The organism is Flagellimonas sp. MMG031, assembly GCF_040112705.1.
Taxonomy (GTDB): Bacteria; Bacteroidota; Bacteroidia; order Flavobacteriales; family Flavobacteriaceae; genus Flagellimonas.
This window is the reverse complement of sequence record NZ_CP157804.1, coordinates 1,730,001-1,960,686: the sequence shown is the minus strand read 5'-3', so window position 1 is coordinate 1,960,686 and position 230,686 is coordinate 1,730,001. Positions and strand designations below refer to the sequence as shown.

The 230,686-nt window shown below is 44.5% G+C and carries 200 protein-coding genes, 2 tRNA genes, 1 other RNA gene and 1 pseudogene (2 of these 204 only partly in view); 94 read left to right on the top strand and 110 right to left on the bottom strand.

Annotated elements, in window-relative coordinates:
- The 4 genes in view from ABNE31_RS08800 to ABNE31_RS08785 are tightly spaced (at most 57 nt apart) and all read right to left on the bottom strand, a layout consistent with a single transcriptional unit that may run on beyond the window.
- Window positions 1–298: the 5' portion of an ATP cone domain-containing protein gene (locus ABNE31_RS08800; protein WP_349350937.1), read on the bottom strand. It extends 545 nt beyond the left edge of the window; only the first 298 of its 843 coding nucleotides appear in the window; the start codon lies at window positions 296–298; the stop codon falls past the left edge of the window.
- 57 nt (window positions 299–355) lie between these two features.
- Entirely contained in the window at window positions 356–3,502 is a 3,147-nt protein-coding gene (locus tag ABNE31_RS08795; protein WP_349350936.1) for an efflux RND transporter permease subunit, read from the bottom strand.
- A gap of 12 nt (window positions 3,503–3,514) precedes the next feature.
- Window positions 3,515–4,723, bottom strand: a complete 1,209-nt coding sequence (locus tag ABNE31_RS08790) for an efflux RND transporter periplasmic adaptor subunit (protein WP_349350935.1) — start codon at window positions 4,721–4,723, stop codon at window positions 3,515–3,517.
- Entirely contained in the window at window positions 4,713–6,170 is a 1,458-nt protein-coding gene (locus ABNE31_RS08785) for an efflux transporter outer membrane subunit (protein ID WP_349350934.1), read from the bottom strand. The genes ABNE31_RS08790 and ABNE31_RS08785 overlap by 11 nt, the downstream gene beginning before the upstream one ends.
- Window positions 6,171–6,471: 301 nt before the next feature.
- Between ABNE31_RS08785 and ABNE31_RS08780 the strand changes: the two genes are divergently transcribed.
- Complete coding sequence (locus ABNE31_RS08780) at window positions 6,472–7,539, top strand: formylglycine-generating enzyme family protein (protein ID WP_349350933.1); 1,068 nt, start codon at window positions 6,472–6,474, stop codon at window positions 7,537–7,539.
- 144 nt (window positions 7,540–7,683) lie between these two features.
- Here the strand turns inward: ABNE31_RS08780 and ABNE31_RS08775 are convergent, their stop codons facing one another.
- Both ABNE31_RS08775 and ABNE31_RS08770 read right to left on the bottom strand, forming a co-directional pair.
- Window positions 7,684–10,221, bottom strand: a complete 2,538-nt coding sequence (locus ABNE31_RS08775) for an FtsX-like permease family protein (protein WP_349350932.1) — start codon at window positions 10,219–10,221, stop codon at window positions 7,684–7,686.
- Window position 10,222: 1 nt separating this feature from the next.
- A complete protein-coding gene (locus ABNE31_RS08770; RefSeq protein ID WP_293287524.1) occupies window positions 10,223–10,900 on the bottom strand; it encodes an ABC transporter ATP-binding protein in 678 nt (225 codons plus the stop codon).
- A 42-nt stretch (window positions 10,901–10,942) separates the two neighbouring features.
- Here ABNE31_RS08770 and ABNE31_RS08765 point away from each other — a divergent pair, with 42 nt between their 5' ends.
- The 3 genes from ABNE31_RS08765 to ABNE31_RS08755 all read left to right on the top strand — a co-directional run bounded on the left by ABNE31_RS08765 (window position 10,943) and on the right by ABNE31_RS08755 (window position 14,524).
- Window positions 10,943–11,644, top strand: coding sequence for an arylesterase (locus ABNE31_RS08765; RefSeq protein WP_293287522.1), 702 nt, complete (start codon window positions 10,943–10,945; stop codon window positions 11,642–11,644).
- 94 nt (window positions 11,645–11,738) lie between these two features.
- Window positions 11,739–13,100, top strand: a complete 1,362-nt coding sequence (locus ABNE31_RS08760) for a hypothetical protein (RefSeq protein ID WP_293287520.1) — start codon at window positions 11,739–11,741, stop codon at window positions 13,098–13,100.
- A gap of 23 nt (window positions 13,101–13,123) precedes the next feature.
- The gene (locus ABNE31_RS08755; RefSeq protein WP_293287517.1) at window positions 13,124–14,524 is read left to right on the top strand and encodes a Gfo/Idh/MocA family oxidoreductase; all 1,401 of its coding nucleotides are present in this window, start codon (window positions 13,124–13,126) and stop codon (window positions 14,522–14,524) included.
- A 78-nt stretch (window positions 14,525–14,602) separates the two neighbouring features.
- Here ABNE31_RS08755 and ABNE31_RS08750 read toward each other — a convergent pair whose 3' ends face one another.
- Window positions 14,603–15,529, bottom strand: coding sequence for a LysR family transcriptional regulator (locus ABNE31_RS08750; protein WP_293287514.1), 927 nt, complete (start codon window positions 15,527–15,529; stop codon window positions 14,603–14,605).
- A gap of 95 nt (window positions 15,530–15,624) precedes the next feature.
- Between ABNE31_RS08750 and ABNE31_RS08745 the strand changes: the two genes are divergently transcribed.
- From ABNE31_RS08745 to ABNE31_RS08725, 5 genes are read left to right on the top strand one after another with little or no spacing between them, the layout of a single operon-like run.
- A complete protein-coding gene (locus tag ABNE31_RS08745; protein WP_293287512.1) occupies window positions 15,625–15,933 on the top strand; it encodes a hypothetical protein in 309 nt (102 codons plus the stop codon).
- Between the two features lie 46 nt (window positions 15,934–15,979).
- Window positions 15,980–16,174, top strand: coding sequence for a hypothetical protein (locus ABNE31_RS08740; RefSeq protein WP_179384700.1), 195 nt, complete (start codon window positions 15,980–15,982; stop codon window positions 16,172–16,174).
- A 24-nt stretch (window positions 16,175–16,198) separates the two neighbouring features.
- Window positions 16,199–17,656, top strand: a complete 1,458-nt coding sequence (locus tag ABNE31_RS08735; protein ID WP_293287510.1) for a proton-conducting transporter membrane subunit — start codon at window positions 16,199–16,201, stop codon at window positions 17,654–17,656.
- On the top strand, window positions 17,653–20,031 hold the full coding sequence (locus ABNE31_RS08730) for a DUF2309 domain-containing protein (protein ID WP_293287508.1): 2,379 nt from the start codon (window positions 17,653–17,655) through the stop codon (window positions 20,029–20,031). The genes ABNE31_RS08735 and ABNE31_RS08730 overlap by 4 nt, the downstream gene beginning before the upstream one ends.
- Before the next feature lie 3 nt (window positions 20,032–20,034).
- Window positions 20,035–20,889, top strand: coding sequence for a DUF6671 family protein (locus tag ABNE31_RS08725; protein WP_293287505.1), 855 nt, complete (start codon window positions 20,035–20,037; stop codon window positions 20,887–20,889).
- A 6-nt stretch (window positions 20,890–20,895) separates the two neighbouring features.
- Here the strand turns inward: ABNE31_RS08725 and ABNE31_RS08720 are convergent, their stop codons facing one another.
- The 13 genes from ABNE31_RS08720 to ABNE31_RS08660 all read right to left on the bottom strand — a co-directional run bounded on the left by ABNE31_RS08720 (window position 20,896) and on the right by ABNE31_RS08660 (window position 42,182).
- Window positions 20,896–21,837, bottom strand: a complete 942-nt coding sequence (locus tag ABNE31_RS08720; RefSeq protein ID WP_293287503.1) for a TerC family protein — start codon at window positions 21,835–21,837, stop codon at window positions 20,896–20,898.
- A gap of 335 nt (window positions 21,838–22,172) precedes the next feature.
- Window positions 22,173–24,020 (bottom strand): family 43 glycosylhydrolase, encoded by a 1,848-nt coding sequence (locus ABNE31_RS08715; protein WP_293287500.1) that lies wholly within the window; start codon window positions 24,018–24,020, stop codon window positions 22,173–22,175.
- A 1-nt stretch (window position 24,021) separates the two neighbouring features.
- Window positions 24,022–25,704: a sulfatase gene (locus tag ABNE31_RS08710; RefSeq protein WP_293287497.1), complete on the bottom strand. Its 1,683-nt coding sequence runs from the start codon at window positions 25,702–25,704 to the stop codon at window positions 24,022–24,024.
- Window positions 25,705–25,715: 11 nt separating this feature from the next.
- Window positions 25,716–27,983: a beta-glucosidase BglX gene (bglX, locus tag ABNE31_RS08705; protein ID WP_293287494.1), complete on the bottom strand. Its 2,268-nt coding sequence runs from the start codon at window positions 27,981–27,983 to the stop codon at window positions 25,716–25,718.
- Window positions 27,984–28,006: 23 nt separating this feature from the next.
- Window positions 28,007–28,813: a prolyl oligopeptidase family serine peptidase gene (locus ABNE31_RS08700; RefSeq protein ID WP_293287492.1), complete on the bottom strand. Its 807-nt coding sequence runs from the start codon at window positions 28,811–28,813 to the stop codon at window positions 28,007–28,009.
- 1 nt (window position 28,814) lies between these two features.
- Entirely contained in the window at window positions 28,815–30,188 is a 1,374-nt protein-coding gene (locus ABNE31_RS08695; protein ID WP_293287490.1) for a glucoamylase family protein, read from the bottom strand.
- On the bottom strand, window positions 30,181–31,557 hold the full coding sequence (locus ABNE31_RS08690; protein ID WP_293287488.1) for a glucoamylase family protein: 1,377 nt from the start codon (window positions 31,555–31,557) through the stop codon (window positions 30,181–30,183). The genes ABNE31_RS08695 and ABNE31_RS08690 overlap by 8 nt, the downstream gene beginning before the upstream one ends.
- A 36-nt stretch (window positions 31,558–31,593) precedes the next feature.
- Window positions 31,594–32,652, bottom strand: a complete 1,059-nt coding sequence (locus ABNE31_RS08685; RefSeq protein ID WP_349353040.1) for a LamG domain-containing protein — start codon at window positions 32,650–32,652, stop codon at window positions 31,594–31,596.
- Complete coding sequence (locus ABNE31_RS08680) at window positions 32,571–33,965, bottom strand: LamG-like jellyroll fold domain-containing protein (protein ID WP_349350931.1); 1,395 nt, start codon at window positions 33,963–33,965, stop codon at window positions 32,571–32,573. Before ABNE31_RS08680 ends, ABNE31_RS08685 begins: the two co-directional genes overlap by 82 nt.
- Window positions 33,966–33,988: 23 nt before the next feature.
- Window positions 33,989–35,536, bottom strand: coding sequence for a RagB/SusD family nutrient uptake outer membrane protein (locus ABNE31_RS08675; protein ID WP_293287483.1), 1,548 nt, complete (start codon window positions 35,534–35,536; stop codon window positions 33,989–33,991).
- A gap of 14 nt (window positions 35,537–35,550) precedes the next feature.
- Window positions 35,551–38,589 carry a TonB-dependent receptor gene (locus tag ABNE31_RS08670; RefSeq protein WP_293287481.1) on the bottom strand — a complete coding sequence of 1,013 codons (3,039 nt, stop codon included), beginning with the start codon at window positions 38,587–38,589 and terminating at the stop codon, window positions 35,551–35,553.
- A 234-nt stretch (window positions 38,590–38,823) separates the two neighbouring features.
- Window positions 38,824–41,580 carry a Two component regulator three Y domain-containing protein gene (locus ABNE31_RS08665; RefSeq protein WP_293287479.1) on the bottom strand — a complete coding sequence of 919 codons (2,757 nt, stop codon included), beginning with the start codon at window positions 41,578–41,580 and terminating at the stop codon, window positions 38,824–38,826.
- Between the two features lie 170 nt (window positions 41,581–41,750).
- On the bottom strand, window positions 41,751–42,182 hold the full coding sequence (locus ABNE31_RS08660) for an Rrf2 family transcriptional regulator (RefSeq protein WP_293287477.1): 432 nt from the start codon (window positions 42,180–42,182) through the stop codon (window positions 41,751–41,753).
- A 116-nt stretch (window positions 42,183–42,298) separates the two neighbouring features.
- On the opposite strand from ABNE31_RS08660, the gene ABNE31_RS08655 reads away from it, so the two are divergent.
- The 14 genes from ABNE31_RS08655 to ABNE31_RS08590 all read left to right on the top strand — a co-directional run bounded on the left by ABNE31_RS08655 (window position 42,299) and on the right by ABNE31_RS08590 (window position 53,138).
- A complete protein-coding gene (locus ABNE31_RS08655; protein WP_293287475.1) occupies window positions 42,299–42,808 on the top strand; it encodes a cytochrome c in 510 nt (169 codons plus the stop codon).
- Between the two features lie 5 nt (window positions 42,809–42,813).
- A complete protein-coding gene (locus ABNE31_RS08650) occupies window positions 42,814–43,395 on the top strand; it encodes a fasciclin domain-containing protein (protein ID WP_349350930.1) in 582 nt (193 codons plus the stop codon).
- A 29-nt stretch (window positions 43,396–43,424) separates the two neighbouring features.
- A complete protein-coding gene (gene nosZ / locus ABNE31_RS08645; protein WP_293287472.1) occupies window positions 43,425–45,377 on the top strand; it encodes a Sec-dependent nitrous-oxide reductase in 1,953 nt (650 codons plus the stop codon).
- A 124-nt stretch (window positions 45,378–45,501) separates the two neighbouring features.
- Complete coding sequence (locus ABNE31_RS08640) at window positions 45,502–46,125, top strand: hypothetical protein (protein ID WP_293287470.1); 624 nt, start codon at window positions 45,502–45,504, stop codon at window positions 46,123–46,125.
- Window positions 46,122–46,556, top strand: a complete 435-nt coding sequence (locus tag ABNE31_RS08635) for a nitrous oxide reductase accessory protein NosL (RefSeq protein ID WP_293287468.1) — start codon at window positions 46,122–46,124, stop codon at window positions 46,554–46,556. Before ABNE31_RS08640 ends, ABNE31_RS08635 begins: the two co-directional genes overlap by 4 nt.
- 11 nt (window positions 46,557–46,567) lie before the next feature.
- On the top strand, window positions 46,568–47,023 hold the full coding sequence (locus ABNE31_RS08630; protein ID WP_293287466.1) for a pyridoxamine 5'-phosphate oxidase family protein: 456 nt from the start codon (window positions 46,568–46,570) through the stop codon (window positions 47,021–47,023).
- A 73-nt stretch (window positions 47,024–47,096) separates the two neighbouring features.
- Window positions 47,097–48,347 (top strand): nitrous oxide reductase family maturation protein NosD, encoded by a 1,251-nt coding sequence (locus ABNE31_RS08625; protein ID WP_349350929.1) that lies wholly within the window; start codon window positions 47,097–47,099, stop codon window positions 48,345–48,347.
- Window positions 48,344–49,051, top strand: a complete 708-nt coding sequence (locus ABNE31_RS08620) for an ABC transporter ATP-binding protein (protein ID WP_293287461.1) — start codon at window positions 48,344–48,346, stop codon at window positions 49,049–49,051. The genes ABNE31_RS08625 and ABNE31_RS08620 overlap by 4 nt, the downstream gene beginning before the upstream one ends.
- Complete coding sequence (locus ABNE31_RS08615) at window positions 49,048–49,830, top strand: ABC transporter permease (RefSeq protein WP_179384677.1); 783 nt, start codon at window positions 49,048–49,050, stop codon at window positions 49,828–49,830. The genes ABNE31_RS08620 and ABNE31_RS08615 overlap by 4 nt, the downstream gene beginning before the upstream one ends.
- A gap of 31 nt (window positions 49,831–49,861) precedes the next feature.
- Complete coding sequence (locus ABNE31_RS08610; RefSeq protein WP_349350928.1) at window positions 49,862–51,067, top strand: hypothetical protein; 1,206 nt, start codon at window positions 49,862–49,864, stop codon at window positions 51,065–51,067.
- A gap of 148 nt (window positions 51,068–51,215) precedes the next feature.
- Window positions 51,216–51,650, top strand: coding sequence for an Rrf2 family transcriptional regulator (locus ABNE31_RS08605; RefSeq protein WP_306014320.1), 435 nt, complete (start codon window positions 51,216–51,218; stop codon window positions 51,648–51,650).
- Between the two features lie 57 nt (window positions 51,651–51,707).
- On the top strand, window positions 51,708–52,433 hold the full coding sequence (gene ric / locus ABNE31_RS08600; RefSeq protein ID WP_349350927.1) for an iron-sulfur cluster repair di-iron protein: 726 nt from the start codon (window positions 51,708–51,710) through the stop codon (window positions 52,431–52,433).
- Window positions 52,434–52,440: 7 nt separating this feature from the next.
- On the top strand, window positions 52,441–52,749 hold the full coding sequence (locus tag ABNE31_RS08595) for a hypothetical protein (protein ID WP_293290626.1): 309 nt from the start codon (window positions 52,441–52,443) through the stop codon (window positions 52,747–52,749).
- 11 nt (window positions 52,750–52,760) lie between these two features.
- A complete protein-coding gene (locus ABNE31_RS08590) occupies window positions 52,761–53,138 on the top strand; it encodes a group III truncated hemoglobin (RefSeq protein WP_293290628.1) in 378 nt (125 codons plus the stop codon).
- A gap of 103 nt (window positions 53,139–53,241) precedes the next feature.
- On the opposite strand, the gene ABNE31_RS08585 is transcribed toward ABNE31_RS08590, so the two are convergent.
- The 4 genes from ABNE31_RS08585 to ABNE31_RS08570 form a co-directional block, all read right to left on the bottom strand.
- A complete protein-coding gene (locus ABNE31_RS08585; RefSeq protein WP_293290630.1) occupies window positions 53,242–53,724 on the bottom strand; it encodes a GNAT family N-acetyltransferase in 483 nt (160 codons plus the stop codon).
- Window positions 53,709–54,974 (bottom strand): phosphoribosylamine--glycine ligase, encoded by a 1,266-nt coding sequence (locus ABNE31_RS08580; protein ID WP_349350926.1) that lies wholly within the window; start codon window positions 54,972–54,974, stop codon window positions 53,709–53,711. Before ABNE31_RS08580 ends, ABNE31_RS08585 begins: the two co-directional genes overlap by 16 nt.
- 117 nt (window positions 54,975–55,091) lie before the next feature.
- Window positions 55,092–55,394 carry a hypothetical protein gene (locus ABNE31_RS08575; protein WP_293290634.1) on the bottom strand — a complete coding sequence of 101 codons (303 nt, stop codon included), beginning with the start codon at window positions 55,392–55,394 and terminating at the stop codon, window positions 55,092–55,094.
- 418 nt (window positions 55,395–55,812) lie between these two features.
- Window positions 55,813–57,441 (bottom strand): carboxylesterase family protein, encoded by a 1,629-nt coding sequence (locus tag ABNE31_RS08570; RefSeq protein WP_349350925.1) that lies wholly within the window; start codon window positions 57,439–57,441, stop codon window positions 55,813–55,815.
- Window positions 57,442–57,527: 86 nt separating this feature from the next.
- On the opposite strand from ABNE31_RS08570, the gene ABNE31_RS08565 reads away from it, so the two are divergent.
- From ABNE31_RS08565 to ABNE31_RS08555, 3 genes are all read left to right on the top strand, one after another.
- Complete coding sequence (locus ABNE31_RS08565; protein ID WP_349350924.1) at window positions 57,528–58,265, top strand: NUDIX hydrolase; 738 nt, start codon at window positions 57,528–57,530, stop codon at window positions 58,263–58,265.
- Between the two features lie 112 nt (window positions 58,266–58,377).
- The gene (locus ABNE31_RS08560; protein ID WP_349350923.1) at window positions 58,378–59,907 is read left to right on the top strand and encodes an ATP-binding protein; all 1,530 of its coding nucleotides are present in this window, start codon (window positions 58,378–58,380) and stop codon (window positions 59,905–59,907) included.
- Window positions 59,908–60,630: 723 nt separating this feature from the next.
- Window positions 60,631–62,157 carry a bifunctional GNAT family N-acetyltransferase/carbon-nitrogen hydrolase family protein gene (locus ABNE31_RS08555; RefSeq protein ID WP_179384666.1) on the top strand — a complete coding sequence of 509 codons (1,527 nt, stop codon included), beginning with the start codon at window positions 60,631–60,633 and terminating at the stop codon, window positions 62,155–62,157.
- A 583-nt stretch (window positions 62,158–62,740) separates the two neighbouring features.
- Here the strand turns inward: ABNE31_RS08555 and ABNE31_RS08550 are convergent.
- Both ABNE31_RS08550 and ssb read right to left on the bottom strand, forming a co-directional pair.
- On the bottom strand, window positions 62,741–63,190 hold the full coding sequence (locus ABNE31_RS08550) for a JAB domain-containing protein (RefSeq protein WP_293290503.1): 450 nt from the start codon (window positions 63,188–63,190) through the stop codon (window positions 62,741–62,743).
- A gap of 66 nt (window positions 63,191–63,256) precedes the next feature.
- Complete coding sequence (ssb, locus tag ABNE31_RS08545) at window positions 63,257–63,604, bottom strand: single-stranded DNA-binding protein (RefSeq protein ID WP_166250152.1); 348 nt, start codon at window positions 63,602–63,604, stop codon at window positions 63,257–63,259.
- A 126-nt stretch (window positions 63,605–63,730) separates the two neighbouring features.
- Between ssb and ABNE31_RS08540 the strand changes: the two genes are divergently transcribed.
- Window positions 63,731–63,979: a hypothetical protein gene (locus ABNE31_RS08540; RefSeq protein WP_293290498.1), complete on the top strand. Its 249-nt coding sequence runs from the start codon at window positions 63,731–63,733 to the stop codon at window positions 63,977–63,979.
- A gap of 276 nt (window positions 63,980–64,255) precedes the next feature.
- Here ABNE31_RS08540 and ABNE31_RS08535 read toward each other — a convergent pair whose 3' ends face one another.
- Window positions 64,256–64,519, bottom strand: coding sequence for a hypothetical protein (locus ABNE31_RS08535; RefSeq protein WP_293290499.1), 264 nt, complete (start codon window positions 64,517–64,519; stop codon window positions 64,256–64,258).
- A 147-nt stretch (window positions 64,520–64,666) separates the two neighbouring features.
- Between ABNE31_RS08535 and ABNE31_RS08530 the strand changes: the two genes are divergently transcribed.
- Window positions 64,667–65,278: a plasmid pRiA4b ORF-3 family protein gene (locus tag ABNE31_RS08530; protein WP_293290500.1), complete on the top strand. Its 612-nt coding sequence runs from the start codon at window positions 64,667–64,669 to the stop codon at window positions 65,276–65,278.
- 224 nt (window positions 65,279–65,502) lie between these two features.
- On the opposite strand, the gene ABNE31_RS08525 is transcribed toward ABNE31_RS08530, so the two are convergent.
- Both ABNE31_RS08525 and ABNE31_RS08520 read right to left on the bottom strand, forming a co-directional pair.
- Window positions 65,503–66,141 carry a hypothetical protein gene (locus ABNE31_RS08525; protein WP_293290501.1) on the bottom strand — a complete coding sequence of 213 codons (639 nt, stop codon included), beginning with the start codon at window positions 66,139–66,141 and terminating at the stop codon, window positions 65,503–65,505.
- Between the two features lie 472 nt (window positions 66,142–66,613).
- Window positions 66,614–67,363, bottom strand: a complete 750-nt coding sequence (locus tag ABNE31_RS08520) for a DeoR/GlpR family DNA-binding transcription regulator (protein ID WP_349350922.1) — start codon at window positions 67,361–67,363, stop codon at window positions 66,614–66,616.
- A 208-nt stretch (window positions 67,364–67,571) separates the two neighbouring features.
- On the opposite strand from ABNE31_RS08520, the gene ABNE31_RS08515 reads away from it, so the two are divergent.
- From ABNE31_RS08515 to murQ, 6 genes are all read left to right on the top strand, one after another.
- Entirely contained in the window at window positions 67,572–70,550 is a 2,979-nt protein-coding gene (locus ABNE31_RS08515; protein WP_293290892.1) for a SusC/RagA family TonB-linked outer membrane protein, read from the top strand.
- Window positions 70,551–70,562: 12 nt separating this feature from the next.
- Window positions 70,563–71,897: a RagB/SusD family nutrient uptake outer membrane protein gene (locus ABNE31_RS08510; RefSeq protein WP_166250138.1), complete on the top strand. Its 1,335-nt coding sequence runs from the start codon at window positions 70,563–70,565 to the stop codon at window positions 71,895–71,897.
- A 121-nt stretch (window positions 71,898–72,018) separates the two neighbouring features.
- Entirely contained in the window at window positions 72,019–72,681 is a 663-nt protein-coding gene (locus ABNE31_RS08505) for a class I SAM-dependent methyltransferase (RefSeq protein ID WP_293287543.1), read from the top strand.
- 1 nt (window position 72,682) lies between these two features.
- Window positions 72,683–73,759, top strand: a complete 1,077-nt coding sequence (locus tag ABNE31_RS08500) for an anhydro-N-acetylmuramic acid kinase (RefSeq protein WP_166250137.1) — start codon at window positions 72,683–72,685, stop codon at window positions 73,757–73,759.
- Window positions 73,760–73,796: 37 nt separating this feature from the next.
- Window positions 73,797–75,251, top strand: coding sequence for a sodium:solute symporter (locus ABNE31_RS08495; protein ID WP_240905085.1), 1,455 nt, complete (start codon window positions 73,797–73,799; stop codon window positions 75,249–75,251).
- Window positions 75,248–76,087 (top strand): N-acetylmuramic acid 6-phosphate etherase, encoded by an 840-nt coding sequence (murQ, locus tag ABNE31_RS08490; RefSeq protein ID WP_349350921.1) that lies wholly within the window; start codon window positions 75,248–75,250, stop codon window positions 76,085–76,087. The genes ABNE31_RS08495 and murQ overlap by 4 nt, the downstream gene beginning before the upstream one ends.
- A 273-nt stretch (window positions 76,088–76,360) precedes the next feature.
- Here murQ and ABNE31_RS08485 read toward each other — a convergent pair whose 3' ends face one another.
- The 4 genes from ABNE31_RS08485 to ABNE31_RS08470 all read right to left on the bottom strand — a co-directional run bounded on the left by ABNE31_RS08485 (window position 76,361) and on the right by ABNE31_RS08470 (window position 78,733).
- Window positions 76,361–77,197 carry a DUF932 domain-containing protein gene (locus ABNE31_RS08485; RefSeq protein WP_349350920.1) on the bottom strand — a complete coding sequence of 279 codons (837 nt, stop codon included), beginning with the start codon at window positions 77,195–77,197 and terminating at the stop codon, window positions 76,361–76,363.
- 261 nt (window positions 77,198–77,458) lie between these two features.
- Window positions 77,459–77,698: a hypothetical protein gene (locus tag ABNE31_RS08480; protein WP_306014342.1), complete on the bottom strand. Its 240-nt coding sequence runs from the start codon at window positions 77,696–77,698 to the stop codon at window positions 77,459–77,461.
- A 22-nt stretch (window positions 77,699–77,720) separates the two neighbouring features.
- Window positions 77,721–77,972, bottom strand: a complete 252-nt coding sequence (locus ABNE31_RS08475) for a hypothetical protein (protein ID WP_179385375.1) — start codon at window positions 77,970–77,972, stop codon at window positions 77,721–77,723.
- A complete protein-coding gene (locus ABNE31_RS08470) occupies window positions 77,972–78,733 on the bottom strand; it encodes an SOS response-associated peptidase (RefSeq protein ID WP_293287558.1) in 762 nt (253 codons plus the stop codon). Before ABNE31_RS08470 ends, ABNE31_RS08475 begins: the two co-directional genes overlap by 1 nt.
- 546 nt (window positions 78,734–79,279) lie before the next feature.
- On the opposite strand from ABNE31_RS08470, the gene ABNE31_RS08465 reads away from it, so the two are divergent.
- The gene (locus ABNE31_RS08465; protein WP_293287561.1) at window positions 79,280–80,215 is read left to right on the top strand and encodes a nitrilase family protein; all 936 of its coding nucleotides are present in this window, start codon (window positions 79,280–79,282) and stop codon (window positions 80,213–80,215) included.
- Window positions 80,216–80,298: 83 nt separating this feature from the next.
- Here ABNE31_RS08465 and ABNE31_RS08460 read toward each other — a convergent pair whose 3' ends face one another.
- From ABNE31_RS08460 to ABNE31_RS08415, 10 genes are all read right to left on the bottom strand, one after another.
- Window positions 80,299–81,735, bottom strand: coding sequence for an SLC13 family permease (locus tag ABNE31_RS08460; protein WP_293287563.1), 1,437 nt, complete (start codon window positions 81,733–81,735; stop codon window positions 80,299–80,301).
- A 78-nt stretch (window positions 81,736–81,813) separates the two neighbouring features.
- Entirely contained in the window at window positions 81,814–84,456 is a 2,643-nt protein-coding gene (locus ABNE31_RS08455) for a hypothetical protein (RefSeq protein WP_293287566.1), read from the bottom strand.
- Between the two features lie 18 nt (window positions 84,457–84,474).
- Window positions 84,475–85,320 (bottom strand): ROK family protein, encoded by an 846-nt coding sequence (locus ABNE31_RS08450; RefSeq protein WP_293287568.1) that lies wholly within the window; start codon window positions 85,318–85,320, stop codon window positions 84,475–84,477.
- The gene (locus ABNE31_RS08445; RefSeq protein ID WP_293287570.1) at window positions 85,320–86,576 is read right to left on the bottom strand and encodes an MFS transporter; all 1,257 of its coding nucleotides are present in this window, start codon (window positions 86,574–86,576) and stop codon (window positions 85,320–85,322) included. Before ABNE31_RS08445 ends, ABNE31_RS08450 begins: the two co-directional genes overlap by 1 nt.
- Window positions 86,577–86,629: 53 nt before the next feature.
- Window positions 86,630–87,517, bottom strand: a complete 888-nt coding sequence (locus ABNE31_RS08440) for a PIG-L family deacetylase (RefSeq protein ID WP_293287573.1) — start codon at window positions 87,515–87,517, stop codon at window positions 86,630–86,632.
- A 202-nt stretch (window positions 87,518–87,719) separates the two neighbouring features.
- Window positions 87,720–89,099 (bottom strand): RagB/SusD family nutrient uptake outer membrane protein, encoded by a 1,380-nt coding sequence (locus ABNE31_RS08435; protein WP_293287576.1) that lies wholly within the window; start codon window positions 89,097–89,099, stop codon window positions 87,720–87,722.
- Between the two features lie 18 nt (window positions 89,100–89,117).
- On the bottom strand, window positions 89,118–92,639 hold the full coding sequence (locus ABNE31_RS08430; protein ID WP_293287578.1) for a TonB-dependent receptor: 3,522 nt from the start codon (window positions 92,637–92,639) through the stop codon (window positions 89,118–89,120).
- Window positions 92,640–92,701: 62 nt separating this feature from the next.
- Window positions 92,702–93,880: a FecR domain-containing protein gene (locus ABNE31_RS08425; protein WP_179385385.1), complete on the bottom strand. Its 1,179-nt coding sequence runs from the start codon at window positions 93,878–93,880 to the stop codon at window positions 92,702–92,704.
- Window positions 93,881–94,034: 154 nt separating this feature from the next.
- The gene (locus ABNE31_RS08420; protein WP_166250123.1) at window positions 94,035–94,589 is read right to left on the bottom strand and encodes an RNA polymerase sigma-70 factor; all 555 of its coding nucleotides are present in this window, start codon (window positions 94,587–94,589) and stop codon (window positions 94,035–94,037) included.
- Window positions 94,590–94,905: 316 nt separating this feature from the next.
- The gene (locus ABNE31_RS08415) at window positions 94,906–95,127 is read right to left on the bottom strand and encodes a hypothetical protein (RefSeq protein WP_293287580.1); all 222 of its coding nucleotides are present in this window, start codon (window positions 95,125–95,127) and stop codon (window positions 94,906–94,908) included.
- A 316-nt stretch (window positions 95,128–95,443) separates the two neighbouring features.
- On the opposite strand from ABNE31_RS08415, the gene ABNE31_RS08410 reads away from it, so the two are divergent.
- Window positions 95,444–96,238 (top strand): alpha/beta hydrolase family protein, encoded by a 795-nt coding sequence (locus ABNE31_RS08410; protein ID WP_293287582.1) that lies wholly within the window; start codon window positions 95,444–95,446, stop codon window positions 96,236–96,238.
- Window positions 96,239–96,550: 312 nt separating this feature from the next.
- On the opposite strand, the gene ABNE31_RS08405 is transcribed toward ABNE31_RS08410, so the two are convergent.
- From ABNE31_RS08405 to ABNE31_RS08380, 6 genes and pseudogenes are all read right to left on the bottom strand, one after another.
- Entirely contained in the window at window positions 96,551–97,813 is a 1,263-nt protein-coding gene (locus ABNE31_RS08405; RefSeq protein ID WP_293287584.1) for a HipA domain-containing protein, read from the bottom strand.
- Window positions 97,813–98,133: a helix-turn-helix transcriptional regulator gene (locus ABNE31_RS08400; RefSeq protein WP_293287586.1), complete on the bottom strand. Its 321-nt coding sequence runs from the start codon at window positions 98,131–98,133 to the stop codon at window positions 97,813–97,815. Before ABNE31_RS08400 ends, ABNE31_RS08405 begins: the two co-directional genes overlap by 1 nt.
- A 273-nt stretch (window positions 98,134–98,406) precedes the next feature.
- Window positions 98,407–99,654 (bottom strand): site-specific integrase, encoded by a 1,248-nt coding sequence (locus tag ABNE31_RS08395; protein ID WP_293287589.1) that lies wholly within the window; start codon window positions 99,652–99,654, stop codon window positions 98,407–98,409.
- A 227-nt stretch (window positions 99,655–99,881) separates the two neighbouring features.
- Window positions 99,882–99,956 (bottom strand) — tRNA-Pro (locus ABNE31_RS08390).
- 136 nt (window positions 99,957–100,092) lie between these two features.
- Window positions 100,093–100,176: transfer RNA gene (locus ABNE31_RS08385), tRNA-Ser, on the bottom strand.
- Between the two features lie 111 nt (window positions 100,177–100,287).
- Window positions 100,288–102,322, bottom strand: a pseudogene (locus ABNE31_RS08380) (HDIG domain-containing metalloprotein).
- Window positions 102,323–102,433: 111 nt separating this feature from the next.
- Between ABNE31_RS08380 and ABNE31_RS08375 the strand changes: the two are divergent.
- Window positions 102,434–103,609, top strand: coding sequence for an acetyl-CoA C-acyltransferase (locus tag ABNE31_RS08375; protein WP_349353014.1), 1,176 nt, complete (start codon window positions 102,434–102,436; stop codon window positions 103,607–103,609).
- A 20-nt stretch (window positions 103,610–103,629) separates the two neighbouring features.
- Window positions 103,630–104,382, top strand: coding sequence for a C40 family peptidase (locus tag ABNE31_RS08370; protein ID WP_349353013.1), 753 nt, complete (start codon window positions 103,630–103,632; stop codon window positions 104,380–104,382).
- 50 nt (window positions 104,383–104,432) lie between these two features.
- On the opposite strand, the gene ABNE31_RS08365 is transcribed toward ABNE31_RS08370, so the two are convergent.
- Together ABNE31_RS08365 and gyrA are read right to left on the bottom strand one after the other, a co-directional pair.
- Complete coding sequence (locus ABNE31_RS08365) at window positions 104,433–105,695, bottom strand: tetratricopeptide repeat protein (RefSeq protein ID WP_179385396.1); 1,263 nt, start codon at window positions 105,693–105,695, stop codon at window positions 104,433–104,435.
- Window positions 105,696–105,752: 57 nt separating this feature from the next.
- Window positions 105,753–108,275 (bottom strand): DNA gyrase subunit A, encoded by a 2,523-nt coding sequence (gene gyrA, locus ABNE31_RS08360; RefSeq protein WP_179385397.1) that lies wholly within the window; start codon window positions 108,273–108,275, stop codon window positions 105,753–105,755.
- Window positions 108,276–108,536: 261 nt separating this feature from the next.
- On the opposite strand from gyrA, the gene ABNE31_RS08355 reads away from it, so the two are divergent.
- Together ABNE31_RS08355 and ABNE31_RS08350 are read left to right on the top strand one after the other, a co-directional pair.
- A complete protein-coding gene (locus ABNE31_RS08355; RefSeq protein ID WP_179385398.1) occupies window positions 108,537–111,092 on the top strand; it encodes an ATP-dependent Clp protease ATP-binding subunit in 2,556 nt (851 codons plus the stop codon).
- Between the two features lie 161 nt (window positions 111,093–111,253).
- The gene (locus ABNE31_RS08350) at window positions 111,254–111,673 is read left to right on the top strand and encodes an STAS/SEC14 domain-containing protein (RefSeq protein WP_179385399.1); all 420 of its coding nucleotides are present in this window, start codon (window positions 111,254–111,256) and stop codon (window positions 111,671–111,673) included.
- 3 nt (window positions 111,674–111,676) lie between these two features.
- On the opposite strand, the gene ABNE31_RS08345 is transcribed toward ABNE31_RS08350, so the two are convergent.
- On the bottom strand, window positions 111,677–113,212 hold the full coding sequence (locus ABNE31_RS08345) for an NAD(P)H-hydrate dehydratase (RefSeq protein WP_349353012.1): 1,536 nt from the start codon (window positions 113,210–113,212) through the stop codon (window positions 111,677–111,679).
- Window positions 113,213–113,469: 257 nt separating this feature from the next.
- Here ABNE31_RS08345 and thrA point away from each other — a divergent pair, with 257 nt between their 5' ends.
- From thrA to thrC, 3 genes are read left to right on the top strand one after another with little or no spacing between them, the layout of a single operon-like run.
- Window positions 113,470–115,914 carry a bifunctional aspartate kinase/homoserine dehydrogenase I gene (gene thrA, locus ABNE31_RS08340; RefSeq protein WP_349353011.1) on the top strand — a complete coding sequence of 815 codons (2,445 nt, stop codon included), beginning with the start codon at window positions 113,470–113,472 and terminating at the stop codon, window positions 115,912–115,914.
- A 3-nt stretch (window positions 115,915–115,917) separates the two neighbouring features.
- Entirely contained in the window at window positions 115,918–116,841 is a 924-nt protein-coding gene (locus ABNE31_RS08335; RefSeq protein ID WP_349353010.1) for a homoserine kinase, read from the top strand.
- 5 nt (window positions 116,842–116,846) lie between these two features.
- On the top strand, window positions 116,847–118,142 hold the full coding sequence (gene thrC, locus ABNE31_RS08330) for a threonine synthase (protein ID WP_349353009.1): 1,296 nt from the start codon (window positions 116,847–116,849) through the stop codon (window positions 118,140–118,142).
- Here thrC and ABNE31_RS08325 read toward each other — a convergent pair.
- On the bottom strand, window positions 118,139–119,755 hold the full coding sequence (locus tag ABNE31_RS08325; protein WP_349353008.1) for an aminopeptidase P family protein: 1,617 nt from the start codon (window positions 119,753–119,755) through the stop codon (window positions 118,139–118,141). The genes thrC and ABNE31_RS08325 overlap by 4 nt on opposite strands.
- A gap of 141 nt (window positions 119,756–119,896) precedes the next feature.
- Here ABNE31_RS08325 and gcvT point away from each other — a divergent pair, with 141 nt between their 5' ends.
- From gcvT to ABNE31_RS08300, 5 genes are all read left to right on the top strand, one after another.
- Window positions 119,897–120,985 (top strand): glycine cleavage system aminomethyltransferase GcvT, encoded by a 1,089-nt coding sequence (gene gcvT, locus ABNE31_RS08320; RefSeq protein WP_349353007.1) that lies wholly within the window; start codon window positions 119,897–119,899, stop codon window positions 120,983–120,985.
- A gap of 7 nt (window positions 120,986–120,992) precedes the next feature.
- Window positions 120,993–121,820 carry a sugar nucleotide-binding protein gene (locus ABNE31_RS08315; protein WP_349353006.1) on the top strand — a complete coding sequence of 276 codons (828 nt, stop codon included), beginning with the start codon at window positions 120,993–120,995 and terminating at the stop codon, window positions 121,818–121,820.
- 205 nt (window positions 121,821–122,025) lie between these two features.
- The gene (locus tag ABNE31_RS08310) at window positions 122,026–123,645 is read left to right on the top strand and encodes a hypothetical protein (RefSeq protein ID WP_349353005.1); all 1,620 of its coding nucleotides are present in this window, start codon (window positions 122,026–122,028) and stop codon (window positions 123,643–123,645) included.
- 99 nt (window positions 123,646–123,744) lie between these two features.
- Window positions 123,745–124,032, top strand: a complete 288-nt coding sequence (locus ABNE31_RS08305; RefSeq protein WP_349353004.1) for a 4a-hydroxytetrahydrobiopterin dehydratase — start codon at window positions 123,745–123,747, stop codon at window positions 124,030–124,032.
- A 65-nt stretch (window positions 124,033–124,097) separates the two neighbouring features.
- Window positions 124,098–124,808 carry a YebC/PmpR family DNA-binding transcriptional regulator gene (locus tag ABNE31_RS08300; RefSeq protein WP_349353003.1) on the top strand — a complete coding sequence of 237 codons (711 nt, stop codon included), beginning with the start codon at window positions 124,098–124,100 and terminating at the stop codon, window positions 124,806–124,808.
- 74 nt (window positions 124,809–124,882) lie between these two features.
- Here ABNE31_RS08300 and ABNE31_RS08295 read toward each other — a convergent pair whose 3' ends face one another.
- The 7 genes from ABNE31_RS08295 to ABNE31_RS08265 form a co-directional block, all read right to left on the bottom strand.
- Window positions 124,883–127,003, bottom strand: a complete 2,121-nt coding sequence (locus ABNE31_RS08295) for a M28 family peptidase (RefSeq protein ID WP_349353002.1) — start codon at window positions 127,001–127,003, stop codon at window positions 124,883–124,885.
- Between the two features lie 350 nt (window positions 127,004–127,353).
- On the bottom strand, window positions 127,354–127,896 hold the full coding sequence (locus ABNE31_RS08290; RefSeq protein ID WP_349353001.1) for a 1-acyl-sn-glycerol-3-phosphate acyltransferase: 543 nt from the start codon (window positions 127,894–127,896) through the stop codon (window positions 127,354–127,356).
- Window positions 127,897–127,929: 33 nt separating this feature from the next.
- Window positions 127,930–129,060, bottom strand: a complete 1,131-nt coding sequence (locus ABNE31_RS08285) for an iron-containing alcohol dehydrogenase family protein (RefSeq protein ID WP_349353000.1) — start codon at window positions 129,058–129,060, stop codon at window positions 127,930–127,932.
- Window positions 129,061–129,765, bottom strand: coding sequence for an HAD family hydrolase (locus ABNE31_RS08280; protein WP_293285198.1), 705 nt, complete (start codon window positions 129,763–129,765; stop codon window positions 129,061–129,063). It lies immediately after the preceding gene.
- Complete coding sequence (gene kdsB / locus ABNE31_RS08275) at window positions 129,756–130,469, bottom strand: 3-deoxy-manno-octulosonate cytidylyltransferase (RefSeq protein WP_349353039.1); 714 nt, start codon at window positions 130,467–130,469, stop codon at window positions 129,756–129,758. Before kdsB ends, ABNE31_RS08280 begins: the two co-directional genes overlap by 10 nt.
- 41 nt (window positions 130,470–130,510) lie before the next feature.
- Complete coding sequence (locus tag ABNE31_RS08270; protein ID WP_179385510.1) at window positions 130,511–131,077, bottom strand: DUF4126 domain-containing protein; 567 nt, start codon at window positions 131,075–131,077, stop codon at window positions 130,511–130,513.
- A 30-nt stretch (window positions 131,078–131,107) separates the two neighbouring features.
- Window positions 131,108–132,541 carry an AAA family ATPase gene (locus tag ABNE31_RS08265; protein ID WP_349352999.1) on the bottom strand — a complete coding sequence of 478 codons (1,434 nt, stop codon included), beginning with the start codon at window positions 132,539–132,541 and terminating at the stop codon, window positions 131,108–131,110.
- 194 nt (window positions 132,542–132,735) lie between these two features.
- Here ABNE31_RS08265 and ABNE31_RS08260 point away from each other — a divergent pair, with 194 nt between their 5' ends.
- Genes ABNE31_RS08260 through ABNE31_RS08250 form a run of 3 tightly spaced genes read left to right on the top strand, consistent with a single transcriptional unit; the run spans window position 132,736 to window position 134,747 of the window.
- A complete protein-coding gene (locus ABNE31_RS08260; RefSeq protein ID WP_179385413.1) occupies window positions 132,736–133,386 on the top strand; it encodes a hypothetical protein in 651 nt (216 codons plus the stop codon).
- Window positions 133,350–134,201, top strand: coding sequence for a DUF3822 family protein (locus ABNE31_RS08255; protein WP_349353038.1), 852 nt, complete (start codon window positions 133,350–133,352; stop codon window positions 134,199–134,201). The genes ABNE31_RS08260 and ABNE31_RS08255 overlap by 37 nt, the downstream gene beginning before the upstream one ends.
- Complete coding sequence (locus ABNE31_RS08250) at window positions 134,202–134,747, top strand: RsmD family RNA methyltransferase (RefSeq protein ID WP_349352998.1); 546 nt, start codon at window positions 134,202–134,204, stop codon at window positions 134,745–134,747. It begins immediately after the preceding gene.
- On the opposite strand, the gene rnpB is transcribed toward ABNE31_RS08250, so the two are convergent.
- Window positions 134,743–135,118: RNase P RNA component class A (gene rnpB / locus ABNE31_RS08245), an RNA gene on the bottom strand. The genes ABNE31_RS08250 and rnpB overlap by 5 nt on opposite strands.
- 107 nt (window positions 135,119–135,225) lie before the next feature.
- Between rnpB and ABNE31_RS08240 the strand changes: the two genes are divergently transcribed.
- Complete coding sequence (locus tag ABNE31_RS08240; protein WP_349352997.1) at window positions 135,226–137,007, top strand: DNA polymerase III subunit gamma/tau; 1,782 nt, start codon at window positions 135,226–135,228, stop codon at window positions 137,005–137,007.
- Here ABNE31_RS08240 and ABNE31_RS08235 read toward each other — a convergent pair.
- Genes ABNE31_RS08235 through ABNE31_RS08205 form a run of 7 tightly spaced genes read right to left on the bottom strand, consistent with a single transcriptional unit; the run spans window position 136,996 to window position 143,746 of the window.
- The gene (locus ABNE31_RS08235) at window positions 136,996–137,358 is read right to left on the bottom strand and encodes a transmembrane 220 family protein (RefSeq protein ID WP_349352996.1); all 363 of its coding nucleotides are present in this window, start codon (window positions 137,356–137,358) and stop codon (window positions 136,996–136,998) included. The genes ABNE31_RS08240 and ABNE31_RS08235 overlap by 12 nt on opposite strands.
- Window positions 137,359–137,361: 3 nt before the next feature.
- Complete coding sequence (locus ABNE31_RS08230) at window positions 137,362–138,735, bottom strand: nucleotide pyrophosphatase/phosphodiesterase family protein (protein ID WP_349352995.1); 1,374 nt, start codon at window positions 138,733–138,735, stop codon at window positions 137,362–137,364.
- Window positions 138,732–139,922, bottom strand: coding sequence for a metabolite traffic protein EboE (gene eboE, locus ABNE31_RS08225; protein ID WP_349352994.1), 1,191 nt, complete (start codon window positions 139,920–139,922; stop codon window positions 138,732–138,734). The genes ABNE31_RS08230 and eboE overlap by 4 nt, the downstream gene beginning before the upstream one ends.
- Window positions 139,919–141,085: a 3-dehydroquinate synthase gene (locus tag ABNE31_RS08220; RefSeq protein WP_349352993.1), complete on the bottom strand. Its 1,167-nt coding sequence runs from the start codon at window positions 141,083–141,085 to the stop codon at window positions 139,919–139,921. The genes eboE and ABNE31_RS08220 overlap by 4 nt, the downstream gene beginning before the upstream one ends.
- Window positions 141,086–141,088: 3 nt before the next feature.
- Window positions 141,089–141,988, bottom strand: coding sequence for a UbiA-like protein EboC (gene eboC / locus ABNE31_RS08215; protein ID WP_349352992.1), 900 nt, complete (start codon window positions 141,986–141,988; stop codon window positions 141,089–141,091).
- Window positions 141,988–142,896 carry a TatD family hydrolase gene (locus ABNE31_RS08210; protein ID WP_306014367.1) on the bottom strand — a complete coding sequence of 303 codons (909 nt, stop codon included), beginning with the start codon at window positions 142,894–142,896 and terminating at the stop codon, window positions 141,988–141,990. Before ABNE31_RS08210 ends, eboC begins: the two co-directional genes overlap by 1 nt.
- Before the next feature lie 4 nt (window positions 142,897–142,900).
- The gene (locus tag ABNE31_RS08205) at window positions 142,901–143,746 is read right to left on the bottom strand and encodes an EboA domain-containing protein (RefSeq protein WP_349352991.1); all 846 of its coding nucleotides are present in this window, start codon (window positions 143,744–143,746) and stop codon (window positions 142,901–142,903) included.
- A 97-nt stretch (window positions 143,747–143,843) separates the two neighbouring features.
- Between ABNE31_RS08205 and ABNE31_RS08200 the strand changes: the two genes are divergently transcribed.
- Complete coding sequence (locus ABNE31_RS08200) at window positions 143,844–144,425, top strand: tRNA-(ms[2]io[6]A)-hydroxylase (RefSeq protein WP_349352990.1); 582 nt, start codon at window positions 143,844–143,846, stop codon at window positions 144,423–144,425.
- 9 nt (window positions 144,426–144,434) lie between these two features.
- On the opposite strand, the gene ppk1 is transcribed toward ABNE31_RS08200, so the two are convergent.
- The 8 genes from ppk1 to rpsA all read right to left on the bottom strand — a co-directional run bounded on the left by ppk1 (window position 144,435) and on the right by rpsA (window position 152,390).
- On the bottom strand, window positions 144,435–146,510 hold the full coding sequence (gene ppk1, locus ABNE31_RS08195; protein ID WP_349352989.1) for a polyphosphate kinase 1: 2,076 nt from the start codon (window positions 146,508–146,510) through the stop codon (window positions 144,435–144,437).
- Window positions 146,511–146,999, bottom strand: coding sequence for a histidine phosphatase family protein (locus ABNE31_RS08190; RefSeq protein ID WP_293289063.1), 489 nt, complete (start codon window positions 146,997–146,999; stop codon window positions 146,511–146,513). It abuts the gene before it with no gap.
- Between the two features lie 11 nt (window positions 147,000–147,010).
- Entirely contained in the window at window positions 147,011–147,658 is a 648-nt protein-coding gene (gene pdxH / locus ABNE31_RS08185; RefSeq protein ID WP_349352988.1) for a pyridoxamine 5'-phosphate oxidase, read from the bottom strand.
- Window positions 147,659–147,724: 66 nt separating this feature from the next.
- The gene (locus ABNE31_RS08180) at window positions 147,725–148,636 is read right to left on the bottom strand and encodes a ribonuclease Z (protein WP_293289059.1); all 912 of its coding nucleotides are present in this window, start codon (window positions 148,634–148,636) and stop codon (window positions 147,725–147,727) included.
- Window positions 148,633–148,965 (bottom strand): ribonuclease Z, encoded by a 333-nt coding sequence (locus ABNE31_RS08175; protein ID WP_179385427.1) that lies wholly within the window; start codon window positions 148,963–148,965, stop codon window positions 148,633–148,635. The genes ABNE31_RS08180 and ABNE31_RS08175 overlap by 4 nt, the downstream gene beginning before the upstream one ends.
- A 5-nt stretch (window positions 148,966–148,970) precedes the next feature.
- Window positions 148,971–149,897: an aspartate carbamoyltransferase catalytic subunit gene (locus tag ABNE31_RS08170; protein ID WP_179385428.1), complete on the bottom strand. Its 927-nt coding sequence runs from the start codon at window positions 149,895–149,897 to the stop codon at window positions 148,971–148,973.
- Window positions 149,898–149,903: 6 nt separating this feature from the next.
- Complete coding sequence (pyrR, locus tag ABNE31_RS08165; RefSeq protein ID WP_220114295.1) at window positions 149,904–150,440, bottom strand: bifunctional pyr operon transcriptional regulator/uracil phosphoribosyltransferase PyrR; 537 nt, start codon at window positions 150,438–150,440, stop codon at window positions 149,904–149,906.
- A 114-nt stretch (window positions 150,441–150,554) separates the two neighbouring features.
- Window positions 150,555–152,390, bottom strand: coding sequence for a 30S ribosomal protein S1 (rpsA, locus tag ABNE31_RS08160; protein WP_179385430.1), 1,836 nt, complete (start codon window positions 152,388–152,390; stop codon window positions 150,555–150,557).
- Between the two features lie 260 nt (window positions 152,391–152,650).
- Between rpsA and ABNE31_RS08155 the strand changes: the two genes are divergently transcribed.
- Window positions 152,651–153,031 carry a LysM peptidoglycan-binding domain-containing protein gene (locus ABNE31_RS08155; protein WP_179385431.1) on the top strand — a complete coding sequence of 127 codons (381 nt, stop codon included), beginning with the start codon at window positions 152,651–152,653 and terminating at the stop codon, window positions 153,029–153,031.
- A gap of 67 nt (window positions 153,032–153,098) precedes the next feature.
- Here ABNE31_RS08155 and ABNE31_RS08150 read toward each other — a convergent pair whose 3' ends face one another.
- The gene (locus ABNE31_RS08150) at window positions 153,099–153,527 is read right to left on the bottom strand and encodes a hotdog fold thioesterase (protein WP_349352987.1); all 429 of its coding nucleotides are present in this window, start codon (window positions 153,525–153,527) and stop codon (window positions 153,099–153,101) included.
- A gap of 200 nt (window positions 153,528–153,727) precedes the next feature.
- Here ABNE31_RS08150 and ABNE31_RS08145 point away from each other — a divergent pair, with 200 nt between their 5' ends.
- Together ABNE31_RS08145 and ABNE31_RS08140 are read left to right on the top strand one after the other, a co-directional pair.
- Window positions 153,728–155,434: an amidohydrolase gene (locus ABNE31_RS08145; RefSeq protein WP_349352986.1), complete on the top strand. Its 1,707-nt coding sequence runs from the start codon at window positions 153,728–153,730 to the stop codon at window positions 155,432–155,434.
- Window positions 155,435–155,540: 106 nt separating this feature from the next.
- On the top strand, window positions 155,541–156,647 hold the full coding sequence (locus ABNE31_RS08140) for a serine hydrolase domain-containing protein (RefSeq protein WP_349352985.1): 1,107 nt from the start codon (window positions 155,541–155,543) through the stop codon (window positions 156,645–156,647).
- Between the two features lie 10 nt (window positions 156,648–156,657).
- On the opposite strand, the gene cmk is transcribed toward ABNE31_RS08140, so the two are convergent.
- A complete protein-coding gene (gene cmk / locus ABNE31_RS08135; protein ID WP_349352984.1) occupies window positions 156,658–157,356 on the bottom strand; it encodes a (d)CMP kinase in 699 nt (232 codons plus the stop codon).
- A gap of 49 nt (window positions 157,357–157,405) precedes the next feature.
- Entirely contained in the window at window positions 157,406–159,856 is a 2,451-nt protein-coding gene (lon, locus tag ABNE31_RS08130; protein WP_349352983.1) for an endopeptidase La, read from the bottom strand.
- A gap of 218 nt (window positions 159,857–160,074) precedes the next feature.
- Between lon and ABNE31_RS08125 the strand changes: the two genes are divergently transcribed.
- From ABNE31_RS08125 to ABNE31_RS08110, 4 genes are read left to right on the top strand one after another with little or no spacing between them, the layout of a single operon-like run.
- On the top strand, window positions 160,075–160,632 hold the full coding sequence (locus tag ABNE31_RS08125; RefSeq protein WP_293285143.1) for an RNA polymerase sigma factor: 558 nt from the start codon (window positions 160,075–160,077) through the stop codon (window positions 160,630–160,632).
- Window positions 160,633–160,634: 2 nt separating this feature from the next.
- Window positions 160,635–161,195, top strand: coding sequence for a hypothetical protein (locus ABNE31_RS08120; protein WP_349352982.1), 561 nt, complete (start codon window positions 160,635–160,637; stop codon window positions 161,193–161,195).
- Window positions 161,176–162,273 carry a hypothetical protein gene (locus ABNE31_RS08115; protein ID WP_349353037.1) on the top strand — a complete coding sequence of 366 codons (1,098 nt, stop codon included), beginning with the start codon at window positions 161,176–161,178 and terminating at the stop codon, window positions 162,271–162,273. Before ABNE31_RS08120 ends, ABNE31_RS08115 begins: the two co-directional genes overlap by 20 nt.
- 32 nt (window positions 162,274–162,305) lie before the next feature.
- Entirely contained in the window at window positions 162,306–163,031 is a 726-nt protein-coding gene (locus tag ABNE31_RS08110; protein ID WP_293289041.1) for a head GIN domain-containing protein, read from the top strand.
- Window positions 163,032–163,103: 72 nt separating this feature from the next.
- On the opposite strand, the gene ABNE31_RS08105 is transcribed toward ABNE31_RS08110, so the two are convergent.
- From ABNE31_RS08105 to glgB, 5 genes are all read right to left on the bottom strand, one after another.
- Window positions 163,104–164,021, bottom strand: a complete 918-nt coding sequence (locus tag ABNE31_RS08105) for a polysaccharide deacetylase family protein (RefSeq protein ID WP_349352981.1) — start codon at window positions 164,019–164,021, stop codon at window positions 163,104–163,106.
- Between the two features lie 4 nt (window positions 164,022–164,025).
- Window positions 164,026–165,348, bottom strand: a complete 1,323-nt coding sequence (locus ABNE31_RS08100; RefSeq protein ID WP_349352980.1) for an MFS transporter — start codon at window positions 165,346–165,348, stop codon at window positions 164,026–164,028.
- 108 nt (window positions 165,349–165,456) lie between these two features.
- Window positions 165,457–166,266, bottom strand: a complete 810-nt coding sequence (locus tag ABNE31_RS08095; RefSeq protein ID WP_179385443.1) for a M48 family metallopeptidase — start codon at window positions 166,264–166,266, stop codon at window positions 165,457–165,459.
- Window positions 166,267–166,304: 38 nt separating this feature from the next.
- Window positions 166,305–168,704 (bottom strand): glycoside hydrolase family 31 protein, encoded by a 2,400-nt coding sequence (locus ABNE31_RS08090; protein WP_349352979.1) that lies wholly within the window; start codon window positions 168,702–168,704, stop codon window positions 166,305–166,307.
- Between the two features lie 96 nt (window positions 168,705–168,800).
- Complete coding sequence (gene glgB / locus ABNE31_RS08085; RefSeq protein ID WP_349352978.1) at window positions 168,801–170,696, bottom strand: 1,4-alpha-glucan branching protein GlgB; 1,896 nt, start codon at window positions 170,694–170,696, stop codon at window positions 168,801–168,803.
- 162 nt (window positions 170,697–170,858) lie between these two features.
- Here glgB and ABNE31_RS08080 point away from each other — a divergent pair, with 162 nt between their 5' ends.
- The 5 genes from ABNE31_RS08080 to ABNE31_RS08060 all read left to right on the top strand — a co-directional run bounded on the left by ABNE31_RS08080 (window position 170,859) and on the right by ABNE31_RS08060 (window position 174,284).
- Window positions 170,859–171,437: a collagen-like protein gene (locus ABNE31_RS08080; RefSeq protein WP_349352977.1), complete on the top strand. Its 579-nt coding sequence runs from the start codon at window positions 170,859–170,861 to the stop codon at window positions 171,435–171,437.
- A 108-nt stretch (window positions 171,438–171,545) separates the two neighbouring features.
- Window positions 171,546–172,037 (top strand): peptide-methionine (R)-S-oxide reductase MsrB, encoded by a 492-nt coding sequence (gene msrB, locus ABNE31_RS08075; RefSeq protein WP_179385447.1) that lies wholly within the window; start codon window positions 171,546–171,548, stop codon window positions 172,035–172,037.
- A gap of 19 nt (window positions 172,038–172,056) precedes the next feature.
- Complete coding sequence (gene msrB, locus ABNE31_RS08070; RefSeq protein WP_293285118.1) at window positions 172,057–172,461, top strand: peptide-methionine (R)-S-oxide reductase MsrB; 405 nt, start codon at window positions 172,057–172,059, stop codon at window positions 172,459–172,461.
- A 146-nt stretch (window positions 172,462–172,607) separates the two neighbouring features.
- Window positions 172,608–173,999: a dihydrolipoyl dehydrogenase gene (gene lpdA / locus ABNE31_RS08065; protein WP_179385449.1), complete on the top strand. Its 1,392-nt coding sequence runs from the start codon at window positions 172,608–172,610 to the stop codon at window positions 173,997–173,999.
- A gap of 3 nt (window positions 174,000–174,002) precedes the next feature.
- A complete protein-coding gene (locus tag ABNE31_RS08060) occupies window positions 174,003–174,284 on the top strand; it encodes a DUF3817 domain-containing protein (RefSeq protein ID WP_179385450.1) in 282 nt (93 codons plus the stop codon).
- Here ABNE31_RS08060 and aroQ read toward each other — a convergent pair.
- The 4 genes from aroQ to ABNE31_RS08040 all read right to left on the bottom strand — a co-directional run bounded on the left by aroQ (window position 174,276) and on the right by ABNE31_RS08040 (window position 177,218).
- Window positions 174,276–174,692: a type II 3-dehydroquinate dehydratase gene (gene aroQ / locus ABNE31_RS08055; protein WP_293285114.1), complete on the bottom strand. Its 417-nt coding sequence runs from the start codon at window positions 174,690–174,692 to the stop codon at window positions 174,276–174,278. The two genes, ABNE31_RS08060 and aroQ, sit on opposite strands and share 9 nt — an antisense overlap.
- A 155-nt stretch (window positions 174,693–174,847) precedes the next feature.
- Window positions 174,848–175,309, bottom strand: coding sequence for a hypothetical protein (locus ABNE31_RS08050; protein ID WP_293285112.1), 462 nt, complete (start codon window positions 175,307–175,309; stop codon window positions 174,848–174,850).
- Between the two features lie 78 nt (window positions 175,310–175,387).
- Window positions 175,388–175,912 carry an outer membrane beta-barrel protein gene (locus ABNE31_RS08045; RefSeq protein WP_349352976.1) on the bottom strand — a complete coding sequence of 175 codons (525 nt, stop codon included), beginning with the start codon at window positions 175,910–175,912 and terminating at the stop codon, window positions 175,388–175,390.
- Window positions 175,913–176,198: 286 nt separating this feature from the next.
- On the bottom strand, window positions 176,199–177,218 hold the full coding sequence (locus tag ABNE31_RS08040) for an AI-2E family transporter (RefSeq protein ID WP_349352975.1): 1,020 nt from the start codon (window positions 177,216–177,218) through the stop codon (window positions 176,199–176,201).
- A 266-nt stretch (window positions 177,219–177,484) separates the two neighbouring features.
- Here ABNE31_RS08040 and ABNE31_RS08035 point away from each other — a divergent pair, with 266 nt between their 5' ends.
- Together ABNE31_RS08035 and xerD are read left to right on the top strand one after the other, a co-directional pair.
- Entirely contained in the window at window positions 177,485–177,670 is a 186-nt protein-coding gene (locus tag ABNE31_RS08035; protein ID WP_179385455.1) for a CsbD family protein, read from the top strand.
- 200 nt (window positions 177,671–177,870) lie between these two features.
- Window positions 177,871–178,776, top strand: a complete 906-nt coding sequence (xerD, locus tag ABNE31_RS08030) for a site-specific tyrosine recombinase XerD (protein WP_349353036.1) — start codon at window positions 177,871–177,873, stop codon at window positions 178,774–178,776.
- On the opposite strand, the gene ABNE31_RS08025 is transcribed toward xerD, so the two are convergent.
- Entirely contained in the window at window positions 178,773–180,080 is a 1,308-nt protein-coding gene (locus tag ABNE31_RS08025) for an NAD(P)/FAD-dependent oxidoreductase (RefSeq protein ID WP_349353035.1), read from the bottom strand. The two genes, xerD and ABNE31_RS08025, sit on opposite strands and share 4 nt — an antisense overlap.
- Before the next feature lie 100 nt (window positions 180,081–180,180).
- Here ABNE31_RS08025 and ABNE31_RS08020 point away from each other — a divergent pair, with 100 nt between their 5' ends.
- The 3 genes from ABNE31_RS08020 to ABNE31_RS08010 all read left to right on the top strand — a co-directional run bounded on the left by ABNE31_RS08020 (window position 180,181) and on the right by ABNE31_RS08010 (window position 182,824).
- Window positions 180,181–181,608 carry an amidohydrolase gene (locus ABNE31_RS08020; RefSeq protein ID WP_349352974.1) on the top strand — a complete coding sequence of 476 codons (1,428 nt, stop codon included), beginning with the start codon at window positions 180,181–180,183 and terminating at the stop codon, window positions 181,606–181,608.
- Window positions 181,609–181,682: 74 nt separating this feature from the next.
- Entirely contained in the window at window positions 181,683–182,177 is a 495-nt protein-coding gene (locus ABNE31_RS08015; RefSeq protein WP_293285103.1) for an RNA polymerase sigma factor, read from the top strand.
- 2 nt (window positions 182,178–182,179) lie between these two features.
- A complete protein-coding gene (locus ABNE31_RS08010) occupies window positions 182,180–182,824 on the top strand; it encodes a hypothetical protein (protein ID WP_179385457.1) in 645 nt (214 codons plus the stop codon).
- On the opposite strand, the gene ABNE31_RS08005 is transcribed toward ABNE31_RS08010, so the two are convergent.
- Both ABNE31_RS08005 and ABNE31_RS08000 read right to left on the bottom strand, forming a co-directional pair.
- Entirely contained in the window at window positions 182,821–183,642 is an 822-nt protein-coding gene (locus ABNE31_RS08005) for a lysophospholipid acyltransferase family protein (RefSeq protein ID WP_293285099.1), read from the bottom strand. The genes ABNE31_RS08010 and ABNE31_RS08005 overlap by 4 nt on opposite strands.
- Window positions 183,643–183,682: 40 nt before the next feature.
- Complete coding sequence (locus tag ABNE31_RS08000; RefSeq protein ID WP_179385459.1) at window positions 183,683–184,324, bottom strand: CoA pyrophosphatase; 642 nt, start codon at window positions 184,322–184,324, stop codon at window positions 183,683–183,685.
- Between ABNE31_RS08000 and ABNE31_RS07995 the strand changes: the two genes are divergently transcribed.
- Entirely contained in the window at window positions 184,323–185,048 is a 726-nt protein-coding gene (locus ABNE31_RS07995) for a peptidylprolyl isomerase (protein ID WP_349352973.1), read from the top strand. The two genes, ABNE31_RS08000 and ABNE31_RS07995, sit on opposite strands and share 2 nt — an antisense overlap.
- Before the next feature lie 26 nt (window positions 185,049–185,074).
- Here the strand turns inward: ABNE31_RS07995 and ABNE31_RS07990 are convergent, their stop codons facing one another.
- From ABNE31_RS07990 to ABNE31_RS07975, 4 genes are all read right to left on the bottom strand, one after another.
- A complete protein-coding gene (locus ABNE31_RS07990) occupies window positions 185,075–185,566 on the bottom strand; it encodes a hypothetical protein (protein WP_349352972.1) in 492 nt (163 codons plus the stop codon).
- An 8-nt stretch (window positions 185,567–185,574) separates the two neighbouring features.
- Window positions 185,575–186,720, bottom strand: coding sequence for a hypothetical protein (locus tag ABNE31_RS07985; protein WP_349352971.1), 1,146 nt, complete (start codon window positions 186,718–186,720; stop codon window positions 185,575–185,577).
- Between the two features lie 196 nt (window positions 186,721–186,916).
- Window positions 186,917–187,525 carry a trimeric intracellular cation channel family protein gene (locus tag ABNE31_RS07980; RefSeq protein WP_293285093.1) on the bottom strand — a complete coding sequence of 203 codons (609 nt, stop codon included), beginning with the start codon at window positions 187,523–187,525 and terminating at the stop codon, window positions 186,917–186,919.
- A 2-nt stretch (window positions 187,526–187,527) separates the two neighbouring features.
- Window positions 187,528–188,244, bottom strand: coding sequence for an RDD family protein (locus tag ABNE31_RS07975; protein WP_179385464.1), 717 nt, complete (start codon window positions 188,242–188,244; stop codon window positions 187,528–187,530).
- 35 nt (window positions 188,245–188,279) lie between these two features.
- Here ABNE31_RS07975 and ABNE31_RS07970 point away from each other — a divergent pair, with 35 nt between their 5' ends.
- The 6 genes from ABNE31_RS07970 to ABNE31_RS07945 are packed head-to-tail and all read left to right on the top strand — an operon-like array spanning window position 188,280 to window position 194,371.
- Window positions 188,280–189,251, top strand: a complete 972-nt coding sequence (locus ABNE31_RS07970) for a stage II sporulation protein M (RefSeq protein ID WP_349352970.1) — start codon at window positions 188,280–188,282, stop codon at window positions 189,249–189,251.
- Window positions 189,235–190,125: a hypothetical protein gene (locus tag ABNE31_RS07965; protein ID WP_349352969.1), complete on the top strand. Its 891-nt coding sequence runs from the start codon at window positions 189,235–189,237 to the stop codon at window positions 190,123–190,125. The genes ABNE31_RS07970 and ABNE31_RS07965 overlap by 17 nt, the downstream gene beginning before the upstream one ends.
- On the top strand, window positions 190,126–190,854 hold the full coding sequence (locus ABNE31_RS07960) for a DUF4129 domain-containing protein (protein WP_349352968.1): 729 nt from the start codon (window positions 190,126–190,128) through the stop codon (window positions 190,852–190,854). It begins immediately after the preceding gene.
- Window positions 190,847–192,064: a DUF4350 domain-containing protein gene (locus tag ABNE31_RS07955; protein ID WP_349352967.1), complete on the top strand. Its 1,218-nt coding sequence runs from the start codon at window positions 190,847–190,849 to the stop codon at window positions 192,062–192,064. Before ABNE31_RS07960 ends, ABNE31_RS07955 begins: the two co-directional genes overlap by 8 nt.
- Window positions 192,054–193,037 carry a MoxR family ATPase gene (locus tag ABNE31_RS07950; RefSeq protein WP_349352966.1) on the top strand — a complete coding sequence of 328 codons (984 nt, stop codon included), beginning with the start codon at window positions 192,054–192,056 and terminating at the stop codon, window positions 193,035–193,037. The genes ABNE31_RS07955 and ABNE31_RS07950 overlap by 11 nt, the downstream gene beginning before the upstream one ends.
- 2 nt (window positions 193,038–193,039) lie before the next feature.
- Entirely contained in the window at window positions 193,040–194,371 is a 1,332-nt protein-coding gene (locus tag ABNE31_RS07945; protein ID WP_349352965.1) for a DUF58 domain-containing protein, read from the top strand.
- An 80-nt stretch (window positions 194,372–194,451) separates the two neighbouring features.
- On the opposite strand, the gene ABNE31_RS07940 is transcribed toward ABNE31_RS07945, so the two are convergent.
- Genes ABNE31_RS07940 through mnmA form a run of 3 tightly spaced genes read right to left on the bottom strand, consistent with a single transcriptional unit; the run spans window position 194,452 to window position 197,165 of the window.
- Window positions 194,452–194,928 carry a hypothetical protein gene (locus ABNE31_RS07940; protein WP_179385471.1) on the bottom strand — a complete coding sequence of 159 codons (477 nt, stop codon included), beginning with the start codon at window positions 194,926–194,928 and terminating at the stop codon, window positions 194,452–194,454.
- A gap of 50 nt (window positions 194,929–194,978) precedes the next feature.
- Entirely contained in the window at window positions 194,979–195,920 is a 942-nt protein-coding gene (locus ABNE31_RS07935) for a nitronate monooxygenase (protein WP_349352964.1), read from the bottom strand.
- Between the two features lie 54 nt (window positions 195,921–195,974).
- A complete protein-coding gene (gene mnmA / locus ABNE31_RS07930; RefSeq protein ID WP_349352963.1) occupies window positions 195,975–197,165 on the bottom strand; it encodes a tRNA 2-thiouridine(34) synthase MnmA in 1,191 nt (396 codons plus the stop codon).
- Between the two features lie 202 nt (window positions 197,166–197,367).
- Between mnmA and ABNE31_RS07925 the strand changes: the two genes are divergently transcribed.
- Window positions 197,368–199,248, top strand: coding sequence for a fasciclin domain-containing protein (locus ABNE31_RS07925; protein ID WP_349352962.1), 1,881 nt, complete (start codon window positions 197,368–197,370; stop codon window positions 199,246–199,248).
- A 265-nt stretch (window positions 199,249–199,513) separates the two neighbouring features.
- On the opposite strand, the gene ABNE31_RS07920 is transcribed toward ABNE31_RS07925, so the two are convergent.
- The 4 genes from ABNE31_RS07920 to ABNE31_RS07905 form a co-directional block, all read right to left on the bottom strand.
- Complete coding sequence (locus ABNE31_RS07920; protein WP_349352961.1) at window positions 199,514–200,053, bottom strand: DUF6515 family protein; 540 nt, start codon at window positions 200,051–200,053, stop codon at window positions 199,514–199,516.
- 92 nt (window positions 200,054–200,145) lie between these two features.
- Entirely contained in the window at window positions 200,146–202,020 is a 1,875-nt protein-coding gene (gene yidC, locus ABNE31_RS07915; RefSeq protein WP_293290072.1) for a membrane protein insertase YidC, read from the bottom strand.
- A 65-nt stretch (window positions 202,021–202,085) separates the two neighbouring features.
- Window positions 202,086–203,720 (bottom strand): CTP synthase, encoded by a 1,635-nt coding sequence (locus ABNE31_RS07910; protein ID WP_349352960.1) that lies wholly within the window; start codon window positions 203,718–203,720, stop codon window positions 202,086–202,088.
- Window positions 203,721–203,769: 49 nt separating this feature from the next.
- Entirely contained in the window at window positions 203,770–204,012 is a 243-nt protein-coding gene (locus ABNE31_RS07905) for a DUF3820 family protein (protein ID WP_293285075.1), read from the bottom strand.
- A 43-nt stretch (window positions 204,013–204,055) separates the two neighbouring features.
- Between ABNE31_RS07905 and ABNE31_RS07900 the strand changes: the two genes are divergently transcribed.
- Window positions 204,056–204,919, top strand: a complete 864-nt coding sequence (locus ABNE31_RS07900; RefSeq protein ID WP_349352959.1) for a TIM barrel protein — start codon at window positions 204,056–204,058, stop codon at window positions 204,917–204,919.
- 83 nt (window positions 204,920–205,002) lie between these two features.
- On the opposite strand, the gene ABNE31_RS07895 is transcribed toward ABNE31_RS07900, so the two are convergent.
- Entirely contained in the window at window positions 205,003–205,179 is a 177-nt protein-coding gene (locus ABNE31_RS07895; RefSeq protein ID WP_349352958.1) for a hypothetical protein, read from the bottom strand.
- Between the two features lie 293 nt (window positions 205,180–205,472).
- Between ABNE31_RS07895 and ABNE31_RS07890 the strand changes: the two genes are divergently transcribed.
- Window positions 205,473–205,721 (top strand): DUF6364 family protein, encoded by a 249-nt coding sequence (locus tag ABNE31_RS07890; protein WP_293285069.1) that lies wholly within the window; start codon window positions 205,473–205,475, stop codon window positions 205,719–205,721.
- Window positions 205,718–206,140 carry a PIN domain-containing protein gene (locus ABNE31_RS07885; protein ID WP_349352957.1) on the top strand — a complete coding sequence of 141 codons (423 nt, stop codon included), beginning with the start codon at window positions 205,718–205,720 and terminating at the stop codon, window positions 206,138–206,140. The genes ABNE31_RS07890 and ABNE31_RS07885 overlap by 4 nt, the downstream gene beginning before the upstream one ends.
- Before the next feature lie 67 nt (window positions 206,141–206,207).
- On the opposite strand, the gene ABNE31_RS07880 is transcribed toward ABNE31_RS07885, so the two are convergent.
- From ABNE31_RS07880 to guaA, 4 genes are read right to left on the bottom strand one after another with little or no spacing between them, the layout of a single operon-like run.
- A complete protein-coding gene (locus ABNE31_RS07880; RefSeq protein WP_349352956.1) occupies window positions 206,208–206,741 on the bottom strand; it encodes a DUF922 domain-containing protein in 534 nt (177 codons plus the stop codon).
- A complete protein-coding gene (locus ABNE31_RS07875) occupies window positions 206,729–207,133 on the bottom strand; it encodes an OsmC family protein (RefSeq protein WP_293285066.1) in 405 nt (134 codons plus the stop codon). The genes ABNE31_RS07880 and ABNE31_RS07875 overlap by 13 nt, the downstream gene beginning before the upstream one ends.
- Window positions 207,111–209,297 carry a LysM peptidoglycan-binding domain-containing protein gene (locus ABNE31_RS07870; RefSeq protein WP_349352955.1) on the bottom strand — a complete coding sequence of 729 codons (2,187 nt, stop codon included), beginning with the start codon at window positions 209,295–209,297 and terminating at the stop codon, window positions 207,111–207,113. The genes ABNE31_RS07875 and ABNE31_RS07870 overlap by 23 nt, the downstream gene beginning before the upstream one ends.
- The gene (guaA, locus tag ABNE31_RS07865) at window positions 209,294–210,826 is read right to left on the bottom strand and encodes a glutamine-hydrolyzing GMP synthase (protein WP_349352954.1); all 1,533 of its coding nucleotides are present in this window, start codon (window positions 210,824–210,826) and stop codon (window positions 209,294–209,296) included. Before guaA ends, ABNE31_RS07870 begins: the two co-directional genes overlap by 4 nt.
- 208 nt (window positions 210,827–211,034) lie before the next feature.
- On the opposite strand from guaA, the gene pgmB reads away from it, so the two are divergent.
- Window positions 211,035–211,694, top strand: coding sequence for a beta-phosphoglucomutase (gene pgmB / locus ABNE31_RS07860; RefSeq protein WP_349352953.1), 660 nt, complete (start codon window positions 211,035–211,037; stop codon window positions 211,692–211,694).
- 199 nt (window positions 211,695–211,893) lie between these two features.
- Here the strand turns inward: pgmB and bshC are convergent, their stop codons facing one another.
- Entirely contained in the window at window positions 211,894–213,498 is a 1,605-nt protein-coding gene (gene bshC, locus ABNE31_RS07855) for a bacillithiol biosynthesis cysteine-adding enzyme BshC (protein ID WP_349352952.1), read from the bottom strand.
- Window positions 213,499–213,657: 159 nt separating this feature from the next.
- Between bshC and ABNE31_RS07850 the strand changes: the two genes are divergently transcribed.
- From ABNE31_RS07850 to ABNE31_RS07830, 5 genes are all read left to right on the top strand, one after another.
- Window positions 213,658–216,105, top strand: a complete 2,448-nt coding sequence (locus tag ABNE31_RS07850) for a M14 family metallopeptidase (RefSeq protein WP_349352951.1) — start codon at window positions 213,658–213,660, stop codon at window positions 216,103–216,105.
- A 92-nt stretch (window positions 216,106–216,197) separates the two neighbouring features.
- Window positions 216,198–217,541, top strand: coding sequence for a carboxypeptidase-like regulatory domain-containing protein (locus ABNE31_RS07845; RefSeq protein WP_349352950.1), 1,344 nt, complete (start codon window positions 216,198–216,200; stop codon window positions 217,539–217,541).
- Between the two features lie 60 nt (window positions 217,542–217,601).
- Window positions 217,602–218,654, top strand: coding sequence for an LD-carboxypeptidase (locus ABNE31_RS07840; RefSeq protein WP_349352949.1), 1,053 nt, complete (start codon window positions 217,602–217,604; stop codon window positions 218,652–218,654).
- A gap of 156 nt (window positions 218,655–218,810) precedes the next feature.
- Window positions 218,811–219,983, top strand: coding sequence for a hypothetical protein (locus tag ABNE31_RS07835; protein WP_349352948.1), 1,173 nt, complete (start codon window positions 218,811–218,813; stop codon window positions 219,981–219,983).
- A 16-nt stretch (window positions 219,984–219,999) separates the two neighbouring features.
- Entirely contained in the window at window positions 220,000–221,076 is a 1,077-nt protein-coding gene (locus tag ABNE31_RS07830; protein WP_349352947.1) for a trypsin-like peptidase domain-containing protein, read from the top strand.
- A 30-nt stretch (window positions 221,077–221,106) separates the two neighbouring features.
- Here ABNE31_RS07830 and rocD read toward each other — a convergent pair whose 3' ends face one another.
- Window positions 221,107–222,390: an ornithine--oxo-acid transaminase gene (gene rocD / locus ABNE31_RS07825; RefSeq protein WP_349352946.1), complete on the bottom strand. Its 1,284-nt coding sequence runs from the start codon at window positions 222,388–222,390 to the stop codon at window positions 221,107–221,109.
- Between the two features lie 234 nt (window positions 222,391–222,624).
- On the opposite strand from rocD, the gene rlmD reads away from it, so the two are divergent.
- From rlmD to ABNE31_RS07805, 4 genes are read left to right on the top strand one after another with little or no spacing between them, the layout of a single operon-like run.
- Window positions 222,625–224,037: a 23S rRNA (uracil(1939)-C(5))-methyltransferase RlmD gene (rlmD, locus tag ABNE31_RS07820; protein WP_349352945.1), complete on the top strand. Its 1,413-nt coding sequence runs from the start codon at window positions 222,625–222,627 to the stop codon at window positions 224,035–224,037.
- Between the two features lie 30 nt (window positions 224,038–224,067).
- The gene (locus ABNE31_RS07815; RefSeq protein WP_306014425.1) at window positions 224,068–224,586 is read left to right on the top strand and encodes a DUF6452 family protein; all 519 of its coding nucleotides are present in this window, start codon (window positions 224,068–224,070) and stop codon (window positions 224,584–224,586) included.
- Window positions 224,567–225,322, top strand: a complete 756-nt coding sequence (locus ABNE31_RS07810) for a DUF6048 family protein (protein WP_349352944.1) — start codon at window positions 224,567–224,569, stop codon at window positions 225,320–225,322. The genes ABNE31_RS07815 and ABNE31_RS07810 overlap by 20 nt, the downstream gene beginning before the upstream one ends.
- The gene (locus ABNE31_RS07805) at window positions 225,323–225,661 is read left to right on the top strand and encodes a VOC family protein (RefSeq protein WP_349352943.1); all 339 of its coding nucleotides are present in this window, start codon (window positions 225,323–225,325) and stop codon (window positions 225,659–225,661) included.
- Window positions 225,662–225,805: 144 nt separating this feature from the next.
- On the opposite strand, the gene ABNE31_RS07800 is transcribed toward ABNE31_RS07805, so the two are convergent.
- The gene (locus ABNE31_RS07800) at window positions 225,806–226,969 is read right to left on the bottom strand and encodes a THUMP domain-containing protein (protein WP_349352942.1); all 1,164 of its coding nucleotides are present in this window, start codon (window positions 226,967–226,969) and stop codon (window positions 225,806–225,808) included.
- Between the two features lie 56 nt (window positions 226,970–227,025).
- Here ABNE31_RS07800 and ABNE31_RS07795 point away from each other — a divergent pair, with 56 nt between their 5' ends.
- The 3 genes from ABNE31_RS07795 to ABNE31_RS07785 all read left to right on the top strand — a co-directional run.
- On the top strand, window positions 227,026–227,712 hold the full coding sequence (locus tag ABNE31_RS07795) for a ZIP family metal transporter (RefSeq protein WP_349352941.1): 687 nt from the start codon (window positions 227,026–227,028) through the stop codon (window positions 227,710–227,712).
- Between the two features lie 113 nt (window positions 227,713–227,825).
- On the top strand, window positions 227,826–230,054 hold the full coding sequence (locus tag ABNE31_RS07790) for an Ig-like domain-containing protein (RefSeq protein ID WP_349352940.1): 2,229 nt from the start codon (window positions 227,826–227,828) through the stop codon (window positions 230,052–230,054).
- A 49-nt stretch (window positions 230,055–230,103) separates the two neighbouring features.
- Window positions 230,104–230,686: the 5' portion of an Ig-like domain-containing protein gene (locus tag ABNE31_RS07785; RefSeq protein WP_349352939.1), read on the top strand. 1,631 nt of this gene lie beyond the right edge of the window; only the first 583 of its 2,214 coding nucleotides appear in the window; it begins with the start codon at window positions 230,104–230,106; its stop codon lies beyond the right edge, outside the window.

Below are 230,686 nucleotides of genomic sequence, written 5' to 3'. Positions count from 1 at the left end.
GAATCCCGCTAATGAATTTTTCAAAAGGAAAACCCGTGGGCCCAAGTTCATAAATGGCCTTTTTTAATTTGTATTTGGAAGCGTAAACCGACTCTTTTTTCTTCAATAGGGAAAAAGCACGGTTGTAGATTTCCTTTGTGGTAATGCCGTGATAGAGTTCATCCTGTACTTTTTGTACAATTTCTTCCACCATATCATTGGATGCGCCGCTGAACTGCAATGAGTTTTTCAACTTCTCCATGGAAAAATCTACCTTTTCCCCAGTTGATTTGGTGATATGAAACTGCTTGGTCGGCATACCACTAAAATACGCAACCTTTTTATTTCAGATCGGAGATTTTTTGAAAATGAAAAATCAGGATACAGCCGTTTCCGAAACATCCACTTTTTCAACGGTCTTTCCTTTTTGGATGGCCAAACGGGCATCTTCCAAAACCAAATAGAGACATGGCACAATGACCAAGATGATGGCCGTGGCAAAAACAATCCCGAATCCTAAGGAAATGGCCATGGGAATGAGGTAAAACGCTTGGCTAGAAGTTTCCAAAATAATCGGTGCCAATCCCCCAAAGGTGGTCATAGTGGTCAAGATGATGGGGCGGAACCTTCGTAATCCCGCTTCATGTATCGATTTATAAATCGGGTCGCCTTCCTTACGACGCTTGTTGGCGTAATCGATCATAATCAACGAGTCGTTTACTACAACCCCGGACAAGGCGATAACTCCCATCAAACTCACCAAGGAAAGGTCGTACCCCAACAAAATATGTCCGATAACGGCTCCTACAATCCCAAAGGGAATGGCTGTCATCACGATCAAGGGTTGCACATAGCTACCAAAGGCAATGGCCAACAAGGCATAAATCAACAACATGGCAATGGCAAAACCGGCCTTTAGCGTACTTGTACTTTCCCGCATGTCGGCTTGGCTCCCTTCAAAGGTCCAGGTAATTCCCGGGAAATCGGCCCTGAGCTGGGGCAATGTTTCTTCCTGTACCTTGGCGATTACACGTCCCACGGCATTCGCGGGCTCGGTATCCATTCCCACATTCACCACCCTACGGCCATCCCTACGATTGATACTGGTGAAGGCTTCCCGTTGCTCTACCTCAACCACGTCCATTAAGGGAACTTCCACGCCATCCTGCGTCCGCACCAAAAAGTTTTCCAAATTTCGGATATCCTTGCGTTCTTCCATGGGCAGTTTCACACGGACTTCGATTTCGTCCATTCCGCGAAGTTGCCTCATGGCCAAGGCTCCAAAAAAGCCATCCCTAACCTGTCTTCCGACCTCGTTTGAGGTAAGGCCAAGGTTACGTCCTTGGGGTAAAAGCTTAAAATCGTATTGGAGCTTTCCTTTGTTGTAATTATCAGTAACATCGCGGGTGTTGGCAAAAGCATCCATTCGTTCCACGAAGGCTTCACTTGCCTTTTCCAGAACATTGATATCCGAATGACTGAGGTCGACACTGATGGCTTGTCTTGCCCCTCCCGGACCTCTTTCCGCTTCAAACGTAATCTGGTCCACCCCTTCAATGTCCCCAATATTGTCACGCCAAAGTGCGATTACCTCCCCTGCGGTGATATCCCTTTGGTCTGGGGGCAACATCACAATTTCCACATCGATAAAATTTTGTCCGCGAACGTTGGTCTTGATGCCTTCGGCAACTTCATACAAATTGTGCTCTTCGAACATGCGCTGGGTGGCATTGGAAATATCGTGGGCTACTTTTGACGCTTGATCGGGAGTTGTGCCCACGGGCAATCGGACTCCTGCCTCAATTTCGTCGGCAGCCACCTCGGGCATTAAAATCATCCCCATGTGTCCACTATAACCATATCCTCCCACAATCAATAACAAAGCTATGGCACTACATAGGGTAATGTAGCGATGCTTTAAGCATTTGTCCAATAAAGGGCGATAACGTTTGTCAATAAATTGGTTGAAGCTGTTAGCGAACGAGCCTTGCCATTTTTCCAATTTTTGAACCCATTTGTTCTTACTGGTGTCTTCTTTTAGGTGGGCCAAGTGTGAAGGTAAAATAAAGAGTGCCTCCAGTAATGAAACGGCCAAAATTACAATCACGACCACAGGTAGTGGTTGCCAAAACTTCCCGGTTTCTCCGGGCATGAATAATAGGGGAACAAAAGCTATAATGGTTGTTGTAATACTGAAAATTACCGGTTTGGAAACGTCTTTGGTGCCTGCAATGGCCGCTTTCATTGGGCTTAAGCCTTTTTTACGATACTCATAAACGTTCTCCCCCACTACAATGGCATCATCCACCACAATTCCCAAAACCACCAAAAAGCCGAACATGGATATCATATTGACACTTATTCCAAGCATGGGAAGGAATATCATTCCACCTATAAAGGAAACTGTCATGCCCATCATCACCCAAAAAGCCAATCGGTATTCCAAGAAAAGGGTCAAAATCAGCAAAACAATGATAATGGCCAGCACCCCATTTTCGGTGAGCAAGGATAATCGCTCCCGATAATCGGAGGCGCGGTTGCTATCCGTACGGTACTTTATGCCCGGTGGCAATTGATAATCTTCCAAAATGCCCAGAACGGCATCCTCGATTTCCAGAGGGGATTGATCGCCAATCCTAAAAATTTGGAGTTCTACGTAATTCTGTTGGTTAAATTGACCATGAAAGCCGGTTTCTTCGAATCCATCGGTAATGGTTGCAATGTCCTTTAAACTAACCTTAGCTCCAGAGGGCGCCGAAACTATAGTGATATTTCCGTATTCGTCCGCCCATTGTTTGCGTTCCTTCATCCTCAGGAGAATTTCCCCGCTTTGGGTCTGGACGGCCCCGGCAGGAACATCGTTGCTACTTTGACGGATAATGTCGGCCACTTGGCCAAGGGTGAGATTGTATTTTTGGAGGTTGTTACGTGTAATTTCTATCCGGGTCTCATAATCGGGCACATTATTGAGTTCCACCTGGGTAATTGAGGGATCATTGAGCAGCAGAGTACGTAAACGTTCGGCCAGTACTCGGAGTGTCCAAATATCCGCATCACCGTAAAGCCCTATTTGGATGACATCCCTTTGTCTAGACCTCAGACTAACCTCTGGACGTTCAATATCATCTGGAAAGGTACGGATCCGGTTGATGGCCTGATCAATATCCTGAAAAGCCTTCATGCGTTCAGAACCAGCAACCAATTCAATACTGATTTGCCCTGAGCCTTCACTCGCCTCCGAAACAATTTCCTTGATACCCTGAACGCTTCGTACCGCCTCTTCCACCGGTTGGAGCACCCCTTGCTCCACTTCTGCGGGAGAAGCACCAGGGTAGGCAACGGATACATCCACAAAGTCCAGTTGAAATTCGGGAAACACCTCCTTTTGAATAGTGTACATGGTGAAAATACCGCCACCAAGGAGTATCAACATCAAGAGATTGGTGGCAATGGAATTCCTTGCCATATAACCAATGGCGCCTTCCTTGCGCACCTTTCGATTCTTTTTCTTTTCTTCTTCCATCACATCAATTCTTTAATCATTGCTTCCCGTAGTGCTTTCTTCCGACCTCGTCCTAAGTTCGATTCCATTGGAAACCGTGCTGAGATTGGTGGTTACCACCATGTCTCCCTGCTCCAATCCTGACCTCACGAAAGCGTAGCGATTATCGGTTAGTATGATATCCAACTCGCGTATTTCCAATAGACCGTCCTTCATCACCCAAGCTGTTTGATTGCTTCGGACCAAATCCCTGTCGAGCCTCACCACATTGGGAATGGAATCTGCCTGAATGTTCACTTCCACAAAGGTTCCTATCATTAATTTTGGGGCACCTTCAAGTTCTTCAGACGTTGCCAACGGGTCGTCTACCCTGACCAGAACCCTAGCTAGTCGTGTTTGTGCATCCAAAGCACCTATTTGCCTATCCAAATACCCCTCCCTATGCGCATCCTTTGGCCAAGCGGTAGGATTTTCGATATGAACCATTGAGCCTTTATCATTGGTGGATTCCGGAAACCGAAGCCATTGCAGTCTGGAAATGGGTACAGTTGCCGTAACCCAGTAACTATCGGTCCCTACGATCCTTCCCAAAGCATCGCCCTGGGCCACTTGCGAACCTATGGTCACATTTTGACTTAGGATATGGGCATCAAAAGGTGCGCGAATCGTGGTTCTTTCCAAATTCAATTGGGCTTGGTTTACCGAAGCTTTCGCAGCTTCGATAGTAGCCTTTACGGCATTTAATTGCGGTTTGCGCAGTACCAACTGGGTTTCATCCTCCGAGAGTGGATTACTCCCAAATAGCGAGTCCCTTGTAATGAGCTGTAGGTCTTCTTCAGCGATTTGCTGCCTCCCCATTTCGGTGGCCAAGGTGGTTTCCGATTGCAATAGTTCACTTTTCCTGAGTTCCAAAGTATTTCGGTAATCCGATGGGTCTATTTGTAGTAGGACTTCTCCTTTTTTTACAAATCCGCCCGGTGTGAATGCCGGGTCTCTGCGGATAATCTGGCCGGATACCAAGGGGCTTAGGGTGACATCTTCCACAGGCTGAACCGTACCCGTGGCCACTATGGTCGGGGCATAGGTGCCTTTTTCCGCCTCCACGACATCGACCAAGATGGCAGTTTCAATGCTGGCTCCTTCACTTTGTGCTTCAGGCTCGGTGGAAAAAATGAGTACGGTAATCAAGATTCCCCCGACCAAAATGGCCAAACATATCAAAATCAGTTTTTTACTGCTCATAGAATTCGTTTAGTTTACTGTTTCCGTCATCCAAGGTCCTTCCCGTTTCAAATCCCCCAGCCAGGGCGCGGTGGAGCGCTATTCTGGTTTGTACGTGCTGCAATCGGGCCGAAACATAATCCCTTCGCAATTGTTGTTCTTGGTCCAGTCCCAAAAGCACATCCAAATAGGGACTGAAACCGTTCAAGAACTCGACCCGTAGCTGTTTGTTACTTTTTTCGGCCAGTTCCAATTGGCGTGCGATATTTTCCAATCGTTCGGTTTGTTTCACATCCTGTACCAAGGCATCTTCCACCTCCCTAAAAGCCACTAGTGTAGCTTGCCCGTAGTCATACAATCGTTGTTGTTTAATGGCTGTGGCCCTATCTGCTTCGGCCTTTAGCCGTCCGCCGTAAAAAAGGGGTGCCAAAATGTTTCCAGTTAAGGAATAGGCCCAATTGTCGAAGAGGTTTTCAAAATTATTGGAACGAAACTGTCCCCGCCCACTTAATGAAATCCTTGGATATTTGCTTTGCACCGCTGACGCCATATCCCTATCGGCGGCCAACAGCAGTGCGAAGGATTGTCGCAAATCGGGCCTGCGACGCACCAAATCCAATGGTAGGCCGGTGTCTGGAAGTTCCCGAATTTCGGGTAAGTTGGCTGCCTCCATAGGCAATACACCTTGTGGCTGCTTGCCCAACAGCACTGCCAGTTGATTCTCCAAAAGGGCGACGTTCGTTTCAAAAATAATCTGTTGTTCCTTGGTGCTTTCCAAGAGCTGGGCCTGTCTTAAAATATCCACAGCCCTAATCTGTCCGCCCACAAAACGTGAACGAATCAATTTGATTATAGCCTCATTGGTCTTGATCTGGTCTTTGGTAATTTGAAGTTGTTTCTTGGCGGCGAGCAATTGGTACCAAGTGGTCGCTATTTCGGCGGAAAGGGACAAGGCTATGGCCTGATAATCAAAAAAGCTGGCCTCCGATCTAAATTTTTCCGCGTTGACCGCTGTTCCGATTCTTCCCCACACATCCAATTCGTAACTGGACAAGAAACCCAATTGCGTATTCTCACCACCCACGAAGTCAGGTTCGGGTAATGTTCGGGCTGTTTGTGCCGAAGCTTCAATCGCAGGCCATTTATTGGAAGCTTGTGTGCGTATGACCGCCCTTGATGCCACAAACTGTTGCCACGTAGCTGCCAAGTTCAAATTGGACTGCATTGCACTATCGATAAGCGCATTCAATTGCTCGTCCTGAAAGGTTTCCCACCATTTTTCGTTGATTAGGGTATCCTTTCCCGTTACACTGAATTCCTCAAATTCGTCCAAAGGAGAGGCAAGATTGGAGTACCTTGGGGAACAATGAGTGGCGATAAGACCCAGAAAGGATAGGAGTGATAGGACGAAAAAAGTTCGCACATAACCTTTCCTTGGAAATTTCCCCAAAATCCTAGTCTTTTTCATAGCGTTTGTTAACGTACTGCAGTTATAAGCAACCAAGTACTTTTATAAGTAAATGAATTTCAATAAGTTTTGAAAAAAAAATATGTCAACAACAGAAGCCACCCCTCGAACAACAACTTTTGTCCCAATAAAAAGCGGGAGGGATTATTTGAAATGAAAGTTGCCAATGGCAGTTCTGTATCAAATGGTTTACAAATCCCGTCACAGTCCACTGATCGACCCAGTTGGGATAATCATAAACATTCAGGAATATTGATGCTGTTCTTTTTTTTAATTTTGTGGCCTCATAAAAATCCTTGCTTTGAAACCGATAGTCTATTTTCTATTCCTGATTGTACTTTTCAGTTGTAAATCCAAGACCAACAAGCCCGAAGCATCAGAAAATGGAGTTGAGTCCCATAACGCCCTGCAATCAGAAAAAGCCCCGGAAGGAATGGTATGGATTCCAGGGGGTGAATTTCTGCAGGGAGCGGTCCCCAACGACCATATGGCCATGTTCCATGAAAAACCAGCCCACAAAGTACACGTAGATGGCTTTTTCATGGACAAGCACGAAGTAACCAATGCGCAGTTTGCCAAATTTGTGAAGGAAACCGGTTACGTTACCGTAGCCGAAAGAGCGGTGGATTGGGAAGCATTGAAAAAGCAATTGCCTGCAGGTACAGAAAAACCCCATGACTCCATTCTTCAACCTGGCTCGTTGGTATTCAAAAAAGCAAAAAGCAGCGTTCCCAACCTGTATGACTACTCCCAATGGTGGGAATGGAGAATCGGTGCCAATTGGAAACATCCCCACGGACCTGGAAGCAGCATTGAAGGGAAGGAAGATCATCCCGTGGTGCATATTGCGTTTGAGGATGCCCAAGCGTATTGTGAATGGGCGGGCCGTAGACTTCCCACCGAAGCAGAATGGGAATTTGCGGCTCGTGGCAACCAGATGGGAAGTTTATTTTTCTGGGGGGATGACATGGAACAATTAAGCGCCCATGCCAACTCATGGGAAGGGGAATTCCCCGTAGAAAATACCATGGAAGATGGATATGAGCGTAGCGCTCCCGTGATGAGCTATCCCAAAAATGGCTATGGCCTTTACGATATGGCAGGCAATGTGTGGGAATGGACCAGCGACTGGTACAACACCAATTACTATCAACAATTGGCCTTGAGCGGCAAGGTTGCCCAAAATCCAAAGGGTGCGAAGAGGGCTTTCAATCCCGGGAACCCAAGGGCAAGGGAACGCGTCATCAAAGGGGGGTCGTTTCTATGCAGTGCTTCCTACTGTGCCAGTTATCGCATTTCCGCACGGATGAACACCAGCCCCGATTCGGGAATGGAACATTTGGGTTTCAGGACCGTACTTTCAGAATAAGAAAATTGGAAAAGGTTGTCTAAAAAACAGTACTATTTGAACCTAGTCAGGTTGAGCGCAGTCTAAACCCCTTGATTATCAACATGCTTTAAGTTATACACTGCGCTCGAACTGACAGACAAACTGATTTTTGGACAGTCTTTTTTATTCTTTCTCCTTTTTCAGTACAGCCAATGGGGAATTTCTCACAATCCCAATACTATTGGTCACACCCAGGGTAAAAACCAGGAGTGTTATCGCAGGTAGAATTATGAAAAACGGCACCGCAGAAGGTGCAAAAGCGGTTTCAAAAAGTAGCCATGCCAGTAGTGAACTGGCCAAAACAGCCAATACCACCCCCATAAAGGCACCCAAAAAGCCTAAAATGGTATACTCGATAGCGATCATTTTGAGAATTTGCGCACTTTTTGCGCCCAAAGTCCTTAGCAACGCTCCTTGTTTTACCCTTTGATGCTTACTGCTATAAATAGCTCCCATCAATACAGCAACCCCGACAAAAATACTGAAGAAGGCCATAAAATTGATAATCCATCCAATCTTTCCCAAGATGTCTTCCAGCAGGGCGAGAATCCGTTTAAGGTCTAAAATGGAAACATTGGGAAAATCGCGTACCAATTGCTGTTGGAGGCTTGCCGAACTTTCATCATCCGATGTTCGCAGGGTCATGACCCCAAATTGAGGGGCATTCTCGAGCACTCCCGATGGAAAAACAACGGAAAAATTGGGCTGCAGTCTACTCCAATCCACTTCGCGTATGCTCTGCACCGTGGTCTCCATAATCCGACCCTGTACATTAAAAGCGACCGGGTCTCCAATGTTTACTTTTGCCATGTTGGCAAAGTCACTGCTTACGGAAATCGGGATTTCGGCATTGGATTCCGCTTGTTTTACCCATTCCCCTGCCATAATCCTTTCCGAGCCGATAAGACTATCACGATAGGTCACCCTGAATTCATGGTTCAATATCCACCTGCCCACTTGTGAGGTGGAATCTTTTCGAATGTCCTCCACATGTCGGCCGTTCAAGGTCTCCACCCGCATTGTAACAATAGGAATCTTGTCAATTACCGGCATTCCTGCGGATTCCACCGTTTGTGCAATGGCTTCCACTTGTTGCTTTTGAATGTCCATTAGAATCATATTGGCACTATTGGCACTGTCTTCAATGGCCGCTTTCTCCAACAACATATCCTTTGTAAAATACAGGGTGCTGATCAAAAATGTACCTATCCCAATCGATAGAACCAATACCAAGGTTTGATTTTGTGGGCGAAATAGATTCTTTAGGCTTTGACGGGCGATAAAACTCCATGAATAGGGGAAAAATCGTTTTAACAAGGCCATAAAAAAACGGGCCACAGCGGTCAAAATCAAAAATACGACCAGCAGACCGGCCACAAAGAGTAAAGACCTCACCAAATCGCCTAGCAACCAATAGGAAAAACCACAGATAAAGAGTAAAATGGCCATGCCAACGGCAGCAGTGGCCCTTTTGGAATTGGACCTTGGTTCCTGTACCACCCTAAGCGCTTGCAATGGTGACACATAGAGCGTTTTCATAAGGGGGTAAAGGGCAAACAACACGGACATGGCCACCCCAAGTAAAAGACCCAGCAATATGCTTTGCATCGAGAAAGTGATATCCACATCCACAGGCAAGAGGTCACCCAACAGCACAGGAAAAAGCTGCTGAAGGAGATACCCCAGTATAGTTCCCAACAAACCACCAATGATACCCATGCAGACTATCTGGACAAAAAATATCAAATAACTCTGTCGTTTGGAAGCTCCCAAACATTTAAGCACAGCAATGGACCTTATTTTCATGCGAACATAGATACCCATTCCGCTGGCGATGCCCACACAGCCCAACAAAAGCGCAATAAACCCTACAAGATTTAGGAATTTTGCGAAATTTTCATACCGCCTGCCCAATCTTCTCGCTTCGGATAGATGCGTATCCAAATCTGCTTCTTCCAAATCCAAGACAGGTTCCACCTTCTTGCTCAACAAGGCCATATCCTGACCTTCATCAGCCTCAAAATAATACTTGTACTCGATTCGGCTTCCAGTCTGCACCAACCCGGTCATTTCGATATATCGATAAGGAATGAGGACCGGCGGAGCAATGGCGCCGAAAACCGAAGTGCTGCCGGGTACATTCTCCAATGCACCGGAAATCGGCAGGGTCACAGCCCCCAATTTGATACTATCCCCTTCTTTTAGCTGGAGTTGTAGCATGGTAGTGGCATCCACCAGTGCACCACCGTTTTTAAAAGTCTTGCTAGCCGAAGATGGCTCGGTCTCCAAATCCCCGTAAAAAGGGAAACCTCCTTCCACGCCCCTAACTTCCATGAGTTTGGTGCCATTGCTTGCGGGGAAAGCAGCCATGGAAAGGAAGTTGATTTCCTTTGCATCGGCACCTCCAAGGGAATCCATGATTCCCATCACCTTATCATTGACGGGCTTATCACTTTCAATAACAAAATCCGCCCCCAAAAGGGATTTCGATTGTAGGGCAATGTTCTCCCGCAATACCCGGCTGAATGAATGTACACTTACCACAGCGGCCACGCCCAAGGTAATGGAGAAAACAAATAACAAAAGTTTACCATAGCTCGCCCGACCATCGCGCCAGGCCATTTTGAGCAACCAAGAAAATCCAGCGTTGTTCTTTCCCATACTACCCTACGGTTTCCTCGATTTTGCCCGATCTAAGGCGAATGCTTTTATCCGTTTTTTTGGCCAACTCCAAGTCATGGGTCACGATTACGAGTGCTGTACCCTGCTCCTTGTTAAGCTCGAAAAGCAGGTCCTCTATCCGAGTCCCTGTGTCGTCATCAAGATTTCCAGTAGGCTCATCAGCAAACAAAATCAATGGGCGGTTGGCGAAAGCACGTGCCAGGGCGACCCTTTGCTGCTCCCCTCCGGATAATTGTGACGGATAATGCGCTTCCCTCTCCTGAAGCCCCACTTTGGCCAATAGTTCCTTTCCCTGTTCCTTGGCTTTTTTTGCCCCGCGCAGTTCCAAAGGAACAACAACGTTCTCAAGAGCGGTGAGGGTCGGTAGCAATTGAAAGTCCTGAAAAACAAATCCCACATTTTGGTTTCTCAACAACGCCCTCCCGTCTTCATCCAAATCGAACAAATTGGAACCACAGAGCCAAACCTCGCCCTGATCTGTAGTGTCCAGTCCGGCACAAAGGCCCAACAATGTGGTTTTTCCACTACCTGAAGGACCTACTATGGCAAAACTTTGGCCCTTATCCACCTCAAAAGAAACATTATTGAGTACATTTAAGTCATGATCTCCACTTTTATATGTTTTAGAGAGGTTTTGAACTTTTAATATCTTTGACATACCATGTTTTTGGTTAAAACTCTCAAAATACTAAAATTGCCCATGACCAAGAAAACCCCAAGCTTCCGCAGTCCGTTAATGTTTTGTTATTTTTTGATTTTACTAGTTTCTGGCTGTGGTGAGAAGAGTTCCAAAAAAGAAAAACAGGAATCGGTTCCAGCAGAAGAAACGGTAGTTGCCGAAACAGCCGATTCCGATAAAAAAATACTCTTTTTTGGCGATAGTTTAACCGCTGGCTACGGCCTAGAAATGGGTGAGGCTTTTCCGTCGGTCATCCAACAAAAAATTGATTCTTTGGGGCTGAATTACTCCGTAATCAACGCTGGGCTAAGTGGCGAGACCACCGCTAGCGGCAAAAATCGATTGGATTGGGTGTTGGAAGAGGACATTGATATCGTTATCATCGAATTGGGAGCCAATGACGGGTTGAGAGGGATTCCATTGACCGAAACGGCCTCCAATCTTCAAGCGATGGTCGACCAAGTACAGAAAGAGCTGCCCAATGCCAAGATTATTTTGGCCGGTATGAAGATTCCACCTAATATGGGTCCGGAGTATACCGCAGAATTTGAGAATATTTTCCCAAACTTGGCATCAGAAGAACAAATAGCAATTATTCCCTTTTTATTGGAAGGTGTAGCCGGTATTCCCGAACTGAATCAGGCCGATGGCATACATCCCACCGAAAAAGGGCAAAAACTGGTCGCTGAAAACGTGTGGAAAGTGCTAAAACCCATGCTCTGAAGACCAACCATAGGGTTACGCCACAAAATACCCTTGGCTTGTGAATTTGCAAAGCCGTATATTTAGGGCGCACACCAAAACTAAACAACCAAACATGAAGGTTTTTTTACATCTTCAGCAGCTTCTCGTGCGCCAATTTCAATTGTCGCTTTCAAAGTCCTGCCTACTTTTATTCAGTATTTTATCCAGCATTTCCTTATCCGCACAGCAATCGAAAGATTCCCTGGAAATCATCACATTATTGGAAAAAGAAGGAAGGACTTGGCGTATGGGGGACAAAGAGGAACATGCCGAATGCTGGCTGGAGCGGCCTTATGGACGCATTATGGTTTCTACGGCAGATGGAAACACCTTCAACCTACCCTCAAAAACCATGATCGACCCCCAACCGGGCATGATGGGAAATGGTGGATTTGCCTTTCATTCCAATCACAGTATGAAAATCGGCAGGGATATGGCATGGGTGAACCATGATGAAGTTTCGGTGGACACCAATGGAAAGGTGTCCCTATCCCATGAAATACGTCTTTTGGAAAAATGGAACAATCAATGGAAATTAGTGGGACAGTCCATCCATTCCTACAATAACCCTACAAAACAAAAAATGGATACTACCAGTTACATACAGACCGTAGACATTGAGACCGGGAGCATTGAAACGGTACTAACGATAAATGAGCATTTTGAAGCCCCCAATTGGCACCCGGACAATTATTTGATCGTAAACAGTAAAGGGAAGTTATATACCTTGGACCTTGAACGTAAAGAGCTGGAACTATTGGAAACCGGCTTTGCCGACGAATGCAATAATGACCATGGCATTTCTCCCGATCACAAATGGCTCGCCATTAGCCATAACGACAGGGAACACCCCTCAACCAAACCCTATAAATCTGCTATTTACGTTCTTCCTATTGGTGGTGGCACGCCACGAAAGGTAACCTCTAAAGTGCCTTCTTATTGGCACGGATGGTCGCCAGATGGCAAAAGATTGGCCTATTGCGCCGAGCGAAATGGAAATTATGACATCTATACCATCCCAGTAGAAGGTGGTGAGGAAAAAAGACTGACCAATGGGGAGGGGCTGGATGATGGCCCTGAATATTCCCCAGATGGTAAGTACATCTATTATAATTCCTATAAATCCGGGCACATGCAATTATGGAGAATGGAGCCAAATGGCAAAAACCAGGAACAATTGACTTTTGACCAAAATTCCAATTGGTTCCCCCACCCTAGCCCAGATGGCAAATGGATTGTATATATCGCCTACACTTCGGACCAAAAACAGAATCACTTATTCGGTAAGCAAGTGAAGTTAAGATTGATGAACCTGAAAACAAGGGACATTAAGGACATTACCCCTGTGTTCTTTGGGGGCCAAGGTACCATCAATGTGCCCTCATGGAGTCCCGATAGCAAAAAGGTCGCTTTTGTGAGCTATTCCATCAACTAGAAGAAAATAAGAAACCAAAACACATGAAAAACAACGATTCCAACAAAAGAAGAAAGTTTTTACGTCAAATTGGGGCCACTACGCTGGCTACGGCGAGCACCCCCTTTATCTCATTTGCAGCCCAAGAAAAGGCCGAAGAGCGCATACTTCGTTATCAAAAAGGGTTTGGGAGCAACGATACCGTCCGTATCGGTGTGATTGGCTATGGTGTCCAAGGCCATTTTGACCTATCCACTGCCCTCCGTGTTCCCGGAGTAGAGCTTGCCGGTATTTGTGACCTTTATGAAGGCCGACTGATTCGGGCACAGGAAGAATTTGGCAAGGACTTGTACGTTACCCGAAATTACAAGGACCTATTGGACAGGGACGATATTGATGCGGTGCTTATCTGTACCACCGATGTGTGGCATGCGCAGATGACATTGGATGCGCTTGCCAAAGGCAAGCATGTGTATCTGGAGAAACCGATGGTTCATAAAATCGATGAAGGCTATCCAGTTATGCAAGCGGCAAAAAAATCGGGCAAGGTGGTCCAAATTGGTAGTCAACGTGTAAGCAGTGTGGGCTATGAAAAGGCAAAAGAGCTTTTGGCTGCCGGAGAAATCGGGGACTTGAACATGGTTTCCGCGGCATGGGACCGTCAAAGTTCCATCGGAGCATGGGAATACACCATTCCAGACGATGCCAGTGCCGAGACCACGGATTGGGAAACCTTTATCGAAATCACTGATAAAATGCCATTTGATGCCAAAAAATTCTTTTGGTGGAGGGCCTTTAAGGAATTTGGAACAGGCGTTGCCGGCGACCTTTACATCCATTTACTGAGCGGTACACATTTAATTACCAATTCAAAAGGACCAGAGAGTGTGTATAGCACTGGACAGTTCAGTTACTGGAAAGATGGCAGGAACATGCCCGATGTGATGTCCGGCGTCATGCAATATCCCGATAGCGAAGAGCATCCTGCTTTCCAGTTGAACCTACGGGTGAATTTCATCAGCGGTACCGGAGGTCAGGAGGTCATAGAGCTAATTGGTTCGGAAGGCACCATTACCATCAATGGGGACGATATTACGGTGGGATACAGCAAAATGCCCGAAGCTCCCGGATTTGGAGGTTATGATTCTGTTTTTACCTTCCCCGAAGAAATGCAAAAGCGGATGACTGCCGCTTATAATGCCAAATGGACCGAGGCACAGCAAAAAAGACATCCAAAGGGTGATGTAATCTATAAAGCTCCCGAAGGATACAGCTCACATCTGGATCACTTCACCAACTTTTTTGACGCCATCCGTGATGGTAAAACGGTTGTGGAAGATGCAGAGTTTGGATTTAGGGCAGCCGCTCCGGCACTTGCCTGCAACACCAGCTATTTTGATAAAAAAATCATGCATTGGGATCCCAAAAACATGAAATTGGTGTAGTTGCACCCCTAATAAACCTTTAAGGTTTTCTGAGACAGAGACATCAAAAAGCGCCATGCCTTGGGTACGGCGCTTTTTTTATGAAAAATCGGAAATCCAATCAAATTTATCCTTGATGATAAATTCCTTGCGCTCCCTCAGATAATCCAGAAAGGCCACTGCAGCGGGTGAAAGATTTTTGGATTGCAACCAAATCAAGTTCCAATTGGTAATAATGGGCAATCCTTTCACGGGCACAATTTTGAGGTCTTTGTTACGAAGTGCGTTCTTGTTCCCGATCAAGGGCATGATGGAACATCCCAATCCCGCAATTACGGCCTGTTTTACAGCTTCGTTTGAGGTAAGCTCCATGGTTTTGTTGACCTTAAAATTATTCTTTTCGATAAAGCCTTCCATCGCATTTCGCGTTGCAGACCCAGGTTCCCTATAAATCAGGGGCGTTCGTTCAAAAAGATGCTTTTTTGAAGGCGATTTTGGTAATTCCCGATCATAATTGCTCACGTAAAACAATTTATTGGGCATCAGTTCCACACCATCTACTTTCAATTTATCCGGTAACACCGAAACCAGGGCAAAATCAACCTCATTGAGTTCCAAACTCCGGACGACCTTAGTTTTGTTCGTCACGTCCATTATAAGATCTACCCCGGTATGTTCTGCCATAAAATCCGACATAAAATAAGGCATCACATACTTGCCGGTGGAAACGACCGATATTTTAAGGCGACCCGATAATTTTCCTTGATACGCCATGGTCCGGTAGTTGATTTCTTGTACTTGATTCAAAATTTTTTCGGCAGCTTGGGCAATTTCCTTTCCAAAATCCGTGACAAAAAGTCGTCTGCCCACCACTTCCGTGAGGGGAATCGGAAACTGATCTTGAAAATTTTTCAACTGTATGGACACTGCTGGCTGGGTCAGGTGAAGCTCCTCTGAAGCCTTCGTAATGCTCTGTAATTCAGTTATTTTCAGGAATATCTGTAGTTGGTGCAAAGTGTAGTTCATAAAAGAAGTTAATGTTTATTATTATAAATATAAATAAAATTTAATGACTTATTTACCTAACCTTTGCAGCAAAGAATAAATCTAAACTCACATCCATGGAAACAAAGCAATTATCAAAAGTGACCACTGAGCAAAAGACGATTCAGTTGGTAGACGGGACATTCACACCTAGTGAGGCCTGCGATGTTATCTCCTCATTGATCGATGAAAAAATCAACTTTCACAAAATCCAAAGACTCAAAATTTGGGAAGGCAATCACCACAGCAAGACCAACCTATTGGACAGTCGCATCGGAGAATTGGAGGAAGAAAGACAAACAGCCCGAATGATCATCAACCAGGCGCGAGCTGAAGGTCGTAATGTTCAAATCAACGGCGTTTTGGAATTCAAATTTGTGGATTAATTCAACATACTGTCCAAACCATCAGCAAATGCTAAATCAAGACAACATGCAAAAATCAAAACATATTATCCCCGTGCTTTTGGGACTGCTTATCATGGTCCTAATGATCGCTATGTCATACCTAAATCAATCCATGTTCCTAGATCGCATCTTACTGTGCAGTTTTATCGTAGGAGTGGTATTGTTGGCCAAAGTGCGTAGCGGTGTTCAACGTGTCGTTCCAGAAGAAAAAGACAAATAGGAATTTCCTCAAAAAAACACGAAAATGACTCAACTCACAACCATCATCAGGAAATCATCCGAAAAAACAGTCTTTACCGGGGCCATCCCGGTTTTATTTTGGCTGATGTTTATCGGTAACCTGATCTTTACCTCATTTCACTTTCCCAATGTACCCGAATGGAAATGGGGCGAATTAGTAAAATTCAATGGCTTTTCGGCCTTATTGTGGACCACGGTTTCCTTTTTTGGAGGTGTGATTACCACCTACGCCAGCTCCTATTTTAAAGATCGTGGGCAACGCTCCAAATTCATGCTCCTGTGTTTGGGCTTTACCATTGCCGTTATGCTCTTTTTGGTATCCGAACACATTGTGTTGCTCATGTTCAGCTGGCTATTGATGGGAGCCGTGATGTCCAATTTAATAGGTCTGGATTCACGATGGGGAGAGGCCAGGGAAGCGAAACGTTTTGCCCGTCAGTATTTTGTGATCGGCAGTGTTTTTCTGAGTATCGGTTTGCTTCTTTTAGCATCGTATAACCACACCATCACCTTGAGCGGTGTAATCGATGGTATTGGTAAAACACCTGACCATATTATTGTGATTGCGGCCCTATGTATCATTGTAGCGGCATTGATCCAATCAGCCATATTTCCCTTTCATAAATGGTTGTTGTCCTCGATGACCGCCCCTACCCCTGCCTCCGCTTTGATGCATGCCGGATTCGTGAACGGTTCAGGCATTGTATTGACTGTTTTGGCCACTGTAATTGTGGCCTCCCGTACCATGGATGTGCTCTTTATTATTGGAGGCCTTACGGCCATCTTGGCGCAGTTCACCAAACTCATCCAAACCAATGTAAAACAACGGCTGGCCTGTTCCACCATTGCACAAATGGGCTTTATGATCATGCAATGTGGACTTGGTTTCTTCAATGCGGCGATTGCCCACTTGATCTTACACGGATTTTACAAGGCGTACTTGTTCCTATCCTCTGGGGAGGAAATCGAACGCTTGAACCCGAAACAGCCCCCTGTCATTAAGATCAAATGGTTGGAAGCCTTGGTCGTATTGCTGTTCAGCTTACTTGGGGCCTTTATTTTTGCCAGACTTACCGGAAAAGGTATGGAGTGGGATAGCGGAATTTTCCTTACGCTTATCGCATCAATTACGGTTGGACAGGCCACCTACAATATCGTGAAGCAAAGAACCTTCAGCGGCCTGCAAAAACTTATAGTTCCCCCCTTTCTTTTTGTGGCCGGGATTGGTGCCTATGCCCTCTTTTACAATGGTGTATCCGCGCTTATGACAGGTATGGAAATTATATCCGTCCCTTCACCGGTAACCCCGCTACAGATCACATTTGGGGTAGTGTTTTTGACCGGTTTCTTTCTCATGAAACTAGGGGTGTACCGCCAAATACCATGGCTGTACGTAAAACTGATGAACCTATCGCAACCATCAAAAAAGACCATTTTAATGTATAAAACCAAAACACAATGAACCCGACCACCATTAGCACACTCATAGAAAAAGCTGCCGATCATATTGGCAGCACTTGGCCACTCTATTCCTTTGTGACCTCGAATCCGTTGAGCGGTTACGAAAAATTGCCTTTCACAGAGGCAGTACAGCGGGCGAAGGAAGTTTTGGGAACGTCAGTTTACCCAAAGGCATCGGTTTACCAAAAAGCTCTGGAAAATGGAGACATCAATGCAGGGGTCTTGCAAAATGTACTGCACAAACACGGCTATAAAAAGCTTCCAGAACATTATTTGCCATTGATGGAATCCGAGCAAACGGTAGAAAATATCAATCCATTTGCCGAATTGGACAGGGCCATGGTAAAGTGGTTGTCCGCTTTTATGGACGAAGGATTGGCAGAATGGGAGATGCCATTCAAATCCTCCGGATTCTACAACGCATGGAGAAAGCTCGCTCCCTACGACGAGATTTTGGGGAATATCGGAAGCAACGATATTCCAAAAACCAGTCAGGAAGCATTGATACAGCTTACCAATAATTTTTCCGAAAGGGAGATTCAGGAGCTATTCACCCAACACTTGGCCGCTTTGCCAGGGTGGATAGGGTACATCAAGCTAAGGACACAGAACCAAACGGAGTGGCAAAAACAATACCCCATAGATCTGGAACAGTATCTTGCCGTTCGATTGTGGACAGCCAAACAACTTGGTATAGCGTTATTGTCCAATGAAAAAAAGACTCAGCCAGATACCGAAATCGCGGAGCTACAACACTTATGGCTCAAGGCATGGGAAAAAAGCTGGCAATTGGAATTGGTCCACACTCTTGGCAACTCGCCCAAAGAAATCGACTTGAACAAGAAAAAAAGCAGTGTTCCCGATGCGCAACTGGTATTTTGTATCGACACGCGTTCGGAATTGATCCGTAGGCACGTGGAGTCCAAAGGTTTTTATGAAACCTTTGGTTACGCAGGCTTTTTCGGGATTGCCATGGATTATGAGAACTCCCAAAACGGTATTACACAAAAATCCTGTCCCCCAATTTTGGATTCGTGCTACACCGTAAAAGAGGTGGCTCAAGAAAACAAGGAAGTTGAAAAGCAAAAATTGGACAGGAAAAATGAGGTTTCCCAATTCTGGAACTACTTCATGAAACGAATGAAGAACATGTTGCCCTCCACCTTTGGCTTTGTGGAAGGCTCCGGTTTCTTTTACGGACTTCATCTTATGGCGCGTACCATAAGTCCAGCTTCGCTCTACCGTTTTTCCCATAAGAGAAAAACAGGACACGAGTCGGTTTGCGACCCACAATTGCAAAACGCCCAAAACACCCATGATCTAAATGTGCCGATAGCGGAACAGGCCGCTATCGTAAAATCCGGTTTTGATTTGATGGGATGGCAAAATTTTGCTCCCTTGGTCGTTTTTGTAGGCCACGGAAGCCATTCGGCCAACAATCCATTTGGTTCCAGCTTGGATTGTGGTGCCTGTGCGGCCAGCCCTGGGCGACACAACGCAAGAATGCTGGCCAAAATGGCAAACAACACCGATGTTAGGAAGCTATTGGAAAATCAATATGGTCTCAAGATTCCGGACGCAACCTGGTTCTTGGGAGCGGAGCACAATACGACCACGGATGAAATCGAACTGTTTGACAAACATATTCCATCATCCCATCAACAGTTATTGGACAATCTAAAATCAAATCTTGAAAAAGCCCAAATTACAGCGACCCAAGAACGGTTGGGCGCTATGGGCAACAGTGTAGCCATGGCGCAAATCAATGCCAGTAACTGGGGCGAGACCCGTCCAGAATGGGGATTGGCCAGAAATGCAAGCTTTGTTATCGCACCTAGAAAAACTACCCAACATATTGATCTGGACGGAAGGTGTTTCCTGCATTCTTACGATTGGAAAAACGATAAGGATGGAACGGCTTTGGAAGCCATTATGCAAGGGCCCATGGTAGTGACACAATGGATCAACAACCATTATTACTTTTCTACCGTGGACAACGGAAAGTTTGGTGCGGGAACCAAGACTACCCACAACATTACCGGCAAGTTTGGGGTGGTGCAAGGTAATGGCGGCGATTTACAGACAGGGCTTCCATGGGAGTCCCTCTACAACGCCGATAACGAGCCCTACCACTCCCCTTTGCGACTTACTGTGGTAATCCAAGCGCCAAAGGAAAGGGTCAATACCATTCTTTCGAAGTACGAAGCACTCAAGTCGTTAGTGACCAACGAATGGATTCACCTCATCATTATAGATCCAGAGAAAGGAACCAGCATCCACTGGTTGGACCAACAAGAACTGGAACTTAAAGAGGAGGAGCAGTTTATTAATGGGTTTTTAAAACGAAAAGTACACGAAGAATTGACCATTGCCTAACACATGAAAACCCCTGCTCACGGAAATGACCTATTTGTAGGAAGAACCGTGACCATTGCTACGATGCATGGTAAAGAGCAGGTTTTGGCACCCCTATTGGAGCGCGAACTACAGGTTCGCTGTACGGTAGCGGAACATTTGGACACGGATGCTTTCGGAAGCTTCTCAGGAGAAATACAGCGAAAAGGCACTCCTTTGGAAGCACTGAGGGCAAAGACCAAAAAAGCAATTGAGTTGGTCGAGGGAAGTTTGGTGGTGGCCAGTGAAGGATCATTTGGCCCCCACCCTTCCTATTTTTTTATCCCGGGAAACGAGGAAATGGTCATGTTGACCGATACCGTAAACAAACTCGAAATCGTAGGTCGACATTTGACCGAAAAAACCAATTACCATAAAAGAGAAATCAAAAGTCAATCGGAATTCGAATCCTTTGCCAAAGAAATTGGTGCTCCCGAGCACGGTATCATTCTTAAAACAATACATGGAGCGCAGCAGGTTTGGAAGGATTTTTCATCCTTTGAAGAAACCGTGCACACTGTGGAACGGCTACTTCATAAAGGAGCATCCTTGCAAGCTGAAACCGATATGCGAGCCATGAACAACCCTACGCGCATGAAGGCCATTGAACAGGCCACCTTGGATTTAATCAAAAACATCAAATCGTGCTGTCCCAAATGCCAAGTCCCTGGTTTTTCGATTCAAGGAGTACAACGGGGATTGCCCTGTGAATACTGCGGGATGCCCACCAAGTCCGTGAAAGCGCACGTATACAACTGCCAAAAGTGTGGCTTTACAGAAACGCGCTCAAACCAAAGGGAATACGAAAACCCACAATACTGCGATTATTGCAACCCATAAACCTCATCAAACCGTCTTTTTTTCCTCTTTTTTTGATGCAAGAATACCGGTCAGCAACGCGACGGTAATAAAGCTCAACGAAAACCACTCAGGGAAGGTATAATGGTGTGCCAGGATCAGCTTAACCCCTACAAAACTTAAGATGGCCACCAAACTATATTTGAGATAGTAGAACCTATCGATCATATGGGCCAAAAAGAAGTACATCGACCTAAGACCCAAAATGGCAAATATATTGGAGCTGAAGACCAAAAAGGGATCAGAAGTGATTGCCAAAATAGCCGGGACGCTGTCCAAAGCAAACAGGATATCGGTAAACTCGATCACCACCAAGGCAATAAACAGCGGCGTAGCTGCGGTTATATGTCTTAGTTTGATGAAAAACTTCTGTCCTTGCATCTGCGAAGTGATGGGCATTATTTTTCGTAGGTTTCGATAAACAAACGACTGCTTCGGGTTGAACGGTTCCTCTTTGGAAAACAACATACGAAGTGCGGTAAAAATCAGAAAAGCCCCGAAAATATAGGTGGTAAAGCTAAATTTCTTAATAAGGGCTACTCCGAAGAAAATCATCAACGCTCGAAAGATGATGGCCCCCAAAATACCCCAAAACAAAACCCTATGCTGATATTTTTGGGGGATTTGAAACGATGTGAAAATAACCGCAATGACAAAGATGTTGTCGATACTGAGGGATAATTCAATAAGGTAGCCTGTTATATATTTTAAGCTAGCGTCCATTGGGGTCAGCCCATCAACATTGTCCACCTTTCCTGTTCCATAGAGCCAGTAAATGACCCCGGTGAACAAAAGCGATAACGTCACCCAAACAGCGGTCCAAAAGGAGGCTTCCTTAACACTGATAACGTGAGCCTTCTTATTAAATACACCAAGATCTAGGGCTAAAAAAACAAGGATTCCCAAAAGGAACAGAATCCATACAATCATACATTCGAAGATTTAGGATGCAAAATTAAACATTGGAATTGTTGCGGGCGTAACCCGCAGGTTAAATTTTAAATTTTTCAAAATACTAAGATTTTGACCAAAACCACGTTAATAAAAATCCAAATCTACGGGTAAATATCAAATGACGTATATCAGTTTTGTTTCATGGTCCAAACAGTATCAGTAAAAGCTGGCATTGTTATCTATTCATTGTGCAGAAGCTTATGCTAAATCGGTGTCTCAAATGACTTAGAACTCTTATTTTCAGATAGCCTCGGAATTCTCCAAGATTAGTGGAAAGCCACCCCTCCAATCCATTATTGCTGGACGATTGTTTATTCCACAAAGATTATTTCACTCTTTTCGGAAATACCGTTCTCATTGAATGCTTCCACCTGCATGTAATACGATTGGTCCGTATTTAGGGCGCGGAGTTCGTAATTGGGATGGTCATACATCAGGGCGGAAAGGTTCAATTTGTCTTTGGAAATGCCCCAGTATATGACGTAACCTTGGGCACTATCATCCTTATCCCATGTCAGGTATGCATCTCTTCTGTCCTTTTGCCGGACGACTTTGAAGTTGGCAGGTCGCTTCGGTTTTGCACCATAGCCGTTACCGAAGACCCTGAGTTCGGAAATCGATAGGTATTTATTGGTACAGTACACATGGTTGTACTGAATGTAACGTGCATCTACGGGCGTTTCCAGTTCAATGTACCCATGGGGCATATCCCTGGTATTCTTGGCATAATTGGCCAAGGTTTTCCATTGGGACCCATCCAATGAATATTCCAGTACAAATTGTTGCCTTAAGCTATCCAGACGCCCAAAGATTTCGCTATTGAAGTCTTGAAAATTGATTTGAACGGCCTTTACGTTCATCTTTTTTTCCAAATCCATTTCAATATGGATGGAATCATTGTTTGCTTCCGATACCCAGTAGGACCGTATTTCCTCATCATTTATTCGATCTATGCCAAAACCCTTGATCTGTTCCTGCATATAACCCTGCTCACTTTCGTCCACTACATTGATATCCCTATCCACCAAACCAGAGTTGGTGCTAACGGGCTTTTTGTAGGACAACAACATCCAGCCCGTAAAACGTTCCTTGTGATTTTCCACTTCGGTATCGGGCAAAAAATGAGGGTAGTCACCATAGGCGGTATTGACGTACATTTGACCGTTATCACTTTCAAATCCTGCAGGATACATCCCCAAACGGCGCTCAAACTTGTAATTTACGGAAATGGCCATCGTTGCAAAGTGCCAGTAGTTTCCATGATTGTCCTTAACAGTGCTTCCATGGCCCGATCCTTTTAAAAAACCTCCGGGCTTATAGGATATGGGATTGTAAGGTGCATACTCAAATGGTCCGAAGGGATTTTTACTGGTTCTTACACCATCTGCATATACGTTCCACTGTGTTCCAGGAGCCCCATACTCCAGATAGTAGGTATCACCGTGCTTTATCATCCAAGGTCCTTCCAAATAAGGTTTAAAATCCGATTTATGATCTTGTCCAAATCGTTCCCAACCATGCTTTTCGGGCTCTAATTGAAAAAGATCCTTCTCATCACCTTTAGGTACATAATAATTTTCCGGGTCCAGCTCCACGACCCGGATGGGCCATGTATTGGAAGACTCTTCGTAGAGATATACCCGTCCATCATCATCCACGAACAAATCAGGATCTTGGATTCCTCCTGGTGGATTGATTACCGCATAATTGGTTTTCCAATCCCCAAGTTCTGGATTGTCGGTTTCGAGTATGGGACCACGGCCCGAAGGGTCACCGTACAGGATAACCTTATCCCCTTTAACGGCAGCTGCAGGGGCATTGGACCCTTTAAAATACCAACGTTGTGGCTTGATGAACTTCCAATTGCTCATATCGTCGGAAGCCCAATACCCGTGTGAGCGTGTTACGAACATATAGTAACGGCCTTTGAAATTGATTACCGCTGGGTCGGCCCCTGACCGATAAGACACATTGTTGTTCGCCCTGTAATGTGACATATAGGAATAGTCGATATCAATGGGATTGCAATAGGTCTTAAAACCATTGGGTGAATTTGACTGAACCGTAGCCTCCCTTTCTTCAGATTCCCTTTGGATGGGGTCGCCCTTGCAGGATAGCAGCATAACTGCAGCCACCAATGCTATGGATATTCCTTTCATATTATAGCTTTATGTCCTCATTTTTGATAGGGTCATAGGCAGTACCTGTATGGCCCCTTAACTTCTCAAATTGTCCGTAGGCCCTTTGGACCTGTTCTTTTGGAGCTTGTTCAAACTCCTGCTCCGTAACTTGATATTGTTGCTGTAATTGTATCAACTGCTCCCTCAGCTGCGCTTCAACGGCATCATATTGGGGATTATCGATTTGATTGTGAATTTCTTTGGGGTCTTCCTCCAGATCATATAATTCCCATGTATCGATATCATCATAGAAATGCATCAGCTTATAACGATCCGTTCTGATGCCATAATGCTTTTTCACCATATGAAATGCCGGGTAATCATAGTAATGGTAGTAAATGGCATTTCTGAAATCAGAACCGAGCATTGTATCCTCCAGCAAGGGTCGTAAGGATTGTCCCTGCATATCCTCCGGTATCTCGACTCCAGCATAATCCAAAAAAGTCTCGGCAAAATCCAAGTTTTGGGTGAGTGCTTCTATTTGGCTGCCCGCCTTTATATGGCCAGGATATCTCACCATCAGTGGCATCGCCAGGGACTCTTCGTACATGTAGCGTTTATCGAACCATCCCTTTTCTCCCAAATAAAACCCTTGGTCCGTAGTGTAGATAACGATGGTGTTTTCGAACAGACCGTTTTCATCCAAATAGTCCAGCACCCGGCCCACTCCTTCATCCACCGAAACAATGGTGGATAAATATTCCTGTAAATAGCGTTGTCCCTTCCATTCCGCCAGGGCCCTTCCAGATAAATTGGCGTCATGAAAGGCATCATTTTTGGCTTGATACGCACTGTCCCAAGCCGCTCTTTGTTCCTCGGTCATCCGTTCAAAGTCAGTTTTCCAGGGATTCCATGCCAATGCTGGACTCCCTTTTTTAGCGGTCATCTTCAAATCATGGCCCTCGTACATATCCTTGTAAATCGTCTGCAATTGGTCTTTTGATGCAAGCGAGCCTTCGTGATGGGTAAAGTAAGTTTCCGGTAAGGAAAATTGGACCGAATCAAATCGATTTACATGGCGCAGCGCCGGCATCCAATTGCGGTGTGGCGCTTTATGTTGCAACATGAGCAAAAAAGGCTGACCGGAATCCTTGACCGATTTAAGGTAGTCCAACCCCTTTTCGGTGATAATATCGGTGGCATACCCCTCGATACGAGTGGTATCCGCCACGTTGCTCTGCTGGTTGACAGTAATAAAATCAGGATTGTAATAGTTACCCTGATCGGTCAAAATATTCCAATGATCAAAGCCTTGGGGCAATCCGTGCAAGTGCCATTTTCCAATGACAGCTGTCCGATATCCTGCCTTTTGAAGAAGTTTGGGAAAGGTTTGTTGATCACCATTAAAACGGTTCCCGTTCATCCTAAATCCATTGACATGGCTGAACTTTCCCGTCAATACCACTGCCCTACTGGGGCCGCATATGGAATTGGTGCAAAAATTATTCCTGAACAGGGCCCCTTCCTTTGCAATCCTGTCGATATTTGGTGTGGGGGCCAATTTGCCCACCGGATGCCCATATGCGCTAATGGCCTGCTCGGCATGGTCGTCCGACATGATAAAAATGATGTTGGGCGGTCCAGCTACTTTTTCTTCAGGCCTTTCCTGTTGTTTACAGGAAACCATGATAAGCAATCCGAAAAGGGTCAGTCCAATACGCATAGGTGATTTTTTTATTGTAATGTAAATGTTTCCGAAAGTTGTGTGTCCGAATTACCCCCAACAAAGACTTCAAAATCCCCGGGTTCCGTAACAAATTCGAGTCGGCTGTTGTAAAATTTCAGGTCATTGGGGGATAATGTAATGCTAACTTCCTTGCGCTCCCCTTTTTTGAGGATGACTTTTTGAAATCCCTTCAACTCCCGTTTGGGGGGCGTAATGCTTCGTACCACATCCCTTACGTACAATTGTACCACTTCTTCCCCATCGTAATCTCCGGTGTTGGATACGGTAACGGTAACGGTTATCGACTCTCCTCGATTGATTTTCTTTTTGCTCAAGCTAAGATTGGAATACTCAAAAGTGGTGTAGCTCAGCCCATAGCCAAAGGGCAACAAAGGGGTATTGGGAGCATCAAGGTAATTGGACCTGAATTTTTGAAACTCTCCGCTTTCCGGAGCGGGCCTACCCGTATTCTTGGCACTATGATAAATTGGAATCTGTCCTACGTTCATGGGCCAGGTCGCGGTTAACCTTCCTGATGGGTTGTACTCCCCAAAAACAACATCGGCAATGGCATTTCCTGCTTCCACTCCAGGGTGCCATACCTGTAAAATGGACACGGGCATTGCAAATTCTTCAGAAATGGTAAGCGGTCTACCACTCATCAAAACTAAAACAACAGGTTTTCCTGTGGCAACCAACGCCCTAATGAGTTTCTTTTGACTCTCGGGAATCGATATATCGGTTCTGTTGGAAGATTCACCGCTCATTTCGGTGGCCTCTCCCACAACGGCGACCACAACATCCGATGATTTTGCCAAATCGACGGCTTCTTGAAGCATGGTTTCGGGCGATCGCTCATCGATAACAATTCGTTCTCCTAGGGCATTTACGTTTTTGGCAAAATCGGTGTCATCGGAAATATTGGCTCCTTTGGCATGATCGATATGTGCCTGGGTGGCCACATTTTGGAATCCCTCTAAAATGGTAACGGCCAAATTGAAGTCGCCAGTCGGGGCCCATGTTCCCAACATATTTTCCCTACTATCGGCCAAGGGACCGATCAGGGCGATTTTTCCTTTCTTTTCCAAGGGAAGGAGGTCGTTATGATTTTTGAGCAATACAAAGGAACGAGTCGCCAATTTGCGCGCCAGTGCCCTATGCTCTTGGGTCAGGATATCCTTTTTAGGTCGACTGGAATCCAAATATCGATAAGGGTCATCAAAGAGTCCAGAACTATATTTGGCTTCAAGCACCCTTCTACATGCGTTGGTGATGTCCGTTTCGGTCACCTTTCCTTCATTTAGGGATTTCTTCAAAGTGGTCAGAAAGCCTTCGCCCACCATGTCCATGTCCAGACCTGCTTTTAAGGCCAAGGCCGAAACCGCTTGAAGGTCACCCATGCCATGTTGTGTCATCTCGTTCAGTGAGGTATAATCGGAAACCACAAAACCATCAAATCCCCATTGATCGCGAAGCAAATCGGTCAACAACCATGCATTGCCCGTGGCGGGAACACCATCCACATCATTAAAAGAGGTCATTACGCTGGCCGCTCCGGCATCAATGGCCGCTTTATAAGGTGGAAGGTATTGATTGAACATCTTGATTTTGCCCATATCCACCGAGTTGTAATCGCGTCCTGCCTCTACAGCACCGTAAAGGGCAAAATGCTTTACGCAGGCCAACATGGTATGGGTAGCAGCCAAATTTTCACCTTGATATCCCTTTACCATGGCTTCCGCCACTTTGGAACCAAGATAAGGGTCTTCGCCAGCTCCCTCGGCTACGCGCCCCCAGCGTGGATCACGGGCAATATCGACCATAGGTGAAAAATTCCAATTGATCCCATCTGCTGTGGCTTCCTTTGCGGCCATCTGGGCTGCCTGGCGGACCAAATCCATATCCCAACTGGACGACAGGCCCAAAGGAATGGGATACGTTGTCCTATAACCATGGATCACATCCGAACCGAACAACAGCGGAATACCCAAACGACTTTCCTTTACGGCAATTTCTTGGGCCTTTCTTACCCTGTTGGGACCAGCAACCCCAAATAAGCCCCCTACCTGTCCGGCCTTAATTTTTTCACCCACGTTCTGGCTTACCACTTCACCAGTGGCGACACCCCCACCAGGCGTCAACAGATTCAATTGACCAATTTTTTCATCGATGGTCATTTTTTGCAATAATTGTTCTACTTCAGGAATCCGTTTTTGGGCTTGGACCGATGAGAGTATAAGCCCCATAAGGGCCAATAGTAGTTGTTTAGGGTACATGGCTAGGTTAATTTTGATATGTTCTATTTGTTCTGTGTTGCCGTCGTTGTGGTTTTCCGGTTGGAGAACAACCAAGGCAACAAATCGGGTTCGGCAAATGCGGGGTCCCAGCTATTGTGGTTCGCAAAATCGTACAAGGTGAACCGGGGGTGTGCCCCCGAATTGAGTAATGCGGATACCATTTCCATGGATTGCAGGGGGTTCACCACATTGTCTTGGGCCCCATGAAACACCCATAAAGGAATTGTTTGGGCATACATTGAAACCGACTCCGGGTCACCTCCTCCACAGATGGGCACCGCTGCGGCAAATGTATTCGGTTTTCTGCTCAATAGTTCAAAAGTCCCCATCCCTCCCATGGAGAGTCCCATAAGATAGACTTGCTCTTGGTTGGTATATGGTTCCGAAATGGTGGCATCGAGCAAATCCATTACCATTTCCAAGGGTTTTGTTGGTCCCTCACCATATTTAAAGTCCAAATGGATGGGATAGGAACTTCTATCGACATCTACATGGGCCCAATAACTATCTGTGGGGCATTGTGGAAATATGATGATTGCAGGATAACGCTCCTGTAAATAATCCGTAGCGAACAATCTGGCGCCATGGGTCAATTGTCTTTCATTGTCGTTTCCGCGCTCCCCTGCGCCGTGCAGAAACAACACCACAGGATAGTTCCCATCCTCCTTAAATTCCTTGGGGTACATGATGCGATATCGTAAGGTATCGTTTCCATCAATGTGCATTTTGGCTTCATATTTCGATTGCCATTGTGCAGCGACCAAATTACAAGCCAGCAGTACTGTTAAAAATGATAATTGTCTTGTCATATCAAAATCCGAGTTTGGTCAAACCAGCTTGAATATCTTCGTTATCCATAAACAGGTTCCAAAGCAAACCGGTCCGATAGTTTTCAATCATGATGATCTGTGGACCTTGATCTATGGCCAAATAGGCTTCTGCTACCCAATCGTACTCGGGACTAAAGGCGTCATAAAAACCGGCAGGTCCCAACAAATCATCCCTATTCCTATAAAAATAGTGCATAGCGGCCAAAGATTCTTCTGGTGCATATGGAATGGAACTGATGGCTGCCGTGGGTGATATGACCCCCGTATCGTTACTGGGGCTATGGGCATTATACCCTAAACTTCCATCGCTGTTTCGAGAGTAACTGGCGGTCAACCCCCAACAATCTTCTCCATAGTCCTGATAGAAATCGGGGTTGGCAATGCAGTATTCGTAATTGATCATGGTATGGTTCACGTTCACTTCCCAATAATCCACATAATCATCGGAAAGGTTTCGGGGATCTAGTCCCAAATAGGAGTAGTGGGCCCAGAACAAGGGCCCGCCAAGCTGTTCGGAGCCATTATGACGCACCAATAGTGGATATCCGTATTGCGTATTGGAAGAACGAATACCTCCACCGGAGGCCCAACCATTGGAATATACCTCTTTTTCAATGCCAAATTCGGGCGATGCCGCTGCCATTACATAGGCAATAAGCACCTCGTTATACCCTTTCAACGGTAAATTGATATCAAACCCATGGTTTGGGCTCCAATGCCAATACAGCACGTTTTGGTTTTGGGTATACCAATCCCATTCCACTCCTTTCCATAGGTCATCGGCCTGTTGAGCCAAGATTTGTTCCGCTTCCGAGCCATTCTTGAAGTATTCTTTTATGCAAATAAGCCCTTGTGCCAAAAAAGCGGTTTCCACCAAATCCCCACCATCGTCCAAATCGCTAAACGGTATTGCGGCCCCTGTAGATCCGTTGATCCAATGGGACCAAGCCCCATGAAAACGATCTGCATTCTCCAAAAAGTCCAACAAGGTATTTAAACGTTCCAATCCTTCGGACCTGGAAATAAATCCCCTTTCTATCCCTACCAAGATGGCCATCAAGCCAAATCCAGTGCCTCCTGCGGTGACCACTTGGGAATCCCTACCGGGTTCGTTTGGATGATAACGTTCCTTAGCTCCTCCCGAATTGGTCTCGGCGTAATCCCAAAAATAACGAAAGGTGGTTTCTTGGGTCAGGTCCAATAGTTCCTCATCGGAAATGGTAGGTTCCACCGTATCATCAGAACCGTTGCCGGGCAGTTCGGGTTCCTTTGGAACGTAGGTATAATCATCACCTCCACCACAGGACAACATCCAAGTGGCGGCAAATAAAATGGATGCGACTTTTTTAATCATTGGCAGGTTCCATAGAAGGGTTTTCAAAACCCAGTTTTCGTAAACCTTGCTGTACTTCCTCATTGGACATGAACAGTTTCCAGAACAATCCAGTTCGGTAATTTTCCACCATCACGGGAATAGGTCCCTGGTCAATGGCCAAGTATCTGGGCAGGTACCAATCTTTATCCAAGCTAAAGGCATCGTAAGGGCCGTACTTGCCGATCAAACTATCCTGTTCATTGTACAAGAATCGCAGAAACTGTTTGCTCTCCTCTGGGGTGTAGGGCATGGAAGACAGTGCTGCGGTCGGGGAAATCACCCCTAAATCCAATCCTGGGCGGTGTCCTGCATATCCTTTTGTTGAATAACTGGAAGTCAAACCCCAGCAATTTTCTCCATATCCCTTAAACTCTTTTGGGTTGTCCACAGCATATTTGTAATGGATCAACGCATGGTTTTGATTCAATTTCCAATAATCCCCAAATTGGTCCCTTAATCCTTTGGGATTTAAGCCTAGATAAGAATAATGTGCCCAAAATAACGGTCCCACCGGGGCATCACTGTGCTGGTAATGGTTCATTTCGGTTTCCAGCCCATAATAAATGGTATCCTTGCTGATATTGCCATCAACTCCCCAACCTTTTTCGTAAACTGATTTTTCAATGGAATGGGTGGGAGATGCAGCTGCCAAAATGTACATGATCAGAGCCTCATTGTAACCACCTACGGGGAAGTCCATTTTCCATTCGTATTCTGGGCTCCAATGCCAATACAGTACATCTTCGCCATTTTTGGTGTACCAATCCCATTCCACACCTTCCCAAAGTGTTTGAATCTTGTCTGCCAATTGTTGTTCCCGTTCACTGCCATTTTTAAAATAGGCCTGTACGGTCAATAAGCCTTGGACCAAAAAGGCGGTCTCCACCAAGTCTCCCCCATTGTCCATTTTACTGAAAGGGGTCACCTTGCCCGATGGCAATAACCAATGTGGCCAAGCTCCATGAAAGCGATCCGCTTTTTCCAAAAAGTCAACAATACGTTCATATCGCTCCAATGCTTGTTCCCGAGTAATAAAACCACGTTCCACGCCTACCAAAATGGCCATGAGTCCGAAACCGGAGCCTCCAGTGGTTATGATATCCTTATCGTGATTGGGATAGATGCCGTCCAAGTGGATTCGTTCCCGGGCAAGACCCGATGTAGGTTCTGCCCCATCCCAAAAATAATTGAAGGTCTGATATTGCAGGGAATCCAAGAGGGCTTCGTCGGCCATGGCCAAACTGTCCCTCTTTTGTTCCTGTGATTTGTTGTTCTCTTTCTTTGTTTTTTGGCCATTGCACCCTACGAATAAGGTGACAACGGCCAATGGAATTAAAATTAACCTCATAAACTAAACTAACTCAACTAATTGGTGACTGGCACATTAATTATTTATAATTTCTTGAATCTCCTCTTGGGTCAACACCCTATCGAAAAGGTATAGCTCATCGATATAGCTTAGGTCGGAAAGATGGTTCCAACCACTAAAGTTGGGTGCTCCTGAGCCTATGGATAGAATGGAACAATTTTCCCAGCTGATGGTCTTTCCGTCCATATCACCTGTATTGACCACAGGTTCTCCATTGAGGTAAATGAGTGTTTGCGTTTCCGTAACGGTAAAGGCTACATGCACCCATTCATCCAAGGTTGCATCGATAAGGTCTCCATCGTTCCAAACGTCCCCTGCATCCGTGCCCACGTGCAATTTGATACGCTGTTCGTCGGCGTTGCCTTCCCTGAAAAGCCTAAAGCCTGCGGAAAGGTCGTTGTCGGTGCCGATCATTGGAGGAGCCACGGTTAGGATCCCTGCCCTGTCTGGGTCGGCATTGACCTTGTACCAAAAGGCCCCACTAAACTGATTTGCAAACAATCCATCAATTGGAAAAGTCAAATAGGCATCTGTTGCGCCCGCATAGGCATCGCTACCAACGGCAGATTCTCCGGCGAAACCGGGTGTTCCGACCACGGTAGCCGCTGCTCCTGAATTGTCATCCACATTGGAACCATCAAAAGGCATATAGAGCGTAGATCCAAAATTCTGTGGTGCTACCTCTCCTCCGAAAACCTCAGCTACTTCTTCTGGAGAAAGCGATTTGCTGTAAAATCTAAGGTCATCTATGATACTGTTATCTGATTCATGTCCCCAATAATCAAAGGTTGGTCCACCTGCACCTATGGTGAAGGTATCACAGCCAGTCCAATCGATAGGTGCCGACATGGCCGAGGATAGCATCTCCACTCCATTAAAATAGATGACACATTCACTGTTTGATATGGTAAAGGCAATATGCACCCATTCACCAGCAGTTACATCGATTACTCCGCCATCGTTCCAGCTTTCTCCCGCTCCTGTTCCTACATTCAGCTTGATGCGCTGCTCATCGGCATTTCCTTCACGGAAAAGTCGGAAGCCTTGGAAACGGTCTGCGGCATCATCACCAATGGTAATGATTCCGGCCCTATCGGGGTTGGCATCGACCATAACCAGAATGATCCACTAAACTCCGTAGTCATTAATCCTTCTGCCGGATAGTTGATATAGGAATCGGTAGCTCCCAAATAAGCCTGATCACCAACTTGACTTTCATCGGTAAAGCTTGGCGAACCTACTTGGGTGGCTGCCTTACTTCCGACCAAATCAATGTAGTCCCCATCAAATGGCATGTAGAACGACTCCCCATCATATTGAGGCATGTAAGGGTTGGCCGCATTCATCATAATCTGTACATCGCTTTGCGACAGGGCTTTGTTGAAAATACGAAGTTCGTCCATTTGACTGGCGTCATAGCCATGGTTCCAATAGTCGAAAGTTGGCCCTCCGGAACCAATATGCAATTCCTCGCAACCTGTCCAATCGATAGGTGCCTGAAGGTCGGCGCTCAACATTTCAACCCCATTGAAATAGATGGTACTCTGTGTTTGGGATATGGAAACTGCAACGTGCACCCATTGGCCAGCAGTCACATCAATAACTCCTCCATCATTCCAGCTTTCTGCAGCACCGGTTCCCACATTCAATTTGATCCGTTGTTCATCGGCATTTCCTTCCCGGAAGAGACGAAATCCCTGGTTTCTATCGTCGGCATTGTCGCCAACGACCAATATTCCAGCCCTATCCGGCGTTGGATTTACCTTGTACCAGAAACCGGCACTGAACTCTGTGCTCTTAAGTCCTTCCATAGGAAAAGTCAGGTAGGAATCCTGTGCGCCCTGAAAAGCATCGGCTCCCAAGAAGGCATCTCCAGCAAAACCTGGATTGCCCACTTCCCCGGCTTCCTCGAAACTAATGAAGTCCATATAATCTGCATTGAACGGCATGTACAGCACCTCACCATCGAACTGGGCACTATAAGGCGCCAGTTTGGCAAAGTTTACTTCCTTTGTTGTGGTCTTTCCTTCGGCATCGGTAGCAGAGACCGATACGGTGTGGTCCCCATTGCCCAATCCATCATAAGTAACTTCCTCCAGTACGATGCGGTAGTCTTTAAAGGTGTTGAAAGCCGCTATTTGCGAACCATCCATCGCAACGGTCACATTGACCACTTCGATATCATCGGTAACTTCAAAGGTGATGTCTATGGATGTCTCCTCTTCAAAGGGCATGAGCTCCACTCCTTCGGTCGGATAAGTAATGGTTACCTGCGGAGCGGTTTCATCCACTCCTGCATCCACTGCCGTTATGGGGTCGATTCCTTCGTTACAGGAAACCACCAGAAGCCCCAAAAGCATCATTATGGATTTTACTGTATTTTTCATCTTGTGTTGTTTATTTAGTTAGTTTAATCGTTGCCAGTGCTACCTCCCAAAGATGGAAGGGCATCCAACTGGGCCTGTGGGTATGGCAATAATTCTTTATCGGCCGTAAATGATCGGCCATCGTAACTGAGCTCCCCGTAATTGTCCAGACGGATCATATCGTAGTAACGGATTCCCCATTCCATACCTAGTTCGGCAAACTTTTCGTCCATGACATCGCTAGAGGATACACCGGACAATGATGGCATTCCCGCTCTGTTTCGGACCATATTCACTGCTTGGTCCGCTGTCATACCGGAACCGGTCGCTCCCCTTGTCAAGGCTTCGGCGTACATCAGCAATATTTCGGCATAGCGGATTACGATCATGTTTTTACCGCCACCATAATCGTTTCTTTGATCGGTAAGCTGCACTGATGGAAGGTAGTGTTTACCACTGGCAAACAGTGCCCTGGCATAGTCATTGATCACATCACCATCCCTTGTGGTATTGCTCACAAAAGATGGGAGTGTCGAATAGTTGGGGTCGGTCTGCAATTCGGCTATCCCGCGATCGGTCCAAAGAACACTTGTCTCCAAACGAACGGCTTCGTTTCTATCCAACATAAATTTGATAAACTTCATGCTGGGCTCATAAAAGCCCCATCCCCCTGAAGCATTTTCCCTGGCCGGGGTCCATCCCTGTGGACCAAAGGGTGCATAGAGGTGATAAAACACATCCCCTGTACTGGAACCGTAATCGGAAAACTGTAGCTCGAACAAGCTCTCATCGCTTAACTCTCCCGGTTTTTTGAACAGGTTATAAAAATCTGGGTACAACGAAAACTTATTGGAATTGATGATCGCCGCACAGGCATCGGCCATCCCCTGATAATTCTCCATTTCCATTTGGGCCATGGCTTTTAGGGCGTATGCCGTGTAGCGGGTCACCCCTCCTGGTATGTCGGTTCGTTCGTTGGGTCTCAAATTCGGTAACAATGGAATGGCTTCGTCCATTTGGTCCGAGATGTATTGCATTATCTCTTCCTTGGTAGCCGGTCCATTGGCGATTTCGGCATCTGGTTGTGTGGATTCTATGATGAACACATCGCTCCAAACCCTTGCCAGGTTAAAGTGCAGCCAAGCGCGCATTACCTTTATTTCGGCAATGTATTGGTCGGCGGTTTCCTTTCCGCTCTCATCGGCAAAATCCTTAAAGTTCTCTATCAGCTCAATTTCGGTGTTCAGCTGAACAATGTCGCCATAGTGCACGTTCCAAAGGGAATTGTACATCCAATATCCTTGCGCATAAACGTAATTGTCGGTATCGGCAAAGGGTTGCTGGTCCCCGAGTCCTCCGGCGTTCACATCGTCACCACGAACGGAGAGCAGCAAGGGCTCCTCCCATCCCCTAGTGGCGATCACATAGTAAGACCCGATCAAGGCTTGCACCATATCTTCGGTTGCCGAATAATCCAGGTCGTCGGCATTAAGCTGACCTTCCCTGTCTTCAAACTTGTCAGAACATGATTGGATGGTAAGCATCGCAATCAGTATGAATACTGTTCGATATAAAAGGTTACTGTTTTTCATCTCAATTTTCTTTTTTATAGTTTAACATTAACACCAACGGTGTAAATTGCCGGTACAGGGTAAGTTTGTCTGTCGACCCCGTCTGAAACTTCTGGATTAAACCCATTGTAGCTGAAAATGGTCAATGGCCTCTCAGCGGTCAATGTGAATTTAAAGTCGGGCATGTTACCCTTTAGTTTATCGCCGCGAAGCGTGTATGCCAATTGTATGTTCTGTATTCTGAAGAAGTCACCGTCCTCTACCCAAAAGTTGCTCAACCTTTGGTTCCAACTGTCCCTTAGTCCTGCGGAAGAAGGATAACTATTGGTGGAGCCTTCCCCGTTCCAACGGTTTTTGGCCAGGTCGGCATCCATGTTGGTATCGTTTGTAAAAATGACCTCTCCTCTTTTTCTGTTCAGGATTTTGTTCCCTGACTGTCCGTAGAAATTCATGGAGAATCCGAAGTCCTTATAATTAAGTCCAATATTACCTCCATAGGTGAATTTTGGAAGGAAAGAACCCAATACGGTCCTATCCTGATCGGTAATGGCGCCATCACCATCCCTGTCCTTAAATATAAAGTACCCGGGCTGAATGTCCTGTCCTTCCGCAATTGCATTCTGCGCAACTGGGTCGGCATCAATTTGGGCCTGGTTTTGATAGACTCCTACGGTTTCGTACCCATAGAAAGCATATAAGGGCTCCCCTTCGATGGTTCGTTGTCTAAACTCGGCCGAACCAGAATCGATATAGCCGCTTTCATCCTCAATTTGTATAGCTTCGTTCTTAACCGTGGTGAAGTTGGCACCCACGGTGTAGGTGAAATCCGGAGCAATCTGATCACTCCAGTTGAGGGCCACCTCAACCCCAGAGTTACGGATAACGCCCGAATTCCTTGATACCGTCTGATTGGCAATCGGAATATAGACGGGCATAATGGCATCCTCCGTATCACGGATATAGTAATCGGCTTCAACGGATAATCGGTTGTTCAAGATGTTCATATTGAAACCGAAATCCAATTCTTCCACTACTTCCCAAGTCAGGTCTGTAAAAGTACTGGTAGCGGTAACCCCCGTGTTGGGCGTATCGCCAAGGTCAACCGTTTGATTGGAAATGGTATTGGCCCCTGAGCTTGCAGGAACATTGTCGTTCCCTAAACGGCCCCAAGCGGCTCTTACCTTTAAAAAGTCAAAGAAACCAACATTTTCCATGAACGGCTCCTGTGAAATCACCCAGCCTGCACCAACGGAAGGGAAATAGCCCCATTGCTCCTTTGTGAATTTGGACGAGCGATCTGCCCTAAAGGTTCCGTATAGAAGGTAACGGTTTTTAAAGTTATAGGAAACCCTTCCAAAATAGGATTGTCCGTAGATTCTTTGGTTGTTTTCTCCGACGTTATTGTTGAAGGACAACGGATCGGCAAAATCCAGATACCAAGATGTTTCATAATTGATTCCGGCAATATCAGTACCTGTGGCCTGGAACCTATTGGCCGCCTCATCCCTGAAGGATGTACCGGCCAGAACGGTTACATTGTGGTCTTCGGCATAGGTATCGGTATAAGTCAAAAGGTTGTCCCAAATCTGATTGAAGAAATTGTTTTGCCTTCTATTGATAGACGATATACGTTGATCACCAAAGCCCATATTGTAGGGGAGGTTTACATAGCGCTCCTCAAGGGCGGAAAAATCGACATTATAAGCGGTCTTAAAGGTAAGTTTATCCTTGATCAAGTCGGTTTCCAAATAGATATTGGCCAAGAGCTTACGGATTTTCAACCTGTTGTCGTTGTAATCCATATCGGGGAAAGGGTTTTGCGTTCCCCTGTAGCCCAGGGCCTGTGCATTGGCGTAGCGGGTCGGCGTTGCCTCGGTATTCAGGTCATCAAAAATGGGAAGAATCGGAACGGCAAAATATGCCTTGAACCATGCAGAGTTTTCTGGAGTCTGCTGTGTGGCATTACTAAAAACGGTATTGACACCCATTCTAAGGTTGTCCATAATATCCACGTCCAGTTTGGAACGTATGTTGAACCTTTCGTATTCATTTTTCATATCCAAAAGACCTTCTTGGGAGAAGTAGTTGGTTCCCAAGGAGTAGGATACGTTCTCCGTGCCACCGGTAACGCTTATACTGTGGTTCTGTATCAATCCATCGCGAATGATCTCATCGTACCAATCTGTGTTCACATCGGGAACATTGGGATTGACCCTGCTCCTACCAAAGCGCTGCATGGCATTTAGGATAAACTGTACATCTGCCTGTGATCCAGATTCCACGGCCATGGTTACAAATTGTTCGGCGTTGGCCATTTGCAAAACGTTCTGTGCCCGTTGAACCCCGGTATATCCATTGTACTCGATACTTGGCTTCCTGTTTTTTCCGCCCGACTTGGTTTCAATAATGATTACACCGTTGGCAGCCCTCACTCCATAAATAGCTGAAGATGAAGCATCCTTTAGGACGTTCATCGATTTGATATCATTTGGGTTCAAAAAATCAATATTGCTATAGAACATACCATCTACTACATATAATAGGCTGGTAGCATCGGAATAGGTACCCAATCCACGAATTCTTACCGTAGGAGAGGCACCTGGCGAGCCGGGCGTAACTATTTGCACACCTGCCACCTTACCTTGCAGTGACTGCACGGGGTTGGCAGAAGGTGTTTTTTCGATCTCCTCGGCATCCACTGTCGCAATGGAACCCGTTAAATCGGCTTTCTTTTGTGTTCCATACCCTACAACGACCACCTCGTCCAAGCTCTGGGTGTCTTCCTGCAGCGTGACATCAATAGTGGTTCTATTGGTAATGGGTATGTTTTGAGTGGTAAATCCAACGTAACTGAAGACCAAAGTTCCGTTACTTGGAACATTCTCCAAACGATAGTTTCCATCAAAGTCCGTTTGGATTCCTGTAGTAGTGCCTTGAAGCACCACGCTTGCCCCTGGCAACGGTTGACCCTGACTGTCCAGAACCGTACCCGAAATCGTTATATTGTTTTGTGCCAAGAGAAGGCCTTGAAACAACAAAAACGACATTAGCAATAGTTTGCTTTTAATTTTCATAATTGTGCAAAAATTGAGTTAGATTTTTACTAAATTAACAAAGCGTTAAAGGTTTAGGGAGATATGGGCATACATAAAAAATACATCATTTAAAGAATCGCTGGAAAGCCTTATTTCACGACGTTTGCAGTAGTTCCATGCAGCATTGATGTAAAAAGAATTAACATTGTGATGTAGTGTTGATGTAGTACGAAAATTGACTAAAACGGCACTAAAAAGAGAAGTATCGAGCCCCTAAAAAGTGATAAGGAAATTGGAAAGGTTTTCCGAACTGTCCATATCCAGTTTTTTCCGCAAGCGATAGCGATGTATTTCAACACCCCTTATGGTAATTCCCATTAATGGTGCAATCTCCTTTGTGGTCAGGTTCATCTTCAGGTAGGCGCATAGTTTAAGATCTTTTGGAGTCAAGGAAGGATAGGATTTGAGCAATCTTTCGAAAAAATCCTGATGTAGCTCCTTAAAATTAACCTCGAAACGTTTCCAATCTTCCTTATCCTCAATGGAACTATTAAGCTGCTTGATAAAAGATCGGTACCGCTGGGAATTCGGAAACTTATCCTTGTTCATCACCAACATGTTCTTTAATTCCAACATCATCTCGTTTTTTCGGGCGATGTTCAAGGTGGTGCTGGCCAGCTCGTTCTTTTTCAGTTTGATTTCCTTGGCGAGTTCCTCCTTTTCCAGCTTGGCCATACGCTCTTTTTGCTCCCTGACCATCCGCTCTTCCAATTCACGACGCTTCCTGTCCAATTTTCTCCTATTGTAACCTCTAACGATGAACACGGTCAATAGCCCCAATGCTGCATAGAGAAAAAGGCTCCACCATGAAAAGTACCAAGGTGGGGCAATTTCGAAGCGCAATGTATTGAACTCGGAGACGGAATTGTCCATGCCCGCGGTCGCAACCCGAAGAGTATATTCTCCGAAAGGCAGGTTTTGAAAATTGATGGCACCACTTTCAGTATATTCCGAATATTCCTTTGGCCCTTCCAATTCATAGTAAAAATGAGGTGAGATATACTCTGGGGATACCACTTCAACGGTAATTGCCTGTGAATCCTTGAACGGAATCTCAACGAGACCATCAACAACCGAGTGTTTGGTCTTTTGATCAAGCAATACCTCAAAATAAGGAACCGGAAGGTTTTGAAGATTGGAAAAACTCTTGAATCCGGGATCGGTGACCTTGGCAAAACCGTCCGTTAAAGTGATATATGAAATACTGTCATTGATCTTCACCACATTTTGGGAATCTGGAGCCAATCGCTCGCGCAACGGAAGGTCCGTTATCATCAGGCTATCAGCTTTGAGATTGGTGTAAATGATGGCTTTTTGTTCATCATCATCCACAAACCAATAATAGGAATCATCGAAAAAGAGCAATTCCTTTTCCCGATAGTTTCTGAATTCGTCAAAGGCTTCCATCCTATCGGTAATGGGATTGTACGTATACCATTGCCCCTCACTGTTAAGTACGATATGGTTTTTAATGTTGTAGAGTTTTACATTGTACTCACTGGGTGCATCTTGGTGCATAAACTCCTGAAGCTCATCCAAGCGGTCATACTCGGTACTAGCGAAATGTGCCCTGTAAAAACCTTTGTACGGATGGGCCACCCAAAGAATGTTGGGAGTTTCAAAACACAGTTGTTTTATTGGAGCATCATATCCTTGAATTTTGGTCACGTTCCACCTACCGTTGCCCATTTTTTGAAATCTTGCCAGGCCATTGTAGGTTCCTTGGACATATGTGGCATTTTGGTCGGGGACCTTGATCAATTGGTATCCTCCAGAAATGTCGCTGATCTTTTCAAAACTATTTTCCGTCACCTTGTAGGTACCCGTATTATGCCCACAGAGCAAATCGCCCTCCACCACCTCCAAATCCCAAACATGGCCTTGGGAACCCTTAACAAACTGGAGTTGGTTTCCATCAAAATAAAACACTCCCGTATTGCTTCCCAAAAACAACTTTTCGTTGAACCAGGCAATATCGTAGACCATACCCAAGGTTCCTGTATAATCCGTGTAATAGGATATCGGATTGTTAAGCCTCACACGTGCGATACCATTGTCCAATCCCAACCATAACTGTTCATTAAAGACCATGGAAGACAATACCGTATTGTTTTGCAGACCTGACTCGCGATTGAGGATGCGATACGTGCGTTTGTTGGAATCGTAGAGGTACATCCCATTTTTAATGGTCCCAAATCCCAAAAATCCATCGTCCAAAAGGGTAATCTTGTTTAATTGGTGTTGTTTGAGCTCATCGTTTATGGGAGCAGACCAAGGTTTTAGTGTATTTCCATCATACAGGAAACAACCATGCAATTTAGTTCCGATCAAGAGCTGGTCATTGAAAATGGTCATGTCGTTCACGGTCTTGCCTGCCAGAAGCTCTTGATTGGGTAAGGCAATTTGATGTCCTTCCTTTATTTCATAAAGTCCGATTGTCCCCGCCGCGACGATGAGCCTATTGTCGAATTCAATAAAATCCGACACCACAAATGGAGGCTCCACCACGGTTATGGCCTCGTTTGAATAGGCATAGATGGAAGAAAACGAACGGAACATCACCTTACCATCCTTCGATGGAAAAATTTCCCAAAACTCCTCGCTGGTAAAGGTGTGGCCCTTGATCAAATGGGTCAGCGAGGTATACCCATAATCTCCAAACTCATTCTTGGTCCAGTATCCAAATTCTTCGTAGGAACCCGTGTACACCTTATCACCTATGCACTCCACGGAGCGAATGATGGTATTGTTGGGAAGTTTATTGAGGGACCATTCCTCACCGTTGTAATGCAAAAGACCTTTGTTGTTTGCCACAAAGAGTTCTCCATTGGTGTTGACAGAAACATCCCAATTTTTACTGCCCCCATTGTAGTCCAATAATCGGAAGTTTTGGATAGGCGGCAATAATTGCTGTCCGTTAGCCGAAAAACAGATGAGGCACAATGCGATGGATAAGAGCCTAAATAGCATGATGCAAGGTTTGTTCAATAAAGGTTTTTGAATCTGTTCATCCAAAAAACCGACTTCAAAGTATATATTTTAGAATAACATTTCGATGGCAGACTTTGGTCGTACATTGAAATCGATTGCAAGATTCCACACAAAAATACGGGAAGTCGATGGTTTTTACATCACTTTGACTAAGATGGAAAAAATTCTTCCACATCGCGCTTTCCTTCAATTAGGTCGAGAATGGTGGTCTGCTCCAACACCTTGATGAAGTTGGAAGTTGCGTCCCCCACATGTTTGTGGAGTACGCATGGATTGTCCACATCACAGCTTCGACTGCCCATAACACAGGAATGTACCCTTTTCTCGCCATCAATAACGCGAACGATATCCATCAAGGTACCCTTTCGGTCTTCCTCACTGAGATAAAAACCTCCCTTGGGGCCTCGCATGGAAGAAATAACCCCTTTCTTGGAAAGCTCCTGTAGTAATTTGGCCAAATAAGCTTCGGGAACATGAACGGCATCAAAAATATCCCTCACCATGATCTTATGGTCCTCATCGGAGTTCAGCGCCAGATATAGCACTCCTTTTATGGCATATTTTGATGAGTTGGAAAGCATTGTTTTAAATCGAAATCAAAGATTAAAAGATATTTTTATCCTTTTTATGACTTAAATCATGTTATAGGTGTTTTGACCACTATACTTTTGAACCATAATTCATAATCATTTATGCCATGAAAGCAACCATAAAAGGAATAACACTTCTACTCGCCCTCATCATGATGGCATGTGGAGGAAAAAAAGAATCAAAAAAGGATGAGGGTTTTAGCGTGGAACGCAAAAAGGCTCCCACGGAACAGCCCGCCCAGACCTCAACCGATGTGGTAAAAGCTTCCGAAAGGGTCGACCTGTCCACCAAAGGTGTAGGGCCCGTTAAATCGGTTGACCTAGACCCGGAAATCGACCAAGCCATGGCGGCAGAGGGCAAAAAAGTGTATGACCAAATGTGCTTGGCCTGCCATAGGATCGGAAAAAAATTCATCGGTCCACCGCCCAATGGCATTTTGGAAAGAAGGACCCCGGAATGGGTAATGAACATGATTTTGAATCCACAAGAAATGGTTCAAAAAGACCCTTTGGCCAATGATCTTTTAAAGGAATTCAATGGATCGCCCATGTCCAACCAAGGACTTACCGAAGATCAGGCAAGAGCAATCCTCGAATACTTTAGAACTTTAAAATAGACTTTATGAAATCAACCTTAAAACTTAGCATGCTTGGATTATTAGCCCTGTCCGTAATCCTCGGAAGCTGCAAAAATGAATCTCAAGAGAAAAAAGAGGTAACGAATCCAACCCAGGACGAAGCTGTTCTGGAAAGCAACAAGGGACAGGCCTTTATTGAAGATGAGGCATCTACGCCGAATATACTTCAAATTGCCTTGAAGTCATCCGATCACAGTACGCTCGTGGCCGCAGTACAGGCCGCCGAACTGGAAAATGCATTGGTGAATGCTGGACCATTGATGGTTTTTGCCCCTACCAATGCTGCATTTGATGCGCTCCCCCCTGGGACAGTGGAAGACCTCCTAAAACCGGAAAACAAAGATGCTTTGGCCAATATCCTGAAGTATCACGTGACCCCCGGGAACTACTCAAAAGACTTTTTGAAGAATTTCAAAAAGCTGGGCCAGGCCAATAATCAAAATGTAGCGGTCGAAGTCAAGGACAATGAAGTCTATGTCGGTGGCGCAAAGATTATTGCGAGTGTTTCCGCCGGTAACGGAATTGTACATGTGGTGGACAAGGTCATCTTGCCTCCTAGCCAATAATAAATCAAAAACAAGTAAAACTAGATACAATGAAAATCAAAAACCCTTTTATATTGACCTTGGGTGCGGCACTGATGCTGGCGTCTTGTGGTCAACAGAATCAAAGTTCCAATGGGGCGCTCTCTTCGAGTGCTGCCGAAAAAGTATATGTAGCTCCTGGTGAGCAGGACGAATACTATGCCTTTTTATCAGGAGGATATAGTGGGAACCTTACCGTGTATGGATTGCCTTCTGGACGAATGTTCAAGGAAATTCCTGTTTTTTCCCAATTCCCAACATCCGGATACGGATATTCAGAAGAAACCAAACCTATGCTCAACACCTCTCATGGTTTTGTGCCATGGGATGATGCCCACCACCCTGACATTTCCCAGACCAATGGGGAATTGGACGGTCGATGGATCTTTATTAACGGTAACAACACCCCAAGGATAGCACGTATCAATCTGAGCACTTTTGAAACTGAGGAAATCATCGAAGTACCCAATAGTGCGGGTAACCACAGTTCTTCCTTTATTACGGAAAATACAGAGTATGTGGTGGCCGGAACGCGTTTTTCTGTGCCCATTCCGCAACGGGATATGCCCATTAATGAGTACAAGAGCAATTTTAAAGGGTCTTTGTCCTTTATCAGTGTAGACCCAGAGCATGGTCACATGGACCTCAAATTCCAATTATTGATGCCCGGTTTCAACTACGACCTCTCCCACCCTGGTAGGGGAAAATCCCATGGTTGGTTCTTTTTCACTACCTACAATACCGAGGAAGCGCACACCCTACAAGAGGTGAACGCCTCCCAAAACGACAAGGATTTTATTGCTGCGGTCAACTGGAAGAAAATCGAGGAATACGTGAACAATGGCGGTGGCACCAAAATGCCCGCCAATTATGCACACAACTTGTATGACGAAGGCAGTCACACGGCCACAACGACCATGAAAAAAGAAGTCTTGACCGTGGATCCCCTAAAAGTGCCCGGAGCAGTGTACTTTTTGCCCACACCTAAGTCGCCACACGGTTGTGATGTGGACCCAAGTGGCCAGTATATTATCGGAAACGGGAAACTCTCCGCAGACTTGACTGTACACTCCTTTGATAAGATGATTGCGGCCATTGAAGGCGAAAAATTTGATGGTGAGGCCTATGGTATTCCCATCCTGAGTTTTGAAGATGTTTTGGCAGGACAGGTAAAGAGTGGTGGCCTTGGGCCATTGCATACCGAGTTTGATGGCAAGGGAAATGCGTACACCACGTTCTTCATCTCTTCGGAGGTCGTGAAATGGAAATTGGGAACCTGGGAAGTGATCGACAGAAAGCCCACCTACTACTCCGTGGGTCACTTGATGATTCCCGGTGGTAACTCCAGAAAGCCATTCGGCAAATACGTAGTGGCCATGAACAAGATCACCAAAGACCGATATCTGCCCACTGGCCCAGAAATGGAGCACTCGGCACAGATTTACGATATCTCCGGGGATAAAATGGAATTGATCTATGATTTTCCAACTCATGGGGAGCCCCATTATGCCGCTGGGATACCGGCCGACATTTTAGCCCCAAAATCAAAGAAAATCTATCGATTGGATGAAAACGAACACCCTTACGCCGTAAAATCACCCGTAGATGCCAAAGTGGTGCGGGATGGCAACGAGGTGCATATCTACATGTCCACTATCCGAAGTCACTTTACTCCGGATAACATTGAAGGGATCAAAGTAGGCGATAAGGTGTATTTCCATATCACCAACCACGAACAGGATTTTGATGTACCCCATGGCTTTGCCATGATCGGCCAGAACACCTCCGAGTTGTTGATTATGCCCGGACAGACGAAAACCTCGGTCTGGGAACCCAAGCAGGTTGGCGTATGGCCCTTCTACTGTACGGATTTCTGTTCGGCATTGCACCAAGAGATGCAAGGATATGTTCGCGTATCCCCAGCCAACTCGAATGTAGAATTAAAATGGTCCCTAGGAGAATAATGTAGATTGAAGGACCATTGTACAAAGCGGGCCGCCAAAAGGTTCGGCCCGCTTTATTTTTCAAGACCAGCAACACCCACCCACCAAAAAGCCACATTCAGTTTACAACTTAATACAACTACACATGAAAAAGGCTAGTTTACTTATGATCATTGGCCCACTATTATTATTGGGATTGTACGTTTATCCACTTTGGAACATTGTATTGGGAGCTCCTCAGTATCCCGACCCTTTGGGCATGAACATCCACATCAATGGTCTTCAAGGCGTCAACGAATTTGATATTCAAAACATTGATGGCCTCAACCACTATATTGGAATGCATACACTCCCAAAAGCAGAGGAAATGTGGGAGTTCAGTGCCTTTCCCATCGTAATCGGTATTATGGTCACGTTAGGTGTATTGGTCGGTATTCTGGGGTACTTTAACAAAGTAAGTTACAAGTGGTTTGTTGGCTGGTTCCTATTGATGTCCGTCCTTGGGATATTGGGCATGTATGATTTCAACCTTTGGTTGATAGACTATGGTACCAACTTAGATCCCAATGCCATTATGAAGTTGACCAATCCCGATGGAACGCCCATGACCTATAAACCACCATTATTGGGCCATGTAAAAATGCTCAATTTTGATGTGACCTCTATGCCAGCCGCCGGAGGATGGCTTATGTTCGTAGGTATGATGCTTACCCTAATCGCTTCCTTTATGGGGTGGAAGAACTCTCAAAACCTAAAATCCATATCATGAAAAAACACCTAATACCATTTATTCTACTATTGGTCCTTTGCCTCAGTTGTTCCATTGGCCCAAAATCCATCGACTACGGCCATGTGGGATGCCACTTTTGCAGTATGACCATTGTGGACCAACAACATGCGGCCCAATTGGTCACCCAAAAAGGCAAGGTTTTTAATTTTGATGCCATTGAATGCATGCTGAATCAGCTCAAAAAGGAAGACCAATCCGAAATAGCGCTGTTCTTGGTGAACGACTATGAACAACCAGGAGAGTTGGTGGATGCCACCAAGGCCACGTATTTGATCAGTGAAAATGTACCTAGCCCCATGGGCGAATACCTCAGTGCCTTTGCCAATGAGCAGACAGCTATCAATATCAAAAACGAACAAGGCGGTACACTTTACACTTGGTCAGAAATCAAAAACCGGTTTAAACCGTAAACCAAAAAACCATGACAGATTTGAAACCCTTACAATGTGAACGTCTTTTGGCGGATAACTATGTGGGACGATTGGCCTACATTGCCAACAATCAACCCTATGTTGTGCCCTCTACCTATTATTTTGATCCGGAGGAAAAAAGCATTTTGTGTTTTGCCTCCAACGGACATAGGGTGGACTCCCTACGAAAGCACGACAAGGTATCCTTTCAAGTGGACAGAATCGAATCCTTCCGTCACTGGGAATCCGTGCAGGTACATGGCAATTTTCAAGAACTTACCGGAAACCGAGCCAAGCATTATTTACAACTTTTTGCGGAGGGCGTGCAGCGTACCATAGATCATAAAAATGCGGAACGACCCCATTTCTTGAGTCATTTTTCCGGAAGATTGCAGGAAGCGGAAATGCCGGTGGTATATCGGATTGCCGTCACTGAAATAATCGGAAAATCGGTAGAAGAATCCTAATCAGCAGCAATTCAGAATTGAAAAAAAGCCCTCAGAGATCACAACACAGAACTTCATAAACGGCACTTGCTTCATGTCTACAATCCACCCATATCACAAATTTATCCTATCCCTGCTACTCCTGCTGTGGACGCCTTTGGTTTGGGCAAAAACATGGAACGTATGTGGCAATTGCGAGCACAGTTCCCTTAAAGAGACCATTGCCCTCGCCCAGCCCTACGACACCCTGCTGGTGCAAAAGGGCACGTATCGTGAATACGAAATTTTGGTGGACAAACCTTTGGTGATCAAGGGGATCAATTATCCCATTGTGGATGGGGAGGAAAAAGGGGAAATCTTCATGGTAACCTCGGACCATGTTACCTTGGATGGGCTTTTCGTCATCAATGTTGGGGTAAGCTACACCAAGGACAACGCCGCCATACGGGTGGTGCAAAGCAAAGATTTTACGATACGGAACATGGTTTTGGAACAGCTGTTCTTTGGTATTTATTTGGAGAAATCCTCACACGGCAAGGTGTACCACAATAGAATTATCGGTGAGGCTTTGGACGAATACAATTCAGGAAATGGTATCCAACTTTGGTACTCCACCGACGTGGAAGTGACCAAAAACCACGTACAAGGTACCAGGGACGGCATCTATCTGGAATTCTCGGACCGAATCACCATCAGTGAGAATGTAAGTATGGACAACTTGCGGTATGGTCTTCATTTTATGTTCTCCAACAACGATGTGTATACCAAAAATACCTTTGAAAACAATGGCGCCGGGGTGGCGGTCATGTTTTCCAAGCACATCACCATGGAAAACAATATATTTCGAAAAAACTGGGGGACTGCGGCCTACGGCATGTTGCTCAAAGAAATCAATGATGCGGAAATCACAGAAAACACCTTTGAAGAAAATACCATTGGTATCAATATTGAGGGTTCTAACCGAATCACCTATGCCAACAACGATTTTATTGGTAACGGCTGGGCCATCCGCGTAGTAGGCGCCTGCTATACCAACCGTTTTGAAGGCAATAATTTTTTGTACAATTCCTTTGACATCTCCTATAACAGTAAACTGAACGACAATGTGTTCGAAGGCAATTTTTGGAGCAGCTATACCGGTTACGATTTGGACAAAGATGGTATTGGCGATGTACCCTACCGTCCTGTAAAACTGTTTTCCTATGTGGTTAACCGAACCCCCGAGACCATTGTACTGCTGCGGAGCCTCTTTATGGATATCATCGATTTCTCGGAAAGGGTCTCCCCCGTATTTACGCCCGACAATTTAAAAGATGCCCAACCCTTAATGCAGATGAGGCCATGACCATAACCATAGAGAATCTATACAAACGATTTGGAAAAAATCACGTCCTAAAAGGAGTCAACCTCAGCGTTGAACCAGGACGCATTTATGCCATCCTTGGGCCCAATGGCTCTGGAAAAACCACCATGATTAAAAGTATTTTGGGAATGGTGATTCCCGATAAAGGAGAAATTTCCGTGCTGGATCGCCCCATCAAACATGGATGGAAGTATCGTAAACAGATTGATTATCTGCCCCAAATTGCCAATTTTCCCCCTAACATTAAGGTCCAAGAACTGATCGATATGATCAAGGACCTCAGAAACAGTACCAGTGCCGAAGAGGAACTGATCGACCTTTTTGGCCTGGAACCGTTTTTGGACAAAAAATTGTCCACCCTATCGGGGGGCACCAAACAAAAGGTAAATATTGTGCTCACCTTTATGTTCGACAGCCCATTGATTATTTTGGACGAGCCCACAACTGGACTCGACCCATGGGCACTGATCCGTTTAAAGGAGCTGATCCAAAAGGAAAAGGCGAACGGAAAGACCATTTTGATTACCTCCCATATTATGCAGTTCGTGGAAGAAATAGCCAACGAAATCGTCTACCTCTTGGAAGGTGAAATTTATTTCAAGGGAAGTATTGGCAAACTATTAGATCAGACCAACGAGATAAATTTTGAACACGCCATCGCGGCCTTAACTACCAAGAAGCCATGATCAAAATATTGAAATACAGTTTTTACGACCTGATACGCAGCCGTTGGAGCTATGTCTACTTTCTGTTTTACCTAGCTCTAGGTTTTGTACTCCTGTTTCTGAACAATGATGTATCCAAGGCGGTGATCACCCTTATGAACGTAATTATTGTTCTGATTCCGTTGATCGGAACCATTTTTGGTGTGATGTACTACTACAATTCAAGGGAATTTACCGAACTGTTGTTGGCCCAACCCATCAAAAGGAGCTCCATATTCATGGGGCAATATTTTGGGGTCGCAGGCTCGTTGACCTTAAGTTTGGTCTTGGGCCTTGGTATCCCATTTCTGCTATATGGATTGTTACGAAGCAATGCCATCTTCGATTTTTCACTATTGTTGGTCACCGGGGCCTTCCTCACCTTTATTTTTGTAGGGCTTTCCTTTGTGATTGCCATCTCAAATGAGAACAAAATCAAAGGTTTTGGTTATGCGGTGTTGCTCTGGCTGTTTTTGGCCGTGGTGTACGATGGACTCTTTTTGATGTCATTGATCATCTTTGAGGAGTATCCCTTGGATACATTTTCGCTAGTTTCCACCATGCTCAATCCCATTGATCTTTCCAGGATTTTGATACTGCTCAAACTGGATATTTCTGCCCTCTTGGGGTATACGGGAGCCATTTTCAAAAAATTCTTTGGTACCGATCTTGGCTTTCTCACCTCAATGGCCATTCTATTGCTTTGGACGGCATTGCCTATTGGAATCTTGAGGTACAAGGCCAAACGAAAGGATTTTTAAAAATCGATACATTCGTTGATTCATATAAGGTATGATGGATAAAAAACGGTACGGAAAACAGGTACGGCTTGGATTGCTATACCTCTGCCTTGCGGCCCTATTGGGCCTGCTGCTTCGCTCCTTTCCCGTATTCGGATTTCAATTCAATTACCGTTACGTGGTCCATGCCCATTCACATATTGCACTTTTGGGGTGGGTTTATGTGGGGCTGACCACCTTGCTCCACTTTTGTTTTGTGAAAAAAAAAGGTTCATCCGTTGCATACCAACGTATCTTCTGGTGTACCCAAGGGACTTTGATAGGAATGCTGTTAACCTTTCCATTTACGGGATATGCCTTGTTTTCCATCATCTTTTCCACACTATTTCTTATCGTATCCTATGTGTATGTATACCATTTCTGGAAAAACATCAAACCGAAATTCAATCAAAGTAAAGCACTCCGGTGTGCCAAGGCCGCATTGCTTTACCTAGTAATCTCCAGTATAGGCCCATGGGCATTGGGGGCCATAATAAATACCTTGGGACCCCAATCCATTTGGTACCGATTGGCTATCTACTTTTACCTGCACTTTCAATACAATGGATGGATGGTGCTCGCTTTGGTAGCTCTTTTTTTATTCGTCTTGGAACAAAAGAGCATCGAATTGCCCCAAAAAGGCTTCACTCAGTTTTTCAGGATGGTCAATTGGGGTATTGTACTCACTTTTGCATTATCCGTGCTTTGGACCGAACCGCCAATGGGTTTATATGTGGCAGCAGGACTGGGCGCTTTGGTTCAGTGTTATGCCTTTGTACGATTGGGAATCCTTGTAAAAAACAAAATCCACCTATTGTCCTTGTCGAAACTTCAAATATTCCTGATGCGGATAGTGGTCATTCTTGGGCTCATAAAAATGAGTCTTCAATTGCTGACCGCCCTGCCCTATTTTGCCCGATTGGCCACCATTTATATGGACCTGACCATAGGATATCTGCATTTGACGTTTTTGGGGGTCATCAGTATAGGTCTGTTCTTTTTTGTGGATTATTATGGATTGATGAGAATTGCCCAAAGGCCCTTTGTATGGTATTTCTCGGGCTTCGTTCTTTCCGAACTGTTAATCTTTTATAGAGGAATAGCAGCATGGATGCAATGGGAACCCCTCGGTAATTATACGGTAATCTTGATCTTAGCGAGTATACTGATGCCCATTGGATTGATTTTGATGTTATCCAAGAATCGATTTCACCATTGATTTTTTTTATGGAGCCCTATTACATCGATACCCATAATAGTTTATATTTGAATCCATTGAGATGGTAAAACATACTGAAAATAATAAAAGACATTTTTGTCCTATTTAATTTTTTGGTTTATCTTTGTACTGACAAAAGGTTCCTATGATGTTTTCAAAAGCCTGTGAATATGGTATTCGGTCAGCGGTTTACATTGCCCTGCAATCATTGGAAGGCAGGCGGGTAAGCGTCGGTGAAATCGCGGAGGAAATAGATTCACCCGTCGCCTTTACGGCCAAGATTTTGCAGCAGCTCACAAGAAATAACATCGTACGTTCGGTAAAAGGACCCCACGGCGGTTTTGAGATTGAACGGGAAGATATGGATACCGTTAAACTGAACATGATTGTAAAGGCCATTGATGGAGACAAAATCTATATGGGCTGCGGCCTTGGACTCAAAGAATGCAACGAACATAAACCCTGTCCCCTTCATGATAGATTTTTGGACATCCGCAACAATCTTAGCACCATGCTCAGAACCACCAGTCTCTACGAATTGGCCGTTGGCCTGGAAGAAGGCTTGACCTATCTGAAACGATAAAAAAATTTAAACTAAAAAAAGACAATTTTATCCGAATTATAAAAACCCCCTAGTACTATGAACAATACAATCGAAAAAACAATTGGAGAATTGGTAGCGGAAGATTACCGCACCGCACAAGTATTCAAAAACCATAAAATTGATTTTTGCTGCAAAGGAAACCGCACCCTATCCGAGGTGGTAACCACAAAGGGAATTACACTGGAAAACCTGCTGGAAGATCTTCAAGCTGTGCAAAATTCTGAAAAAACGGACCAGCCGGACTTTAAGACATGGCCCTTGGATCTACTTATCGATTATATCGAGAAAAAACACCACCGCTATGTAGAGCAGCAAATCCCCGTCCTAAAGCAATACCTCACCAAACTCTGCAAGGTGCATGGTGCACAACATCCCGAACTGCATCAAATCTCGGAACATTTCCATGCCTCGGCAGGTGAATTGGCCATGCATATGAAAAAAGAGGAGCTCGTTTTATTTCCTTGGATACGGAAAATGCTCCATGGACCATCTGATCTTAAAAGTGACGGCAAGACACCATCCGAAACGGTTCGAACCCCTATTAAGGTCATGATGCAGGAGCACGATAACGAAGGGGAGCGTTTCCGACAGATAGCAGAATTAAGCCAGGATTACACCCCTCCATCGGATGCCTGTAATACCTATCGGGTCACATTCTCTCTTTTAAAGGAATTTGAAGACGATTTGCACCGCCATATCCACTTGGAAAACAACATATTATTTCCCAATGCGGAGATATTGGAAGCTCGATTAATGCAATAGGCATATTATGAATAATCGTACGGTTGTACCGAAAAATATATATTCCAAACTTTTTCGGGAATATAGAAGAGGACAAATGGGCTACGCCGCCATTGCCATTATAGGCCAGAGCTGTTTGGGTTCGGCGGCTGCCATGGCCCTTTTGATGGGAAGTACCGGAATGATCCTAAAAATGGTCTTGCTTTTTCTTATCACCATTTTCTGTATGGCCTACAACGGCGCTGTTCTGGCCCAGCTAAAACCAATAAGCTCTTTTAACCTATTGATACTTAGTCTGGGGGTTAGCACATTGGTCATCTTGGGACATTTGATCTGAGCAAAAATAACATGATGGAAAAGAAAAAAATAGCAACGATTGAAGATATACAGTTGATAGTGGATACCTTTTATGGAAAAGTCCGTAAGGATAGCTTATTGGGTCCCATTTTTAATCATATCATTCAGGACCGATGGCCCGAACACTTGGAAAAGATGTACCGTTTTTGGCAAACCGTGTTGTTGGATGAACACACCTACAAGGGCAGTCCTTTTGCACCGCATGCCCATCTTCCTTTGCGAGCCGAACATTTTGAGCGCTGGAAAACACTTTTTTTTGCGACTTTGGATGATTCTTTTGAAGGTGAAAAGGCGGAAGAGGCGAAATTCAGGGCCAGAAAGATGGCGGAAATGTTCCAATTGAAGATTGCCTTTATACAGCAAGCGTGATTTACACTCCAGCCGATTGTCCACCATCAAGCCTGTTATAGTCAATTTTGAAATTTATACCCAGGGTTGTTCTGAAGTTTTTTTGATTACATGGTCTGTAAAATCAATCCGGTTCCCTGATCAACAACTCTTCGGAATCGCCTTCTTTCTTAAGGCTTTTCACCCATGTAAACCCATTCTTTTCATAAAACTCCCTGAGACCGGGCTCCTCAACGGTCAGCCAGAACCCTTTGCCACCATAAAGCCCCTTAATGCAGGTCAACCAAAGGCTTCCCAACTGTTTTCCTCTGTGGGCCTGGTCCACAAATAGATACCCTATGTAGAGGTATCCTTTTTCAATATAAGGTCTTACATCATCATCAAATACCTGCATGTCGGCGGGGAGACCTTCGAACACCATGCCACCCGCAACGATACGATTCTTTTCGGTGATCACAAACAGTTCCATGGCATCTCGGGATTCCTCAATACACTGTTGAAAATAAGGAGGCCAATCCTCTGGCATGGCTTTCGTAAAGCTATCCAGTGGGCCCTCCCACTTTAAAAACTGCTTTTGATGTTGACCAGAACCTACAGCAGACCCCATGACCATAATTTATCAGAATCCTCCAGCCAACGATCACCGATATCGGTGCGGTAATACCCATTGTTAACGATAACGTTTTGAATGCGATTGTACATGCTTCGCTGTGCATCTCGCATGGTAATGCCCGACCCCGTTACCAAAACAGCAATCCCCGTATTCCCGGTGATGAGCCATTGATCGTTGACTTTTTTAACGTGCATCGGATGTACTCCATCCATTTGGTCCTTTTTGAAAACCACTACGGCATCCTTTGAAAAAAGCTCAAAGGTCTTTTTATCATCATAAGGGAAAGGTGGAACCACAATGTAGGCCCCAACTTGAAACCCTTTTTTGACCTGAATCTGATTTTGGGTACCCGCTGCCACCCCTTGGAGCATTCCTCCGAAGGATTCCAAAATGCCCGACCGCTGAATAAAGACCTGCGGATATCCAAAACGTGAGGTGAATTCCAACGGATAAATACCTACCCCGTTAACGATGCAGTTTACGTCGATATGTCCACGAAAGCCTTGCTCGGCTAGGGTCCGTTCAAAGGGTTTTAGTGTTTTTTGGAACAAAGGGGAATCGGTTGTCCAGAACATACTGGTTCCCATCTCCCCTGTGGATACGCCCAATTCCTTTGGAAATAATTTTTTATGCTCAAATGTAATGTTCACCGGGGTCAAAAAACAGGTTCCATTAAAATAGGCCCCGATGGCTACCTCGATTCCTTTGACTTTGTGCTGCAATTGAAAAGTGCCAAAGCGGTCTCCCCACGATTTTTCATAGGCGTACAACATACGGATCACGTCCAAACCGCGATCGTCGTTGCCCACAAATAAGAGTTGCTTTAATTCCTGGGTCTCCCCCGAAGGTTTTAAAACGTAGGCATTTGGGTGTGCTTGGATGTGGGCAATGGCTTCTGAAAAGGAATCAAAATCCTTGGAAGCCAAGGTTTTGATCTTGTGCCGCCGAAGTTCCGATTGTCCAAAATTACGATCAAGCTCCAATCGGTCGGTATATGTGGTACCCCCAAAGACCAATTTTCCGGCAGCCCTCAATTCTTCACATTCCTTTCCGTAGCCCGTATAATCGAATACAATACAATCCGCCCACTCTATATGCTTTCTCCAGTCGGTGGCCTTGGCTACAAAACCGTTGCCAATTTCACGCGATGCCCTATCTTCAATGAACATTTTAACCTGATAGCCCTCATTTTTAACGGCTAGGGCTATGTCCAGAATTTCTCCCCACCGAGAAACAAACAACATTTTTTTTCCGATTTGGGCGCTTTTTTTTAGGCGTTTCGCCGAGGGGTCTTCTTTACTTTCTTTTTCTATCATTTATGTATGCTTGCAACCTGTGCAACTCTGTTCAAATAGCTATGGTTATTTAATCAAAACCAATTTTGTGATGCGATAACTTTCGTACGTGTCGCCCGTTTCATTGTCCAACTCCTCGTCTATGGTATAACTTACTTTATACAAACGGTCTACCGTGGACGCATCCAACAAATCAAAACTGTCCCATACGGAATCGTCCACATCTTGGAATTCATATGGGTTTCCATCTTCACCCGAAAAATAATAGGTGTCATCCTCAAAACCGTTGTAAGTGGCAGTTATGGTCTGCTCTTGTACCATGGGCGATAATGACAACACCAATGTCAATAATATAATCATGTTTTTCATCAAAATAAAAATTTAATTGATTGAACCGTAAATAAGATAATGCCTTGTAAAAAAAGGGATATATAACTTCCCGAGCGGGAAGGGCAAAACATCAAATGAATACGTGTGAACCAAAAGAAAGGAAGTCTCGGTTCCGTTATTCCAGGGAGTCAGCATCATTTGTCGGGAACCTACGCCGTAGATGATTTTGGACATGGACTCCAAGTAAGCCAAAATCCCCGATAGTGTGTTCGCAATCATGGTCTTTTGCCTAAGGCAAGACACTTAAATTACGAATCAAAGGACGTAAAAAATCGCGTAGGTTGTATCGGGAACCGATAAAAAATATTTCCGGGTTCAATCTTCTTAAAAAGCCCTTAGTTAGGGTCCCGTTTTACCCGGGACCCAACTTTAGGGGGACTCAAACATCCCAGCAACATCAGTTGTTATAGTTCTTATCCAAAAACTCATATCGTGCGTCATCGGTAGCCTCGGTCAGTTTACTTTCCGTATCGATGATCATTACAGGCGGGGTGTTGTCGCTTTTTCCCGCAGCTTCCCAGGCAGGAAGAGCATCACCATTGGGGTTTCCATTTTTAATAAAATTGGCGAAGAATTCTTGCATGGTCTTGGAAGCCTGGTAATCCTCTGCGGTCCAAGCATAATCGTCCACAAGGTGCAGATTACCCATAGCGTACTCGATTTCTGCAGCATGGGGAGCACCAATAGCTTTGGGCATTGGTGGCGCATCGGAATTTCGCTCTACAGTTCCCCCTGCCAATCCAGACATCAAATTTTGATCTCTAAGCGGTGGTCTTATTTTGCTGTACAAATAACGATAAACGGGCTGGTCGCTGTAATCACGGTGCAAATCGAACCATTTCCAGGTACTGTATGCAATAAAACGGTCGGATGCCAAGTTGGTAGCGGCCCATTGGAGCTCCTCTGCCGTAGCATGGGAATATAGCTCCAATACTTTTTGGTAGTCTTTTGGATACGCCTCCTTTACTTTGGCCACAAATCCATCTTGGGTAATGGGACCTTGGGTAAAGGCCATTCCCGGGATTTCCGCGGAATTCCATCCTACCAACAGCGGAACCTGAGCCTGTTCCTTTGAGGCAAAAATCTCTGTCAATGGCTTGGGAAGCAAATAGCCATCAATCACCATGGGAAATCCAAATCGCTGGGATTCGGTGTAGATTTCATAAATCTCACGGGTACTCAGCTTCCGGAGTTCGGCAATGCTCTGAATGCCTACGCTTTCCAAAAATTGTGCACCTTGTTTTTCGGCCTCGGCCAATGGCACTGGAGCCATGGTTGGTGGAATGGCAGCACCGCTCTCCCCTATCGCCCCGTTGATCAAATCTTTGGACAGTGGGGAAGCCATCTGTACGCTTACTCCAATGGAACCTGCTGACTCCCCAGCAATGGTCACTTGGTTTGGATTGCCTCCAAAGGCGGCTATGTTGTCCTGTACCCATTTCAAGGCCATGTTTTGATCCAATTGGCCATAATTTCCGGAAGCTTTATATGGTGCTTCTGCAGAAAGTTCTGGATGGGCAAAGTTTCCAAAAATATTTAGACGATAGTTGGTGGTAACCACCACAATCCCTTTTTTGGCCATGCTCTCACCGTCATATCTATACTCCGATGCATCACCGGCCACATTACCTCCGCCATAAAAGTAAACCAGCACCGGAAGGTTTTTATCGGTTCGTTTGGCTGGCGTCCAAACATTGAGGTAGAGACAGTCCTCGCTTACGCCGTTAGATCGTGATTTCATGTCGCCAAAAACCATGGTCTGCATGGGTCGTGGACCAAAAGCCTTGGTTTCTTTAACGCCCTCCCAAGCATCCAAAGGCTGAGGAGCTTTCCAACGTAGTTCCCCTACCGGTGGTTTGGCAAAAGGAATCCCAAAATATTTTTGGATTCCGGTATGGGTATCATATAAACCTTCTATAATCCCTTTTTCGAGGGTGACCTGAACGGGGAATGCATTTTCGTGCTGTGCAGTAAGTTCCGATATTCCAAAAAGAACTACCATTATGGCAAATAGTTGTTTTTTCATTGTTCCTTGATTTTCTATTGTTACATAGTGTTACAATAATACTTTGTTTTTATGTAAAATTGTACTTTATTTAGAAAAATTTCGATTTGACCTTTAAAAAGCAAACACTACAACAAGAGGATTATATCCCAAATCTGGCTTTTGACTCCGTTATTTTCGGGTTTAACGGCAAAAAGCTCAAGATACTGATATTGGAATACAGAAACACCGGTCTCTTTGCCCTGCCAGGAGGCTTTATCCGACGCGATGAGAACTTGGATGAAGCCGTTAAAAATGGGGTAAGCGAGCGAACGGGCCTAACGGACATTTATTTGGAGCAGTTTCAGACGTTTGGCGAGGCGAACCGTGCCGACCCAGAACCCATGAAACGGATTTTGGAAATGAACGGTCTTGATCCGGCATCCCATCAGTGGCTCTTGGGCAGGTTTATTTCAGTTGCCTACTATGCGTTGATCAACTTTGAAAAAGTAGTGCCCAAACCAGATCCTTTATCGGATGGAATCGATTGGTATGCCCTGGATGAGCTTCCACCCTTGATGATGGACCACAAGACCATTATTGAAAAAGCCTTGGAGACACTTCGGGAAAATCTGGAAAAGAAATTACTGGGAACTAACTTGCTTCCTGAAAAGTTTACCATGAAAGAGCTACAGCAAGTTTACGAAGCCATTTATGGTACATCGCTTAATCGCAGCGGATTCCAGCGAAAGATGTTGAGCTCAAACACGCTGGTACGACATGAAAAAAGGTTCACTGGAAACGCACACAAGGCGCCCTATCTGTATAGTTTTAAACCCAATAAGGTATTGCAACCGATAGATTGATCTCAAATTGGAGCAATATCGCTTTTCTAGAAGAAAATTGGTTATTTTAGCCTAATAAGGGGTATTATTTATATACTTATGAAATAAGTACTTAACCAATTTCGTTTACTTGATGGACCAATTTGATTTTAGGTACTTGACCACTGTTGTATTCACATCGATTTTCGGCGTTTTTGGGATATACCACCTGCTCTCGTTCGTTGTATTGAAGCACAGGCTCTTGCTGTACTATTTTATCCTGATTTTAGGGCTTACCCTGCATTGGAGCCTTTACTTCTTTTTGAACGGTGCTTTTGGAGGGGAGTTTGCGGTACTTGCCGACAAGGCATCCTTGACCACTGCCATGATCACCACCTCGGGCCTTTTGCTGTTTACCAAAAGTTACCTCAACATAACGGCTGACAATCATCCGCTTTTATCAAAAATTTACAAAGTAACCCAACAAATTGTGGTTGGTCTACCCGTGTTGCACATCACCAACCACCTGACAGCACAAATAGGTTGGTTAAACGATTCTTTGGTGTTGATGGCCGCTTTTATGGCGATGTATGCGATACTTCTGAACATTTTTTCCGGTATCCGATTGTTTCGTTCCCATGAACTGAACCGTTATTATTTGTATTCCTATACTCCCATTCTGATGGCCGCCCTATTGTACATCGGAACATGGTTTGCAAAACGGTATTATGATTTCGATGTCAATCCCATCCTCCTTACCACCTCCATTTTGGTAACCTTTCAGCTTATTCTTTTTTCGCTGATCATTGGATTTAAGTACAAGGCCATTGAGGAGCAACACATGCAAATGCAGGTAAACGCCAATAAAAGGTTGGAAGCAGAAGTGGCGAAGCAGACAGCGGACCTTCAGATGGCAAAAAAGGCATTGGAAGACCAAAATGAAGAGCTCGAAAAAATCAATCAACTCAAGAACAAGCTTTTCTCATTGCTCTCACACGATGTAAGAGTCCCTTTGAACAATGTGGTCACCATTATCGAATTGATCCAGCAAGATATTGAAGACAGCGAACTCAAACCGATAACGGAAAACCTTAAAAACGAAATTTCCGATAAGGTCTCCATGGTCAACGATTTGTTGAAATGGTCCTACCAACAGTTGGATGGGGTCGGAATGGATAAAGAGGAATGCGATTTGAACAAGGTATTGGAATCCATCAAAGATGAATTTTCCAGAATGGCCCAGGATAAAAACATCACTATTGAAATGGAGGTCTCGCAACCCACTCTTGTTATCGACCCTACCATGTTGAAGGTCGTTTTGCGAAATCTTACCTCAAACGCCATCAAGTTTAGTGATAACGGGCAAAAGGTCGTTTTATGGTCGCAAAAGCAAGGCGAACATATTGAGTTGGGGGTTAAAGATTTTGGGATGGGCATGGAAAAAGATTGGTACCAAAGGCTTCAAAACGACAAACGGCCCGAAATCAGGAAAGGCACTAAGGGCGAAAAAGGTACTGGCTTCGGTCTGGTAATCGCCAAGGATTTTGTGGAAATGAACGGGGGCCAGCTCATTTGCGAGAGCGAAATGGGCGAGGGCACTAATTTTATTTTACGCTTTCCTGCAAACAGCGACAACACCACATCACAGACAAAGACATCAAATAGTCCTGTACATTCATTTTAGAAAATCTTCTCAGCATGAGGCCTGCTTAATACTTTTTGACACCATCACAGCAGACTGCGCGATGGAACAACAAAACTCAACTAGCGGCATGTTAAAAATCAACTGTTCCACAAATATTAAGGGAAGATTCCGGAGCACTGTGGGAATTCCCAAAATCACAGATCTCCAATTTTAACAGGATGCCACCGTAACCGTTCAAGACAAACTGAACCGGTTATTTCCACTATTGAGCCAAAACGAATTAATGTGGCAACTGGCCTTTATCCAAAAAGAGAATCAGAGAAAACGAATACAACATATCAGAATGCTCCCAATTGGGCCTACAATTTCAGCGCTGCTCCGATGGTTCACAACGATTATTTGATTAATTTTAAACGTTCGCTCCAGCTACAAAAATTCCTGTGTTGGTTTTCATGGTGTATGTGATTTGGACCATATGCCCCGAGCAATAAAAAGGAGATTTGTTCCCAATCATAATAACGTAGAAAAGTAAATCGGGACATATTCCTTTTATGTAAAAACAAAGACTAGAAATAGACTGTAGTGAGTATATTTTTAAAAAATACAAATTGAATTAGCCGTGAACCACAGCTCAATGTGAACAAGAACAATTGTTGACCAAGAACCCTGAAATTTTTCATAAAACATACAGCACCCAAGAAAAATCCTTAGAAAATGCCTTCGGCATTGCGGTCGGGGCTGTATTTTTTCATCCCATATAACATGAAATTAAGCGACATAGACAAGGTTGAACTAGTGTATCTCCAAATCGAGGATTATTTGGAGATAAAAGATGTTATGCAAACAGCGTATACCTCAATGCCGGATGCTTATTGGAGGGAGGCCCATATCGGTAGCCTTTTGACCAAGTTTCCCGAAGGGCAGGTGGTAATCAAGGTCAATGGCCAGATAGCGGGTTGCGCACTGTCCATTATAGTGGATTATGACAAGTTTGACGACAACCATTCCTATAAGGAAATAACGGCCAACTATACTTTCGACTCCCATGATAACGATGGCGATATGCTTTATGGCATCGACGTATTCATTAAACCTGAGTTCAGGGGATTGAGGCTTGGAAGGCGTCTGTACGATTACAGAAAGGAACTCTGCGAAAAATTGAACCTAAAGGGCATCCTCTTTGGCGGTAGGATACCTAACTATCACAAATATTCCGATACGATGTCCCCTAAGGAGTACATTGAAAAAGTGAGGCGCAAAGAGATCCACGACCCCGTTCTGAACTTTCAGATGTCGAATGATTTTCACCCGGCACGTATCTTAAAAGGTTATTTGGAAGGGGATGTATTGTCCAAAGAGTTTGCCGTCTTGTTGGAATGGGACAATATTTATTATGAAAAGCCTGCAAAAAAGGCGGCCATCAAGAAAAAGGTGGTTCGATTAGGACTTATCCAATGGCAAATGAGACCTTATCGGGATATTGAAGCCTTGCTGCAACAAGCAGAATACTTTATTGATGCTGTAGCTGGATATCGTTCGGATTTTGCCTTGTTTCCTGAGTTTTTCAATGCACCATTGATGGCTAAGGACAATCACTTGAGCGAATCCGAAGCCATTAGAAAGTTGGCCATGCACACCTCCGAGATAGTGCAGCGGTTTTCGAATTTTGCCATTTCATACAACATCAACATTGTGGCAGGAAGCATGCCCGAGATTAGAAATGACAAACTGTACAATGTGGGCTATCTCTGCAAAAGGGACGGGACCACGGAGCGGTATGAAAAATTGCATGTGACCCCCGATGAAGCCAAAGTATGGGGCATGCAAGGTGGCGAACAACTCAAAGTTTTTGATACGGATTGCGGAAAAATAGGCATACTCATTTGCTATGACTCCGAATTTCCAGAATTGAGCAGGTTATTGGCAGACCAAGGCATGGATATATTGTTTGTACCATTCCTTACCGATACCCAAAATGGGTACTCAAGGGTAAGGAACTGTTCACAGGCAAGGGCTATAGAAAACGAATGTTACGTAGCCATTGCAGGAAGTGTGGGCAACCTACCCAATGTGCACAATATGGACATCCAATATGCCCAATCCATGGTTTTTACTCCTTGTGATTTTGCTTTTCCTACCAATGGCATCAAGGCAGAAGCTACGCCCAATACGGAAATGATCTTGATTGCGGACCTTGACATCGATTTATTGAGGGAGCTTCATCAATTCGGTAGCGTTCGGAATCTTAAGGACAGAAGAACGGATTTGTTTGATCTAAAAAAGAGATAGGAGTTTACTGTGTTTCAAGAATTTTCGCTTCAATACTGCTACTGTGCTGGTCCGCGTTGGAGGTACTTTTTTAACGACTTGGGTCAACAATCATTCAGGGGATATTAAAACAAAAAAACCTGTCAATCTAAAGATTGTCAGGTTTTATGTCGAAGTGGCATACTATTTATTTCTTTATTAATTAGGATTAATTTATCCTTACGGACATTGTAAAAATCGCCCTTTTTGTTTTTTTGGAGAGGACTAATTGCGTCACCCTTTTCGTGTATACCATATGCAATATTAATGTCTAAATAGTAGGAGATTTCTCCTGACCAATCTGCCTGCCCCATTAGCACTCCATTGGAAGTTTTACGCTATGGAACAATTACTGACCGGAGGATGAATAGATTCTAAAGAAGTTTCTATATCTTTTAAATGTCATCTTCTGAAAGAGGGCAGGCATTCATAAGGTTTGTCCTGTTTTGCTACAAACCGTAAAGCTCGGGGTCAAACCCATCGGGATAGTCCCTTGGGTCGAGGTCGCTTGTTTCTCTGTTTTCGGCTTCGTGTATCCTATCTTTTTCGGTCATCGTTACAACATTTATAGGATGCCGTTGTCCGCAAAACTGTAGTAACGTCCATCGGGTGCCAGGATGATATGGTCGATCACATGGACATCGAAGAGTTGTGCCGCCGCCTTGATCTTCTGGGTCAACTGTTTGTCGGGTTCGCTGGCCTTGAGCTGTCCGGAGGGGTGGTTGTGGGCGAGGATAATCCCCACGGACAGGGTCTTGAGCACAATGGCAAAGAGGATGCGGACATCCACCAAGGTGCCCGTGATGCCCCCATGGGAGAGCGGGTAGATGCCCTTGACCTTGTTGGAGCGGTTGAGCAATAAGACCTTGAAGGTCTCGTGCAGACCGATGGTGTCGGCGTCCCAGTTCTTGAAGAGCAGTTGCGCCACTTCCTTGGAGTTGGTCAGGGAGAGCGATTTCAGGGTACTGAGCTTCTCCCGATAGCTGATCTGTATTTCGTTGACTTTGGGTTCCATACTTGTATTGTTATGGGTCAAAAAAGGAAGGGGCACCCAAGCTTTTGGCTTGGGCACCCCTTGGCCTTATCCCTCGTTGGTGTTTCCGCCCAACAATAAGATCTCGCTGGCCACCACTTCGGTGACATAGCGCTTGTTCCCTTCCTTGTCCTCGTAGGAACGGGAGGTCAGTTTCCCTTCGATGGCAATTTCCTTGCCCTTGGTCACGAAGCCCTCGATGATGTCGGCCAGCTTCCCCCATCCGATGACGGTATGCCATTCGGTATTGGTGATGCGCTCCCCTTGGTTGTTCTTGTAGTGCTCGTTGGTGGCCAGTGTCAGCCGCGCCACACGTTTTCCACCGTCCAGATCGGTGATCACGGGGTCCTGTCCCACGTTTCCGATAAGTTGTACTTTGTTTCTCAATGTACTCATGATAAAAAGGTTTTAAAGGTTTGCCGTCCTCCCCTTGGTATGGATCGGCAAACAGGGTTAAAGATTTCCCCTTATTTTTTTGGTCATCGTCTCCCAAATTTTAAGGGGCGTTTGTTTGCTTCTTACATGCGCAGCATTATAAAAGAAGGGGGTTCTGTCAAGGCTTCTGGACAGGAAATCGGGAGGCTCCGCGACGTAGCAAAACCTTTGGCCGTGCCAAGGGCAGGCAAGGTTTTCAAGGAAGTGGAAACCCTATTTACGGACAGAACAAAGCCTGGCCTTGACAGGTTCGATAAGGGCCCTTGGGCATTCCTTCAGACCCAAGGGCAAGGGAGCGTACGGGAAGTTGAGCGAGTGAAGTCCTTGGTGTCCTGATTGGAAGGCACCGGGCACTGCCCTGTTTTTCGATGACCCGAAAAACAACCGGGGCTTCTTTTATTACGGGACCCTTAAAATTTGACCGGCGGACGGACGGATTTGCGGCCTTACAAAGCAAAGTTCCAAGAAGGCTTTGCGAAGGAAGGAAGAAAAATAAATCCGTGTGGACGGCTTCCGTATGGGTTAAAGCACAATGTATCAAAGGAAGCGATGGCCCATAGCATAATCCCCCAGTTCCCTTGGAATGGTATGGGAAAGCACCTTTTGGATGGTTTAGAACAATGATGCTTGATTGTTACTGGAAGGGTTAGCTTCTGAACGCTTTGTAGCTTTTAGTTTGTCCCGTAAGGCCTGTCTACGCTTCTCATATATCCATACCCTCAATTTTTGCAATAGGACTTTCTCATAGTTGGACAATTGTTGGGGTGCTACCTCCTCCATGGCCAGAATTCGCCCAGTTTTTTCGAAGGTCTTGGCAAATTGAAGTCCACACCAGGTATAGATGTTTACCCATTCGCTGGTCCAGGGGAGCCTCAAGGATTCTGGGCATCATATAGGCCACAACCTGATCCCCATCAAATCAATTGCTAGAAACACCATCTCGGGAATTCATGTCGATACCATTTTTATTTATGCTTGTTTTGTTATAAAATTGGGCCCAATTCATTAAGCAAACATTGTACAGTGAACAAAACCTTCAAGTTTCGCATCGAATTGGATGGAACCTCACCAAACATATGGCGTGAATTTTTGGTCTCATCCGAAACCAAGTTTAATAGGCTACACCACATCATTCAGATTGTAATGGGATGGAAGAACAATCATCTGTATGAATTCTCGATGGATAGCTATCGTATTGGCCCACAATTTGAGGACGATGGTTTTAATGGCCCAAATGAGATCATCGATTCAAAGACAATCACCATTGGCGACGTACTGCAACATAAGGGACAGCAATTGGAATATCTATACGATTTTGGCGATTACTGGCAACATGTATTGACCTTGGAAATGATTATTCCTGATTTGGCCATCCCCTTCCCTGTCTGTTGTGCCGGCGCCTTGGGCTGCCCTCCGGAAAACGTTGGTGGTTTAGCGGGGTTTTATGATTTTTTAAGGATCATGGAAAAACCTAGACATCCAAAGCACAAGGAAACAAAAGCATGGGCAAATGGCCAGCTTGCCCCCACGGATAGCAGTTACGATTCCCAACAATTCACATTGGAAAAGATCAATTATATCTTGCTCCATCTGGATACCTATATACAGGATTGGGAGAAGAAGGCCAATCCATAGTGGAAGACTTGAATAACGGCCCGCTGTTGCATAGAGGGTACATCCAAACAGGACGAAGGTTTCACCCAGATGGCGTGAGGATGACCTTGTTGGTTTTTTGTGAATGGAACAGGGACCAAGAGTCTTGATACAATGGTCAAAAGGCTTTAGAACGAAGATGGGACCGCTAAAAGCCATAAAGCAAAATCAGTTGAAATCCAGGTATTTCAGATGGTCAGAAATCATCAATAAGCCTGTTTTTGGGGATATATCTTTCTTTTCCTTTCCCTCCGTAGGCCCATTATGAGACCCACAAAGCCAACCGAAAAACAAACCAGCAACCAAAAGGCCATGTTATACTTGTCAACCAATAGCCTATATATGAATGTGAGGGCGAATAAGAACAACCCGAGAATTTGCCAAAGCACATCTTTCTCCAGCCTAACGATTTTATCCAACTTAGGAGGTAGATTACATAGTATCTTGATTTCATTCCATTCCCAAATGATAAGCAAAAGATTTGCGAACAACATTGATCCGGTTATCACAGGGGTATAGGCAAAATAGTAGGACAACGTAATGATGAAGACATTCAATATGATCGGAAGATTGATCAATGCTCCAAGTTTTGAGAATCTTTGGGTCATAAGCAAGAATCCCGCTATCAACTGCGCCATCCCAATAAACTTCCAATACAATCCGGATTGGTACATGGTCTCAAAAAAATGCCAAGCGCTACCGATTGGTTCCAGTGCTCCACTTTCCGAGGTGAAACGAAGTCCTTTTATTTTGATCAGGCTGGCGAAAACGAATGCACCACCTAGTAAATACCTTATATAGATGATAAGAATTTGTGGTACTATTTTTTCTTTGAGTCCATTCATAGTGGTCGGTGGTTTCAAACTAGACGAAAAGAAACAAAGTTTGTTACTTAAAATAGCCTATACCGATTACCTAAAGCTTAATCCATTTGATGGAGAAGAGAACCAAAAAAGGGAGGGTCCCTTGTTTTCCGGAACATCTGATATAGGGTAAAGCCGGGAAGTAACTGTTCATTTTAAAATAGTATCAACCTTTAAACCCATCTAAATACCAAATATAGCTGCATATCCTTGGGCCCAACAGTGCAAGGTCAAGGAAACAAACTGCAAAAAATGCCATTTGTGCGACTGCTTCCTTTCATATTTTCCTCACCCCTTCGCTAAAAGGAATTTGATATTCCCGATTGCGTGGAGGAAAATAGTACAAACGCCCCAGCTTGGTCAGTGCATTTGTTATCCCTGCTCCATCCAACGCTGGGCCAACAAAAAAGAAAATGAAAACCTCCTTTTAGATGCACACCATAGCGTATGTAGATCAAACTACATCAACACCGGTATTTCTAAAATCTTCCAAGATGTTAGCGGTAGGCTCCAGTTCCGTAATCATCGTAGTTATATCGCTCATCTCACAGGTTTTATATCGGTTCCTTGAGTTCAGCTTTTCCGATATCGTAAGGAGGACCGTACTCTTCGAAGCCTGAATGACCGCGTTTTTGACCTGGACACTTTCCCAATCAAACTCCGTTAGCCCATAGTTCGCATCGACATATCCTGTTCCGATAAAGCCGTAATCGGCATTGATCTTCGACAAATTGTGGATTGCCTGTCCACCGGACGCAATTTGGGACTCTTTCGCTATGGTGCCTCCCAAGAAAATCACCTCCAGCTTCGGCTTTTTGCACAATTCTATGGCAATGGGCAGGCTCAAGGTAAAACAGGTAAGGCTCATTTTTTCGGGAATGTTCCTGGCAAATTCCAGACAGGTCGTTCCCCCATGGATGATGATGATATTGCCATTGCGCAATAATTGCACCGCTTTTTTTGCAATGATCCGTTTCTTTTCGATCGCGTAGACCTTGGTCTGTTCCCCGGTATTATTGGCATAGGCCAGGGAAACGGCCCCACCGTGCACCTTTTTTAACTTTTTTTCGGTATCCAGTTGTATCACGTCCCTTCTGACCGTGTCCACCGAAACATTGAGAACCTCAGCGATATCGGCCAATAAGACCCGGTTATGTAAAGCTACTTCATTCAATATCAGTTGGTGTCTTTCTTCCTTGAGCATGGTGTTGGTATGGGTTGGTTCGGTACTATTCGCATTAAATGTAGCAGGATTTTGCCATATAACTGAAATTTAATTTATATTTTCGATATATTGCAAATTAAAACCGCAAAATATTGCAAGTTATCATTTTTTGGTTACTTTTATGGAAACGTACAACTTTCAAAAAATGACATTAATTCTCGAAATCAATTAATTAACTCAGTGTAAAATGGAAAAACGAAGTTTAAATCACAACAAGATCCTATCCAGACTGGCCGGTTTTCTGATGCTGTTCGCAAGTGCTTTCGCATTTGCACAAACATCGGATTATTCCTTTAGCGGTACGGTTAGCGATAGTAGCGATGGGGCACCGATTCCAGGTGCATCCGTATTTATCAAGAATACTACCATTGGGGGAGTAACCGACTTTGACGGAAAGTATTCCTTCACTGGAAATGTGGCCAGCGGGAGCTATCAATTGCAGGTAAGTTATCTAGGGTACACCACCAAGACGGTGCCGATTACCATAGGTTCGGAAGGGAACGTGGTAACGGACGTCATGCTTCAAGAAGACCTTTTGAGCTTGGACGAAGTCGTGGTTACCGGTTCTACGGTAGGAGTGAACAAGCGTACCTTGGGGAATTCCATTTCTTCGGTCAAGTCGGAGGATTTGGTGAATAATGGTGCCACTGCTGTAGACCAGGCCATTTCCGGAAAAGTCACCGGCGCCTTGGTCCAACAAAACTCAGGTGACCCTGCTGGAGGGATAAGCATTCGTTTGCGGGGCCCCAGCACCGTTCTGGGAAGTTCAGATCCCTTGTATATTGTGGATGGGATCATTATTAGCAATTCAAGTAACCAGTTGATCGACCTAGGAGGTAATGCACAGAACAGATTGGCCGACTTGAACCCAAACGATATCGAGCGTATCGAAATCATAAAGGGTGCCGCTGCGGCAGCCGTTTATGGATCTAGGGCCAGTAATGGTGTGGTACAAATATTTACCAAAAAGGGAAGATCTGGGGAACCAAGGTTCAGTTTTTCCACGAATGTAAGGGTCAATGAACTTCGTAAAGAAATAGATTATAACACGGTCCCGCTATCATGGGTCGACCCGTTCGATAGGAATAACCTGGAGACAGTTCCGGCAACTCGATACAACTATCAGGATGAATTTTTCGGCACGGGATTCGGTGTTGAAAACTATATTTCCATGAACGGGGGCAATGAGAAGACCTCTTATTTTCTTTCCGCATCCCATTTGGACAACGAGGGAATCATAGAGAACACGGATTTTCGGCGTATCGGCTTTAAGGCGAATTTGACCCAGAAGGCCTTTGATTGGCTGACCGTAAATGCAGGACTGAATTACGTGCGAAGTGTAAGTAGCGATATTCCCAACGGCGGTATCAATGCTGCTTACGGGGCCATTACTGGCTTTGTGTTCAGCGATAACTCGATCAACCCCTTTCCCAATGAATCCGGTGTCTACCCCGTTACCTCCAATTTAGTTCCACGGACCAACCCTCTGGAAGCGGTCAACCGCTTTGATTTCGGACAAAAGGTCAACCGTTTCATCACAAGTATCGGATTGGACGCCAAAATCACCGAGAAGCTTTCCGCCAACTATACCTTGGGATTGGATTATTTCAATCAATCCGCTACGGCATTTATCCCCATCAACAATACGTCACCGAACGGGAACGGATTTGCCAGAAGATCGGACATCAACAATTTTCAATATAACAGTGATTTGAACCTGTCCTATAAAACCAATATCAATGAAGCGATCACGTCAACAACTACCTTGGGCGGATCTTGGCAGTATGAGGAGTTTGACCGTATAGGCATCAGCGCCGACGGACTACCGCCCATCGTGGAAACCGCGGAAAGCGGCAGCATATTGGCCCAAGGAGAGGGCAGATCACAGATATCGTATTGGGGTGCCTTTATCCAACAATCGTTTGGCTATAAGGACAAACTCTATATCAACGGTGCGTTGCGGCAGGATGGTGCCTCTACTTTTGGCGAGGACGAGCGCAACCAGCTCTATGCCAAGGCGAGTCTGTCCTATATTCTTTCCGAGGAGGACTTTTGGGAGGATACCTTTGGGGATGCCTTTAGCACATTTAAAGTAAGGGCCTCCTGGGGACAGGCGGGGAACCTTACCGCACTTACGGCATTTCAGCGTTTTACCTTGCTCAATCCGGCAGCCATCAATGGCTCTCCAAGTTTGATTCCAAGTACCCAACAGGGGGATTTGAATATAGCGCCGGAGCGGCAAGAGGAAATAGAGTTCGGTTTTGACGCCGGGTTCTTGAACAATAGACTGGGTATCGAAGCGACCTATTACAAGCAGGATGTCACGGATCTATTATTGCCCAGGGAGCTTGCCCCATCGACCGGTTTCGCTTCCCGAATAGAAAATGTGGGCAACTTGGAGAACAAGGGTCTGGAAATTCTTTTAAAGGGTTCCCCCATAAAATCAGAGGATTTTTCGTGGGACATTACCGCCACCTACTCCAAGAATGAGAATACGGTTACCAATGTTGCCGGTGGAGGGCAGTTTGCGCTCGCGGGCAGTTTCTCGACCAACTTTGTCATCGAAGGTGAACCATTGGGTGTATTCTACAGACAGTTCTATGCTCGCGATCCCGATGGAAGTATTTCCTTGGATGAAAATGGATATCCCTTTACGGGGGTCACGGAAGATGGTTCCACATCGAAAGTGATCGGTGATCCCAACCCAGAATGGTTCGGTTCCCTGATCAATGAATTTACCTATAAGGACTTTTCCTTTAGGGTCCAGTTCGATGCCGTTCAAGGATTCGATGTCTTCAACTGGAACAGAAGATTGTTGGACAACGTCATCTTTGGAGGCGGGTTCAATGTAGGCCAGGAATTATTGGGTAACCGACCTAAAGGTTTCGGAGGTGCACAGGCAGGTATTTTCGAGGAATTTGTTGAGGATGGTTCTTTTGTAAAGCTTCGGGAATTGGCCCTAAGCTATAATCTAAGGGAACCGTTCAAAGGGGTCGATAATTTGAAGATCAGTCTAGTGGGCAGGAACTTGATTTCTTGGGATGACTACAGTGGTTGGGACCCTGAAATCAACTCTGCCGGACAGAGCAATGGAGTTAGAGGATTTGATTTTGCCGGGGTACCTATCCCGCGCACATATCAAATAGGTATAAATGTCAACTTCTAAAAAAGAACAACGATGAAAAAACATAACATATACAGCACCGTATTAACACTGATGTCAATAGTACTATTGGCTTCTTGTGAGACCGATTTCGACAATCCCAATGCCGCAACGGTAGATGAAACCTTTTCATCCCGTGAAGGTATTCTCGCGGCATCCGTCGGACTACAACAGTTGTACTCGACCACGGGGGTACGATGGGCCGTGGAAACCCCTGCGATAACGACGCGGGAAGGCGGTATTACGACCACCTTCCAGAATATGATCGAACTTGAGGATGGCGGAACAAGCTTGCCCAATTTCAATTCAAATGTGCAGGGCTTATGGTCTTCCATGTTGCGCATCATAAAAATAGCCGAGGATATCGAGGCCAATGCAGGAACCATTGAATTGGAGGCAGGAACACAGAGCGGCCTGATAGCGCATGCCAAACTGTTCAAGGCTTTGGCCATAGGAAATTTGGCACAGAATTTTGAACAGGTCATCGTTGTCTCCAATACGGATAATCAGGCTGAATTTGTCCCAAGGGTATCTGGCTATGAAACGGCCATTACTTTGTTGAACGAAGCAAAAAGTGCCATCGATGAGAATCCCGTTTCACAGGAGTTCATCAATGCCGTAACCTTAGGGAATATCGATGTCCGCAATGCCATCAATGCATTGCTCGCACGATACAATCTGTTCGCGGGAAATTATGAAGCCGCAATAACCGCTGCAAACAGCGTGGACCTTACAAGCACGTCCACGTTTGAGTATGATGCCATCAATTTGAATCCCATTTGGAGCCGTGTCTTTCTGAACAATGCACCCAACTTTAAGCCAAGGGATAATTTTGGCCTCCCGTCCGAATTTGTCTTCGATCCTGCCGATGGGCGTAACGCTTTCTATTTGGTGCCCTTGGACGAAACCAATCAAAACGGATTGCCGATTGAGGACTTGGCGGGCTTTTTCAACGTAAATACCGGTTCCATACCTGTTTACATTCCGGATGAGATGAATTTGATAGTGGCGGAGGCAAATATCAGAAAGTCGGGTCCTGACCTTGGTGCTGCCGTGGCCGCCTTGAACGAAGTGCTTACCGATACCGATGATCCTTTCGGAATCAATGCCAATGTAGGCCCTTATGCCGGTGCGTCAACATCAGAGGCCATTTTGATGGAAGTATATAAAAATCGAAGGGCAGAACTCTTCTTGACAGGTATGAGCTTGGAAGACAGCAGGAGATTCGGTAGACCGGAACCCAGTGGGACATCAATGATCTACACGGAAGAAAGAAACCGCAACTTCTATCCGTATCCCGATCTGGAGAGAAACAGTAATCCGAATACCCCAGATGACCCGAGCATATAAACTACTATAGCATAGCGGTTTGAGTTAGTTTTAGTTTACTGGGCCTACAACCTCTGTTTTTGTTGTAGGCCTTTTATGTACAATCATGGTTTACGCTTAATTAATTTTAGAACGGTAGGATATGATGAACCAAAAGATCATAGACGCTTGGAACAAAAACGCCAAGGAATGGATAAAAGTCATTGCCAACGAAGAAATCGGGTCCAGGAGATTTACCAATAAGGCCATTGTTGGCGAACTAAAAAACCTTGCTGGGGATAAGGTGATCGATATAGGCTGTGGAGAGGGATGGCTCACAAGGGCCATAACGGAAATGGGAAAAAAAGCGGTAGGAATAGATGCCATCGAGCCGCTATTGGTCGCAGCCCGATCGAAAGGGCCTGAGTCCTATCACCAAATGTCCTATGAGGATCTCATGGAGGGACAGCCCATACCAGAAGCTCCTTTCGACATCGCGGTATTCAACTTTTGTCTTTATCAAAAAGAAGGCCTTACCGATCTTTTGCGTGCCACAAAAAATCAGTTGCATACGGAAGGTAAGATCTTGATTCAAACGCTGCACCCCTTTTTTATGTTCGATAATGGACTGGATTATAAAAGTCAACTGATTTCCGATTCATGGCAGGGGCTACCCGGTAATTTTAGGGACGGCCACGAGTGGTATGCGAGGACTTTGGAAGATTGGGTCAACATCATCGGGGAATCATCCCTACAGCTGAACAGCATCAAAGAAGTTTTGAATTCGGAGGGCAGACCGATTTCCCTGATATTGAAAATCGATTGAAATGAAGACGTTTAAGGTAATTGGTTTAATGTCGGGAACATCCTTGGATGGCCTGGATATCGCCTATTGTCATATCTGGAGAACAGGCGATAGGTGGGATTTTGAGATCAAGAAGACCAAAGGCATACCGTATAACAATGGATTGAAAGAACAGCTTAGGAAATCCATATATCTATCTGCCAGTGAACTCCTGGCTTTTGATGTGAAATATGGTATTTGGCTGGGTGAAAGGGTAAAGGATTTTATTCAAAGTGCCGGAATTGAAGTAGACTTTATTGCGAGTCATGGGCATACCAGCCATCACCGACCAGAACTTGGCTTTACCCATCAGTTGGGCTCTGGGCAGTACCTGGCCAATACCGCTGGGTACAAAGTTATTTGTGATTTTAGGAATAAGGATATCTCCTTGGGAGGCCAAGGTGCCCCCTTGGTTCCCATAGGGGATAGCCACTTCTTCCATGCATACGATTTTTGCCTCAATTTGGGAGGAATCAGCAATATTTCTTTTGAGCACAAAGGCCGGCGAATCGCTTACGATATCGGTCTCGCGAACATGGTATTGAATCACATCACGGCAAAGATCGGATTACCCTACGACGATGGGGGACAACTGGCGCAAAAAGGAAGGCTCCTTCCCAAACTTTTAAATGATTTGAACAAGCTAGAATATTATCAGCAACCCTTTCCCAAATCAACCGGATTTGAATGGTTCATGGAACAAGTAGTGCCTATTCTGGATCATTACGATAATGACCCAAAGGATTTGTTGCATACCTGTATCCATCATATATGCGAACAGATAGTTGTACAGGTCAATTTAAACCGCTCCCAAAAAGAGGCCAGTATGCTGGTGACCGGTGGAGGTGCAATGAACGGCTATTTGATAAGGGTCCTGCAGGAGCAGTTGGGGACGACGGGGAAATTGGTCATCCCGCCTGCGGAAATCATAGCGTTCAAAGAAGCCGTTGTATTTGCATTGATGGGCGTGCTAAAAATGGTAAATGAAACCAATGTGTTGAGCTCCGTCACAGGGGCGTCCAAGGATTCCTCCTCCGGCATCATTTACGAACCGCAATAGCCAGTAGCTTATTGTTGAACCACAAAAACCGTTTTCGTTGGACCTTACCCTGATCTTTTTCGTCATTCTCTTTTATTTTCTGGTGCTCATGGCCATTTCGTATGCTACTTCCAGAAATAGTGGCGATGAGACCTACTTTACCGGGGACCGTCAATCTCCCTGGTTTTTGGTTGCCTTTGGTATGATAGGTGCCGGACTTTCGGGAGTAACCTATGTGTCATTGCCCGGGATGGTGGGAAACAATAATTTTCATTTCTTCCAATTCATACTGGGTAACGTCGTCGGGTATCTCTTTATCACTTTTGTACTCATCCCGCTGTATTATCGGCTAAGGTTGGTATCCATCTATTCCTATTTATTGGAACGATTTGGTAATAGGGCCTATAAAACCGGATCTTTGTTTTTCCTGATTTCCCAGTCCTTTGGTGCTTCGCTACGGTTATTGTTGGCGGCCAAGATCCTCCAATTTGTGTTTTTTGAAAAGATAGGAAGCCCGTTCCCAATTACCGTTATCGCCATTTTGTTAATGGTTTGGCTGTATTCGTATAAGTCCGGCATCAAAACCATTGTTTGGACGGATACCCTTCAAACCATCTTTTTGATCTTAGGTGCCCTGATCACGTGTTACTATGTAATTACTTCATTGAACCTCACATTTACGGCATCGATAAATGAGATTGTCGACCATCCCTATTTTGATGTCTTCAACTGGGAACCCAAGTCGGACAATAACTTTTTCAAACAGTTCATTGCAGGTATTTTGGTAGCGATAGCGATGATCGGATTGGACCAGAATATGATGCAAAAGACCCTTAGTTGCAAGAATGTATGGGAGGCACAGAAAAATACACTGAGCTACAGTTCCATATTGGCCATAACCCAGTTTCTGTTTATGGGGCTGGGCATCTTATTGTATATCTATGCCGAACATATGGGATTAGGGTTGCCCATGGACGCAAATGGTACGCTATTGGATACCGATACCTTATTCCCGAATATTGCGTTGAACCATTTGGGCCCTGTGACCGGAATCTTTTTTCTGTTGGGCGTTATAGCAGCTTCTTTTTCAAGTGTCGATTCCGCCTTGACGGCATTGACTACGTCCTTTACCTATGATTTCTTGGACATTTCAAACAAAACCGTTAAAAACCCCAAACGAATAAAGAACATCGTATTGTTTGGTTTTTCCATAGTTGTTTTTGGGATCATTATGTTATTTTCAAATAGCAGGGGCGATGTAATTTCCTTGATCTTCAATGTGGCTGGATATACCTATGGTCCTTTACTGGGGCTTTATGTATTTGGAATGTTTACTACCATAAAAATCAAGGACCATGTGGTCCCGATCATATGTGTTCTGGCTCCCATAGCCACCTATCTTTTGAGCCTGTTTCTCAAGGACACCTATGATTTCGATATGGGTTTCATCAATATTGCCGTAAACGGTGGTTTAACTTTTTTAGGATTGATTTTAATTAAAACAAAGAAATGAGTAATAACAAGTATATGACCGAGCAGCCTTCGAATTATGACGGTCTCGAAAAGATGGATACCCTCGAATTGCTGACCAACATCAACCATGAGGATAAGGGCGTTCCTTTGGTGATGGAAAAGGCAATTCCTCAAATCAAGGAATTTGTCGATCATGCGGTTACCAAAATGAAAAAAGGGGGCAGACTGTTTTATATCGGCGCAGGCACCAGTGGAAGGCTGGGTGTCCTCGATGCCTCGGAATGCCCCCCTACCTTTGGGGTGTCCGATGATTGGATCATCGGTCTGATTGCCGGGGGCGACAAAGCCTTGCGAAAGGCAGTGGAAAACGCGGAAGATGATTTTGATCAAGCTTGGAAAGACCTTCAAGCATTCAATATCAGTGAAAAGGATATTGTACTGGGGATTGCCGCCTCAGGTACTACGCCCTATGTCATTGGAGGAATACGAAAGTCCAAGGAACATTCCATTTTGACGGGAAGTATAGCCTGTAATGCCCATGCACCCCTTTCTAAGCTATCCGATCATCCCATAGAGTTGGTCGTGGGGCCGGAATTTGTCACCGGCAGCACACGGATGAAAGCCGGGACGGCACAAAAGCTTGCCTTGAACATGATTTCCACCTCCATTATGATCCAATTGGGCAGGGTACGCGGGAACAAGATGGTGGATATGCAATTGTCCAATAAAAAGTTGGTCGACCGCGGTAAACGAATGTTGATGGAGGAATTGGATATTGACGAAAAACTAGCCGGTCAATTATTGGAAAAACATAAGAATATCAGAAAGGTGCTGGACTCTTATGACTCCCAAATAAAAAAAAGAATGGGTTCGTAAATTGAAAGAACAGCGACCGAGCTGCAAGACATCACCATTTCGCGCCATAAAATGGTTGATTTCGAATCTACCTACAAAAGCATGAATTATCCCTGAACTTAAATTGTACCAAAACAAACATCTCGAATGCCTTGCTAATGGTGGGTACCCAATGTTCAAACGATTCTGTTTTGAATCTTGAGTTGGTGAAAAAGGGGAAATACTGTAGAGGTTGTAGTGTAATCGGTGGCAATACTCCGGTTTGGACGGGCACCGGAGCGGCCCTTTGGACCGTTAGGCCATTTCATAAACCGTCTCGAACAATTGCCTGTCCAACTGTTGCTGTTTGGCAAAGCCCTTCTTGAGGTTACGGTGCAATACTGCGTTGAAGGCATTATAGCCCAACCAGAGGTTTGGGGTACTGCCGAGTTGCAATGCCTCTGCATCAAGGATCTCAAGGACCTCTCGGGCCTTTTTAGAGTGTGCATCATTGGTATCGCTGCACTCATAGCGGAACAGTTGGGTCCGCTCCAGCACTTCCCTGACAAAATCCTTGGTATCCAGCAGTTCCACGGTCATCATCCGATGGAACCTACCGGAAGTACTGTAGAACTCATTGTCGAGGAATCTGCGGAACAGTACTTGGAGCCCGGGCATGATGAGCTGCACCGCGTTTTTGTGGTGCTTGATGGAAAAGCCGATTTCCGTCCGGGCCACGTGCAGGCCATTGGAACAGACTTTTCGGTAGAACCCAAAATGGCCTGCGGTACGTTCGCTCCCATCGTAGGCATTGGTAAACCGCAGCATCGGTAAAATGACGTCCTCACCTTGCCCTACCGAGAACTGGGTACTGTCGGTAAGGACAAAGTCCACGCTGAAACTACGGTCCGAACGGTTAATGCTCTGACGGGAGTATGTCAGATCGGCATCGATGAGCAATTGCTCCGCCTTTTTGAAGAACAGTTCATTGGGAATATGTCCATAGCGTTGTGACACGATGTTCACGATCTTGCCGTTGCTGACCACGGCCTGTTCCAAGCCCTTTCGTACGGGCATTCCGGTCAATTCGTTTAGAGGTCTGATCTGTACCGGCACAAATACCTCATCCTGCTGTAAGTTGTCTACATACATCTTTTTATGATTTTAGGTTAAACAATATTTACAGTGGTCTACAAACGGAAGGCAGCACGTTGAGCGGCGAGGAAACGGAATAAATAGGCCTGCCCAAGGGCAGGAGACGGCCACAGCGGGGGCTTTATGCCGTCCCTTGTCCGATACCGGGATGCGACGTTTATCTTTTGTAGGTATTGGATAACAGGGAAAGCGGCTGCTCCAATGTGTTTTCGGAATGAACTGGGATGACAGCAATCGAAAGACGATACTCAGGTAAGGTCATCCTTGGATAAGGCGATCGAGAAATGCGATGTAGGCACTGACCTTTCCATGAAAGTCCTCAACCCCGTAGGTCCCGGAGCAAAGATGGGCCTTTTCCCGTATGGCATAGTCCACCAAAGTGGCCCCATCACTGAACAGGATGTAGTGCTGCAGCAAGAGTGCATTGAAATCATCAGAAGCTTGGATCCGATGGGCAAATGTATAGGGAAGGTCCATACCGCGCACTAGGTTCTTCATATACCGAACAGTTAATTCTTGATCATAGAAAACCCAAAATGTCCTGATAGACCGTATCGGTATATTTGTCCATTTTCTTACCATGCACGAACACACCCATGTTCAGTATGGAACCTTGTTGCGGGCAAAGTTCCAATTCGATAAAAAATCGGTCCATGGCATACAGTTGAAAACAACAATCGATGGATCTGAAAGAGGCCACATAGACCGCATCGTCCCAAAGGGTCTCCCATTGTTCCTCTTTGGACAGTGCCAAATAGTCGTATATCCGCATCAATAGGTCGTTTTAACATTGTCATAGGCCACGGGGACCATGGCCTCGGGTACATTGCCCACGGCATCCTTGCCCCGCAGTTTCCCGACGGTATGGGCCGCCAGTTCCGATTCGGGATAGGGTCGCAACAGTTCTTCCAATTGCTTTTGGTCCAGCTCGTCCCGATACGGTTTCAACCATTCATCTTCCAATCCATCGGGCAAGATCACCGGCATACGCGGTCCCTCCATCTTGGGATTGTTATGGATCTCAGCCATCATGGGATTGCCTTCGGTGGTCACAATGGAAAAAGTATTGAGGATTTCCCCGGTCTCGGGGTCGGTCCACTCGTTCCATAGACCCGCCAAGGCTATGGGCCGAAGATCTTTACGGGAGATGTAATAAGGAACGGTTGCTTTGCCATGATGGTGGTGTTCATAGAACCCATCGATATAAATGAGGCATCGCTTTTCCCTTGCGGACGTTTTAAAGGAATTCTTCTCAAAAATGGTCTCCCCACGTGCGTTTAGGGTATTGTTCCAGATTGCCTTTTTATCCTTGGCCCAAAAAGGTATCAATCCCCATTGGGACACCACAGGAGCATTGGGACTTTCATTGGTATAAATGAGCATCTTGGGATGTTGGAAACCCGTCACATGGAACAGGGGCAGGTCGGTCTCCCTGACCATTTTTTCCTGGATTTCACGGATGGCATGCTCATCCGCATCCCGCATGGCCCTTTTGAGCTGTGTTTCCAGCTGGGCATTGACATCGTAGCACATAATTGAGGTTGTCTAAAACTAATCTTTAATGTAGTGATTCCAATGTATACTACCAAGTGTTTAGCCCCATATTGGTAGAGCGGGGCTAATTACATTTCAAAATAAAGCTGTGCTAACGATCGATAATGACCGCCCCATTTGGGGGTGTTACCGCACGTATTGGAAAATAGCTTCATTGCATTACGCTACTTTTCAATAATGATTCCCACATGGTGCTCATTCAAAACCTGATTTCAATTACCACCTTCACCTTTTCCAAAATATCCAGGTAAACAAATGGATTGTCCACAATGATTCCAATTGGGACATCGCCTTTGAGAGGCATCCATCTTTATGAAGGTTAACCCACGCTTCGATCAATGCCCTATTTTAGTTCATCCTTTCAAATCAACCATTGAGCGTAAAAAAGGTATTCCATAGCACCACATTTGTGTCCATGTTCCAATGCCGTTCGGATAAATAACCTTATTTTACCTCCTCGAACAAAACCAGCTTTATTCAACAAAAAATATATAATGGGTTGGTATAAAGCGACCTTAATTCGACATGAACGTAGCAGTAGCACAATTTGAGCCCAAGGACGGCGATAAGGCCTATAATCTTTCCATCATCCGCAAACTTGCCAAGAAGGCCCGTGCCAAAGGTGCAGATGTAATCAGTTTTCATGAAATGTGCGTGACCGGATACACCTTCACCAAGGATCTGGACCGAAAGGATTTGACCAGTTTGGCAGAAGAAATCCCAAGCGGCGAAAGTACGAAGGATCTCATATCCATCTCAGCTGAACTGGGCATCCCCATCCTTGCCGGTCTGGTGGAAAAGGCAGAAGGAAAGTTGTACAATACCTACATCTGCGTTACGGCCGAAGGGGTGGTGGCCAAATACCGTAAAATCCATCCGTTCATCAATGCACATTTGTCCGCTGGCAACCAATATTGTGTATTCGACCTACTGGGTTGGAAATGTGGCATCCTGATTTGTTACGATAACAATGTCATTGAAAATGTACGCGCTACAAGTCTTTTGGGAGCAGAGATCATATTTGCTCCACATGTCACCGGCTGCACGCCATCCTCCATGCCTCATCGGGGCTATGTAGACCAAAAATACTGGGACAATCGCTTTAATGATCCCGTTTCGCTACGTTTGGAGTTTGATGGCCCTAAAGGAAGACGCTGGTTGATGCGGTGGCTACCTGCCAGGGCCTATGACAATGGTGTTTATTACGCCTTCTCGAATCCAATTGGCTATGACGGTGAGCATCTTAAAAATGGGAACTCTATGATTTTGGACCCTTATGGCGAGGTCTTGTCCGAGATACGATCTTTTGATGACGAAATTACCCTATCAAAAATTACAAAGGACAAAATACAGCTATCCGGTGGTTGGCGCTATAAAAATGCCCGAAGACCAGAGCTCTATAAGGATATATTGGGAGCAGACCATAGCGCCGACACAAGTCCGATTTGGATGAAGCAGTAATGGACCGGTCCATGAAACGAAATTACAATGCCCGGTTCATGTAGTCAGGTCTTTACACTATGCCAAGACTTCCCCAGTCGATATCAAAACGGCCCCATCAATAAGGGCATCACCCAATAAATGAAAAGCGAAATAAGAACTATGGATAGTAAGTTCATAAAAAGTCCGGCACGTACCATATCGGGAATACGCAAATAGCCCGAACCAAAAACAACAGCGTTGGGAGGTGTTGCCACCGGCAACATAAACGCACACGACGCTGCCGTGGTACAGGCCACCAACAACATCAGCGGGTCTATTTTCAAGGTAAGGGCCAATGGCGCCAAAACAGGAAGCAACATGGCTGTGGTGGCCAGATTGGATGTGACCTCTGTCAAAAAATTGACAGATGCGATGATCAGCAGCAAAAGCAAAAGCAAAGGCAGGCCGCTGAAGAATGTCATCTGTGCGCCCAGAAAAGAGGCAAGACCGGTATCTTGAAATCCTTTGGCGATGGCCATGCCCCCACCGAACAGTAAAATGATGCCCCATGGTATGCGAACCGCTTCCTGCCAATTGATCAACGGACGTCCTGTTTGGTTTGCCGGTACCAGAAATAATAGCACCGCCGAGGTTATGGCAATGATCGTATCGTCCATATGGGGAATGAACCTTTCAAGCAAAACCGACCTGAAAATCCAGCACAGCGCAGTGAGCACAAAAACCAAGAGTACTCTTTTTTCTTCCTTTTGCAGAGGGCCCAGTTCGTTCAACAATCGCTCGATCTCCCTTTTTCCCCCAGGAAAAACAGCATTTCTTAAAGGAAAGGCTACACGGGTCAAATAAAGCCATCCCAAAACCAATAGCATGGAGGATAAGGGCAGACCGAACTTCATCCAATCCCAAAACCCTACATCCCAGCCATAGGCCTTTTGGACAAATCCCGCGAATACCAGATTTGGTGGCGTTCCTATCAAAGTGGCAATACCACCGATGGAAGCGGCATAAGCGATGGCCAGCATCAACAACTTACTGAACACGGTGTTTTCATCCACTGGAGTATTTGGATTGTCCTTTAATTGCTTGACAATGGAAATGGCCATCGGCAATACCATTACCGTGGTCGCGGTATTGGATATCCACATGGACAAAAAAGCGGTTGCTACCATAAAGCCCAGTACAATACGGTACATATTGGTGCCAATGACCCTTATGATATGCAACGCTATTCTTTTGTGGAGGTTCCATTTTTCGATGGCCATGGCCAATATAAAACCTCCCATGTACAGGAACACATACTTATGGCCATAGCTTGCGGTGGTATCCCCCAATGGAAGGGTATCCATGAGTGGAAACAGAACGATGGGCAACAAAGCGGTAACCGCGATCGGGATAACCTCAAACACCCACCAAACAGCGATCCAAAGGGTAGCCGCCAGCACGTCACGTCCCTCATGGGAAAGGCCTTGGGGCTCAAAACAGCACCTTACCAATACGAAGAGCAACGGTCCCAATACCAAGCCCAGTCTTTTATAGCTCATATCCAGTCATTCCAATTTGGCATAAAAAAGGGACGGCTCCCGAAGGTTTGGCCATCCCTTTTCCGAAGATTACACGTTTTACTTGATATTGGCCTCATCCATCCAATAGAGCAGGTATGGAATATTGTAGCCATGTGTCCAACCAAATACCCGGAGTCCTTGATTGGTCTGCCAATTCGTGAAGCGCCCCTTGCTCATGGGCAGATTGGATATTCCCAAAAGGTCCTTGCTATATTCTTCAGATGTTTTATAGTCATCCGGTGATTTTGGCAACTCACCTACCTTGAGCATTTCTGCCCTTGCCAAGGCTTCGTCCAGATAGCTCTTTTCGCCACTAAACTCATATCCTAACAACAATGGAGATATGGTTGCTAAATAAGATTCCATCTCGTGGTTCAACGGTGGCACATCGCGAACCCATCTTGCGTGCCTCAACAAGGCTTTGCGCACTTCTTCATCCCCGGTGATCTGTTGATACTTATAAAGTCCCTGTGCCACATAGGGCTGGGAATAACCATATCTATCCAACACCAGGTTTCCTCCTTGACGCTCTTGGAATTCAAGCATCAATCGTACCCTATCGTCCAGTTCATCCTTATATTTCTGTAATTTGGTGGCATCGTATAACTCCACCATATTAAGTACGGACAAATACAATCTTCTACCCCGTAGATCATGCTCGCCCCATATACGGTTGATATAGGTATCACCGGTCATTTTAGCTACTTCCAAAGCCCTATGGTCGCCTGTTAGATAGTAGTCCGCAATCCAACCCTGGATCCAAACGTGCGCGCTCAATAAGGAATACCAATGTTCTGCGGCATGTCTCCTTCCAATTCCCAGGTAGGGTGTGGATTCCGGCTCGTCCTTGAAATCCCAAAAGTCTATGGCATCGTTGATCTGACCATAATACGTTCGTTTTTTGGGCCAGTGTACATTGTCCACATCCATGGTATGTCTGCTCATGGCCTGGGCCATCTCAAAATATTGTGGATCTCCCGTACGCATAAAATTGGTCCAGAGCATAAAATCAACGGTGGGCTCATTGTTGGTCCACTGTACCCAATGTCCGTTATAATAATAGGTCTTTCCATCACCATAGTTGAACATGCCATACCAGGGTTGGTTCTTTTGGTTGTAGGCCCACCATTGATATCGATATTGAAGTGCATTTTCGAACTCGGTATGCTCGGAAGAGGCCGGTGCCATGTTACCGTACACTTTGGAATTGGTGTACCATTCCGGTGCAGCATGCGCAACAGGACTTTCCACAACATAATCCATAGTTTCGGCAACATCGCTCTTGTTATCGTGGAAATAATAAATGAATTCGGTCGTTTTGGTTATCCCTTGGGCAAAATTGGACAACATGCCGCCGTCCATTGCAGTGTGGTGCCTTTCAAAACTCATCGGTCCGTTCTCCTCTGGCCAAATGCTTCCCAAAAGTATATGGTTGACCGGGTCTAATTTTATCCCTTTGGGATATTCTTTCATAAAGTTTCGGATTCCTACGCCGATCCCCCTTTTTCCATCGGTCACGTTCAACCAACCTTTGGCCCTTTGTGACGTGGCCACATCGTCTTCTCCAAGGGTAACGGTTGCTTGGAATTCCTTGTCATTGTTGATGTTCCCATCACTGTTTTCGTCCAATTGGTTGAGATAGACATCCCTCAAGGTCGGTGGACTTTTTTTAGCCGGTCCCTTTTGCAGTAATTGAACGGAGGAATCATCAAGACTAACTTCTTGCAAGGCGGTTGGTGCTTTATCCTTCTTCCATGAACCCTGTTGCAATGGCATGGAAACCAATGAATTATCGTCAAGATGGTATTTAAGTTGGAGGCCAATCCCAGCTATTTGATCGTTGGGCTGCATCCAACCCGGATCGTCCGCTGTGTTCTCCGAAATGATTTTTTTATTTTGGGTCGCAATATTAGCATGCTCCCCTTCCTGAATTTTGTGTTTATCGGGAATCCCCGTATAGGTCATGGTATGCAATACTTTGATGTAGCTTTTTCCTGCGTAGGTATGCAACCAAATGGTAAAAGGGGAAATGTTGTTATCTTCCCTACTATAGGTATATGTCCCCTCTATTCTAAAAATGGAATGCATGGGGCCTGATCCTTTCTCCCGGAATACTTCATGGATAAATGCTTTGGATGTATCAACTCCGGCATCATCGAGCAAATCGAAGAAGGATCCCCTATGACTTCCAGGGGAAGATGCGATCAGCTCTTTTTCCGAATACTTACCATCGTTGTCGGAATCCAAAAATACCTTGTCCAAAAACCCGTCACCCTTTTTATCGATAGTGAAGGATATCTCCCCGGTATTTACTTCGATCCCACCACCTGGCCGCATATTGTTGGCCGATATGATTTTTTCCTTAGGCCCCATTGGGACCACTCCTTTGCCATACTCCAATACATAATCCGTTGTTTCTTCGGAGAAGAAAAATACCCATACCCATTTAATGCTATCATCGATAGGGTCCCAGGTACTTACCTCTGTGGTCTGGCAAGGGATTTCCATACCATCGGATGTCAGTAAACGAATATGGTCCACTGAATTTAATGCTCCTTTCGGAAAAGGTATCCCTAAGGTAATGGGCGCCCCTTTTATATTGTTTTCAACGGTAATGGCTAGCTGGTTTCCTGTCGCCTTTGGTTGGGTACAGGATTGAAGTAACAAGCTTACCAGAATTACTGATAGTAATATTCTCATGTTCAGTAAGGTTAATTTTTAAAGACAAAGTGCGGCAGCCCCCAAGATGGGCGTGTCCACTAAATCCGAGATTTCTATTTTAAAATTTTCTAATTGCTTTTGGTATGCGAATGTTTTGAGTGCCTCATCCATTGCAGATGTAAAAAATGGATGTGCCCTACTAATGGAGCCTCCTAAAATGATGGCTTCGGGGGCAAACAAATACAGTATGTTCTTTATCGCCTCCCCTAAATGCACACCATATTCCACAAAGGCAGCGAGAGCTTGCGCATCATTTTTCAATGCTCTCCCGTAAAGCGTTTTTGCTGATGTACCATAGACCTTTTCAAAAAAGAAACTGCCCGTATATTCTTCCAGAATACCATCTTTGTAGGATAGCATTCCAACTTCTCCGGCACCGCATAAAACTCCGCTATATAATTTATTCTCTATTATGATTCCCATACCAAGCCCTGTTCCCAAGGAAAGGGCAACACAGTTTGCATAATTCCTTGCTTTTCCGAAATGCTTTTCCCCCAAAGCGAAACAGTTGGCGTCGTTGTTCAAAAAAGCGGGTACGTTGAACCGATCCTCCAAGAGTTGTTTTAAGGGCACCGTTTTCCAAGACGGAATGTTCTGCACATCAAAAACAACTCCGGAATCTTTGTCTACCACTGCTGGCACCCCAACACCGATGGCGGTCACGGACTCCGTCATTACTTCTTCAATGGTATCGTATAATTTGGATAGGGAGTTTTCCAGTGGATCCGTTTTCACCACCATGGAATATCCGGTCTGTTCCACTTTCGTGCCCATAACCCTTCCCGATTTAATTTTGGTACCTCCTATATCGACCCCGACAACAGTCCTGTTTTCCTTTTCCACTAATCCTTTTTTAAACGTATCGTCTTATTGTTCACCAAAGGTTTGGCCCAGAATCCTATGGTCAGGATAAAGGCCAAGGGAACCAGTAAAAAGAACATTCCTGATTTCAAAGACATCAATTCGCCCAAACCCCCTACTATAAATGGGATTACGGCACCGCCTGCAATGCCCGTACAAAGTATACCGGATAAAGAACCATGATGTTCCTTGACCGAGTTGAGTGCCAGAGAAAATATGATGGAATACATAACGGATATAAAGAACCCCACTGCAGGAAAACCGATCAACGCCAGTTGTGCCGTTCCGGTAAGGGCCAAAATCAAACACAGCATGGTAATGGCCGTTGTAAGAATGAGCAGTTTTCTGCTATCCATAAACCTGAGAAGCAAAAGGCCCAGTAAACAACCTACGGTCAACATGGCCCAGAAATAGGAAACGGTATCGGCTCCTATGGTCTGTGGGTCAAGGCCATGGTATTGGTTCAGGAATTGGGAAATCCAGTTTCCGACTCCTTGTTCCGTTCCCACATAGCAAAAGATGCCCAGAAAATACAATAGCGTCCATTTGTTCTTCAACAGGTCCCAATAGGAGCCCTTATCCCCTGCCCTTTCTTCCTCGGTCTTTTCAAATCTGGGATACTTCGTCAAAAAGACATAAACAAACAACAGGAATGAAATGGCCGCAAATACGATGTACAAGGAAACCCAAGGAAACTCTTTTGGCACCCATCCCCGTAGCATTCCCGCTAGGGTATCATCGGTATTGTCCTTGCTTACCAGATACTTGTACAGATAGGGACTAAGGAAGGAAGCGGCACCGAAGACCAATTGCGCCAACACCGAGTTGAACGCAAAGTGCTCCTCGCCACCGGCGACCCGTAGCATTGGATTGATGATGACCTGTAAAACAGCCATACAACAGCCCAACACAAATAACGTAACGCTAAAGACCGCATATTGGGGAAAAATGGCAAACCCCAGGGAAGCAAGGCCCATGACCAAAAATGAAATGGAAAGCAATGATCGCTCACCATATCTTTCGGATAAAAAGCCCGCCGGTATGGACATGATGCCATAGGCTATAAAGAAAGTGAACGGTAATAGGCCTGTTAAGGTCAGGCTTAGATCAAAACTATCCTTGACATCCACTATGATGGAGTTGAGAATATTGGTGATAAATGAGATCACAAAGAAAACGATCATCACCAATGCGATAATATGGACGTATCTTTTGGTCTTGGGCTTGCTAATATCCATGGGTGGTGGGTTGGTTATTTATTTTTGGATGCTACCTGGGGTGTTCTTTACCATTATTTGGTTCCCAACATGGGAAACAACATTTTTATTTCTTCATCCGACGGCTGTTTTCCATACTCGCAGATTTCAAAGAACTCCACTTGTTTCACTTGGGAAACATCGACACCTGGGTACCATTTTTTTACGGCCTCCAAAGTACTGGCATCAGGTGCCCTGTTCATCCAAGCCTCCTTTAACCAAGCCAATCTTGCCTTTTCCTCTGTGGGTATGGTAGAGACGTCTACTCCCCTTGTCCATGGCAACCATTCGAACATTTGTGAATCGTGGGCAGCCAATCCTTTGACTTTGGTATCGATGACATCATCAACAATGACCGCAATATCCTTTTGGAAGGGATAGGGCTTTTTAAAGTGATCGCTCATATACAAAAACACCGGGTTCTTTTTAAGGGGAGGGGTATCGGGTGCGACATTGGGTACAATGTTCATGTACGCTGCATCCTGTACTACCGAACCGGCATTTCTATGATCTGGGTGGTAATCGTTTGGCCGTAGTCCCAAAACGATATCGGCATCCCAGTCCCTAATCCTGCGAATTACCTCCAATCTCACATTAAGGGTCGGGAACAATTCGCCATCGTGATTGTCCAATACCTCATACTCGGATATCCCCAACGCTTTTGCAGCGTCCTTGGCCTCTTGCCTGCGTTTTTTGGCCAAAACTCCACCTCCCATCGCATAATGACCTGCATCACCATTGGTCAAGGACAAAAACTTCACATTATGGCCCATTTTTGCAAACAAGGCCGCCGTGCCCCCAAATTTGGAGTCGCAATCATCCGGATGTGCTCCAATGGCTAAAATGTTCAATACTTTTTTTTGTTGGGCCTGAATGGTTGAAAATGCAAGGCATAGACAAATGGCCAGTACTAATTTTTTCATGTTGTTTTGGATAAATGGTTCATTAAAATTTTTCAGTTCAAGGTCTGGTCGTCCCGCAAGGGACAACTATCACGGTGACATGTTTTAAAGCGATTAATTCGGTGATTCACCTAAAGCAATAAGTAGGAAATTCACGGTTTGGGATCAATCAAACTAACCTAATGAATGAAAACATGCACTTGTTTTTAATGTCTTTGCTTATTTAGTTCTGTACAAAGTTTGGATTGATGTCAATTTCCCTTTGCGGGATAAAGAAGTACTCACGGGTATCCGTTATGAAGTCCTCTGCCTCTAGGACCTTATTTACGGCACCAAAGCGTTTGAGGTCGGGCCATCGGTGATTCTCAAAAGCGAGCTCTACCCTTCTTTCCTGTAGCAACTTGTCTTGAAAAGTCCCTGGTGTCGAAGCATCGATATCCGGAAGCCCTGCTCTGTTCCTTACCTCGTTGATTAGGTCGTAACTCTCCGAGCTTTCCCCCAAGGCTTCTGCCAGCATGAGGAGCACATCAGCATATCGAAAGACCACAAAATTGATATCGGAGTCGTTTTCAATGGCCAAATCGGATTGGTATTTTCGGACATGCCTGGCTTCGACCACCTCTCCTTCCGCGTTGATATAGGTGGCACCCATGGATACCTCATATCTCAAGTCCCCGTCCTCATAGGCCTCTTGCATGGAAATGGTAGGACGGTTACGTCCAAACCCAGCTCCGGTCTGCAAATCGGTACTTGGTGAAAAATCATTGGTGAAAACGCTTCCTTGGCTAATTCCACCACTGATATATTGCACTTCAAATATCGACTCGGCATTATTTTCATTGGCAACGCCCCATAAATCGGCATAATTGGGCAACAGTTCGTAGCCATAGTTCCCAATAATGCGTCTTAAGACGGTTTCCGCTTCCGAATTGTTGCCCAAGGTCAGCAGTACTTTGGCCAGTAAGGTTGCGGCAGCGCCTTTGGTCGCTTTTCCCACCTCGTTCCCTGAGTAGGAAACGGGAAGGTTTGCCTCCGCCTCGGTCAAATCTGTCACCAATTGTTGCAATATGGTGGTCTCATCGACCTGCACCAATTCATCACCGCTAACAAAAGGGGTCAGTTGCAGCGGAATATTTCCAAAACCGATGGCCATGTGATAATAGACCAACGATCGAATGAACAAGGCTTCCCCTGTAATCCTATTTTTGAGTTCCGCATCCAATTCGATGGGAGGTATACGATCTAAAATGACATTGCAGTTGGCAATTACCCGATATGACTCGCTCCAAGCTGCGGTAATCTGTTCATTGAGCGCATCCTCCGTAAAGGAATTGATTTCAGTATACTGCCTCGCCAAACCAGTGGCATCCGGGCCTTGGTCGGTATTGTCGCTGCGCATCTCGAACATCGTCCAATAACCCCGTCCGTAGATACCCGTACTCTGTAGACCTGCATAGCTGGCATTAATGGCCACCTCAAAGTCTTCCGGGGCATTGTAAAAGTCTGCCTCATTTCTGTTGGAAATTGGGGCAAGATCAGTAAATTCTTCACTACACCCGGTCAATAAAGCCGTACATAGCATTATATATAAAATTCGTTTCATCTTTCTGAGGTTTTTAGGTTAGAACTTAAGGTTTACGCCCATGGTAAAGGATTTGGTCAATGGAAATGCCCCATAGTCCTCCCCAGGTGTCAAACTGTTCGTTGTAATACTGCTCACCTCTGGGTTATAGCCAAGATAATCGGTTATGGTAAAGAGGTTGGTGGCGGTAACATAGAACCTAAGTCTCTGGATCTTACTTCCAAAAAAATTATCCGTTGGCAGCGTATAACCCAGGGTCACGTTACGCAAACGTACGTAAGACCCATCCTCAACTTGAAAAGAAGAGGGCCTGTTATTGTTCCCATGGTTCCCGGACAATCTATCCGCCCTGGGAATGGACCCGTTCCCCGGGTCGGAAGGGGATCTCCATCGTTCGTTGAAAACTGCGTAGGAATTGAAATTGGCCTCTCCGTTCTTCATGTGCCGGGAGGTCAGGTTCAATATTTCATTGCCCTCCGTTCCTTGAATCAAAAAGCTAAAATCAATATTTTTGAAAGTCAGTCGATTGTTGATACCCCAAATAAAATCAGGGAAATAACTACCGGTAACGGTCCTGTCGTCCGGGGTGATCTGTCCATCCCCGTTGATATCCTTGAACCTAAAGTCACCCGGTGCTGGATCGGGAGCTTGGGTATCGACCGGTGCATTGGCGATTTCCTCTTGCGACTGATAGATACCATCTACCACATATCCATAATAACTGCCGATAGGATCCCCTACCTGGGTGACGTGCCTTACGCCTGCACTTCCAGAAGAAAATATGGGCTCATTGTCTACATTCAATGACAGCACTTCATTTTTATTGGTTGCAAAATTGACATCCGTATTCCAAGTGAAGTCGCCAACAAAATTCTTGGTGCTCAGGGCGATTTCAAAACCCGAGTTTTTTACTTCTCCCAGATTTCTCAAGTTGGTCTCAAATCCAGATACGGAAGAAATGGCCACATTCAACAATAAATCCTTTGTGCGCGTATCATAATAGTCCGCCAAAACGAAGACCCTGTTATTGAACAAGCCCAATTCGATACCTGCATTGATTTGCTCGGATTTTTCCCAAGTTAAGTTAGGATTGGGTATCGTACTTTGAACCAGTCCATTGATCTGGTTGCCCCCGAGATTATAGTTTTGAGGCGCAAGAAGCCCTACGGCACCGTAGTTGGGAATCTCAAAGTTTCCGGTCTGGCCCCAGCTTAGGCGGAGCTTTAACTCAGATATGGATTCTGAATCCTTTAAAAATGTCTCCTCGTTCAATCGCCAACCTACAGAAAAGGATGGGAAGTAGCCGGTCTGATTATTTTTACCAAATCGTGAGGACTTATCTGAACGAATCGTTCCAGTGAACAAGTATTTGTCCTTGTAACTGTAATTCACCCTAAAAAGGGCAGACAATAAAGACCATTGTTCCTGGATAGAGGTTCCGCCAAATACCTGACCTCCACTTATGGTCGGGACCAAATCATCCGGGTAATTATTGGCAAGTACCTGTTTTAAGGTCAGGTTATCCTTTTGCGCGGTATAACCGAGTACCGCATCCACGTAGTGATCGCCGTACTCCTTTTTAAAATTCAATGTATTTTCCCAGAGCCAATTGGTCTCTGTGGAAGAGGACGCTTGACCGTAAGGGTTACCATCCGCTGAATTTCGGAACAATAGGGAGCTTGCCCTATAAAAATCTTGGTTGAAGAGATTGATATAAACACCTCCAAAGGTTTTAAAACTCAATTCCGGCAGGATGTCATAGGTCAATCCAAGGGTTCCCCTAGTCTGGAATTGGAATATTTGGTCATCCACAGCCTCTATGATAGCCAAAGGGTTACTGGCCGTTGTGGTACCTCCGCCCAAATAGGACTGATTGTTTAATTGATTGATCGTACCATCAGGATTGTAAGGACTTACGGTTGGAGAGTGTACGATGCCCGAATAAACGATTCCAGGAGGGGTTGCAAAATAAGGTGCAGATGCCGGTACCCTTTGATTTTCGGTCACTGTTGGGGCCAAACGCACATCCAAGTTCAATTTTTCTGTCAATTGGGAATTGAGATTAAGCAAAACTGTATAACGCTCAAACTTGGCCTTGTCAATAATTCCTGTTTGTGAAAAATATCCTGAGGACAGATAAAAACTGGTCTTATTCCGTATCGGTGAGGCGTAAGAGAAGTTATAACTCTGTACAATTCCCGTTTTAAAGAGCAGATCTTGCCAATCTGTATCCGTACCATCCCAGTTGATAAAGGATTCGGGCATTTCGTAATTGGTGTTACCTCTGTCTCCAGGACCAATGGGGTCATCTATGGACGCTCCGTCCACCGACTGAAGATAGGCGTTGTTTCTAGCATCCCTTGTAAAGTCGATCAACTCCGGTGCGTTCATCAGATCAAGCTTATTGGCCACAGATTGGAGGCTTAAGAATGAATCAAAGGAAAACACCCCTTCATCTCCATTAGAACCTTTTTTGGTGGTAATCAATAATACCCCATTGCCACCCCTAGAGCCATAGATAGCAGCGGCACTGGCATCCTTCAAGACCTGAATGGACTCAATATCGTTAGGGTTTAGCGTAGCCAGTGGATTAATCGTTGGTGGCTGAAAGGCCGATCGCCTGTTTGACACCCCACCCAATTGGCTGGAGGAGGTAAGGTTCCGTGAAATAGGAATCCCGTCCACAACAAACAGTGGGTCGTTTCCCGCTGAAATGGAACCTGAGCCCCTTACCCTGATATTGGGAGCGGCACCGGGCTCTCCTGATACCTCTTGTACTTGAACACCGGTTACCTGACCGATAAGTGCGGCTTCTGGAGTGAGGGCAGGAACCTCGGTAATCGTCTCGGAGCTTACCGAAACAACTGATCCCGTAACTTTCTTTTTTGCCAAAGTACCGTAACCGACAACGACCACCTCATCCAATGAGGCAGCGTCTTCTTCCATAGTAACGGTTACTGTAGTAAGACCGGCAACATTCACCTCTTTAGGCCTAAATCCTATGTAGGAGACCTGGATCACGGTTACCCCTGAGGGCAAGTCAATTTCAAAATTACCATCAAAATCGGTAGTAACACCTACAGTGGTTCCCTTTGCAATAATACTGGCGCCTGCCAAAGGAATCCCGGACTCATCCAACACCAGACCGGTCAAGGTGGTTTGTGGGTTATCCTGTTCAACCTTTCGTTGTGGGACCAAGTTGGGCAAGGATTCAGTCCTTTTCTTAATGACTATCTGCCTTGCAATGATCTTAAAAGTAAGGTCTGTACCCTTAAAAACCTCCTCAAAAAAGTCGGCTACACAGCGATTTTTACCAAGAACGGTAACTTTTCGGTCCAGGTCCACCTCCGAAGCCTCATAAAAAAACTTGTACCCTGTTGTTTGGGTGACGGTCTCAAAAACTTCGCTCAGTTTGGTATCGAAAAAGCTTTTGTCCACCTTGTCGTACTGTGCACAGGAAGCTGCATTGACCTGACCAAAAAAGAGGATCAGAAATAGGCCGTACAGCATGTTTTTGCCCAATTTTGGGCATGATGCACCTTTAGTTATGGTTTTTTTCATAATTGAATTAGTGTAGTTAGTTAGTAATTGTTTTTTGGTTATTGGTTTTTACTTCATAGGCACTATTGTTTATGAGGTTCATTTATTATTATCATTTCATTTTTTAGGTAATAACTAAATTGGGTATGCGCCTGTATGGTTCTAAGGACGCGATCAATATTTTCTTCATCGAACATACCCGTAAAACGTCTTTCTTCAAGCTGTTCAAATCTATTGTCTATCTGGATGCCGTAATGCCGTTCCAACCTTTTGATGATTTTGCCCATGGGCTCGTTCTCAAAAACAAGGATTCCCTTGGTCCATGAGATGTAGGGGGAAACATCGACATCTTCGATAAGAAATTCGTTGCCTTCCCTTGGATTACTGGAGGCCTTTTGGGAAGGTTTGAGCATTTGCTCTCCTTCCAGCGACTCCCTGAAAAGTGTTCCTACCCCAACTGAACCTTCAACCAAGACCACCTCATTGATTTCATCTTCTGGGTAGGCCGAAACATTGAAAACTGTACCATAGACCTGGGTATACATTTTGGAGGTCCGTACAATAAATGGTTTATTCGGGTTCTTGGCCACCTCGAAATAGGCTTCTCCTGTTACAAGCACCTCTCTCCGGTCAGCACCTTCAAAACTTGATGGGTATGTCATGGTCGAGCCCGCATTGAGCATTACAACGGAACCATCGTCCAGTGTTACCGATAGACGCTCACCTATGGGTACACTTAAAGTGTTTTTGCGTGTAGACCCACTGGTTTTTCCGTTGTCCCTTTGTGTCAACACCCCGTTGATCACTGAGACCTCCGTAGTTCCATTTTTGCTTTTAACGGTATTGTTTGATGATGGTTTCAAGACCAGTACCTCTCCATTGTCCAGTTCCAAGGTAATCTGGTCGGGACCTACATTCAGAGGAACCTTTTCAAATAGTTGCTGATTTAGAAGAAAGTATAATGAGGACCCCAAGAAAATAACCGCAATTGCAGCATATTTCCAGAGGTAAGGACGGCTGTAAAGTCCTTTCACCTTTCCATTTTCCTTGCTCTTAATGGTATGCAGGAACTGCTCAAAGGCCACCTCGGTATCCCATGGTCTATCCTCGTAATTGACCAGATAGTCGGCTTGTACCAACTTTTTAAAGACTTCTTTGTTGTTTCCTTTCTTTACCCATTCATATAAAATGGCCAATTCTTCCTGGGAAGCCTCTTGGTTGATATACCTAGTAATGATTCTTCTAATATCAAGTTTGGTCATTTGATGTATTTTGTCACTTTATCAAGAGACGTAACTTTTTCAAAAAACCCTTATAGAAATCTAAAATTTTAACATTTTAAATGGAGAAAGTACATATATAACCCACTTATTGTGGAAATCCAACTACGATAAAGCAATAATGGAATGGTGAAAATTAAAGTAAACTGGTGAGCTGGGCCCTAAGCCGCTTCATGGCTTTGGCCATATGTACTTCCACGGTCTTTATGGAAATTTGAAGTTGTTCGGAGATTTCTCGGTACTTAAGCCCCTCTCGCTTACTTAGGATGAACACTTTCTTGCACTGTTCAGGGAGGTTGTCGATTTCCTTTTCAACTTTCCTGAGCCTTTCTTCGAAAAGGGAGGTATCCACATCGGTGAGGTCGAGATAAGCCTCCTGTTTTAATTTCTCGAGCAGCTTAAATTCCTTTTTTCTCTTTCGTTGTACATCGATGAAAAGGTTATAGGCCACTTTAAATAGGTATCGCTTAAGTTTGTTATCCTCGACCTGTAACTTCTCGCGATTGTCCCATATCTTGATAAAGGTTTGTTGGGCAATATCTTCGGCAACCTTGGGGTTTCCGGTAATTGCCGACAGATAATTACAGAGTTCTTTATGGTATAGTGTAAATAGATGCTCATAGGCAGCCGTAGAGCCTCTTTTTAAGTGCTCCAATAGATAGGATTCTTTGGTAAAGCTATGTCGATCCATTTTTTCGCCTTTCTTTTAAGCGCTCCTGTTCTGGTAAGGTTTCGGTGGAATCGAATTCTTACTGTTTGCACAGAACGCTTTGTTTCATAACCTAAGACATTTACATCGATATTCTCGATCAGCTTAAATCATAAACGAAAAATGTGCCTTATGAAGAAGAGACAATCCCTTTGTATGGAAAGATTTATCCAATCTAAAGGAATGGGCATTTCACAATAGCATGTGTAAAAACCAATAATATTATTTCCAAAAAACGTTAACAAATTATAAAAAAATCTTTAAACCTGATTATTTTTTTGACTTTAATGTAAAAAAGCTATGGTCTCTTTGCCGATTCAGTAGTGGGCACCTGCGTCGAACAAGCAACTTCCATTGAGCGGCTCACATCCAGTATCGGTCGTTTGCCCGCTTCGGCCCTATACCCGTTTAAGAAATTGACAAAACTACCTTGGAATTCGGCCTGAATAGATTGTAAAAGATATTTGGAACCGGTACCGACCATCATCAACAGCTCCCACGAACTTAGGTGCGCGCTCATGCACATTTCACCCCTGTAGATTGATTTACGACATTCTAAAAGGAATCGTGAACCAAGTGTTCCCTGCATATTTTGCCCATGGTACCAGTACGTTTTTTCAACAAAGGATCTACTAGTTCATGTCCATTATTTATCGCTTTTTGTTATCTTACATCAATGATATTGTGGACCGTCAAATATTAACAGGGTATATTGGTCCCTATACCCTAATCAATTAAGGATATCCATAGTTATGAGAACATGCGCAATGCTACTTTTTTGGCTGGCCATCCATACTGCACTATTAGGTCAAAGTAAGATCTTGGAAAGCCAAGTTATGAATAGCGATCTTTTAAAAACAGAGGTCAAGTATTCCATTTATTTGCCGGATGGTTATGACTATTCCGAACGCCATTACCCCGTAGTTTATCTTTTAAACGGTTATACCGGTGATGAAACAAGTTGGATTGAATCGGGGGGAATGCAACAAATAGTCGATCGCGAGATTGAGCAAGGAAATATCCAGAAAATGGTGATTGTTATGCCAGATGGGGATGACAGGCTCTATATGAACAGAACGGATGGCACCTATCCATATGAGGATATGTTCATGAAGGAATTGCTCCCTTATATCCAAAACAATTACCGTGTTCGTAAAACAAAGCGATATACAGGTATCAGTGGCCTTTCCATGGGCGGGGCCGGTGCCTTACGACTGGCATTCAAATATGACCAACATTTTGGAGCCTGTGCCGCCTATAGCTCTGCCATATTCACCGAAGAATCCGTTACTTCTTCGGACCAAGAATCCATGGATGGATATATCTCAAAAGCGATGCCCGATATGGTGGGCACAAAGGGCGAAAAACGATTAAATAAAAGCTACAGGGAATATGATGTGCTTCAATGGGTAAAAAACAAGGACCCAGAACTATTGAAAAAAGTAAAAATATATTTTGATTGTGGGGATGACGATTTTCTTACGCTCGGAAATGCCCAGTTGCACAAGGAACTAGTGCTTAGGCAGATACCTCACGAGTACAGGGTCCGTGATGGTGCACATACTTGGCCGTTTTGGCGTGAGTCCTTACCAGTGGGCCTAAAGTTTATAAGTGATTCTTTTTGGAAATGATATAAGTCTCCTGAACACGCTTTTAGCAGAAACCTTCCAATCAAGCAAATGCCTTTTGGAATGATAAATTAACTTTTACGGTCGATGAACTAGTTTATTTCAGCATCATCTACAAACACAGGAGTTCTCCCAGAACTTAAATTAATGGAAAACAAACATTTCGAATTCCCTAGTTATAGCCGGAGTTAATTTTGGGAGGAGGTCATTCTCCCGGATTCACCAGTTTTAAATTGTCCGGTTTAACGGGAGAAGGCCGGTCATATATAATGTCAATGTTTGCGACATTTGTTTTAGGGAAAACTAATTTTAAAGTCAAAATCTAAAAGCATTTCCCATCAATTCCATTTCAGTTCTTGGTATGCCTAGACTTACCGCGAGTTGCTCCCATCGTGAAACATTTTTTTTAATGGATTCAAGGATATTCTTGGCCTCCTTTTCCTTTAGACGGAAATACGGAGCCACCTCCATCACCAAATCAAAATCCAGTGCATTATCATTTTCGGAAATATTCAGTTTTAAACCACCGCCATTGGGAGTAGGATTTATATCGTATGCGGGAGAAAGCACCCAACCAGAATTGGACAATAAAAAACCATGGTTCCGTAGATGGTCATCCGTATTGGAAATACAAACATTAAATGCAATACGTCTCCATAACTTCTTCATATCATTGTCCACATCAGCTCCCTGTTGCATCAAAAATTCAACAAGCTCCAAATAACTGACCCCATCTTGATAATCTGCCCCATCAGTATACCCCAACAGTGTCATCGCGGAAGCAAAATGAATCCGGGTTCCATCCTTTTTACGATCAAATCGCTGTGTCAAAAATGTATGTTGATGGTACGAAAATCGTTGAACTTTGGATGGTGCCATGGCTATACCGGATTGAATGGCCAACCGATAGGCCAACATCTCCCAAGCGCCCATGTCCTGCCTATCATTCTGGCTTGGAAACTTCGCAATCCACAAGCTACCATCGGTATCACGGATATTGGCCTTGGGCCTTGCACCGCCCAAGGAAGAACCTGGTGCCATTAACATGTTCAGCCATTTTAGATATTCCGGATGGTCTGGGGCATCATCTTTTTCCAATTGCAAACTGGCATATTCAAGGTCTCTCAAATTCGTGAACGGGGGAGCCGCCTTTGTTTGGTCATCATCCAAAAACGATCCATCCGGTGTTGTTTTAAATCGTAGTCCTCCCATTCGGTTACCATCATACACCCCTAGAAGATAATCGGATTCCAACAAGGTCTTAGGAGGCCTTGATTCGATTCTTGCTCTTGCCGCCTCTTTACGTAACATCAGCACCCTGCCCCAACGATCAGGGGATGAATCCAAGAAAATGCCAAAATTGGACTTTTCGTCATTCAAGTATTGCTGTCCCTCAAACAATTGTAGATCCGGATCGATGATCTGTGCAAAATTGGACCGGAGCCAAGCCTTATCGTATTCAAAGGAAAATATTTCTTTTTCCCTTGAAGGTGTAGCATACAAAAGGCCCATTGGGACAGGTCCCTTTATCCCATCCCAATCAGCATAGACCCATATTTCCCTTCGTTCCCGTGCCATTATATATTTGATTTTTTCGGACCTCGCTCTTTAATGGTCAGTTCAGCATCTTGTATTTTCCTTCCCAAAACATCATCTTCGGCCAAATGCAATACGTCCTTTTCCAAGCCCAAAACCAACAAAACCTTAAGGAGAACACCTATGGAAATCGCAGGGTTTCCTTGTTCCAGGGTAGAAAGGGTCGGTCTGGAAATACCGGCACGCTCAGCAACCTGTTTCATCGTAAGCTTCCTGCGCAAACGGGCCAGTTTGATATGCTCTCCAACCGTTTCCAAAAGCTTCCTGTTCTTAGGCAACAATACAAGACTATTTCTAGACATAACGTAAAATATTATTTACTATTATATGTAAATATACAAAAGGTATTTTACGTTATTAAAAGTATATATTTAAAAATGAATTACATTGAATTGGTGTCAACCCATTTATGGTAAACATGTACTTCTAATGTCAACTTAACTATCCGGTGGAAACTTTTCAATAATAGGATTACTTTTCACTCGTTAAAGTTGAACCCAGATTATAAAAAAACTTTATCTAAATTCGATATTGCGTTCGCATAAATAAGTTTGCCCTTTATCGAAGTGCAAACCTTATCCCCCAGCACTTCTATCGACCTCTTTACTTTTAAAACGAATCAAAAGATTATCGATATCCTCACTTATCTTGGACTCCACTACCCTGGCGTAAATTTGTGTAGTGGATAGTTTAGTATGTCCTAGGAGTTTAGAAACCGTTTCAATGGGAACATTATTGCTCAGCATCACCGTAGTGGCAAAGGTATGTCGGGCCACATGAAAGGTGAGATATTTATCGATTTTGCACGCCCTGGCTATTTCCTTCAGGTAGGCGTTTGTCTTCTGGTTGGAACAAATGGGAAGAAGTCCCTTCCCCGGGGAATCTTCTTCATCCCAGTATTTTTCCAAAATGGCCCAGGCTTGGGGAATCAAGGGAACCTTGACCATAACATCCGTTTTTTCGCGTTTGGTACTGATCCACCGGTTACCATCAAAGCCCTTGATAATGTTTGCCTTGACCAGGTCCTTAACATCCACATAGGACAGACCCGTGTAACAGGAGAAGACAAAACAATCCCGAATCCGCTCCAAACGTTGGTTTGTAAGCACAGTTCCTTCCAATCGGTGAAGTTCCTCTTCATCCAAAAACTGCCTATCGAACTTTAAATACCTAAATTGGATCTGGTCAAAAGGGTTCTTCTCCATCCACTCCATTTTTATCGCCAGGTTGAGCATTTTCTTGAATCGTTCCAAATGCTTCATCACCCCGTTGTTGCCCAGTGAGAGCTTATTGTTGGCATCCCGGTATCCCCGCAGAAAATGTTCAAATTGCGTTACAAAGGCATAATTCAGTTGTTTGAGAAAAACATCGTTCACATTCAATTCTTCCGATAAAAACCGATGAATGTACCTTTCCGTTGTATAATAGTTCTTCATGGTCCCTGGTTTCAAGATAACGGACATCTTCTCATTATGGTAACCGACCAGATCCTTTAATGTCTTGTTCGTATCATCCTCACCAAGATAGCGTGATTTGATGGCATCGGCGGAAACCACCCTATGCTCTTCCAAGAGTTCCCTATGGCACACCAATAATGCACCATATACAGTGTCCAGATAGGCGTTCAACTCCCTGATGTGAGCTGAACTTCCCCTGACCTTGTTTCTGTTGGTGTCCCAATTTTTGGTGGACACGGTGCGTTTTAGACTGATTTCCGATCGTTTTTTATCCACCGTTATGCGTACATAAAGGGATAATTGATCGGCACTGCGTTTTGATTTTCTGGTATAGAAACTTACCGCGAAAGTGTTTTTTGCTTTCATTTTGCATGACTTTGGTTAAACAATTCCTGTTGAATCGAAAGTCAAATCAGTTACAAAAGCCCTTTAAAGATAGTACAATTTAAGCAAATGGTTGTACACCGAATTACGCACCTGATTACACACCTATTGGTTGATTTTAAATGATATCAGATGAATGCACTAAAAACAAAAAGCACTGAAAATCAAATGATTAACAGTGCTTTATTTTCACCTATTTAATTAGGTTGTCGGGGTGGCAGGATTCGAACCTGCGACCTCCTGCTCCCAAAGCAGGCGCGATAACCGGGCTACGCTACACCCCGAAAACAGTTTCAAAAACTGTAACTTTCAATACAAAACTCCTCATATCAAATGGCATACTCGTTGAGTAGACCGCTCGGGCGGAGCCTGTGCCGAGCTAAGTCGAGGTGCTACACCCCGAATTGTATTTGGAAAAAGCGGAGAGACTGGGACTCGAACCCAGGCAGCACTTACGCGCTGACAGATTAGCAATCTGCTCCGTTACCACTCCGGCACCTCTCCTTTATTTCTTATGAACGTGCATTCTGAAAATGCGGATGCAAATGTACCTTTTCAGTTACAAGATCGCAACTATTTTTCCATTTTTTTGATGGAACTTTTCCAACTGCCCTGCTATTCAGGATATTCCACCCGCAAATGATAGATATTCGTAAGCTTTTGCTTCAGAACTTTCTTTACCATCTCAATTTCCTTTAAAGTGATATTCGCATTCAAGTACTGATCGGCTTGCATCTGTCCTTTTACGATTTTCTCGACAAACTCATCAATAATGGCAAAGGTGGGGTTTTTAAGGCTCTTTGATGCTGCCTCAACGGCATCGGACATCATCAAAATAGCCGTTTCCTTGGAAAATGGAATAGGTCCGGGATATTGAAAACTCTCCATATCCACCTCTTTTTCCAATTCCTGCTGTTTCTTATAAAAATAATAGACCACCGTGGTCCCATGGTGGGTACGGATAAAATCGATTATACGGTCTGGTAAATTGTTTTTTCTCGCAATTTCTATTCCATTGATACGTGGTCTATAATGATTTTTGCACTTTCCTTGGGGGGCAAATCATCATGTGGGTTCACATTGGTGATCTGGTTTTCCGTAAAGTAGGTAGGCTGCTCCATCTTACCAATATCGTGATACAATGCCCCTACCCTAACCAACATCGCGTTAGCACCAATTTCGTTCGCCGCTGCCTCGGCCAAATTGGCCACCTGCAGGGAATGATGGAATGTTCCCGGTGCTTTGTCCGACAGCTCCTTGAGCAGCTTGGAATTGGTATCGGACAGTTCCAAGAGCGACACATCCGAAACCAGCCCAAAGAGTTTTTCGAACATATAAATCAAGGGTTGTGCAAAAAGGGTCAACAAACCGTTCAGCACAAAGACCCCGAACAATATCCATTCTATGTTCTCCAAATTACCCTCGTGGATGGCGTGGAATGCAAAATATCCGATAATATAAATCAGGGTAATCTGACCTACCGAAATGAACAGATTCGCCCTTTTGTAGAGCTCAGAAGCGGTCAAAATGGTCACAATTCCCGCAATAATCTGCAAAAAGATGTATTCAAAACTGTTGGGCACCACAAAGCCAAGGATCAACACGGTCAATACATGAACGAACAGTCCCAATCTAGCATCAAAAAAGTTCTTGAGCACCAATGGTAAAATACAGAGCGGGACCATGTACACATAGTTCTCATAATGCTTCACCATCAAGGTAGTAGCGACCACCATCAACAGTATGTTGAAGAAAATAAAGGTTACCTTATTGTTGTTCTGAAAGATTTCGTTCCTGTATCTTTTCAAAAAAAGAAATAGCATGATCAACACCAAAGCCACCAAAATCGTGTAACCCAGTAGGATGAAATAGAAATTACTGCCCATCCAGAGTTCAGATTCGTATTCACTCTTGAGCGAGTTCAATATTTTAAAGTCCTCCGATTCCACGATTTCTCCCTTGGCAATGATCAATTGTCCCTGATTCACCTCCCCCCGGGTATAGGAAACTTTGGAAAGTCATCATTTAGTGCGCTATCGGTCAATACTTCGTCATAAAACAGGTTGGCCCTTACGGTATTGTTTATGATTGTCCGCAAAGATGTGGCACCGGAAATTCCCGAGTCGTTCAAGCGCTGGGAGATGTCTTTTTTGGCCTGGTCCACATTGAGGTAATCACCGGGTGAAATGGGTTGTGCCTCATTGTTCTTCACCACCACGGCAAGCTCGGATTCCGGTAAATTTTGAAATATGCCGTTATCGTAGATTTCATTGATGATTTGCTCGGCTAAATTTCTGAGCGCTTGGCGCTGTGACGAACTGTAGGGTTCCGATTGAAAAAGCAGGTTCAATTCTTGGGCTACTTCCGTTTGCACATCGGAAACCGTAGCCGTATTGTAGGTGAAGTAATCCGTTTTGTTTTTTCGGATGGCGGACTTCTCGGCTTCTATTTCTTCGGGAGTTTTCTGAATGGAAAAGTCGATAGGGGCGTACAGATTTTCATATTGCCATGGCTTTCCTCTTTGAAACTCGTATTTGAACTTTCCGCCCTTTGGGAAAAAGAACACGATCAAGGCTACCGAAACCACATACAGGAAATATTTATAGACCAGTGATTGGTGCTTGTATACGTTATCCAGTGTTTTTCCCATTCCTTATGCTGTTAACCTCAAAAATAGAAAATATATATCACAAGTCGGTTGGCTTGCCTTCTTATGGTTTGCATTTAAATTTAGTATTTTCGCAGGAGTAAAAATGCACATATGAAAAAAGTAGTAATCGTATCCGCCGCAAGAACCCCAATTGGGAGCTTTATGGGAGCCTTATCTACCGTTCCTGCCCCAAAATTGGGCGCTGTGGCCATAAAAGGCGCTTTGGACAAGATTGGTCTTAAGCCAGAACTGGTTGAAGAAGTATTGATGGGGAACGTGGTACAGGCCGGAACTGGACAGGCCCCTGCGAGACAGGCCGCTATTTTTGCCGGAATTCCGAACACTGTTCCCTGTACCACGGTGAACAAGGTGTGTTCTTCGGGCATGAAATCGATCATGCAAGGGGCACAATCCATTGCTTTGGGCGAAAATTCCATTGTTGTGGCCGGGGGGATGGAAAATATGAGTTTGATACCGCACTATGCCTACATGCGAACAAGCACCAAATTTGGTCCTTCCACTTTGGTGGATGGTATGCAAAAAGATGGTCTTGTGGATGCCTACGACCAAAACGCGATGGGTGTATGCGCCGATGCCTGCGCCACTGAATATAAGTTTAGCAGGGAAGATCAGGATGCCTATGCCATCCAATCCTACAAAAGATCTGCCGAGGCCTGGAAAGCCGGAAAGTTCAATAATGAGGTAGTACCCGTAGAGGTGCCCCAACGCAGAGGAGAGCCCATTATAGTAAGCGAGGACGAGGAGTTCAAAAATATCAAATTGGAAAAAGTACCCGCATTAAGGCCTGCCTTCACCAAGGATGGAACGGTGACCGCCGCAAATGCTTCCACTATCAACGACGGGGCAGCGGCAGTAGTGCTTATGAGCGAAGAGAAAGCCAAGGAACTGGGACTTACCCCATTGGCCACGATAAAAGGGTATGCCGATGCTGCCCACGAGCCGGAATGGTTTACCACTGCACCGGCAAAGGCATTGCCTAAAGCACTGGACCGAGCGGGAGTTTCCATTGGGGATATTGATTATTTTGAGTTTAACGAAGCCTTCTCGGTAGTGGGATTGGCCAACATGAAAATTCTAGGCCTCACCGATGCCAACGTTAACGTTAATGGTGGTGCGGTTTCCCTAGGTCACCCATTGGGATGCTCAGGTGCCAGGATAACCATTACCCTTTTGAACATATTGGAACAGAACAATGCCAAATTGGGAGCTGCAGCCATTTGCAATGGTGGTGGTGGTGCGTCGTCCATTGTTCTGGAAAGAAATTAGTGATTCAATCCGTACCGTAAATGCAATATGGAATTTGTCCTCTAAGCGTTGTTCCTATTCGAACAAATCCGGACGATGGTGCCGAAATGTCATCCCAATTATTATATGGGGAGCATTTCAAAGTTTTGGAAAGTCGAAAAAAATGGAGCCGTATACGGACCGCTTATGATAAATTTGAAGGTTGGATAGCCAATAATCAGCTAACAATCATTTCCGAACCTGTTTACCATGAATTGGAGGGCTTGGAGACCCAAAAAGTCTGTTCCGACCTAATTTCCCATATCTGCACTCATGATGGCATGTTATTGCCCATTTTAATAGGCTCCATGGTCAATGCGCCGACTTTACTGCAACATTCCTTTGAGGGCAGCGTATGCCATGGTAAAAAATCAAAAGAGAGTTTGGTCGACACGGCCACCTTATACCTAAAGGCCCCCTTTTTGGCCGGAGGGAAGACCCCTTTTGGGATAGACTGCTCGGGCTTTACGCAAATGGTCTATAAAATAAATGGATATACGCTGGCCAGAACGGCCGTGGAACAATCCAAGCAAGGCGAAGCGTTGAGTTTTATAGAGGAGAGCGAACCGGGAGATTTAGCCTTTTTTGATGATAACGAAGGGATTATCGACCATGTAGGCATCATATTGCAGGACAACTACATTATCCATGTGAACGGTCATGTCCGGATTGACAGAATAGACCATACTGGCATATTCAATACCGAGGAAAAACTGTACACCCATCAACTTAGGGTCATTAAAAAAGTGATATAAAAAAAGCCCCAACATATGGGGCTTTCTTTTTATAATCTTTGTGATGATGACTACTCTCCCAATAGCTTTTTAATCCTCATGAAGTTTTCATTGTCGCCCAAGGCGCCGTAGATATTCTTCAATTGAGTAAGGATGCTTTCGTTGTCTGGATTGGATTGTAGCGCATCTTCCAAAACGGTAGCACCTTCCCTAAACAGGCTGTCCTTTTTATCCTTAAGCTCATCATACTTGGCAATATCGGCCTTGGAAGTACCCAAAGCGTTCATTTCGTCGATAAGGCCGTTACCTTCGTTTACGTAGGTTGTGGAAAGGTTCAACAATGCATTGATATAACCTGGGTCGATGGCCAATGCTTTTTTGTAAGCATCCCTTGCATCTTCCAAATTGCCTTGTTCCATGTTGATTACACCAATATTGTAGAGCAAATCTGGATTGTCCGGGGCCATGGCAGATGCCTGTCCCATCAATTCCTTAAACTTCTCCTTATCGCCCATGGTGTAGTGCAAGTTAGCCTCGCCCAAAACCAAGTTGACATCGTCCGGATTTTCCGCCCTTGCATCGGCATAAGCTGCAATCGCTTTTTCATTTTCTCCCATTTGTTGGTAGATCAACGCGATATTTTTAACGATTTCTGGCTTTTTGGATGGATTCACTTCTTCTTTGGGATCCTTGTGCGTTCCCGCTTTTACATAAAGGTCTCGGGTCGACTTGTCCATGGTCTCTGTTTCCCCAGTTTCCACATTCACCGCTGTGTAGGTCACAGATTCACCGTTATAGCCGAGATCCTTAAGCTCCTTATAGTATTTAAGGGCTTCATCGTAGTGTTGTCCATTCACGGCACTACTGGCCGCGTAGTATAGATACACGGTATCGCGTGGGCTAAGTTTGTAACCCATGTACAACTTTTCGGCAGCTTCGGCAAACTTTTGGTTGTTGTTGTCCTCAACGGCGGCGTTGACCAAATCAGCGGTCATCTGCCCCATCTTCTCCCGGGCCACGGAAGTATACTTTTCCTTTCCGCTGGCTTCTTCCACGGCAATCACCTTTTTATAGGCATCCAAAGCGGACTGGAAGGAGGCTACGTCGCCTTTTTTGGCCAATTCGTAGTTGGCATTTCCCAAAAGGGCATAATACTCGGCCTGATCTTTTTCCTTGGCCGAATCAATGGTAGAAGCAGCACTTACCAATGCAGCTTTTGCTGCTGCGGCATCACCGTCCTTTAACGCCTTTTCCGCCGTCTTCATCTCATCCTTTTGGGCAAAACCCATTGCGGATACTCCTATGGCTGTTAGTATTAATAATCTTGTTTTCATGTTTAAAATTGAAATTATTTAGTGTTTATCGATTACTCCTTAATATACAAATTATTGTTATTCGTCCCTATTTTCATCAATAGCCGTGCCATCTTCTCCTTTTACCTCGATGTCACGTATATCAACCTCATCGACATCATCGTCTTCTTTAACGACTTTGGCCACTGCGGCGATGGAATCGTTATCCTTAAGATTGATCAAGCGCACCCCTTGGGTAGCTCTTCCCATAACTCTTAGGTCCTCAACCCCCATTCGTATGGCAATTCCAGATTTATTGATGATCATGAGGTCATCCGTATCCGTCACGTTCTTAATCGCGACCAAACCGCCAGTTTTCTCGGTGATGGAAATGGTCTTCACTCCTTTTCCGCCACGGTTGGTAATACGGTAATCCTCTATATTGGAACGTTTCCCGTAGCCCCTTTCGGAAACCACCAAGATATCGTCCTCAAAATTGTGTACCGAAACCATACCTACAACTTCATCGTTGTCATCGGCCAAGGTAATACCACGAACACCGGATGCATTCCTGCCCATTGGCCTTGTCTTGGATTCCTCAAAGCGAATGGCTTTCCCTGATTTAAGACCAAGGAATATCTGACTGGTACCTGTGGTCAGTTTAGCTTCCAAAAGCTCATCATCCTCACGAATGGTGATGGCATTGATACCATTTTGTCGTGGTCTGGAATACTGCTCCAAAGATGTCTTTTTGACCGTACCCTTCTTGGTGGCCATAATCACAAAATGACTGTTCACGTACTCCTCATCCTTCAAATCTTGGGTACAGATAAAGGCTTTCACCTTATCATCCTGCTCAATGTTGATCAAGTTTTGGATGGCCCTACCCTTGGATGTCCTGCTTCCTTCCGGAATTTCAAAAACACGCATCCAGAAACACTTTCCTTTTTGTGTAAAGAACAGCATATACTGGTGGTTGGTACCCACAAATAGGTGTTCCAAAAAGTCCTCATTACGGGTGGATGAGGCTTTTTGCCCCACTCCTCCCCTATTTTGGGTCTTGTATTCGGAAAGTGGTGTTCTTTTGATATAACCTGCGTGGGAAATGGTAATGACCACTTGTTCATCAGGAATCATGTCCTCAATGCTCAAATCTCCACCGGCATAATTGATTTCAGACCTTCTGTTGTCACCGTATTTATCCTTGATCTCCAAAAGTTCATCTTTGATGATCTGCATTCTGCGCTCTTTCTTCTCCAGAATGTCCTTAAGGTCTTCGATGGTTTTCAACAATTCGGCATGCTCTTCGCGCAGCTTGTCCTGCTCCAGACCAGTCAATTGACGCAAACGCATTTCCACAATGGCCTTGGCTTGGACTTCTGTCAATTTGAAGCGCTCCATCAAACTGTTTCGGGCTTCTTCTACATTGGCGGACCCTCGGATGATGGCAATGACCTCATCGATGTTATCGGAGGCTATGATTAGTCCTTCCAAGATATGGGCCCTGTCTTCAGCTTTCTTCAGCTCGAATTTGGTACGTCTTACAACAACCTCATGCCTGTGCTCTACAAAATGGTAGATAATGTCCTTGAGGTTCAACAATTCTGGCCTTCCGTTGACAAGTGCGATATTGTTCACACTAAAAGAGGACTGAAGCGCCGTGTACTTGTACAACATGTTAAGCACAATGTTCGGAATCGCGTCGCGCTTTAGAATGTAAACGATACGCATCCCGTTCCTGTCGGACTCATCACGAATGTTGGATATGCCTTCTATTTTCTTTTCGTTGACCAAATCGGCGGTTTTTTTGATCATATCCGCCTTGTTGACCTGATAAGGAATCTCGGTAACAACGATACATTCCTTTCCTTGCACCTCTTCGATATTGGCTTTGGCACGCATCACTACGCGACCGCGGCCAGTATGGAAGGCCTCTTTTACACCATCATACCCGTAAATGATTCCCCCTGTTGGGAAATCGGGAGCTTTGATGTGCGTAATCAATTCATCGATTTCGATATCATTGTTGTCAATGTAGGCCACGGTACCGTCCACCACTTCGGACAGATTGTGGGGCGGCATATTGGTGGCCATACCTACGGCAATACCCGAAGCACCATTTACCAAAAGGTTGGGAATACGGGTAGGCAGCACTGTGGGCTCCTCAATGGTGTCATCAAAATTGAGCTGATGATCTACGGTATCCTTATCGATATCGGCCAACATCTCTTCGGCGATCTTTCGCATTTTGGCCTCGGTGTAACGCATGGCCGCTGGACTGTCACCGTCCACGGAACCAAAGTTACCTTGGCCATCGACCAACATATACCTAAGGCTCCATTCCTGGGCCATACGGACCATGGTATCATAAACGGAAGAATCACCATGTGGGTGATACTTACCCAAAACCTCCCCTACAATACGGGCCGATTTTTTGTGCGAACTATTGGCCCTTACCCCTAAATCGTGCATTCCGTAGAGCACTCTTCGGTGGACCGGCTTTAAACCATCACGAACATCTGGCAGGGCACGTGACACAATGACCGACATTGAATAATCAATGTAGGCAGATTTCATCTCATCCTCAATGTTGATAGGAATTAACTTTTCTCCTTCCGCCATCCTTATTTTGTATTGTTATTTTGTGGTTAAATTATCATGGCAATATACAGAAAATAGCAGCCTTTATAGCCCTTTGCGAATACTTTATTAAAAAAATTATCAACAGTTGGGCTATTGCGGAAGTTGCCATAATAAAGGTTTGTTAAATCGCCAAAAAACATTAATTATTCCGACATTTACCATTACTTTATCGAATAAGGGTACGGTATTTGACCACCATAACAATACTTTTATTAATTTTAATTGCTGAAAGAGAAACGTATGGACGATAATTTTTCCCCCCGCGTAAAGGACGTTATAGCATACAGCAAGGAGGAAGCCCTCAGACTGGGCCATGACTTTATTGGCACGGAACACCTGATGCTTGGTCTTTTAAGAGACGGAAATGGCAAAGCCATAAATATATTGGATGCACTCGATGTGGACTTGGACCACCTGCGTAGAAAGGTGGAAATCCTGAGTCCGGCAAACCCAAATACGGGCACTATGCAGAAAGATAAGAAGAACCTTCACCTCACCCGCCAAGCGGAACGGGCGTTGAAGACCACTTTTCTGGAAGCAAAGCTTTTCCAGAGTTCTTCCATCAACACAGCGCACCTGTTGCTCTGTATTCTGCGTAACGAGAACGATCCAACTACCAAGCTGTTGCACAAACTGAAAGTGGATTATGATAACGTCAAGGAACAATTCAAATCCATGATCACCAGCGACGATGATTATATAGATACACCCCAAGCGGAATCTTTCCCTGGGGACACAGATGATATGGGAGATAGCAAAGAAAGTTCCTTCGGCTCAGGTGCTTCCCAAAAAGGAAGCAAAAAGTCCAAGACCCCGGTTCTGGACAATTTTGGACGGGACCTTACCCGCTTGGCCGAGGAAAACAAATTGGACCCCGTAGTGGGCAGGGAAAAGGAAATTGAGCGCGTTTCTCAAATATTGAGCAGGCGAAAAAAGAACAATCCTCTCCTTATTGGTGAGCCCGGTGTGGGTAAAAGTGCCATCGCCGAAGGATTGGCATTGCGCATTATCAACAAAAAGGTTTCACGAATCCTGTACAACAAAAGAGTTGTGACCTTGGATTTGGCCTCTTTGGTGGCCGGAACCAAATATCGTGGACAGTTCGAGGAGCGGATGAAAGCCGTGATGAACGAATTGGAGAAAAACGATGACATCATACTATTTATTGATGAGATACATACCATCGTAGGAGCCGGTGGGGCAACGGGCAGTTTGGATGCTTCCAACATGTTCAAACCTGCATTGGCCAGAGGCGAAATACAATGTATCGGTGCCACCACACTGGATGAGTACAGGCAGTACATTGAAAAAGACGGTGCCTTGGAACGTCGCTTCCAAAAGGTAATGGTAGAGCCCACCTCCGTGGAGGAAACTATTGAGATCCTGATGAACATCAAGGCCAAGTACGAAGAGCACCACAATGTCAATTACACGGACGAAGCCATTTTGGCCTGCGTAAAATTGACCAACAGATATATGACCGACCGTTTTCTACCGGACAAGGCCATAGACGCCTTGGATGAAGCCGGTTCGCGTGTACACATCGTCAATATGGATGTTCCCAAGCAAATCTTGGAACTGGAAAGCCAATTGGAAGATGTGCGCGAACTGAAGAACAGTGTCGTCAAAAAACAGAAATACGAAGAAGCGGCCAAGCTAAGGGACGATGAAAAGCGTCTTGAAAAGGAATTGGCCACCGCTCAGGAACGCTGGGAAGAAGAAAGCAAACTGCACCGGGAAACCGTTACCGAAGACAATGTGGCCGATGTAGTTTCCATGATGAGCGGAATTCCCGTTAATAGAATTGCACAAACCGAAAGCAACAAACTGGCCGAACTGCCCAACCTCATCAAAGGTTTTGTTATCGGTCAAGATGAAGCGGTATCCAAGGTTGCCAGGGCCATACAACGGAACAGAGCAGGACTTAAAGACCCGAACAAACCCATAGGTTCGTTCATTTTCTTGGGACAGACCGGTGTCGGTAAGACCCAGCTGGCCAAAATCTTGGCCAAGGAACTCTTTGACTCCGAAGATGCCCTTATCCGAATCGATATGAGCGAGTACATGGAAAAGTTCGCCATATCGCGATTGGTGGGAGCGCCTCCCGGATACGTAGGCTATGAAGAAGGTGGACAATTGACGGAAAAAGTTCGTCGCAAGCCATACTCCGTAGTGCTACTCGATGAGGTGGAAAAAGCCCACCCGGATGTATTTAATATGTTGCTGCAGGTATTGGACGATGGCTTCCTAACGGATAGCCTTGGGCGCAAAATCGATTTTAGGAATACCATCATCATCATGACCTCCAATATTGGGGCCAGACAGTTGAAGGATTTCGGGCAAGGCGTCGGTTTCGGAACAGCTGCCAAAAAAGCGCAGGCCGACACCCACCAGAAAAGTGTCATTGAAAACGCCCTGAAAAAAGCTTTTGCCCCTGAATTCTTGAATAGGATAGACGATGTAGTGGTCTTCAACCCATTGGAGCGGGAGGATATCCACAAAATCATCGACATCGAGCTCAACAAACTGTACCAGCGCATCAAGGATATTGGTTACGAACTAAAACTATCCGATGAAGCCAAGGATTATATTGCTGACAAAGGTTTCGATAAACAATATGGGGCACGACCGCTAAAGAGAGCCATCCAAAAGTATATTGAGGATGCTCTGGCGGAAGAAATCGTAAATTCCAAATTGGAAGAGGGTGATAGCATCTTCATGGAACTTGACGAGAAAAAAGAGGAACTCACCATCGAGATTAAAAAAGCAGAGAAATCACCTGAAGCCGAAAAGTAACTTCACAGGATGATCATAAAAAAGAAAGCTGACAGTCGTCAGCTTTTTTTATGCCCTGTATTTACCGTATAAACGATATTTTAGCGTTTAATCTATTATTTTTTCGTTAAGTGTGATCCACACATACTTTCGTAAGCGAGACACTATAATTACACTTGGGGATGAAAATAACTTCTAATAAGAAGACTGTGGTGGTACGCGAGTATCAGCTGGAGGTGGGAACCGTGCAGGTCTTTGACAACTACATGGTCGCTTCTTTCGATGAAGGTGCCACCATAACACTGGAGAGGACCTATCAAATCATCGGTATTTCTGAAATACATTTTAGGGACAAGGACTTTGGTTACATCAGCCTGAGAAAGAATTCCTATGCGATAGATCCCACCGTGTACAATTATTTGAGGGGGTTGGACAACCTCAAGGCCTTCGCCATTGTTTCCAAGAAAGAAATTGATATGCACAATTTCAATATTGAAAAGATGTTCTACAAAAAACCCATGGAGTTTTTTATCGAATATGACAATGCCCTAGCTTGGGTACAAAAAAGACTAGGTCTCAAAAAAGGGCGGAACAGCGCTTAATCCTTAAGCATTGTCCTTCTGTTCCACTTCGGGTTGACGAAATAACTCCTTATAAGCGTTCCCGATATGTTCCACTATATCGGATGCCTTCATGGCCTCATATCCTTTTACAGACACCGCCAAATCTCCCGCCAAGCCGTGCAGATAAACACCAAACATCGCAGCTTCTAAAGATTCGTATCCTTGCGCGATAAGACCTGTGATCATTCCAGTGAGCACATCTCCTGAACCAGCGGTTGCCATACCGGGATTCCCCGTAGTGTTCACATAGCCCCTATCCTTATATACGGTAATCGTATGCGCCTCTTTAAGTACAAGGACCACGTCATACTTCGCCGAAAAGGCCATGGCTTTTTCCAATTTTTCAAAATCTGAATTCCAATAGCCCATTAGGCGGGCCAATTCTTTCGGATGGGGTGTTAGTACCGACATTTTCGGCACATCTTTCAACATTTCCGGGTTTTGGGACAAAATGTTCAACCCATCGGCATCGATTACCATGGGCGCGTCGGAACTCTTCAAAAAACCGGCGTAGGCCGAAACCGTATCATCGTCCATGCCCATTCCCATACCTACCCCAACAACGGTGGCCTCAAATGGAATTTCAATATCTGAAATGTACTTTTCGCGGGAACCTGTCAAAACCATAAGCTCTGGAACCGCAGTTTGAAGAGCATCGTAACCGCATTTGGGCACAAAGGCCGTTACCAATCCGCTTCCAACAGTCAAACAGGCATTGCTCGCCAATTGAACGGCCCCAATTTTCCCATAACTTCCTCCTATAATGACCGAGTGGCCATAATTTCCCTTATGCGAAAATTTTAATCTAGGTCGATAAAGCGGCAAAACCTCTGGTCTACCAATCAATTCAAACGTAGTCTCGGTCTTGGTAATGTAATCAGCATCCAGACCTATATCCAAAATCTCCCATTGGTTGAGATACACACCTGTCTCTGGCAAAAAGAACACCAACTTTGGAAATTGGAAACTAAGCACATAACTGGCCTGTATCACGTATTCGGGGTTCCATGGAGCTTTGTCCACAGGCAACCCCGAGGGAATATCAACGGATAAAACAAAGGCCTGGGAAGCATTGATATGGGCAATCAAATTTCCCACCCAATCGTCCGGGGCACGGTTGAGACCAATCCCAAAAATAGCATCTACAATAATGTCATTGGCCGATAGTTCAGGCAGATCACTTTCCTCAGCGATCACATTGGGCCATACTTTGCTCTCTTTTAACCGTTTCAGATTCAGCAGAAAATCCTCCGAACGCTTATCGCTATAATTGACCACATGTACCCCGATGGAGTACCCATGTTGCCGCAACTTTCTGGCCAGTACCAAACCATCGCCACCATTGTTACCAATGCCGCAAAACAATTGAATATTTACTTGGGTGCCCCGCAAACGGGAATGCAGCCACTCAAAGAGTTGGTCCGCAGCTCGTTCCATAAGCTCCTCGCTCTTTATCTGTTCTTCTTCAATTGTGGATTTATCAGCTTGATAGATTTGATCGGCAGAAAATATTTTCATTCAGCAAAAAATATGGTGTATTAATACAGATTTCGCAAAACCAACTCGTATGATTTGATGCGGTTATCAAAAATACTACATTTAACACCTCAATTGTGAGCAATGGAGATAAAACAAACGGATAACAACTGGAATTTGATGAATACTTGTTCATCTATCTTCACCATTACTATTACCACCCCTTTGGGGTAAGTCTGCTATATATCAATCCGTCCGTTTTTTAATCTGTTTACAACTTTTTTCAACACCTTTTATTTATGAAAGTTCTAAAATTTGGAGGCACTTCCGTAGCCAATCCAGAAAACATCAATAAGGTCAAATCTATCTTGGCCCAACAGAAAGAGCAGCAAATTGCGGTAGTCGTTTCCGCCTTTGGAGGGGTGACCGACGTGCTTCTTAACGCCTCTCAAGCGGCTTCCCAACAAGATATCGACTATAAAAATAGCCTCAAGGCGATTGAGGACCGGCACATATCGGCCATTCGCGAACTGATTCCCGTCAAGTCACAAAGTGCGGCGTTGAGCAAGGTAAAAAGCGAGCTGAACGTACTGGAAACCCTTTTGGAAGGTTCTTTTTTGATTGGGGAGATAACGCCAAAGCTTTCCGATAAAATCGTCAGCTATGGGGAACTCCTTTCCTCATTTATCATCAGTGAATTTTTGAAATCCGAAGGATTGGATGCAGTTTACAAGGACAGTAGGGAACTCATCAAAACCGACAACCATTTTGGCAAGGCCAATGTCGACTTTGCAATCACCAATGCCAATTGCAAGGCCTATTTTGACTCCGCCGAACATCAAATCACCCTATTGCCTGGATTTGTGGCTTCCAGTAAAAGTGGCGATTTGACTACTTTGGGCAGGGGAGGTTCCGACTACACCGCTGCAATCATCGCCGCCGCTGTAGATGCCGATATGTTGGAAATATGGACCGATGTAAGCGGAATGTACACGGCCAACCCCAAGTTGGTGAAACAGGCGAAGTGCGTGGCCCACATCAGCTATCAAGAGGCCATGGAACTTTCCCATTTTGGAGCCAAGGTACTCTATCCGCCTACCATTCAACCCGTATTGGGCAAGGAAATTCCGATTGCCATAAAAAACACTTTCGACCCTGAAAACCCAGGTACGCTAGTGGCCAAAAACACCAATGGAAATGGCAAAACCGTGCGAGGCATCAGTCATGTGGGTAACATTAGTCTATTATCGCTTGAAGGTCCCGGAATGATTGGAATTCCAGGTATCTCCAAACGCTTTTTTGAGACGCTTTCGGTCAAGAACATCAGTATTGTGCTGATTACCCAAGCCTCATCCGAACATTCCATCTGCGTAGGTATTGCCGACCAAGATGTGGATGTGGCAGCGGAGGCCGTAAACGAAACTTTCGAATTCGAGATTTCCACGAAAAAGATAAAGCCGGTCATCGTTGAAAAAGACCTTACCATTGTAGCCTTGGTCGGTGATAATATGAAGAGCCATCAAGGACTGAGCGGTAAAATGTTCAGCACCTTGGGCAAAAACAATGTGAACATTCGGGCCATTGCACAAGGAGCATCCGAGCGAAACATATCGGCTGTCATCAAAAAAGAGGACGTCAAAAAAGCGCTCAATTCGCTTCATGAGACCTTTTTTGAGGAAAACATCAAGCAGCTCAACCTTTTTGTAATGGGTGTTGGAAACGTAGGCTCCAAATTCCTGGCACAAATCCGTCAGCAGAAAAAATATTTAAAAGAAGAGCTAAAACTGAATGTACGCGTCATCGGCATGAGCAACTCCAGAACCATGGCCTTTGATGAAAACGGGATTTCCCTAAAGGATTGGGAAAGCATATTGGAGCAAGGGGAACCGGCGGACAAGCAGAAATTTTTCGACCGCATCAATACCTTGAACTACCGCAACAGCATTTTTGTAGACAACACGGCGAGCGAAGAAGTCTCGAAAAGTTATGCGAGCTACCTCAAAAACAGCATTTCGGTGGTGACCTGCAATAAAATTGCTTCTTCTTCGGACTATGCCTACTACAAGGAGTTGAAACAATTGGCCAAACAATATAGCGCCCCCTACCTCTTTGAGACCAATGTAGGGGCCGGATTGCCCATCATCGACACCTTAAAGCATTTGATTGCCTCTGGGGACAGGGTCCGAAAAATACAGGCAGTGCTATCGGGCAGTCTCAATTTTGTCTTTAACACCTTCGATGATTCCACCACCTTTCACGATGTGGTAAAACAGGCACAGGAACAAGGGTACACCGAACCGGACCCGACCATCGACTTGAGCGGCGTGGACGTGATGCGAAAGATTTTGATATTGGCTAGGGAGAGCGGTCATCAATTGGATATCGATGACATTGAAAATGAATCTTTTCTGCCGAAAGAAAGCTTGGATACCGATTCGAATGAAGCCTTTTTTGAAAGCTTGATAAAATATGAGGACGATTTCCAAAAATTGTACAGCGACGCAGCTGCGAAAGACTGCAAATTAAAATATGTGGCACAGTTTGAGGATGGAAAGGCGAAAGTGGGCCTACAGCAAATTCCTAAGGGGCACGATTTTTATAATTTGGAAGGCAGTGACAATATCGTTTTGTTCTTTACCGACCGTTATGTGAACCAACCCTTGATCATAAAAGGTGCCGGGGCGGGGGCAGATGTGACTGCATCGGGTATCTTTGCAGATATTGTACGAATCGGAAATTTTTAACCCATGGAAGAAATCAAGGTATTTTGCCCGGCGACCATAGCCAACGTATCCTGCGGATTCGATGTGCTCGGTTTGGCGTTGGATTCGGTGGGTGATGCAATGACGGTTCGCAAGATTCCCGAAAAAGGGATTCGTATTTCAAAAATCATGGGGCAAGACCTTCCTTTGGAAGCTGAGCAAAATGTTGCAGGTGTTGCTGGTTTGGCGCTTTTGGACAAAAGTGATTACGAGGGCGGATTTGAGATTGAAATTGATAAGCGCATCAAACCTGGGAGTGGTATTGGCAGCAGCGCAGCCAGCTCCTCTGGAGCGGTTTGGGCCATGAACGAACTCTTGGGGAAGCCCTTTTCAAAGCTCGAATTGGTCGAGTTTGCCATGCAGGGAGAAAAACTGGCAAGCGATGTGGCCCACGCCGATAACGTGGCCCCGGCCATTTATGGTGGTTTTACGTTGGTCCGGAGCTACGAACCTTTGGACATTATCCCCATACCGACACCTTCGGAATTGTACGCAACGGTAATCCACCCACAAATTGAAATCAAGACGTCCGATTCCCGAAAAATTTTGAAGACGACCATTTCCATGCAACAAGGCATTCGGCAATGGGGCAATTTGGGCGGACTCATCGCCGGGCTTTTTCAGAATGATTATGATTTGATAAGTCGTTCCTTGGAGGATCATATCGTAGAACCCATCCGTTCCATTTTGATTCCCGCTTTTGACGACATCAAGGCCAACGCCTTAAAGGCAGGGGCACTCGGCAGTGGTATTTCAGGCTCCGGACCCTCTATTTTTGCCTTGAGCAAAGGTGAAACGATAGCCCAACAAGTGGCAGCATCCATGAAGGAAACCTATCAAAATATAGGTATCGATTTCGACATCCATATTTCCAAAGTAAACAGCCAAGGCGTAAAAAAAATTACCTAAAGCCCATGAAATTTTACAGTTTAAACAATCAACATATAAGGGCATCGTTCAAGGAAGCGGTCATTGCTGGAATTTCGCCGGATAAAGGCCTTTACTTTCCGGAGAAAATTACTCCACTGAATACCGATTTTTTTAAAACTATTGAAAAGGTTTCCAATCACGAAATAGCTTTCAAAGCCATTCACCAGTTTGTGAGCGACGATATTCCCGATGAAATCCTGAAAGAAATCATAGCGAACACCTTGGATTTTGAGTTTCCAGTGGTCGACATTGAAAAAAACGTAGCCACTTTGGAGCTTTTTCATGGGCCCACCATGGCCTTTAAGGATGTCGGCGCCCGATTTATGGCAAACTGTTTGGGCTACTTTTCACAAGGGCAAAAACAGGATGTTACGGTATTGGTGGCTACTTCTGGAGATACCGGCGGTGCCGTTGCCAATGGCTTTTTAGGGGTTGATGGGGTAAAAGTGGTCATCCTCTACCCCAGCGGCAAGGTGAGTGAAATCCAAGAAAAACAACTGACCACTCTGGGCCAAAATATCGAGGCCATGGAAGTGGATGGTGTTTTTGACGATTGCCAGCGTATGGTGAAGACAGCGTTTTTGGATACTGAAATCACGGACCATAAAAAATTGACCTCGGCAAATAGCATCAATGTGGCCCGATGGCTGCCCCAACTGTTCTACTTTTTGTTTGCCTACAAGCAAGCCAAATCAAAAGGAAAGGATATTGTATTTTCAGTGCCTTCGGGTAATTTTGGAAATGTCTGTGCTGGAATGGTGGCCCAAAAATTGGGCATGCCCATCAAGCATTTTGTGGCATCTACCAATGTAAACGATGTGGTCCCTAAATACATGGAAAAAGGCGTGTATGAACCTATGCCTTCCGTAGCGACAATTTCCAATGCCATGGATGTGGGAGACCCCAGTAATTTTGTGCGGATAAGGCATTTGTACCAGAACGATTTGGAAACACTTCAAAACAACCTCTCCTCCTATTCCTTTTCGGATGAAGCTACCAAAAAAACCATGAAAGAGGTGTATACCAAAACGGGCTACGTAATGGACCCCCACGGTGCAGTAGGGTATCTTGGGTTAAAGGAATATCAAAAATCCCATCCCGATACCTTTGGTATTTTCTTGGAAACGGCCCATCCCGTCAAGTTTTTGGATGTGGTGGAAGCAACACTGGGTATAGGCCCAGCTATTCCCGCGCAGATTCAGAAAGTGATGGACAAGGTGAAAAAATCACATCGAATCGCGAATTACGAAGAGCTGAAACAATACTTGCTGCAGCATTAATCCAGTTTGGGCAGTTTAAAACTGTCCAACGGACTAGGCTGCTTCATCACTTCCTCGATAGCCTCAGTGGTGCGTGGTGCCATGGCAGAAAGGTTGACTGGCCCATCTTCCGTAATCAAGATATCATCTTCGATTCGGACGGCAATGCCCCACCACTTTTCATCACAGGCACTGTTTTCGGGTATATAAATTCCCGGCTCAACAGTAATCACTTGATTGGGCTTGAAGGCTTGGTAGGTACCTGCATCGTGGACATCGAGCCCCAAATAGTGAGAGGTTCCGTGTGGAAAATAGATTCTCGCCTCTTTGGCATCCTTAATGATTCCGAGATCCATCAACCCTTGGGTCACCACCGTTAAAGCGGCCTTGTGCGGCTCCCCAAAGGATGCACCGACGACACTCGCGGCAATCCCGGCTTCCTGGGCATTATAAACGATGTCGTAGATAGCTTTCTGCTCTGGCGAAAACTTTCCGTTGGCAGGGATAGTGCGGGTCACATCAGCAGTATAACCATGATATTCCGCTCCCAAATCCATCAGCACCAAATCATCCCCAACCTTGGTCTTGTTGTTCTCGATGTAGTGAAGAATGCAGCCGTTATGGCCACCGCCAACAATGGAGGGATAACCCTCGTACTCGGCACCATACCTTTTGTACACATATTCGTGAACGCCCTGTATCTCAGTCTCGGACATATTGGGGTGCATGGCCTTCATCACCTCTATTTGACCTACTGCGGAAATTTCGATGGCCTTTTTGAGCAATTTCAATTCCTCTGGGGTTTTATCCTGTCGCAATTCGGCCATCACCGAAGGCAGGATGCTGGAATCCAGATTGGAAGATCTTTGGACCACGAACACTTTGTTTTTGATTTCATCGCGGATCTCATCGGAATTCGCCTCCACGAAATCGTTGAGCAAATCATCCTCTTGCAATTCGGGATTCCGCTCCATAAATCTTTGGATAGTTTCGGCGACCTCACCCCAATTATCGACAGTGGCCCCAGCAATTCTTTTGTACAACTGGTTTCGTATGGGGTTATAATCGGCAGGGTAGTTTGCCTTTATCTTGAAGGTTTTGACCAAATCAAACAAATCTGCCGTTCCTGGTTTATCACGATAGTCGTTATGAAAATCAACAAAGGAAACGTTATCAAAAGATTGAAAATCCAAGGGGAAATTCTCAAATTCACTACCATTAAAAACCATATTGAAACCCAGCTTTTCCTTAACGCCTTCAACACCCAAGCGTTTTCCGGTCCATTGCTCGGCTCTTGCATTTCGCTCTTGCACATAAAATATTTCATCAAACGTATTTCCGGAGGCATCGGTCTGGGGTTCGGAGAAAAGAATCAGCACGGCATTCGGCTCCTTGTACCCTGTCAAATAGTAAAAATTGGGGTCCTGATGGTACACGTAGTCCACATCGTTTGCCCGATTGCGTTCTGCGTTGGCAAAAAGCACTACTGCGGTATTAGGAGGCAGTTTAGCTCTTACGGCATCCCTTCTATCCTTATGAAAATCGGCCGGAAGATAGTCAGTGGGCAAATCCTGGGAAATACCAGCGGTTATGAATAAAATAGCCGACAAAAGGCTCCATTTGATTTTTGACATGATTACATATTTTGATGAAAATACAAATTTTGGGCATATCAAAAATGGAATATGACCTCAGTTTTAGCAAAATCATAATACCCGAAAATAAGGGTATCCTTAATTAATTCTATAAATTTGCCCATCGTAAAATTAGAGCCGATGAAAAATACTGCACTTACCGAAACGCACAAAGCGTTGGGAGCCAAAATGGTGCCCTTTGCGGGTTACAACATGCCCGTTTCTTATGAAGGTGTAAATGTGGAACATGAAACCGTTCGCAAGGCGGTGGGTGTGTTCGATGTGTCACATATGGGCGAGTTTTTGGTCGAAGGGCCCAAAGCTTTGGAACTGATCCAGAAAGTGACGACCAACGACGCTTCCAAATTGACTGTCGGCAAGGCGCAGTACAGTTGCATGCCCAACGAAACGGGGGGTATTGTGGACGACTTGATCATTTATCGGGTCAAGGAAGAAACTTATCTTTTGGTGGTGAACGCATCCAACATTGATAAGGATTGGGACCATATTTCCAAATACAACGAGGGCATTGGTGCCGACATGAGAAATATATCCGACGATTATTCACTTTTGGCCATTCAGGGCCCAAAGGCGGTGGAGGCGATGCAAAGTTTGACTTCTGTTGATTTGGCGTCCATTAGCTTCTACAGCTTTGTGGTCGGCGATTTTGCCGGTATTGAGCATGTCATCATTTCTGCAACGGGTTATACTGGTTCGGGCGGTTTTGAAATCTATTGCAAAAACTCCGAAGTACAACAGGTATGGGACAAAGTGTTGGAAGCCGGCGCCGATTTCGGCATCAAGCCCATTGGTTTGGCGGCCCGTGATACGTTGCGTTTGGAAATGGGCTACTGCCTCTACGGAAACGATATTGACGACACCACCTCCCCGTTGGAAGCTGGCTTGGGCTGGATTACCAAATTCACCAAGGAATTCGTGAACAGCGAAAACCTATCGAAGGAAAAGACAGACGGTTCCAAAAGAAAACTTGTTGCCTTCCAGATGGAGGAACGTGGGATTCCAAGGGCTGGCTATCCAATTTTGGACGGTCAGGCCAATCAAATAGGCAAGGTGACCTCGGGCACCATGTCCCCTTCCCTTTCCAAAGGAATCGGTTTGGGATATGTTACCATGGAACATTCCAAGGTGGACTCCCCAATTTTTATTCAAATACGAATCAACAAGGTACCTGCAACGGTGGTAAAACTGCCATTTTATAAAAACACTTAGTTAGCCTTTGGATAAAAAAAAGATATTGATATTAGGAGCGAGCGGATTTGTGGGCAATGCCATATACAAAGAGCTTTGCTCCTATTTTGATACCTATGGCACCTATTATTCCAATCGTTCTTTTGCCAAGAACAAGCAGTTTATGCGCTACGATCTGGAAGAGGACGACATTTTTCAGGTATTGGAACAGGTGCGCCCGGACATTATTGTATCGGCCCTTAGGGGAAACTTTCCCTCACAGATACAGGCACATCAGCATTTGATGGAGTATTTGGTGCGGACCAAGGCCAAACTCTACTTTATTTCTTCGGCCAACGTGTTCGATGCCTACAGCAAATTTCCATCCTACGAATATGACAAGACTTTATCGTTGAGTGTTTATGGTAGGCTCAAAATCAAGATCGAGAACATGATGATGCGGTTGCCCAAGGAAAAAACGGCCATTTTAAGGGTGCCCATGGTCTTTGGCAATGCTTCTCCCCGAATTCGGGAAATCAAGGAACATATTGAAAACAATGAACCGATTGAGGTATTTCCCAACCTGATCATCAATGTGACCAACGACGATAGGCTTACCCAACAAATCCATTACCTGATCAACAGGAACAAAACGGGAATCTATCATTTGGGGAGCAGTGACCTTATCCAGCATGAGGAGTTCATCAAAGAGGTCATAGCCCACTTGGGCAATTACCATCCCGTGTACAAAAGGGTGTACACGACCAATGAGGATAGGTATTTGGCCGCTTTGCCCAAGGATAATATCCTGCCCAAGAACCTTCGTATCAGTTGTCAGGAGATTATTGAGAAGCATTTTACTGGAAATGATGTTTAATTGCTTCATGGATTCCAACTCATAAAAATCCAAGGAATAGGTCATTTTATTCTTACATCATTTTAAACAAATATTCATCCGTCAATTGAAAAGGGGCATCCGTCAATTGAAAAGGGGCATCCGTCAATTGGGAATGAAAAATCCCAACTGAAAAATATAAATTGCCAGCATCCGCACATAACCCCGATTAATTAAATCAAAAAAAATGAAAATTAAAGCAAACTTAATTGTATGTACCTTGGGGTTATTTGTCTATGGATGTAGTTCCGATGATGCCACACCTGTTAAAGATCCTATTTCTGATGAAGTACCAACCGAAAACGAACCAACAACATCTGAATTACAGGACAAAACTGTCGATTTTTTGACAAACAATGGAGATTTAAAAGTTTGGAAAGTATCTTCTGCAATAGTAACAAATGGAACTGAATCGTTTGATATATCTGATAACTTTAATGTTTTGGACGATGAGATTGTTTTTTCTGGAAACAAAGAAAATGGTTCACTTGAATGGAGAAAAGGCCATGACATAAACCTATCAGCCCAAAATATTGAAGAAACCCTTCTAGACTATTATCGGTCTCCAAAGAGCTCTCCATTTTCGTTTGTTGGAGAGAGCGACTCAACTTTGACATCCGATGATTTTGATATTCAAATATCTGATGAATCCAGTGTATTACTTACTTTAGGTAGTAATGCAACAGCAAAATCAAAAAATATAACGAACAAAGACTTAGATGTACAAGTCAACTTTGTTTTGACTCCGAAGGTTCCTAACGATTACAAGTTTGCACCTGACGACTTGGTTTTTTCCGAAGCCTTTACCGTAGAAACAGCATCAGTTGAAACCCACTCCCCTGGAATGATTGGTTCCAATAGTGACAATAGCTTCTTCTATGTAACTCGTGAGGATGGCTATACTTATGGAAACCCTGATAATCCTCAACAAATTCGTCCAGATAGAGTTGTGAAATTTGATTTGGATGATATGTCTCAAACTGAATTTGTAGACTATGAAAATATAGGCTCGGCTACAAAACAGTTACATATTATAAATAATGAACTGATTAGTATTGGCGGAGGCTCAATAAGGAAATATGATTTTGATTTAACAAATCAGGTAATCAGCGACTACAATTCAGGACTTATTTCAGAAGAATTTGGGACCGAAATTGTTTTGTCAAGGTTTGGCATGGCGGTTCAAGACGATTATGTCTACATCATAGGCGGTGCAACAACTTGGTTTGGGGATGAATGGCAAGGAGCCATTGAGGAGACTAAAAACATTTATAGGTTGGATTTGAACAATAACTCCCTGACGTTTTTTGCGCAACTTCCTGAACCGCGATTCGGGGCAAGGGGAACCATTGTTGACAATAAAATGTATGTTTTTGGCGGCTCACCAGAGTTTGGTTATTTAACACCTGCCACCGACACTATTTATATTATTGACATGAACAATCCTGACAGTATCCAAACCCTAAATTTGGGCTCTGAAATTCAGCATAGTTTTGTTCAAAAAGATGACAATATTATTTATGTAACGGGTTACAAAATTTTAGATTTTACTGATCAAGGATTAGGAAATGTAACTGTCAACTATGACAATACCAAAATATGGGCGTTCGATACAGAAGATAATAGTCTAAAGGAATTGTCCCATAATCTATCCAATCCAAACGGAGGTAGTGCTGTACACCAAATGGCGATATTCAACGGAAAAATGTTTTTATTGTACGGTGATCGAGATGAAAGTTTGGCCAATGAGGATAACTTTTATTGGCCTCTCCAAGAGTGGAAAATTTACATGGCTGATTTGGAATAAAACCTGATGGAATATAAATTTTAAAGGCATACCTAATCCGTATGCCTTTTTTATTTTGAGCTCATTAAAATTGGTTATCTTTTAAAAAAGCACGTATTTATGAAAAAATTACATACCGAAGAAATCAAAGACGCCCTTAAAAATCTATCAGGCTGGACCTTAAAGGATGACATGATTCAAAAATCTTTCACTTTTGGGGATTTTATGGAAGCTTTCTCTGTGATGACACAAATTGCCTTTGCATGTGAAAAGCAAAACCACCATCCCAATTGGGAAAATGTCTACAACACCCTCAACATACACCTGAGCACACACGATGCAGGAGGTGTTACCCAAAAGGATATTGACCTGGCAAAATCCATCGAAAAAATTGTGGGTCAGCGTTAAAAATTATCGACTTGACAAAGGGGCATTTTTTGCTAAATTTGCCAGCATCCAGAATGTAAGATGTTATGGGAAGAGCGTTCGAGTTTAGAAAAGCACGAAAAATGAAGCGCTGGGCAGCGATGTCCAAAGCGTTTACCAGAATTGGGAAAGACATTGTAATGGCGGTCAAGGAAGGTGGTCCCGACCCAGATGCCAATGCGAAGCTCCGTGCCGTCATTCAAAATGCCAAGGCGGTAAACATGCCCAAGGACAATATTGAGCGTGCTATCAAGAGAGCTTCTGACAAAAACCAAGGGGATTATAAAGAAGTACTCTTTGAGGGCTACGCACCCCATGGTATCGCCATTTTAATCGAGACCGCCACCGATAACAACACGCGAACAGTGGCCAACATCCGTAGCTACTTTAATAAATGTAATGGTAGTTTGGGAACATCCGGTTCGGTTGAATTTATGTTTGATCACACTTGCAACTTCACCGTCAACGGCGAAGGCATCGACCCAGAGGAATTGGAACTGGAGATGATCGACTTTGGGGCCGAAGAGGTGTTCACAGATGAGGACGGTATTCATATTTATGCGCCCTTCGAAAATTTTGGGGCCATTCAAAAGGAACTGGAATCCAAGGGAATCGAGATTATCTCCTCAGGATTTGAGCGTATTCCACAGGTAACCAAAGAACTCAACGAAGAAGAGGCAGCCGATGTGGAAAAACTACTCGAGAAAATTGAAGAGGATGATGACGTGCAGAACGTATATCACACCATGAAGGAATAGTTACCAAATCAACAATATAAAAAGGGGCATAGTTTTCAGACCATGCCCCTTTTTAGTTTAAATCATTTAACTACTTATCGAATACTTTGAGCCAAAGTCAAAACCTTGTTAGCCAAGGACGAGATAGCGTTGGCGTAACGTTGGTCCCACTCTTCCAATCGATCTGTGGATTTCAAGGAAATCTCATATTCCAATCCAGGTAAAATCCATGAAGCATATCCGCTGAAAGGATCTGTTGAAGCGTACAAGGATTTGAACCAGGATCCATAATACATCCCTTTTTCATCGATAAAGCTTTTTTCCAGGGCAATCAATTGCTTGTTGATGTCCTTGATCTCCTTTTTGGACAATGCGCCCGACGACAAGGCGTTGGCCAAAGCTTCATCCAAAAGCTGGGTGTTCTTTTCCAAGGTAGTAATGGATTGGTCCACTTGATCAAAACCTTCAAATTCGGCATGGAATCCTTTGATTTTTTCCACGGCCTTGGCAAAGTGCCCTTTCAAATCCACAGCATATCGTTCTACGTCATACGGAATCAATTCGGCATTGGCCATACGCAAGGTCATGAGTCCCGTCCATTGCTCAATGGTACCTCCCATTTTAAACTCGGGGTCCACAAAAGTTTCGTAAAAGTGGAAACTGTCGTAGTTGGTGTGATACAAGGTAGGGCCTCCTGCTCCACCGCTCAACGAAGGAACCCCTACATGCATATAAAAACCGATATGGTCGGAACCTCCTCCCAAATTACCAATAGTGGGCTCCTCCTTATCACCTCTCCACTGATCATAGAGCGACTTTTCCGAATAGGGGTAATCCACTTTTTTGGCCATTTCAGAGACCAAGTTTTTCAAGGTTGGAGAGGAAGATGCACCAAAGTTTTTTCCGGATACACCTCCATCAAAATTGAGGTAGGCAACCGCTTTGGCCCCCAATTCATCCTTGAGCTGCTCTACCCATTCGGAGGATCCTATCACACCGTGCTCCTCGGCATCCCAATGTGCAATCAGGATAGATCTTTTGGGACCGTTTCCACTTTTGACCAATTTTCCAATGCTTTCGCTCAGTGACAACAGCATGGCCGTTCCGCTGTTGGGGTCCGTGGCTCCAAAGGCCCAAGCGTCGTAATGGCACCCTAGAATGATCCATTCATCTGGATATTCGGTACCCTTGAATGTTCCCACCACATTGCTCACACGAACAAATTCCTTGGGTTGGTCTACAAATAGCCGAACTGTCAATTCCTCGCCACCTTCAAGTCGGTAGGTATAGGGCAAGCCGCCCTGCCATTCTTGCGGGACCGGTTTTCCTTTCATGTTGCCAATAATTTCTTTTGCCGAACCGTAGGGCAACGGCAACACGGGTATGGTATGCAAGGTGGTTTCTGATGGGTCCATCCGCTGAACTTTCATTTTGCTGTCCAAGGGAAGTGCAGGTTCAAAAGGGGTCAGTGGGTCTCCTTGATAGTCCAAAGTAAGAACGGAGCCCCGTTGTATAGCACTTTCATTATAGGTGTATCCTTCGGGATAGACCAAGCCTTTGGTGTACCCGCTATCGGCAGGGTCGGTATACATAATAAGTCCCGCTGCACCATATTGCTCCGCAAATTTGGCCTTGTATCCCCTAAAATTCCGTCCATAACGGGCAATAACAATTTTTCCTTTTACATCAATACCCATTTCAGCGAGGCGTTCAAAGTCTTCCTTGGTCCCATAATTGGCATACACCACCGCAGCGGTTACATCACCGTTTCCTGAATAGGCGTTCCAGCCCTTCTCCAAGGTAGGGTCAGAAGAAAACCGGTCTTCATCCAAAATATTTTCCTGCTGGTTCAATGGCCTACGGTAGGGCGTAACCAGTTCCACCGAGGAGCTTCCACCAGAAGTGGACATATAAATATCATAAGGATAGAAATCCACTTTCATCCCAGCATTTTCCATGACGGTGGCCATATAATTGGCCACTTCTTCATTGGCAGCAGTTCCGGCCACATGGGGTTTTTCCGTGAGTTTTTGAAGATGCTCCCTATATTTTGGAAAATCCACGGTTTTCAGAAAAGTAGCCTCTGTTTGTGCTTGTTTTTCCATGGAGGAGGGGGTGTACCCGTTCCAATCTTGTGCGGATAATGTCGAAGTAAGCATTAAACCTGCAAAGGCAATGAGATACCTAGAATTTTTTCTCGAATTTTTGAGCTTCATAATTTGAGTTAGTTTTGGTTGCCTAAATATAGGGTTTATAATGCTCAAAAATTCGCCAGGCCTTGGGACCAAATCCATTTATAAAGTTTATGGAATGCTTACCACGAGGAAACAACGGCACTAAAAAATCAAAAGGACCTACAAAACTGTAGATCCTTAAGACACCTAATTAACCTAACCTAAAACAATGTAAACCACTAACTCGTACTAAGATTTAATACCGAAAGGCAAACAAGACCTTTTTGGTTAGTCCGACGAATTGGTCGCTGTACTTTTACGTACGGAAATTAGGTAGAAGTGGTTTGGTTGTAGGGTAGAAAATCTTATGGACAATTATTGTCACTCAAGATTCAAGGAAAACTGTAGGCTGGTATTTTGCCTTTTACCCCCCTATAGAAATCACGGATTTTTGCAAAATCGCTTTCCTGATTATCGGTTACCCAAAATGGATCGCCAATTTTGATTTCTTTCTTGCCAAAATCGAAGGCCACCATCACAATGGGTACATTGGCCTTTTGGGCAATATGATAAAACCCGGTTCGCAATTGGATTACTTTTTTACGGGTACCTTCAGGTGCCAATGCCAAGCGGAATACTTTTCGTTCTTTGAAGATTTGAACGATATTGTCCACCGTATTGGAGCTTTTGGAACGATCTACGGGTGCTCCTCTCGTCCAACGAAAAAACCATCCGAACGGAGGCTTGAAAAGACTCTTTTTTCCAATGTAGTTGATTTCTTCCTTGATGACTTTTCGAATCAACAGGCCGAGAAAAAAATCCAACCAATGGGTATGCGGAATCACAATGACGACACATTGATCCAATTTTGGAAACTGTCCGTTGAGTTTCCAACCCAACAACTTAAAATAAATAAACTTCGCTAGTGACTGCATGATTTGAAGGATTCGTTCCTTGTAGAACCAATCCTATATTTTTTCGAACAAGGCCTGAAGTCTTTCGGGCGTCATTTTGGTTTTCCAATCCTTTCCCAAGGCATTTTCCCAAAGTGGCTCCAATCCCATCGAAACATTGACCATTACATCAAAGTCATTCTGGGTAAGATCCGCACAGATACCTTTGGGCAATGTAATCGAATGCTTGTCCATCATTTTTTTGAACAGTGCCACTCCTTCGGGATAAAATTCCTCCAAATGCTGGAACACCAAGCAGTTTCCGATACCATGCTTTACACCCAATAAATACGATAGACCATAGCTCATGGCATGTGCCACCCCTACTTGTGAATAGGCGATGCTCATTCCACCATGCCAGGAGGCCATCATCAATTTATCGCGGGATTCCTCAGCCGGTACATCTTCCAAAAAGACTTCCTTGCACAATTCCAGCGCCTTTTCACCGTAACTCTGGCTAAAAGCGTTCAAATAAGTGCCTGTTAACGATTCCACGCAATGGATATAGCAGTCCATTCCCGTGTAGAACCATTGCTCCTTGGGCACGGTTTCACTAAAATCGGGATCTAACAGCACTTGGTCGAAGGGGGTAAAATCGGAATTGATTCCCAACTTTTTTTCTGGACCCAAGAGTACCGTGGTCCGTGAAACCTCTGCCCCAGTTCCGCTAATCGTAGGAATACCCACGTGATACAGTGCTGGCTTGTTCACCAAGTCCCACCCTTGATAGTCCTTGGCCAATCCTTTGTTGTTCAACAATATGGATACGGCCTTGGCCAGATCGAGCAGGGTTCCCCCACCGATTCCAATGATACCTGAGGGCATTTCCTTGTACTTTTCACGTATTTGGGCAACCAAAGCATCTACTTGGGCCGTTTTGGGTTCTTCTTCGGCTGAGATGAATATGATTTCATCATTGAACATAAGGGGCACTTTGGCCATGAACTCGGTGTTCTCAAAAAAATCATCCACCAAAAATATAAAGGGGGCCTCCGAACTTTTTCGTTGGGGCAATAAAATGTCGCCCAATTGCGAAAAACATCCCGCCCCAAAAATGACCCTGGGTACCATGGGAAAATTTTTATGGGCCGTTTTGTGGGTTGAGGCTATTTCTTCTTGCTTCTTCAAATTATTCGCTGTCTTCATTTAGTTGTCCAAATACTTCAAAACATCCTTTAGACGGTTCAATTTCAAGTGGTTATTGACCATTTCATCTTCCGATACCATCTCGTGGGCCCAAGTGGTATGAAAGGGCACATGAACCGCTTGCGCTCCAATATTCAAGATAGGCAATACATCCGACTTTAAGGAGTTTCCTATCATCAAAAATTCTTTGACATCGATATTCAAGTGGTCCAACAGATTCTTGTAATTGCTTTCCTTTTTATCGCTCAACACCTCCACATGATGAAAATATTGGGAAAGTCCCGATCTTTCCAACTTTCGTTCCTGATCTAAAAGATCGCCTTTGGTAAGTACAATCAATCTGTATTTTCCCGATAGTTTGGCAAGTACTTCCTCCACCCCATCGAGGAGTTCCACGGGATGCGAAATCATTTTTTTACCTAGCTCCAAGATTTGGGCAATGGTCTCTTGCGGGACCTTGTTGTTGGAAAGGTCCAATGCGGATTCTATCATGGAAAGCATAAACCCCTTGATGCCGTAACCGTAGCTGTCCAAATTGGCCATTTCCATTTTAAAGAGCTCTTGGTCTATTTTGTTCTTGGTTTCGTAGCCTTCCAAAAGTTCCGCAAACTTTTCTTCGGTGTCCCTAAAATAGGTCTCGTTGACCCAAAGGGTATCATCGGCATCAAAACCAATGGTTTTTATATTGCTGAAATCTACTTCCATACTTTTCGTGCACGTTCCAAGTCTTCAGGTGTATCAATTTCGATACCGGTGACATGGGTCTCTACCATTTTTATTTTTTTGCCATATTCCAAAAAGCGAATGGCCTCTATTTTTTCCTTGGCTTCCAAAGGCAACATGGGCAACTTTTGAAAATCCATCAGCGCCCTTTTTCTGAATACGTAGACGCCTTTATGTTTGTAATAGGTGGCATCCACTTTCTCATCCCGAGGATAGGGAATCGGCGAACGCGAGAAATACAGGGCAAACCCCTGATTATCCACAACGACCTTTACCGTATTGGGGTTGGATATTTCGTCCCAATCGGTAATGGGTGTCATCAACGAACCCAGGTCAATTTCCTGCTCGGTATCATTTTTAAACACTTTGATGATTTTTCCCAAACTATCTGCATCGATAAAAGGCTCATCACCTTGCACATTGATTACCACATCCACATCCATATCTTCTACGGCTTCGGCAATTCTATCGCTGCCGCTTTCATGTGTTTTTTTGCTCATAATGACTTTTCCGCCAATAGCTTCAATGACTTCGGCAATAATGGAGCTATCGGTCACTACAAATACATCGTCGAAAAGTCCAGTATGGACCGCCGCTTCGTAGGTTCTTACAATGACAGGCTTCCCACCGAGATCCTGCATCAATTTGGCAGGAAAGCGCGAGGCTTGATAGCGAGCGGGAATCATGGATATTATCTTCACTTTTAGGTTTTTGGTTTGAACAAAGGTTATTTGGCTCTGGGCCGTATTTTTCGGTAAATTCTGAAGATGATCAGCAAAATGATGATGACCAATATTGCAGCAATGGGCGGCACTAATATGGAGGCGGTACTCACGGCAACGGCCGCTCCCGTTTCAACGGTCGATACCAATGGGTTGGCCAATCCACCCGTGGTCCCTGTGGAAGCCAACCTACCCGTAGCATTGGCTCCTTTGATGGCCGTAGCGGTTCCTCCCCCGGCAATGATGGCCAAAGACCAAGTAATCACCGGATCCATATTGCTTGCGGTGCTTACCACTGCGGCAGTGCCAGCTATCCCGGCCAAAGGCAGGGCTATGGTATCCAGGGCATTGTCGACCCATGGTATAAAATAGGCAAATATCTCGACCACTGTGGCAATACCCAGGGTAATGAGCGCGGTTAAACTCCCAATCCATTGCCAGTTATCGTTGAGTTCCCACACCCCTAAATAAGCCGCAAAACTAAGGGCAAAAAGGGGCAAAAACACACGAAAACCGGCGGAGGCCGCCAATCCTATCCCTAAAAACAAACTTATTATGGTATCTGGTTCAATGTTCATGCCGATGTCTAAATTAGCCTTTTCCTAGCCAAGAAAAAAATCATCCTTGAAACCTATTAAATAGAGTTGACGCTCGGCCCTTGTTACGGCGGTATACAACCACCTCAGGTAATCCTTGTCCACCCCATTGGGCAAATATGGTTGTTCCACGAATACCGTATCCCACTGTCCCCCTTGGGACTTATGGCAGGTAATGGCATAGGAGAATTTTACCTGCAGGGCATTGAAGAACTTGTTGTTTTTGACACCTAAAAACTTGCGGTATTTGGTTTTTTCATGGGCGTAGTCCTTCATCACCTCTTGGTACAGTTTATTTCCGTCCTCATAGGAAAGTGATGGTGTTTCCGCTGTAATGGTATCCAACAGTAGAACCGTCTCAAAGGGCCTTTGATTGGGATAATCCACCATTTTTACCTTTACTTCGGCAAACTTGAAGCCATACAACTCCTTTATGGCAAACAGTTCGAGCACCTCTATAATATCACCATTGGCAATAAACCCCGCCTCGGAATTGGGCTTTAGCCAGAAGTAGTTGTTCTTGACCACCATCATATAATCACCTACGGCAATTTCATTTTCCAAAAAAAGGATACGTTCACGAATATTTTGATTGTACAGGTTGGCCCTCTTGTTGGAACGTACAATGATAGCTGTTTGTTCCTTGCCGTTTTCACTGTAGGACGAATCAATCGCCTCTTGGATTTCGTTGCCATCGATAAGCCTAACGATATCGGTAAAATGGCCGAGCTCAAACTTAAACTCCTCAAAAAACTCGGATTGCAATTGCTCACGGAGGTTGGTGGCATTGTGAAGGATACCGGAATCGCCCGATTGTCGCATCACCTCATCGAGTTCCAAACATTCGACATCCTTGTTATAATGTAAGGATAAGCGGCCCTCATCCAGTGCAGGACTGAGTTCCAGCTTTACGGGAGGCAACTGCGCAGTATCCCCGATCAATATCAATTTACAGTTATGTCCCGAATGCACGTACTGCATCAAGTCATCCAAAAGCGAACCGTTTTCGAACAATTTGGAATCCGCTGGGGTATCAGGAATCATGGAAGCTTCATCCACAATAAAAATGGTGTTGCGATGTTTGTTCGGAGCCAACACAAATTGGATTCCTCCGCCTGACTGCTTTTTGGGAAAATATATCTTTTTATGAATGGTAAAGGCCTTGTTTCCGGAATAAACGGACATCACTTTGGCCGCCCTACCTGTCGGGGCCATCAATACCGCACTCATTTTCACCTTCCATAAACTGCTCACCAGGGTAGCTACCAGTGTCGTTTTTCCCGTTCCTGCAAATCCTTTTAAAAGGAACAGTCTGTCCTTTTGTTTTCCTAAAACAAAGTTAGCCAGCTTATTAAGGGCTACATCCTGTTTTAAGGTAGGTGAATGGGGAAATTTCTCGGTTAAAATTTTTAAAAATGTAGGTACGGTAGCATCATTCATGGAGCCTAAATATAGTGGTCTTTTTTAAAGCAAAAAGTTTCCCAATAAAAAAAATATTGTAGATTTGTCTTTAACCACTAAATTAACTTTGAAAGACAGTATCAGATATGTTAAACTTAATTCTTATTGTTGTTTTAATATGCCTTGTGACCGTAGGGCTTGTTTTCTTGATCGATAGATTTTTACCTCAAAAAGTGAAGCCTGTACTGGTGATTCTCTTTGGAATTTTGAGCATTTTCCTAGGATACAAAATATACGATTCCATTAATGCTCCCATCGAATTTAACAAGGTAAGAAACGAAAGATTTGCCAAGGTAATCAACAAACTAAAGGACATCCGGGATTCTCAGGAAGCCTACAAAACGGTGAACGGAAAATACGCCAACGATTTTGAAAGCTTAATCAAATTTATCGACACCGGAAATTATACCATCACCACGCAACGTGATTCCTCTTTTATGAGATACGACCGAGTGTACCAAATTGAGATGCAACAAGACACTGTCATCATCGATACCTTGGGCACAGTTAAGGTTAAGGATTCACTTTTTGGAGCAGACGACCGTTACAAAACCATGATGAACGTACCTTACGCGCAGAACGATGAGAAGTTTGAAATGAAAGCGGACATCATCGATAAAAGTGGCTATAAGGCCCCTGTATTCGAGGCCAAAGTGAAAAAGAACGTAGTGCTTTACGATCAACCACAAGACTTGGTAGAAAAAGAAAACTCTTACCAAAGTGTGGAAGAGGTAAATGGCACGGAAATCAAAGTTGGCTCATTGACCGATGTTAGTACCAACGGTAACTGGCCACCTGTTTACGACAGGAAAAAGAACAACTAGCTATAGTACAGAACACCACAAATAGCACTCATAGAAAATTGTCCATTCAAGCTGGCTTGAATGGACTTTCTTTTTGTGTACTGGATACCGTATCCCATAAAATCCTTGCCTTTGAACGGGTAGACTTCAAATCGCAGCTTACCCCCTATCTTATGCTCAAGGAACTCAAGGAAAAATTGGGTAAACAAGGCGAGGTGGGCCATAACTTTTCCGAAGTAATGGTGATTCACAAAAACAACCTTTTTGGACTTGTGCCCAAACCGCTTTTTCATAAAGAGGAGCTCCCCAACTATCTCAAGTTCAACACCAAGATTATGGCGAACGATTTAATCGCCTATGATGAGATACCCAATCAGGATATTGTCAATGTATACGTGCCCTATACCAATGTCAACAATTATATTTTTGACCTTTTCGGGGAATTTGAGTTCAAACATAGTGGCACCGTCCTTATCAACACCCTTTTGAACCAAAACAGAACTACCACCGAACCCATTTGTTACGTTCAGGTTTCCAAAGGAGAAATGGAAATGATGGTAATTTCCGATAAAAAACTGCTCTTCTACAACCAATTTGAATACAAGACCAAAGAGGATTTTCTGTACTACCTGTTATTCAGTTTGGAACAATTGCAGATAGACCTTGAACGAGTACAGCTCAAACTCTTTGGTGCCATTGAAGAAGGTGACCCTATCTATGATATCTGCTACCAATACATCAAAAACGTTTCCGTATTTGTCCCGAGCAATCCGTCCTTTCCTTTGGAACAATTGGAAAACGAAAGCATCGATTTTTCCATTTTAAGCTCGCTCTAAATGCGCATCATTTCTGGAAAATATAAAGGAAAGCGGTTGACCGCACCAAAAAAATTGCCCGTCCGGCCGACCACCGACATGGCCAAGGAAGCCCTGTTCAATATATTGAACAATAGGTTTTATTTTGATGAACTCAAGGTGCTGGACCTATTTTCGGGCACGGGAAACATTAGTTTTGAATTTGCTTCAAGGGGAACGGAACAGATTACGGCCGTTGATAGTTTTCAAGGTTGTGTGCGGTACATCTCCAATACAGCCAATGAACTCGATTTTTCCATTAATACCGTTAAATCGGATGTTTACAAATTTCTGGAGGGGACATCGGAACCAGTTGACCTCATTTTTGCTGACCCACCCTATGATTTTGATACAGAACAATTTTTGAAAATCGCAGATTTGGTCTTCGCAGAGGACCTTTTGCTGCCAGATGGAGTTTTGATTATTGAACATTCCGACCAAACCGACCTTTCGGAGCACCCTAAGTTTTCCGAGCAGCGAAAATATGGGGGAAGCATTTTCAGTTTTTTTGAAGAAAAAGAAGAATAAAAGCAGGCCATAAGCCGGATTCTGTGCATCCCAAATTAACTTTGGGAGTCCTTATCATTTATCTAGACAAATGGTTGCCCAAGTGTTCCAACCGCCTACCCTCCAACTCGGGCGTGCAGCCCTCAAACATTGGTTTACATGACGTTTCACCGCATAGAGTTTACCTGATTTCACTACAGCCGAACTGTACTTGCTTTCTGTTGCACTGGTCCTCGCCTTTCGGCGGACGGGCGTTACCCGCTATGCCGCACTACGGTGTCCGGACTTTCCTCCTTGTCCCAGACTTGATCTGGGACCTCCAAGGGAATCGGTTTGATTCCCATGAAGGCACTGAAACAAGTTCAGTACACGGCGATAAGGTGGCCTGCTGGCTGCAAAGGTAATCCAATTGTTAATAAAAAAAGAGGGAACTCTTCACTTGCGACAAACTTTAGCCGTTGCTATTTTTATATTTGTATGAAATCTATTTTTCCCAGCATTGGAACCATTTATTGTATCGGCTAGAAAATATAGACCCCAGACGTTTAAGGATGTTGTGGGCCAACAGTCCATAACCAACACCTTAATGAATGCCATTGAAAACAATCATTTGGCACAGGCTCTTTTATTTTGTGGCCCAAGGGGCGTTGGTAAAACAACTTGTGCCCGAATCTTGGCCAAAAAAATAAATCAAGATGGTACCGAAAGGGAAGATGAGGATTTCGCCTTCAATATTTTTGAGCTCGATGCAGCTTCTAATAATTCTGTGGATGATATCCGAAGCCTTATAGATCAGGTGCGTATTCCTCCACAGACGGGCAAATACAAAGTGTACATCATCGACGAGGTGCACATGCTCTCCCAATCGGCCTTCAATGCTTTTTTGAAGACCTTGGAGGAGCCACCAAAGCATGCCATTTTTATTTTGGCGACCACGGAAAAGCACAAGATCATTCCAACCATCCTTTCGCGTTGTCAAATTTTTGACTTTAAGCGTATCACCGTTAAGGATGCCACTGAATATTTAAAGTACATTGCGGAACAACAAGGCATTGATGCGGAAGAAAGTGCACTGCACATCATAGCGCAAAAAGCGGACGGTGCTATGCGCGATGCCCTTTCCATTTTTGATCGCGTAGTAAGTTTTTCTGGGAAAGAACTCACCAGAAAGGCCGTTACGGAAAACCTGAATGTGCTGGATTACGACATTTATTTTTCCGCCACAGATTTGATCTTGGACAACAACATTCCCGAACTTTTGGTCCTGTTCAATAAAACCTTGTCCCTTGGTTTTGACGGTCATCACTTTATAACCGGCCTTGCCTCCCATTTCAGGGATTTGATGGTGTGCCAGCACAAGGATACCTTAAGTTTATTGGAAGTAGGTGAAGATGTGGTAGGTCAATATCAAGAGCAATCCAAAAAGGCATCCAAAGCGTTTTTGTTGAAAGCTCTAGATATGGCCAACGAGTGCGATTTGCAGTACAAGACCAGTAAAAATCAACGTCTGCTGGTAGAACTCACACTCATGAAGCTAGCGTCCATCACTTTCGATGGAGAAAAAAAAAACTCTAATTTCTTAATACCTGCTTCACATTTCAAGGAGACAAAAATCGTTTCAAACGGTATTAAAGTCCCTGAAACCCATTCACCTGAAACTCCTTCAAAAAAGACACCAATAGAACAGGCGACCATGGCATCAACCCAAGAAATGGTGCCCAAGGTGGATGATGCGCCAGATGAAAACGAAGTTGAAAAAGAACTGGTCAGCGAACCCGAAAAAAGCTATCAACCTAAAAAGATTGCCATAAAAGGTGCTGAAAAAAGGGTCTCGGGTCTATCCCTATCCAGCATCAAGGTCAAAAAAGAGCATCAAAACACCAAAGCACCCAGTGTTGACGAAAAGGACCTTCCCAAGGATACTTTTGAGGAAAAGGAAATGCAAGAACATTGGGATGATTTTGTCAACCAATTGGAGCAACAAGGCAGAAAAATACTGGCAAGCAATTTACAGACCGATGTGCCCAAACTCAAGAATGAAAATACCATTTGGATAGAACTTCCCAATGGCACCATGAAAAAGGAGATAGAGCGGGAACAAAGTTTGATGCTGGATTACCTTAAGCAAAAACTGAACAACTACTCCATCTCGTTACATATTACGGTAAACGAAGAGGTAGCCAAAAAGTTTGCCTTTACCCCTCAAGAAAAGTATGAAAAGTTACGGGAGAAAAACCCGAACTTGGATTTGCTCCGGAAGGAGTTTGACCTAGATTTTTGATCGGCCGATAAAACGGGTCCTAAAGCCATAGACCAACATCACAATTCCCGCTATCAAAGACCCCAAGGACTCACGGCCCTCCTCGATATTCACGGTTTTCATCCCATGGTCCAACTGAACTCCTTCCCAGGTTTCCGGCCAATATAGAATAAAAAGCATGATGAAGAATCCCGAAAGAAAAAAATAGATACCGGACTTCAGCTTTTTCAACAAGAAAAGTACTGAGGCCAGTGCTGCTGCAAAATAAATTAAAATCCATTTTACAGCGTCAGGGTCATTGAACTGAACAGCTATCGCGTATCCGAACAACAGCGTGAAGACAACTGCAAAAATTTTAAAAAAGGTTTCCATTATTTATTGGGTTATGTGGTTTTTCAGTACTTCATAAACATCGGTGGCCAATAATTCCGCTTTGGGCAAATGGTCTTGGGCATTGGTAGCCAAGATAGGCCAATCTTGTTTATCCTCTGGGATTCTGCCATGCGAGCCTTTGACCAACTCAGCTTTTAGGGGAATCACATCCATCACCGTCCTAAAGCCCAATTTCTTTTTAAGAAGTTTCCAGATCACTTTGGGCATCACAAACGGGTCAGAAGGGTCGGTGAACATTTCAACAGGGTCGTAGCCAGGCTTTTTATGGATATCTACCATTCGGGCATAATCAGGTGCTACGGCATCATCCTCCCAAAAATAATAGGTAAACCAACTATCCTTATCCGCAACAAGGACGAAATCCCCGGCCCGATTATGGTTAAGCTGATGTGACTCCAGTTCATTTTTCGGAATGACTTTTTCCACACCGGGTATGGTCTTTAAATAGGAGTGCAATGCTTCATAATCGTCAGCTTCCTTGGCATACACATGGGCCACTTGATGGTCGGCAACGGCAAAGGCTTTACTCGCACCGGCATCCAAGAGTTCCAATCCCCTTTCCATCCGAATACCCAAATACCCCTTTTTCCTGAGGTAACGGTTAATATGGATGGGATTGGACACATCGGTGATACCATACTCGGACAATAGCACCACATGGGCAGACTTTACCTCGTAATACTGCACCAAATCCTTGACAACGGCATCAATCTCCCTTAAATCCTTTTGTAGAATATCAAAGTTGATTCCATGGCGTTGCGTATTGTAATCCAAGTGGGGCAGATACACCAAGGTCAGGGTGGGGTCATGCTCACGGTCCATTTCCATAGTAGCATCGGCAATCCATCTACTCGATGCAATGGAGGTTTTGGGTCCCCAGAACTTGAACAAGGGAAACGTACCCAATTTGGCTTGAAGCTTGTCTCTCAGTTCGGCCGGATAGGTATAAATATCCGGAATCTTTCTGCCATCCGCCAAGTAATTGGGGCGCGGGGTGGCGCTAAAATCAACTGTGCTGTACATATTGTACCACCAAAACATATTGGCACAGGTAAAATTGGCATCCAATGTCTTTAGTTCGTCCCAAATTTTAGGGGATTGCACCAAAGGGTTTCCCTGTCTCCAAAACTTCACCTCCAGTTCATCCTTAAAAAACCATCCATTCCCAACAATACCGTGTTCGGATGGCCATTTTCCCGTGAGATAGGTACTTTGGGCAGAGCAGGTCACGGCGGGCAATACGGGCTTTACCACACTGCTTTTGCCTTTTTCCAAGAATGATTTGATGAAAGGGGTATGCTCCCCTATCAATCTATGGGTCAATCCTACAATATTGATCACTACGGTCTTCTTCATTCCAATCTTGATTTCATCCAATTCAGTTCCCGCGCTATGGATTCTGTAATCGGCATTTTAAGATCCTTGGGTAAAACATCCCAAGTGTAGGTTTCCACCTCGATATGTTGGCTCACCAAATGACTTTTCAAATAAGCCAATACGCTCTCAATCTGGTCTTGTGTGGATTGGAGCAAACCGTAATCCTTTAAAAAGATGGGCACATGAAAGTGCGAGCGCAATTCGGTAAATGGTGCCCTCTTTTCCAAAATTACGGGTAAATCGTTGTATGTTTTCACCTTGCCATCGACCATTTGAGTTACTTGATGTAGATAAACCGGTTCATTGAACTTTGCCAAGGTGTTCCAAATGTCATCCGCTTTGTCTTGGTCGTATATAATTTTTAGGGCGGCACTCACCTGAATCTTACCAATCTTGATATCAGATTCCTTCAACTTTTCAAAGGTCCAATTTGGGGCTTCATAAGCCAATGCGAAATGACAAACGTCATAACATATCGTGATATAACGCTTGAGCAACTCGGTTATCTTTTCGGGATTGAATTGGTATTCCCCAAAAGCTTTAATAGCCGTGGGGACTAGGTATTCCGCATAAAAATCGAGCACCTCTTGCGTATTTTCCAAAAAACCATCGGGTTCGGGCTCCACATCCAAATGCATATACCTGCCCGAAGCTTTCTCCATTTGATACAGCTCAACAGCTACGCGAACCATATTTTTGGCCCCACTGGTCAATGCTTTTCGCTTATCCTCTTCCGAATCGAACCAATGTTTGTAGGAAACCGGGGAAGTGGAAATACCACATTCCATACCTTCGGGCGCCAAAACATTCAATTGTTTGAACAACCTCAGGGTATACTCCAAACGTTCCTGTGTGGTCCAATCCGGAACATGCACTTGATCCTTGACGGGTTCGCCATGAAAATTCCCATAGGGAAAACCGTTCATGGTGAATACGTAGCAATCTTCCTTATCCAACCATTCCTTAAATTCCTTGAGCTGCCCTTGGTCGAGTTCCAAACCGGCAGTGTTTCCCAAACGAAGTCCCAATCCAAAGGGTTTATCTGGACAAACAGCACTCTTGATTTGGGGCACATTTTCCTTTAAGCTTGTAAATGTTTCTTCCCAATTCCCACCAGCATGAATATTGGTGCAATAGGTAAGGTGATATTTTTCATTGATTTTCATAGGGAACTTTCCGGTTTGCGCACAAAGCTTCGGATAGCCTGTTCCATTAGGGTGTAGTCAATTTGATGTACATCGGTCTTTGTTCCGATTTTGGGAATCAAGGGGATGGTTAGCTTACCACCCAAATGTTCCCTAAATTCTTCAATTCCATGGAGCACTTCCTTGATCTCTTGATCGCTTTCAAAAGGCATTTCGAGTTGGAACCCCACTTTTTTGATAACGTTCAACACTCGATCTAAATCGTCTTCCAAAATCCCGATTAGACTGGCATATACCATATCTATGGCCATACCCAAGGCAACGGCCTCACCGTGTCGAAGTTGATAATCGGTCATATATTCCATTTTATGGGCGGACCAATGACCAAAATCCAAGGGTCTGGACGAACCACTTTCGAAAGGGTCTCCTCCTTTGGAAATATGTTCCATGTGCAGCTCGGCGCAGCGATGGATAAGATAGGCCATGACCTCCATATCCCTGTTGGCCAAAGCCTGGGCATTGTTTTCAATGTATTCAAAAAATGTCTTGTCCTTGATCAACGCCACTTTAATGGCTTCTGCGATTCCGGCCACCCAATCCCTTTGCTCCAGGGTTTTTAAAAATTCCAGATCGTTGATAATCGCGTAGGGCACGGAAAACGTGCCCAAAAAGTTTTTCTTTTCAAAGGCGTTCACACTGTTCTTGACCCCCACAGCGGCATCGTTCTGGGCCAAAACGGTAGTGGGTACCCTAATGAGCTGCACCCCTCGGTGCGCGATAGTAGCCGCATAACCTACCATATCTACTACGGCTCCGCCACCTATGGCCACCACAAAGGAATGCCGGCAAATGGCATTCTCATTAATGGCGGTAAGGCACCTATCCACACTCGTTTGGTCCTTTTTACTTTGCTCACCTCCCGGCACTACAACTAATTCCGTGTACTGTATTTGATTTTTGTACTGCTCGCAATACTGTTTGATATGGGTCTCCAACAATGGGTGACAGTCCATGACCCCTTGATCGACGATAAATAGACATTTGATCGGCTCATTAGGTCTATATTCCGACAGTACATTTTTGAACAAAGGGTTCTCCACGGCAAACAGGTGCTGGGTAAAAAGCAATTGATAATCATACCTTACTTGAAACGCCTGGCGTATGGGAGGTAAATTTGTATTCATAAACTAGGTTACTGCAAATTGTTTGGCCAAAAAGATGGACAACGGTAATAATAATAGTATGAGAATCCCCAGTAGAAGGTTCGAATGTGCTACGGCCAGGGAGGCATCCAGCAATACAATGGACAAAACGCCAGATTTTACGGCATTTTTAATATGGTTTGGGGTATTGTTCCTATAAGCGATGATCAAGGGTCGGAAGACCATTAGCCCGAAGAGTACCAAAAACAATACATACCAAAAATCATTTTTGGCATAAGTGTAATGGAGGTAAACCAAAGCAGTGATAACCATTCCATAGAGCAATCCTGCCATCAGGATATTTCCTTTATTCTTGCCATGTACTTCACCCCTACTGATCATGGTCACCGCAAAGATGAAAACAACCGGAAGCAGCACATAAGGCCAATACTGAAAGGTTCCCAACAACGAAATACCCATTAAAAGGTTGAGCCCTCTGCAAACACCCATATTCAATGGTCCCAATATAGGATGATGCTTTGCAAATTTATCGTACAGCAAAATGGACAATGCCAAAAAAACAGCGATTAAGCCAGTAGTTTTACCCACGAAAAATGCAAGTCCGATTCCGACCGCAAGCAAGACAAAACCAAGAGACCTTGCCTTTCCCAAAGGCACTACTCCGCTGGGAATAGGGCGTTCAGGTCGCTCCACCCTATCGATTTCAATATCAAATACATCATTGAGTACCACTCCGCCTGCGTACAGGAAAACGGAAGCCATCACCAGCAACAAAAAAGGTAAAACTGCGATGTCCGCCAATTGAAAAGCTCCCTCAACTGCAAACAGACCAGAAATAGCGGTTCCTGCCAAAACATCGGCAGCTGCCGTAGGTAAATTGGCCGGTCTACACAATTGGAGATATGCCTTTAAGCGTGGACTCATTAAACGATTTTGTTATCCTCTACTTTGGGTTCCTGCCCTCGTAGGACACTATTATCATTAAACAATTTCCGTTGGTCGATAGCTTCAGGGTTCAACCAATGTTCGGCTTTCATTTTTCCCGACCTGCCAAAAAAGTCCAGTGCATTTTGGTAGCAAGTTTTTACCACATCTTCACGGGAAACGCCATTTTGCAGCATTAGGTTGGCCGTTTTGGGAACCGCCAACGGGTCGGAAACACCCCAATCCGCAGAACTGTCCACAATAATATTTGTACTTCCAAATTTTTTGACGACTTCCACCATACGCTGATTGCCCATTTTGGTTTTTGGATATATGGTAAAGGCGGCAATAAATCCGCGGTCCAAAACTTCCTTTACCGTTTCCTCATTATTATGGTCGATGACCACCATTCCAGGGTCAATCCCGTGCTCTATACAGACTTCCATACTCTTAATGGTCCCTGCCTTTTTATCCCTATGGGGCGTATGTACTTGAACCATCATATTGAATTCCTTGGCCAGCTCCAATTGTTCCCGAAAGAACCTATCCTCTGCCTCGGTCTGGTCGTCATATCCGATTTCTCCAATGGCCACCACATTTTCCTTGTGCAGATATAAAGGCAATAATTCCATAACCTCTTCGGCCAAGGGTACATTATTCGCCTCTTTGGAGTTAAGCCCGATGGTACAATAATGTTTGATTCCGAATTGAGAAGCCCTAAAAGGTTCCCACCCTACTAAACTGCTGAAATAGTCTTGAAAAGAACCTACCTGTGTTCTGGGTTGCCCCAACCAAAATGAAGGTTCTATCACCGCGACTACCCCAGCTGCCGCCATGGCCTCGTAATCATCCGTAGTTCTGGAGGTCATGTGAACGTGTGGGTCTATGATCATTAATTTATCATCCATGCTATTACAAATTTTTCCAAGTTAACTCCCCTTTTTCTACTTGTTCTAAGTGAGTGTTGTGTGTTTTCAATAATTTTTTTCCCGCTTCGGTATCCGAATGAAAACAGACCAATGTGGCCGCTTTTTGCTCCCTTTCATTTTCGCTTTGAAACAAGCGTTCCATATCCTCGATCAAAGCGCCTTCCAAAAATGGGGAGACCGGTCTCCAGAACATGGGATCAATATCCCGTGAGGCTGCCCATCGTTCATGGGCGTAGTCTGATACGATTCTTGTCAAATCTTTGTTGGCCATGTTGTCCACGTCTGGAATCTTCTTCAAATCCTGCTGCATAAATGCAGCTTTCAGATACATTTGATTCCATTCCGCGTTGGTAAAATACCTTGCGGGATAGGGATTATGTTGGGAAATGGCGTTGAACACCGTCGCGATATTGGTACGTAGCGCTTCCACCGCAGCAAATTTAAAATGCTCTGATTTCGGTAAAAGAACCAAGTATTTCAAAAAAGTTTCCAATTCGGTCTTATCCGATATTTGTATCAGTTGCTGAACGGGCTTTAAAAAAACCTCATCTGACTCCAAAACAGATAACAAGAGCAAAATTCGTGACATTTCCAGGGTGGAGGCGTTCTGCTGTTCCAAATAGCTCCTCCACTGGAAATCCTTCTCACCAAAATCATGGATTGGGGCATCCTTTATTTTTGATGTAGATAGGCTATAGGTCATATACAGATCTTTTCTGCTTTTAGCATCAACGACCTGCGCTATGGCATCCATCAACCATTCAAATTCTGTTTTTTCCAAGTTTAGTATCAGGATATCGGAAAGATATTCCTTTGCGGTTTTTGTCATAGGTCCCGACTGCAATGTGTTGGACTTACAAATATAACCAGCGTTCAGCGATTTTATTTAATCCTATCAGATTATCTTTGCCCAAAATTAGATAACCATGTTAGGCTTAAAATTACCTACCGACCCAAGATGGGTAAATATTGTTGAAAAGAACATTGAGGAGATCTTGACGGACCACGCGTATTGCGAGCAAAAAGCTGCTAGCACAGCTATTTCGTTGATTATCGGGTTTCCTGAAAAATCGGAACTAGTAAAGGAAATGACTGCATTGGCACGTGAGGAAATGGGACACTTCAATATGGTTCACGATAAAATTATGCAACGTGGATGGGTTTTGGGTCGAGAACGTAAGGATGAATACGTCATTGAACTGATGAAATTTTTCCCCAAGGGTGGTAGCCGAGAGACCCATTTGGTACACAAATTACTTTACGCTGCGTTGATAGAGGCCCGGAGCTGCGAACGTTTTAGGTTGCTTTCCGAGGAAATTGATGACCAAGAGCTATCGGAATTCTACCGCAACCTCATGATCAGTGAGGCCAACCACTACACTATGTTCCTTAAGTTTGCCCGCAAATACGGAAAAAAGGAGGAAGTGGACCAAAAGTGGAACGACCTTTTGGAGTACGAGGCCCAACTGATGAAAAATCTCGGAAAAAAGGAAACCATGCACGGGTAACTCCGTGGGTTATTCCTCTAACTTCTTTTTATAATAATCGTACATCTCAAACTGGGATCTTAGCTCAGGCTGACCTTTGGGTCTTTTTCTGTAAGCATTGTCCTGTTTCGCAGAGAACACACGGGCCTTCGAGTTATCATTCCAAGAAATTTCAAAGGTGTCGAGCAGTTCCTGTCTAATATCCGGGTCATAAATGGGACACCCCACCTCTACCCTAAAATCCAAATTGCGGGTCATCCAATCTGCTGAGGAAATATAAATCTTTGGGTTACCGTCGTTGCCAAAAATGAAGAGTCTGGGGTGTTCCAAAAACTTATCCACCACACTGATGGCCTCTATATTCTCGCTCATGCCCTCGACCCCGGGGATAAGACAGCAAATACCCCGAACAATCATTTGTATCTTCACCCCTGCCCTACTGGCCTCGTACAGTTTATCGACCATTTTGTAGGAGGTGAGACTGTTCATCTTTATTTTGATGTAAGCCTGTTTTCCTGCTTTGGCAAGGGCAATTTCCTTGTCGATCAACTTCATAAAAGTCGACTTCGTGTAATGAGGGGATACAATTAGATGTTTGTACTTGTTGATTTTATAATTAGTCTCGAAAAACCCGAACACTTTGTTCATGTCTTTCAAGATGCCTTGGTGCGCAGTAAACAAGGTATAGTCAGTATAGATTTTGGCAGTAGACTCGTTGAAGTTTCCTGTACTGATGAAACCATATCGTTTAATGGTGTGTCCTTCCTCTCGTTCTATCAAACATATTTTACTGTGTACTTTAAGCCCTGGTACACCAAAAATCAAATTAACTCCTTCGTCCTGTAAGTAGTTGGCGTACTCAATATTGTTCTGTTCATCAAATCTCGCTTGGAGTTCAATTTGTACAGTGACCTGCTTCCCGTTCTTCACGGCATTGACCAAGGCCGATGCAATTTGACTTTCACTGGCCAAACGATAAATGGTAATCTTTATGGTTCGCACCCTTGGATCTAAAGCGGCTTCGCGCAAGAATTTGGTCACATAACTAAAGGTATGATAGGGTGCATAGATCATATAATCCTTATGTGCGATCATATCCAGCAAACTTCCCTTCATGCTCAACCCTTTCACAGGCAAAGGCTCTATCTTGTCGTACATCAGGTCGTTTCGCCCAAGACTTGGAAAGCCCATATAGTCCCTACGGTTATGGTAACGCCCGCCGGGAATGACACTATCGGTATCCATTATGTCCATTTTATCCTTGAGGAACTGCAGAGTGTCTTTATCAATGCTCTTATCGTATACAAAACGCACGGGGTCGCTTATCTTTCTATCCTCCACACTGGAAGAAATTTTCTCGATAAAGCTCTTGCTCAGATCATTGTCAATATCAAGTTCGGCATCGCGGGTAATTTTGATCATGTGTGCCGAAATGGAATCGAATTCGAACATGGTAAAAACACTGTCCAAACAGTAACGAATCAAATCATCCAACATAATCACATAATCCTTGTCCCCTTCTTTGGGCAATACCACAAAACGGTCGATTCCCTTCGGGATTTCTATAAGCGCATATCGATTGTGCTTTCCACGGGGCGTTCCGTTTTTCATGACCACCTTTACGGCCAAATAGGCAGCGGTATCCTTCAACAAGGGGAATTCGGTCAGGTCGTTCAAAATAATGGTCATCAGTTCTTGGTTGACCTTTTTGAAGAAGTAATCCCGAATAAATTCAGCTTGGCTTTCACTAACCTCGGTTTCCCTAATGATGAAGATGTTCTCCTGTCGAAGCTCCCTATCGATCTGTTTAAAAATCTCCAAACTTCGTGCCTGCTGGTCGATTACAATTTTGGTGATTTCTTCCAACAGATCCTTGGCCTTTTCTCCACCCAAAACACTTTTTCCTGTTTTTCCAGCATCCACGATACGTTTCACCGTAGCGTAGCGTACTTTGAAAAACTCATCAAGGTTATTGCTGAAAATTCCTAAAAATCGTAGCCTGTCAATTAAGGGTACCCGGTGGTCTTTCGCCTCTTGCAATACCCTTGCATTAAACTGTAACCAACTGATTTCCCTATTGATATATTCGTTTGTTGTTTTTACCATCTATTTCTTCAAGTGTTTTGGAAAGATCATTTGTTTGGTGGTTCCCCTGCTTACTTTGGACCAATCGTCCACACCAAATGTAATATGGACCAATCCTGCCGTGGGAACGTTGTCAATATACTGATCTCCCCAAGTATTTGCAAGCGAGGTAAAGGCATTATTATGGCCAAAGAGCGCCACGGTATCCATGGCATTGTCCAATTGCTGTACGAACTGCTCCACACTATTACCGGAAAAGTCATAGAGCATATGGTTTACCCTAAAATTGGATAGGTCGTACTCCAGGTTCCTCACAAAAATCATACTGGTATGCAGGGCCCTGTTGGCAGGGCTGGAAAAGATAAAATCAATTTTGGGCGCATGCAATCCAAAGGTCTTGGATACCTTGTGGGCATCATTTATGCCACGTTCCTGTAAGGGCCGGTCTTTATCAGAGACATCATAATCCCATGAGGATTTTCCATGTCGCATCAATATCAGTTGTTTCATTGTTTTAGGTGTTAAGGTGCCAGTCGTTCAATTTTCCAATCATAGTCTTCATCCAAGGTGTATCGTATCCTGTCATGCAATCGATTGGGGCGGCCCTGCCAAAACTCGATGGATACAGGCCTCACCAAAAAACCTCCCCAATAATCGGGTCTTGGTACTTCCTTTCCCTCATATTCTTGTTCGAGCTCCTTTAGTTTGCCTTCCAAATGTTCACGGGAAGGCACCACTTGGCTCTGGTCCGACACCACTGCGCCCAATTGGCTGCCTTTGGGCCGGGACTCAAAATAGCCGTCGGAAAGATTTTCAGCAATCTTTTCCGCTTTCCCCTTTATGATAACTTGACGTTCCATATTGGGCCAAAAAAAGGAAAGACATACGGAAGGGTTGGCAGCAATGGCCTTCCCCTTTTCACTCCGATAGTTGGTATAAAAAATAAATCCCTCAAAAGTGAATTTTTTCATCAATACCACCCTGCTTTTGGGAAATCCGTCCAAACCAATGGTGGATACCGTCATGGCATTGGGTTCATCCACGCCCTCCGAGGCTTCCACCTCATGGAACCACTTTTGGAACTGTTCCATGGGGTTCTCCCTGATGGATGTTTCGGTAAGCTCGCTTTTTTCGTAGGATTTTCGGTAATCGCTGAGATCTTTTTGCATAAGGTGAAGATCGTCAAAAATAGGGTCTCCTCAAAACGGGAAGTTTGTAAAACTTTGGTAAAATTTTTAATCGCCAAAGTCAAACACCTTACCGTCGTCCGCTAAATCAACCGGAGTGAAAATGGTTTCCGCCTCCTCTTTAAAGAGTCGGATGGATTTGTATCGTGTGGAATAGTGGCCCAAAATCAAAAGTTTCGCATTGGCTCCTTGGGCTATTTGGGCTGCCTGCATCGCCGTGGAATGTTTTGTTTTCTCGCATAAATGCGCTTCGGATTCCAGAAAAGTAGACTCGTGGTACAATACGGTCACGTCTTGGATAATGGGCACAACGGTCTCGTTATACATGGTGTCACTGCAAAAAGCATAGCTTTTCGGTTCCGGAGGGTCCAAGGTCAACTTTCGGTTCGGAACCGTGCGGCCCGAAGCATCAACGCCATCGGCCCCATTTTTTATGTTGTTGAACTGACTCCTGTCCACCCCATATTTTCGTGCGGCCTGAACATCCAAAGTTCTGGGTGACTCCTTTTCCTGAAATAGAAATCCATTGGTATACACCCTGTGTATCAAGGGTACGGTGCGTACGGTCACTTTTTCATCTTCAAAAATGAGTTCGGATTCCTTGGATTCCAATTCGTGGAACACCAGTGGGTAATTGGTCCAGGAATCCCCCAATTTTAAAAAGAGGGTAATGGCCTGTTTGATGCCTTTGGGTCCGTAAATATGAAGCTCTTTATCCCTTCCCAACAATCGAAAGGTGGAAATCAATCCGGGCAGACCAAAAAAATGGTCTCCATGGAGGTGGGAGATAAAAATATGGTTGATTCTGGAAAACTTGACCTTATATTTTCGAAGCTGCACTTGGGTCCCTTCGCCACAATCTATCAAAAATAGGTGGTTTTTGATTTCGAGTACCTGAGCGGTAGGATTGGTAAATGTTCGTGGTGTGGCGGCATAACAACCGAGTACGGTAAGCTTCATATGCCAAGGTCGCGTTCAATTTCTTCCATTTCGATGATGTCCTTTGCCTCTTGAAGAGTGGGCACTACACTCAACTCTTCTGGAATGTCATCATAACTAACGGCATCCGTGACCAAAACAAAGGATTGTCCACCGGCCTTATGGGTGTTTGAGAGATCCAAAAACTCCAACAGGTCATCCACCGTGAGTTTTTTGAAGGAAAAAAGATTGACCACGATATTGTCGTGCTTCAGTTTCGGGTAGGCATTCTGCAGATTTTCCATAAATCCGGAAAGCGTGGTCTTCTCTTGAAAGACGATGGTGGTGGTTCCTTCTTTGTCGATGATCATATCGCTTACTTTATTTTAGATGCCAAAAGATATAGTACGGCCATTCGAATGGCTACACCATTTTCTACTTGGTGCAGGATAATGGATTGGTCGGAATCGGCCACATCACTGGTAATTTCTACGCCACGGTTAATAGGTCCCGGGTGCATGATCACAATTTGCTTGTCCAAACTGTCCAACAGCTCCTTGTTCACCCCAAATTGCTGGGTGTATTCCCGTGTGGATGGAAAGTAGCTGATGTCCATACGCTCGTTCTGTACCCGAAGCATATTGGCCACATCGCACCATTCCAAGGCCTTCCTCAAATTGGTCTCTACGCCCACACCCAAGGATTCGATATGCTTTGGAATAAGCGTTTTTGGTCCACAAACTTTTACATTGGCCCCTTGCAGCTTCAAGGCGAAAATATTGGAGAGGGCTACCCGAGAGTGCAAAATATCCCCCACGATGACCACATTTTTTCCGCCTACGTCACCCAATTTTTCCCGTATGGAGAAAGAATCCAATAAGGCTTGCGTCGGATGCTCATGGGCGCCGTCACCTGCATTTACAATGGATGCTTTTACGTGTTGTGACAAAAATATACCCGCTCCGGGATTGGGGTGCCGCATCACCACCATATCTACCTTCATGGAGAGGATATTGTTGACCGTATCGATAAGGGTTTCGCCTTTTTTCACAGAGGATTGCCCTGCGGAAAAATTCACCACATCTGCCGAAAGTCGCTTTTCCGCGAGCTCAAAAGAAAGCTTGGTACGGGTACTGTTCTCAAAAAAGATATTGGCAATGGTAATATCGCGAAGGGTGGGCACTTTTTTTATGGAACGGTTGATGACCTCCTTAAAATGGTCTGCCGTTTCAAAAATGAGCGATATATCCTTTTGGTTCAGATATTTGATTCCCAACAAGTGGTTTACGCTTAACTCGCTCATTCCCTTTTATTTGCTTACTAAATATACTTTATCCTCACCGTCGTTTTCTTCCCACATCACTTTTACCTTTTCTTCGTTAATGGCATCCACTTGTCGGCCACGATAGGTGGGCTGAATGGGCAAGTGCCTGCTAAAACGTCTGTCGATCAATGTCAAAAGCTCAATATTGCTTGGTCTGCCAAAGGACTGAATGGCCGTAAGGGCCGACCGAATGCTTCTACCTGTGTAGAGGACATCATCGATAAAGACTACTTTTTTGTCTTCCACCAAAAAATTCATCTGTGTGGAATTGGCCTTGAGGATTTCCCCTCGTCCAAAATCATCCCTAAAAAATGTGATGTCCAAGAATCCAAGGTCAATATGTTTGATCTTGTATTCCTTTTTGAGAATCTTGACCAATCGCTCTGCCAAAAAAACACCTCTGGGCTGAATACCTATTAAGGCGGTATCGGTAAAATCCAAATGGTTTTCCATGAGCTGACAGGCCAACCGGTGCAGTATGATGTTGATTTCCTTTGAAGTAAGCAGAACTTTTTGACTCATAGGCTGTGTACGACCAACTCGGTTGATTACAAAAGTAAGCAATTCTTTAAAATGTTTAGCGCATAAAAAAGCCCCACTGTTTCCAGCGGGGCTTTGTATGATTGAAAGTTCTGATTACTTTTTCTTGGAATCAGCTTCCATTTTGTCCTTCAAGGCTTGCAACTGTGAGTTGGCATCTCCAAGGGTTGGAGCAGCTTCATCGGATGATGCGGCTCTTTTCTTGGCAGCTTTCACATTCTTGTCCTCTTGCTCTCTAAAGATAGCAGTGTGGCTAGCCACAACTCGCTTGAAATCTTTGTTGAACTCGATGATCTTGAATTCGGCCTCTTCTCCTTTTTGGAGTTTTTTACCGTCTTCCTTCTCCATGTGTCGCTGTGGCACAAACCCTACGATATCCTCGTTAAAGTTGATGGTAGCTCCTTTGTCAACCACCTCAGCGATGGCAGCTTTGTGGATGGTACCTTCAGCAAACTCCTCGGAGTACTTGTCCCAAGGGTTCTCTGTAGTCTGCTTGTGTCCAAGGCTCAACTTGCGGCCTTCCACGTCCAATTCCAATACTTCCACCTCCAAGGTGTCACCTACGGTCACAAACTCGGATGGGTGCTTGATTTTCTTGGTCCAAGAAAGGTCGGAGATATAGATCAAACCGTCGATTCCTTCTTCCAACTCTACAAATACTCCAAAGTTGGTAAAGTTTCTAACGATTCCTTTGTGTCTTGATCCCACTGGATATTTGGAAGTGATATCGGTCCATGGGTCAGGAGTCAATTGCTTGATACCCAACGACATTTTACGATCTTCTCTATCCAAGGTCAATACCTCGGCCTCAACTTCGTCTCCTACGTTAACGAAATCTTGGGCTGATCTTAGGTGAGTACTCCAAGACATTTCAGAAACGTGGATCAAACCTTCCACACCTTCGGCAACTTCGATAAATGCACCGTAATCTGCGATAACGACTACTTTACCTTTCACCTTGTCTCCTACTTTGATCTCATCACCAAGGGCGTCCCATGGGTGTTTCTCCAATTGCTTAAGACCCAACTGGATTCTGGACTTGTTGTCGTCGAAGTCCAAGATAACCACGTTCAATTTTTGGTCTAGCTCCACCACCTCGTTCGGGTGGTTGATACGGCTCCAGGAAAGGTCGGTAATGTGAACCAATCCATCCACACCTCCAAGGTCGATAAATACCCCGTATGATGTAATGTTCTTGACCACACCTTCCAATACTTGACCTTTTTCCAATTGGCCGATGATCTCTTTTTTCTGCTCTTCGATGTCCGCTTCGATCAAGGCTTTGTGGGATACCACTACGTTCTTGAACTCGTGGTTGATCTTCACTACCTTAAACTCCATGGTCTTGCCTACATACTGATCGTAATCACGGATAGGCTTCACATCGATTTGGGAACCTGGCAAGAACGCCTCGATACCGAATACGTCAACAATCATACCACCTTTGGTACGGCATTTAACGAAACCAGTAACGATTTCTTCCTTGTCATGGGCGTTGTTCACGCGCTCCCAAGCTTTGATGGTCCTTGCTTTTCTGTGGGACAACACCAATTGACCGGTCTTGTCTTCACGGATATCTATAAGTACCTCAACTTTATCACCAACTTTAAGATCGGGATTGTAGCGGAACTCATTCAAGGAAATCACACCTTCGGACTTGGCATTGATGTCAATGATTGCCTCACGGTCTGTCATGTGAACCACTTTTCCTTCCACAACTTCCTCATCGGCAGTGTCCACAAAGTTTTCCTCAACAAGGTTTTCAAATTCCTTGAGCTTGGTATCATCTACGCGCTCAATTCCTTCTTCGTACTTGTCCCAATCAAAGTTTTCAAGAAATTCCTGAGGATCTTGTTCGGGTTGTTTTGCTTCCTTTACTTCTGGTGCCAAGGCAGTTTCTTCTACCTCAACGTTTTGTTTTTCTTCAGCCATACGTTGCTGATTAAAATTTGTATTCCACGTTTTACAAGAGCCCAACAATTACCGTGAAAGCGGTTTTAAATTGATTTTCTATAGTCCCTTTCGCTCTTGCCTCCTTGCTAAAAGGGGTGCGAAAATACAATTAAATTATGGATATACAAAGCCTACAAGCAAGGTTTCAACAAAAAAAGTATTCCTTTGGTTGGGTGGCAAAATAATAAGAGAATGTTTATCTTGAGACTTCTAATTGTTAACTATAAAAAAGTACCCTTATGAGCGTAAAAGCAAAGTATCAACCAGTACTCGACCTAGGTGAAAAATTGAATGTACAACATGGCGATGTCACCGTTGAGGGAGATGTCCTAAAAATCAAGGGCACGACCAAGACCCAATACGAAAAGAACCTATTATGGGACAAAATCAAGGAGATTGGCGGGGAAAAACCATCGGATATCAAGGCCAATATTACCGTGGAGGACGAATCCGTTTATCACAGACATACGGTGAAGAGCGGGGAATCGCTGAGCAAGATTGCCAAGCATTATTATGGCGACCCCATGAAATACAACAAGATTTTTGAGGCCAACACCAATATACTGAAGAATCCAGATGTGATTCACCCTGACCAAGTTTTGGTGATTCCCAATTTGTAAGATTGATAAACAGTTCGGGGCCTTTGGTCTCGGACTGTTTTCTTTGAATTACAATTTAAATCGTTTGCTACTCCTGCAACGCCCTTATAAAATTATAGACTCCCCTACCTTCCGCTACCAACATCCCGTCTTGAAATGCCTTCATTTTGGTGACCATGATTCGGTTGCCCATACGAACCAGTTTACCTTCAAAGAGTAGGTCCTTACCTTCCGCAAACCGCAAATAATCTACCCGCAGGTCAATGGTGGAAAGCTTATCTTCCGGTGACTCAAAATTGGCGATTCCTATGGCACCTCCTACGGAATCCATTACCGTGGCCATAATCCCGCCATGCCAACGCTTTGTACGGATATCCCCAACAAAATCCTCCCGGAACGGAATCCGTACCCGTATAAATTCCTTTTCGATGGTCTCCACCTTTAATCCCAAATAGCGGTGTATCGGGATTTCCTCCTCGGCCAATCGAATCAGTCGCTCCTTTGTTTTTTCATCCATAGACCAAAACTACAATTTTTCCCCACGGGCGGGATAAGGTGTGGAAATAATCTCCAAGCTTGTCAAGCCAAAAATATCAAAAACAATATGTATTCAGGTCCTCATTTTTTTTATCGCCCATATGGCTAAAATCACTAAATTTAGTTGACTATCAACAAAATACATTAACCTGTTCCCTAGAAAAATTTAATATCCAACCTATGCATCATTTTAAAACTTTCAGCCTTTTTTCGCTGCTCTTGCTTTTTATCGCATGCAAATCCGACCAAAGTCCATCAGCCGAAGAAGCTGCAGTGGTGTACCACGGCGGCGACATCATTACCATGGCCGGTAATACGCCCAATTATGTAGAAGCACTTGTAGTAAAAGACGGGATTATCACCTTTGCAGGAACTGCAAGTGAAGCTATGCAAATGGTCGGAAAAGGTCATCAAATGGTGAATTTGGAAGGTCGTACCATGCTGCCGGGTTTAATCGATGGCCACGCTCACTTTTCATCCTTTTCCGCACAGGCCATCGGAGCACAAATATTACCGCCTCCCGATGCCGGGGCAAAAGACATCCCTACCTTGATTTCGGTTTTAAAGGAATGGAACACACCAGAAAACCGAGCACTTACGGGATGGATCTTTGGGATGGGCTTTGATGATTCTGTCCTAGAAGAAAACAGATTTCCTACCAAACACGACCTAGATCAAGTAACCACTGAGTTTCCCATTATGATTGTGCACATTTCCGGGCATTTTGCCTCGGTCAATTCCAAAGGGCTTGAGCTTTTGGGCATCGATGCCAGCACCCCTGATCCCGAAGGAGGTATCATCCGAAGGGAAGGCAATAACGAACCCAATGGTGTACTGGAAGAACTTGCCGCCATTCCATACTATGCAAAAGCCTTGACACCGGCGACCGCCGAAGCGGCCAATCGCTTTTTTGAAGCAGGTCAGGAGATGGCCCTTTCCTACGGTTATACCACCGCGCAAGAAGGAAGGGATATGGGGAATGTGGATCAATTTGCACAACTGGCCAATGCCCAAAAATTGAAATTGGACGTAGTGAGCTATGTGGATTACCTTTTTGTGGACAAGTATCTGAACAGCGAATGGAAGAGCAACAGCTACAATAACCATTACCGGATTGGAGGAATGAAGGTTACTTTGGATGGTTCTCCCCAAGGCAGAACTGCATGGCGCACCAGACCCTATTTGATTCCGCCAGATGGTGCCAGCGAAACATATAGCGGGTACCCTGCCATTCCTCAAGACAGCGTGGTCACAGCCATTTACAACAAAGCCTTCAAAAATAACTGGCAAATTTTGACCCATGCTAATGGCGACGCTGCCATCGACCAAATGATCCGGACCATGACAACTGCCGCCCAAACCCATGGCAACGAAGACCGGAGGAGTGTATTGATTCATGGGCAATACGTGCGCGAAGACCAATTGGACTCCCTCAAAAAATTGGATGTGATTGCATCCCTTTTCCCGTTGCACACCTTTTATTGGGGCGATTGGCACAAACAGATTATCGGGGACAGCCTGGGCAATAAAATCAGCCCTACACGTACCGCTTTAAACAAAGGCTTGAATATTACCATTCATACCGATGCGCCCGTGGCACTGCCCAACTTGATGCGCATGGTAGGCATTTCCGTGGAGCGCAAATCCCGTTCTGGACAAGTGATCGGCGAAAACGAAAAACTCACCTCTTACGAAGCCCTAAAAGGAATCACCGAATGGTCCGCTTACCAACATTTTGAGGAAGATTCCAAAGGAACGCTGGAAGCTGGTAAGGTTGCCGACTTGGTCATCTTGGACAAAAACCCGTTGAAGGTGCCGGAAAGTGATATAAAAAATATTCAGGTTCTTGAAACGATTAAAAATGGGGTTTCCGTGTACAAGAGATAGTTTTTAATTGATTTTTCAATTGTAAGCGTGCTGTTATTTCAACGACATTTGATAAAAGTAATCTTTTTTTGATGTTAACATCATCCTTACTTATACCATTACATGTATGATGAAAAATATCCTTGTCATCTTTTGCCCCATATGTATTCTGTTATTCAGTTGTGGTAATCCTAACGCCAAAACAACCATCGATCATCAAACTGTTAACGAGCGGGTTATTACAAAAGCCCAATCCGATTTGATTTTTGAACATACCAAAGTCTTTCCGAACAACACCCAACTCGCTTTCGCCTTTATTAAGAATGGCAGGGTACAGTTCTACGGTGTGGAGAAAAGAAACGACTCCATTCTTTCAGTTCAAAATCATCAAAATGCCTTTGAAATCGGTTCCATTACCAAAGTATTCACCAGTACAGTTTTGGCCGATTTGGTGTTGGACCATACAGTAAATTTGGATGATAGCATCAATCTTTTTTATGATTTTGTGTTCCATAAAAATCAGGAAATCACTTTTAAAAGATTGGCAAACCATACCTCTGGACTTCCAAGAATGCCCTCTAATTTTGATTTTGATATCAGTAACCAAGACCCTTTTGCGTCTTACGACAATGAAAAGTTAAGAGCATATTTGACGAATGACATGGAACTATCTTTTGATGATGATAGAACATATGAGTATTCCAATTTGGGAGCTGGCCTTTTGGGGTATACCTTGTCAAAAATTGAAAAAAAGCCCTTGAGCCAATTGTTCCAAGAAAGGATATTTACAAAATATGACATGCCCAACAGCACTATTGGAAGCGAAAATGTACCCACTTCATTAGTGCAAGGGCAAAGCCCGGAAGGGCGACCGGTGCAAAATTGGAATTTGGCCTCTTTGTCCGGCGCCGGTGACATCATTTCCACTGCTGAAGATCTTTCCCAATTTGTGTTGGCACAATTTCAAGCAGATAATGAAGTTTTGGCAATGACCAGAGCGGCAACACATGCTCTAAACGAAGATTCCAGTGTAGGTTTGGGGTGGCACATACAAAAGAAACCATCAGGCGAGAACTGGATATGGCACAATGGCGGAACTGGGGGATATACATCCTGTTTGGTAATGAATACAGAAAGAAAGAATGCCGTTATTGTCTTATCCAACGTTTCAGCTCTTGGTGACCTTATGATACATATTGACCAACTCTGTTTTGGACTTATGGAGACTCTTTAGAAGTCGACTTTCACCCCACCTTCGCAATCACCCTTTGCGCAAAATCGTGGATACGCTCAAACTGCTCTTCCAGGCCCATATCGCTATTGTCAAACTCGATGGCATCCTTGGCCTTGGTCAATGGGGAAACGGTACGGGTAGAGTCGATTCGGTCGCGCTCCTCCACATTTCTCAGCACCTCCTCATAAGTTACCGCTTCGCCCTTTTCCAAAAGTTCTTTATAACGACGGGTAGCCCGGGTTTCTGGGGAGGCCGTCATAAACAATTTTAGTTCGGCTTCGGGAAACACTACGGTACCAATATCACGGCCATCCATCACAATACCCTTATCCTTGCCCATGGCCTGCTGCATCTTCACCAATTTTTCACGTACTTCCTTAATGGCCGCCACCTTGCTGACAAATCCCGAGACATGCAGGGTGCGAATCTCTTGCTCCACATTCTGGTCGTTCAAGTACATCTCGGAACGCCCAGTTTCTTCGTTGGGCACAAACTGGAGGTGAATTTCGGATAGTTTGTCTACCAACGCAGCTTCGTCCAAATGCCCGTCCTTATCAATAATGCCCTCTTGCAACGCAAAAAGTGTTACGGCACGGTACATGGCACCGGTATCTACATAAATATAGTTGAGGCTAGCCGCCAGTCGTTTGGCAATGGTACTCTTTCCCGTGGAGGAATATCCATCAATGGCAATCGTAATTTTTCCCATAGGCCAAAAATAGGCAGAAAAGCGCTTATACGGTTATGACTTCTGTCAATTAAAGCTCCTTGGCATGTTTTACCTTCTGCTTGGTGATGGCAATATCGATTACCTCGCTCATGTCGGTCACATAATGGAACGTCAAACCTTTCAGGTACTCTTCTTTGATTTCTTCGATGTCCTTTTTATTGTCTGCACAAAGGATAATTTCTTTGATCCGCGCCCTTTTGGCCGCCAAGATTTTCTCTTTGATGCCGCCCACCGGCAATACCTTACCACGAAGTGTGATTTCACCGGTCATGGCCAAGCTCTTTTTCACTTTGCGTTGCGTAAATAGCGATACCAAAGAAGTTAGCATGGTAATCCCCGCGCTGGGGCCATCTTTTGGTGTAGCTCCCTCGGGTACGTGAATGTGTACATTGTACTTATCGAAAACCGTCGGGTCAATACCGTAAGTCTCTGCATTCGACTTAATGTATTCCATCGCAATGGTAGCCGATTCCTTCATCACTTTGCCGAGGTTACCCGTGATGTTCATTGTACCCTTTCCTTTGGAAAGTATGGACTCGATAAATAAAATATCACCTCCTACACTCGTCCACGCCAAACCGGTAACGACCCCGGCCACATCGTTGTTTTCGTACTTATCGCGCTCCAATCGTGCTGGGCCCAAAATCTTTTCAACGTCCTCGTTGGTCACGGTTACGTTATATTCCTCTTCCATGGCAATGGATTTGGCAGCGTAGCGCACCACTTTGGCGATTTGTTTTTCCAAACTACGCACACCTGATTCGCGGGTGTAACCCTCCACGATTTTTTCCAACTGTCGCTTTCCAATCTTTAGGTCCTTTTTGGACAGTCCGTGTTCCTCCAATTGCTTGGGCAACAAGTGTCGTTTGGCAATCTCCACTTTTTCCTCGATGGTGTAGCCCGTCACATTGATGATTTCCATACGGTCACGAAGTGCTGGCTGAATGGTGGATAAATTGTTCGCCGTGGCAATGAACATCACCTTGGAAAGGTCGTAGCCCATTTCCAAAAAGTTATCGTGGAAATCGCTGTTCTGCTCAGGGTCCAATACCTCCAGCATGGCAGAAGATGGGTCCCCCTGATGGCTGCTTGCCAATTTATCGATTTCATCCAGAATGAAAACAGGGTTAGAGGTTCCCGCTTTTTTCAAACTCTGAATGATCCTTCCCGGCATGGCACCAATGTATGTTTTTCGGTGTCCGCGGATTTCCGCCTCATCGCGGAGTCCGCCCAAGGACATGCGAACGTATTCACGACCCAAGGCCTCTGCCACCGATTTCCCCAAAGAGGTTTTACCCACCCCAGGAGGTCCGTACAAACAAAGGATGGGCGATTTCATATCGTTCCGCAATTTGAGTACAGCCAAATATTCGATGATACGGCGCTTAACGTCCTCTAGACCGTAGTGGTCCCTATCCAAGATTTGCTGTGCTTTTTTCAAATCGAACTTATCCTTGGAGTATTCGTTCCATGGCAGGTCGAGCAACAGGTCCAAATAATTGCGTTGGATGGAATACTCGGCCACCTGAGGGTTCATGCGGCGCATTTTGGCCAACTCCTTCTCAAAATGCTCCTCTACCTTTTTGCTCCATTTTTTGGTCTTGGCCTTTTCGGTCATTTCGTCCACCTCCTCTTCATACGAAAGTCCGCCCAACTCTTCTTGGATGGTCTTCATCTGTTGGTGGAGGAAATATTCCCGCTGTTGCTGGTCCATATCGCTACGGACCTTGCTTTGGATATCGTTGCGCAACTCCAATTTTTGAAGTTCCATGTTCATGTACTTCAAGGTGGCCAAGGCGCGCTCCTGTAAATTTGGCATCTCCAAAAGCTGCTGCTTCTCGGAAACGGATAGGTTCAAATTAGAGGATACGAAATTAATCAAGAACGGATTGCTCTGTATGTTTTTGATGGCAAAGGTGGCCTCGCTGGGAATATTTGGATTGTCCTTGATAATCTTGAACGCCAATTCCTTAATGGAATCGATAATGGCCTCGAATTCGCCGCTTTGGTCGTCGGGACGCTCCTCTGCCGCTTCGCTCACTTTAGCAGTGATATAGGGCTTCTCGGTCAAGAGTGTATCAATCTTAAATCGCTTCTTCCCTTGAATGATCACAGTGGTATTGCCATCCGGCATTTGAAGCACCCGTAGGATACGAGCCACTGTTCCCACGGTATTGATATCCTCCGGCCCTGGATTCTCAACGCTTTCGTCCTTTTGGGAAACCACCCCGATGACCTTGGAACCATTGTTGGCATCTTTGATCAAATTGATGGATTTGTCCCTGCCGGCCGTAATAGGAATCACAACACCGGGAAACAAAACGGTATTGCGCAGCGGCAATAAGGGTAAAGTTTCGGGCAGACTTTCCCTATTCATCTGCTCCTCGTCCTCAGGGGTCAACAACGGAATCAATTCGGCATCCTCGTCCAATCCCTGAAGGTCTATATTGTCAAATTTGGTAATTTTCATCTCTCCCATATCATCTTTTCGGTCATTTTGTCATAATCGACCAACAACCCGCATTTTTGTTCAACATCAACAGCTACATAAATCCCTAAAAATCAATGTTTATAGTGATTTGCAAGCTTAGTATCACCCATTAATTGGCAATTCCTGTGCCATTTAAAATTCAAATTTTAAGAAAAAAGTGTAACAATTGGTAAATTCCATAATCTATAAGACAAACCAATCATTTTTTGAGCCGACAAAATGAACATATTGACACGCTGCTCGAATTGTGCAAGCAGGGCAAACAAAGCGCACAGCTAGAGGTTTACAACCGCTATTACAAAGCGATGTACAATACCGCTTTGAGGATTGTAAAACATACGGCAGAGGCAGAGGATGTGATGCAGGAATCGTTCCTGAACGCATTTACCAAGCTGCACACCTTTAAAGGAGACGTCGCCTTTGGGGCATGGTTAAAGCGGATCGTGATCAATAACAGTATCTATCATTACAAAAAACAGCAGAAAAAACGCGCTGTGGACTTGGATGATGTAATGTACAAGGTCGAAGATAACGATGTAGCTGCTTCGGACCAAAATGGTTATACAGAACTGAAGGCTCAAAAAGTGATGGAAACCATGAAAAGTTTGAAAGACAATTACAGAGTTTCTTTGACCTTACATTTAATTGAAGGGTACGATTACGAAGAAATCAGTGATATCATGAACATTAGCTATGCTAATTGTAGGACCACCATTTCGAGGGCCAAAGAAAGCCTGAGAAAAAAATTGACCGTAAATGTTTAGTTATGAAGAAGGATAATTTAGACCATTTGTTCGAGCGTCTCCAAGGAGAGTTCGATGTGGCGGAGCCGGAAAACGGGCACCAAGAGCGGTTTTTGGAAAAATTGAACCGGCAACAGGGCACCATTGCCTTGGGCAAGAAAAAGACCTCCTGGTGGAAACCGTTGTCCATCGCCGCATCCATAGTCCTTGTGGCCATGCTGGGGTACCAAGCCTTCGGCCCAGAGCCCAGCATTAAACGACAGGTCACCAAAATTGCACCGGAAGTTTCCCAGACCGAGTTCTACTTTGCCAGTTTGATAGAAGCGCAAGTTGAAGAACTCAAGGAAGAAAAAACACCGGAAACGGCCCAACTGGTAGACGACACTTTGGCACAATTGGCCAAACTGGACAAAGATTACCGAACGTTGGAGCAAGATCTGGTCGATGGTGGAGATATCAAGATCATATTAAGTGCGATGATCACCAATTTCCAGACCCGTATCGACCTTTTGAAAGAAGTTTTGAGCCAAATAGAAAATATTAAGAATCTAAAATCACAACATGATGAAAGTTTTACCATTTAAATCCCTCTTTTTCGCCTTGGCTTTGATTCCCCTTGTGGCTATGGGCCATGTGGACAGCGATAAGCTGAACGGCAGGTACACCAAGGAAAAGACCATTAAAAAAGAATATAACGTTAATCCGGATGCGCTCTTTAAAGTAAAAAACAGCTATGGGAATGTTAACCTTACCTCGTGGAACGAGAACCGCGTGGAAATTGAGGTGCACATCAAAACCAACGGCAACGACGAGGACCGGGTGCAGGAACGATTGGACGAAATTGACGTGGAGTTTGAAAATAGTCCCGATATGGTCTCTGCCACTACTCGGTTCGGAGATCGTAGCAATAGCTGGGGCTGGAGCTGGGGTGGACGCAAAAAAGTCAGCGTACAGGTCAACTATACCATAAAATTGCCCGTAAAGAACAGTGTTAACCTCAGCAACGATTATGGTAGCATTATTTTGGACCGTATCGATGGCCACGCCAAGATCAGCTGTGACTACGGTAAATTGGAAATTGGAGAGCTACGTGGTCGCAACAATGAACTACGTTTCGACTACACTTCCCGATCCACCTTCGATTACATCAACAGTGCCGAGATCATTGCGGATTATTCCGGTTTTACCATCGAAAAGGCAGGCAACCTCAACATTAAGGCGGACTATACCAATGCAGTCGTGGAAGAAATGGACAACCTGCAATACGGCAGTGATTATGGTTCCATCGACGTACGGAACGTAAACAATGTGGAAGGCAACGGGGACTATATCGGTGTAAAACTGGGCAATGTACACGGGAACGTAGCCATCACCAGCGACTATGGGTCCATTAAAATTGATCGCATGGCCGCCGATGCCGGAAATATTGAGATTGGTTCAGATTACACGGGCATCAAGATTGGTTATGACCCGGCTTACCACTTCGATTTTGAGATCAGTACCGAATATGCCGGTGTAAGTGGCAAGGAAGATTTTGAAATCAACATCAGTAAGGAAAAATCGACCGAAAAATATTATCGTGGGTTCTATGGCAAGGCCAATTCTGGAAACAGGGTCAGCATTACCAGCGACTACGGGGGTATCTCATTTTATCAAAATTAATAGCAATCAAAAAACAATTTAAACACAAGATCATGAAAAAACTTATCACTTTTGCCCTAGCCTTGGGAATGATAGCCTGTACCAACGCCCAGTGGGGCAAACGGGTCAAAGGAAACGGGGATTATGTAACCTTGGAACGCTCTGTTGGGGAGTATGATGGCGTTGCCCTTGCAGGTTGGTTTGATGTGGAACTGGTTTCTGGGACCGAAGGCGAACTGACCCTTGAAGGCGAATCCAACCTTTTGGAGCACATTAAAACCGAGGTCAAGAACGGAAAGCTGGTCATTAAGGCCGAAAATGGCATGAACCTTAGGCCATCCAGTTGGAACAGGGGTATCCGCATTACGGTTCCCATATCTTCCATTGACTTTGTAAGCCTATCCGGTTCAGGGGACATCGTAGGAAAAACGACCATTCAAGCGGATAAGTTTGATGCCAGTATGTCCGGTTCCGGGGATGTATCGCTGACCGTAGAGGCCAATGAGCTGGAAGCTGCCCTTTCGGGCTCCGGGGATATCAACCTGTCCGGAAAAGTAACCGATTTTTCAGTTTCGGTTTCCGGTTCCGGGGACATCAAAGCTTTCGATTTAGAGGCTGAATTTGTGGAGGCCACCGTTTCAGGCTCGGCCGATATCAAAGTGACCGCAAACCAATCCTTGGATGCCAGGGTTTCGGGTTCTGGAGACATCCAGTACAGGGGAAATCCCAAAAAGGTACATTCCAAGGCCTCTGGCTCGGGGGATATTACAAAAGTATAGTCCTTACTTACAGGATTCACCAAAAAAGCCCCGATGAATGTCGGGGCTTTTTTTTATGGTTTGAATCGAATTTTATTTTTTTAATAACGCTCCAATTTCTTTCCAAGTCACCAAATAGATGTTTTCTTCTTCCAAGATTTGGGCACATGCTTCACTGGTAAAGAAATTATAGTCCTGTTGGCGCCATCTAGCACCCCAATAGGGATGCTCCACAGACATGCCCTGACTTTCCAAATTGTCAAATCCGCAGTGTATGATCATCACATGGACACCCGGTTCCATATTACGGAGGGTATTGGCATAATAAGCGGCCATGTCCGTATCAAAATCAGCGGGCCCTGCTCCAAATATTCGATTGACGAGAACGGGCTGTTTGGTACCTTCCTTGCCTCCCAGTTCTTCGATTTGATGATTGATCATAGCCGGAATACCATACTCCTTGGCCAGATTCACATAAAGCTCGTAGTATCTCGGGTCTGTGGAAAACAAGCACCCCATGTGACTATCCAAGTGGGTAGGTTGGATACCCATGGCAATGGCTTTATCTATTTGGGCCCTTAACTCGATCTCCACTTCCTCAATCTTGGCATTTTCCCATAGTTGGGCACAATCGGGATAGAAATAGCCGTTGTCGTCCAACAAGCTGGACACCTCTGATTTTGATGCCACCGGTCCCCATCTTAAATAATTCCACTCACTGGTCAACGTTAAGTGAATACCCATATCATGGTCTGGGTTGGCTTTGGCATATTCGGCCACCTCGGACAACCATGGGGTTGGCACCATAATGCTGGCACTGTTTACCGAACCTTCATTGAAAGCTTTGAACGTGGCTTGGTTTGCGGTATGTATGACCCCAAGATCATCGGCATGTACAATCAATAACTTGGCATCGGAGGGATATCCTAAACGTTCTTGAACGTTTTTTTGAGCCTGAATCTGTACTGCCATAAATAACAAGGAAAAGGAAATAATAAAAATTTGTTTCATCTGCTTAGCTTTTTTTGTTGACCCTAGTGAGCAAAAAGATACCGATTACAAAAAACAACCCCAAAAAGATGGTGCTGTTGCGCATGCTTCCCGTAAGTTGTGCCACGATACCGTACATGAGCGTGCCAATGATGATGCCTATTTTTTCGGCCACATCGTAAAAACTGAAAAAGGAAGTGGTATCGGTAGTATCCGGCAAAAATTTGGAGTAAGTGGACCGCGATAGTGCCTGTATACCTCCCATCACCACACCGACCAATCCAGCCGCGATATAGAAATCCATAGGAGTTTGTAAAAAATAGGCGTAAACGCAAAGTAGCCCCCATATCACATTGATCACGATCAATGTTTTGATGTTTCCATACGCCTTGGATGCCCTTGCCGTAAGCGTTGCACCCAAAATGGCCACAATCTGTATCAACAATATACTTATGATGAGTCCCATGGTGCGTTCATTATCCGAACCCCAAACAATTTCTTCTTCCCCAAAGTAAGTGGCAATCAGCATTATGGTCTGTACCGCCATACTGTAAGTGAAAAATGCCCCTAAATAGCGTTTCAGTCTCCTGTTTTCTCCGAGTTGATACCATACAAGCTTTAATTCCTTGAAACCGTTCAAAATGATATGGTGTCGCTCCCCTTCCCGTTTATACCCTTTGGGTAAATGTTTAAATGTATACTGACTGAACAATATCCACCAAATGCCTACGGAGATAAAAGAGTACTTCATCGCCTTGATTTCAGCAATTTCACCACCATTATCGGTAATGCCAAAAAAATCTGGTTCCATCACCATAAACAAATTGAACACCAAAAGTATGACGCTGCCCACATAGCCCAAAGAGAATCCTTTGGCACTGATACTGTCCTGTTGCTCTGGATAGGCAATGTCTGGCAAATACGAATTATTGATGGCAAAACTCACCCAAAACCCTACCAGTCCAAAAAAGTAACAGGCCAGTCCAAAATAGATATTTTCCAACGAGAACCAGTACAGTCCTATGCAAGAGGCGGCCCCCAGATAGCAGAAAAACTTGAGGAACACCTTTTTGTTTCCCAAATAATCGGCCACCCCGGAAACCAACGGGGTTACGATTGCTATGAAAACAAAGGCCAAAGAAGTCACATAGCTGATCAAAGGAGCTCTTGCAATCTCGCCTCCAAATAGGGTTACTTGCTCAATACCAGCGGTACGGAACAATAACCCATAAAAAAGTGGAAAAATGGCGGATGAGATTACCAAACTGTACACCGAATTGGCCCAATCATAAAAAGCCCATGCGTTCAACAGTTTTTTACTTCCTTTTAATGCCAATGTCTGTGCCATGTCCTATCATAAAAAAATGTCACTTCGCTTCCTTGGAAAAACCCATTTTTGGTATCGTTTGGATTTTTCGTCTGTTTCGAAGTGACATTCCCAATTATTTATTTTGATTTATTTGAAGGAGGTTACCCCAAATTTACGGGCTTCCTGTTTGGCTGCCGGTGCCCATGCCGTCAAATTATTGATTCTGGTGTCGTTGGAAGGATGGGTGCTCAAAAACTCTGGCGGTGCCTGTCCTCCCGATTTTGCTTTCATGCGTTTCCAAAGTTCGGCAGCTTCGCTGGGATCATATCCTGCAATGGCCATAATCTGAAGTCCTATCCTGTCCGCTTCGGTTTCATGGCTTCTACTAAAGGGCAACATGACCCCCACCTGTGAACCAATGCCATACGCTTGATTGAACATATTTCGTTTTTCTGGGTCTTGGATCGCCACATTCCCTGCCACGGCACCAATTTGCTGTAAGGTTCCCGCACTCATACGTTGCGCACCATGGTCGGCCAAGGCATGTGCCACCTCATGGCCCATTACAACCGCTACGCCCGTTTCGTTCTGGGTAATCGGTAATATTCCGGTGTAAAAAACAATCTTACCACCCGGCATGCACCAAGCATTCACGGTCTCATCTTGAACCAAATTATATTCCCATTTGTAATCCTTAAGGTATCCTGGGTAACCGTTGGCATCCAGCCAGCGTTCAGCGGCAGAAGCAATGCGTTGCCCTACCCGTTGAATCATCTCGGCTTCTGAAGTTCCCTTTACCACCTTGTTACTCTCCAAAAATTGGTCGTACTGGGCAAATGCCATGGGGAACATTTGACTATTGGAGTAAAAATTAAGGGTACTCTTTCCTGTAAACGGATTGGTCTTGCAAGCCGATACCATGAGGAAAGCCACCGCTATCAAAACTATTTTTTTCATATGGCTGTAGTGTTTTTGTCTTCTGAATTTACAAAAATTTATTTTCCGAAAATGTGAAGTTCCGTGAAATCCTTGCTTACTTCAATGGAGTTGTTTCCATTCAGTTTGATATCGTCCAGATTCACCTCTTCGTTATCCAACTCTACGGAATCAATCTTAAAGGGCAGACCGTGGAAACTCATCTTAAAATTCTTGTACGGGGTAATGTAGTTACCGTCCTTGAACTGCTGGATGATCAATTCGTTTTTCTTTCCTGTCAATTTGAATCGCCTCAAGCTGAAACGGCCTTTTTTATAATCGTATCCTTCTTGTTGGTCTTCGTACACCTGGGAATTTTCGGTTCCTTCCTTATAATAAACATCGATAACAAGCTTTTCGATTTCCTTTTCCCCTATGTATTGCTGCACAGGGTATTTTGGGATCATAGCCCCTTCTTTGATGAACAGTGGCATTCGGTGGATTTCCGCAGAAACCCATCTTTCGATACCGCCTTCGTTGAGTTCATCGGTCCAGTAGTTGTACCAATTTCCCTTTGGGAAGTACATTCTTCTGCCCTGTGCGTTGGGTTCCTGCACGGGACAGACCAATATTTGTTTTCCAAAGATGAATTCATCCGTACGGAAATGCGTTTGCTGGTCCTCTTGATCGTAAAACACCAAGGACTGCAACATGGGAAAGCCCTGTTTAATGTAGTTGTAGAACATGGTGTAGAGATAGGGCATCAATTGATACCTCAACTCGATAAATTCCCGGACAATATCGGTTATCTCCTCTCCAAACGACCATGGCTCCTGATCGCCGTGGTCACCACTGGAATGTACCCTGCAAAAGGGGTGGAACACCGCCAATTGCATCCAACGGGCAAAAAGTTCTCCATTGGGCTGCTCGGCAAATCCACCAATATCGGAACCTACAAAAGAATATCCGCTCATGCACATGCGCTGCATCTGTACATTGGCAATCCATAAATGTTCCCAAGTGGCCACATTATCGCCCGTCCAAGTGGCACAGTAACGCTGGGTACCAGCATAGGCCGCCCTAGTAAGCACAAAGGGACGTCGAGGAAACATGTATTTTTTGACCCCTTCGTAAGTGGCCCTTACCATCTGCATGCCATAAACGTTGTGTGCTTTTCTGTGGCTACATGGGTGCCCATCGTAATCGTGGCGTACATCGAGATTGGCCGTTTTGGTGGGCACTTCCATTACAGCAGGTTCGTTCATGTCGTTCCAAACACCGCTCACGCCCATATCGGCAATCATCTCTTTGTAAAGACCGGCCCACCATTCCCGTACTTCTGGATTGGTAAAATCAGGGAATTTACACTCCCCGGGCCATACTTTTCCCTTAAAATGCGGTCCATCTGCCCTTCTACAAAAGTATCCGTGGTCCATGGCCTGTTGGTATACCCAATAATCGCGGTCTATTTTGATGCCCGGATCAATCATGGTAACCACCTTAAAGCCATCTTCCGCCATTTCCGCTATCATCTTCTTCGGATTGGGGAAATGTTGGTTGTTCCAAGTGAAACAGCGGAACCCTTCCATATAATCGATATCCAGATAAATGGCGTCACACGGAATCTTCAGTTTTCTAAAAGTTGATGCAATATCCCTCACCTTATCCTCTGGAAAATAGCTCCATTTGGATTGATGAAACCCAAGGGCCCATAGTGGTGGAAGCTCAGGAACGCCCGTCAAATCCGTATAAGATTCCACTACATCCTTCATTTTGGGTCCATAGAAGAAATAATAGTTCATTTCCCCACCATCTGCCCAAAAACTGGTTACGTTCCGCTTCTCGTTGGCAAAATCAAAATAGGTGCTGAAGGAATTGTCAAAAAATATCCCATAGGCAATGCTTTCCTTGAGCCCTACATAAAACGGAATGGATTTGTACAAAGGTTCTTGGTCCTTGCCGTAGGCATAGGAATCGGTTACCCAGTTGTTCACCCGTTTACCCTTCAGGTTGGTGTGCGAGGCCTTGTCTCCCATACCGTAGTAACTTTCACCTGCATGGCAAATTTTGCTCATTTTCACCACATTGCCCCCATAATCGAAGTTCTCCTCCCAATGGAAACCAAGCTCGTCCTCCGCTAAAATTACCCCATCCAGATCTACAATCTGCACCTTGAGGTTGGTCTTGTTGATGTAGATCTTGATCTTGGCCGTGGTGATCACGTACTCCGGAATCTCATCTTCCACGGTAAGCTCATTATACCCAAGGTTCACATCTTCACTGATGGCATAGGAAAAATCGGGTTCAAAAACGTGCTCGGTGGCATATCTGAATCGGACAACGCTGTCCCTTAGAATGGTGACTTGCAAAATGACCCCGTTCTGGGTGGTGAAGTATAGTTTGTCGTTTTCCTGTTTAAAATCGACTATATGGTTAGGGAACTGATTTCCCGTTCTGGCTATTTCTGTATTGGTTATCATCTATAATCAGTTGAGGCTAGCAAAAGAAACACAAAAGCCTGAATAATTAAAAATATGTTTTGAAAAGCAATCAACTACAACGTTGTAGCTTTGCTTTTATCGGTATACGACCACGCCCAATGGCGGTAGATTCATCAAAACGGACTGTTCCTGCCCGTTCCAAGAGGTCTTGGAGGGTTTCATGGTCTTTTTGCCCATGCCACTTCCCGAATATTTTTTGTCATCACTGTTAAAAACCAATTTAAGCGTAGTGCTTTTTGGCACCCCTACCCTATAATTTTCCCTTGGGACCGGGGTGAAGTTGCAAACAATGATCAAGTCGTCCTTTGGGTCGTTGCCTTTCCGAATGTACGAAATCACAGAGTTCTCTTGGTCGTTGTACTCAATCCACTGAAAACCTTCTGGCTGGAATTGTTTCTCATAGAGTGCCGGACTTGTTTTGTACAGTTTGTTCAGGTCCTTGATGACCTCCTGTATTCCCGAATGAAAATCGTATTGGGTCAAATGCCAATCCAAGCTTTCCTGAAAATTCCATTCGGAGGACTGTCCAAATTCACCTCCCATGAACAACAAATTACCTCCAGGATGGGTAAACATATAACCATAAAGCAACCTCAAATTGGCAAAACGCTGCCATTCATCGCCCGGCATTCGGTACAGTAAGGATTGTTTGCCGTACACAACCTCATCATGGGAAAAGGGCAGCATAAAATTTTCCGTAAAGGCGTAGGTAAGGCTAAAACTTATGGAGTTCAAATCATACGAGCGATGGATCGGGTCTTTTTTAAAGAACTCCAAGGTATCGTGCATCCAGCCCATCATCCATTTCATGCCAAAACCCAGCCCACCGTAATGTACAGGTTTGGTCACGCCTGTGAAGGCAGTGGATTCTTCGGCAATGGTCTGTACCCCTTTAAAACTGGCATAGACCTCTTGGTTCATTTCTTGCAGGAAGGATATGGCTTCTAAATTTTCGTTGTTTCCGTAAATATTTGGCTCCCATTCCCCATCTTCACGGGAATAATCCAAATAGAGCATGGAAGCCACTGCATCTACCCGAAGGCCGTCCACATGGTACTGGTCGAGCCAAAAAATGGCGTTGCTGATCAAAAATGCCCGTACTTCGTTACGTCCATAGTTAAATATCAAACTTTTCCAGTCGGGATGATAACCCCTTCGTCTATCTGGATGTTCATACAGGTGAGATCCGTCGAAAAAGCCCAAGCCGTGGGCATCTTCGGGAAAGTGGGATGGCACCCAATCCAGAATGACCCCAATGCCTCTTTGGTGCAAGGCATCTACCAAAACCTTAAAATCCTCAGGCTTGCCAAAACGCGAGGTCGGCGCAAAGTAACCCGTTAGTTGATAACCCCATGAGGGGTCGTACGGGTACTCCATAACCGGCATAAACTCCACATGGGTAAAGCCCATTTCCTCCACATAATCGGCCAATTCCTTTGCCATTTCCAAATAACTCAGCGATTGCCAACCATTCTTCTTTTTCCAAGAGCCCAAATGGACCTCATAAACCGAATACGGTTTGTCCAATGCGTTCTTTTCTTCACGGGTTTCCATCCAGCCGCTGTCCTTCCATTTGTATTTATCGTCCCAGACCAAGGATGCCGTTTGTGGAGGCTGCTCGCAGAAACGGGCAAAAGGGTCCGCCTTTTCGGTCCAGATATCGTTGTTATGGGATTGTATTTTGTATTTGTACTTGATTCCTTTGTCAACTCCCGGAATAAAACCCTCCCAGATTCCGCTGCTGTCCCAGCGCACATTCAATTGGTGCTCTCCAACAGTCCAATAGTTGAAATCGCCAATTACACTGACCGACTTTGCCGAAGGTGCCCAAACAGCGAAATACGTCCCTTTCACCCCATCGACTTCGGTGAGGTGCGACCCTAACTTGTCATACAGGCGAAAATGCTTTCCAGATTTAAAAAGATCGATATCAAACTCCGTAAAAAAACTGTGTGGAACTACCTTTGACATAAAAGTGTTTTTAGTGCTTATACAATAATACGCAACTTTAGGGAAGAATACGATTTTGATAATCGGTTTGCCATTAAAATCATTTTTTTTCAAAAAGTGGAACGCTTTTTGATTTTAATGCGTTAACAGTTAAAAGTAACACAAATCCAAAATCCAAAAATCATGAATAAGTTTAGTACAATTTTAGGAGCAGTTATCGTTTTTATTTTCGCGGCTTGCGAAGGCCCACAAGGTCCTCCGGGCTTTGACGGGTTGGATGGCCTGGATGGTGCTCCCGGCGCTCCAGGTATCCAAGGACAGGTAGTGGAAGTAGAGGGCGTTGACTTTGGCTATGATGCCGAAGCCAATCTCTTCAGTACCCTGATCACCTTTTCCGATGTGACCAATTTTGAGGTATTTGAATCGGATGCCGTATTGGTATATCGCCACGACGGGGTTATCGATTTAAGCGATGGCTCCACTGCAGATGCATGGACACAAATACCACAGAATTACTTTTTGCCAGGTGGAACCATTCAATATGTGTTTTCCCATACTTTTGTGGACCTGGAGCTGTTTATCGATGGTAATTTTGATTTATCCACCCTTAGCACGGACTTTACGGACAATCAGCTGTTCCGTATCGTATTCATACCGAGCGAATATGCCCAATCTCCGGATTTTGATGCCTCCAACATTGACAGCGTGATGTCCAAATTACAGATCAATGAAGGACAGGTAATCCAGTTGGACCTTCAATAAATCATATAAAAATGGTATTTTAAGTCTCATTGAAAATCAATGGGACTTTTTTTATGGTAATTTTGAAAGGATAGCCATAAAAAGTCGTCCAATCATAAAAAAACAAGAATGGGAAAAAGATTGCTATTGATTGCATTGGTAGTTTTGACCGGATGCAAGGGAAACTCACAGGAAGAAAAAAAGGAGACCGAAAAAGAAACCACTTTTAAGGTGAACAAAACGGATGCCGAATGGCGTGCCGAGCTTACCGATATGGAATACTACGTGCTGCGCAAGGCCGCCACAGAAAATGCTTTCTCCAGTGAACTATTGGACATTAAGGAAAAGGGCACCTACGTATGTGCCGGTTGTGGCACTCCCCTGTTCAAGAGTGAGCATAAATTCGACTCGGGAACCGGATGGCCCAGTTTTGATAGGGAAATCGAGGGCAATGTGGCCTACGACGTGGATTATAAAATAGGAGTGGCCCGTACCGAAGAGCATTGCGCCGTGTGCGGAGGACATTTGGGGCACGTGTTCAACGATGGTCCACGGAATACCACTGGAAAAAGACATTGCATCAATGGAGCCGCGCTTGATTTTATTCCGGATAACCCATAATTTGGCATAAAAAATTCCTATGAAGAACAAGTATGGTGTCAATAAAAGTGAAGAAGAATGGAAACAGCAACTTTCCCCTGAGGAGTATTATGTTCTGAGGCAAAAGGGTACCGAACGGCCCTATACCGGAAAGTTCGACCTTCATTTTGAAGATGGCAATTACCACTGTAAAGCCTGCAATGCCAAACTTTTTGAAAGTGAGCACAAATTTGAAAGCGGTTGTGGTTGGCCCTCTTTTGATCAGGCTGTTGAAGGCGCCATCGAGTACATTCGCGATACCAGCCATGGTATGGTACGCACCGAAACGGTCTGTGCCAACTGCGGTAGCCATTTGGGACATGTTTTTAATGATGGGCCTCGGGAAACCACGGGGCAACGGTACTGCATCAATTCAGTGAGCATCGATTTTGACCCAGAAGGTTAAATTCTTCCCCGAACAACCATTTTTTCAGATTTCACAAACGAATCCAAATTTGAGTTTTTCAACTTGGGAAATGGAGATTGATTTGCGTACTTTTGCAGCTGCCATTCAACGGCAGGTTTTTATCTAACAACTAAAATCAAAATCTAATGAGCAAGTTCGATATAATTGTTTTGGGAAGTGGTCCAGGTGGATACGTTACTGCCATCAGGGCATCACAATTAGGTTTCAAAACAGCCATTATAGAAAAGGAAAGTTTGGGAGGTGTATGTCTAAATTGGGGGTGTATCCCTACCAAGGCCCTTCTTAAATCCGCTCAGGTTTTTGAATATCTGAAACATGCCGAAGATTATGGTTTGAATGCCAAAGATGTAAGCCATGATTTTGATGCCGTTGTCAAGAGAAGCCGCAGCGTGGCCGATGGCATGAGCAAAGGGGTCCAATTCTTGATGAAAAAGAACAAGATCGAGGTCATCAATGGATTTGGAAAACTGAAAAAAGGAAAAAAAGTAGAAGTAAAAGCTGAGAACGGTGATACCACCGAGTATTCAGCGGACCATATCATCATCGCCACTGGGGCTCGTAGCCGCGAGTTGCCTAGCCTTCCCCAAGACGGCAAAAAAGTCATTGGGTACCGTGAGGCCATGACCTTGGAAAAACAGCCCAAGAAAATGATCGTGGTAGGCAGTGGTGCCATCGGAATGGAGTTTGCCTATTTCTATCACTCCATGGGTACCGAGGTTACCGTAGTGGAATATATGCCGAACATTGTGCCCGTAGAGGACGAGGATATTTCCAAACAATTGGAACGTAACTTCAAAAAATCGGGCATCAAAATCAAGACTTCCGCAGAGGTGACCAAGGTGGATACGTCTGGTGATGGCGTTAAAGCCACGGTAAAGACCCAAAAAGGCGAAGAAGTTTTAGAGGCTGACATCGTACTATCCGCAGTAGGAATCAAAACAAACATCGAGAATATTGGATTGGAAGATGTGGGCATCGCCACAGACCGTGACAAAATATTGGTGAACGACTACTACCAAACCAACATACCCGGTTACTTTGCCATTGGTGATGTAACCCCAGGACAGGCATTGGCGCACGTAGCCTCTGCGGAAGGTATTATTTGTGTAGAAAAATTAGCAGGAATGCACGTAGAGCCCTTGGATTACGGCAATATCCCAGGATGTACTTACTGTATCCCCGAAATCGCCTCTGTTGGGTTGACAGAAAAGCAAGCCAAGGAAAAAGGATATGATCTTAAAATCGGTAAATTCCCGTTTTCGGCGAGCGGTAAGGCCAAAGCCGCAGGAACCCCTGATGGTTTTGTAAAAGTAATCTTTGATGCCAAATACGGAGAATGGTTGGGTTGCCATATGATCGGTGTTGGGGTAACCGACATGATCGCAGAAGCCGTAGTGGCCAGAAAACTGGAAACCACAGGACATGAAGTACTGAAAGCAGTTCACCCTCACCCTACCATGAGCGAAGCTGTAATGGAAGCAGTTGCGGATGCTTACGATGAAGTAATCCACCTATAACCTATGCTTAAGATTTTTAGGGCCACTGCTATTTTAGAAGGTATTTCCTATCTACTCCTTTTCGGAATGACCATGCCGTTGAAGCATTGGGCGGATATTCCTGAACCAAACCAAGTGGTTGGGATGGCACATGGAATATTGTTTATTCTATACGTAGTGGTGGCCATTGTTTTTTGTTGGGAACGCAAATGGAAACTCAGAAGATTTGTTATACTTTTTATAGCCTCCCTCCTTCCCTTCGGGACGTTTTATGCTGACAAAAAGTACTTGAAGGAACTAGCCTAAAAAACTCTGGATGGCCAAATCATAACTCTGCAGGCCAAACCCAAGAATCACTCCTTTAGCAACCGGTGCTATGTAGGATACATGGCGATATGCCTCGCGCTCATGCGTGTTGGAAATATGCACTTCGATTACCGGAGATTCCACAGCTTTAACTGCATCACCGATACCAACGGAGGTATGGGTGTAGGCAGCGGCGTTTAAAATGATACCATCGTAATCGAACCCTACTTCTTGAATTTTAGCAATAATTTCCCCTTCAATATTGGATTGATAGTATGACAGTTCTACCTCGGGAAATTTAGATTGAAGCGTTGCAAAATAGTCCTCGAAAGTGGTACTCCCGTAGATTTCGGGTTCACGCTTTCCCAAGAGGTTGAGGTTGGGTCCGTTGATGATGATTAATTTCATACTTTCAAAAATACAATAAAAAGAAAAGAGACTGTCTAAAAAGCAGTTTACCTATCAGTTCGAGCGCCCGCCTGCGGCAGGCAAGCGCTCAACCTGACAAAGCTCAACTATTACTGCTTATTAGATAGCCTCTTTATTCTGCTATTTTCTGTTCTTTAATTAATGGCGAATTGAAGTCCAAAGCCGAATGCGCCAACCTCGTTGTCGCCCACATCGCTAAGTACAACAGAAGGGCGCCAATCAAAATTGATGACAAAGGGCACCCCATCTACTTTAAAGTCGAGCCCCAAATGCGGACGCAATGCAAAAATATTATCCGAATTCTTGATAAAAATAATACTGGGACCAACCCCAGCGTACCAGCGCAAACCCTTTGCCCTAAAAAATTCCTTGTGATAGGAGTACAAAAAGGTTGCAATGGTGGCATTGTCCTCAAAGCCCAAATCTCCCTGGCCAACATGGTTATCGGAAAAAAAGTATTTTCCCGTAGCCCCGAAAAAAGTGGCGTCGTCATAAAGGTCAATCCCCAATCCCAGAGCGGCCCGATAATTGGTTTGGGCCTTTACCGCCAAATGTCCAAGCATTCCAATTGCAAAAACTAAAAGTAATTTTCTCATTTTCTAAACATAATTAATGGTTAATATTCATGGTTTACTTGCAAGTTTTGGGGTTATGAACAGTTATTTTTAATTGATTTAGAACAAAAACAACAAGCCCACAGCAATCATGGAGTAGTCGTAATTGTCACTTATGGTTGTATAGGAAACATTCAATTCGGTGTTTCCGTTAATGTTGTATCCAATCATGGGGCGCACATAAAACCCACCATCGTTTCCTTCATTTATTCCAATGGCATAGCCCACATCGGCCCCTAACTTAAAATCGTAGGTAGGATAAAGTCGGAATGCAGCTGCCGCCGGGATATATTGGATATCCGGAAAATCAACTTCCACCGCAACCGGACCAATATCTTCGGTCGATGTGTTCCCAAAGGCATTCATAAATCCTGTGGCCAAACCTACATCCACCATTTCGGATACGGACCAGTGATATCCCAAATCGAGACCCAGCTCAAAATTGGAAAAATCGGAAATATCGCCTAGCGGCACACCAACATGGACTCCCGCTTTAAAACTTGTTCGGTCCACATGCTGTGCACTGGACAAATAACTGATGGCAACCATCGCTAGAATTGCCATTACAAAGGTTTTTTTACTCATGGTTGTATTTTTTCTACCTGAAAAACGCATGGATAACCAAAAAAGTACCTTTTGTAATATTTTTCCCATAAAATTCTTTCATTCTAAAATGCAGCATGGTTTGCTTGCCGAAAAGTAGCGAAATAAATCATGTTGGAAGTGGCCAATTGACGGATGCCCCTTTTGAATTGACCAATGCCCCTTCCCGATCAACAGAAGGGTTTTTGCAATTAGTTTTATGGTGTTGATGATAGCTATTCCAGCATGATGAAATCAAAAAATCGCTAGGAATAACCTCACATTTTGATCAGGGTTCGGTTTCTCCCTTTCCATATTCTCTTTTATAAATACGCACGATTACCAAAAACAGACTGACCAGCAACGGCCCAAAAATCAGACCTATAAATCCAAATAAAGGGATACCCACCAAAACCCCGATCAAGGTTACAAGTGGGTGAACATCATCGAGTTTTTTAAGGACGTACAACCGAATAAGGTTATCGGTAGATCCTACCACTATGGACCCATATAACAAGACACCCCAGGCCTGAAAATGATCTCCATTGGACAGGGACAACACAAATACGGGTAAAGTACCCAATAGGTTACCTACAAAGGGAATCATGGAACCAATGGTGACCATAATGGCCCAAAAAAGGGCATTGTCAACACCAAAAATCAGAAAACCTATTAAGGCCACGACCCCTTGTGCAAAAGCGACCAATGGAATTCCCAAGGTATTGGCACGGACAATTTCCCTTACCTCATCCCCGATTATCTTCAAATTATGATTTCCGATAGGTATGTACTCGTAAAGCGATTCGTATAACTTCTTTTGATTGGTGAGCATGTAAAACAATAGAAAGTACATTATGGAAATTGCTATGACCGCGTTAAAAGTACCGCCCGCAAGTCCCTGTAAATTTGAGGTAAGCCATTCCGTTACCGCAGAGGCATCCACTTGGGAAGTGAGCTTGAATCCTACGTAATCTTCGAGCGTTTGCAATTGGGATTTGATCATGGAGGTTATCTGCTCCGAATTTTCCGCGGCCTTACGGATTCTTTTCCCAAGCATAAAAAATGCTCCTGCTATGGGAAGTAGAATGATAAAAAAGGAGGTCAACATTAAAAGAATTGCAGACAATGTGGAATTCCATCCCTTGTCCTCCAATTTTTCCATGGGCCTTTTTAAAAGGACAAACAAAGTAATGGTACCTAGAATACCCGAGAAATAGGGAGCAATTTCCGAGAAAATCAACCCCGCCATCAAAAGAATCAAGAGAAGGATAAAAATCTGTCGTACTATTTTGGGGGGTATTTGTTTCATCTATTATCTGTAGGTTGTTACGATTGCTCGTGATTGAATCAGTTTAGGTAGATGGGCTTCATTTTTTTAATGACCATCACAAAACATGGCCAAATTGAAAAAACAAACATGATCGGCTTACCCCATTCAAGGTTTTTATTGCCCTTAAAACTATTTTAAGTTGGTTCAGAATATGCTATTGCGTTAACAATTAAAGGATTGACGTTAAATAATTTAAGCTTCACGCCTTAGTTTACTTACAGTATTAATCATTAAAAACAAAACATATGAATACTGATCAGCTAGAAGGCAAATGGAAACAAGTAAAAGGAAAGTTTAAACAAAAATATGGGGAGGTAACCGATAACGATCTTTCTTATTCCGAAGGAAAATTCGAAGAGATGCTCGGAAGGGTACAAGAGAAAACAGGAAAATCCAAAGAAGCATTAAAAAAGGAAATCGAAAGCTTATAATCCCCTTCCTTTTCTAATAAAAAGTCCCCGTCTCGCGACGGGTTTTTTATTTTAAAATCGATTTACCGTTGAGCCGAAGAATCTAAGTCAAATAATCATACCAGTATAAGCACAGATCCATAATCCATTTATCTTTAAACAAAATTGAACTACACAAAAATCAACCTTAGAGTACCATGGGTTGATATATATTTGTGATGATGAATTGGCAGCAGGCGATTAAGGATTATCAAAATTACTTAAAGATAGAGCGAGGGCTATCTCCAAACTCCATTGTGAACTACACCATGGATTTGGAAAAACTCCAAAGTTATCTGGACGAATTCTCCATTGCCGAAAAACCGGTCCATATTCGCAGGGAAACAGTTCAAGAATTTATTTACAGCATTGCCAAAGTGGTTACCCCGAGGACCCAGGCCAGGATAATTTCCGGTTTGAAAGGATTCTTTAACTATCTGGTTTTTGAGGATTACCGGGAAGACAACCCTATGGATTTGATCGAGACCCCAAAAATTGGACGCAAACTTCCAGACACCCTTTCCGAAACAGAAATCAACAGCCTGATTGCCGCTATCGACCTCTCCAAACCAGAAGGCGAGCGTAACCGGGCGATTATCGAAACCCTGTATGGCTGTGGTCTGCGTGTTTCCGAACTCATCAACCTCAAACTATCCGACCTTTATTTTGATGAGGATTTTATCCAAGTGACGGGTAAGGGCAACAAACAGCGCTTTGTTCCCATTAGCGGCATCAACCAGAAATACATCAACATATATCGAAATGAGGTGCGTGTACATTTGCCCATTCAAAAGGAACACGAGGATATTGTTTTTTTGAATCGAAGGGGCAAACAGCTAACTCGTGCCATGATTTTCACCATTGTAAAGCAACTTGCTGAAAAAGTGGGATTGCAGAAAAACATCAGCCCACATACCTTTCGGCATTCCTTTGCGACCCATCTACTGGAAAACGGAGCCGATTTGAGGGCCATTCAACAAATGTTGGGCCATGAAAGCATCACCACTACCGAGGTGTACATGCACGTAAACCGTTCACATTTAAGCAAGGTTCTTAATGAGTTTCATCCAAGGAGAAAAAAAGATTAATCACGCATTAAGGTATCCTTTTCCACTTTATTCTGTTTTTTAAACGGCCGGATTATCAATCGGGCCTCACGATCAAATCGGACATAATTGTACACCCAATTGATGAAGACCACCACGCGGTTCCTAAAACCGATCAGAAAATACAGGTGGACGAACATCCATACGAACCAAGCGAACACGCCTTGAAATTTAAACTTGGGCAAGTCTACAACCGCCTTGTTCCGGCCAACAGTGGCCATGCTTCCTTTATCTTTATAAACAAAGGGCTTCATGGATTTACCTTCAACCAGACGCACCAAATTATCCCCTAAATTTCTGCCTTGTTGCATGGCAGGCTGTGCCATCATCGGATGTCCATGCGGAAAAGCCTCGGTGGTCATTTGCGCCACATCTCCAATGGCAAAGATATTCTCGAACCCTTCCACTTGGTGAAATTCATTTACCCGCAACCTGTTGCCATGGCTCAGATAATTGCCCCCATCCAAACCTTTTAGGCTCACCGCCCTAACTCCTGCCGCCCAAACCAAGGTTTCCGCATCGAAAATGGTGTTGGTATTGGTGGTTATCCGTTTGCCATCATAATCGGTGACCCGAATATTTTTCCAAACGTTTACTCCCAATTCCTCCAAAAACTTCTCCGCTTTTCGGGAGGCTACTTCGCTCATGGCTGGCAGCAGCCTGTCCCCTGCCTGTACAAGGTTAATTTGTGCTCTTCTGGTGTCCAGATCAGGATAATCCTTGGGCAGGATTCCCTTTTTGATTTCGGCCAGGGCCCCGGCAAGTTCCACTCCCGTAGGCCCTCCCCCAACGATTACAAAGTTCATGAGGGCATCCCTTTCATGGAGGTCATCCGTTAAAAGTGCTTGCTCGAAATTCTCCAGGATAAGACTCCGTAAGTTTAGCGACTGCGGAATGGTCTTCATGGCCATACCCTTGGTCTCCAATGCTTTGTTTCCAAAAAAATTGGTTTCGGACCCAGTGGCCACGACCAAATAGTTATAGCCTATTTCACCGATGTTGGTCTTGACCAACTTGGCTTCTGTGTTCACCTCTTTCACCTGGGCCAATCGAAAATAGAAGTTGGGATATCCCTGCAATACCTTTCGGATAGGGTATGCAATCGAATCCGGTTCCAGCCCTCCAGTGGACACCTGATACAATAAAGGTTGGAAATTGTGGTAATTGTGTTTATCCAACAACACCACCTGTACTTCTTTCTTGCTTAATTTCTTGGCTAGTGCTATGCCCCCAAAACCGCCGCCTATGATAACGACTCTTGGAAAACTGGATTGAGGAATGTTCATGCTTGACATACCCACAAATTTACGTATTCCGCACTACAGCGACCCATGTCAGGATGGTTTTTTTGTATCTTTAGTGTCTAACTCAAAATAACTTCAACCGATGAAAAAACTTCTTCCCTTGGGTGCCCTATTACTACTATGCACCTTGTCCGTTAATGCCCAAAAAAAGAAAAATGATGTCCTAAAACAATTGGATGCTAAAGCTGAGACCTATAGCGAAATTGCCCACACTATCTGGAATCTTGCCGAAATGGGCTATTTGGAAGAAAAGAGTTCAGCACTATTGCAGGAGACCCTTGCTGCCGAAGGTTTTTCCATAGAAAAGGGAATCGCCGGGATTCCAACGGCATTTGTGGCCGAATATGGTTCTGGGTATCCTGTCATCGGCATATTGGGGGAATATGATGCCCTACCCGGACTCTCGCAAGAGGCGGTTCCAGAAAAAAAATCTGCTGGTGGAGAAGCTGGTCATGCCTGTGGCCATCACCTGTTCGGAACCGCATCCACAGCTGCGGCCATTTCCGTAAAGGATTGGATGAAAGCGAACAACATAAAGGGAACCATCCGCTTTTATGGATGCCCTGCCGAGGAAGGGGGCTCTGGAAAAGTATATATGGTGCGCGAAGGTGTTTTTGATGATGTGGATGTAGCCTTGCACTGGCACCCAAGTTCCGCAAATGCAGCAAGTGCAGGTGCCGCTTTGGCCAATAAATCGGCCAAATTCAGATTTTATGGCATTTCAGCCCATGCGGCGGCAGCACCACAAATGGGTCGTTCTGCATTGGATGGTGTGGAGGCAATGAACTATATGGTGAACATGATGCGAGAGCATGTACCGGAAGATGCCAGAATCCACTATGTCATCACCGAAGGCGGCGAGGCGCCCAACGTGGTACCCGATTTTGCCGAAGTATATTACTATGCGAGACACAATACCAGAGATGTGGTAGTCGATATCTTTGATAGAATGGTAAAAGCCGCTGAAGGTGCTGCTTTGGGTACAGGTACCACTATGGAATACGAAATGATCGGGGGAACCCACGAACTGCTTCCCAACCTTACTTTGCAAAAAATGATGCACGACAATCTGGTAAAGGTTGGCGGTATTACTTACACCCCAGAAGAGAAGGCATTTGCCGAAAAAATATCAAAAAGCCTGGGCAACGAAAGTCTGAACATCAAAGTTGCGGAAACCGTTCAACCTTATAAAGAAACCGCCGAAGCATTTGGTTCCACCGATGTTGGTGATGTGAGCTTTACAGTTCCCACAGCCGGTCTTGGAACGGCAACTTGGGTACCTGGAACGCCCGCACACAGCTGGCAAGCGGTTGCTGCTGGCGGCATGAGCATAGGTTCCAAAGGAATGATGGTTGCCGCAAAAACAATTGCATTAACGGCTATGGATATTTTTGAAAACCCCAAAACAGTGGAAGCGGCCAAAAAGGAATTGGAAGAGCGAAGGGGAAAAGACTTCAAATACGTACCTATGCTGGGCAACAGACCTCCAGCATTGGATTACCGCAAATAGTTTTTTTTGAAATTCCTTGTAACAAATCAACAGTTAGACATACTAATCAATAAAGCAAACTCACCAACCGTTTAGTGAACAAGGAACTGGAACATCGTTTTGTGACGGAACTTGAGGACAATCAGAACATTGTCCATAAGGTGTGCAGTCTGTACACCAATGACAAGGACTCACATAACGATTTGTTCCAAGAGATCACCATACAGTTATGGAAGGCGTACCCAAAGTTTCGGGGCGATGCCAAGTTCAGTACATGGATGTACCGTGTTGCATTGAACACGGCCATCACCCTGTACCGGAAATCCAAAAAAAGGGTAAAGACCCAGGATTTTGATTCGGTACTCTACAAAATCAAGGCCAAAGAGTACGACGATACGGAGGAACGCCAATTAAAACTCATGTACGATGCCATTAAACAGCTTGGCGACATCGATAAAGCATTGGTGTTTCTCTATCTGGAGGACAAAGACTATTCCGAAATAGCCGAAACCTTGGGTATAACAGAAGTGAATGCGAGAGTGAAGATGAGCAGAGTGAAAACAAAATTAAAAACAATTCTAAATCCGTGATTATGTTGGATGAACTGGAGCTCTTGAAAAAGGATTGGCAGAAGCGGGAGGCAGACCTTCCTAAGTTGTCTTATGAGCAGATTTACCCGATGATGAAGAAAAAATCATCATCCATAGTAAAGTGGATTTTTTATATCAGTATCATAGAATTTGTGTTCTGGGCGGGCATCAATATCATTTTCAGCGGCCCAGAGACCATGCAGGAATTGAAAGACATGCACATCTACAAAGTGGTCATGCTGCTAAATGTCTTCAACTACGCCATCATCCTTTACTTTATCTATAAGTTTTATACCAATTACCGAAAAATTTCCTTTACGGATTCATCCAGGGTCATGATGCGGACCATTTTAAAGGTAAAACGCACGGTGACCCAATACGTATGGTTTAACCTCATCATTTTTACGGTAAGTGCCATTATCTACGGATACGGTGTCCTGCTGTACACTCCAGAGGGTCAAGAAATCGTCCAGGCTGCGGCACAGGATGGGGACAGCACCGAGTTTTGGGCATTGATCATTATTACCTCCATTGCCCTTACGGCTGTAGGGCTCTTCATCATCTGGCTGTTCTACAAATTACTGTATGGAATTTTGCTGAAAAAGCTAAGAAAAAACTACAACGAACTTAAACGTCTGGAAGTCTAACCGTCTATTTTGCCCTTGTAGCTGTATCGCCTTTTTTGATTTTCCTCTTCATAGGCCAACAATTCTGCCTGTGGGATTACCTTTAAAAAGGAAGGATGTTGCTCAATGGCGTATTCCAACTTTTCCAAAATAGCTTCGATGGACTCATTATCGTAATCGATGTCCAAAGGTTCCTTGATGTGCATGGATTGGAGAATCCCTTTCTTTTTGACCCGAAGACCTTTTTTATCAAACGACCGGCGGAAACCATCGATCACTACAGGTACAACTACTGGTTTATACTTTTTGATGATGTGAGCTGTTCCCTTTCGAAGCGGTTTCCATGGTGTAGTGGTTCCCTGTGGAAAGGTGATTACCCAACCATCGTTGAGCGCCTTTCCAATATTGGAAATATCACTGAACTTTACCTGTCTGTTCACGTTTTGTCCATCAGCCCTCCAGGTCCGCTCAATACTGATGGAGCCAGCATAGGCTAGAATCTTCGTCAACAAGCTCTTTTTCATGGTCTCCTTTGCTGCAACATAATAAATGTTCAGTTTGGGGTTCCATAAATAGCCCAGGTTTTTGATGTTGTCCTCCCTACCGCTCAAACTGGCATTAAAAACATGGAACATGGCCACCACATCGGCGAAGTAGGTTTGGTGATTGCTTACAAAAAGAACATTGTTCTCCGGGAGGTCGCGAATAATTTGGGACCCCTCGATTTCCAAGGTATTGAATCCTTTATACCGCTGGTGCGTCATCATACCGGCTATTCGAATCAGCCATCTCTTTAAAAATAAAATATGACCAAAAGGATTTTTCTTGAACAGACCCATATTTTGTGTTGATTGTAACCGCAAATTTACGAAATCGCCATTAAAGCACTTGCCGCAAAAGCTCCTTGATCTCGCTCAACATCATAGCTGTGGCGCCCCAAACCGTATAACCATTTAATTTAAAGGCAGGTACGTTGATGTTTTTGGCATAGGAAGTACTCAAAATTTCTTGAATATGGTTGGCATCGTCCAGAAAATCCCTGAGATATACCTCTACCAAACGCTCCACCTCTGCCTCTTCTTTAATGAAGGGTTGCGGATTATGGTAAATCCCCATAAACGGCCTTACCAAAAAATTACTGGGCGGGATATACACCTCACTAAGCTCTTTGATCACCTCAACATCGCTTGGTGGCACCCCTACTTCCTCATGGGTTTCCCGGAGTGCGGTATCCATCAGATCTTTGTCTATCCGTTCCACCTTCCCGCCCGGAAAGCCTATCTGATTGGAATGGACGCCCTGATACACCTTACGAAGAATCAACAATAAACGTGTCTGCCGCTCTACATCAGGATAAAACAACGCCATGACCCCAGCCCGTTTGGGGTTCATGTCCTCCCATCGATTCTTCTTCAACCATTCGATTCGAAGCTCCGGGGACATTTTATGGTGCGATTGCTCCCCTGGAAGTGGGAGATTTTTTAATTTTAGGGCACTTTGACAAAATTCATTAAAATCCATGCTGTTGAGACAATCGGCTTTACCTGCAATCCTATTACTTTTTCTAATCGTTTCCTGCGGAGAATCCCCTAAAAAGGAAAAGGACAAAGTTGGGGAAAATATCGCAAAATCCGACACGGTCACCAAAACTCAGATAGATACGACCTCTATTGAAGAGGAAGAAGAAGAGGAACCCTTTCAGTTGACCGAGGAAAATGCCATCGACTTCTTTTTTGATTACTCCAAAAAGCTAAAAAAGGATAAGGTAAAGATTACTACCACCATGGGGAGCTTTACCGTGCAACTCTATGATGATGTACCCTACCACAAGGCCAACTTCATTTATTTGGCGAGACAAAAATATTTTGACAGCACCCAATTCCATCGGGTAGTTAAAGATTTCATTATTCAAGGAGGTAATTCCGATGACAAAAGAACGGCCCGGAAAAGAGGAAAAATCGGTCGCTATTTATTGCCGCCAGATGCAAAGAAGGGGCATAAACACCACCGGGGCACTATCTCCATGCCCAGCAGTGAACGTGACAACCCGCATAAATTGGCCTCTCCCTATGAGTTTTTTATCGTAGTGACCGACCCGGGGTCTTACCATTTGGACGGATCTTACACGCCATTTGGAAGGGTGATCGATGGGATGGATGTGGTAGATGCCATTAACAACGTTCCCGTAGGTGATGGAGACTGGCCATTCAAGAACGTCTATATCTTGAAAGCAGAGGTTCTATAGGTACACCCTACCCAACAATCCCCATTTTAGCCTTTTTTGAATCTATTCTTGAGCGCCAGCACATACAAGAACAGTACTGGCTTGGGTTCCATGGTCTTTGGGACTGATGTTTCTTTAATGGGTCTTCTTTCATAAATCGAAAAAAGTACCGCTACAATAATCAAGTTCTTCATGATGTACTGACCCACCAAGGTCAAGGACAAAGGTGCTTCCCCAAATACATCATCGGGAAAAAAGATAAGGGGCGAAAAGGTACAGACCATATGGGCCAGGGCCAAGAATACAGCTTGTCGTTTCCATAGCCCGAACAACAATAATAATCCCACGCCTACTTCCCAAGTTGCCAACACAAAAAGAGAAACCCTATCGGGAATAAGGCCCAGGGTGAGCTGGTGGATGGTGTTTTTTGCCAATTCTTCGGCAGGACTCAGGCTCGGGACAAATTTTAATGCCCCGAACCAGAGATATACAATACCCATTGAAATTGACAACAATCGCTTTTTGACGGTATCTCCCATAAAGTTTTTTAGTTATTGAATTCGTTCATGAGTTCGGGATCAACTTTCACCTTGTTGCTCGCAAAACGATAGGAAACCCCTACATTGATCAAATAGTCGGCAAAGGCGGCATCGCCCATTCTCGGCTCCCCTGTCATTTGTTGCGTCTCCAAATCGGTGACACTCTGCGGACGCTCCCGTCTCACAGCGAAAGGAACATTCAGGTTGAGGGCAAAATTACCCTTCATGAACGCGATTCCAGGGTCAATGGACAGTACATTCCCTGGCCTTCGAAATCCTTGGTTCCCTCCAATAAGGTCCTTTACCGGAACACCTTCATAGCGTGCGCCCAAGGAGGCCGATATGGTATTGCTCAGCGCATAACTAAATCCTCCCCTCACGGAAAACTGATCCGGAACGGCCATGATGGCTTCATTTTGCAGAATCGGGCTCAAGGTTTCCCTAAAGGTCCGGGTTCCATTCGTCTCCCTTGGGTTGATCAAATAAAAACCACCTCCGTAGGAAAAAAGGCGTTCGGCAATCTTTTGGTAAAACTGAAAATCCAAGGTAATCCCAAAACCGCCATCACCGGGTTGGATACTTTGGTCCACCGGCCTAACTTGGGGACCACCCTCGGGTCCAACATTGTAAAATATATCCGAAGCATTATAACTGCCTGTTGGCAGTTTAACCCCAAGTCCAACGGCAACGTTACCATTTTGGTGTTTTTCCAAATCGAAAAGCCAGTAGCCCACACCTACCCTGATATCCGCAAGACCTCTTGAAAAGGTGGTATTCCGCTCGTTCCTACCATGCTCGTAAAGCGAAGAACGCGTATTGATGACGGTTGGAATGGTAATGCTCGCATACCATCTATTGGAGATGCCATAGGTTAAAAAGAAGTCCCAGGAATGGGAGTGATTAATGACTTCTGTCTCGTTAGAGACCCTGTCCGGTTCCTCGTGGGTGCCTCTAAAGTGACGAAAGGACTTGAAATAGCGATAATTGCTACCAATTTGGATATCCCCGGGCCCCAAGAGATTGTTTTCCAAGGTGTTTCCCACACAGGAGGAAAAATGGCGAATGGCCACACAGCCCTGGGCTTTTATTGTTTGGATTCCAACAAATGAAATCACCCCTAAACAAAAAATGATTAATGATCGTGAAGTTTTCATACCTGACTTTTGATTGGTTGTGGGGCACGGATACCTACATCGCACTCCCATGGTTGTTACTAAATTTGCTCGGGAGCCAAAGTAGCGGTATACATCAATGATCGCGACTAACGAAATGGTAATAATGACTAATGGGAAGTTAATTGCACTAAGCAGGAATTAACCAACCTTGCGGAATGATTATGCAGAAACAATCCTAAATCCTTTTGTAGATGCTCGGTAAGCTTATCTTGAATTTGACCGCAAGCAATCTGAGGATGATGACAATTAGAATACCTGCGATATAGGCGAACTCCTCCTTAACCGGAAGTTGCACGATCAAAAAGTAGCTCAAAGCGCCCAAAATACAGGCTGTGGCATAAATTTCCTTTCTAAAGATCACTGGAATTTCGTTGCACAAGATATCTCGGATCACCCCACCAAAACAGGCCGTCATGGTGCCCAGGAATACGCACATGATAGGCAAAAGCTGTGCTTCCAGTCCTTTTTCGACACCTACCATGGTGTAAAGTCCAATACCTATGGTATCGAAAAGGAAGAGGGATTTTCTCAAATATTTAAGCTTGTTCACAAAAATAATGGCAAAGACCACCGAAATAAATATGGTGATCACATAGGTTAGGTCGTGCATCCAACCCACGGGAGTATTGCCTATCAAAAGATCGCGCAAGGTTCCACCACCAATCGCGGTCACAAATGCAATGATCAGCACCCCAAACAGGTCCAAACGTTTTTCCATAGCGACCAACACGCCTGAAATAGCAAAAGCGATCGTACCCAAAATATCGATGGTGAGGTAGAGCATAGTTACATGTTTTGTGTGTAGTAGTTGTAATCGTTGATGATCACATCCACGAATTCAATCGGTTTTAATGCGGTTTGAACGCCCAAGACTTTCTTGATGCGAGCATCCAACGAGACGATGATATTATGATTGCCATCACGTTTGGCTTGATCATAAAGCTCCTTAATGGTCCGCATTTCGCTATCCTTAAAAACGGTTACCTGTGGGAAGGTGGGTTGATAGCCATCGGGCAGCTCTCTGAGCAAGGTGTCGTTTAGCGACACCCTTTTTTTCTCGCTGATCACGGTGGTACCCGCCGCAATATCTCCGATACGCTGTCCTTTGCCACGTATCAAAATAGTGAGTACAGCGGCACCCCCCGAGGTGAGCGACACATCGATGATCCGCAGGGCCCATCGTACAAAATAATTGCCAAAATTGGGCTTGGAACCGTCCAACTTTACCACGCGGAGGTTCATAGCTCCTTTTCCGATGGTTTTTCCGTCCATCAAAGTCTCCAACAGCAAATAGTAAAAAAAAGCCGGGAGGGAAAGTATCAAATAAAAGGCCCACTGGTCATCGATATCGATATCCATCGAAACCAAAAGAACAATGATCAAAATAGAGTAGCACAGGATAATAAAGCTATCGATGATGTACGCCAACATGCGCTCTCCCAAATGCGATGTGTTTTGGCTGATGGTTATATTTTGGGCCGTTTCTATTTGAAATTGTTCCATATTTTAGTTTCTTTACTTACAAACCATCGAATTTAATGCGCGAGGCCGCTTTTATTAGGCAAAATAAAGATAAATGGGCCGCTTTTGAAAATGCCCTGATCGATAAGGGCCAACTTCATCCCGATGAGCTTTCCGATCTTTATATTGAGATCACGGACCATCTGAGTTACGCAAAGACGTTTTATCCGGGCAGCAACACACAAATTTATCTCAATTCACTTGCCTCCCAAGCGCACCAGAAAATCTACAAGACCAAACGGGAATCCAGAAACCGTATTGTCCATTTTTGGAAAACGGAATTCCCCATCATGTTCAAGCACCATCATCGAGAACTGCTCGTCTCATTTTTAGTATTTGCCTTTTTTGTGGTAGTTGGGGCATTCTCATCGGCCAACGAAGGGGATTTTGTAAGATCCATTCTCGGCAACGGCTATGTGAACATGACCTTGGAAAATATTGAAAAGGGGGACCCCATGGCGGTTTACAAACAGCAAGGTGCCTTCAATATGTTTCTGGGCATTACCATCAACAATATCAAGGTGGCCATTTATGCCTTTGCCTTCGGTATATTTTTGGGAGTAGGCACCCTATACATTATGCTTCGAAATGGTATTATGTTGGGTAGTTTTCAATACTTTTTTTATGAAAAAGGGCTACTCTGGGAATCTGCCCGCACCATTTGGATACATGGCACCATTGAGATTTCCGTCATCATCATTGCGGGTTGTGCGGGATTGGTATTGGCTAATGGCATTCTATTTCCGGGCACTTATACCCGATTGGAATCCTTTAAACGCGGGGTTAAGAATGGCCTTAAAATTATGGTGAGTACCGTTCCTTTTTTTATCATTGCCGGTTTTTTGGAAGGATACGTTACCCGACATACCGAAATGCCAGACTGGTTGGCAATTTTCATCATAGTGGGCTCGTTGTCATTGATTGTCTATTATTACATTATATATCCAAACCAAATCCATAGAAAATCCACTCATGCAGACAGAGAATAAGTTCATCGAGTTTAAAAAGCAGCGTGAATTGGGGGAAATCCTATCCGATTCCTTCGTTTTTATCCGAAACGAGTTCAAGCCTTTTTTTGGTACTATTTTAAAAATCGTGGGGCCTTACATTTTGGCCATGCTGATTTCCATGGGGTTTTATATGTACACCGTAGGAGATATTATTAATCTGGGGAACATCGGAAACGCTTCCATCTCCACCTATTCGCCCTTCATAATGCTGCTGGCCGTGGCCGCTATGATGTTTAGCTCCATAGCTGCCTACGTTTTGGCTCAAGGTACTGTGCTCCACTACATCAAATCGTATATTGAACATAACGGAAAAACGGATTACGATGAGATACGTAGCGGGGTCTATGGCTCCTTTTGGTCGCTTATCGGACTCGGCATCCTAGTTGGGCTGTCCGTAATAGTCGGTATTTTCTTTTGCATTATACCCGGGATTTATCTGGCAGTTCCACTATCGATTTCCTTTGCCATTTTGGTATTTCTTAAAAAAGACGCGATGGAATCCTACCAATACAGTTTTACCCTGATCAAGGAAAACTGGTGGATTACCTTTGCCACACTATTTGTCATATACATCATTGTAGCCATCGCTTCTTATGCTTTCAGTTTGCCCTCCATTATTTATATGTGGATCAAAATGGGCGTGTTTTCCGGGGAGATGGATGCCGAAAACATGAATGTTTTTAATGACCCCATTTATCTGTTTTTGAATATTCTCAGTTCATTGGTGCAGTTTCTGATGAACATTATTTTTCTGGTGGCCACTTCACTCATATTTTTCAACCTCAACGAGAAAAAGAATTTTACCGGTACGTTTGAACGTATTGAAAATCTTGGAAAATCATCGGAGGAATAAATGCGCATCACACTGATTGTATCCTGCCTATTGCTATCGTGGACCCTTTGTGCCCAGAACGATTCCATTGTAAGGTATGATACCTCAGCGATTGAAACCATTCAAATTGATCAGGATGATTTACAATCCTACCGAGAGGACAGTGCCTTTAATTATGAGGAGGCGGAGGTGGAAAACAATTGGTGGACCGATTTTACCAATTGGTTCTACAATCTGATCCGACGCTTTTTTGAATGGATTTTTGGGGTGGGCAATGCCGAAGGCTTTTTGGCTATCTTTTTCGAAATACTCCCTTATCTTTTGTTGGCCCTTTTCCTGTATCTGGTCATCCGCTTTTTTGTACGGTCCAACATGATGGGCTGGGGAAAGGGCACCAAAAATCCGAACGTAGTCTCCTTATCGGAAGATGAGCATATCATCAAAAACGAGGATATACGCAAACTGATCAAAAATGCCTTGGCTAACCAAAATTACCGATTGGCCATTCGATATCATTACCTATACATCCTGCAATTGCTCTCCGAGCGCGACATTATTGATTGGCAACAACAAAAGACCAACGATGATTATTTGATAGAACTCACCGAATCTGGGCACTATGCAAATTTTGGGCGGGCAACCGTACTTTACGATTACATTTGGTACGGGGAGTTTAGCATCGACCAAGACCGGTACACGAAAGCAGAAACCGTTTTTACCTCCTTACAAAATGCCATTGCCCATGACTAAAAGAGGACGAATCTATATCATCATCGGACTGTTGACCTTATTGGGCATATTTTTGTTGGAATACAACAAACCCAAGGACATCAATTGGTTCCCTTCCTATGTTTCCCATCACAAAATACCTTATGGAACGTATGTGCTGAACGATTTGATGGAAAAAGCATTTCCCAATGCTGTCCAACAAGTCCAAAAGCCGCCCTTTGAGTTTCTTACGCGTACGGATTCGGTGCAGGGCACTTACTTTTTCGTAAATGAAACGGTTACTTTTGAGGAAGCGGAGCTCAACGCCATTTTGGATTGGGTGGATCAGGGCAATCAACTGTTTGTGGCATCGGAGTATTTTGAACAAAAACTGCTGGATACATTGCACTTGGAACAAATCAATGTGTACAACGAGGGTTCGTTGGAGCCGCTTTTCTATCTGGAACTCACCAACCCAAAGTTCCAGAACAAAAAATTTGAATTCAAAAGAGATTATTACACCAATAGCTTTGATCAATTGGACACCTTGCGCACCGTAGTTCTTGGGGAAGTATATACCAGAACTGATAGCACGGAGACGCTTTCCAAGCACGTCAATACCATAAAACAGGATTTTGGGAATGGAGAAATTATACTGACCTGCTTTCCCAAGGCCTTTACCAATTACTTTATCCTAAAGGATAACCATCTAACTTATACCGCCGGACTCCTATCCTATTTGGAAAGAGGAGGCAACATTTATATGGACAATTTCCATAAATCAGGGAAATCCTTTTACACTTCACCCATGTACCTATTTCTGAACACCAAGGAATTTAGATGGGCCTACTATCTGGTACTGATTGGTGCCTTGGTGTATATCATTTTTGAAGGCAAACGAAAGCAACGGGCCATTCCAGTTGTACCACCGGTAAAAAACCAAACCTTGGCCTTTACCCGCACCATTGCCGATATGTATTTTGAAAAAGGTGAGCTACACTTGATCACCAAGCATAAAATTGATTACTTTTTGGAATATCTCAGGTCCAAACTACATGTTTCGACCCAAGACCTGAAGGACGAAACATTCTTGAAAAATGTATCCATGCGGAGTAATACACCTTTAGAGGATGTTGAAAAATTGATGGAACTGATGGATAAACTCCGCTCCAAATCAATGGTCACCGAAACCGAACTGAAAAATCTGAATCAAAAAATAGAAGCATTTAAAGCAAACGTTGATGGAAAATAACGACTTGAATTTTGACAGCAGGGTCCCCTTGGAAGAATTACGGGACACCGTGGACCTCATAAAAAAAGAACTGGCCACTATCATCGTGGGGCAAAAGGATTTTATCGAACTCCTGATTGTCTCGATACTTTCCGATGGCCACGCCTTAATCGAGGGAGTCCCGGGAATTGCAAAAACCGTAACAGCCAAATTGTTTGCCAAGACCCTTAAAACGGATTTTAACCGCATCCAATTTACTCCCGACCTTATGCCCAGCGATATTTTGGGAACTTCGGTGTTCAATACCAAGACCACCGAATTTGAATTTAAAAAAGGGCCGATTTTTTCCAATATTGTATTGATCGACGAGATCAACAGAGCTCCGGCCAAAACACAGGCCGCCCTTTTTGAGACCATGGAAGAACGTCAGGCCACTGTGGATGGGACCACCTACAAAATGGGAGAGCCCTTTATGGTCCTGGCGACCCAAAATCCCATTGAACAGGAAGGCACCTATGCCCTGCCAGAAGCGCAATTGGACCGTTTCCTTTTTAAGATCAAAGTGGATTACCCCTCAGTGGAAGAGGAAATCACTATTCTTCAAAACCATCATGAACGAAAGGGGGAAAAGCCCCAAGATCAGATCAAGGCGGTGCTTAGCCCGAAAAAACTGGTGGAGTTCAAAAAAAACATCCATGAAGTGGTGGTGGAGCAAAAGATATTGGATTACATCGCAAACATCATCACCAGAACAAGAAACCATCCGCATTTGTATCTAGGTGCCTCACCAAGGGCGTCCATTGCAACGCTGACGGCAGCGAAGGCCTTTGCTGCCATCGCCGGCCGTGATTTTGTAATGCCCGAAGACGTAAAAAAAGCCTTGGTACCCGCTTTAAACCATAGGGTCATCTTGACCCCGGAACGGGAAATGGAAGGTATGACCACCGAAAATGTGGTCACCATGATCATGGAATCTGTTGAAATTCCCAGATAAGCATGGCTTTTCTTCGGTCGTTGTACATACACAATAGCTTCTTCTGGTATCTTGCCATGCTCTCCGCATGCTTTGTCATCTCGTTTTGGGTGCCTTTGCTTTATCCGGTTGCTTGGCTGCTGGTCTACCTTTTGCTGGCGCTATTCTTTTTTGACCTATACTGGCTGTACAGCACAAAAAATGGCATCAAGGCGCATCGGAATCTGCCCAAGAAACTTTCCAACAGCGACGAAAACAAACTATCCATACATCTCAGTTCCCAGTTTCCCTTTAGAACCTTGGTCAGCATTATAGACGAGTTACCTGTTCAATTTCAAAAAAGGGATTTTGAACACCATACAGATCTACAAAAAGGAGAGCCCTATCTATTTGAATATTCGCTACGGCCTGTGGAGCGTGGTGGGTATGTGTTCGGCAACCTGATTGTATTTGCATCCTCTCCCTTGCGTATCATCAAACGGAAATTTACGTTCCAAAAGGACCAGATGGTGCCCGTATATCCCTCCATCATCCAAATGCAACAATACGATTTCTTGGCCACCAGCAATCGATTGACCGAGTTCGGGCTCAAAAAAATCAGAAAAATAGGCCATACCCAAGAGTTTGAGCAAATCAAGGAATATATCAAAGGGGACGATGTGCGGACCATCAACTGGAAGGCCACCGCCAAACGAAACCAATTGATGGTAAACCAATACCAAGATGAGCGGTCGCAACCCATCTATTCCGTTATCGATACGGGAAGGGTGATGAAAATGCCTTTTAGGGGATTGAGCCTATTGGACTATGCCATCAATTCTGCACTGGCGTTTTCCAATGTAGCCCTCAAACGAAACGATAAAACAGGATTGCTGACCTTTTCCAAAACCATTGAAACCTTTGTTCACGCGGTCCAAAAAATCACCCACCTGAATACCATCATGGAAAGTCTGTATAACGTGGCTACGGATTATTCGGATTCGGATTTTGGATTGTTGTACGCACATGTCAAACGAAAGGTAAATCAACGAAGCCTGTTACTGTTGTACACCAATTTTGAGCATATCTCTGGGCTCAAACGCCAACTGCCCTACATTTTGGCCATGGCCAAAAAACATGTTCTGGTAGTTATTTTCTTTGAAAATACAGAATTGGAATCCCTTATTGCGGAAGATGCAGAGAATCTTCAGGCCATTTACCACAAAACCATTGCCGAAAAATTTTCCCTCGAAAAACGGTTGATGCAAAAAGAACTGCAGAAATATGGCATCCAGACCATTCTGACCAAACCTGAGGAACTGACCGTGAACACCATCAATAAATACTTGGAAATTAAGGCAAGGGGAATAATTTAAAGAGCCATGTCCATCGCCAAGATAAAAGTTTGCTTTTGCAACCAATTGGTTCTTTAGCGGTAAAGGTCAAAAAATATCGGCTATTGCTTCGCGGTAAATTCGTGGTTGGAGAGTCCCAAGGTTTGCAAAGAGGGAAGTTTGCCTTCCAACAGCACAAATTCGGATTGGGGTTGTACCCATCGTTTTTTTCTTTTCAAATCAAGCTTGGAATACCTTCCCCGTAGGCGTCTTCTATCATCCTTCTTGGCAAATAGGTCGATGGTTACCCCAACGGTGACGCCGCCCAAAATGGTAGCGGCTAGGTCATCATTGTCCCATCCATTATTTTGCTGTCCGGCATCTACGGTTTCTTTGGCCAGTCCTATCAAGGTACTTCCCGCTACCGAACCTACAAAAGTCCAGATACGGTTACCATCGGAGGCCTGTTTGGCAATTCCAGCTCCGGCCAAGCCAAAGAGGTTGCCACCCAAAAAATGGAGTGCTTTGTCCCGCTCCACTTGCCCATGGCAATGCGAGGCGAGCACAAAAAAGAGTAGTGTGGGGATTAGTGTTCTCATTGCGCTGGGCTAAATATATCAAAAGTTTCCGAAACTTTTTGCCCAAGCCATCAATTGCCGCATATTTCGGCTTTGGCCTTACGGTATTCTTCCAAAAGCTCCGCGACAATATCCGCCGCAGGGGTAATGTGATGTATCAAACCGGATACCTGGCCAATTTCAAGCTCGCCCTCTTCCATATCCCCTTCAAACATACCTTTTTTGGCACGGGCCCTACCTAACAAAGCTTTTAGCTCTTCGGTAGTTGCGCCTTTGGCATAAGCGGATTGGACATCATTATAAAACTTGTTCTTGAGTAAACGTACCGGGGCAAGCTCTTTCAAGGTCAATTGGGTATCACCCTCTTGGGCATCTACCACGCGTTGTTTAAAAAGAGGGTGCGAAGAGGCTTCGGGCGATGCCACAAAACGACTCCCTACCTGGACACCATCGGCACCCAAGACCATTGCCGCCAACATAGCGCGTCCCGTGGCAATACCCCCAGCAGCGATGAGGGGAATGTGTATTTTTTCTTTTACGGAAGGAATCAGTACCATGGTGGTGGTTTCATCGCGCCCATTGTGCCCACCGGCTTCGAAACCTTCGGCCACAACGGCATCCACACCTGCTTCCTGTGCTTTGAGGGCAAACTTTACACTACTCACCACATGTACCACGGTAATACCCTTCTCCTGCAGAAATGAGGTCCATGTTTTCGGATTTCCGGCGGAAGTAAATACAATCTTCACCTCATGCTTTACAATAATGTCCATCAACTTTTCGATGTCAGGATAGAGCATGGGCACGTTCACCCCAAAAGGCTTGTCGGTTGCCTTTTTACATTTGATGATGTGCTCTTCCAACACTTCGGGATACATACTTCCTGCGCCCAAAAGACCAAGTCCTCCGGCATTGGATACTGCAGAGGCCAAACGCCAACCGCTGGCCCAAACCATTCCTGCTTGGATGATGGGATATTCGATTCCGAAAAGTTCTGTGATTTTGTTGTGCATGAAAACGGTTCTTCAAGTTTTCAGCAAAATAATCAAATTTAGGCAGTATTGCGCCTAGGAAATTACCCCGGACCCTATCAGCTCATCCTCCACATACCACGCAGCAAACTGACCTTCGGTAATGGCAGATTGTTTTTCCTTGAAATCGACAAACAAGCCATTCTCTACTTTGTAGAGCGTTGCAGGCTGGAGCGGCTGACGATAACGGATGCGGGCCATCACCTCCATTTTGCCGTCTACATCGAGGGCCAAATCGGGGCGTACCCAATGCAGCTCATCCTCTTTAATGAACAAGGTATTCCTGAGCAAACCCGGATGTGATTTGCCCTGCCCTGTGTAAATAATATTTTTGTCCACATCGGTGTCGATTACGAATAACGGCTCCTTTGTTCCTCCCACGTTCAAGCCTTTGCGTTGGCCAATGGTAAAGTAATGTGCGCCTTGATGCTCTCCCACGACCTTTCCATCCGTTTCTGCGTAAACAGGTTTCTCGGCTTGGAACAACAATCGTTCCCTTTCGTTTTGGAACTTGGGCACTGCAATGGCAAATTGATGGGCATCACTGGGGACCTCAACAATGACTCCTTTTTTGGGCCTTAATTTTTGTTGAAGGAATTCGGGCAAATGCACCTTTCCGATAAAACACAATCCTTGCGAATCTTTTTTATCGGCCGTAATCAGATTATTTGCTGCAGCAATCTTTCTTACTTCAGGCTTCAAGAGTTCCCCGATGGGAAACAAGGTCTTGGAGAGCTGTTCTTGGGAAAGTTGGCATAGGAAATAGGATTGATCCTTATTAGGGTCTTTTCCGGACAAGAGTTGATATGTTTCGGTTCCATCGGCATTTTGAATGGTCCCTTTTCTACAATAATGTCCGGTCGCGACATAATCAGCCCCCAATTGCAGGGCAATTTTTAGGAAGACATCAAACTTGATTTCGCGATTGCATAGCACATCGGGATTAGGTGTTCGTCCCCGCTCGTATTCGTTGAACATATAATCTACAATACGCTCCTTATACTCCACGCTCAAATCAACGGTTTGAAAAGGGATACCCAACTTTTCCGCTACGATTAACGCATCGTTGCTATCCTCCAACCAAGGGCATTCCTCGGAAATGGTCACGGAATCATCATGCCAATTCTTCATAAAGAGCCCAATAACTTCGTATCCCTGCTCTTTGAGCAAATAGGCGGCTACGCTGGAATCAACTCCTCCCGAAAGTCCTACAACAACCTTTTTCATCAACTTGGTTTAAGGCTACAAAAATACAAATTGATGCTTATATAATATGATAAGGATGTCTTAAACCAAAAGTGTCCTAATGGTCTATCAAATGTTAATAAATCTGTATTTTGTTAAATTTTTAATCAAAAATGTTAAACACTATTGTTGTTGGATTGTTTAATCATAGCTTTAAATAGTTAAACAAACATCTATAGACAACATGAAAACTTTAAAACAATTATCCCGACTAACGTTATTATTACTGTTCATTGGGTTCACCTCGTGCTCTGATGACGACAACGGACCCACTCCTCCAGAGGAGACAGGTGACAACATTGTAGAAGCGGCACAGGCCACTTCAGAATTGAGTTCCCTTGTGGCCGCTCTTCAAAAAGCGGACGAAAGCGCGAACAATGATTTGATAACCGCCCTAAGCGGAGAAGGACCTTTTACCGTATTTGCCCCCACCAATCAAGCCTTTACCGATTTATTGGCACAATTGGACGGCTATGATTCCTTGGATGACTTTAACTCACAACAGTTGCAAGACTTGCTTGCCGTTATCTTGACCTATCATGTAGTGGCCGATGCCTCCGTACTATCCACCGATTTAAGCGATGGACAGACCATTACCACCCTGCAAGGCTCTACTGTTCAAGTGTCTACACAAGGGGGAGTTTTCATTCAAGATGCTACCGACACTCCTGCGGAAGTAACCACTGCGGATATTGAGGTATCCAACGGAGTTGTACATATTATAGATAAAGTATTATTGCCACAAGCCGTTTTGGACGCTTTGGCCGACGTTATTTTGGTTCCAATCACTGATTTGGCCCTTGGAAACGAAAATCTAGAAAATTTGGTTGCTGCATTGACTGCTGCCAATGGTGACCTTCCTACCGTATTAAGAGGTGATGGACCCTTCACCGTATTGGCCCCAACCGATGAAGCTTTCGAAAATTTCCTTGACGGAGCTGCCCTAGGAGATATTCCAGTGGATGTGTTGACCAATGTACTACTTAACCACGTGATCAGTGGTGAGGTAACTTCCACTGACTTGACCACACTTGGCTCTGGCTACACCAGCACTATGGCAACTGGAGCAGGAGACCAAATGGTTAGCCTTTTCTTCGATACGTCCGACGGTGTGACCTTTAACGGAGTATCTTCCGTAGTGACACCAGACGTTAAAGCCTTGAACGGTATTGTTCACGTAGTGGATGCCGTAATCGACATTCCAAATATTGTTGACCATGCCGTTGCCAATCCAGGTTTGTCCTCTTTGGTAGGCGCATTGACCGATGGCGGAAACACCACATTCACGGACTTGCTATCCAACGAAGAAGAGCTATTTACCGTATTCGCCCCTGGAAACGATGCCTTTAGCGCATTTACCAATCCAAATTCCAACGATTTGAATGCTATCTTGTCCAATCACGTAGTTGTTGGAGCCGCTGCATTCTCCGCTGATTTGACTAATTCTTATGTGAACACAGCTGCCGAGTTTGCTGCTGATGAAAACTTAAGTCTTTACATCAATACAGATGATGGTGTGACACTGAACGGAATAAGCAACGTCGTGACTGCTGATATCGTTGCCAGCAACGGAGTAATTCACACCGTGGATGCTGTTATCGATTTGCCAACAGTGGTAACCTTCGCAGTTGCTGACCCAACATTCGATTCCTTGCAGGCCGCATTGACCGCTGAAGGACAGCCTGACTTTGTGACCACCTTGTCCGGTGCAGGACCATTTACCGTATTTGCTCCTACCAACGATGCTTTCCAAGCCCTATTGGATAGCAACGACATGTGGAATGGATTGGCAGATATCGATGGTGGCTTGTTGACCAGCGTATTGCAACACCACGTAGTATCGGGTGCCAACGTACGTTCTGGAGACTTGTCCGATGGTGCTACAGCCACCACTTTGGAGGGTGATGACATCACCATCAACTTGCCAGGAACCGGTGACAACATTGCCGATATTACCGACGGAGCCGGAAACACAGGCATTGGTATTATAGCTGTGGATGTACAGGCCAGCAATGGTGTCATCCATGCCGTGAACACCGTATTGATTCCCGATACAATGAACTAATTAAAATTGAATCATAGATAGTGTGAAAAGCCTCCTCAATTTGTTTTGAGGGGGCTTTTTATCGAATGGATATTACCGTTCGTCGATGACACATCAACAAGGGAATGGTTACCCACAAAAAGGAGCTGTTTTACAACTTTTAATTTTTTGGGTGAAGGTTATGCCGCATCTTTGGAGTCCCAAATCTTTCCAAACTAAACCTGTAAATGGAAACTCCCCCAAGACCTTCTTGAGGGAGTTTTTTTATGTAGTAAATGGATTTGTTTTACTCCTCAGGTTCTTCTTCCAACACCTCGATGATCTCATACCCATTTTCTACTTCTTTGTAGACCGCTTGGTTCAGTTCGTGCATGGTCACTCCATCAAAGTCGATTTCCTCAGCATCTTCTGGCAGTTCGTTTACCACGGCACCAACTGGAGGGGCGGCTACTTCGTACTCACCTTGCTTTTCCATGTAAAATACACCGTCTGCGTACTGATAAGGAACGCCTCGAACAACGATACGGACGGCAGCTACGGGCAATGCCCTTAAACGGAGTCCCCTTGCGGGAAAGGCACGAACATATACTCCCCGTCGTTTCACAAAATACATTCCGCCCACGGGATAGTAGGTCACATTTCGGAAAACCAAAGGTCTGGTGTTTGCAGGCAGGCGCCTAAGCGTCCTTCGGACCACACGTCGGTTATGGCGACGTACTTTTCTTCTTACGGTTCGCCTTTCTTCTGGGGTTCGCCTTACTTGGGCCTCAACATAATCCGTTGTTCCCAAAGCAAGGAACGCAAATAGCAAAAGAGCCAATCTCATATTTTTCATCATATTGAATTAATGGTTAACCTCACTTTGACATCTTTTGATGCCAAAGGTTTAATCGGGTCACCTAAAATTCAACAGAAAAATTATTTTCTCTTTCCTAATTTCTTTTGTTCCTCGGCCTGTTCCATCATTTCGCGCATTTTACGCTGGAACTTGTTTTCCTTTTTGGGCTTTTTCTTGTTCTCCTGAATCTGGGCATGGATTTTATTCTCATCCAAGATGTAATTCTTGATGGCCAACATAATAAAGATGGTAATCAAGTTGGAGATAAAGTAGTACAAACTCAACCCACTTGCGTAGTTGTTGAAGAAGAACAACATCATAATGGGCGATAGGTACATAATGAACTTCATGTTCGGCATCCCAGGCTGTTGTTGCATCTGCATGCTCTGCCCTGTGGTCATCTGCATGTAAAAGAAAATCGCTACGGAAGCCAAAATCGGGAACAGGGATACGTGATCGCCATAAAATGGTATTGTAAATGGCAGTTCAAAAATAGTATCGTAAGAGGATAGATCCTCGGCCCATAAAAACGATTTTTGGCGCAGCGCGAACGATGTGGGGAAGAACATGAAGAGCGCGTAGAAAATGGGCAACTGTAATAAAGCTGGCACACAACCGCTCATGGGGCTCACCCCAGCTTTGTTGTAGAGCTTCATCGTCTCTTGCTGCTTTTTCATGGCGTTGTCCTTGTACTTCTCGTTGATTTCGGTAATCTCCGGTTTCAATACTTTCATCTTCGCTTGCGACAAGTAGGATTTGTAGGTTACGGGCGAAAGCGCCAATCGAACCAAAATGGTCATGATAATAATGGCGATACCATATGGCAGGAACGAACTCAAAAAGGTATAAAAAGGTGTAAATACGTAGCGGTTGATCCACCCGAAAATACCCCATCCAAAAGGAATGGAATCCGCCAGACCCAAATCGGTGTAGTCATCCAAGACCTTAACATCCGTAGGACCGTAGTACCAATACATATTTTGTGAAATCTCTCCACCTTGGAACTCCAAAGGAGCCCTTGTGGTATAAGCCTTGGTAAATTGCAACTCCTTGCTTTCTTCCTCCACCAAGTTGGTAGAAGTCAAATCGGCAGTCTTAAAATGGTTATCAGTTGCCAAGATGGAACTAAAAAAGTGCTGACGGTAGGACAACCATTTGACGTCCACTTCGGTTTCCTCATCAAAATCGCTGCTTTCCGACAGCTTGCTGATGTTTCCATCGTCGTGGTTATAGGTCAATCTGGTATATCGATTTTCGTATTGGACACTTTTGTTGTGTCGGATTCCTTTCAAGTCCCATTCCAAGGTCACTGGTTTGCTGGTATTGAATACCCCGTTCAAGCCTTGGGAACGAACGGTAAAGTCCACCAAATATTCGTCGGGTTTCATTTCGTACCGATACTCCAAGTATTGGTTACTGGCCACTTTGGCCTTCATGGAAAGTACTTGATTGTCCCCACTTTGGGACAATGACGGCTCAAAATATAGGTCTGCGGTGTTGAGCACTCTATTGTCAGTCGTAGTAAAATTCAATGCAAAGTTGGCATTGCCATCCTTCACCAAATACACGGGAACGGAATCGTAGGTAACAAAATTCTTCATTTTGGCCTCCACGATCTGTCCGCCTTTATTGGAAACTTCCAGTTTAAGCACTTCGTTTTCCAAAAGGGTGGTTCCCTCCCTTGTGGGGGTGAATCCAAAGGCACCTACCGTGCTTTTGTATTGTGCCACCGCTGTGGAATCGCTCAGGTCGATGGTCTTAACTTCTTTTACGGGAGCCTTTTTGGTCGCTTCTTCTTGTGCCTGGGCCTCTTCCGCCTCAACTCTTGCCTGCTCGGCTTTTTGTGCCTCCAACTCTTCTGGCGTAGGCTGATTTTGGTAAAACATGTAGATGAGTATCCCAAAAATCAGTACAAATCCAATAATGGATTTAATATCCAGCTTCTTTTCTTCCATGAATATTGTTTAGTAGAACTATGTTACGGTATTCCAGTGGGCAAATATATGCCCAAAACCGCGTTTTATGCCAAACTGGCATTGTTTTGTTTATGTTTTTGGGTCAACACCGCCTTTACGAACCCTACGAACAACGGATGTGGGCTTGCGACGGTACTTTTATATTCCGGATGGTACTGCACTCCCACAAACCAAGGATGCGACGGGATTTCCACCACTTCCACCAAGCCGGTCTTGGGGTTTAGCCCTGAAGCGATCAAGCCGGCCTGTTCCATCTGTTCCTTATACTTATTGTTGAATTCGTAACGGTGTCTATGGCGTTCCTCAATATCGGAGCTACCATATACTTGTTTTACTAAGCTACCTTCTTGTAAGTGGCAGTCCCAAGCACCCAAACGCATGGTTCCTCCCATGTCAGTGATGGATTTCTGTTCCTCCATCAAACTAATGACAGGGTCCGGTGTTGTTTTGTCCATTTCGGTGGAATTGGCCTTAGAAAGTCCAAGTACGGTTCGGGCAAATTCAATCACCGCCATTTGCATGCCCAAACAAATACCCAGGAAAGGAATGTTATTTTCCCTCGCATATCTTACAGCGGTCACTTTTCCTTCGATACCGCGCTCCCCAAAACCGGGAGCCACCAAAATACCGTCGAGGCCCTGCAATTTCCTTTCAATATTTTTTTCTGATAGATGTTCGGAGTGAATCGATTTCACCTCCACCTCCACCTCATTGGCCGCTCCTGCGTGGATAAATGCTTCTTGTATGGACTTGTAGGAATCGGGAAGCTCCACATATTTTCCGATCAACCCAATAACAACTTTATCCTTCGGATTTTTATGCCTCTGCAAAAATTCTTTCCATTGGTCCAAATTGGGCTCCACGGTATTGGTGAGTGCCAATTTTTCCAGGGCTACCGTATCCAAGCCTTCTTCCTGCATCATCAATGGTACATCGTAAATGGTAGATGCATCGATGGATTGGATTACGGCCTCTTTCTTCACATTACAGAAAAGGGCCAATTTTTGTTTGATATCCTCCGAAATCTGATGCTCGGTGCGGCATACCAATATGTCTGCCTTTATACCGCTTTCCATTAAGGTCTTTACCGAGTGCTGCGTGGGTTTTGTCTTTAATTCACCCGCTGCCGACAAAAAGGGCACCAAGGTAAGGTGGATTACAATTCCGTTATGTTCGCCCAATTCCCAAAGCAATTGCCGAACCGCTTCTATGTAGGGCAAGGATTCAATATCACCCACGGTCCCGCCAATTTCAGTGATCACAATGTCGTAATCGCCACTGTTCCCTAAAATTTGGATGCGTTCTTTGATCTCGTTGGTGATGTGGGGCACTACTTGTACCGTTTTGCCCAAAAACTCCCCTCTTCGTTCCTTTTCGATTACGCTTTGGTAGATTCGACCAGTGGTCACGTTATTGGCCTGTGATGTGCGAACGTTCAAGAAGCGCTCATAATGTCCAAGATCCAAGTCGGTTTCGGCACCATCATCGGTCACGTAACATTCACCATGCTCATACGGATTAAGGGTTCCGGGGTCTACGTTAATGTATGGATCTAACTTTTGGATGGTGGTTCGGTAACCCCTGGCCTGCAGCAATTTGGCCAAGGATGCGGCGATGATTCCCTTACCCAATGAAGAGGTAACGCCTCCCGTAACGAAAATGTACTTGGTATCTGACATATTGATCTTTCTATTACGGGGCGTAAAATTACTAATTGCTGGGCAAAAATCAGGTAGATTTGCGAGGAAAATCTTTTTGCAGCTTTCTTATCAAGGGTTCTAGGTTGTTGTCCTTAATGGTGAGCATGGTATTGAGATAGTTGCCCAGCTTGCCTTCGGGAAACCCTTTTTGGCGGAACCAAACCAAATAGGCCAAGGGCAGATCTACCAAATAACGCCCCTTATACTTACCAAAGGGCATTTTGTAATGTGCCAGTTCCAAAAGTTGCTGTGAATCGGGACGTATTTCCATTTATAGGCCTAAAATACTATCTTTCCAAGAACAAATCCGTAAAATGAAACGTAGAAATTTTATCGCCACGGCCGCAATCGGCTCCGCAGGTCTGGCCTCAACCTCAGCCATGACCGCTTCCCAAGCTCCCAGTAAGGAGTTCAAACTCAAGGGGAACATCAACCACAGTGTATGCGAATGGTGCTTTAGCGATATTCCGCTGGAAGATTTTCTAAAAACCCTGAACGAGTTGGGCGTTAAGGCCATTGATTTGGTGGGTCCCGATAGGTGGCCCATTTTAAAAAAATACGGCATCCACTGCTCCATGTGCAATGGGGCCGAGATAAGCCTGACCGAGGGATGGAACAATCCCAAATATCATAAACAGCTCATTAAGAACTATACGGAAATGATCCCGAAGGTGGCCGAAGCGGGCTACACCAACCTCATTTGTTTTAGTGGCAATCGGGACGGGATGAACGACTACGTTGGGTTACAAAATTGTGTGGACGGGCTTTCGCAGATTATGCCCTTGGCCGAAAAACATGGGGTAGTGATTCAAATGGAGCTTTTTAACCAAGTGAACCATCCGGATTATATGTGTGACAACTCCCTTTGGGGTGTGGAACTGTGCAAACACTTGGGCAGTGACAATTTTAAATTGTTGTTCGATATCTACCACATGCAAATTCAGGAAGGCGACATTATCCGAAGCATACAAAACTATCATCCCTATTTTGGGCACTACCATACAGCGGGCGTTCCGGGCAGGCACGAAATTGATGAAACCCAAGAACTGTACTATCCAGCCATCATTAAAGCTATCCACGATACCGGATTTACAGGCTACGTAGCGCAAGAATTTATCGTGACCTGGGAGGATAAGATTGCTGCGCTCAAGGATGGTTTTTTAAGGTGTGATATTTAGTTGATTACAAGTCTTTACTAAATTTTAACTAGGCATAATTTTCTTAAAACGGATTATGATTCATGGTAAAATGAAATAAATAGCTACAGTTTAAACACCCTCAAAACCCGAACCACTCCCCTTAGCGCAGTGGCCACTTCCTGTAGTTCCTCTCTGGAAAAGGTATCCTCTTCCACATAAAACAACATTTCCACAGCCAAATCCAAATGTTCAGCTAAGGCCTCTGATGTACCATAAGTATCCGAGATTAATTGTGACAACTCATCTGTTCTAAAGAAACCAAACTTTTGCTTTTTACGGTTAGTAAGAAGCAAAACTCATAGATCTTCGACAGATGAATAGCCCTATTTATCGTACTAAAATCAAAATTGTAGGTAATAGATGTTGAATTTATTCTGATATTTTAGGTGTTTCCTTAACCTTAATGTTCAACCACCCTTATTTCCCAAGTTCCCGAAATGACTTTTCCACCTACTTCCCTTCCATAACAGAAGGTTAAAAAGCAATCGTTATACGGACTAATTTAATATATTTGTACGTATAACTATTTCCTATGGATACCAAATTGACATTGAAGCTTGACCAAAAAATCATTGAACGGGCAAAAAAGTACGCTTCCAACAAGAAAATGAGCCTATCCCGAATTGTGGAGGCCTATCTGCAATCCTTGACCTCGGATATGGGCAAATCGGAGTTTGAAATCTCTCCCTTTGTGAAGAGTATCTCCACGGGAACCAAAATCCCGACCGATATCGACCCTAAAAAAGAATATTCCGAGCATTTGATGAAAAAACACCAATGAGCAGGAGGATTTTTGTGGACACCAATGTAATGCTCGACCTTTTGGGCGAGAGAGAACCCTTTTATGCACCCATTGCCAAAATTGCTACATTGGCCGAAAAGAAAAAATTGACCATGGTTGTCTCCCCTATTTCATTTGCCACGGTAAACTACTTTCTTTCCAAATATGAGAGTCCAAAAATAGCAAAGGAAAAACTGCGCAAATTCAAAATATTGTGCGAGATATGCTCCATGGACGAGCAAACGGTTGAGAAAGGCCTCAACACGCCTATCAAGGATTTTGAGGATGCCCTGCAATATTTCAGCGCTACCGAATCTGGTTGTGAAATCATCATTACCAGAAATGGCAAGGACTTTAAACATTCTTTGCTACCGGTGATGACCGCCAGTGAGTTTTTGAAAAGTTTGGTGGATACGTAAATTCAACCAAAATTCTGTTGTCGGTCCTCCTATCGACCAAGTTCTAAATGATACATCCAAAGATGATTTAGGCTCCCGTCCTTAACGCTTCCGCAACTTTTCTGTTCCACTCCGCTTGCTTTTCCCGGTTTCGGGAAAAATTGGTCTCCCAGTCGTATCGCTCTTGGTATTCCTGAAGTTCTTTGAGGATATCGTGGTAAATCTTGCGTACTTCTGCCTTCACATCATCCGAAAAAGAAGTGCGACGCAGTTTTTCGCGCATCTTTCGGGCAAATACCTCCGTGATATCAAAATGGAGCTGCTCGTGTGCCAAGGTATTTTCGTCGCAGAGCTCGGGCTTGTACCACGATTCATTGGGATAAAAATAGGCGTTTACCTCAAAGTCCAACTTTACTTCGTGGTGCAGCAGATTGGCGGAATAGGAATAACTGATGCCGCTTGCGGTGGTGGCAGCGGGAGGCTGTGCTGGAGGTACCTTCCCCTTAAAGTCGGCCCAAGTAAGGCGAACATTTTCCGTCCATGGTACCCCTTCCTCGATTTCTTGTCCAAATCCCAAAAAAGCGAGCAAAAAGACACATGCTATGGAAATTATTTTACCCAATTAAATTCGATTGAACGTTCAATGTCGGGATGAAGGCTGTAATGCACTGGGCAGGTGTTAGCGGTGTGCACCAAAATTTTTCGGTGTTTCTCTGAAACCGAGGCAGGCAGTTCCAATTTCACTTCTATTTTGGAAATCCGTCTTGGGTTGGCGGCCATATGCTTGGTCACCTCGGCGGTTGAGCCCTCTAGATCTACTCCAAGGTCACGTGCCTTAATGCCCATCATGGTCATCATACAATTCGCCAGACCAGTGGCCACAGTGTCGGTGGGTGAAAATGCCTCACCTTTGCCATTGTTGTCCACTGGGGCATCGGTAATGTATTCGCTGCCCGAACGTATGTGCACACAAGTGGTGCGCAGATTGCCGTTATAGGTTACTTTTGCTGTCATTTTTTTGCTCTACCTCTTTTATACGAAGATCGTCATATTCCATGATATAGCACGCCCTGTTAAAATAACCTGAGGTCCAATCATTATAATAATCGAAACCGTTGCCGGCATACTCTGTCAAACCAATATATTTTGAGGTCTCGAAAAGATTCTTTTTATAAGCGAGCTTCAACAAAACATCCATGGTTACATCAAAGCCACGAACGGCATACCTGTCCGGCAACAGACCGTCGTATTTTTTGGTATAGGCCCGAGTGAAAGTATCATCGACCGTTTCGCGATAAAACGAAGGATAGGTAAACTTCAAATTGGACAAATGCGCTTTGGAAACCGCCTCATCCTCAAAGGCCCCATTGTAACTGGTGGTAAACATGCGAACCTTAACCTGTTTATCGGTTTCTTCAGCATCCAATCTAGAGATGTTGGCAGAATTTAAAATAGATGTAACACTGGACACCATATTTACTTGATCTGTCTCCAAAAACACCCAGTTTTCCTTTTCTTCTGAAAGTTGTACCAAAAATCTATCCAAGTGAAGCGATTTATTGTCGATTACCTTAGCGATTTGGGCAGAGGGGAATTTGCTCAAAATGGAATCGTGTGCCACTTGATGGGTCGAATCCGCGATGATAATGACATTTTCATCTTTGTGGATTTTTTCCATATAGGCCAACATTTTATCCCGAAGCACCACATCTCGGGGCACGGAGAAAAAGACATTGCTGTGGCTCAGTTTACTGTCGGACGCAATCGGTGCAATCACAGGGATGTTTTTTGCTGCGGCTTGAACGGCCACTTCATCCAACGGACCAGCAGCCAATGGACCGATTACAGCATCAACACCGGTTAAATTTTCCCTTAGAAGGATTTCCTTGACCTTGGCTTGGTCCAATTGGGTATCATAGGTTTTGACATCCACGGACACCCCAAGCTTTTTGATGGAGTCCAATGCCACCATGGCTCCAGTATAGAAACCAAGGCTGATCGCTAAGTCCCTTCTGTTTTTAATGAGCTCCTCCGCTTTTTGGGTGTCGGCCACATTCACCTTGTCCAATCGAAACGGCAGCATATACACCAACTTGGGCCTGTTCGCCACATCGATGCTGTCCACTAAGTTGATCTTATCCAGTACGAGAGCATTCTTTACCTCCAACTCCTTTTCCTTTTCCTTGGGCAATTTCAATACCATTCCAGCTTTCAATCCATTTTCAAGTGCTGGGTTCAAACGGAACAGTTCGTCGCGGGTAATCTTTAAGTTTTGGGTAATCCTGAAGATGTTCTGCTTGGGTTTTACTTCGTAGAACACATAATTTTCAGTATTGACTTCGTTGCCTTTTTCTCGCTTCTTGGGCAAACGGACCACCATACCTTCCTTAAGTCCACCCTCTTTCATAATTTCGGGGTTCAAACGAACGATGGAATCCGTTGGAATGCCGTACTCACGCCCCAGGCTGTAAAGCGTCATTTTGGGTGGTACGGTGTACGAGGTAAAGATTTCTGTCTTTTGTTCTTTGAGACTATCCCCCTTGGGTCTTGGCAATTTAAGTTCTTCACCAGCCGCCAAATAGTTGGTATTCTTATCCAATTCGGGATTCAGTACCAAAAGACTATCTACACTGATCCCGTATTTGTGCGCAATACTCCAACGGGTCTCTTTGGGCTTAACAGTGTAGATTTCAAAATCTAGCTCCTTCTCTTCATCCGGGTCTATTTCCGGATATACCGGAATCTGGAGTACCATGCCCTTGTCCAGCGTTTCCGAGTACAATCGGGTATTGTATCGCTTCAGTTGGTCCTCGGTAATATTATACTTTTGGGTAAGTCCAAAAAGGGTCTCCTTTCTGCGCACCCTGTGCCGCGCAAAGCGAATCGGTTTTACTTCTTCTTCCTGAGGGTCCTTCTTTTTGGTTACAGGTTTGGTTTCGGCAGGCTTACTGCCATTCAACGGAATGATAAGGATGGTGTTCTCCTTTACATCGTCCGCTGTTTTGATTTCCTTATTGGCCTGTAAAATACTGTAAGGGGTCACCCGATATTTTTGCGAAATGCTCTTGAGCGTTTCACCTTCCTTTACCGCATGGGTTGCATAGTTTTGTGCAGAAACCGGCACCATGGCCAACAAAAGAACCATGGTAACAACCAGTTGTAACATATATTTTTTCATTCCCATTCTATAGTTGCCGGTGGTTTTGAGCTAATGTCATACACCACTCTATTAACGCCTTTAACCTTATTTATTATATCATTTGAGGTTTTTTGAAGGAATTCGTAGGGCAAATTCACCCAATCGGCCGTCATACCATCGGTACTTTCCACGGCTCTGAGCGCAACACATTTTTCATAGGTGCGCTCATCTCCCATAACTCCTACACTATCTACGGGCAAAAGCATGGCTCCGGCCTGCCAAACCTTGTCATAAAGTCCCCATTTTTTCAATCCTTCGATAAAAATGGCGTCAACTTCTTGCAAAATGGCCACCTTTTCTGCCGTAATATCGCCCAAGATACGGATTCCCAATCCTGGACCGGGAAAAGGATGCCTTCCCAATATTTCGGCCGGCATATCCATACTGGCACCAACCCTTCTCACCTCATCCTTGAACAACATTTTCAAGGGCTCCACAATTTTCAATTTCATGTAGTCGGGCAATCCTCCCACATTGTGGTGACTTTTGATCACCGCTGATGGACCTCCACTGGCGGAAACGGACTCAATCCTATCGGGATAAATGGTGCCTTGTGCCAGCCATTTCGCATTTTCCACTTGGTGGGATTCATCATCAAAAACCTCAATAAACACCCTTCCAATAATCTTTCGTTTCTTTTCAGGATCGGATTCGCCTTTCAAGGCGTCCAAAAAGCGTGCCGAAGCATCAACGCCCTTTACATTGAGACCCATGTGCTTGTACTGATCTAACACGCTTTCAAACTCATTTTTACGCAAAAGGCCATTGTTCACGAAGATACAATAGAGGTGATCACCGATAGCTTTGTGCAGCAACATGGCCGCCACGCTGGAGTCTACACCTCCAGAAAGTCCCAAAATGACCTTTTCATCTCCAATTTCCTGTCTCAACTCCTCCACGGTGGTTTCCACAAAGGCATCGGGCGTCCAGTCCTGTTCCAGTCCTGCGATATTCACCAAAAAGTTTTCGAGTAATTGGGTACCGTCCGTGGTGTGGTAAACTTCTGGGTGGAATTGTATCCCATAGGTAGTCTCTCCATCAATCTTGTAGGCCGCATTCTCCACATCGTGGGTGCTCGCCAATCGGATGGCGCCTTTGGGCAGTTCTTTGATGGTATCGCTATGGCTCATCCAAACCTGGCTTCCTTCGCCAATACCGTTCAAAAAATCCTCTCCTTCTTTTACAAACGAAAGGTTGGCCCTGCCATATTCCCTGGTCGCCGAAGGGGCTACGTTACCACCATGAAAATGGGACAGGTACTGTGCACCGTAGCAAATGCCCAAAAGAGGTTTTTTTCCCTTGATGTTGGATAGATCGGGGTGCGGGGCACTCTCCGAACGCACCGATGATGGGGACCCGGAAAGAATCACTGCTTTGTAATCGGACAAGTCTTCCGGCAGTTTGTTGTACGGTTTTATTTCTGAGTAAATGTTGAGTTCCCTAACGCGTCGCGCGATCAATTGTGTGTACTGGGAACCAAAGTCTAGGATGAGTACGTTGTTATGCATGGGCAAAAATAGCAATTTGCTTTAGTTGCAAAAGTATCTTTTAAAGGTTATTTATGACAAGTTTTCCCCATAAGTAATTCCAACGGGTTATCAACAGTTCTGCCGTTTCTGGATTCGTCCTACACCCACCTTCGGAAAGAACATATTGCTATATAGTTTTTTTCTTAACTGATTTCATTATTTCTTTGCGGTCTAAACACTATTGACCATGATCAAGGGATTCATTTTTGATTTGGACGGTGTGATCACCGATACGGCCGAACTCCATTATGAAGCTTGGAAGCATTTGTCCGACGATATGGACTGGGAGTTCGACCGGGAACTCAACGAAAAACTGAGGGGAATCTCCCGAATGGACTCCATAAAGGTAATTATGGACCACAACCACGTTACTTTGGATGATGCCACGGTAGCGGAACTGGCCACCAAAAAGAACGATATCTATGTGGCAAGCCTTGATCACATGACCCCGGATGACTATCTGCCCGGCGCACTAGAACTTTTGACCCATTTACGGTCCGAGGGATTCAAGGTAGCGTTGGGAAGTGCAAGCAAAAACGCCATAAAGGTTTTAAAACAACTGAACGCTACGCATTTTTTTGATGTTATTGGGGATGGGAACAGCGTTTCCAAAAGCAAGCCCGAACCGGACATTTTCCTTTATGCTGCGGAAAAATTGGGATTACCCCCAGAAAACTGTATTGTTTTTGAAGATGCTGAAAAAGGTATCGATGCCGCCAAGGCCGGAAAATTTCATAACGTGGGCATAGGTCCCGAGGAGCGTGTTGGCCATGCCGATATCCGTTTCGATACCATGAAAGAGGCTACGCTATTTGAGGTAAAATCACATTTTAAAGATTTGTTCTAACCTTCACAAACCTTATAAAAAGCAAAAAGCCCCGGGAACCACTCCGGGGCTTTTCAATAAAATCAAAACCAACCTAAACATATGAGTTAACCAACTCAAAATTTAAATTTTCATAGCTATTTACAGTAATGGAACAACCTGGAAGGAAAATACCCTACCACAGTTCCCTCCTTTTTTTAAAAAAAATCAGCGAATCCAATTAATCGTGACGAATAATGGTAAAATCTTTGGAAAATGGGTCAAGCATTTCCAACAACAACGGAATAAGGTTTTCACCCATGTGCAGGTACATTTCGGAAAAGTTGAGTTGCCTTTCCTGTAGGGATTGATTGGGAAACAATTCGTTCTGCAGTTCGGTCAGACGCACCACATGGTCCTTTAGCTTCCGCTTTTGAGCCCTCAACAAACGCTTTTCCAAATTGTCCAATCCTTTTTTTTGTTTCACTTCTTGGGCCTTTACGGCACCCAAAAAGCTTTTGTCCGTTTTCTCGGCCAGCTCATACATGTGCTGAAATTGTTCTTCCAACAACTTTTTCTGGGGCGAGAAATCAATATCTATATTGGAAATATCCCGAATTTTCTTGTTGATCAGCGAATGCTGCTTCATGAACAAATGGGATACCTTCAGTCCCATCCGCTCCACTTTTTCCGATTGTTTTTCGGTAATCAGCAAAGCTGAATTGCGCAACATCAGCATTGGAAACGTAACTCCCACCTCATCAAAATAGGACTTGAGTTCCAACCAATAGGCCAACTCCCCTCCTCCTCCAATGTAGCACAGGTTGGGCAGGATCACTTCTTGATATAGTGGACGTGCCACCACGTTGGGCGAAAATCGTTCCGGATGTTCTTCCAGTTCCGCTAGGAGTTCTTCCTCCGTAAAGTCCAAATGGGTATTGATCACATGGTATTTCCCCTTTTTGAGGATAATACGTTCCCTGAGGCCATCTTCCAGATAAAAATAGTTGATTTCCCTAGGGTTTACTTGAATGGTGTAATCCGAAGAAGCCTCCTGCAAAGCCTCGATGGTTTTATTTATTTTTTGATACGGAACATGCTCCAGCATATCCGCTTTGGCATAGGGCACCAATAGTTTTTTTAGCGCCTTGTCATCACCGTCAACAATCACCAGCCCTTCTTCCCCAAAGAGGGCGTTCGCCAGATAGCGGGTGGCTTCGGTCAATGTATCGTGCTCCAAGTAAGCTTTTTGGAACAAGGTTTTTAAATCGTCCGTTAGACCCAAATGGCCCAATTCGGCCGCAAATACATCAAAAACCTCTTCCAGACCCTCCGTGGAAAGTCGGCCAACAGCTCCAGAAGCTTTTTTGTTCCAGAGTACCTTTTTGCCATGCAGGTTGAAATAGTTGATTTCCTCAAAATCATGGTCTTCCGTAGCCATCCAATACACAGGCACAAAATGGTTGCTGGGATATTGCTTGTTCAGCTTTTTGGCCAGATTGATGGTAGATATGATTTTATATAAAAAGTATAAGGGTCCCGTAAACAAGTTCAATTGATGCCCGGTCACCACAGTAAAGGTGGTCTCCTTTTGAAGGGCCTCCATATTTTTTTGGGTCGCTTTTGAAGCGTCGATACCGCGATACTGGTTCTTTAGGGCTTGGACCAGCACAGTGCGATTTTCTTTGGGGAAGTTGGCCATCTTCTCTTTAATCTGCGCCTCAAAATTTTCGGCCAGCGGATATCGATTATAAAAAGGAGTCAATCCTTCTTTCTGTTCCAAATAATCGCAAATCAGTTGGGAAAAATAACCCGTCTCCCTAAAGGGTATACATTCTACTTCCATTCAATCGCTAATGTGGTGTTCAAAGATAAGTCTCTTCTTTTTTTCTGTTCCTAAAAATACGTTAATTGAATTTTACACAATTTTATACTCCAACCATTCAAAAAATTAGGCATCTGGCTCAATTTATTAGTAGATTTGGTCGAACCAATTAACCCAAGCATGACCAGATTTTTATTTTCTCTCGCTCTTTTAGTAGCCGTTTCGGTATCTGCACAACAATTAAAATCCCCATCAGAATTTTTGGGATACGAACTCGGGACACAATTCAGTCGTCATCACGAAGTGGTGGATTACTACGAATACTTGGCCGAAGCCGCCCCTGATAGGGTAAAACTTACGGTTTATGGGCAAACCAATGAGAGGAGACCTTTAATTCTGGCCTATGTATCCTCAGCGGAAAACCTTTCCAATCTGGAGAACATCCGTCAGGAGCACTTAAAGGATACCGAGGGCACTGGAAATTCAAACAAGGCTATTGTGTGGTTAAGCTATAATGTGCACGGTAACGAAAGTGTAAGCACCGAAGCTTCCATGAAGACCATTTACGAATTGTTGACCAATAAAAGTTCCTATTTGGAAAACACCGTGGTCATCATGGACCCGTGTATCAATCCAGATGGCCGGGACCGTTACAGCAACTGGTACAATCAATTCAAAAATACCCCTTACCAAGTGGACCCGAACAGCAAGGAACACCATGAGGGTTGGTGGAGCGGCAGGAGCAATCACTATATGTTCGATTTGAACCGGGACTGGGCCTGGTTAACGCAGGTGGAAAGCCAGCAGCGTCTCAAGGTGTTCAACCAATGGATGCCACATGTTCATGTCGATTTCCATGAGCAAGGTGTGGACAATCCCTATTATTTTGCACCGGCCGCAGAGCCCTATCACGAAGTGATAACGGATTTCCAACGTGATTTTCAAGTGACCTTGGGTAGAAACCATGCCAAATATTTTGATGCCAATGGTTGGTTCTATTTTACTAAAGAGGTATTTGACCTATTGTATCCAAGTTATGGGGACACCTACCCTATGTACAATGGTTCCATTGGGATGACCTACGAACAAGGTGGTAGCGGCAGGGCCGGATTGGGCATTATCACCTCCATTGGCGATACCTTGACCTTGAAAGACCGGATTGCCCACCACTTTACGACGGGACTTTCCACCGTAGAGGTATCTTCCCAAAATGCACAAAAACTCAACGAAGAGTTTAGAAAATTCCACCAAAACAAGGCATTTAAGTACAAGAGTTATGTGTTACGAGGAGATAAAGACAAATTGGACGCCCTTAAATCCCTTTTGGAAAAACACAATATTGCATACGGTGACCTTGAGAGTGGTTCTTACAAAGGACACAGCTATAGTTCTGGAAATACAGGTAGCCTGACCATCAATAAAAACGGCATGGTTGTATCTACAGATCAACCCAAAGGAACCTTGGTAAAAGTACTGTTCGAGCCCAATGCCAAACTTTCGGATTCATTGACGTACGACATTACTGCGTGGTCGCTCCCTTATGCATACGGATTGGATGCTATTGCTTCCACTTCCACAGTGTCCCCGCAATCGGTACAACAGTCCATGGCAAGTTCCAACATCAACAGTGGGAGCTATGCCTATCTCGCGGATTGGAACAGCATGGAAGATGCCCGCTTTTTGGCAGCATTGCTCAAAGAGGGCATACGGGTTCGCAAAGCGGACCATCCATTTGGCATCGAGGGCAAGTCCTTTGATCGCGGCACCTTGATCATCACCAAAGGTGATAATGAAAACAAGGAGGATTTTATAACTACTTTGCAATCCGTTGCCCAAAAATTCAACAAAGAACTTACGGCGACCAGCACCGGTTTTGTAGACTCAGGAAAAGACTTTGGTTCGTCATCCATACAAATGATCACCAAGCCAAAAATAGCCGTTTTGTCCGGCGGCCCCACCTCTACCCTACGGTTTGGGGAAATTTGGCACTTTTTTGAACAGCAATTACATTATCCTCTGACCGTAATCGATGATGAATATGCCGATAGGGTAGATTTGGACGAGTATCACATTTTGATTTTGCCCGACGGGCGTTATGGCAACTATTTCAACGAAGACAAACTTTCCGAGCTGAAGAGCTGGGTACGCCAAGGTGGAAAAATAATAGCCATGGGAGGCTCTATAAATGCCCTTGATGGTGAAAATGGTTTCGGAATCAAACAAAAGAAAATGGAAAGGGATACCAGTGAAAATTCCCCACAACCTTATGAAGATTGGGAGAGGGAACGCATCAAGGGAGCTATTACAGGAGCCATCTTTAAAACAAAGGTGGACAATTCCAATCCTTTGGCCTATGGATACGGTGCAGATTATTTTACCCTGAAATTGGGCAGCAGCGCATTCGAGTATCTCGACAACGGCAACGCGGTGTACTTGGAGCAAAATACCAAACCGTTTTCTGGTTTTGCCGGCATAGAAGCCCAAAAACGGATTTCGGAAACCCTAATTTATGGGGTGGAAAACTACGGCCGTGGCCAAGTTATCTACATGGTGGACAACCCGCTCTTCCGAGGGTTTTGGGAAAACGGAAAACTATTTTTTGCCAATGCCCTTTTTATGGTAGACTAGGTAGGCTTAACGGTTGACATGTAGAGGATTGTTTGGTTTTTTAACGAAATCCAACAAAAAGGGTATGTCCTTTTTTTTGTATCTTTAGTAGAATGGAAAAAAAGAAAATTGCACCTATGTCACCTATCAACCCATCATTGATTTTAAAACCAAAACTCAACTCGTTGCCCATTGTGGCCCTATTGGCCATGCTATTCATCAATCCCTTTCAGGGCCTGGCCTTACAGGAAGAAGCTTCGCCTGTGGAGTACAATGAATATAGCGGTGAGGTCAAAGAAGAATCAAGCAATAAATCCTTGGTCTTTGCTACCCTTACTGTAGAGGGAACCAATATTAGTACCATTACCAACACGGAGGGCAACTTCCTTTTAAAGGTCCCTAAGGAACACCTTGATAAAAACGTAATCGTTTCCTTTTTGGGCTACAGGACCAAGCAAATCCCTATTGCAAGCCTGCAACGCGAAAAGAACGAAATCTATCTTGAAGTATCCGCGACCCAATTATCCGAAGTGAACATCAACGCTCCAAAGGATGCCATGGCACTCTTTAAGGAAACCTTGAAAAATAGAGGAGAAAATTATTTTACCGATCCCACTTTGATGACAGCCTTCTATCGGGAAACCATCAAAAGAAGAAGAAAGAATGTATCCTTGGCAGAAGCCGTGGTCAATGTGTATAAAACGCCATACAATATCAACCGTGAAGATGCCGTGGAACTTTACAAGGCAAGAAAAAGCACGGACTACAGTAAACTGGACACCGTGGCCCTTAAACTGCAAGGCGGGCCTTACAACACGCTCTATGTGGATTTGATGAAGTATCCAGAATATATTTTTTCGGAAGAAATGATGGAAGATTACAAATTCACATTTGACCGTTCCACCCGTACCAACGATCAATTGATCTATGTCATCAAGTTTGACCAGCGACCAGATGTGCTGGAGCCGCTTTATCGTGGGGAGATTTATATTGATGTGGACAAAAAAATTATGACTGGCGCCATATTTTCACTGAACATTACGGACAGGGATATGGCCGCACAACTTTTTGTCCGCAAAAAACCGGCGAAAGTCGACGTTTGGCCCACGGAAGTATCCTACCGGGTGGATTACCGGGAAAAAGACGGAAAATGGTTTTATGGCTACAGCAGCGTATTCATGGAATTTAAAGTGGACTGGGCGGATAAATGGTTCAATTCACAATACAGCATGACCGCTGAAATGGCCGTTACCGACTGGGAAAAGGTCGGCAAGGACGAAAGACCGAAATATCGCCAACGGATACGTAAATCCGTCATCTTAAGTGATGAGGCCTCTGGTTTCTCTGACCCCGATTTCTGGGGAGAGTACAACATCATTGAACCCGAAAAATCCATTGAATCGGCCATTAGAAAGATTCAAAGACAACTTAGGAGAGAGGAGCGCAGCAGCGATTAATCCCATTTCTTCCATCTAACTATTTGGATTTTTATCTTTGTGGTGCCTAATCCCATATAAATGTCCAAAAGAAGAAATTTTCTAAAATCGGCCACTGCCCTTGGTGCGGCCACCCTTTTGCATCAAACTGGATGGAGTCATGCCTCCACAGCCAAACCGTTACCCAAAATAAAGCCCAAACGCTTACAAATTGGCGATACTATTGGCTTGGTAGCTCCTGGGTTTGCTTTGGATACGGAGTCCATATATCTAGCGGTAGATACCCTAAAAAAAATGGGATTCAAGGCATTTTATACAGACCGAATTGAAGGCAATCACGGCTATTTTAGCAACACGGACGAAGAACGGGCGAAGGACATCAACGAGATGTTTGCCAATCCCGATATTGATGGCATACTCTGTGCCCGAGGAGGTTATGGCTGTACCCGAATTTTGGATTTATTGGACTACGAGACCATTGCCAACAACCCTAAGGCATTTATTGGCTTTAGCGATATCACCGCGCTTATCAACACCTTTTATAAAAAGACAGGACTTGTTTGCTTTCATGGACCCGTGGGCAAAACATTGGACGATGAGTATAGCCAAGCCTATTTCAAAAAAGTTTTAATGGAGCCCCAAGAAGTGCTTCCCATTAAAAATGCCATTCTGGAAGACCCCAAACAGTACCGAAACAGTGAATATTACAGGTACACCATTACACCCGGAACGGCAGAGGGTGAACTCGTTGGCGGAAGTTTATCGTTGGTAACGGCTATGATAGGCACCCCTTATGAAATTGATTTCACCGACCGTATCGTTTTTTTGGAAGATGTGGAGGAAGCTCCCTACCGAATCGACCGTATGCTGACCCAACTCACCCAAGTGGACACCTTTTTAAAAGCCAAGGGAATTGTATTTGGGGTATGCAAAGGATGCGACCGCAAACGGACCACTGATAATTTCACCCTTAAAGAAGTGATAACGGACAGGATTGCACCTTTGGGCATTCCCGCGGTGTATGGGATGAGTTTTGGACATATTCCACAGAACAGCACGCTCCCCATTGGAATCAAAGCTAGGCTCAATGCCTACAAAAAGCAGCTTCGTTTGGTGGAAGCTGCAGTTAGCTAGTTGGGTTTCACCACTCGTAACATTGGCTTTCATACATTTACATGGTGTTGATTTTGAAAAAAAACACGATATTGTGACATCGTTTTTCTTCAACCTCTAAAGAACGACAAATCAACCTCACCCAAATCTTGATTTGTTAATTCTTAACCTATACTAATGTCACATGTACTTCCTAGGTTCTCCAGACCTATAAAAAGCAAGGGTAGTCCGCGTATGGATGTATCTTACTGGAGTAAGGCAATGGATGCCTACGATGCCAAAAATTACAGGCAAGCCCTATTGGAAACCATCAATTACATCAATTCGGATGTATTGCAAAACCATTCTTTGAACGATGACCTCCAAATTGTTCATGGGCAAGGTTCAGCAGAAATACGTATCTCCATATCGCAGGATATGTTTTCAGTGAAGGCCCCCTTTGTAAAAATCACGGAGAACACCAACAAGGTTCCGCTATTTAGAAAAGTGGCGGAAATCAATTTCAATCCGTTGACCCTAGCCCAAATACGTCGGAAACAAGACGTTTTGTGGTTTGAGTATGAAACCCCAATTGCACTTTGCCAACCTTACAAAGTGTACGATGTATTGAGGGAAATAAGTGTGTATTCTGATGACTATGACGATGAATTTATAGAAAAATATCAGGCTGAATTCTTCACCACCCCTAAGACTACCCCCTTATCCGAAGACGAAAAAGATACCGTTTGGCAACAGATTCAGGAGGTTTTGGAGGACTATGAGAAGTACAGCAAGGAGTTCAAGGAGAAAAGATGGAACGATTATCAATGGGATATTACCGTATTGTCCCTTCTAAAAATCGTGAATATGCCCTGCGTTCATGGAACGCTGCGAACCAAGTTGGAAGAATATGTATCCAATCTCTTCAATGGTCAAATTGATTTCAACTTTAGGATCGATAAAGGAACAAACTTTATGCAGAAGCTACTTGCAAAGTCCAAGGAGGAATTTTTGCAGGATATGTATCATGCAGAGTCATTGATTTCCTTAAAGTGGAGAAGTTCTACCGAAGTTTTGCAGAACCACGCAAAAAGTATGGAGACCTATGTGGAGCGCTATGTTAAGGAAAACAATCAGTTGATGCTCTGCTATTACCTTCAGTCCGCTTTTTTAAAAATGATTTACGATTATAATATGGAGGAGCACCACCAAAATGCCATTTACGATGTACTTGAAAAGGTATCAGGCAAAAATCTGGATGAAGCTCGTCCCCTTTTGCTCAGCACATATTATGCGTTTTTGGATGGAACGGTAAGTACCACTTCATCCACAAAAAAAGGAAAAGGTTTCTTTTCAAAATTATTTAGCTAACCACATAGAGGATAACATGGAAAATATTAGAAAATCGGTTTACAAAATTGTGACCGCTTCGGGTACAGGAAGCGGTTTTACGGTCAACGGGCAAAATCACATCATCACCAATTATCATGTGGTAAAAGGAGAAAAGACAGTTGCCGTAGAAGATTATAAAAAAGACAGGCATGTTGCACAGGTAGTGATGGTGAACCCAGAGGTCGACTTGGCCTTTTTGAGCATAGAAGGGTTTACCAACACCAACACGGACATTTCCCTTCAAGAGGAAATTCAGATTGTAAACACCCAAAAAGTATTTATTAACGGATATCCATTTGGAATGCCCTATACGATTACAGAAGGGATCGTATCGTCGCCAAACCAACCCATGGGGAGCAGAAGCTATGTCCAAACGGATGCCGCAGTAAACCCTGGGAACTCCGGGGGTCCCATGCTGAACGAAGCTGGGGTTCTTGTAGGGGTAACTACGTCAAAGTTCACCAATGCGGACAATGTGGGCTTTGGGATAAAGCATACTGACTTGATCAAGGAGTTGAATGACTTTTCCCATTTACCCAACCAAACAACATTCAATGTAAAGTGTAACTCCTGTGACAATTATACCTACAAAGAATCGGAGTTTTGTGCCCATTGTGGCAACCATTTGGATATATCCATTTGGGAAGAATTTGAAAAAAGTGACTTTGCAAAGTTTGTGGAAGGTGCCCTAGAGGATTTAGGAATCAACCCAGTTTTGGGGAGGGCAGGAAGGGATTATTGGGAGTTTCACCAAGGGAGCGCATTGGTTCGCATATTCGTCTTTAAAAGAGACTACTTGGTGGCCACATCACCCATGAATCATCTACCAAAACAAAATCTTGAAGAACTACTGAACCATTTAATGGAAAGCAACGTGGAACCTTATTATCTAGGTATTCATGATAACCAAATCTATCTCTCCTATCGGGTGCATCTTTCTGATATTTTCACCGATTATGCCGAAAAAATCAAAGAAAACATTAAGAATTTAGCGCTGAAAGCTGATGACTTGGACAACTTTTTTGCCGACTCCTTTGGGTGTGAAATGTCCATAGAATCAAAAGAACAATAAAAAAAACTGGGGCAAAAGCCCCAGTTTTCTTTAACTCCTTTTAAACTCTTTCAGTGTCTTAATAATAATAGACACACAATCCAGCAATTGCTCGCGGTTCATCACCAAAGGTGGCGCAAACCGAATGATGTTTCCGTGGGTAGGCTTGGCCAATAGGCCATTTTCCTTGAGTGCCATACAAATGTCCCATGCCGTGGAACTATCCTCCGAATCGTTGATGACGATGGCGTTGAGCAGCCCACGTCCGCGAACCTTCACCACCAAATCACATTCGGGGATGAACTTGTTCAGCTCCTCACGGAAAAGTTCTCCCAAGGTTGCTGCATTCTCGGCCAGGCTTTCTTCTTTGACCACTTCCAAAGCAGCCATGCCCACAGCTGCCGCAACAGGATTTCCACCAAAAGTGCTTCCGTGGCTCCCTGGCGTGATCACTTCCATAATGGGGTCGTTGGCCAATACGGCAGATACTGGATAAACACCGCCGGAAAGGGCCTTCCCTAAAATCAAAATATCGGGTTTCACCTCTGGTGTGCCGCTACAGTTTTTGTCCGCACAGCTGCAATTGCCACAGGTGGCCAGCAAACGTCCCGTTCTGGCAATACCTGTTTGCACTTCATCGGCAATAAAAAGGACATTATATTTTTCGCAAAGGGCCTTGGCACCTTTTAAATAACCCTCCGAAGGTACATAAACACCTGCTTCGCCCTGAATGGGTTCCACTAAGAAACCAGCTACATGGGGATTGCTTTTTAGGGCATTCTCCAAAGCGGTCAGATTATCATACTCAATTCGGATAAACCCTTCGGTGTAAGGACCGTAATTATCACGCGCCACCTCGTCATTGGAAAAAGAAATGATTGTAGTGGTTCTACCATGAAAATTATTCTCGCAAACAATGATCTGGGCTTGGTTTTCCGGAATTCCCTTTTTGCTGTAAGCCCATCTTCTACAAATTTTCAAAGCGGTCTCTACCGCTTCCGCACCCGTATTCATGGGCAACAACTTGTCAAAATTAAAAGTCTCCGTAGCGTACTTCTCAAATTTGCCCAACATATCGTTGTAAAATGCACGGGAGGTCAAGGTCAAGGTTTTTGCCTGCTCCATCATGGCCCCGATAATTTTGGGATGACAGTGACCTTGGTTTACGGCAGAATACGCAGAAAGAAAATCGTAGTATTGCTTTCCTTCCACATCCCACACATGGACACCGTCGCCCTTGCTCAAGACCACGGGTAGTGGGTGATAGTTGTGTGCTCCGTACTTGTTTTCCAAATCTATCGCTTGCTGCGATGTTAAATGCTCTAAAACAGCCATTTCATTAAATGATTAAAATTGATAAAATAACCATTCCTACTGTACCTTTATTCTTTCGAAGTCTCGAAAAAGCAGCGTGGGAGAGAAATCATCCCTTGGAGTGCCCGCAAATTACAAATTAATTGATGAAAATATAATTTTCACCACGCCTTTCCCGCTGGAAAAACCAAAAGTTTAGATGCAATTTAAGAAGCTGCATTCCCCGAAATACCAAAAAGAACTTACTTTTGCGCCATGCGTAAAAACAGAAGGAGAAAAACGTTTGAAAACGTCACCGTGGTAGATGCGGGAGCAAAGGGAAAATCCGTGGGAAAAGCACCAGATGGACGAGTAATTTTCCTCAGTAATGCCGTACCCGGTGATGTGGTGGACGTAATGACCACCAAAAAACGAAAAGCCTATTTTGAAGGCGTTGCCACCAAATTCCATACCCTGTCCGACAAACGGACGGAACCCGTTTGCCAGCACTTTGGTACTTGTGGGGGCTGCAAGTGGCAGCACATGGGCTATGAGCACCAACTCTATTTTAAACAAAAAGAGGTGGAAAATAACCTGAAGCGCATCGGTAACTTGGAATTACCCACGACCCAACCCATTTTGGGTTCCAAGGAACAATATTTCTACCGAAACAAAATGGAGTTTTCGTTTTCTGACAGTCGATGGTTAACACAAAAAGAAATCGACTCCCACAAAGATATTGAGGACAGAAATGCCCTTGGATTCCATATTCCAGGGATGTGGGACAAGATTCTGGACATCAAAAAATGTCACTTACAGGAAGACCCCTCCAATGCTATCCGTTTGGAAACGAAACAGTTTGCCAACAAGAACGGGCTGCGCTTTTTCAATCCAAGAAAACAGGAAGGGCTACTAAGGACTTTGATGATTCGTACCTCCTCCACTGGCGAAATTATGGTGCTCATCCAATTCTTTGAAGAGCATAAGGAGCAACGAGAACTGTTGCTGGACCATTTGAAGGATACCTTTCCGGAAATCACTTCCTTGCTATATGTTGTCAATTCCAAGGCCAACGATACCATTTATGACCAAGAGATAATCTGCTTTGCAGGACGCGACCATATTTTCGAGGAAATGGAGGGCTTACAGTTCAAAATCAATGCGAAATCCTTCTACCAGACCAATTCAGCCCAAGCCTACGAACTTTACAAAGTAACCAGGGATTTTGCCGGGCTTACGGGAAATGAGCTGGTGTATGATCTATACACAGGAACAGGCACCATTGCCCAGTTTGTCGCGAAAGATGCCAAGAAGGTAGTCGGTGTTGAATCCGTTCCAGAAGCGATTGCCGATGCAAAGGCCAATGCGGTGCACAACCAAATTTCCAATGTAGAATTTTTTGTTGGCGATATGAAGAATGTATTTAATGATGATTTTATTGCTGCCCACGGCCAACCAGATGTTATTATCACCGACCCGCCAAGGGATGGTATGCACAAACAGGTGGTAGAGCAGTTATTGCAAGTGGGACCACCAAAGATTGTTTATGTAAGCTGTAACAGTGCCACACAAGCAAGGGACTTGGCATTGATGAAAGAACAATATCAAGTTGTCAAAGTGCAGCCGGTGGATATGTTCCCCCAGACCCACCACGTTGAAAATGTTGTACTTTTGGAAAAACGGGTCTAGCATTTGAACGTAAACCCTCAGGTAAACAGAATGAAGAAACTAATCCCCATCCTACTTATCACCGCTCTATTTTACTGGGTATCTTCCTGCGAAAAGGACGACATCTGTGTTGATGGAGACACCCCTTTATTGGTGTTGGGCTTTTTTGATGTGAACGACACCACAGCCGCAAAGGCCGTACCTTCCATTCGTATCAAAAGTATTGATATTGATAGTGTACTCACCAATTCAACCTTTGGTGACCGGTCCAATTCACCGGATTCGCTACAGGTACCCTTACGGAGCAATGCGGTGACCACCATGTACCAAATTATCTCCGGCTCGGACGACGATGATGAAACCAATGAGGAAATCGGGAATATCGATACCCTGACCATTTCCTATGAACTTGGGGAAGCGTTTATATCAAGAGCCTGCGGATTTGTGACCAATTACAATAACATTTCAGTGACCCTGACCGAGGGTGCCGAAAACTGGATTCAAGATATTAGGGTCGTTCAGCCCAATGTAGAAAATACCGATAACATCCATGTCAAGATATTTCACTAAGATTTTATTCGGCCTCATGCCCTATTTCGCACTGGCCCAGAGCGAACCCATAGACCTTTCTCAAAAAGACACCGTGGAGTACAAGGAAAAATATGGACTTCGTGTGGGTGCCGATATCAGTAAATTGGTGCTTTCCTTCGCAGATGAGGATTACACCGGACTGGAATTGGTGGGCGACTATCGGCTGACCCAAAAACTATATCTCGCGGCCGAAATCGGGAACGAGACCAAAAAGCAGGACGAAACCTTGCTCAACACACTTTTGTATGACTACGAGACCTCAGGAAGTTACATTAAGGCGGGGGTGGACGTTAATACCTACACCAATTGGTATGGAATGAACAACGCCATTACCATTGGGGGGCGTTATGCCTTTGCCAGCTTTACCCAAACCCTGAACGATTACAGTCTGTACGAGACCAACCAATTTTTCAACGAGGAATTTTTACCGGGAGAAAACCCTAACCGTGAATTTAGTGGCCTTTCTGCCTCGTGGTTGGAGTTTGTCGTGGGCGCGAAAGTGGAACTTTTCGCCAATATTTTTGTGGGCATGAGTGCGCGACTGGGATTTTTAATCACCAATACTGAGGATGAACAATTTCCCAATCTCTGGATTCCCGGATTCAATAAAGTGACCGACGGAAGCAACTTTGGGGTGAATTACAACTACTCCATCTCCTACTTTATCCCACTATATAAAAAATCAAAAAAGAAGCAACCCGAAGCTGAGCAGTAAATGAAAACCCCTATTGATTATATCGAATTCAAAGCAACGGATTTAGAGAAGACCAAAACTTTTTACCATGAGGTCTTTGGATGGGAGTTTACGGATTATGGTCCGAATTATGTGTCATTTTCCGAGGTTGGAATCGCAGGTGGTTTTGAACTGAGTGCAGAACCCATTAAGAATGGTGCACTTGTGGTACTTCATCATAGCGACCTTAAAGCCATCCAGGAAAAAGTGATTCAAAACAGAGGGACCATCAGCAAGGAAATCTTTGAGTTTCCCGGAGGAAAGCGTTTTCATTTTAGGGATCCATCGGGCAACGAACTGGCCATTTGGTCGGAAAAGTAAAAGGAGCCCTGCTGGGACTCCTTTCACAAAATTTGGTTGAGTTAGTTAGTTGTGTTTTAAACACACTCCAAATCTAAACAATTCTTTCGCTTTTTCCTACCATTATTTTTTGGTGCAATGGACTAGCCCTTTTGCCACACAGCCTTAATGATCACCCTGACTTTTATCCTTTTTGCTTCCCTCGTAAATATCATATTTCACCAATCGAGCTTCCAGTTTCCCGTTAAAAGCCTTTATTTTCTTCGAGGTTTTCAAGCCTACGTGTTTTAATGCCTCTAGGTTGGAGGTAATCAACCAGGCTTCCGTACCGGGATAGTTTTGCTTTAAGGTGTCCCCTATCCTTCCGTAAAACTCTTCCATCTCAATGGGCAGGCGCTCCCCATACGGTGGATTAAAGACCATGTGCAATTTCCCTTCCACGGGTTTCTCAGTCCTAAAAAAGTCCTTGCGTTCCACCGAGATATAATCCGATAGATTCGCATGGTCCACATTCTCCTGTGTTTTTCGTACCGCAGAAGGAGCCTTATCGTACCCTATAATCTTATGGTGGAATTCCCTGACCTTTTTTAAGCTGGCATCCACAATTTTCTGGTGCAATTCGGCATCATAATCCTTCCACTGCATAAAGGCGTAGGATTCCCGATTGATATTCGCTGGAATATGGCAAGCAATCATGGCCGCTTCCACCAAAAATGTCCCACTCCCGCACATGGGATCCAAAAAATCCGTTTGGCCATCCCAACCACTCTTAAGCAATAATCCAGCAGCCAACACCTCATTGATGGGCGCTATGTTTGTTAAAATACGGTACCCCCTTTGGTGCAGGGAGTTGCCCGAACTGTCCAACGAAACGGTACAGGTGTTTTTATAGATATGGATATTGATTCGGATATCGGGATCTTGGGTCTTCACATTGGGACGATCGCGTACCACGGCCCTAAATTTGTCCACGATGGCATCTTTGGCCTTTAAGGAAACGAACATGGAATTATCAAAGACCTCGGTATTGGCAATACTATCGATGGCAAAGGTTTTTTCCACATCAAAAATTGAGGGCCAATCCAGCTCATAAATATGCCTGTAAAGATCTTTCTCATTGAACACCTGAAAGGTTTTGATGGGTTTGTAGACTTTTAAAGCGGTCCTTAGGCATAAATTGGCCTTGTACATAAAACCCGTATCACCTTCAAAAGTAACATTACGAACACCCTCCTCCACATGTCCAGCACCCAAATTACGAAGCTCCTTTGCCAAGATAGGTTCGAACCCGTAGAGCGTTTTTGCCATCATTTTAAAATTCCCTGCCATACTATCCTAAAATCTTTCCGCAAAAATAGGTTATTTTTGCCCCTTTAATTCCCGATATGGATTTTCCTTCCGCTATTATTTACCTGGTTCCCATTTTGGCCGTTTGGTTCGGTTTTGGATTTGTTTGGTTCACCAAACCAAAGAATAACGATAATATAAAGCTATTGCTGGCCTTTAGTGGAGCCTTTTTATTATCGCTGACGTTTTTTGAGCTATTGCCCGAAGTGTATCATGACCATGACCCCAAAATAATAGCCCTATACATCTTGGGAGGGATTTTATTGCAGGTTTTTTTGGAGTTCTTTTCCAAAGGTGCCGAACATGGGCATATGCATATCCAAATACAAGAAAATAAGTTCCCTACACTGTTGTTCTTGAGTCTATCCATACATGCCTTGGTCGAAGGAGTGCCAATACATGATAACGACTCCATACTTTACGGGATTATTATCCACAAGATTCCCATAGCCATTATTCTAAGTATCTTTTTAATCAATTCAAAGATGAAATTGGGGACTGTTTTGCTCTTTATCGGAGCCTTTTCGCTGATGACGCCTTTGGGAAGTTACCTGTCCACTGTGTCGTGGATACAGGATTATGGGCATTTATTGACGGCTTTGACCATTGGGGTATTTTTCCATATTTCCACCATTATTTTGTTTGAAACTTCCCAAGGTCACAAGTTCAATCTGCGCAAGGTGGTGGTCATTATTTTAGGCATTGGAATTGCGTATCTGGTTTAGATAGACCACTATACCCCAGTGTTACCGATTAACGATTTTTCTTACTTTTTTAGAGTGAAAAAGGATTTTTTTTACCTAAAAGAGTTATTTTTCCCATCAACTAAACTAACTATATGAATTTTTTACGCTCCACTATACTGCTATTGTTAGCTGTTGGTATTTTTTACTCTTGCTCCTCAGACTCCGCGGACCCTGCTCCGATACCGGTGCCGGATACCATAGCACCTGAAGTAGATTTTTCAATTCCAGGAAATTCAAGTTTAACGGACTCAGAAACTCCCGTTTTAAGCAACCAATTTGTTGTGGAAGTAGATGCACAGGATACGGGTGGAGTAGCTATGGTGGAAGCCTTTATCAATAATGAAAAAGTAGGGGAAGATTCAACCGCACCCTATCAAATAACAATCGACATATCGGGTTACACATCAAAAAACAACCTAACTGGAAAGTTTACGGACTACATGCTGAAAGTTACCGTAACCGATACTTCAGGCAACGAGACCTCAAAAGAACAGATCATTCATATTGATAACGAACTTCCAACCATTTCAGCCGTTTCACTTGGTGATGGTCAAGTAATCGGTGGGGACACAAATTTGGTCACATTTGATGTTGACGACAATGAAGGGTTGAGTTCCGTAAAAAGCTATTTAAACGGTACCCTGTTGCAAGAGCATACCGATGGCACCTATGAAATCAACCTGAATACTTCTGAATTAACCGATGGTGAAAACTCATTCAAGATAGAAGCCGTAGATCTTGCCGATAATGTGACGACATATGATGTAGTTTTCATTTCGGACAACACAGGGCCCGAGATTACTCTGGAGTCTTTTGTTACAGGGCAAATTGTGGATGAACCCATACAATTGAACCCAGATGTATCCGATGCCAACTCAACAATTGCCTCGGTTGAATTTTTAATTGGGGATGCGTCCCAAGTAGTGCTCGAAGGAGATGTCAGCTATAGCTGGGATTTAGACCCGGGTGCATTTAATCCTGGTCCGATTAGTATTTTTATAAAAGCTACGGATGAGCTGGGAAATGAGTCCAGCGCCGAATTCCGTATTGAGATTTTAAGACGCTTGATTACCATTAATGTCCCAGTCGGATTCTTTAATCCCAATTCAGCCAGACTTTTCGTTTTTGCCTCGGGCATGGATGGTACGTTATTGGATGTGGAACGAATCTATAGCGATACGGAAATGGTTCGACTACATACCGACAATGAAACGGGTGGGGATTTTGAATATATGCTCACCTTTGGTGAGTACATTACTGGTTCCATTGGTAACGCCAGTGAATTCACTACGGTTCAAAACATTGATCCTACCAACTTGCCACAAATTAATTTGAACACCTATTATAAATTCGAGCCCTCATTTCAATCAAATCAATACCCAACGGCAGATTTTGATCCCGATGATATACAAAACCTCACTGCTGATGGGCGTGATTATGCTGGCGGTTTTTCAGCTGACACCAATGGCAACACAACGGTTTATATTGAACAAAGACGAAATGCAAATAGTGACTTGTGGTCTGACTCCATCTATCTTCAGCTTTTCAATTATACTTTAAATGAATATTCTTATGCCGTATTGGATTGGACAATTGACCCTGAATTGGTCGTAACCCCATCCCTTTTTACTACCCAAGGTGTGGAACGAAAAATCTATCAACCTATCATGAATGGCCAGTCCTTTGAGAGTACAACCATGCAATTGTTTGGATATTTTGACCAAGATGATTTCAACAACAACAACCATAATAACATATGGTCGCACGGATATACGTACTTACCTACAGAAGGTATACCCTATTACATTAGCAATGTTTTTTCCGATTACAGATATAATATTCGTATAAATGATTATTTCACGGAAAGAACGGGTCAACCAGAAGCTAGTTTTACACCTGTGGATTGGACCATTGATTATACCTTCCTTGAAAACCAAATCAATATTACAAATTCGGGTGTTGGGCACACCGTAGGTAAAATCTTTATTGATTCGGATACCCCTGAGGTAATCAATGGCCTCAACATTTCCTACCGATGGAACTTAGTTTATGATAGTCAAAAACAGAATCAGGTCATCCTACCTGAAATTCCAGAAGAAATTCAATCGTGGGGTTTTTACACGATTTACGAAAACGGTGGATTTAAAGTGCGACAGGTTGAAATCAAAGGATACCAAGGGATACCTGATTATAATGGGTATTTGGATGGCGTGATCAAAAACAATACATATCCCTATACTGTCTCTCCAAAAATGGAGTCCAAGTTTAAATCTATCGTACCAGGATACTATCATCGAGCTCCAAATTTCTTATTGGATTAATTGGGAGTTTATTCATTCTATCACTAACAATTTACTTATTTAATTTACCATGTCATTACTAAAACTAACTGAATTCAAAATTGCAAGTCTCATTAAATTTGGACTTTTTGTTATTTTACTATTGGGGGGTTATGCATGCTCCTCGGAATCGGAAGAGCCCGCTCCGGAGCCCGACGTTATAGCACCTACTGTAAATTTTGCCATTGCTGGTGCCAATAGTTCACCAAGTGAATCAACTCCGGTTTTCAGCAATCAAATCACGATTGAGATCAATGCACAGGATGCGGGTGGCGTAGCAAAGGTGGAAGCCTTCATCAACGACCAAAAAGTGGGTGAGGATACAACCGCACCTTTCCAAATTACTGTCGACCTTTCCGGATATACCTCCAAAATGCCGAGTTCGGGCAAATTCCAGGATTATACCCTTAAAATTGTTGCCACGGATACTTCGGGCAACCAAAGTTCTACCGAGCAGGTCATCAATATTGATAATGAATTGCCCTCCATTTCCAATGTTTCCCTTCAAAATGGAGCCATCATCAATGGAGATACCAATGCCGTGACTTTTGAAGTGAGCGACAACGAAGCACTAAGTACAATACAGGTTTTTTTAAACAATGAATTGTTCCAAG

Excerpts from the sequence above, each read along its gene's own strand:
- ABNE31_RS08795 (WP_349350936.1), bottom strand. The coding sequence starts at position 3,502 with ATGGAAGAAGAAAAGAAAAAGAATCGAAAGGTGCGCAAGGAAGGCGCC.
- ABNE31_RS08790 (WP_349350935.1), bottom strand. The coding sequence starts at position 4,723 with ATGAGCAGTAAAAAACTGATTTTGATATGTTTGGCCATTTTGGTCGGG.
- ABNE31_RS08785 (WP_349350934.1), bottom strand. The coding sequence starts at position 6,170 with ATGAAAAAGACTAGGATTTTGGGGAAATTTCCAAGGAAAGGTTATGTG.
- ABNE31_RS08775 (WP_349350932.1), bottom strand. The coding sequence starts at position 10,221 with ATGGGAAAGAACAACGCTGGATTTTCTTGGTTGCTCAAAATGGCCTGG.
- ABNE31_RS08770 (WP_293287524.1), bottom strand. The coding sequence starts at position 10,900 with ATGTCAAAGATATTAAAAGTTCAAAACCTCTCTAAAACATATAAAAGT.
- ABNE31_RS08765 (WP_293287522.1), top strand. The coding sequence starts at position 10,943 with ATGACCAAGAAAACCCCAAGCTTCCGCAGTCCGTTAATGTTTTGTTAT.
- ABNE31_RS08760 (WP_293287520.1), top strand. The coding sequence starts at position 11,739 with ATGAAGGTTTTTTTACATCTTCAGCAGCTTCTCGTGCGCCAATTTCAA.
- ABNE31_RS08755 (WP_293287517.1), top strand. The coding sequence starts at position 13,124 with ATGAAAAACAACGATTCCAACAAAAGAAGAAAGTTTTTACGTCAAATT.
- ABNE31_RS08750 (WP_293287514.1), bottom strand. The coding sequence starts at position 15,529 with ATGAACTACACTTTGCACCAACTACAGATATTCCTGAAAATAACTGAA.
- ABNE31_RS08745 (WP_293287512.1), top strand. The coding sequence starts at position 15,625 with ATGGAAACAAAGCAATTATCAAAAGTGACCACTGAGCAAAAGACGATT.
- ABNE31_RS08740 (WP_179384700.1), top strand. The coding sequence starts at position 15,980 with ATGCAAAAATCAAAACATATTATCCCCGTGCTTTTGGGACTGCTTATC.
- ABNE31_RS08735 (WP_293287510.1), top strand. The coding sequence starts at position 16,199 with ATGACTCAACTCACAACCATCATCAGGAAATCATCCGAAAAAACAGTC.
- ABNE31_RS08730 (WP_293287508.1), top strand. The coding sequence starts at position 17,653 with ATGAACCCGACCACCATTAGCACACTCATAGAAAAAGCTGCCGATCAT.
- ABNE31_RS08725 (WP_293287505.1), top strand. The coding sequence starts at position 20,035 with ATGAAAACCCCTGCTCACGGAAATGACCTATTTGTAGGAAGAACCGTG.
- ABNE31_RS08720 (WP_293287503.1), bottom strand. The coding sequence starts at position 21,837 with ATGATTGTATGGATTCTGTTCCTTTTGGGAATCCTTGTTTTTTTAGCC.
- ABNE31_RS08715 (WP_293287500.1), bottom strand. The coding sequence starts at position 24,020 with ATGAAAGGAATATCCATAGCATTGGTGGCTGCAGTTATGCTGCTATCC.
- ABNE31_RS08710 (WP_293287497.1), bottom strand. The coding sequence starts at position 25,704 with ATGCGTATTGGACTGACCCTTTTCGGATTGCTTATCATGGTTTCCTGT.
- bglX (WP_293287494.1), bottom strand. The coding sequence starts at position 27,983 with ATGTACCCTAAACAACTACTATTGGCCCTTATGGGGCTTATACTCTCA.
- ABNE31_RS08700 (WP_293287492.1), bottom strand. The coding sequence starts at position 28,813 with ATGACAAGACAATTATCATTTTTAACAGTACTGCTGGCTTGTAATTTG.
- ABNE31_RS08695 (WP_293287490.1), bottom strand. The coding sequence starts at position 30,188 with ATGATTAAAAAAGTCGCATCCATTTTATTTGCCGCCACTTGGATGTTG.
- ABNE31_RS08690 (WP_293287488.1), bottom strand. The coding sequence starts at position 31,557 with ATGAGGTTAATTTTAATTCCATTGGCCGTTGTCACCTTATTCGTAGGG.
- ABNE31_RS08680 (WP_349350931.1), bottom strand. The coding sequence starts at position 33,965 with ATGAAAAATACAGTAAAATCCATAATGATGCTTTTGGGGCTTCTGGTG.
- ABNE31_RS08675 (WP_293287483.1), bottom strand. The coding sequence starts at position 35,536 with ATGAAAAACAGTAACCTTTTATATCGAACAGTATTCATACTGATTGCG.
- ABNE31_RS08670 (WP_293287481.1), bottom strand. The coding sequence starts at position 38,589 with ATGAAAATTAAAAGCAAACTATTGCTAATGTCGTTTTTGTTGTTTCAA.
- ABNE31_RS08665 (WP_293287479.1), bottom strand. The coding sequence starts at position 41,580 with ATGCTATTTAGGCTCTTATCCATCGCATTGTGCCTCATCTGTTTTTCG.
- ABNE31_RS08660 (WP_293287477.1), bottom strand. The coding sequence starts at position 42,182 with ATGCTTTCCAACTCATCAAAATATGCCATAAAAGGAGTGCTATATCTG.
- ABNE31_RS08655 (WP_293287475.1), top strand. The coding sequence starts at position 42,299 with ATGAAAGCAACCATAAAAGGAATAACACTTCTACTCGCCCTCATCATG.
- ABNE31_RS08650 (WP_349350930.1), top strand. The coding sequence starts at position 42,814 with ATGAAATCAACCTTAAAACTTAGCATGCTTGGATTATTAGCCCTGTCC.
- nosZ (WP_293287472.1), top strand. The coding sequence starts at position 43,425 with ATGAAAATCAAAAACCCTTTTATATTGACCTTGGGTGCGGCACTGATG.
- ABNE31_RS08640 (WP_293287470.1), top strand. The coding sequence starts at position 45,502 with ATGAAAAAGGCTAGTTTACTTATGATCATTGGCCCACTATTATTATTG.
- ABNE31_RS08635 (WP_293287468.1), top strand. The coding sequence starts at position 46,122 with ATGAAAAAACACCTAATACCATTTATTCTACTATTGGTCCTTTGCCTC.
- ABNE31_RS08630 (WP_293287466.1), top strand. The coding sequence starts at position 46,568 with ATGACAGATTTGAAACCCTTACAATGTGAACGTCTTTTGGCGGATAAC.
- ABNE31_RS08625 (WP_349350929.1), top strand. The coding sequence starts at position 47,097 with ATGTCTACAATCCACCCATATCACAAATTTATCCTATCCCTGCTACTC.
- ABNE31_RS08620 (WP_293287461.1), top strand. The coding sequence starts at position 48,344 with ATGACCATAACCATAGAGAATCTATACAAACGATTTGGAAAAAATCAC.
- ABNE31_RS08615 (WP_179384677.1), top strand. The coding sequence starts at position 49,048 with ATGATCAAAATATTGAAATACAGTTTTTACGACCTGATACGCAGCCGT.
- ABNE31_RS08610 (WP_349350928.1), top strand. The coding sequence starts at position 49,862 with ATGATGGATAAAAAACGGTACGGAAAACAGGTACGGCTTGGATTGCTA.
- ABNE31_RS08605 (WP_306014320.1), top strand. The coding sequence starts at position 51,216 with ATGTTTTCAAAAGCCTGTGAATATGGTATTCGGTCAGCGGTTTACATT.
- ric (WP_349350927.1), top strand. The coding sequence starts at position 51,708 with ATGAACAATACAATCGAAAAAACAATTGGAGAATTGGTAGCGGAAGAT.
- ABNE31_RS08595 (WP_293290626.1), top strand. The coding sequence starts at position 52,441 with ATGAATAATCGTACGGTTGTACCGAAAAATATATATTCCAAACTTTTT.
- ABNE31_RS08590 (WP_293290628.1), top strand. The coding sequence starts at position 52,761 with ATGATGGAAAAGAAAAAAATAGCAACGATTGAAGATATACAGTTGATA.
- ABNE31_RS08585 (WP_293290630.1), bottom strand. The coding sequence starts at position 53,724 with ATGGGGTCTGCTGTAGGTTCTGGTCAACATCAAAAGCAGTTTTTAAAG.
- ABNE31_RS08580 (WP_349350926.1), bottom strand. The coding sequence starts at position 54,974 with ATGTTGTTTGTTTCTCGGTGGGGAGAAATTCTGGACATAGCCCTAGCC.
- ABNE31_RS08575 (WP_293290634.1), bottom strand. The coding sequence starts at position 55,394 with ATGAAAAACATGATTATATTATTGACATTGGTGTTGTCATTATCGCCC.
- ABNE31_RS08570 (WP_349350925.1), bottom strand. The coding sequence starts at position 57,441 with ATGAAAAAACAACTATTTGCCATAATGGTAGTTCTTTTTGGAATATCG.
- ABNE31_RS08560 (WP_349350923.1), top strand. The coding sequence starts at position 58,378 with ATGGACCAATTTGATTTTAGGTACTTGACCACTGTTGTATTCACATCG.
- ABNE31_RS08555 (WP_179384666.1), top strand. The coding sequence starts at position 60,631 with ATGAAATTAAGCGACATAGACAAGGTTGAACTAGTGTATCTCCAAATC.
- ABNE31_RS08550 (WP_293290503.1), bottom strand. The coding sequence starts at position 63,190 with ATGGAACCCAAAGTCAACGAAATACAGATCAGCTATCGGGAGAAGCTC.
- ssb (WP_166250152.1), bottom strand. The coding sequence starts at position 63,604 with ATGAGTACATTGAGAAACAAAGTACAACTTATCGGAAACGTGGGACAG.
- ABNE31_RS08540 (WP_293290498.1), top strand. The coding sequence starts at position 63,731 with ATGCGCAGCATTATAAAAGAAGGGGGTTCTGTCAAGGCTTCTGGACAG.
- ABNE31_RS08525 (WP_293290501.1), bottom strand. The coding sequence starts at position 66,141 with ATGAATGGACTCAAAGAAAAAATAGTACCACAAATTCTTATCATCTAT.
- ABNE31_RS08520 (WP_349350922.1), bottom strand. The coding sequence starts at position 67,363 with ATGCTCAAGGAAGAAAGACACCAACTGATATTGAATGAAGTAGCTTTA.
- ABNE31_RS08515 (WP_293290892.1), top strand. The coding sequence starts at position 67,572 with ATGGAAAAACGAAGTTTAAATCACAACAAGATCCTATCCAGACTGGCC.
- ABNE31_RS08510 (WP_166250138.1), top strand. The coding sequence starts at position 70,563 with ATGAAAAAACATAACATATACAGCACCGTATTAACACTGATGTCAATA.
- ABNE31_RS08505 (WP_293287543.1), top strand. The coding sequence starts at position 72,019 with ATGATGAACCAAAAGATCATAGACGCTTGGAACAAAAACGCCAAGGAA.
- ABNE31_RS08500 (WP_166250137.1), top strand. The coding sequence starts at position 72,683 with ATGAAGACGTTTAAGGTAATTGGTTTAATGTCGGGAACATCCTTGGAT.
- murQ (WP_349350921.1), top strand. The coding sequence starts at position 75,248 with ATGAGTAATAACAAGTATATGACCGAGCAGCCTTCGAATTATGACGGT.
- ABNE31_RS08485 (WP_349350920.1), bottom strand. The coding sequence starts at position 77,197 with ATGTATGTAGACAACTTACAGCAGGATGAGGTATTTGTGCCGGTACAG.
- ABNE31_RS08480 (WP_306014342.1), bottom strand. The coding sequence starts at position 77,698 with ATGAAGAACCTAGTGCGCGGTATGGACCTTCCCTATACATTTGCCCAT.
- ABNE31_RS08475 (WP_179385375.1), bottom strand. The coding sequence starts at position 77,972 with ATGCGGATATACGACTATTTGGCACTGTCCAAAGAGGAACAATGGGAG.
- ABNE31_RS08470 (WP_293287558.1), bottom strand. The coding sequence starts at position 78,733 with ATGTGCTACGATGTCAATGCCCAGCTGGAAACACAGCTCAAAAGGGCC.
- ABNE31_RS08465 (WP_293287561.1), top strand. The coding sequence starts at position 79,280 with ATGAACGTAGCAGTAGCACAATTTGAGCCCAAGGACGGCGATAAGGCC.
- ABNE31_RS08460 (WP_293287563.1), bottom strand. The coding sequence starts at position 81,735 with ATGAGCTATAAAAGACTGGGCTTGGTATTGGGACCGTTGCTCTTCGTA.
- ABNE31_RS08455 (WP_293287566.1), bottom strand. The coding sequence starts at position 84,456 with ATGAGAATATTACTATCAGTAATTCTGGTAAGCTTGTTACTTCAATCC.
- ABNE31_RS08445 (WP_293287570.1), bottom strand. The coding sequence starts at position 86,576 with ATGGATATTAGCAAGCCCAAGACCAAAAGATACGTCCATATTATCGCA.
- ABNE31_RS08440 (WP_293287573.1), bottom strand. The coding sequence starts at position 87,517 with ATGAAAAAATTAGTACTGGCCATTTGTCTATGCCTTGCATTTTCAACC.
- ABNE31_RS08435 (WP_293287576.1), bottom strand. The coding sequence starts at position 89,099 with ATGAAACGAATTTTATATATAATGCTATGTACGGCTTTATTGACCGGG.
- ABNE31_RS08430 (WP_293287578.1), bottom strand. The coding sequence starts at position 92,639 with ATGAAAAAAACCATAACTAAAGGTGCATCATGCCCAAAATTGGGCAAA.
- ABNE31_RS08425 (WP_179385385.1), bottom strand. The coding sequence starts at position 93,880 with ATGACCAAACTTGATATTAGAAGAATCATTACTAGGTATATCAACCAA.
- ABNE31_RS08420 (WP_166250123.1), bottom strand. The coding sequence starts at position 94,589 with ATGGATCGACATAGCTTTACCAAAGAATCCTATCTATTGGAGCACTTA.
- ABNE31_RS08415 (WP_293287580.1), bottom strand. The coding sequence starts at position 95,127 with ATGAGCGCGCACCTAAGTTCGTGGGAGCTGTTGATGATGGTCGGTACC.
- ABNE31_RS08410 (WP_293287582.1), top strand. The coding sequence starts at position 95,444 with ATGAATAGCGATCTTTTAAAAACAGAGGTCAAGTATTCCATTTATTTG.
- ABNE31_RS08405 (WP_293287584.1), bottom strand. The coding sequence starts at position 97,813 with ATGGCACGGGAACGAAGGGAAATATGGGTCTATGCTGATTGGGATGGG.
- ABNE31_RS08400 (WP_293287586.1), bottom strand. The coding sequence starts at position 98,133 with ATGTCTAGAAATAGTCTTGTATTGTTGCCTAAGAACAGGAAGCTTTTG.
- ABNE31_RS08395 (WP_293287589.1), bottom strand. The coding sequence starts at position 99,654 with ATGAAAGCAAAAAACACTTTCGCGGTAAGTTTCTATACCAGAAAATCA.
- ABNE31_RS08375 (WP_349353014.1), top strand. The coding sequence starts at position 102,434 with ATGAAAAAAGTAGTAATCGTATCCGCCGCAAGAACCCCAATTGGGAGC.
- ABNE31_RS08370 (WP_349353013.1), top strand. The coding sequence starts at position 103,630 with ATGCAATATGGAATTTGTCCTCTAAGCGTTGTTCCTATTCGAACAAAT.
- ABNE31_RS08365 (WP_179385396.1), bottom strand. The coding sequence starts at position 105,695 with ATGAAAACAAGATTATTAATACTAACAGCCATAGGAGTATCCGCAATG.
- gyrA (WP_179385397.1), bottom strand. The coding sequence starts at position 108,275 with ATGGCGGAAGGAGAAAAGTTAATTCCTATCAACATTGAGGATGAGATG.
- ABNE31_RS08355 (WP_179385398.1), top strand. The coding sequence starts at position 108,537 with ATGGACGATAATTTTTCCCCCCGCGTAAAGGACGTTATAGCATACAGC.
- ABNE31_RS08350 (WP_179385399.1), top strand. The coding sequence starts at position 111,254 with ATGAAAATAACTTCTAATAAGAAGACTGTGGTGGTACGCGAGTATCAG.
- ABNE31_RS08345 (WP_349353012.1), bottom strand. The coding sequence starts at position 113,212 with ATGAAAATATTTTCTGCCGATCAAATCTATCAAGCTGATAAATCCACA.
- thrA (WP_349353011.1), top strand. The coding sequence starts at position 113,470 with ATGAAAGTTCTAAAATTTGGAGGCACTTCCGTAGCCAATCCAGAAAAC.
- ABNE31_RS08335 (WP_349353010.1), top strand. The coding sequence starts at position 115,918 with ATGGAAGAAATCAAGGTATTTTGCCCGGCGACCATAGCCAACGTATCC.
- thrC (WP_349353009.1), top strand. The coding sequence starts at position 116,847 with ATGAAATTTTACAGTTTAAACAATCAACATATAAGGGCATCGTTCAAG.
- ABNE31_RS08325 (WP_349353008.1), bottom strand. The coding sequence starts at position 119,755 with ATGTCAAAAATCAAATGGAGCCTTTTGTCGGCTATTTTATTCATAACC.
- gcvT (WP_349353007.1), top strand. The coding sequence starts at position 119,897 with ATGAAAAATACTGCACTTACCGAAACGCACAAAGCGTTGGGAGCCAAA.
- ABNE31_RS08310 (WP_349353005.1), top strand. The coding sequence starts at position 122,026 with ATGAAAATTAAAGCAAACTTAATTGTATGTACCTTGGGGTTATTTGTC.
- ABNE31_RS08305 (WP_349353004.1), top strand. The coding sequence starts at position 123,745 with ATGAAAAAATTACATACCGAAGAAATCAAAGACGCCCTTAAAAATCTA.
- ABNE31_RS08300 (WP_349353003.1), top strand. The coding sequence starts at position 124,098 with ATGGGAAGAGCGTTCGAGTTTAGAAAAGCACGAAAAATGAAGCGCTGG.
- ABNE31_RS08295 (WP_349353002.1), bottom strand. The coding sequence starts at position 127,003 with ATGAAGCTCAAAAATTCGAGAAAAAATTCTAGGTATCTCATTGCCTTT.
- ABNE31_RS08290 (WP_349353001.1), bottom strand. The coding sequence starts at position 127,896 with ATGCAGTCACTAGCGAAGTTTATTTATTTTAAGTTGTTGGGTTGGAAA.
- ABNE31_RS08285 (WP_349353000.1), bottom strand. The coding sequence starts at position 129,060 with ATGAAGACAGCGAATAATTTGAAGAAGCAAGAAGAAATAGCCTCAACC.
- ABNE31_RS08280 (WP_293285198.1), bottom strand. The coding sequence starts at position 129,765 with ATGGAAGTAGATTTCAGCAATATAAAAACCATTGGTTTTGATGCCGAT.
- kdsB (WP_349353039.1), bottom strand. The coding sequence starts at position 130,469 with ATGATTCCCGCTCGCTATCAAGCCTCGCGCTTTCCTGCCAAATTGATG.
- ABNE31_RS08265 (WP_349352999.1), bottom strand. The coding sequence starts at position 132,541 with ATGAATGATGCTACCGTACCTACATTTTTAAAAATTTTAACCGAGAAA.
- ABNE31_RS08250 (WP_349352998.1), top strand. The coding sequence starts at position 134,202 with ATGCGCATCATTTCTGGAAAATATAAAGGAAAGCGGTTGACCGCACCA.
- ABNE31_RS08235 (WP_349352996.1), bottom strand. The coding sequence starts at position 137,358 with ATGGAAACCTTTTTTAAAATTTTTGCAGTTGTCTTCACGCTGTTGTTC.
- ABNE31_RS08230 (WP_349352995.1), bottom strand. The coding sequence starts at position 138,735 with ATGAAGAAGACCGTAGTGATCAATATTGTAGGATTGACCCATAGATTG.
- eboE (WP_349352994.1), bottom strand. The coding sequence starts at position 139,922 with ATGAAAATCAATGAAAAATATCACCTTACCTATTGCACCAATATTCAT.
- ABNE31_RS08220 (WP_349352993.1), bottom strand. The coding sequence starts at position 141,085 with ATGAATACAAATTTACCTCCCATACGCCAGGCGTTTCAAGTAAGGTAT.
- eboC (WP_349352992.1), bottom strand. The coding sequence starts at position 141,988 with ATGAGTCCACGCTTAAAGGCATATCTCCAATTGTGTAGACCGGCCAAT.
- ABNE31_RS08210 (WP_306014367.1), bottom strand. The coding sequence starts at position 142,896 with ATGGATGATAAATTAATGATCATAGACCCACACGTTCACATGACCTCC.
- ABNE31_RS08205 (WP_349352991.1), bottom strand. The coding sequence starts at position 143,746 with ATGACAAAAACCGCAAAGGAATATCTTTCCGATATCCTGATACTAAAC.
- ABNE31_RS08200 (WP_349352990.1), top strand. The coding sequence starts at position 143,844 with ATGTTAGGCTTAAAATTACCTACCGACCCAAGATGGGTAAATATTGTT.
- ppk1 (WP_349352989.1), bottom strand. The coding sequence starts at position 146,510 with ATGGTAAAAACAACAAACGAATATATCAATAGGGAAATCAGTTGGTTA.
- ABNE31_RS08190 (WP_293289063.1), bottom strand. The coding sequence starts at position 146,999 with ATGAAACAACTGATATTGATGCGACATGGAAAATCCTCATGGGATTAT.
- pdxH (WP_349352988.1), bottom strand. The coding sequence starts at position 147,658 with ATGCAAAAAGATCTCAGCGATTACCGAAAATCCTACGAAAAAAGCGAG.
- ABNE31_RS08180 (WP_293289059.1), bottom strand. The coding sequence starts at position 148,636 with ATGAAGCTTACCGTACTCGGTTGTTATGCCGCCACACCACGAACATTT.
- ABNE31_RS08175 (WP_179385427.1), bottom strand. The coding sequence starts at position 148,965 with ATGATCATCGACAAAGAAGGAACCACCACCATCGTCTTTCAAGAGAAG.
- ABNE31_RS08170 (WP_179385428.1), bottom strand. The coding sequence starts at position 149,897 with ATGAGCGAGTTAAGCGTAAACCACTTGTTGGGAATCAAATATCTGAAC.
- pyrR (WP_220114295.1), bottom strand. The coding sequence starts at position 150,440 with ATGAGTCAAAAAGTTCTGCTTACTTCAAAGGAAATCAACATCATACTG.
- rpsA (WP_179385430.1), bottom strand. The coding sequence starts at position 152,390 with ATGGCTGAAGAAAAACAAAACGTTGAGGTAGAAGAAACTGCCTTGGCA.
- ABNE31_RS08155 (WP_179385431.1), top strand. The coding sequence starts at position 152,651 with ATGAGCGTAAAAGCAAAGTATCAACCAGTACTCGACCTAGGTGAAAAA.
- ABNE31_RS08150 (WP_349352987.1), bottom strand. The coding sequence starts at position 153,527 with ATGGATGAAAAAACAAAGGAGCGACTGATTCGATTGGCCGAGGAGGAA.
- ABNE31_RS08145 (WP_349352986.1), top strand. The coding sequence starts at position 153,728 with ATGCATCATTTTAAAACTTTCAGCCTTTTTTCGCTGCTCTTGCTTTTT.
- ABNE31_RS08140 (WP_349352985.1), top strand. The coding sequence starts at position 155,541 with ATGATGAAAAATATCCTTGTCATCTTTTGCCCCATATGTATTCTGTTA.
- cmk (WP_349352984.1), bottom strand. The coding sequence starts at position 157,356 with ATGGGAAAAATTACGATTGCCATTGATGGATATTCCTCCACGGGAAAG.
- lon (WP_349352983.1), bottom strand. The coding sequence starts at position 159,856 with ATGGGAGAGATGAAAATTACCAAATTTGACAATATAGACCTTCAGGGA.
- ABNE31_RS08120 (WP_349352982.1), top strand. The coding sequence starts at position 160,635 with ATGAAGAAGGATAATTTAGACCATTTGTTCGAGCGTCTCCAAGGAGAG.
- ABNE31_RS08115 (WP_349353037.1), top strand. The coding sequence starts at position 161,176 with ATGAAAGTTTTACCATTTAAATCCCTCTTTTTCGCCTTGGCTTTGATT.
- ABNE31_RS08110 (WP_293289041.1), top strand. The coding sequence starts at position 162,306 with ATGAAAAAACTTATCACTTTTGCCCTAGCCTTGGGAATGATAGCCTGT.
- ABNE31_RS08105 (WP_349352981.1), bottom strand. The coding sequence starts at position 164,021 with ATGAAACAAATTTTTATTATTTCCTTTTCCTTGTTATTTATGGCAGTA.
- ABNE31_RS08100 (WP_349352980.1), bottom strand. The coding sequence starts at position 165,348 with ATGGCACAGACATTGGCATTAAAAGGAAGTAAAAAACTGTTGAACGCA.
- ABNE31_RS08095 (WP_179385443.1), bottom strand. The coding sequence starts at position 166,266 with ATGAAAAAAATAGTTTTGATAGCGGTGGCTTTCCTCATGGTATCGGCT.
- ABNE31_RS08090 (WP_349352979.1), bottom strand. The coding sequence starts at position 168,704 with ATGATAACCAATACAGAAATAGCCAGAACGGGAAATCAGTTCCCTAAC.
- glgB (WP_349352978.1), bottom strand. The coding sequence starts at position 170,696 with ATGTCAAAGGTAGTTCCACACAGTTTTTTTACGGAGTTTGATATCGAT.
- ABNE31_RS08080 (WP_349352977.1), top strand. The coding sequence starts at position 170,859 with ATGAATAAGTTTAGTACAATTTTAGGAGCAGTTATCGTTTTTATTTTC.
- msrB (WP_179385447.1), top strand. The coding sequence starts at position 171,546 with ATGGGAAAAAGATTGCTATTGATTGCATTGGTAGTTTTGACCGGATGC.
- msrB (WP_293285118.1), top strand. The coding sequence starts at position 172,057 with ATGAAGAACAAGTATGGTGTCAATAAAAGTGAAGAAGAATGGAAACAG.
- lpdA (WP_179385449.1), top strand. The coding sequence starts at position 172,608 with ATGAGCAAGTTCGATATAATTGTTTTGGGAAGTGGTCCAGGTGGATAC.
- ABNE31_RS08060 (WP_179385450.1), top strand. The coding sequence starts at position 174,003 with ATGCTTAAGATTTTTAGGGCCACTGCTATTTTAGAAGGTATTTCCTAT.
- aroQ (WP_293285114.1), bottom strand. The coding sequence starts at position 174,692 with ATGAAATTAATCATCATCAACGGACCCAACCTCAACCTCTTGGGAAAG.
- ABNE31_RS08050 (WP_293285112.1), bottom strand. The coding sequence starts at position 175,309 with ATGAGAAAATTACTTTTAGTTTTTGCAATTGGAATGCTTGGACATTTG.
- ABNE31_RS08045 (WP_349352976.1), bottom strand. The coding sequence starts at position 175,912 with ATGAGTAAAAAAACCTTTGTAATGGCAATTCTAGCGATGGTTGCCATC.
- ABNE31_RS08040 (WP_349352975.1), bottom strand. The coding sequence starts at position 177,218 with ATGAAACAAATACCCCCCAAAATAGTACGACAGATTTTTATCCTTCTC.
- ABNE31_RS08035 (WP_179385455.1), top strand. The coding sequence starts at position 177,485 with ATGAATACTGATCAGCTAGAAGGCAAATGGAAACAAGTAAAAGGAAAG.
- xerD (WP_349353036.1), top strand. The coding sequence starts at position 177,871 with ATGAATTGGCAGCAGGCGATTAAGGATTATCAAAATTACTTAAAGATA.
- ABNE31_RS08025 (WP_349353035.1), bottom strand. The coding sequence starts at position 180,080 with ATGAACATTCCTCAATCCAGTTTTCCAAGAGTCGTTATCATAGGCGGC.
- ABNE31_RS08020 (WP_349352974.1), top strand. The coding sequence starts at position 180,181 with ATGAAAAAACTTCTTCCCTTGGGTGCCCTATTACTACTATGCACCTTG.
- ABNE31_RS08010 (WP_179385457.1), top strand. The coding sequence starts at position 182,180 with ATGTTGGATGAACTGGAGCTCTTGAAAAAGGATTGGCAGAAGCGGGAG.
- ABNE31_RS08005 (WP_293285099.1), bottom strand. The coding sequence starts at position 183,642 with ATGGGTCTGTTCAAGAAAAATCCTTTTGGTCATATTTTATTTTTAAAG.
- ABNE31_RS07995 (WP_349352973.1), top strand. The coding sequence starts at position 184,323 with ATGCTGTTGAGACAATCGGCTTTACCTGCAATCCTATTACTTTTTCTA.
- ABNE31_RS08000 (WP_179385459.1), bottom strand. The coding sequence starts at position 184,324 with ATGGATTTTAATGAATTTTGTCAAAGTGCCCTAAAATTAAAAAATCTC.
- ABNE31_RS07990 (WP_349352972.1), bottom strand. The coding sequence starts at position 185,566 with ATGGGAGATACCGTCAAAAAGCGATTGTTGTCAATTTCAATGGGTATT.
- ABNE31_RS07985 (WP_349352971.1), bottom strand. The coding sequence starts at position 186,720 with ATGAAAACTTCACGATCATTAATCATTTTTTGTTTAGGGGTGATTTCA.
- ABNE31_RS07980 (WP_293285093.1), bottom strand. The coding sequence starts at position 187,525 with ATGCTCTACCTCACCATCGATATTTTGGGTACGATCGCTTTTGCTATT.
- ABNE31_RS07975 (WP_179385464.1), bottom strand. The coding sequence starts at position 188,244 with ATGGAACAATTTCAAATAGAAACGGCCCAAAATATAACCATCAGCCAA.
- ABNE31_RS07970 (WP_349352970.1), top strand. The coding sequence starts at position 188,280 with ATGCGCGAGGCCGCTTTTATTAGGCAAAATAAAGATAAATGGGCCGCT.
- ABNE31_RS07965 (WP_349352969.1), top strand. The coding sequence starts at position 189,235 with ATGCAGACAGAGAATAAGTTCATCGAGTTTAAAAAGCAGCGTGAATTG.
- ABNE31_RS07960 (WP_349352968.1), top strand. The coding sequence starts at position 190,126 with ATGCGCATCACACTGATTGTATCCTGCCTATTGCTATCGTGGACCCTT.
- ABNE31_RS07955 (WP_349352967.1), top strand. The coding sequence starts at position 190,847 with ATGACTAAAAGAGGACGAATCTATATCATCATCGGACTGTTGACCTTA.
- ABNE31_RS07950 (WP_349352966.1), top strand. The coding sequence starts at position 192,054 with ATGGAAAATAACGACTTGAATTTTGACAGCAGGGTCCCCTTGGAAGAA.
- ABNE31_RS07945 (WP_349352965.1), top strand. The coding sequence starts at position 193,040 with ATGGCTTTTCTTCGGTCGTTGTACATACACAATAGCTTCTTCTGGTAT.
- ABNE31_RS07940 (WP_179385471.1), bottom strand. The coding sequence starts at position 194,928 with ATGAGAACACTAATCCCCACACTACTCTTTTTTGTGCTCGCCTCGCAT.
- ABNE31_RS07935 (WP_349352964.1), bottom strand. The coding sequence starts at position 195,920 with ATGCACAACAAAATCACAGAACTTTTCGGAATCGAATATCCCATCATC.
- mnmA (WP_349352963.1), bottom strand. The coding sequence starts at position 197,165 with ATGAAAAAGGTTGTTGTAGGACTTTCGGGAGGAGTTGATTCCAGCGTA.
- ABNE31_RS07925 (WP_349352962.1), top strand. The coding sequence starts at position 197,368 with ATGAAAACTTTAAAACAATTATCCCGACTAACGTTATTATTACTGTTC.
- ABNE31_RS07920 (WP_349352961.1), bottom strand. The coding sequence starts at position 200,053 with ATGAGATTGGCTCTTTTGCTATTTGCGTTCCTTGCTTTGGGAACAACG.
- yidC (WP_293290072.1), bottom strand. The coding sequence starts at position 202,020 with ATGGAAGAAAAGAAGCTGGATATTAAATCCATTATTGGATTTGTACTG.
- ABNE31_RS07910 (WP_349352960.1), bottom strand. The coding sequence starts at position 203,720 with ATGTCAGATACCAAGTACATTTTCGTTACGGGAGGCGTTACCTCTTCA.
- ABNE31_RS07905 (WP_293285075.1), bottom strand. The coding sequence starts at position 204,012 with ATGGAAATACGTCCCGATTCACAGCAACTTTTGGAACTGGCACATTAC.
- ABNE31_RS07900 (WP_349352959.1), top strand. The coding sequence starts at position 204,056 with ATGAAACGTAGAAATTTTATCGCCACGGCCGCAATCGGCTCCGCAGGT.
- ABNE31_RS07890 (WP_293285069.1), top strand. The coding sequence starts at position 205,473 with ATGGATACCAAATTGACATTGAAGCTTGACCAAAAAATCATTGAACGG.
- ABNE31_RS07885 (WP_349352957.1), top strand. The coding sequence starts at position 205,718 with ATGAGCAGGAGGATTTTTGTGGACACCAATGTAATGCTCGACCTTTTG.
- ABNE31_RS07875 (WP_293285066.1), bottom strand. The coding sequence starts at position 207,133 with ATGACAGCAAAAGTAACCTATAACGGCAATCTGCGCACCACTTGTGTG.
- ABNE31_RS07870 (WP_349352955.1), bottom strand. The coding sequence starts at position 209,297 with ATGAAAAAATATATGTTACAACTGGTTGTTACCATGGTTCTTTTGTTG.
- guaA (WP_349352954.1), bottom strand. The coding sequence starts at position 210,826 with ATGCATAACAACGTACTCATCCTAGACTTTGGTTCCCAGTACACACAA.
- pgmB (WP_349352953.1), top strand. The coding sequence starts at position 211,035 with ATGATCAAGGGATTCATTTTTGATTTGGACGGTGTGATCACCGATACG.
- bshC (WP_349352952.1), bottom strand. The coding sequence starts at position 213,498 with ATGGAAGTAGAATGTATACCCTTTAGGGAGACGGGTTATTTTTCCCAA.
- ABNE31_RS07850 (WP_349352951.1), top strand. The coding sequence starts at position 213,658 with ATGACCAGATTTTTATTTTCTCTCGCTCTTTTAGTAGCCGTTTCGGTA.
- ABNE31_RS07845 (WP_349352950.1), top strand. The coding sequence starts at position 216,198 with ATGGAAAAAAAGAAAATTGCACCTATGTCACCTATCAACCCATCATTG.
- ABNE31_RS07840 (WP_349352949.1), top strand. The coding sequence starts at position 217,602 with ATGTCCAAAAGAAGAAATTTTCTAAAATCGGCCACTGCCCTTGGTGCG.
- ABNE31_RS07835 (WP_349352948.1), top strand. The coding sequence starts at position 218,811 with ATGTCACATGTACTTCCTAGGTTCTCCAGACCTATAAAAAGCAAGGGT.
- ABNE31_RS07830 (WP_349352947.1), top strand. The coding sequence starts at position 220,000 with ATGGAAAATATTAGAAAATCGGTTTACAAAATTGTGACCGCTTCGGGT.
- rocD (WP_349352946.1), bottom strand. The coding sequence starts at position 222,390 with ATGGCTGTTTTAGAGCATTTAACATCGCAGCAAGCGATAGATTTGGAA.
- rlmD (WP_349352945.1), top strand. The coding sequence starts at position 222,625 with ATGCGTAAAAACAGAAGGAGAAAAACGTTTGAAAACGTCACCGTGGTA.
- ABNE31_RS07815 (WP_306014425.1), top strand. The coding sequence starts at position 224,068 with ATGAAGAAACTAATCCCCATCCTACTTATCACCGCTCTATTTTACTGG.
- ABNE31_RS07810 (WP_349352944.1), top strand. The coding sequence starts at position 224,567 with ATGTCAAGATATTTCACTAAGATTTTATTCGGCCTCATGCCCTATTTC.
- ABNE31_RS07805 (WP_349352943.1), top strand. The coding sequence starts at position 225,323 with ATGAAAACCCCTATTGATTATATCGAATTCAAAGCAACGGATTTAGAG.
- ABNE31_RS07800 (WP_349352942.1), bottom strand. The coding sequence starts at position 226,969 with ATGGCAGGGAATTTTAAAATGATGGCAAAAACGCTCTACGGGTTCGAA.
- ABNE31_RS07795 (WP_349352941.1), top strand. The coding sequence starts at position 227,026 with ATGGATTTTCCTTCCGCTATTATTTACCTGGTTCCCATTTTGGCCGTT.
- ABNE31_RS07790 (WP_349352940.1), top strand. The coding sequence starts at position 227,826 with ATGAATTTTTTACGCTCCACTATACTGCTATTGTTAGCTGTTGGTATT.